The sequence below is a fragment of the Nocardia transvalensis genome (assembly GCF_015477765.1).
GTDB classification, from domain to species: domain Bacteria; phylum Actinomycetota; class Actinomycetes; order Mycobacteriales; family Mycobacteriaceae; genus Nocardia; species Nocardia transvalensis_A.
The window spans coordinates 172,745-398,960 of the sequence record NZ_JADLQQ010000006.1; the positions used below are offsets into that span (position 1 = coordinate 172,745).

Consider the following 226,216-nt stretch of genomic DNA (forward strand, 5'->3'; position numbering starts at 1 on the left):
CCGAATCGAAAGCGTCGCTTACGCTGCGGAAGTCATCAAGGTCCGGGTGCCCCCGGTTCCGGAGAAATTGCCCAACGCCGCTTCTTTCCTTTCGGTCAAGGCTCCGGACGGATCCACCGAGACCGCCTACGACAAAGCCAAGCGCGAGGCGGAGCAGGACGCGCAGTGGGTGATGAAGAACCACTACGTGCCGACGTACGAGCCTGCGGGGCAGAAGGTTCCGACCTTCGTCCCGCCCGCGGGCCCGGGCGGAGACTCGGGCGGTAGCACGAGCTGGTCACCGGGCGGAACGTCCGGAGGTGCCGGTGGCCCGGGTGGCACCTCCGGCGGATCGGATTCGGCCGACGGCAAGCAGAACGGTGGCGACCAGGCCACCGACCCGGCACAGGTCGCGCCCTCGTCCGTCTCCCCGGACGCCACCACGGGACAGGGCGGAACAGCACAGACACCCGGCACGTCCGGTGCGACGCGACCGGCGGGGCTCGACTCCGCCCCGACAACCACCGCGGGTGTCACTCCGGGCGGCACGGGCGGGGGTGGTCGCTCGGGAGGTGGTGTCCCAGGCATGGGCGGCGGTATCGGACGCCCCGGCGCCGGTGGTCCAGGCCGGAGCATCCCCGGCGGCACGATCGGTAATCCGGCGGGCGGCGCAGCGGGATTGGGCCGGGCCGCCGCGGGTGCCGGGGGTATGGCGGGTATGCCCGGCATGATGAACCCGGGCGCCAAGGGCAAGGGCGAAGACGACGAGAAGGAGCGCAAGGGCAACCCCGACCTCCTCGTCCACGAGCGGAACAAGCTGGACCTGCTCGGCGAGCCCATCCGTGCTGTGCCGCAGGCGATCGGCGCGGACGCCGTCCCGGAGCCCGATCGTCGAGGGACAGAGGGCAACCGGTAACGATGAGATGGGAGTTCACCCAGGCCGAATTCGCCTATGCCTGGGATCAGCTCGGTTCGGACCGTTACCCCGCCCCGCTGGTCGTGCGCCCCGAGGTGTCCTCACAGTTGGCATGGGAGACACTGAAAAGTGAACTGCGCGTTCGATTTCCGGTGTTGCAGGATCCCGACCTGCTGCCTGTCCTGCGCACGGCCGCCGATCCCGATATGTCCCTGATCATGATCGGGGCGCGAAAACGGCCGCTCCGGGCCTACGGCGCGGTGACGTCCAATATCGGCGTGGCGCTGGTTCAGCGGCCGGGTGCCGATGACGAGTCGGGCGGCAATATCGTGGTGCAGGTGGGTTCACCGGCCTTGGTGCCCAAGGTGTTTGCCGCCGTCGCCGGTGATCAGCCGGCGGGGAGCCACGGGCCTCTCGTCGAGAGCCTGCGGCGTCTCGAGGCGAGTACGCAGTCGGCCGGATCGGTGCGCGACCAGCCGTCGGCGGTCGAGCGCATCTACCGCCTCCTGGACGCACCGCGCGTCGGTCAGGGCCACATCGAAGTAGAACCGGACCGTCACCTCGACCGCCGCCGCCCGTCCGGCTATTTCAGCTGGTTCGACGTCGAGGGCGACGGTCGCTACACCTATACCCGCAGGCACGGTGACTTCCACATCGACCCGTGCAGCACGGAGGTTTTCCGCACCACGATCGGGCGGTTGATGGAGATCGTGTGAGCCGAATGCGGCCCACAGCTCCGCGCGGCATTCGTGGACATCGATGGCGAAGGCGTGCTGGCAAGTCACCGATTGCGGGCCGGGGGAGGGGATGCCAAGATCGGCGCGTGGGAGTTTCCGATGTGGACCGATGGAACGTCAACATCCACTTTCACGACCTGCTCGCGGAGGCGGTGTCCGGGGCGAGCGCCGTCCTCGATGTCGGCTGCGGCGAGGGTATGTTGGCGCGCCGGCTGCGTCGGCAGGTGTCGAAGGTGACGGCGATCGATGCCGATGAGACCAGTATCGACCTGGCGCGGGCGCAGTCGCCGATGGGTGAGATCGACTATGTCCATGCGGATTTCCTCGACCACCCCTTCGCGCCGGAGTCCTTCGACGGCATCGTGTCCGTCGCGACCCTGCACCATATGGATGCCACGGTCGGATTGACGAGGATGATCGATCTCCTCCGGCCCGGCGGCACCTTGGCCGTCGTCGGTCTCGCCCGGACTCGGCTCCCCGCCGACCTGCCCTGGATCCTCGCCTCCGTACCGATCTATGCCTGGCGTCATGCCACCAAGAAGGAATGGGCCCATCCCTCGCCGATCGTGTGGCCGCCCCCGGAGACCTACCAAGGGATGCGCCGCATCACCGAAAACACCCTCCCCGGCGCACGATTCCGCCGACACCTACTGCCGAGATACTCGATCGTGTGGACCAAACCGAGCCGCTGAACCCCGGAAGTGGTTCGCGCACGGCTGAATCGCGGTGACGCGCTAGTGGTGGGGCCGCAGTGTTCAGTGGCGTGGGCCGAGTTGGGTTGTGGGGCCTGGTGGAAGGTCGGTGCGCGGCTGAATTGCGGTGGTGTGCCAGTGGTTGGGACGCAACCGGGTAGGAGAAGTTGGGTTGTCGACCGTGGGTTGGGTCAGTGGGGTGTTGGGGCGCGATGGCGAACAAGGGGGAGGTAGACCTCGTCGACGATTTCTGTGAGGACGTTGTCGGGGGCTGTGGGGACGCCTCGGGTGATGAATTCGTTGCGTAGTAGGACTATTGCGACCGTGGCTACGCGGGGGTGGAGGGCTTCGGGTGGGGCCTCGCCGCGGGCTACGGCGCGGGCGAGGATGGTCAGGCAGGTGGCGGTCATGGCGTCGGGGGACTGTTCGGGCAATTGGGACAGTAGTTCTGCGGCGCCGCCGGCGGCGGACAGCAGTTCGCGCAGGATCGCGCCGAGGGGGGAACTCCAGTGGTGGTTGGCGCGGCGGAGGAGTTCGAGGGTGTCGTCGCGGAGGTTGCCGGTGTCGGGGGGTTGGATCGTCGTGGTCAGTTGGCGGTAGGCGGCGATGGCCAGGGTGAGACGGTTGGGCCAGCGGCGGTAGATGGCGTTCTTGTTGGTGCCCGCGCGGGCGGCGACCTTGTCCATGGTCAGTCCGGCGTATCCGGATTCGGTGAGTTCGTCGGCCGCGGCCTGCAGGATCGCCTCCTCCAGCGCCGCGCCGCGCCGCCTCGTCTGCCCCGAACCCGGCTCCCGCATCGCTTCCTCCCGCGGCCTCTCGTCCTTCGATGGAACCGAACGTACCTTACCGAAAGGGCTTGCGCGCCCGTATGACCTCATTTACGGTACGTTAAGTACCTTATTTCTCTCTGTGTGAAAGGGCCCGCCATGCGAGCCAAGGGCATCACCTACGACACCGGCTTTCTTCACAACGGAACCACCAGCCGCGAACCCTTCGACCCGGACCGAGTCGAACGCGAGCTGCGCATCATCCGCGACGACCTGCACTGCAATGCGGTCCGGATCATCGGCGGCGTCCCGGAACGACTGGAACACGCCGCCACGATCGCCGCCGACCTCGGCCTGGAGGTGTGGTTCTCGCCCTACCCTCTGGAACTCACGACCGACGAGCTGCTGACGCTGTTCGCCGACTGCGCCGAACGCGCCGAGCGACTGCGGCGACGAGGCGCGGAGGTCGTCTTCGTCACCGGCGCCGAGCTGAGCCTGATGAACAAAGGCTTCCTACCCGGCACAACCACCGATGAGCGGCTGGAACTCCTCCTTCACCCGGACCACCTTCGCGAACGGGTCGCCGAAATCAGTTCCCGGGTCAACGATTTCCTCGACAAGGCGGTTGCGGTCGTCCGCGAACGCTTCCACGGCAGGCTCACGTACGCGTCGATACAACTCGAACGCGTGGATTGGACCCCTTTCGACATCATCTCGGTAGATCTCTACCGCTCGGCCGAGGTCGCCGACCGCTTCCGCGACGGCGTACGCACCCTCGTAGCCCAGGGAAAACCGTTGGCGATAACCGAATTCGGCACCTGTCCCTACCGCGGCGCAGGCGAGAAGGGCGCCCGCTGCATGGAGATAGTCGAAAACGACGACACCGGTGCCCCACTCCGCCTGAACGGCGACTACTCCCGAGATGAGGAAGGTCAAGCCGCCTACCTCCGCGAACTCCTGGAAATCTTCCACGCGGAAGGCGTCGACAGCACTTTCGTCTTCCTCTTCGCCCTCGACAGCTTCCCCCACCGTCCCCACGGCGACCCGCGCAACGACCTGGACCTAGCCAGCCCCAGCATCGTCAAATTCCTCGAAACCGGTTCCGGCCCAACCCCTCCCGCCCTCCCCTGGCAACCGAAGGCCGCCTTCCACGCCCTAGCCGCTCTCCACCCCACCCTATAACTTCACCGCACGAGCAACCTCGCAAGCAAAACCCGAGAAGCAGCCTGCACCATTACTCGATACGAGATGTGCTGATCCGGTCCGTCATTGCGGATGACGCTTTATCGACTCTTTTCGACGCGAATCGTTTCTTTCGCAGTGGCACCGCGCACATGACGGTTAATCTGCTGTTACGAAGACGGGCCAATTGCGGTCCCTGCGGTTAACCTTCAGCAATGAATAATCGCCGAGTCGGATCATTGGGGGTTCTGCTCGCCTTCTCCGTCGGTTTCGGCACTGCGCACGCCGAGCCACCGGCCTTCTACGACACGCCTTCCGTGCTGACCTCGGGCGCACCCGGAGAACTGATCCGGTCCGAGCCGATGACCGTCGCGCTCGACCCGGTTGCGCATATACCCATGCCGGTCCGGGCCTGGCGGATGCTCTATGCGAGCACGGGCTCCGGTGGGGAATCGGTGCCCGCATCGGGCACCCTGCTGGTGCCGGACCAACCGTGGACGGGCCCCGGTCCGCGTCCGCTCGTCGACGCCGCGTCGGTCACCCAGGGGCTCGATCGAAGCTGTGCCACCTCGATCAATTTGCGGAACGGAATCGCGTACGAGCCCGTTTTCGCCGCGCCGCTGCTGGCGCGCGGGTGGGCGGTGGCGATCACCGATTGGATGGGCCTTGGAGCAAATCGTGAGCACACGTACGTGAACAAGCTCGACCAGACGCACACCTTCGTCGATGTTGCCCGGGCGGCACTGACGGTGCCGGGTGCGGGCCTGGGGCCGGATACGCCGATCGGGTTCGCCGGATCGGCGTATGGAGCGGTCGGCGTGGCCGGTGCGCTGGAGATGCCCGAGTACACCGTCGGCCTGAACATTGTCGGTGCGTCGGTGGGTGAACCGCTCACCAGTTTCGGCACCACCTTCGACAATATCTGGGCCCGCGACGACAACCTCGGCTATGACGCACCGTACGAAATGAACGGGCTCATCGCGGCGTATCCCGAACAAGCCGAACGGATTCGGTCGATTCTGAACGATCAGGGCCGGAGCATTCTCGACGAGACTCGCCACCAATGCCAGATCGAGAGCCTGGCCCGGTATTCGGGACTTCCCACCCGGTCACTGACCGCTGACGGAAGGTCGCTGAAGGAGCACTTCCACGAGGAGCCGTTCGTTTCCCTGCTCGCGGAACAGAATCTGGGCACCGGCACGCCGACGGTGCCGGTATTTGTCGTCCAATACACCGCAGACCAGGTGATCTCGGTGCCGCAGGCGCGTGATCTGGTGCGGCGGTGGTCCGACGCGGGTGCCTCCGTGACCTATCGCGAGCTGCGCGGACCGGCGTTGATGCCCGGTTCGTTGCTCGACCACGGGACAGGCACCGCCGTCGCCATGGAGGGCGGAATCGACTATCTGGCAGATCGTTTCGCGGGTCGGCCGGTGGGCTGACCGTAGCTCGCCAGGCAGTCCGCGGCGATGCGGATGGCGACCTCCAGGTCCGCGTGGGCCACGGCGGCGTAGCCCAGGGCGATGCCGAAGGTGCGTTGCGGGCCGATATGGTGGCGGCCGAGGCCGTCGAGCGCGACGCCGTGGTGGCGGGCCGCGGTGACGACCTGATGTTCGGCCGCGGCCGAGGGGAGCGGTGTCATGACGTGGGAACCGGCGTCGTCGCCGACGATCTCGAGGCCGCGGCGGCGTAGTTCGGCGACCACGACGGCTCGGCGGGGTGGCATCTCACGCCGCAGGCGGCGCAGATGGCGGGCCAGGTCACCGTGGCGAGCCAGGTCGACCACCACATGCTGCCCGGCGGGGGCCGGTCCGGTGCCGGTCGATTCACGGTGGGACAGTATGGCTTTCGTTACCTGCGGTGGACCGACCAACCAGCCGATGCCGAGGACCGGGGACAGGATCTTCGAGGTCGTTCCCAGATGCACGACCACGTCCGGGCCCAGTGTCGCCAGGAGTGGCAAAGGGGCGGTGTCGTAGCGGAGTTCGCCGTCGTAATCGTCCTCGATGACGAATGCTCCGGTGCGTCGGGCGAATTCGACGAGATCGATGCGGCGGGCGGCGGGCATGCGGGCGCCGAGCGGAAATTGGTGCGCCGGTGTGCAATACACCGCTTTCACACCCGAGGGGATGTCTTCCACACGCATGCCGTGCGCGTCCACGGGCACCGGGAGGACGCGCACGCCCGCCGCTCGGAAGGCGCCGACCGCCCGCTGATAGCCCGGTTCCTCCATGGCCACGGTGTCACCGGGGCTCAGTAATGCGGAGGCCAGCTCGCCGACCGCGGAACTCGCGCCGGAGGTTGCCAGCACGACGGTGTCGCTGCCTGCTCCCAGGCCGCGGTGGCGCAAGAGGTGTTCGGCGACCGTCGTTCGATAGTCGCGATCGCCCGCTCTATCCTTGCGCACCATAGGGATTCGATCACCGGCGGCCCGCCAGGCACGACGCCACGCGGCGCGGTCGATGGCCTCCACACAGGGTGCGCCCGCGGCCAGATCGAGAGGGGCGGTTTCGGAATCCGGTGCGGTGGTGGTCGTCGGCTGTTCGGGCATCGGGGTCGGGGAGGCCGTGAGATAAGTGCCCGAGCCGTGGCGACCGGTCAGCCACCCCTCCGCGTGCAACTGGTCGTAGGCCGTGGTGACCACCGTGCGGCTCACCCCGAGCCGGGTCGCGAGCGCGCGGGAGGACGGTAATCGGTCGCCGCCGCGTAACCTGCCCGCTGTCGCGGCGGCTCGCAGACCGTCGGCCACCTGCACCGCGAGCGGGATGGATGCGGCGCGGTCCACGGTGAGCGGGAGCTCGTGCAAGGCGTCACTCATGCGAAGTGGTCTTTCGAAATTTCGGCGAATTGGCCATTCAAGAATGCCATTAGCCGACGGAATCATGATCCCATGACCGAGTCAGTTTCCGCCCGGACCCCGCTCTCGCCGACGTCGCGCAGCACCGTCACCCGCTACCCGGGTCGCGCCGCCACCGATCGCGCCGTGCTGGACGCGATTCTCGACGCGGCCCTGATCTGCCATGTCGGTGTGCTGTTGCACGGTTCCCCGGTGGTGGTACCGACCACCTACGGCCGTGACGGCGACACCCTCTACCTGCACGGTTCCACCGGTGCCGGGAATCTGCGGGCCGCGATGACCGGTGATGTCTCGGTGGCGGTGACCCTGCTCGACGGTGTCGTGTATGCCCGGTCGGCCATGCACTTCTCGATGAACTATCGGTCGGCGGTCATTCATGGGCGGCCTGTCGAGGTCACCGATCACGAGGAGCGGCTGCATGCGCTACGGGCCGTCGTCGAGCATGCGGCGCCCGGGGCGTGGGAGACCGTGCGGCCGCCGACGAAGAAGGAACTCGCGGCGACCCGGGTGCTGGCCCTGGACCTGACCGAGGCGTCGGTGAAGACTCGGACCGGTGATTCGGGCGACGACCCGGAGGATCTGGGCAGTGATGTGTGGGCCGGTGTGCTGCCGGTGCACACCCTTTTCGGTACCCCTGCCCCGAATGCGGATTTGAAGCCGGGTGTCGATGTGCCCGATTACGTCCGTGCCCGCGTAGCGGGGGATCGAATTCCCGTGTAGGACAGGGAGACGGGGGAGGCTCGGTGCTATACGATCCTTGCAATCGCGCTGTCGAGGCGGTTCTCGATGGGCGGGTCGTGGCGGGGGAAGAGCCGGGTGCCGTGTGACGCAACGGTGATTCGACCTGTCCGATATATGGCAGAGAGAACAGCGGGGGAGCTCCGCGGCGCGAAGGAGGTGACGGGGTGCCGTATGCCGTATTGGGCCTGATCACCCTGGTCCTGTGGGTCTACTGTCTGATCGATGTGATCATGAGCCCGGAATCGGAGATCCGACAGCTGCCGAAGGGCCTGTGGCTGCTGATCGTGATCCTGCTCCCCACCGTGGGCGCGATCCTCTGGCTCCTGATCGGCCGCCCGACCACGACCAGACCCCGCCCGACAACCACGCCCTACCCGGAATACGACCGCCCCGGCCGCTACATCGCCCAAAACCCGGAAGACGACGAGGCCTTCCTCCGCCGCCTCCGCGAACGCGCGGAGGAACAACGCCGCGAGGCCCGCCGCCAGGAACAAGCCCGCCAAGCCGAACTCGACCGCCGCCGAGAGGCGGGGGAACTGTAGCCGCGGAAGTTCTGATGCCCCGTATCCCCGGCCTTAGGGGGCCGGGGATACGGGGAACGAGATTGCGGCCCGCCGGAATGGTATTGCGGCCTGCGGAATTGGGGTCGCGGGCCTGCGGGAATGAGGTCGCGGCCTGCGGGAATGAGGTTGTGGCCCGTGGGAATGAGGTCGCGGTCTGCGGGAATGAGGTTGTGGCCTGTGGGAATGAGGTTGTGGCTTGCGGGATTGGGGTCGCGGCTTGCGGGATTGGGATTGTGGCCTGTGGGAATGAGGTTGTGGCTTGCGGGATTGGGGTCGCGGCCTGCGGGATTGGGATTGTGGCCTGTGGGAATGAGATTGCGGCCCGCAGGAATGAGATCGCGGGCCCACGGGAATAGGGTTTGCGGTCTGGGGGAGTGAGGTCCGATTCCCTGTCTGCCCGGCCCCCCAGGGCCGGGCAGACAGGGGAGATGTGGGTTACCAAGGGGTGGTGGGTAATTCGAGGGTAGTGAGGGTGGTGGTGGCGAGGTCTTTCAGGGCCTTGGGGGAGTGGATGCGGGTGGGGTCGAGGGTGGTCAAGGCGAGGGTGTAGGTGTGGGAGATTCGGGAGAGGTAGGCGGAGAGGTGGGTGCGGGGGAGGTGGGTGGGGGATAGGCCGGGGTGGATGGCTCGGGCGGCTACGCCGGTGCAGCGGTGGGGACCCAGGCGGGATAGGGAGTTGGGGAGGGGGCCGATGTTGGAGCACAGGATGTCTCGTTCGCCTGCGCCGCGGGAGAGGGTGTAGGACAGGCGGTCGGGGAGGACCTGGAGGAGTTCCTCGGGCAGGGCGCCGGGGCTGGACATGCGGTGTTCGTAGGCGGCGCGGCACTTTTCGCGCAAGGTCGCGGGTGTGTCCGCGCGGGTGACGGTGACCTCCGTCATGGCCATGTCGTTGTCCACGTGGGGTTCGTCCCTGGTGTCGACCGGCAGGCTTGCGGAGATGGTCGGCTCCGGAAAGCCGCTGTCCCACAGCATCTTCGCCACCACGTACACGAACAAACTATTGGCTGTGCCGCCCCGTGCTGCCGCGGTGAGTTCCCAATCGGCGGCCGGAATCTGCAGCACCGCGCTGTGGGTCGCCGCCTCGGTACCGGCGACTCTGGGAGCAGGGGCTTCGGGGCGTGAGGGAATGCCGCGGCGCAACGCCCGCGCGGTACCGTTCAGCACGACAGACCATTGCCGCCGAGCATCCGCCCAATCCGACTGCACCGCAGCATGTTCCGTCACCGCAGTACCCGCCAGCGCGTTATCGACGGCGATCACCAGCCCGCGGCCGTCGGCCAGGGCATGCGAACACGTCAGCGACACCACCGAACCGCCGTCGTCCAGCCGCGCCGTCGCCAGCCGCCAGCCCGGCCCGAATTCTGGATCCAGATCGAAACCCTGCGCATCCGCCCACTCCAGCAGCCCGTCCGCCGGTATCGGCCGCTCGGCCACGCGCAGGGGATGGGCGCTGCGGTTGGGTCGCCAGTACGGTCGAGCCCCCGGCACCCGCGGCCGCACGACCCGCCGCCCCAACGGCCCCACCCGAAGTGCCCCATGCACCTCCCGCAACAACTCGATATCCACCCGCCCGGTGGTCCGCCACAGCCCCTGCAGCGCAATCGGCGTCCCCATCCCCCGATGCGTCCGCAAGAAGATCTCATCGACGACCGTCAGCCTGCCCATGAGATCAGTATCGGCACTCCCGACGGCGGGGCTGGTCAGGCGGGTCGGCCGTGGCGGCCTTCGCCCGCCGCGAAGCGCTGGGCACCGGCCAGCGCGCCCTCGGCGTCGGACAAGGCGGTGAGGCCGTGGCGGAACTCGTTGCGGATCGCGGGTTCCTCCTCCAGGCCCCACTGCTCGAGTGCGGACAGGCGATCCGAGCGCAGGCAGGTCTGTGGGAGGGAGGCCAGTTCGGCGGCGAGTTCCTCTGCCGCACGGCGGGATTCGCCCGGCGGGACGACTCGGTTCACCAGACCCATCTGCAGTGCCTCGGGAGCCCCGACCGCGCGGCCGGTGAGGATCATGTCCAGCGCCCGGCCCGCGCCGACGATGCGCGGCAGCCGGACCGTGCCGCCGTCGATGAGCGGCACACCCCAGCGTCGGCAGAACACGCCGAAGGTGCTGTCCTGTTCGGCGACCCGCAGGTCGCACCACAGCGCCAACTCGAGCCCACCGGCCACGGCATATCCGGAGACCGCCGCGATCACCGGCTTGGACAACTGCATGCGGGTCGGGCCCATGGGGCCGTCACCATCCTCGGCGACGCGGTTGGTCCGTTCGGTACCAAGCGATTTCAGGTCCGCGCCGGCGCAGAAGGTGCCGCCCGCACCCCACAGCACCGCCACCGCCGCCTCGGGTTCGGCATCGAACTCTCGGAACGCGTCGGCCAATGCCGCCGCCGTCGGTCCGTCCACGGCATTGCGCGCACGCGGCCGGTCCAGGATCACGGTGAACACCGGGCCGTTGCGCTCGATTCGTACGCTCATGACGTCACCTCGCTGGCGCTCGACGCCGCCGTGCGCGTAGGCGCACTGTGTTGTTTGTTCGCTCGCTCATGGGGCCTTGCCTCACTGTCGTCTCGGGTGGGTCGACCATACGCCGTAAACCCACCCTTGCGTCAAGAAGTGAATTAATGGTTCACTTCTTGCATGGCCTACCGCAGAACCCCGGCAGTCCAGGCCCGACTCGATGCGCAGGCGGGCGCGATCACGCACGCCGCAATGAAGGTGCTGTCTCGCGACGGGTTCTCCGGATTGTCCATGGCCGCGGTGGCGGCCGAGGCCGGCGTGGCCACCGGCACGGTGTACAAGAACTTCAGCGGTAAGGCCGAATTGGTGACGGCGGTGTTCCGCGAAGTCGTCAGCCGGGAAGTGGCGGCCGTCGCGGCGGCCGGGGCCGAGGGCACCATCGTCGAGCGGGTCACCGCCGCGGTGGAGACCTTCGCCGGTCGCGCGCTGAAGAATCCGAAGCTGGCCTATGTGCTGCTGGCCGAGCCGGTCGATGCCGCCGTCGACACCGAGCGGTTGCGGTTCCGCCGTGCCTTTGCCGAAACCTTCGAGACCGCGATCGCCGACGGTGTCGCGAATGGCCAACTGCCACCGCAGAATCCACGCACCAGCGCCACCGCCCTGGTCGGCGCCATCGGTGAGGTCCTGGTCGGACCGCTGGCCGAGGCGCTGCAGAGCGAATCGGTGGTGCCCGAGCTCGTCGCCTTCACCCTGCGCGCCCTGGGGCTGCACGAATAGGAGTGTCCCGCATGCCCACCCATGAAGTATTCAATCAGGTTCCGGACATCGTTCCGTTCGACTTCTCCCGCAATCCGGCGCTGATCGAGGCGCTGCACCGCGAGGGGGCGGGCTGGGCGGAGGCCGAGGTGCGCGAATTGGGTGCACTCGCGGGCGGCGCCGAGGCGCAGGAATGGGGCCGGCTGGCCAACGAGTACCCGCCCGTGCTGCACACCCACGACCGGTACGGGCACCGCATCGATGAGGTCGAGTTCCACCCGTATTGGCACAAGCTGATGGAAGTCGCGATCGCGCACGGACTGCACGGCAGCCCCTGGTCCGACGATCGTCCCGGCGCGCATGTCGCCCGCGCTGCCAAGTTCTACACCTGGGGCATCGCGGACGCCGGGCATATGTGCCCGATCTCCATGACCTATGCGGTGATTCCGGCGCTGCGTCACAACCGTGAGCTCTCGGCGAAGTACGAACCGCTGTTGACCTCTCGCACTTACGATTTCGGGCTCCGCGAACCGTCGGCCAAGGCGGGCCTGATCGCGGGCATGTCCATGACGGAGAAGCAGGGTGGTTCGGATGTGCGGGCCAACACCACCACCGCCACACCGCACTCCGATGGCAGCTACCGCATCGTCGGGCACAAGTGGTTCACGTCGGCGCCCATGTCGGATATGTTCCTGACTCTCGCCCAGGCACCCGGCGGCCTGTCCTGTTTCCTGCTGCCGCGGGTGCTGCCCGACGGGACGCTCAATGCCCTACGGCTGCAACGGCTCAAGGACAAGCTGGGCAACAAGTCCAATGCGTCGTCGGAGATCGAGTACGAGAACGCCGTCGGCTGGCTGGTCGGCCAGGAGGGCGCGGGCGTGAAGACCATCATCGAGATGGTGAACATGACCCGGCTCGACTGTGTGATCGGTTCGGCCACCGGGATGCGCGCCGGTGTGGTGTTCGCGACGCATCACGCGCGGCATCGGGAAGCCTTCGGCGCCAAGCTGATCGACCAGCCGGCCATGCGCAATGTGCTTGCCGACCTGGTGATCGAATCCGATGCCGCGACCACCGTGATGATGCGGCTCGCCGGGGCCACCGATCGCGCCTCGAGCGATCCCGCCGAAGCCGCGCTGCGCCGGATCGCGCTGGCCGTCACCAAATATTGGGTATGCAAGCGGGCGCCGGCCCATGCCGCCGAGGCGCTGGAATGTCTGGGCGGCAACGGGTATGTCGAGGATTCCGGCATGCCACGGCTGTATCGGGAGGCTCCGCTGATGTCGATCTGGGAGGGATCGGGCAATGTGGCCGCGCTGGATGCTTTGCGCGCCATGGGCCGCCAGCCCGAGACGGTGGAGGCGTACTTCAATGAGGTGTCGCTGGCACGCGGGGCCAATCGTCATCTCGACGATGCGATCGATCGAATCGGCAAGGAGCTCACCGATCTCGGCGAGATCGAATACCGGGCCCGTCGCGTGGTCGAGCTGATGGCTCTGGTGCTGCAGGGGGCGCAGCTGGTTCGCCATGGACACGCCGCGGTGGCGGATGCGTTCTGCGCCAGTCGGTTCGGCGGTGACTGGGGTATCGCGTTCGGGACGCTGCCCACCGGCGTGGACACCACTGCCATTCTGGAGCGCGCCTACGTCTGACCGGGTGGCCGCCCCGTGCTTGAAGGGGGAGTAGCTGCACGGGGCGGCCGAGGTCGCCTACTGCTTCACGAGCGTGGCGACCTGGATATGGGGCCAGTCGACCGGTTTCGCCGGATCGGGGCCTGCGGGGAAGCGCAGAATCGACCGCTGGCTGTACTGCAACTGCAGGGTCTCGCTGCCGTCCGCGAGGCGCAGCGTCTCCACCCAGAAGGTGGACGACAGGGCGGTCGCGTCGGCATTGGTGGTGATGAAACCGACGTTGCGGATGCCGCCGGTTCCGGCGCGGACCTCCAGGGTCGTGGTGTGGACGACCGTCTTCTCCTTGAGGGCGTCGGTGAGGACCACCGACGGGTCGCGCAAAGCCTGCTCCGGGACGCCGGGTGGGAGCTGGGTGCCGGGTGGCGGGAAATGACCGTCACCGAAGGTGAATCCGGCGGGGGTGGAGTCCAGCGGCGGGATGTCGGGTGCGCCGCAGGCTCCCGGCACCGGAGTGCCCTGGGCCAGCACGGTGTTCCCGTGCGGGATGCTGGCCATGCGCACCAGTGTTTCGCCGCTGGGTGGGGCGGTGGTGGGCGGGATGAAAAGCCACATCCCGTTCTCCACGTGCAATGCCTCGTTGGTGTGTGCGTCGCAGATCTGCTGGAGGTAATGCAGGCCGCGGAAGACGATATCGTCCTGGTCGTTTCCGCGGTTGGGAATGGGCGCACCGATTTCGGTGAAGGTCAAAATCTCGCGAGTGGCGTTGGTCTTGACACGAAATGGCTTGCCGCCCTGACGATCCGGAAGTTCCGCCACACTGAACCCGGCTCCCATCCAGGTTCCGGGCAGATTCTGCAGCGGCCCGAGGTCGGCGGTCGAAATGAATGCCGGTGCGGCCGCGCGAACGCGAACGGTCATGGTGTCCCCCGTGTGCAATTTCCTCCTGAGACCAGGATGTCAGGTGAAGGCAGCGGGAACACGCCCCCAATTCCGGGCCCAGAGATCCCACCTTCGGGGTCAGGGGGTGGTGGTGAGGGCGAGGCCGATGAGGGTGATGGCCTTCAAAAGCTCGAGGGCGATGTACCAGTAGTGGGCGGTGGAGCGGGGACTTTCTTCGCCTGCCAGGACGCGGTTCGAGCGACGGGTGAGGGGTGGGCGGACGACGAGGATCTGCACGGCCAAGAGGACGGCCGCGATGATCAGCCAGGTCCAGGTGGCGCCGGATACGCCGACTGTCGCGGCCGAGACGAGAAGTACGGCAGCCAGGGCGGATTCGACGGTATTCAGGGCGCGGAAAACCAGGCGGCCGATGCCCAGGCCGAGGGCGAGGGTGATACCGGGGGCCCGGAACTTCAGCGGCGCCTCCAGGAAGGAGATCGCCAGCACCATACCCAGCCACAGCATCGGCAGGAACCACAGCAGATGTTGTGCAACCGAGGTCATGATCGCGACGGTACCCGGGTCAGCGATGGGAGCGGTACCAGCGGATCAGGGCGTCGGTGGACGAATCCGACTGGGGGGCAGGGTCTTCGGCGGAGGCGAGCAGGGGTTCGAGTTCGAGGGCCTGCTGTTTGCCGAGTTCCACACCCCACTGGTCGAAGCTGTCGATGCCCCAGATGGTGCCCTCCACGAAGACCTGATGTTCGTAGAGCGCGATCAGCTGGCCGACCACCGAGGGGGTCAGCTGCTGCGCGAGAATCGTTGTGCTGGGGCGGTTTCCGGGCATGACCTTGTGGGGGACCAGCTTCGGGTCGGTGCCCTCGGCGGCGATCTCGTCGGCGGACTTGCCGAAGGCGAGCACCTTCGTCTGGGCGAACAGGTTGCTCATCAGGATGTCGTGCATGCTGCCCGTGCCGTCGCGTGTGGGGAGATCGTCGGTGGGGCGGGCAAATCCGATGAAATCGGCCGGAATCAGGCGGGTGCCCTGATGCAGCAGCTGATAGAACGCGTGCTGGCCGTTGGTGCCCGGCTCACCCCAGAAGATTTCGCCGGTGGAGGTGGTGACCGGGGTGCCGTCGGCGCGTACCGATTTGCCGTTGGACTCCATCGTCAACTGCTGCAGGTAGGCGGGGAAGCGGGCCAAATCGTTCGAATACGGCAGCACCACACGCGATTCCGCGCCGAAGAAGTTCGAATACCAGACGCCGAGCATGCCGAGCAGCACCGGCGCGTTGGCCGCCAGCGGGGCGGTCCGGAAATGTTCGTCCACGGCGTGCATACCGGCCAGGAATTCGGCGAAACGCTCCTTGCCGATCGTTGCCATCACCGACAGGCCGATGGCGGAATCGACCGAATAGCGGCCGCCGACCCAGTCCCAGAAGCCGAACATGTTGGCCGTGTCGATACCGAAGGCCGAGACGCGCTCGGTGTTGGTGGACACCGCCACGAAATGCTTGGCGACCGCGTCCTCGCCGAGGGCGGCCACCAGCCAGCGCCGGGCGGCGGTCGCGTTGGTCAGCGTCTCCAGCGTCGAAAACGTCTTGGACGCAACGATGAACAGCGTGGTCGCCGGGTTCAGGTCGGCGAGCTTCGCGGTCAGGTCCGCGGGGTCGATATTGGAGACGAAGCGGGCGGAGATTCCCGCGTCGGCGTAGTGCCGCAGCGCTTGATGCACCATCACCGGGCCCAGATCGGAGCCGCCGATTCCGATGTTGACCACCGTGCTGATGCGCTCGCCGGTGGCGCCGCGCCACCGGCCCGAGCGCAGCGCATCGGTGAACTCGCCCATGCGGCGCAGGACGTCGTGCACCTGCGCGCCCGCATCGGCGCCGTCGATGGTCATCGACGTCCCGGCGGGCAGGCGCAGGGCCACGTGGCCGACCGCGCGGTCCTCGGAGGTGTTGATGTGCTCGCCGCCGAACATGGCGTCGCGGCGCTCGGGCACCCGCGCCGCCTCGGCCAGCTGGACCAGCAGATCGAGGGTCTCCCGGGTCACGCGATGCTTGCTGTAGTCGATGTGCAGATCCGCGACCCGGACGGTCAGCTCCCGCCCGCGCTCCGGATCGTCGGCAAAGAACTCACGAAGATGCCGTTCGGCCACGGCCGAATAGTGATCGTGCAGTTTCCGCCAGGCCGCCGTCGCGGTGATGTCGCTGCTCACGTACGCCGAGATTACAGCTCACCAAGCCCCCGCGCAGGTATGGCGGTGATGTCGCTGGCTGGGCGGTTGGCCGAGATTACAGCTCGCCAAGCTCTCGTGCAGGTATGGCGGTGATGTCGCTGGCTGGGCGGTTGGCCGAGATTACAGCTCGCCAAGCTCTCGTGCAGGTATGGCGGTGATGTCGCTGGCTGGGCGGTTGGCCGAGATTACAGCTCACCAAGCCCCCGCGCAGGTAACCATCGACTTCGTCACCCTGCGCGCAGCGACCTCGCCACTCGGCGTCCGGGTTCTGTTCACCCGTCGCGCATCCCTTCGTCGCCGGCTGATGGGGAGGGCGGTGACTGACAGTTCGTCGATGGCTGGGGCGATGGGTGACAGTTCGTCGCTGGGCCGCGCGATGCGGGGTCGTGGGGGGACGTGCGGGCCTACGCTGGGGGCATGGTGTCCGAAAGTGAACTTCTCGCATCCGTTCCTACTCAGCTCTGGATCGGCGGGCCGGTCGATGCCACCGGGGGTGGCACCTTTCCGGTCGAGAACCCGGCCAGCGGGGAGGTGCTCACGCGGGTCGCCGACGCTACGCCGGAGGATGCCGTGCGGGCGCTGGACGCCGCGGTCGCGGTGCAGGACCAGTGGGCCGCCAAGCCTGCGCGCGAGCGGGGGGAGATTCTGCGGACGGTGTACGAGCGCATCATCGAGCGCACCGAGGACTTCGCGTTGCTGATGACCCTGGAGATGGGTAAGGCGCTGCCGGAGAGCCGCAACGAGGTGCGCTACGGCGCCGAATTCTTCCGCTGGTTCAGTGAGGAGGCCGTCCGCATCCACGGCCGCTACCAGACCGCGCCCACGGGCGTCGGGCGGATCGTGGTCCACAAGCAGCCGGTCGGTCCCTGCCTGGCGATCACGCCGTGGAACTTCCCGCTGGCCATGGGCACCCGCAAGATCGGCCCGGCGCTGGCCGCAGGGTGCACCATGATCGTCAAACCGGCCTCGGCCACGCCGCTGACCATGCTGCTGCTGGCCAAGCTGTGCAGCGAGGCCGGACTGCCCGACGGGGTGCTGTCGGTGATCACCAGTAGCCGTTCGGGCGCCGTCACCGAACCGCTGATCAACGATTCGCGCCTGCGCAAGCTCACCTTCACCGGATCCACCGGGGTCGGCAAGAAGCTGGTGGAGAAGTCGGCCGGCACCCTGCTGCGCACCTCGATGGAACTCGGCGGCAATGCCCCGTTCGTGGTGTTCGAGGACGCCGACGTCGATGCCGCGGTCTCCGGTGCCATGCTGGCCAAGCTGCGCAACGGCGGCGAGGCCTGCACCGCCGCCAACCGGTTCCATGTGCACAACTCGGTGCGCGAGGAGTTCACCGAGAAGTTCGTGGCCGCCGTGCAGAAGGTGAAGCTGGGGCCGGGCACCGACCCGGAGACCACCCTCGGCCCACTGATCAACGAGGACCAGCTCGACACCGTCACCGAACTGGTCGACGACGCCGTCGCCAAGGGCGCTCAGGTCCGCGTCGGCGGCAAGTCCCCCGGCGGCCCCGGCTACTACTACCCGGCCACGATCCTGTCGGACGTGCCCCCGCAGGCCCGCATTCTGCGCGAAGAGGTGTTCGGCCCGGTCGCCCCCATCATCGGCTTCGACACCGAGGAAGAGGGCCTGGCCGCCGCCAACGACACCGAATTCGGCTTGGTCTCATACGTTTACACCCAGAACCTGGACCGCGCCCTGCGCATCGCCGAGGGCCTGGAAAGCGGCATGGTGGGCGTCAACCGCGGCGTCATCTCCGATCCGGCCGCCCCCTTCGGCGGTGTCAAGGAGTCCGGTTTCGGCCGCGAGGGCGGCTTCGAGGGCATCGACGAGTACTTGTCGACGAAATACATCGCGCTGCCGTAACCCCGAGCGTGGTGGGCCCGGTTCCCGGGCCCACCACCGTGCCATCAGTCGCTCACTGTCGCGGCGCCCCTCAACTCAGTTCCTCCAGCCTTGCGTCCACAGCTTCGTCGGAGGCCAGCCGTACCCCGGACTGTGCGGCCAGTTCGGCAAGGGTGATCTGGGTCCGAATGAGTTCTCGGGTGTTCAGGTACAGCGCTTCGTTGAACCCGTTCTCGACGTCGCGCACTTTGGTTTCGAGCGCGGTGACTCGGCGGTCAAGAGTGGCCATCAATCTCCCCCAATCATGTTGTGGCCCCCGAGGACTGGGCCCCTGCGAACGTCCCGCCAGAGTACCCACGACCACCGACAGGATCGATCCGAGCGCGTGTCGCCACGCCCGGATACAAACGGCCGCCCCGGGGTGACATCACCCGGGACGGCCCGAGGTCGCGGTGCTCGCCGGAACGCCGCGTGGTCCGGTGGTTCGGTCAGTGGCCCAGGCGGCCGCGACCGAGGCGGAGCAGGAGCATGGCCAGGGTGTGGCCCTCCTGGCCGAGCTCGCTGAAACGCTCCAGCACCTTCATCTCGCGGGAGTGCACCAGGCGGGGGCCGCCGTTGGCCATCCGGGTGCGGCCGATGATCCGCGAAATCTCGGTGCGCCGCTTGATCGCGGCGAGGATCTCCGCGTCGAGCCGGTCGATTTCCTTGCGGAGCTTCTCGATCTCCGCCTCGTTGCTGGGCAGCGCGGAATCGGACCCGGTCGCGGTCGTGGAGGTGCTCATGCCTCCACCTCCCCGGCGCTCGGTTCCGGCATGACCACCAAGGTGGCTGCGTCGATTGCTCGCTCGCTGCGCTCGCTCATATATCTCTCCTCGTGTCAGAACGTCGATCGGCAGGCGGCCCCGACCCGTTACCGATCGGTTCTTTCACCGTGAATCAGACCCGGCAGGCCGTTCATCGTCCCCCCGGACAAGTGTGCGCTCAGGTGCAGAGTCGGTGACCACGATAGCCAGTGGTCGACCGGACAGCAGAGGTCGCGTGAGCGCTGGTCATGTGGCCAGTCTGCCACGGGGGGTAAGCGAAGCAAAACAGTTTCAGTTGAGAGACCGCTGAGAATGCGATGGGACTACATCCGTGTCGGTCCCCGCCGGTAGCGTGGATGGGCGATGGATACGACGGTGGCTGACAGGGCGCGGAGCGGGCGCGCGGACAAGGGTCGAGACGACAAGGCCGAGGCAGCCGAACGCCTCCTGGAGGGGCTGAACCCGCAGCAGCGGGCGGCGGTCCTGCACACGGGTTCGCCGCTGCTGATCGTGGCCGGTGCGGGGTCGGGTAAGACGGCGGTGCTGACCCGCCGCATCGCCTACCTGCTGGCCGCCCGCGGCGTGACGCCCGGTCAGATCCTGGCCATCACGTTCACCAACAAGGCCGCCGCCGAGATGCGCGAGCGCGTGGCGGGTCTGGTCGGCCCGCGCGCCGCCAGCATGTGGGTGTCGACCTTCCATTCCAGCTGTGTGCGCATTCTGCGCACCCAGGCCGCCCTGCTGCCCGGCCTGAACTCGAACTTCTCCATCTACGACGCCGACGATTCGCGCCGCCTGCTCGCGATGATCGTGCGCGATCTGGACCTGGACGCGAAGAAGTACTCCCCGCGCCTGCTGGCCACCGCCATCTCCAATCTGAAGAACGAACTCATCGACCCCGAGTCCGCGGCCGCCGACGCGGAATCCGACGAGAGTGAGCTGCCCCGCATCGTCGCCGACGTCTACCGTGAGTATCAGCGTCGCCTGCGCGCGGCCAATGCCCTGGACTTCGACGATCTGATCGGCGAGACGGTGGCGTTGCTGCAGAACCACCCGCAGGTGGCCGAGTACTACCGGCGCCGGTTCCGGCATGTGCTGGTCGACGAGTACCAGGACACCAACCACGCGCAGTATGTGCTGGTCCGGGAGTTGGTCGGGCACCATGCGGCGCTCGATGACGCCGACGCCGGGGCCGCGGCGGCCGATCCCGACTTCACCCCGCGCGGGGAGTCGGTGCCGCCCAGCGAGTTGTGCGTGGTGGGTGATGCCGATCAGTCCATCTATGCCTTCCGCGGTGCCACCATTCGCAATATCGAGGAGTTCGAGCGCGACTTCCCGGATGCGGAAATCATTCTGCTGGAACAGAATTACCGGTCCACCCAGCACATTCTGTCCGCCGCGAACGCGCTGATCTCCCGCAACGAGGGTCGGCGGGAGAAGAAGCTGTGGACCGACGCGGGCGAGGGCGACCTGATCGTCGGCTACGTCGCCGACAACGAGCACGACGAGGCCTCGTTCGTGGCCCGGGAGATCGATCGGCTGGTCGACCAGGGCGAGTGCAATTACGGCGATGTGGCGGTGTTCTACCGCACCAACAACAACTCCCGGGCGCTGGAGGAGATCTTCATCCGGATGGGGCTGCCGTACAAGGTGGTCGGCGGCGTCCGTTTCTACGAGCGCAAGGAGGTTCGCGATATCGTCGCCTACCTGCGCGTGCTGGAGAATCCCGACGATGCTGTGAGTTTGCGGCGCATCCTCAACACCCCGCGCCGGGGGATCGGGGATCGCGCCGAGGCGTGTGTGGCGGTGCACGCCGAGCAGCGGGGGATCGGTTTCGCGCAGGCGCTGCGGGATGCCGCGGACGGCAAGGTTGCCCTGCTGAACACGCGTGCGCAGCGGGCGATCGCGGGTTTCATGGATCTGCTGGACGAGATCCGGGCCGCGGGCACTCAGGAGGATATGGAGTTCCCGGACGTCGGCAATGTGGTCGAGGCGGTGCTGGACAAGACCGGCTATCGCGCCGAGCTGGAGGCATCCGACGATCCGCAGGACGGCGCGCGTTTGGACAACCTCAACGAATTGGTCAGCGTCGCACGGGAATTCAGTTCCGAGGCGCGCAACAATGTGGAGGCGGCCCGGGCGGAGGGTCTGTTGCCCGAGGCCGCGGAGGGGGAGCCGGAGCCCGGTTCGCTGGCGGCCTTCCTCGAGCGGGTGTCGCTGGTCGCCGACACCGACCAGATTCCCGACGAGGGCGCCGGGGTGGTCACCCTGATGACCTTGCACACCGCCAAGGGGCTGGAGTTTCCGGTCGTGTTCGTCACGGGCTGGGAGGACGGCCAGTTCCCGCATATGCGTGCCCTCGGTGACCCGGCCGAATTGGCCGAGGAGCGCCGCCTCGCGTATGTGGGGATCACCCGCGCCCGGCGCCGGTTGTATCTGACCCGCGCGGTGGTGCGTTCCGGCTGGGGCCAGCCGGTGTCGAATCCGGAATCCCGCTTCCTGCAGGAGATTCCGGGCCATCTGATCGACTGGCAGCGCCTGGAACCGGCCAATACGCAGACCGGCCGGGGTTTCCGCCGCCGCGGCGACGACGACGGCCTGGAACGCGACTGGACCCGCGGCGACGGCTGGTCCCAGCGCCCGGGCCTGCGCGACGGCGGCCCGAAACGCCCCGCCCCGAGCAGCACGGGCAAACGCAACAACACCAATCTGGTCCTGGCCGTAGGCGACCGAGTAAGCGACGACAAATACGGCCTGGGCCGAGTGATCGCCGCCGAGGGCTTCGGCTCCCTGGCCACAGTCACCATCGATTTCGGCACGGCCGGAAAGATCCGCCTGATCCCCCAATACAGCCGCACCTTGGTAAAGCTGTAGACCCCGTCCTTGCGGCCCCAGGGGCCGCAAGGACGGGGAATGAACTTGCCCTGTGGCAGGACGGGGAACGAGGGGCCTGCTGCCGGGCGGGGATTGGGGCGCCTGCTGTAGGGGTGAGGACGGGGTCGGGTTCACCATGTGTTCGGGTGGACTGAGCACCGTGTTGCCGGTGGGGTTTGGGGACTGTCACACGCGGCTGGGTCGGTGCCACCACATACCCCGTCCCGGCGCCCCCTAGGGCGCCGGGGCGGGGTTCTCGCGAGTTTCCGCGAAAGGCGATTGGAAGTGGCGAGGGCGATGATGTGTGGACGCAGCGGAGTGCGGGATAGGGGTTGTCGTGACTGGGGCGCTGGTTGTGCGCACGGCGTCGGTCGAGGACGTCGGGGTGTTGTGTTCGATGATCGAGGACTTCAATCGGGGGGAAGGGATTGCGTGGGCGCGGGCGGCCGGGGAGGACGCGCTGCGGGCGCTCATCTCGGATGTCGAGTTGGGTGTGGTGGGGCTGTTGAGCGAATCGGATTCGGTGGTCGGGTATTTCGTGGTGACTTGGGGTTTCGATTTGGAGTGGAACGGGCGTGACGCGTACTTGACCGAGCTGTATCTCGTTTCCGGCGTTCGGGGGCGCGGGCTGGGGCGGGTGGCGCTGGGGTGTGTGGAGGAGACTGCGCGGCGGCATGGGGCGCGGGCGCTGCACTTGATGGTGCGGCCGGAAAATGTTGCGGCTGTGCGGCTTTATGAGCGGGCGGGGTATATGGCTCCGCCGCGGACGTTTTTGTCGAAGCCGCTCTAGCGGTCAGTCGCGTTCGGGGCCCAGGGAGATGCCGCGGGAGGCGAGCCAGGGGAGGGGGTCGATCTTGTCGTGGCCGTTGCGCCAGACCTCGAAGTGGCAGTGGGGGCCGGTGGAGAAGCCGCGGTTGCCGACCGTGGCGATCTGGTCGCCGGCCATCACGCGCTCGCCTACGGAGACGGTGGCGGTGTCGATGTGGCCGTAGACGGTGATGGTGCCGTCGTCGTGCTGCAGGCGCACCCACATGCCGAAGCCGGAGGCGGGGCCCGCGTCGAGAACCGTGCCGTCCTCGACGGCGTAGATGGGGGTGCCGATCGGCGCGGCGACATCGACGCCGAGATGCTGGACGCCCCAGCGACTTCCGAAGCCGGAGGTGAAGGTGCCGTTGGCGAATTTCACGAACAGCGGCCGCAGCTTGGCGGCCTCCTGGGCGGCCAGCTCCTCGGCGAATTTCTGGCCGTGCTGCAGGATGTCCTGGAACTGGCTCACATCGGCGACGGGCGCGACATTGAGCACCTGCGGGGTCTGGGAACCGGCGGTATCGGTGCTGACCGCCGCCTGGGCCGCGATCTCGTGAACCTGTCCGGCGGCCTCGTAGTCGGCAGTGTTCGCATGCTGCTGACCGTTGGACTCCATCCCGGCCTGCCCCGCGGCGACGACGGCGCCGGCGGCGACGGCCACGACGGCCGCGCGGCCCTTGAGCGCGGCGGGCGGCGCGGGCATCCGGTGCGCCCCCGAACGGCGGGCGCCGAGGCGATTGGAACGTCCGGCGACACCGTCGGTCCGGGAAGTGCTGCGCGGCCAGGCGCCGCCGAGTCGGGCGATATCGAACGGTTCGGGGTCGTCAGCCGGAGAGTCGTAGTCGTCGTGCTGGTCGAGGGGCTCGTCGTGGGAATCCCACGCGTTCCATCCGCCGGTATCGGAAGGCGATGCGGCCCAGGGGTCTTCGGTCGGCTCGGGTGTCCAGGACGGCTGGGCGTTCCACTCGTCGACCGGCTCCGGACGTTGCCAGGCGTCGAAATGAGGAGACCCCGCCTCGCCGAAATACGAAGGGTTGCCGAAGGATTCGCCATCGGGACGATATCTCCCGGCCGACTGACCGTGCTGAAGAAAGCTGCTGGTCATCGGCGGAGTTCCGGATGCGGGAGGAGCTGTGCGGCGGTCGACAAGTCGCCTGCGGAGCGGCTCTCTACCTGCGGAGCGCTGTGCTGCAACAAGCCTGCCGTCCTCCTGTCCCTGACCCGAGTCGTGACCGTGCTGTGACATCGACCGCATCGACGGTAACGAAACGATTGCAGGTCGGCAAGCGCTGCGGTCGTTCTGTCCAAACATGTGAGATTGATCACGGTAACAGCGCGGAATGAGAGATTGTGCTCCGGGTAACCCGCACGTCCGGATCTACGACTCGGCGTCGTAGCGGTGTGCGCACTCTCACCTCTGCGCCGCTCATCCCGCGCCGGGCCGGCAAGCTACTCGCGAGTAGGCTTGGCCTGGGGTTTTGCGGACGCGGATGCGGTCCCGTGACCTGCGCCACTTAGGCTGTATGCGGCTGATTTCGCGTCCATGTGACTGATTAGAGTCCGACCCGACCCGCCTCCGACGACGGGCCGCCAACAAAGTCGTTGTCACAACAACGCAGACGAGACGGTGAGTACATGGATCTCTTCGAATATCAGGCGAAGGAGCTCTTCGTGAAGCACGGAGTGCCTTCGTCGGAAGGCCGGGTCACGGACTCGGCCGAGGATGCCCGTGCGATCGCGGCCGAGATCGGCAAGCCCGTGATGATCAAGGCCCAGGTCAAGACCGGCGGCCGCGGTAAGGCCGGTGGCGTGAAGTACGCCGCGACTCCCGATGACGCCTTCACCCACGCGTCGAACATTCTGGGCCTGGACATCAAGGGTCACGTCACCAAGAAGATCCTGGTCGCCGAGGCCAAGGACATCGCCTCGGAGTACTACATCTCCTTCCTGCTGGACCGCGCCAACCGGACCTACCTGGCCATGTGCTCGGTCGAGGGCGGTATGGAGATCGAGGAGGTGGCCGCCACCAAGCCGGATCGCCTCGCCAAGGTTCCGGTCGACGCCACCAAGGGTGTGGACATCGCCTTCGCCCGTGAGATCGCCAAGCAGGGCCACCTGCCGGAGGACATTCTCGACGCCGCGGCCGTGACGATTTCGAAGCTGTGGGAGGTGTTCGTCAAGGAGGACGCCACCCTCGTCGAGGTCAACCCGCTGGTGCGCACCCCGGACAACGAGATCCTGGCCCTCGACGGCAAGGTCACCCTGGACGAGAACGCGGACTTCCGCCACCCGGACCACGAGGCGTACCACGACAAGGACGCCACCGATCCGCTGGAGCTCAAGGCCAAGGAGAACGACCTCAACTACGTCAAGCTCGACGGTCAGGTCGGCATCATCGGCAACGGCGCCGGCCTGGTCATGTCGACCCTGGACGTGGTCGCCTACGCCGGTGAGAACCACGGCGGCGTCAAGCCCGCCAACTTCCTCGACATCGGCGGCGGCGCCTCGGCCGAGGTGATGGCCAACGGTCTGGACGTCATCCTGGGCGACTCCCAGGTCAAGAGCGTGTTCGTGAACGTGTTCGGCGGCATCACCGCCTGTGACGCCGTGGCCAACGGCATCGTGAAGGCCCTGGAGATCCTGGGCGATTCGGCGACCAAGCCGCTGGTGGTCCGTCTCGACGGCAACCGCGTCGAGGAGGGTCGCAAGATTCTGGCCGACGCCAACCACCCGCTGGTGACGCTCGCGCAGACAATGGACGAAGGCGCCGACAAGGCCGCCGAACTGGCTGCCGCCAAGTAAGGACGAACGAGAATGTCTATCTTCCTGAACAAGGACTCCAAGGTCATCGTCCAGGGCATCACCGGCGGTGAGGGCACCAAGCACACCGCGCTGATGCTCAAGGCCGGCACTCAGATCGTCGGCGGCGTCAACGCCCGCAAGGCCGGAACCACCGTCTCGCACACCGACAAGGACGGCAACGGGATCGAGCTGCCGGTGTTCGGCACCGTGTCCGAGGCCATCGAGAAGACCGGCGCCGACGTCTCGATCGTGTTCGTGCCGCCGAAGTTCGCCAAGGACGCCATCATCGAGGCGATCGACGCCCAGATCCCGCTGCTGGTGGTCATCACCGAGGGCATCCCGGTGCAGGACACCGCCTATGCGTGGGCCTACAACGTCGAAAAGGGCAACAAGACCCGCATCATCGGTCCCAACTGCCCCGGCATCATCACCCCCGGTGAGTCGCTGGTGGGCATCACCCCGGCCAACATCACCGGCAAGGGCCCGATCGGGCTGGTGTCCAAGTCCGGCACCCTGACCTACCAGATGATGTACGAGCTGCGTGATTTCGGCTTCTCCACCTCGATCGGCATCGGCGGTGACCCGGTCATCGGCACCACTCACATCGATGCCATCGAGGCGTTCGAGAAGGATCCGGAGACCGAGCTGATCGTGATGATCGGCGAGATCGGCGGCGACGCCGAGGAGCGGGCCGCGGCCTATATCAAGGAGAACGTGACCAAGCCGGTCGTCGGCTACGTCGCGGGCTTCACCGCCCCCGAGGGCAAGACGATGGGCCACGCGGGCGCCATCGTGTCCGGTTCGTCGGGCACCGCCCAGGCGAAGAAGGATGCGCTGGAAGCCGCGGGCGTCAAGGTCGGCAAGACCCCGTCGGAGACCGCCGCCCTGGCGCGCGAGATCCTGGAGAAGGCCGCCGTCAACGCCTGACCCCGGCGAAAAGCATGCCGGGGATGTGAATTGTCGGCATGCCGGGGATGTGAATTGCTGGCGTGCCGGGGATGTGAGTTGTCGGCGTGCCGGGGATGTGAATTGTCGGCATGCCTGGGACGAAGAGGAAGGCCGCCTCCGAATGGGAGGCGGCCTTCGCCGTCGTGGGCAGGACGACGGCCATCAGGGCGCTGGGAACAAGTGGCACAACCCCAGCGCGCGCACGAGCGTGCGGAGACGGTCCGAAAGATTCATGGGTTACCTCCCGAGCTCTCGTCTGCATCACGATTCGTGCGTACGCCCGGTTCATCGCGAACTGCACGACCGTGACCGGGACGGCCGAGTGCAGTAGCGTCAAGAGGGCATCCAGCCGTGTAGACGATGAAGGACTCGATAGGAGACGACGCCATGTCCTACCCGACCGGGGGCTCCGGGTACAACGCACCCGCACCGACGCCCTCGTCCGCGCCCAGTTTCGGCCAGCAGCCGGCGAGTGGGGCCGGCGCAGGAACGAGCGCCCCCGAAGCGAGTGGCAAGGGGCTGCCGTTCTTTCTTGCCGTCGGTGTCGCCGCGCTCGGCGTCATCAACTTCCTGCTCGGCTTCACCACGTACGCGAAAACCGAGAGCCGTGACGTCGGCATGGGCATTTCGGTCCCGGAGGAGACCACCAACTTCTTCAAGGCGGGCGGTGTCGCTCCGCTGCTGGTGTTCCTGCTGCTGGGCGGTCTGCTCGCGGGCCTTTCGCTGCTGCCGAAGCAGAACTGGACCGGCGTCGCCGCGGCGGCGAGTGCCGCGGGCTTCCTCGGCCTGCTGTTCCAGTCGTTCAGCCTGCCCGACGGCCTGAACCTGGCCTGGGGTGCCTGGGTGGTGCTGTTCCTGGGCCTGGTGCAGACCGCGGCCGCGGTGGTCGCGGTGCTGTTCGAGACGGGCATCCTGACCCCTCCGGCGCCGAAACCGGCTGCGGCGCAGGGCGGATTCGGTGGTCCGGGCGCCTACGGCCAGCAGCCGTCGTTCGGCCAGGGCCAGCAGCAACAGCAGGGCCAGCAGGCCCAGTACGGCCAGGGCCAGCCGGGCCAGCAGGCCTCCTACGGCCAGTTCGGCCAGCAGGCGTCCTACGGCCAGCAGCCGGGACAGCCGTCGGCCTACGGGCAGTACGGTCAGCAGCCCTCGTACGGTCAGCCGGGGCAGGCGCAGTTCGGTCAGCAGCCGTCCTACGGCCAGAGCCAGCAGCCGTCCTACGGCCAGCAGGGTTATGGCCAGCAGGGTTACGGCGCCGCGCAGCAGCGTCCGCAGCAGCCGAGCGGTGACGAGAGCGCGACCCAGAACTTCGGTGCGGCGCAGTCCGGCCAGCAGTACGGCGGCCAGAGCTACGGCCAGCCCGGCCAGTCGGGCTCGGCCTCGCAGTCCAGCCCGTTCGGCGGCGAGCAGACCGCCAATCCGGCCGCGGACGCCACCAAGGCATTCCGCCCCGAGGACGACAAGTAAATCCACCTTCCCGACCGTCGGCGAGTCGGCGCGGCGCGCCTGACTCGCCGACGCGGGGAAACCTGCCACGCTGAATTCCCATGGGCGAGCGCACGAGTGGACCGATAGGCGTTCCCCTCGTCATTCCGACGTGCATTCGAACGACGGTGCGTTCGAGCGAAGGGGCGTCATGAAATCGTCGCTGGTGAAGTGGGACGACCCCGGCGAGCGGCGCGCGGGCCGGCAGGGTGAGAGCGAGGAACCCGACTCGCGGGAGGCGGCGGCCGAGGACAACATCTTCTTGTCGTTGAGTCCGGAGCGGGCGAAGGTGCTGCTCATCGTGGCGGCGCGGACGTCGAGTTTCACCATGGTCACGGTGGTGGTCGTGATGCTCGGCGCGCTGCTGGCGGCGGGTAGCGGGCTGGCGGGGGCATCCGGGGCGATCGCCGCGGGTTGGCTTGCGGTGCATCAGGTTCCGCTGGTGATCGGCAAGACCTCGGTCGGTGTACTGCCGCTGTTGCCGACCGCGCTGGTGATGTGGCTGGCCGCGCGGGACTGTGCCCGGGCGGTGGAACCGAAGTCCACCCGGGTGGATCTGGGATGGATCGTCGGTGCGGCACTGTCGGGTCCGCTGCTGATCACCGCGGTATGCCTGGCGGTGGCCGAGGACGCCTCGGCGGTGGTGGCGCTGCAGCCGCCGAATACGTTGGCCGCCTTCGGCTGGGTGGGCGGCCTGCATCTGCTGGCGGCGGCGGCCGCAATCGTGTGGAAGCGGCCCCGGCTGATCACCCCGCATCTGCCCGAATGGGTGCTGCCCGGTGCCCAGGTGGCGATGCGTGCGGTGCAACGCCTGCTGCTCGCCGGTGCCGTGCTGACGTTGATCTCGTTCCTCGCGCACTGGTCGCGCATCGGCGATACCTACCGCGCGGCCGGGAATATCGCGGGCGTGCTAGGCCTGACGCTGCTGTCGCTGGCCTACCTCCCCAATGTCGTGATCGACGCGACGAGTCTGCTGGTCGGTGCCGACATCCACATCGGGTCGGGCGCGCTGAGCGTGTTCTCCGTTGCCGGGGCGCCGGTTCCGAGCCTGCCCATCCTGGCGGCCGTGCCCGCGGGTCCGGCCGCCGCCTGGTGGCCGGTGCTGCTGCTGGTTCCGGCGGTCGTGGGCGGGCTGTGCGGATGGGAAGCCGCCAAGAGTTCCGCCGACGAGCCGCGCAGGCCGTGGTCGACGCTCACCGCGGCGGGCATCTCGGCGTTGACGCTGGCGGTGCTCGCCCGGCTCGCGGGCGGTGCGGCCGGATCGTTCGGGGACCTCGGGCCCCAGGTGCCGTTGGTCGCCGGGTTCGCGTTCGTCTGGCTCGCGGCCGCCGGATACCTCGGCCTGCTCGCGTCCCGCTGGTTCTTCGTCGCGCCCGCCGTGCCCGACGCCGAGGACGACTACGTCGATGACTACGACGACTATCCGGACGACGCCGACTACGACCCGGCCGAGGACGACTATGCGGACGACGACTACGAGAGTGTCGCGGACGACTACGTCGACGACGAGTACTACGTCGACCCCGATGCTTATTCCGGGAGCGATGTCGTCGACGGTGAAGTGATCGAGGAGCCCCTGGCGCTGTCCTCGGTCAGGGACGCCGCGGCACAGGCGACCGACGAAAACGGCGACATCCTGGACGCCGAAGTGGTAGAGGCGGACCTGCCGGACAACCACGAAATGGACGGTCGTTAGGCTCTAGGCGGCGGTCCGACGTATCCGCCGCCATCCCGCACCCGCCACACACAGGGAGTAGAGCGCTGACGACCCCGCCCGCCCAGTTGCTGCCCCCGACGGTGCCCGCGTCCGTCGTCGTGCTCGCCTCGGGCACCGGGTCCCTGCTGTGCTCGCTGATCGCCGCCACCCGGGAACCGGACTATCCCGCGCGCGTGATCGCCGTCGGCGTCGACCGCGCCTGTGCGGCAACCGAACACGCCGAAGCCGCCGGTATCCCGCATTTCCGGGTGGCCGTGGCCGACCATCCGGACCGCGCGGCCTGGGATGCCGCGCTCACCGCCGCGGTCGCCGCCTACGAACCCGATCTGGTGGTGTCGGCGGGCTTCATGAAGATCCTCGGCCCCGCGTTCCTCGAGCGCTTCGGCGGCCGGATCATCAACACCCACCCCGCGCTGCTGCCGTCCTTCCCGGGCGCGCACGGGGTGCGCGACGCGCTCGCCTACGGCGTGCGGGTCACCGGCTCCACCGTGCACCTGGTCGACGCGGGCGTCGACACCGGCCCGATCCTCGCCCAGGAGGCGGTGCCGGTGCTGCCCGACGACGACGAGGCGACCCTGCACGAGCGGATCAAAATCGTCGAACGGCGGTTGCTGGCGCAGGTCGTCGCGGCCGTCGCGACCCGAGGCATTGTCTCCGATGGACGAAAGGCAGTTATCCCAGATGAGCGAGTTCTCCGGTGAGTGAGCGCAACGAACAACCCCACGGTCCTGCGGAGCGCACCGAACCACCTCATGGCCCTTCGGAGCGCAGCGCGATCCGCAGGGCGCTCGTCAGCGTCTACGACAAGACCGGACTCGTCGAACTGGCCACCGGCCTGCACGCCGCCGGCGTGGAGCTGGTGTCGACCGGCTCGACCGCGGCCCGTATCGCCGATGCCGGTATCCCGGTGACCAAGGTGGAGGACCTCACCGGCTTTCCGGAGACCCTGGACGGGCGGGTGAAGACCCTGCACCCGCGGGTGCACGCCGGTATCCTCGCCGACCTGCGCAAGCCCGAGCACGCCGAGCAGCTGGCCGAACTGGGTGTCGAGGCATTCGAACTGGTGGTGGTGAACCTCTACCCGTTCAGCCAGACCGTCGCCGGCGGCGCGACCCCGGACGAGTGCGTGGAGCAGATCGACATCGGCGGCCCGTCGATGGTGCGCGCGGCGGCCAAGAACCATCCGTCGGTGGCGGTGGTGGTCGACACCGGTGACTACGACAGCGTGCTGAGCGCGGTGAAATCCGGCGGTTTCACCCTCGCCGAGCGGACCGCGTTGGCGGCCAAGGCTTTCCAGCACACCGCAAGCTACGACGTCGCGGTGGCGAGCTGGATGACGAACGTGCTGGCCGCCGGTGCCACGAATGCCGAAGCGGAACAGCGGTTTCCGTCCTGGCTGGGCGGCACCTGGACCCGGGAGGCGGTGCTGCGCTACGGCGAGAATCCGCATCAGGCCGCCGCGCTGTACGTCGACGAATCCGGCTCGGCCGGCTTGGCGCAGGCGCGGCAGTTGCACGGCAAGGAGATGTCGTACAACAACTACACCGATGCCGACGCGGCCTGGCGCGCGGCGTGGGACCACACGGCTCCCGCGGTGGCAATCATCAAGCACGCCAACCCCTGTGGTATTGCCGTCGGCGCGGGTATCGCCGAGGCGCATCGCAAGGCACACGCCTGCGATCCGGTCAGCGCCTTCGGCGGCGTGATCGCGGCCAACCGCGAGGTGACCGTGGAGATGGCCGAGCAGGTCGCCGAGATCTTCACCGAGGTGATCGTGGCTCCGGGTTATGCCGACGGCGCCGTGGAGGTATTGCAGCGCAAGAAGAATGTGCGCATCCTGATCGCCGACCAACCGCGGCGCGGTGGGGTGGAACTGCGCCCGATCAGCGGCGGTGCGCTGCTGCAGCAGTCCGATATCGTCGACGCCGAGGGTGACGATCCGGCCAACTGGACCCTCGCCTCGGGCGATCCGGCTGATGCCGCGACGCTGGCCGACCTCGAATTCGCTTGGCGCGCTTGCCGTGCCGTGAAGTCGAATGCAATTCTTCTGGCCCACGACGGCGCCTCGGTCGGCGTCGGCATGGGTCAGGTGAACCGGGTCGATGCGGTCCATCTGGCGGTGCTGCGTGCCGGGGATCGGGCCAAGGGATCGGTGGCGGCCTCCGACGCGTACTTCCCCTTCCCGGACGGCCCGCAGCAGCTGATCGCGGCCGGCGTGAAAGCCATTGTGCAGCCGGGTGGTTCGGTGCGGGACCAGCTGACCATCGATGCCTGCCGCGAGGCCGGCGTCACCATGTATCTCACCGGTTCCCGGCACTTCGCCCACTGACATATCGAGGCCCTGCGCGGACGTGGTCTCCGCGCAGGGCCTCGCCATCCAGGCGCCGGGCCATACCCATCCCGACCCCCGGGTCTTTCGGCCCGGAAAGCCGGGCTCGAAGCAGGCAAATTATCACTTCCGAAGTGGTTGCGCGCCAGACGGTTCCGCTATCAATGCAGGACAGGCCAATTTGTGAGATGCGTCACTCTCGCCAGTGGGGAGTGAAATGGATCTCGGGATTCACTTGGCGCTGAGGATCTTTCGATTGCCCAGCGGTTGCTTCAGGGGTACCTCCAAGGTGCCGAATACCGCGATCATCGTGCACATGCGGCCGACCGCCTCGGGCAGTGTGCCCGCTCGCAACTCCACGGTAACCGTGCTGTCGGTCTCGGTGGTGCTCGCGTCGACGCCGTAACACTCGGGCGAACCGATCTGGAAATTCACCGCGATCCGGTCGGGGGCCACGCGGCTCCAGCTGTCGAAGGGGATGGGGTGCGGGCTCACGATCGCCGGGTTCGCGGTGAACGGCCGGCCGAGCTGAGGGGTGGACTGCTCGGTCGGGGTGCTCGGGCCCGACGTCGGTGCCGCGCTCGTATTCTCTTGGGTGCCATCGGTGTTCGCCTGTCCACAGCCTGCGGCCAATAGCGCCAGCAGTGCCACGGCGGCCGCGCCGGTCCGGCGCGGTCCCGAGATCTGATCCATGGGCGTCCACCCTAGTGGGTCGCTTCCGTTCGGATGTTCGGGTCGTGTTCGACCGGACAGTGAACTTTCTGCAACGACTGCGCGTAATGGCTGCGTGGCCCGGTACCGGCCAGTAGTGTCTGCAAACGATGAGCCAATGCAGTTCTGCGCCATCGACTTATGCCGAGGTGAAACCCTGTCCCGAAAGGACCCTCCGATGGGCGACACGCTGAACGTAGGCGATGAACTAGGTCTGGGCCAGTCCCTCCAAAATGGTGCGTACACCCTGACCCTGCAGAACGACGGCAACCTGGTGTTGTCGGAGCCCGGCGGGGTCGTGTGGGCCACCGGTACGCACGAGCAGGGCGTTCAGCGCGCGGTGCTCCAGGACGACGGCAACTTCGTCCTCTACACCGACGACGGAGCGGCCTGGGCCACCGCCACCAACGGTAAGGACGCCGATCGGCTGGTCCTGCAGGCCGACCGCAACGTGGTGCTCTACGCCAAGGACGGCAGCCCACTGTGGGCGTCGGACACCAAGACCGACAATCCGATCGTGGTCGAGGAGCCGACCGCGGCACCGGCCGCCGAGCAGGCGCCCCCGCCGCCGCCCGCGCCGGAGCCGCGCACCTACACGGTCGAGCCGGGGGACACCCTGTGGGCCATCGCCGAGCGCTTCTACGGCGACGGCGGCCGCTATCAGGAGATTGCCGACGCCAGCGACATCGACAATCCGGATGCCATCAACGTGGGCCAGGTTCTGACCATTCCGTAGGTGGGATTCCGGCCGAACTAGCGGCTGGTGAACGGAAGCAGGGCCATCTCGCGGGCGTTCTTGACCGCGATGGCGACCTGGCGCTGTTGCTGGGGAGTGAGGCCGGTGACGCGGCGGCTGCGGATCTTGCCGCGGTCGGAGATGAACGTGCGCAGCAGGTTCACGTCCTTGTAGTCGACCGTCTCGACGCCCGCGGCGATGAGCGGGTTCTTCTTCGGGCGACGCGCCTGCTCGGCACGGACCTTCTTCGACGGTGCTCGCTTCACGGCCATGTCAGTGTCCTTTCTCGGCATGAGCTCCGGGCCCTAGTGGTTACGCAAGCTGCCTACTCCGGGTCCTGACCGCTCATGCCGGGGTTCCTTCTCACTCACGAGATCTGCGGTGGTCTACCAACTCGATTTGTGCACACCGGGCAGTTCCCCCCGATGAGCCAGCTCACGCACCCGGACACGGGAGAGACCGAATTTACGGAGATGCCCACGTGGGCGTCCATCCGTGGCGTCCCGATTGCGCAATCGTACCGGACTGGCATCGCGCGGCAGCCGCTGCAGGGCGAGCTGGGCGGCCGTGCGCCGATCGTCCGAAGTGCCCGGATTGCGGATCAATTCCTTGAGTTCGGCGCGACGTTCGGCGTAGCGGGCGACGACGAGTTTGCGCTGTTCGTTACGCGCGATCTTGGACTTCTTCGCCATCAGCGCTCCTCTCGAAAGTCCACGTGCTTGCGGATCACCGGGTCGAATTTGCGCAGCACCATGCGGTCGGGATCGTTGCGCCGGTTCTTGCGGGTGACGTAGGTGTAGCCGGTCCCCGCGGTGGAGCGCAGTTTGATGATGGGGCGAATCTCGTTGCGCGCCATCAGATCTTCTGTCCCTGTGCACGCAGCCGGGCGACGACCGCCTCGATGCCGTCGCGGTCGATGGTCTTGATGCCCTTGGCCGAGACCGTCAGCGTGACGCGGCGGCCCTCGCTGGGCAGATAGTAGGTCTTGCGCTGGATGTTGGGATCCCAGCGTCGGTTGGTCCGGACGTGCGAGTGCGACACGGACTTGCCGAAGCCCGGTTTCCGGCCGGTGACCTGGCAGTGGGCCGACATGTTTCCCTCCTCGGCGTGGCTGCGCGGCGCTTGTTGCGCGCACCGCAATATGACAATCATTTTCGACAATGGTCGGTCGACACTGTACCGTGAACCTCAAGCAAATGAAAATCATTATCGAAAGGGGTTCCGGTGGCGTCTCATGCCGACCGGCGCACGCCCGTCGTCGTGCTGGCGGGCTTCGAGGGTCTCGCCGCGACCGGCGTGGACCATGTGGCGCGGATGCTGCGGGAAACGCCCGGCACCGTGGTGATCCGCCACGACCTCAGCGAACTACGCGAAGGCATCGTGCGCCGAACTGTGTGGTCCAATACCGACGAGCCTCAGGGGCCGCGAACCCGCGACGCCGAAGGCAGCGCCGTCAAACAGCAGACGACCGTGCACGAGCTGGCGCACGGTTGTGTCTCGTGCACGCTGCGGGCCGATCTGTTGCCGTTCCTCTGTCTGCTCGCCGCGCGGGATTCTGTGCGGCGCATCGTGATTGCTCTGGATCCGGCCTTCGAGGCCGAGGCGGTGTGTCATGCGATCGAGTACGTGCCGGTGGCCGGGGTGGTGGGCCGCGTCGACGGTCCTGCCGGGCGCGATGTGCGCATCGAGGCGGTGCTGACCTGTCTGGACGCGCGCAGCTGGCTGACCGACGCCCTCGCCGAGGACACCCTCGCGGATCGAGGTCTGGCCGACGAGGACGATGAGCGGACGGTCGCGCAGGTCGCGGTCGGTCAGATCGATTTCGCCGACGCGGCACTGGTTTTCGCCGCCGACGCGGTGACCTCCTATGAGATGGCGCGCCTGGGTGCGGTGCTGGATCGGTTGATTCCGCAGGCGCCGGTGGTGTGGATGAATGCCCCGGAGGCCTTGGACGGCAAGCGAATCGAGGCCCTGCTGGCGTCGATTCCGCCGAATTCCCGCCGTGGCCGGATCTTCGATGCGCATGCCCCACTGCTGCGCGGGCAACCACCGCTGGACTCCGATTCCGGTGTGGCACTGATCGAATTCTCCACCGACCGGCCCTTCCATCCCGGACGCCTGCACGATGCCCTCGACGTGCTGTTCGACGGGGTCGTCACCGCGCGCGGCCGGATCTGGCTGGCCACGCAGCCCGATGAGGTGGTGTGGCTCGAATCGGCCGGTGGCGGTTTGCGTATCGGCAGCGCCGGACGCTGGCTGGCCGCGATGGGTCCGGAGGAATCGGCCGCCGTCGATCCCGACCGCCGGGCGCTGGCCGCGCTGCGGTGGGACGAGCAGTTCGGCGACCGCGACGTCTCGCTGGCGATTCTGACTTGCGACGCCGACCCGGACGAGATCCGCCGGGCCCTGCACTGGGCCCTGGTCGACGATGCCGAACTGCTGCTGGTGCGCGGCGCCCCGGAGCTGGTGGCGCAGTGGGAGGACCCGTTCGGCACCTGGCACGAGGACCCATGCGACTCGAGCGAACCCAGCGCCTCACCGGTTGGTGAGCAGCGCGCGAATGAAAGGTAGGCCCATGAAGCCAGGGATTCATCCGGATTACCACCCGGTGGTGTTCGAGGATGTGAGCACCGGCAAACGTTTCCTCACCCGCTCCACCGCCACGGGCACCCGCACCGTGGAGTGGTCCGACGGCAACACCTATCCCCTCATCACCGTCGACGTCACCTCCGACTCCCACCCGTTCTGGACGGGCGCCAACCGGCTGCTCGACACCCAGGGCCGGGTAGAGAAGTTCGAACGCAAGTACGGCAAACGTCAACGCGGCCAGGCGGATTCGTCCGCACAGCCGAACACCGCCGCACGGCCGAACACCCCTGCACGACCGAACACCCCCGCACGGCCGAACACCCCCGCACGGCCCGACCGAAGGGAGGGCTGACTCATGGCAGTGCCGAAGCGGCGGATGTCGCGGGCCAATACCCGCAGCCGGCGATCGAACTGGAAGGCCACGCCGCCCGACCTGGTGCCGGTCAGGGTCGGGGGCATCGTCCACCGGGTGCCGCGGCGGCTGATCGCGGCCGTGCGGCGGGGGTTGATCGATCCACAGAAGCTCTGACGCGACGGAGACACCGCCCGGTCCGGCGTAGCTCGAGGTGTGCGGATGCCGGAAGGTTTCGAACGGAAATAGGACCGGGCGGTTCTTTGGGGATCGGACGCGGTGGTGGATTTGTCCAAATCGAGCGATCGACTAGCTAATGCAGGTTTCCTGGATGAGCTGCAAACCCCCAGGGTAGAGGATTGCGAACAGGTAGCTCCTGTTCGAATTACGTACTGCTGGTTGGTTTTTCAGCAATGAAAAAGTCTACGAGAAGTGATGAAATCGTGTCCGGGCGCCGGTACCCTCGTGCGGGAGGGCGGGTTCTTCCGAGAAATTGGAGGAACCCGCTCATCGCCACTCTCGAACCCGTTCGGGCGTTCGCTCCGCAAACCTCACCTCAGTGCTTCTCGTCGGAATGCGATGTGTCGGTGGTGCGTCCGTCGCCGCGGCCCGGCCGCGTCAGCTCGTTCAGCAACGACTCCAGCCGGGCCAGCTGATCGCTCACCGCCGCGGCCGGACCCGACAGCAGTGACAACGGCCAGGGCCAGTGCTTGTGTTGCGACAACTGCTGCACCTGCTTGCTCAGCTCCGCCGTCGTCGCCTCCAGATCGCTGATCTCGGTGCGCAATTCGGCGATCTGCGCCAGCGCCGCCGCCAGCCCGTCCACCACGGAGAGATTCCGCCCGGTGGCATCGGTGCCCAGCTGCGGCCAGCCGGACAGGCCGGGTCCGCGCAGCTGGATCTGGATATCGCGCAGCATCGCGTCCTGTTCCGGCGTCAAGTCCGCTTCCTCCTCGCTGATGTAATCCCACTGGCCGAAGTCCTCGGTGATGGCCTCGTTCACATCGCAGACCACGCCGTTGACTCTTACCTGCCGACCCGTTTGCAGCATGTTTCGACGGGGCTCGCGATTGCTGCCCGACCAGGCCACGGTCTGCCACGCCCAGCGCGCCACACCCGCGTCCAGGGCCCTGCTGACCGGCCAATACCCGCCGTAGATACCGACATACGCCCGGCCCAGCACGGTCGCGGCGCCGTCGAGATAGGCATTGATCGGGACCTGCTGCTCCGGAGTGGCGTCGAAATCGACGGAGAAGTAGATGGGGCGGTCGGGGCGTCCGCCGCAGCGCAGCACCTGGTCCAACCCCGCCCGGGCATCGGTGACACCCGCATCGAAACCGTCGAGCATGCACCGGGCCGTGGTCTCCCACTTCGACACGATCGAAATCCCGTGCGCGCGTAGATCGTCGGCCTCTTCGGGCGTCAGCAGCTTGCCCGGCAGCGTCGGCCCTCCCTCGGACAGGTACCGGACCGCGAACTCGTAACCTGCGGCCTGGATGGCGCTACCGCCGGGCCGGGCTGCGGCGTAGTCCAGGCCGAAACGCATGGTTCCCACTGTAATTCCCCCCGACGGCAGATGTGCCGACACGCGGAACCCGTCGGTCCCGGCTGGTTCACTACTAAGTGGCCGTGTGATCGGCATCACGTTATCGCGCGCCCGATTCGCGGCCGCAGACAACCGACGACACGGAACGGAGACGACCGATGCCTGTTCGCAACGAGGCCTGGCCGGAGGGCACCCCCTGTTGGGTGGACTGTCAGGTGGACGATCCGGTGAAGGAGAGCGAGTTCTATGCGGGGCTGTTCGGCTGGGAGATTCAGGGCGGCGGCGAAGATGCCGGCGGCTACCTGATGGCCATGAAGAACGGGCAGTCCGTGGCCGGGATCGGCCCCAAACCGCAGCCGGGCATGCTGTCGGTCTGGACCACCTATCTCGCGGCCGCGGATGCCGATGCGGTGTCCGCCAAGGTGACCCGGGCCGGTGGTCAGGTCCTGGTGCCGCCCTTCGATGTGCTCGACGCCGGGCGCATGTTCGTCGGCGCCGACAGCACCGGCGCGGTCTTCAGCGTCTGGCAGGCCCGCGGCCACAACGGCGCCGCCGTCTACAACGAGCACGGCGCCTACTGCTGGAACGAACTGCACACCCGTCAGCTCGATATGGCCGAGAAGTTCTACGCCGACGTGTTCGGCTACACCTACGAGCATGTCGGCGACGGCACCACCATGCGCTATGCGCTGTTCATCCCGCCCGGCTGCCAGGAGCCCGTGGGCGGCATGAACGACGACACCGTGACGCCGGGTGAACCCACGCCCAGCTACTGGCTGACGTGGTTCCAGTTCGACGACGTGGACTACGGCTTCGCTCGCGCCGGTGAACTCGGTGCCACGCCCATGATGCCGGTGATGGACTCTCCAGTGGGCCGGATGGCCATCCTCGCAGCGCCGCAGGGTGAGGCGTTCGGGATCATCGACGGCAATGTACGGGTAGGGGAGATGCCGCAGCCGCAGTAGTACCGATCACCTTCGTGGCGAGCTGAGGGTTTGCTGGGTCCTCGGCTCGCCCTGTTGTGGGCGAATTTGCGCCCTTTTAACACATCCGGCACATTTTTGGCGACTTGTTGACGGGCCAGGTTACCGATTCGTAATAAACGCAGGACAGCATGCTGAAGGGTTCGTTACGAACCTGCGCGCCGGGAGTTGGTGGCGCACCTGCTACGAAAGCGATGAGGAATGAAGTTCAGGAAGATCGCCGCGACATCGGCGCTGGTCATCGCGGCTTTGGGGGTTTCGGCCGGGACCTCCTACGCGCAGCCCGCGGCCGTCGGCAACCCGGACATCCACTACACCGCCACTGTGGTCGACAAGTCGGTCGTGGTTCACACCGACGCCGGTTCCCTCACCACCGAGGGCGACCAGTTCCAGGTCCGCGACAACCTCGGCAACGTGGTTGCCGGATTTCCGCTGAACTACCTGAAGGACGGGCTGTCGTTCCCGATCGCGGCCGAGATCGACGGTAACGAGGCCACCCTGACGCCGAGCACCGATCCGGCCGCCGCGCACCCGGCCCCGATGCTGCACCCCGCGGCCAGCCGCCAGGCGCTCGACGACGCCATCTCGACCGCGGGCACCGAATTCGGCATCGCCACCAGCCTCGGCACGCTGATCGGCACCGTCATCGGCCTGGCCGGCGGCTGTGTCCTCGGTGCCTTCGTCGGCACGCCGTTCCTGGTCATCCCGGGTTGGATCGGTGGCTGCCTCACCGGCGCCGCGGTCGGCGCTCCGCTGGGCGCCGCGGCCGGCCTGGTCACCGTCGGCGGCATCGCGGGCGTCGCGATCGCCATCGAGTACTTCAGCCGGATCAACGCCCCGGACGCGTAACAGCCGGACTCTCGTCCACCCGTCGGGCCGGATCGCCAACCACGGCGATCCGGCCCGACGCGTCTCGGCCAAGGCACACCGGGCAGAAAGGGAGCGGCCGTCAGCTCACCGATTGGCGTTGGCGGGTGGCGGGCTGTGGTTCGGTGGTGGCCGTTCGGGGGCTGCGGGAGCGGTCGGGGGCGACGAGGACGGCGGTGATCGGGACGGCCAGGGAGAGGGTGCCCAGGACGAAGACGGGGACGAACAGGGTGAACAGGTCGTCGCCGGTGGGCTGGCGGGCGGCGGGGTCGAGGCGGACCTGCACACCGGCCAGGCCGAGGTAGTGCAGGGCGGTCAAGGCGATCGCGAAGATCAGGCCCACGCCCGCCAGGGTGATCAGCGGCCGGTGACGGGTCGTCGTGATCAGCAACAGCGCCGAGACACCGATCGCGAGCAGGGTCGCGGCGATCGCCGAGAGCGGATGCAGCACGACCGATCCCTGCACCCGGATGGCGCCCATGCCCAGAAAATGCATGAGCCCCAGCCCCAGGCCCATCACCGTGCTGCCACCGGCCAGCCGCTGCGGGGTCGGCGCGCGGCCGACCACCAGCAACCCGCCCAGCACCGACACCACCGAGAGCACCGCCGCCAGGCCCATGCGGCCCACGTCGTAGCGGATATCTCCGCGCGAGACCCCGACGCCCAGCATGCTCACATACACCGCGAGCCAGGTGCCCACCGCGCCGATCGACACCGCCGCGGCGGTCAGCCACACCAACCGGAACCGCGCGGTGATCGACAGCGCCGACTGCCGGATACAGGCCAGCCCCACCACTGCCCCGGCCAGCGACAGCCCCAACGACAGCCCCAGGACCCAAACACCCATCGTGAAATAGCTCATGTAGCGACCTCAGCTCTGTCCGATGGCCTCGCGCTGCGCCGCCTTCAGCCGCTGGATCGCGTATTCGGTGACCGCGGCCAGCGCTCCTCGCACCTCACCCGCGTCGCGGGCGTCGATGTCCACGATCGGCACCCCGTCGCGCACCGACAGCGCCTCCCGCATCTCCGACACCGGGAATCGGGGTGCGTCGGGAAAACGATTGACCGCCACCAGAAACGGCAACCCGCGGGACTCGAGAAAGTCGACCGCGCCGAAACTGTCCGCGATGCGGCGGGTGTCCACCAGCACCACCGCCCCGATCGCGCCGCGGATCAGGTCGTCCCACATGAACCAGAACCGGCGCTGCCCGGGCGTGCCGAACAGATACAGCGTCAGATTGCCCGGCAGGACGATGCGGCCGAAATCCATGGCAACCGTGGTGGTTTCCTTGCCCGGCGTGGCCGACAGATCGTCGATGCCGTCGGAGACGCCGGTCACCATCGCCTCGGTGCGCAGCGGCACGATCTCCGAAACCGCGCCCACGAAAGTTGTTTTACCCACGCCGAATCCGCCGGCCACCACGATCTTGGTGGAGGCGGTCCGCCCGTCCGGACTGGCGACGAACGGATTCGGCTGGGGTGCGGCGGGATTCGGGAAGGGGGCGACGGTGGCCTGTGGGGGGACGGAATTCTGCTGCGGCATAGAGGCGTTCGGGTACGGTCCTGACGAATCGGGCAGGAGGGCGGAGTTCGGGCGTCTCGGTAATCCGGGCTCAGAGGGCTCGCAGTCCACGCAGGGTCCTCTCCATCAGGTCTCGACGCTCGTCGAAGGTGGCATTCTCGCTGAGTGTGGTGTGCACCCGCATGGTGCGCGCCACGACCAGGTCACCGATCACCACCCGAACCATGCCGAGCGGGCGCTGCAGGTGGGCGGCGATCTCCGCGACCGACAGCCGCGCGGCGCCCAGACGCAGGATGTCGGTGCGGATATCGCCGATGGGCCAATCGAATTGATTGGCGTACGGCAGGGTTTCGATCACCGCCTCCAGCGGCAGATCGATCGCGGGCTCGGTCCGACCGGCGGTCAGCGCGTAGGGACGGACTCGTGTAGTTGGCCGGCCGGAGCCGGCTCCGAGGGAGCTCGACATCGCACCCGCTAGACCGCCGAACGGGCCGTGGCCTGCACGACCGAACCGACCCGATCGGACAGCAGCGCCATCTCGTAGCCGATGCGGCCGATGTCGTGCTGCTTGTTGGCGAGCACGGCCAGATGCGAGCCGTTGCCCACGCTCATCACCAATAAGTAGCCGCGCTGCATATCCACGATCGACTGCATCACCTTGCCGCCGTCGAACAGCTGGGCCGCGCCCGAGGACAGGCTCGCCAGGCCGGCGGTGACCGCCGCGAGCTGCTCGGCACGGTCGGAGGGCAGATGCGGGCTGGTGGCCTGCAACAGGCCGTCGGTCGAGACCAGTACCGCATGGGACACGCCGGGAACTTCGCGGGTGAAGCGAGTGACCAGCCAGTTCAGATTCTCGTCGGTCGTGGTCTGCTGGGTGTCGGTCATGCTGGGCCTCCGTCGTTGTACTGAGCATCCGCGCGCCCGCTGCGGACGCCGCTCAGATGCCTGGACAGGTTGGTACGGATCTCGTCCGGATCGGGGGCACCGGGTCGACTCGTCGTGGCGAGTCCGCCGGGCACCAGCTGGGCCCCCGGGCGGCGGATCGGCAGGCCGCCCTCCGTGCGGTGGGCGGCGGTGGGACTGCTGGCCTCGGCCGCGGCGGCCCAGCCCGCGTCGGCGGGAGAGGACCAGCCACCGGCCGGCCCGCTCGACGACGGCTCGACCAGCCACTCCGAGACCATGCGCTGATAGATCGGGGTCGGAGACTCGCCGGAGGACGAGCCCTCGGCGTCCGATCCCTGAGATGCCGGGGCACCCGAGTTGTCCGGGCTGCCCAGCCGCGGCGGCGGGAAGTCCTTCGTTTCGGCCCAGATATCGAGGGGCCGATCGGCCGGACGCGACCGGGGCTGCCACGCCTCGGATTCCGCGCCGGACGCCGCGTCGCCCGCGGGCTCCCACCGCTTGTCGTCCGCGGGTTCCCACCGAAGAACCCCGGGGTTGGCGGGCGCTGCGTCCGACCGGCCCCGAAAGTCCTGATTCGCGAGCGGTGCCGACGATTCCTGGTCGGAGAACCCCTGATTCGCGGATGAGGCTGCCGGATCCCGGTCGGAGAACCCGTCATCGGAGAGCGAGGCCGCGGATTCTTGGTCGGAGAAGGCGTGATCCGCAGTGGCGGCCGAGTCCTGGTCCGGGAATTGCTCGTCCTCGGGGGACGACACCGGAGCGCGGAAGGCGAACGGCTCGTCCGTGGTTCGTGCCCCGAAAGCGAATGCGGCCTCCGGCGCGGCCGGGATTCCGGGACCGAAAACGGAGGTGTCCGGCCCCGAATCTCCGCCGGTCGTTTCGTCATCGGCGGGAGTGGTGGGCCGCCGTTGGGGCAGCCCGGCACCGGTCAGGCCGAAGGGGGACGGATTCTGTAGATCGGACACCGCTGCCAGCGCGCGGGACACCGCGGGATCCATCGGATCCGAGAAGGCCGAGACGATCGGTTGCGGACCGGTCGCGGACTCCGGCATGGGCGAGACCAGCGAACCCGGCAGATGCACGCTCGCGGTGATGCCCGGCTGCTGGGACACGGTCGAGGCGCGGCGCAGGCTCACCGTGACGGTATGCCGCTTGGCAAGCCGGCCGACCACGAAAAGGCCCATACGGCGCGCGGTTTCGACGGTCACCTCACCACCGGAGGCCAGCCGCTCGTTGATCGCGCGCAGATCCTCGGCCGACATGCCCAGGCCGCGGTCGGTGATCTCGATGAGATAGCCGCCGTCCACCGCGCGGGTCACCGAAACCGCCACCGGCGTATTGGGCGGTGAGTAACGCAGCGAGTTGTCGATGAGCTCGGCCAGCAGATGTTCGATGTCGACCGCGGGCTCGCCGGCGACGATGCCGTCGGGCACCGTGCCGATCTCCACCCGCTGATAGTCCTCGACCTGCGATACCGCACTCCACAGCATGTCCGACAGCGGTGTCGGGGGCAGGTGTCCGCGGCGCAGTGCGGTACCGGCCAGCACCAGCAGGTTGTCGCCGTTGCGGCGCATGCGGGTGGCCAGGTGATCGAGCCGGAACAGGCTCTGCAACCGTTCGGAGTTCTCCTCGTCGCGTTCGAGATCCTCGATCAGGCCCAGCTGCTGCTCGACCAGCGATTGGCTGCGCCGCGACAGGGTCTCGAACATGTTGCCGATCTGCAGGCGCAACCGGGCCTGATCGGCGGCCAGATGCAGGGCCTGGCGGTGCATATCGTCGACGGCGCGGGCCAGCTGGCCGATCTCCTCGGTGGTGTGCACATCGACGGGGACGATCTCGGGGGTGGCACCGCCCTCGCGCACGACGGCGAGCTCGGCGGGCAGATCGGTGTGCGCGACCTGCAGGGCGTCGCGACGCAACCGGCGCACCGGGACGACCAGCGACCGCGCGACGGCCAGCGCCAGGGCCAGACCCACGAGCAGGGTCACGACCACCACGGCCACATCGCGCAGCACGCTGGTACGTGCGTCGATCGATTGACCGGACAGCCCGGAGTCGATCAGCCCGGCCAGGTGATCGGTGCTGTCGCGGTAGGCGTCGGCGCTGGTCCGCATCGAATCGGCCACGCCCGCAACGGTGATCGGCTCGTCCGAGTTCTGGCTCAGCGCGGCCATCCGGATCTGCAGCGCGCCGAGCAGCACGTCGGGTTTGCGGGCCGATTCGGGCTGAATCGAGGCGTACTGGTTGATCATGGACTGCTCGGCGCCGGTGGCGCTGAGCACCCGGGCCAGGGTGGCCGGATTGTCGATGATCTTCCCGCCGGTGATGAGCAACTGTTGCTGGGTGAACTGCCGGCGCGCGGTGGCCAGGGCGCCCATCTGCGAGTAATAGCGCTCGATGATGGTGTCCTTGGGCGTCGGCAGGGCGGTGATCGCGGTACCGAGGTGGCTCGCGACCTCGTCGGCCTGCTGCGCGAGCGTGGTCGGCGAGCCGCCGTGCAGGTTGTTGCGCAAGGTGCGGCCGGCCGCGAGCGCCTCGGTGAGTTCGGCGACGGCCCGTGGGTCGGTCCGCGCGGACTTCATGGCCGACTGCAGCTCGATCAGGGCCTGGTCGAAGCGGGTGGAGGCCTGGTCGAGGACGGGCTGGGCGGAGCGGTTGCCGGCCGTGACGGCGAGCTGATCGGCGGCGGCGCCGAAGGCCAGGGTGGGGCGGATGATCCGGGCCTGGTCGGCGGCGGTGTCGAGCTGGGCGATCCGGCCGAGTTCGTCCTTGATACGCAGGACCGCGAAGGTCGAGGCGAGCAACACCGGCAGCAGCAAGACGATGCCGACCTTGCTGGTCACGGACAGGTTGGACAGACTCCTCTGCCATGGCCGCGGTGCAGTGCCCATCCCGCTTCCGTCGCCTCCACTCCGCGCAGTTGCCCCGGGCTCCGACCGCGCTGCCCGAGGCCCCGCTCACGAGAGGCGCCGTCCCCGGTGGGTGTTCGAATTCGCACTCAGTGAACTGTCGACGTACGGGTCCAGCGGGTTGAGAACCAACTAGAGGTCTACTTTTACCGCAGGCAACATACCGTGTGAACACGTCTGCGGCAATTCGATCGTCCGTTGTGTGGTTAGCCGAAATTCGCTGTACGCAACCACTTTCGTGAAGGCGCGGGTGGCGCCCGGCGGGATTTCTCGCCAACACGCAGGTCATCCGGATGGATAGTCTGGCGTGTCGCATGTTTGCTTCTCAGTCGACTCTCAGTCGATACGGTCAGACTGGAGGCCATGCGCATTCTGGTAGTCGATGACGACCGCGCGGTTCGAGAATCGCTGCGACGGTCGCTGACCTTCAACGGCTACTCCGTCGATCTGGCAGTGGACGGGGTCGACGCTCTCGACAAGGTGGCCGCCGCGCGGCCCGACGCCCTGGTGCTCGATGTGATGATGCCCCGGCTGGACGGCCTGGAGGTGTGCCGCCGACTTCGCAGCACCGGTGACGATCTGCCGATTCTGGTACTGACCGCGCGGGATTCGGTGTCCGAGCGGGTGGCGGGGCTGGATGCCGGCGCCGACGACTATCTGCCCAAACCGTTCGCACTGGAGGAGCTGCTGGCGCGGCTGCGGGCGCTGCTGCGCCGCACCACGGCCGATCCGGCCGTCGATTCCTCGGAGGCGATGCGCTTTGCCGATCTGTCGCTGGACCCCGTGACCCGGGAGGTGTCGCGCGGCGATCGGTCCATCAGCCTCACCCGCACCGAGTTCTCGCTGCTGGAAATGCTGATGGCCAATCCGCGCCGCGTGCTGACCCGCAGCCGCATCCTCGAGGAGGTCTGGGGATACGACTTCCCGACCTCCGGCAATGCGCTGGAGGTCTACATCGGCTATCTGCGGCGCAAGACCGAGGCCGACGGTGAGCCCCGGCTGATCCATACGGTTCGCGGCGTCGGCTATGTGCTGCGCGAAACGCCTCCGTAGGAGCGCTGCAGACCGTGGGTAGAACCATTCCGCGCCAGCCCGTGATCCCCGGGATCGGGCAGCATGGCGCTGCACCCGAGATGCGCCCGCCCATGCCGCTGACCAGTTCGGTGTCGCTGCGGTGGCGGGTGACGCTGCTGGCTGCCTCGGTGGTGTTGGTGGCGGTGGCGCTCACCTCCATCGCCGCGTACGCGATGGTGGCGCGGTCGTTGTACGCGGACGTGGACAGCGATCTGCGCTCGCGGGGGCGGGCCTTGGCCAGCAGCGACATCGACACCGTGGGATTCCAGGCGCTCATCACCGTCAGCGCGCTGTACGGCAATGACATGGGGATCGCGCTCATCTATCCGGGTGCCAGTGCGCCATACCCTCCGCCGCAGCGGCTGGATCCGCCGGTCGGCGATCATGAATGGGCGGTTGCTCACCACAAGCTCGATGTCTCCCTGCGGACGGCGAACAATCAGCGGGTGCTGGCTGTCCGTATGAGATCCGGCACCACCCTGGTGATCTCACGCTCGTTGCAGCCGACCAAGGAAACACTCGATCGCTTGGCGTGGCTGCTGTTCGTCGTCGGCGGTTGTGGAGTCGTGCTCGCCGCCGCGGCCGGAGCGGGTGTGGGCCGCACCGGTTTGCGCCCCATCGGGCGACTGACGGCTGCCACCGAGCGGATCGCCCGAACCGATGACCTCACCCCGATTCCGGTTGTCGGCGACGACGAATTGGCCCGGCTCACCGAGAGTTTCAACACCATGCTGCGGGCCCTGGCCGAATCCCGGGAAAGGCAACGCCGTCTGGTCGCCGACGCGGGCCACGAGCTGCGCACGCCGCTGACCTCGCTGCGCACGAATATGGAACTGCTCATCGCCTCGTCTCGCCCTGGCGCCCCGTCGATTCCGGAGCAGGAGATGGCCGAGCTGCGTTCGGACGTCATGGCCCAGATCGAGGAATTGTCCAACCTGGTCGGCGATCTGGTGGACCTGGCCCGCGAGGACGCGCCCGAAACGGTCTACGAACAGGTGGACCTCGGCGAGGTGGCTGAACGCGCCCTGGAACGCGCCCGTCGTCGCCGCAGCGGCGTCCAATTCGTCGCCGAATTGCGCCCGTGGTTGGTCTACGGCCACGAGGCCGGCTTGGAACGAGCCATTCTCAATGTCCTCGACAATGCCGCGAAATGGAGTCCCGAGGGCGAACAAGTGCGTGCCACGATGCGCGAAACCGGCCCTGGTTTACTCGAATTCGCGGTGGACGATGCCGGTCCGGGTATTCCACCCGCGGAACGGGAGCTGGTATTCGAGCGCTTCTATCGCACGACCGCATCGCGTTCCATGCCGGGCTCGGGCCTGGGCCTCGCCATCGTCAAACAGGTGGTGACGAAACACGGTGGAACGATCACCATCGACACCTCCGACCGCGGCGGCGCCCTGATTCGAATCGTGCTGCCCGGGGAAGCGGCGTCGCTTATCGAGGAGTAAAGGTTGCCGAGCGTATCCACGCAATGAACCCTGGGCAACTGCCATTGCTCGGCGTTTCCTACCGGGCCGACCGGGCGATGTCTGTTGACATGGGGATAGGGGTACCGCTCCTGCGTCGAGTGAGTGTCCGGACCGTACGATGTGGGCAGTCTCGCGGAGATGTCTCCGGGAACTGATAGCGCCGTCTCAGTCCGCTCTCAGTCGAGGTCACCACACTTGGCGACAGACTCGAGGAGAAACGAGGGAAATGAGCGAGGAATCGAAGGACAGGCGGGACGAGCTGGAGGCCGCGCAGACGGGCTCGGTTCCGCAGCCCGAGGCGACCGGCCACCAGCCGACCGAGCAGCTTCCGTCGGCTCCGTCCCCGGAACAGCAGACGTCCGAACAGCAGGGTCCGTACGGTCACACCGCGCCGACCGAGGCGGTCACGGCGCAGCATGCGGCCTACTCTCCATACGATCAGGCGGTTCACCAGACGACCCCGATGCCGCCGTACCAGCAGCACCCCTACGGTGCGCCGGGGCAGCCCGGGTACGGGGCGCCCGGCCAGCAGCCGGGTGGTCCGATGCCGGGCTATGCGGAGCAGCCACCTCGCCGCCGCGGCGCGGCCGGGCTGATCGCTGGAGCCATCGTGCTCGCCTTGATCAGTGGCGGCATCGGCGGTGCGGTCGGTGCACTGGTCAGCCACCGCGACAACAACTCCCCGCCGGTCAGCAATGCGTTGAATGCGCCGCCGCCCAAGGCCGCTCCCGCTTCCAACGCTCCGGCGGGCACCGTTCCGGCGGTGGCGCAGAAGGTCCTGCCCAGCGTGGTGATGATCAAGGTGGCGGGTGCTCGCGCCGAGGGTGAGGGTTCGGGCGTGATCCTGTCCTCGGACGGCCTCATCCTGACCAATAATCACGTCGCCAGCGGTGCCGGGCCGCACGCCAAGATGGAGGTGCAGTTCAGCGATGGCAGCATCGCCCCGGCCTCGGTCGTGGGCACCGACCCGGTCTCGGATCTGGCCGTCATCAAGGCCGCGAACAAGACCGGTCTGACCCCGATCGAGCTCGGCACCTCGGCGAATCTGCAAGTGGGACAAACGGTTGTCGCCATCGGTTCACCACTCGGTTTGGCCGGCACGGTGACCACCGGCATCGTCTCGGCGCTCAATCGACCGGTGTCGACCAGCGGCGAGCCGGGACAGTCGCAGACACCGGTGATTTCGGCGATTCAGACCGATGCTCCGATCAACCCGGGCAACTCCGGTGGCCCGCTGGTGGATATGGACGGCAAGTTGGTCGGCATCAACACTGCGATCGCGACGCTGGGTGGTTCCCCCGAGATGACCGGTCAGCAGAGCGGATCGATCGGCCTGGGCTTCGCGATCCCTGTCGATCAGGCTCGTCGCGTTGCCGACCAGCTGACGAAGACCGGGCACGCCACTTACGCACAGATCGGCATCACGGTGAACATGCTCGACCCCACCACCGGTGGGCGGGTGCGCGACGTCACCCCTGACGGTCCCGCCGCCAAGGCGGGTATCCCGGCCGGCGCGATCGTGACCAAGGTCAACGATCAGATCATCGATTCCGGCATGGGTCTGATCGCCGCCGTTCGCTCGCATCAGCCCGGCGACAAGGTGAAGATCACCTACACCGATCCCGATGGTCAGAATCCGAAGACCGTCGAGGTGACACTCGACGCCGCACCCGCGGAGGCTCCGCGATGATCCGTCGCGCGCGCACGCTGACCCTGCTGCCCGAATCCGATACCGGGGGACGGGAACTGTTGTCGGCCACGGACGCTACGGTGAGCAGCATGGAAATCGATGCCGCTGTGGCGGGCCGTGCACTTGTCGTGGTCGTCGACGACCGAACCGCCCATGGCGGGGTGGACTCGCTCGGTCCGCTGGTGACCGAGCTGCTGACCGAGGCCGGGTTCCTGGTGGATGCCACGGTGTCGGTGTCCAACGACGAGGTGGAGATCCGCAATGCCCTGAACACCGCCGTGATCGGTGGCGTCGATCTCGTGATCTCGGTCGGCGGCACCGGTATGTCCCCGCGCGATGTCACGCCGGAGGCCACCGCCGAGGTGCTGGATCGGGAGCTGCCCGGGATCAGCGAGGCGCTGCGGTCCTCCGGCCTGGCCGCCGGATCGCTGGATGCCGGGCTGTCCCGCGGCCTGGCCGGCGTCTCCGGAAGCACCCTGGTGGTCAACCTGCCCGGCACCCGCGCCGCCGTCCGCGACGGCATGGCCACGCTGGGCCCGCTGGCCAGTCGCGTGATCGATGAACTGTCGGGATTGGCGGAGTAATCGACACGCCACGAGACGAGGGCAAGAACTCTCGTCCCGAGAAGGAGAAGGCTCGTCCCGAGAACGAGCCGAAGCCCCCTCGCTCCGACGCCGAGCCGCAGCCCCCTCGCCCCGAGGCCGCGTCGCAGACCCCTCGCCCCGAGAAGGCGTCGCAGACCCCTCGCCCCCGCGGGGCGAGGGGTTCCTCGCGTTCGGCCGCCGACGCGGCGCGGCTGGCTCGCATCTTCGGTGAGACCCTGCCGCAAACAACCAGTGACGAGCGCTCGAACGACGGCGAACGGCCGGGCTCGCCGGACGACTGGTTGCGCTCACAGGTCCCCCCTCATCACGGCTGAGCGCGCGGTCACGATTGCGCCACGGACACCCCCGGCCATGTTTCGGAGTGCTCACAGCATTTATGCGCTCTCCGTAATATGAGCGAGATTGGGGTGTGATTCAGATCACACTGCCTTTACGGACGCTTACGTTGTCATGTAGTTGCCGAGGCGTTTAATGTTCGCCCTTGGGCTGCTCCACCTGCGGTTCTCGAAGGCTCGGGGATGGCGCCTCGCGTCGACCTCACCGGAACAGGGCCCGGTTCCGTCAGTTTGGCGAGAAATAGGTTGTCGGTTACAAGACGGCAACAAAGTATCGACAAACTGAGCTGGGCCTGAAAGGACCGCTTACAGCCTCGATGGTCGAGGCTGACCGTAAGAACCTGATGAGGGGAAGTATGAGCGAGAACCGCACCAACGGTCTGCGGCGTGGTGCCCGTTTCGCGGGTATCGGCGCGGCCGCGACCGTGGCCATCGGCCTTTTCTCAACCGGTGCTGCCAACGCCGACACCTTCGTGCCGTTGCCGGACGGCCAGAAGCTGGGTCCTGATGGCGTTGTGATCACCCGTACCGGTGAACACGCCGTGGTCTCGCCGTCGCTGGCGGCCAACGGCGCCGGCCGCACTGTATGGGTGTCGGGCAATGCGATCGCCGAAGTGCCGAACGCTCCCGAAACCACAGCCGGCCCGTGGAATGGCCCGACCAACGCGCCGGGCACCAACAACTCGTCCACGCACGGAACGTCGATCGTCAGCACCGGCTACATCGTCGGCTGCCAGGTCAACATCGCCAGTGACGCGATTTCCGCGGGTGTCTCCGGTGGCGTGAGCCTCACCAATGCCAACCTCGGCGGGTCGATCGGCCTCAAACTGGGCCCCGGTGACGTCAAGTTCGTCCAGATCGACAGCAAGGACATCACCAAGCCCGGTACCTACTCGGTGGAGTACCAGGACGCGGAGATCCAGATTCAGGGCTGCGCGGGTTACGCCCAGGCGCGCGCGTACACCGTCGTCGAGGTCGTCGGCAACAACTACTCGAAGACCACCCTCTACGGGCAGCCGTTCAGCATCGGCTGACGTCGATCGATTCCGCCAATCCTATTCCCGCGTAAAGCTATTCACCCATGAGGGACCATAATGAACATCCGTAAGACCGTGGCTCGCGCGGCCGGTGTCGGTGCTGTCACCACCGCTGCCCTGGGCCTGTTCTCCACCGGCGCCGCCAACGCCGACACCTTCGTGCCGCTGCCGGGCGGCGACATCACCAAGACCCTGTCCGACGGCACCGTCGTGCACGTCTGGCTGGATGGGGAGTCGGCCAACATCAGCCCCTCGATGGGCTCCACTCCGGTGCACCGCAATGCGTGGGTGTCCGGCAGTGCGCACGTCGAGCTCTCCGGTAACACCAGCGCGGCGGGCGGCAACATCCGTCCCGGCTACGTCGTCGGCTGCCAGGTGAACATCTCCGGTGGCGGTGCGGGCGTCGAGCCGTCGGTGGGCGCGTCGTGGGACTCGGAGGGCAATGTCACTCCGTCCGCCGGCGTCAACAGCAGCGGCAACCTGACCCTGGGGCCGGGACAGGCGCAGTCGTTCTACATCCTCGACCGCGAGAAGCCGGACGACTACGGCAACGAAAGCCACTCGGCCAAGAACAAATTCACGGGCAATCAGGGCTCGGTGTCCTGGGCCGACACGACCATCGGCCTGTCGGGCTGCGGCGGCTACGCGCAGGCCCGCTCGTTCGTGAACGTCCAGGTCGAGACCGACAACGTCATCACCCAGGTGACGCTGTGGGGCCAGCCCTTCAGCCTGGGCTGATTCCGGCCGAAGGCATGCCGGAATGACGAAGGCGTGTCAGGGATGGGCCCGGCGCACATGCACTGGGCCCATCCCTGTCCCCCTTCACGTTTCGTGGCGTCCGCCCGCGCTCTTGCCGCCCTCGGCGAGCAGGTCGCGGATCTCGGTGAGTAGTTGGGTGTCGGTGAGCGACGGCTCGATGGACTTGCCCCAGCGGTTGCGGGCCCTGGTGGCGGGCAGGACCAGCACGAAATAGAGGATCGCCGCGATGATCACGAAATTGATCGCCGCGGTGATGATCGGGCCGACCGCGATGAAGGTCGCCGGTTTGTCGGAGACGAGCCGGAAGCCGAGCCCCAGTTCGCCGGTGCCGCCGAAGACGGCGAGCAGCGGATTGACGATTCCGTTGGTCAACGCCGTGACGATCGCGACGAAGGCGGTGCCCATCACGACCGCCACGGCCAGATCGATCACGTTCCCCCGGAACAGGAAATCCCTGAAACCCTTCAGCATTTCGGCTCCTGTCTCATCCGGCACAGTCACATCCGCGCCGAATCCTCTGTTCATTTCCTCCGCTGTGATCGCCGACGGCTATCACAGCCGATAGCCGGGATGCTAGTGGACGGCCACGGCAAACACCGGGCGAAATCGGGAACCGCTAGTGGAAGGTGACGGTCAGCGCCGACCGCAGCGAGGCCGCCGCGACGGTGGTGGCATGCGCGGCATCCAGGGCGACCAGCACCGCTCGCTCACCTTGTCCCCGAGTCTTGTCGGAGGTGGTGACCAGGACGACGGCAGCGTCGGTGGCGAGGGTTTGTGGTGGTGCCGGACCCTCGAGATCGGCATCGGTATGCGGCGCGGCGATCACGTCGACCCGGTCGCCGGCGCGCAGGATGTCGGCAATGGCGTTGTCCGCCAAGCGGATCGGGACGATGCGGGCATCGGTCACCCCGGTCGCCACCTGGGCCAGGCGCGGGCCGACCACGCGCAGATCGGTGAGAATTTCCCCGGATCGCACCGCGCCGGTCACAGTCGCGCCCACGAGCGCCGACAGGTCGTGGACAGCGCCCTCGGGCAGCGTGTCGGCCGGGCGCGGGGCACGGCGCAGATCCTCGGCGCTCAGTATTCGGCCGGGTGCCAGGTCGCGGGCGGCGACGACGGCATCGACCCGGCGGGCGGAAGGATCCCCGCGCACGAACAGCACCGCCGCCAGGACGGTGAGGCCGAGAGCGAGCAGGCGGCGTACGAGCACGCCATCGGCCCAGGCCGGTCGATGCCGGGTCAGCACTTCCCAGCGTGGTTCGCGGCCGAGGTCGGCGTCACCCCCGCGGCCGTCTCGCCCATCGAGGCGGAGGCGTAGTCGCTGCATAACCGGCAGACTACGAGCGGCCCATTCTCATGGAGTGAGGAAAACCGCTGGTCACCACCGGGCTGTGGATAACTGAAAGGCTGTGGACAGCGCGGGCGTGGTCAGGCTACGGCGGTGCTGGCGGCCGGGGTGCTGGAGCTGCTCGAGGTGGACGACGTCGACGAGGAGGTCGAGGACGTCGACGACTCGGAGCTGGAACCGTTGGACTTGGCCGGCTCGCTCGCGGTGGAGGCACCGTTGCGGCTGTCGGTCCGGTAGAAGCCGCTGCCCTTGAACACGATGCCGACCGAGTTGAAGAGTTTGCGCAGCTTACCGGCGCACTTCTCACAGCTGGTCAGCGCATCGTCCGAGAACGCCTGCACGATGTCGAACTTGTCACCACACTGCGTGCACTGATACGAGTAAGTAGGCACAGGAACCTCCACAGTCTCCGTCGGTTAGCACTCTACAGCCGACACTGCCAACAGTGCCAATCCGGCGTTAATTCCCGGCCAAGCGTCGCAGCCCCCCGCCCGGTGTCAGGGCCCACCCCATGCGCCGATCATGAGGTTCCTCGGGCAGCCGGTCCACCAGTTCGTCGTCGCGCACCACAGCTATCAGCTGGGCATCGGGATCGGCGGCGGGCAGCGTGCGGTCGTAGTACCCGGCGCCGCGGCCCAGTCGCACGCCGCGCAGATCCACCGCCAGCGCCGGAACCAGGACCACCCCGGCCCATTCGATCGCCGCCGCCGACAGGGTAGGACCTGCCGGTTCCAGTAGTCCGTAGCGGGCAACGCGCAGCGAGTCCGCGCCGGTGTACTCGGCCCAGTCCAGCGGTCCGGGCGGCCCGGTCACCGGCAGCAGCACCCGGCTACCGGCCGAGCGCAGGGCGTCCAGCATCGCCGTCGAGCCGGGTTCACCACCCACCGGCACATATGCCGCTACCCACTGCGTCCGCGCCTCGATCGCCTCGGTCACCGCGAGCGCCAGCGCGGCCGATTCCGCCTCGCGAACGGCGGGCGTGACGGCCGCCCGGCGGGCCAGCAACTCCGTGCGCCACCGCTTCTTATCCGGTTGACCAGCACTGTCCATGACGACCACCCTAATGAGCTACACCCGCCGAGGGTTTCGCGAGCGAACCTCGGGGGAATCGATTCATGCACTCCGGATTGACCTTGCCGGTGGGTTGCCCGCGTCCGTTCGACGCGCCGACACCGCCGCTGACCCCTAGGCTTCCGGAGGGCCGGGCCCGCACAAAGCTGGTCCCGCGGACGACATCGATGGATAGGGTGTGCCTTATGACAGCTGACGCCGGATCGGATGCGACGCGGCCCACGCCGTCCTGCTTCCGTACCGCGGTGGTGCCCGCGGCCGGGCTTGGGACCCGCTTCCTGCCCGTGACCAAAACCGTGCCGAAAGAGCTGCTACCGGTGGTGGATACGCCCGGAATCGAGTTGGTCGCGGCCGAGGCCGCGGACTCGGGCGCCGAACGCCTGGTGATCGTGACCTCGCCCGGAAAAGACGGCGTCGTCGCGCATTTCGTCGACGATATGGTGCTGGAGAGCACACTCGCCGAGCGCGGCAAGTTCAAGGCGCTGGAAAAGGTGCGCCGGGCGCCCGGGCTGCTGGATGTGTCCTCGGTGGTGCAGGAGGAGCCGCTGGGCCTCGGCCACGCGGTCGCCCAGGCCGAGCAGGTGCTGGACCCGGACGAGAACGTGGTCGCCGTATTGTTGCCCGACGACCTGGTATTGCCCAGCGGTGTTCTCGAGGTGATGTGCCGGGTCCGCAACAAGCGCGGCGGCTCGGTGCTGTGCGCGATCGACGTGCCCAAGGATCAGGTCAGCTCCTACGGCGTCTTCGATGTGGCCCCGGTTCCGGATGCGACCAATCCGAATGTGCTGCGCGTCAAGGGCATGGTGGAAAAGCCCGCCCTGGCCGATGCGCCGTCGACCTACGCCGCCGCCGGGCGCTATCTGCTCGATCGTGAGATTTTCGACGCACTGCGCCGCATCGAGCCCGGCGCGGGCGGGGAACTGCAGCTCACGGATGCGATTTCACTGCTGATCGCCGAGGGGCATCCGGTTCATGTGGTGGTGCACCGTGGGTCGCGCCACGACCTGGGCAACCCTGGCGGTTATCTTCGTGCTGCGGTCGATTTCGCATTGGAGCGAGACGAATACGGTCCCGAGCTACGCGAGTGGCTGGAACGTCGGCTCGCTCCCGACTGGAACCCGCAGCTGACCTCGTCCGAGTGAGGCGGGCGGCCGGGTCCGGTCGGCCGCGTTGAACACGGACAGAGGAAGGGCTGCATGCGCTCGGTTGAGGACCAGCAGATCAAGGTGACCGCGGCGGCTGTCGCCCCGCGGCCCGTCCGGGTCGCCATCTCCGAGGCCCAGGGTCTGTTGTGCGCCGAGGACGTCGTCACCGAGCGGCCGCTGCCGGGTTTCGATCAGGCGGCGATCGACGGCTATGCCGTGCGCAGCGTGGATGTGCAGGGCGCCGGGGTCGATATCCGCGACGAGGAGGGAAATCCGGTCGATCTGACGCTGCCGGTGGTGGGTGAGGTGCCGGCCGGATCCCGCCAGCCCATCCGCCTGCAGCCCCGCCAGACCGTGCGCGTCGACACGGGTGCACCGCTGCCGACCCTCGCGGATGCGGTGCTCCCCCTGGACTACACCGACGGCGGCCGGGCGCGGATCAAGGTCTACGAGCCGGTGCGGTCGGGCGACTATGTGCGCCGCATCGGCGACGACGTGCAGCCCGGCGATATCGCGGTGCGCGCGGGCACCATCATCGGCCCGGCCCAGGTGGGGCTGCTGGCCGCGGTCGGCCGCGACAAGGTGCTGGTGCATCCGCGTCCGCGGCTGTCGGTGATCTCGATCGGCGGTGAGTTGGTCGATATCGATCGCACCCCTGGGCCCGGCCAGGTGTACGACGTGAACTCCTATGCGCTGGCCGCCGCGGCGCGGGATGCGGGCGCGGATGTCAATCGGGTGGGCATCGTCAGCGCCGATCCCAAGCGACTGCGCGATGTGGTGGAGGGGCAACTGGTTCGCTCGGAGGTCGTGGTGATCGCCGGTGCGGTCGGCGGCTGGGTGTCCGAGCAGATCCGGGAGGCGCTCGAGGGCCTGGGGGAGTTGGAGATCACGCGGGTCGCCATGCATCCCGGCTCGGTGCAGGGATTCGGGCGGCTGGGCCGCGATGAGGTGCCGACCTTCCTACTACCGTCGAATCCCGTTGGCGCACTGGTCGTTTTCGAGGTGATGGTGCGCCCGCTGATCCGGATCGCCCTGGGGCGGCGCCATCCCATGCGCAGGGTCGTGCAGGCCCGCACGATCATGCCGATCAGTTCCATGCCGGGGCGGCGCGGCTATCTGCGTGCCCAGCTCATGCGTGACGAGCAGACCGGCGAATATCTCGTGCAGCCATTGGGTGTGAACGGTTCGGCGCATCTGCTGTCGACACTGGCCGAGGCGAACAGCCTGATCGTCATCGAGCCCGAGGTCACCGATGTACGGACCGGCGACGAGGTGCCGGTCGCCTTCCTTGCCCAGCGCGGATAAAGGCCGCATTGGGAAACTATGGACATGAACGTGTTCCGGGCCGCCCAGCACCCGGGCTGGCCCGCGCATCTGGGTCCCGTGCGCGTAGCCGCCGGACAGGTGACGCTGCGCCCGATCCGTTTGCGCGACGCCACGGCGTGGGCCCGCATCCGGGTGCGCGACCGGGAGCATCTCGAACCGTGGGAGCCGACCGGGCGCGGGACGTGGGAGGCGCGCAATCATCCGTCGAACTGGCCGTCGCTGTGGTCGAGCCTGAAGGCCGAGGCCCGTCGCGGTGCCATGATCCCGCTGGTGATCGAGGTCGACGGGGCGTTCAGCGGGCAGCTGACCATCGGCAATATCGTGCGCGGCGCGCTGCGGTCGGCCTGGATCGGCTACTGGGTCGCGAAAGACGTTGGCGGCCAAGGCGTTGCCACCGCGGCCCTGGCGCTGGGCCTGGATCACTGCTTCGGCCCGGTCGGCCTGCACCGCGTGGAGGCGACAGTACGCCCGGAGAACCTGGCCAGCCAGGCCGTCCTGCGCAATGTCGGTTTCCGCGAGGAGGGCCTGCTACGCCGCTACCTCGACGTCGACGGCGCCTGGCGCGACCACCTGCTGGTCGCGATGACCGTCGAGGAGGTGTCGGGCACCATCGTGAACCGCCTGGTGCGGGCGGGCCGCGCGACCCTCTCGTGAGGCCCACCACCGAGCGAAGTCCCCGTCCACCCCAATAAGACACAGGCCACCTGCACCTTCGCAAACCCGCGACGGCGGAGCCGTCGCAATCAAACACAGCACTGTGACTCATGGGGCTCGTGTGGACGGCGCGCCTGCGGGATATTCCTGTGGCACCGCACTAGCCTACGGACGTCGGTGGTGCGTCCTGCGCTATCGGAAGGGAGCCTGCGAAGTGGTCCGACAATGCGGCCGTGCGACACGTGCTGCGAAGCCGGAACATCGCGCGGGCGATGTGCAAACCGTCGAAGGGACAACGGCCAGGCGGGGACGGAGGTGTGAGCGCGATGCCGAATTCGATCTTGTGGATCGGTCTGGTCGCGGTCTGGATCTTCGTGCTGTTTCCGATGCTGGCCGATCGGCATCCGCGCATTCGGCGAACCACCGATGCCGCGCTGGCCACCCGGGTGTTGCATCGAGGCGGCACCAAGCGACGCACCAAGAAGGGACCGGGCGCCGGCCACGAAACCGACCCGGACTGGGTTCCGGCGCGCGCGCAGAGAAAGCTTTCCCACGGCGATGATGCGGAGGATCGGATGACGACATCGGCCGATGAGCCCGTCACCGAGGACGACGACAAGACCGCCCGCGACGGAGGTCTGGGTGACCGGGACGCCGCCGACGAGATCATCGACGCCGAGGTCGACGAGGGCGGACCTGCCGACGAGGCCGCCGACACCGAGATGACGGCCGACGACGAGGACGAGGTCGAGGAGGAACCGGAGGAGCCGCCGGTGGCGGCCCGCATCCCGCCGGCTCGATCCGCGGACCGGTCGCTGCCGGAGCCGGAATCCGAATTCGATTCCGAGGACGAGGATTTCGTGCCGATCAGGCGGGGGCGCGGCGGCTACGACCCGGAGGCCGATGCCATCGCGCGTGCCGCGCGCTACCGGTTCCGCCAGCGTTCCGCGCTCGGCCTGGTGCTGAGCATGCTGCTGTTCGGCGCGTTCGCCGTGGTGATGTCGCCGGTGCTGTGGTGGGGTTTTGCGCTGTCGGCGCTGGTGCTGGGCACCTATCTGGTCTATCTGCGCCGCCAGGTGCGCCTGGAGGAGGAGATCCGCCGCCGCCGCGCCGCCAGGTTGTCCCGCAACCGCCCCGCGAGCGAATCCGACGAGGACGACGACCGCCGACCCCAACCGGAGCGCCCCGCGCTGGACCGCGATTCCGCCCGCGCCCTGCGCCGCCGCGCGGTCGTGCTCGACGTCGACGACGAGGACCCGATGTTCGACCACCTCGAGCACTTCGACGCCGCCGCTGCCCGTGCCACCCGCAACCGCGCCGCGGGCGGCGAAATCCGTCGCGCCGCAGGCGAATAGCCGGACGGAATCCCCTCACCCCGATGCAGTTCCGGCCTGCCTTCGGCCGGAATCTCTCTGCGTCGTCACGTCGAGACCGCCGAAAGCACGCCGGTGTGGTGGGCGACGGCCGCCGTGAGCCCGTGGCCGTGGCGCGGAAGCTCGGTGCCGCGGGGCTGGCGCTACCATCGGGAGCGCAATCGGCGGGAGAGGAGCGGGCGCGATGGGCGCTAGGCAGGCGGCGGGGTCCGGGGTGCAAGCCGCCGACCGGCGCCGCGAACTGCTCGACCGCCTCGCCGACGTCATCGCCGAGGACGGCTTGGAGGGGGTCAGCATCCGGACGCTGGCCGCCCGGGCGGATGTCTCGATCGGCACCGTGCAGTACTACTTCTCGACGAAAAACGATCTGCTGCAACGAGTGTGGGAATACGTGCGCGACGAGACGGCCGACCGCTTCTGGGGTTCGGGGGTGGCCGAGCTGGCTCCGGCGCAGCGATTGGAGCGGCTCACCGAGCTGCTCATCCCGCCGGACAGCGAGGACCGCCTGACCCGCGTGTGGCTGGCCCTGGTCGCCCGTGCCGCCCACGACCCGGAGATCGCCGCCCTGCACCGCGTCCAGTGGCAGCATATGGAGAACCTGCTCGCCGAGGCCCTCGCCTCCGCCAACCCGAAGCGCGCCGACGAGGCACCCGAGGCCGCCGCCGAATTTCTCGGTCTCCTCGACGGCTTCGCCATAGCCGTCGTCACCGAACCCACCCGCATGCCCCCCGCCCGCGCCACCCGCATCTCCCGCCGCTGGACCACCGCCTGGCTCGCCGAGGACTACACCTGACACCCGCGCTGTCAACGGTCGCGGCTTCCTTTTGTTCGGTGGTTGCTGGCTCTCCTGTCCGGCGGGCGCGGGCTTTTCATCGTCCCGGCGGGCGTAGGTTTTTCATTGTCCCGGTATGCGTAGGTTTTTCATTGTCCCGGCGGGCGTGGGTTTTTCATTGTCCCGGTATGCGTGGTTCCTCATTGTCCCGGCATGGTTTTGGCCGGGACCTCGCTGACCGTGCTGTGCCATGCTGAGGAGATGGCCGACGAGCAACTGCACCTGAACGCGGGGGCTGCGCACCTGGTGGTGGACGCGGGAACCGGGCGTATTGCGAGCTTTCGCCTCGGGGACACCGATGTGCTGCGGACCGGCGCCAGGTTCGGGTGCTTTCCGATGGCACCGTGGTGCGGTCGGATGCGGGACGGGGTGCTGCAGTGGGAGGGGCGCGCCTATCAGTTGCCGCGTAACGCGGAGCCGCACGCCATTCACGGCACGGTGCGCGATCGGCCCTGGGAGGTCGTGCGCAGTTCCGACACCGAGGTGGTGCTCGCTCAACGGCTCGGCGAACCCTGGCCGTTCCCGGGGCGGGTGACCCACTCGGTCGCCTTGACGGCGGAGGCGGCGGCCTTCGCCATGACGGTCGAGGCGGACGCGGAACCCTTTCCGGCTCAGGTCGGCTGGCATCCCTGGTTCGAGCGTCGCCTGACCCCCGACGGCAAACCCGTCGAACTCGCCTTCACCCCCGCGTGGCAGGAGGAACGCGGCCCGGACTACCTGCCGGACGGCAACCGGATCGCCCCACTGCCCGGACCGTGGGACGACTGCTTCGGCATGCCCGACGGCGTCGATGTCACGCTGACCTGGCCCGACGCATTCGAACTGACCGTGACCAGTCCGCTGCGCTGGGTGGTGGTCTATGACCAGCCGACCGAAACCGTGTGTGTCGAACCACAATCCGGCCCGCCGAATGGACTGAACACCATGCCGCGCACGGTCCGCCCGGACGCCCCGCTGACGGCCGATATGGACTGGCGCTGGCGCACTCTCGGTTGACGCGGTTCGAGGGTCGCCGAGGGGTGTGATCTGGAGACCAACCGTTATTTTCTCAGTAAAATACCTGTTAACCTTCTTCTATGCCCTCAACCCTCGGACGACAGACGGCCGTCGCGCGCTCGCACCGCAGCCTGCGCCGAGCGCTGCCGTTACGTGGCCTGCTGCGGTTGCGGCCCCCCGCCGACACCTGGCGGTGGTCGGCATTGAGCGCCGTGCTCGCGATCGGCGTGCCGGAGGTGGCGCTGTTGCTGGCCGGACGCATGGAGCTCGCCCTCTACACCACCGCCGGTGGCCTGTGCGCGCTGTACGGCCATGGTTTGCGGTACGCGGCCCGGGCGCGCGCACTGATGTGGGTGGTGCTGGGTATGACCGCGGGCGTGGGGGTGGCCTCGGCCACGGCCGCGCTCACCGACTCCGCGGTCGTCCGGGTGGCCGTGATAGCCCTGCTGGCGGGCGTGTACAAGATGGTGTGCGACGCGACCCGCATCGGGCCGCCCGGCAATGTCGTGCTGACCTTCATCACCGCCACCGCCGCATTCGTGCCCACTCGGCTGGCGGACCTGCCGGTTCATCTGGTGTTGGTCCTGCTGGGCGGCGCATTGGCCTGGGTGATTTGCCTGGCGCCCAGCCTGTTTCGGCCGCATCAGCCCGAACGGCTCGCGGTGGCACGGGTTTTGGAGTCCGCCGCGCGGCTGTTGCGTGCGTCCGAGGACGACCCGGCGGCGCTGCGGTTGCGCTACGAGGGAGCCGGGACGGTGGCGGCCGCCTGGCATACGCTGCGTTCGGTTCCCTCGGTCACACCCGAGATCGCCGCGCTGGCCAGGCTGGTGGCACGGGCGGAGTCGCTCACCGTGCACCGGCGCTGCGAGCAGGCCGACCAGCTCGACGAATGGGCGCGAGACCTGCGTAAGGGACGGCCCGTACCGGCCGTCCGCGTCGCCTCGGCCGAATCCGCGGAACTGCGGGGTATGGCCGTGGAGCAGGCCACCGACGGACGCTCCGGTCTCCGGCGCGCCTTCGCCGCCTTCGCGCCCGGCTCGTCGCTGTTTCCGATCGGTATGCGCGTGGCCGTCGGCGGGGCGGCGGCCGGGTGGACGTCGATGGCCCTGGGCGTCGATCGCCCGTACTGGGCGGTGCTGACCGCGGCCGCCACCTTCGTCGCCAATACCACGCTGACCTGGCAGCGCGCGGTACAACGCGTGCTGGGTAGTCTCGGCGGCGTGTTGCTGTTCACCGCGCTCGTGCCGGTGACGCGCAGCGCGACGGCACTGGTGGTCGTCTCGCTGGTCTGCATGCTGATCGTGGAGGCGACCATCTCCCGGAACTATGGTCTGGCAATGATTTTCGTGACGCCGCTGGCCCTGTCGATGGCCGAATTCGTCGGCAGCCCGTCGGCGCACCGTTTGGTCGTCGACCGCTGGCTCGACACCTGCGTGGGTGCCGCGGTCGGTGTGCTGGTCTGCTTCCTCGTGCCCAACCGCCGGGTGTCCGGCCGGGTGGATACGGCGCTGCGTGAGCTGGATGCGATCACCACCATCGCCCCGACCGCTCCGGATCGGGGCGCGGCTCGGGCCCGGCTGACCGCGGCGTTGATCGAGCTGCGCGAAGCCGCCGATACCGCGGCCGGGGAATGGTGGAGTGCGCCGCTGCCGGAGGAACGCATCGTCGCCGCCGAACGTGCCGGTCATCGGTTGCTCGCGGAACTGTCGGCCCCGGCGGATGCGCGATGAACTCCGCCGAGGATGCGGTGGCGGGTGTGCTGCGCCAGTGGGCGCGGGTGCGGGACGACCTCGACACCGAACCGGTGGCCATCATCGGTCGAATCAACCGCTGTGCGGCCTTGTTTCAGCGCGTGACCGACGCGCCGCTGGGCCGGGCGGACCTGAGCCGTCCGGAGTTCGACCTGCTGTGCGCCATGCGCCGCCTCGGCGAGGATCTGACTCCGGGCCGGCTCGCCCGCGAGACCTTCGCCTCACCCGCTGCCGTCACCAAACGTGTTCGGGCACTGGAGGAACGGGGTCTGGTCGCGCGTCGCATCGATGGACGTGACCGCCGCGTGGCGCATCTGGCGCTCACCGATGCGGGTACCGAGCTGGTCGATCGCGTTCTGCCGCAACAGCTTTCCTACGAGAAGGCGTTGCTGTCGGATCTGCCCGAGGCCGAGCGTGCCGAGCTGGCCCGCATTCTCGGGGATCTGCTGCTGTTGATGGAAGGACGGTTGGGCGGCCTCGACCACTGACCGCCCGTGCTCGGCTGTGCTGCGCGAGTTCAGGACCGTTTGCGGTGCGATGTGCCGACGGCGCGCGGCCGTGTGCGGCGCGCGCCTGCGCGGGTCTTGGCGGGGAAGTCGTCGAGTTCGGGGCCCTCAGCTGGGAAAACGGTCATCCGCTGGGTGTCCTCGTCGATCTTGGCTCGACGGTAGGCGGTATCGACCATTGCTGCGCTCCTCCAGTAGTTGCGCTCCGCCGGTTCCGGCGGGCGATGCTCGTGCTACGTCCGGCGGGTACCCCGGTGTCCCTCCGGCAAACCGCACTGTCGGTTCCGTTCGGGCTGGTTAGCCCCCTCGGGCGCCGGGTACCGCGACGGTGGGTCGACTTCGAGACGAGAGGACACGCCATGGGTTTTCCCGAGCAGCAGCAGGACGTGCCCGGCATCCAGGCGCGGATGACGCCGGTGCCGGACTGTGGTGAGACCAGCTACCAGGGTTCCGGCAAACTCACCGGCAAGGCCGCGGTGATCACCGGCGGTGACAGCGGCATCGGCCGCGCGGTCGCGATCGCCTTCGCCCGCGAGGGCGCCGACGTGCTGATCTCCTATCTCGACGAGCACGAGGATGCGAAACAGGTCGCGGAGCTGGTCGAACAGGCCGGGCGCACGGCGGTGCTGGTCTCGGGCGACCTCTCCGATCCCGCGCACTGCCGCACCGTCGTCGAACGCGCGGTGCAGGAGTTCGGCCGCATCGACGTGCTGGTCAGCAATGCGGCCTATCAGATGACGCACGACAGCCTGGAGGAGATCAGCGACGAGGAGTGGGACTACACGTTCCGCCTCAATATCGGCGCGATGTTCTACCTGACCAAGGCCGCGCTGCCGCATATGCCGCCGGGCTCGGCCATCATCGGCAGCTCCTCGGTGAATTCGGATATGCCCCGCCCCAAACTGGCCCCCTATGCCGCCACCAAGGCCGCCATCGCCAATTTCAGCGCCAGCCTGGCACAGTTGTTGGGCGAGAGGGGCATCCGCGTCAACAGCGTCGCCCCCGGCCCCATCTGGACCCCCTTGATCCCCTCCACCATGCCCCCGGAAAAGGTCTCCTCCTTCGGCGACAACACCCCCCTCGGCCGCGCAGGCCAACCCGTCGAACTGGCCCCTGTCTACGTCCTACTCGCCAGCGACGAGGGCAGCTACGTATCCGGTGCGCGCATCGCGGTCACGGGCGGCAACCCGATCCTGTAGACTCCGCACTTCCGCGCTGGGGCGCGGAAGTGCGGGGAATGGATGGCTTGCCTGCGGGGAAGGGATGGCCCGCCCGCGGGGAATGGAAAAGCTATCGGACGGCGAAGGGGCACAGGTACCCCAACGGAAACGGGGAAGGCGGGGCCCTGGGGAGGGGACCCCTTGTGCGGGAGAACAATTGGTGCGTAAGCGCAACGATTCTCTGCTTTCGCACGCAGCCCCTGGTTCCCTGCTTCCGCGCGTCAGCGCGGAAGCAGGGTCCTCGCGTCTACGCGAAGCGGGCCCAGACGCGGTGGGTGGCCAGGGCTTCCAGGACCTCGTTGGTGGTGGCTTCGAGGGTTTCGGGGGTGAAGACGCCGGGGCGGTCGGGGCCTATGCCGTTGCGTTTCAGGGCTTCTTCGCCGGGGCCGGTGGCGGCGAGGGGCTTGCCGTGGCGCCACATCTCGCTGACCAGGAGGTCGACTCGGTAGTCGGAGGCGGGGGTCAGGAAGATGGCGGCGTCGAATTCGATCGAGCGCATGGTGGCGAAGGTGCGGTCGACGGGGATTCCGCTCTGGTGGTCGATGTTTCCGCCGTGTGGGGCGACCACCATCGGGCTGGTCTTCGCGCGCTGGAAGGCCCGCACCAGGGCGTCGAGCGATTCGTGGTCCACGGCGTCGTCGGCCACGATCGCGACCTTGCGGCCGTCCACCGGGAAGCTGCCGCGCAACTGCGACAGGGCCGGGCTGGGCAGCAGTTCGACGACCGTCGCCTCGGGCTCGGGCACCGGCAGTCCCAGCTGGGTGGCGACGAATCCCGCCAGATCGGTGTCGACCTCGGCGAGCATCTTCACCCCGCGCTGCCGGATCGACTCGTCGGTGCACTTACCCAGCTCGAAGGCGAACGCCTCACCGAGATGCCGCTGTTCGATCGGGGTCAGGCTCCGGTAGAACATGCGGGGCTGGGAGTAGTGATCGGCGAATGACACCGGGCAGTCCGTCGTGGCGGTGGTCCGCAACTTGTAGGACGGCGCCGGAATCGGCGTCGGCGATTCCACATAGGCGCGGTCGGCCACGGCCGCGGTGAACGGACACCCGCCACCGGTCGAATTCGGCTTGTACACAGCCACTCCCGGATGGACCCCAGTCTGATGGAAGCCGTCGCGGAAGTTGTCGTTGACCGGGCTGTGCGGCCGGTTGATCGGCAGCTGACTGAAATTGGGCCCACCCAACCGCAGCAGCTGCGTGTCCAGATAGGAGAACAGCCGCCCCTGCAGCAGCGGATCGTCGGTGACCTCGATCCCCGGCACCAGATGGCTGACGCAGAATGCGACCTGCTCGGTCTCGGCGAAGAAGTTCACCGGATTCGCATTGAGCTGCAGCGTGCCGATGATCTGCACCGGGGCCATCTCCTCCGGCACGATCTTGGTCGGATCCAGCAGGTCGATGCCCTCGAAGGTGTGCTCCGGGGAATCCGGGAACACCTGGATGCCCAGGTCCCATTCGGGGAAGGCACCGGCCTCGATCGCCTCGGCCAGATCCCGGCGATGGAAATCGGGGTCGAAGCCGGCCGCCATCTGCGTCTCCTCCCACAGCATGGAATGCACGCCCAGCCTGGGCTTCCAGTGGAATTTGACCAGCGAGGTCTCCCCGTCGGCGTTCACGAACCGGAAGGTGTGGACACCGAATCCCTCCATCATGCGGAACGAGCGGGGCAGTGCCCGGTCGGACATCGCCCAGAACGTGTGCATGGTGGCCTCGGAGTGCAGGGTGACGAAATCCCAGAACGTGTCGTGGGCGGTCTGCGCCTGCGGAATCTCCCGGTCAGGATGCGGTTTGGCGGCGTGGATGACGTCGGGGAATTTGATCGCCTCTTGGATGAAGAAGACGGGGATGTTGTTGCCGACCAGGTCGTAGACGCCTTCCTCGGTGTAGAACTTCGTGGCGAATCCGCGGGTGTCGCGCACCGTGTCGGCCGAGCCCCGCGAGCCGACGACCGTCGAGAACCGGACGAACACCGGGGTCTCGGCGTCGGGCTGCAGGAATTTCGCGCGGGTCAGTTGCGCGGCCGCCCCGTTGGCGCGGAACACCCCGTGCGCGCCCGCGCCGCGCGCATGCACCACCCGTTCGGGGATGCGTTCATGGTCGAAATGCGTGATCTTCTCGCGGAAGTGGATGTCCTGCAACAGGGTTGGGCCACGCGGCCCGGCCTTGAGCGCATGGTCGGTATCGCGCTGCACCAGGCCCTGGGCCGTGGTCAGCGCCTCACCGCGCGGCCCCCGCGCGCCCGGGTCGGCGGACACCGGCGCGCCGGTCGGGCTGCGGTACTCCGGCTCGCGCTGATCCAGGGCAGGACCCGCGGGCCGACAGGTGCCGTCGGTCTCGTCGGGTGGTGTCGGCGGTTGCGGCGCCTGCGGCATCGGGGTGGGATCGGTCATTGTTACCTCCGCACGTACGTGTCGGTTCACGAAGGGCCACCGCCGACCGGCTACCCGGACTCGGGCCGCCTATGCACCGCATACGACACGGATCGGTCCTGCGGGGAACGAATCCGCAGGACCGAGTCTCAGGAATTCGCCACGACCGACAGGCTGCGATCGAGCTGTGTGCCGGGATCGGCCGGGATGCGGGGCAGGTCGACACAGTCGAGGGCCGCATAGTAGGCCGCCTCGTATCCCGCGCCCAGCTGATCCACCGAGAAGCGCTCGATCACCCGGCGACGGCAGGCGACGGGGTCGAGCCGGCTCGCCGCGGCGATGGCGGCGGGCAGGTCGGCGGGATCGTCGCAGATGATGCCGGTGACCCCGTCCTCGACGACCTCGCTCACCGCCCCGCCCCGCAGCGCCACCACCGGTGTTCCGCAGGCCATCGCCTCGATCATGACGATGCCGAACGGTTCCTCCCAGCGAATCGGGAACAGCAGGCAGCGAGCCTGGGACAGCAGCAGGCGTTTGGCCACCGCATCGGCCTCGCCGAAGACGAAATCACGATCGGTCAACAGCGGTTGCACCGCGCGCTGAAAATAGGACTTTTCCTGTGGTTCATTCATTTTCGCCGCGAGTACCAGCGGCACACCGGCGGCGTGCGCGGCCTCCAACGCGAGATCCGGCCCCTTATAAGGCGCATATCGGCCGAGGAACAGTGCGAAATCCTGTTTTTTCTTCTGGAAGGGCCATTCGCTCGGCAGGACCGCGTTGTATACGCGGCCGATCCAATTGAGGTGTGGCGCCAACGCGCGCTGCCGATCGCTGATCGCGATCAGCTGCGACGAATTGTCCAGTGCCCGATAGTAAGCCTGCTCCTCGCCGTCGACCGGGCCGTGCACCGTTACCACCGTCGGAATGCCGAGTTCCCGGTAGACCGGGGCATTGAGCGGCCCGGCGAAGGTGTGGTCGTGAATGACGTCGATGGGCTCGGACTTCGCCAGCTCCGTAATGATCTTGCGTACCTTCAGCGCGTTCAGGACCTCGGGGAACGGATCTCCCAGGCGATCGGCCAGGATCTTGTCCCACACCCGCAGGAACCGAGCAGTAGTCCCGGACCGTCCCGCGCCGAGCAGTGTCACTCGGTGTCCTCTGGCGACCAGCGCGTCGGCCAGTTGCGCCACGACCGCCTCTACGCCGCCGTAACCGGCGGGCGGAACTTCGAAATAGGGCGGAGCAACCATGACGATATTCAACGGCGTACCGGAATCGTGGAGGTTGTATATAAGAGAATCGGACCCGGACGGGCTACTGCTCATGGTACTGCCTCCTCAAAGTATGAAGCTGCGACCAAGCGGCGGGAGGCGAAGGACATTTCGCCTCTCGGAACTCCGGTTACCTTCATCAAGGGCTACGCCCGGTCTGAGGCATACCCAGCATTGAACGAGCTAATCATCTCGGCCGAAAATGTCCCGATTCCCCCGGTAGCCTCCGCAATTCGCGGGCCGGATTCGCGAGGGAGTGATGTACCGGTCATACGAACAGGTTTCACCCCACCGCGGGCCGATCGGCCCGCGAAACCGGGGGCCGATCAGCCCGGTAGACAGCCTACGGCGATGATGTGATCGTTCGGCATTCCGGAAACACCCTGTGGCACGGTCGCATACCGTTCGCGCACTTCGAGAACTTCGATGCCGCACAGAGTTTCGTCCAGATCCAGCTCGGCGAGGCCTCCTGCCGCATGCCTCGTCGGCTACGGCGTGGGATCGGAGTTCTGGCGCCGGGCGCGGGCGCGGCGTTTGCCCTCGTGCATGGCCTGGACCCGGGCGACCGGGATGGTGTGGCCCTCCTCGATCAGATCGGCCGGAAGCTCTTGGGGTGCGGGCATTTCCGTGGCCCAGGGGTCGCGGTCGCCGAGCAGCTCGAGGGCGGTGCGAATGGTGAAGTCGGCGGGGGTGACGTCGGCGAGTTCGGACCAGGTGAGCGGGAACGACACCGTCGTGCCGGGCCGTACCCGCGGACTGTAGGCGGCGACGACGGTCGCCCCGCCGGCGCGGGTGGAGTCCAGGAAGACCTTGCCGCCGCGGTCCTCGCGGATGAAGGCCGTGGTGGCCAGGTCGGGATCGAGCCGTTCGGCACGGGCGGCGATGGCCCGGGTGGCGGCCGCGGCATCCTCGATGGGGATACCGGGCCGGACGGGCACGAATACGTGGGCGCCCTTGGCCCCGCTGGTCTTCACCGCGCCCGCGAGCCCGTCGTCGGCCAGGGCCTGGCGGATCAGTTCGGCGGCCAGTACGGCCTGCCGGAAGGGTTGGCCCGGGGCCGGGTCGAGATCGAGGATCAGGTGGGTCGGCCCCTTGCCGTGGTCGGTGAGCAGCAGCGTCGGGTGGTATTCGAGCGCACGCTGATTGCCGAACCACAGCAGCGTGCGCACGTCCTCGCAGACCGCGTAGGTCACCTCGCGCCGGGAGCTCTCGGCCCACACCGTCACCCGCGGCACCCAGTCCGGGGTGTATTTGGGCAGATTCTTCTGCATGAACGGTTCCTGCCCGGGGCGGATCCGCACGACCGACAGCGGCCGGTCCCGCAGCTGGCGCACCAGCCGGTCGCCGACTCCCTCGAGATAGTCGATGAGATCGCGCTTGGTCGCCTGCGCGCCGTCGAACAGCGGCTTGTCGAGATTGGTCAGGGTGACGCCCGCACGGACCTCGTCGCCGCTCATCGCCTCACCATGCCCTGCCGCGGGGGAGCGGTCAACCGTCGTGGACGGTGCGGGCGGGCGGGAGAGGTATATCGATGCGCAGGACCCGCGTGCGGCGGCGCAGCAGCGATACGAGCGCCGCGACGGCGAGGTTGGCGGTCAGGGCGATCAGCCCGCCGTTGACTCCGCCCAGCGGATCCAGGCCCAGCACGTGCAGGCCCAGTACGATCACGCTGCCGACGACGAGCCCGGCCGCCACACCGCCCGCGGTCAACCGCCGCCAGTACAGTCCGAGCAGCACCGCGGGCAGCAGCTGCGCGATCCCTTCGTAGGACAGCACCGACAGGTTGACCAGCGCCTTGGGGTAGATCAGCGCACCGGCGAGCGCGATAGCACCGACCAGCAGGCAGACCAGCTGTGACCAGCTCCGCTGCCGATGATCGGGCAGTCCACGGCCCAGAATCGTTCTGCCCCATAGGGTCCCGATGGCCACCAGGAATACGCTCATCGGCACGATGGCCGACAGCGCCCCGGCGATACCGATCACGGCGACTATCGGAGCCGGCAGCGAGTCGGTGACCAGCTCGTAGAGCGCCAGATCCGAATTCGCCAGCTGCGGCACGACGAACAGCGCCGCCGCCCCGATCAGCATCGGAACCACCAGCAGCAGTTGGTACCAGGGCAGCAGGATCGAATTGCGGCGCAGCGCGGTCGGATTCGCGGCCGACAGATATCCGGCGACGGTGGTGGGGAAGATGCAGATGGTGACGACGTTCAGCACGATCGTCGACACGAACCAGGCCCCGCCGAACGTCCCGCCGCCCGCGCCGGGAAAGGTCAGCCACTGCGGCTTCTCCGCCACCAGCCGATCCAGCAGATGCCCCGGACCGTCGAAGTAGTGCCACGGCACGTAGATCGCCAGAAACAGCACCGACAGCACCGCCAGTCCATCTTTGAGCACGCTCACCCAGGCCGACCCCCGCAGCCCCGAAGCCAGGATGAAGATCTCGGCCACCACGAACGACACCACCGCGGCCACCCGCAGGTCGACCGCGCCGTAGGACATGGCGTGCACCACCACGCCCATCCCCTGAATCTGCAGCTGCACATAGGGAATCAGGAAGATCGTGCAGATCACCGCGACGACGACACCCAGCGGCCGCGATCGGAAGCGATGTTCGGCGATATCGGCGATCGAGACCAGCCGATGCCGGGCGCAGTAGGTCCACAGCAGCGGCGCCACGAAGTAGGCGACCACCAGCCCGGTGCTCAGATAGGCGATCAGATAGAAGATCGGCACCCCGTAGCGATACGACCATCCCGCGGCGCCGAGAAACGAGAAGCTCGTATAGGACTCGCCCGCCATGAGCAGCAGCACGAACAGCGTCCCCAGCCCGCGTCCCGAGATCGACCACTCGGCCATGGATTTCCCCCGGCCCCGGCCGGACAGCACGCCGATCACGACCGTCGCCACCATCGCCACGGCGAACAGCGTGACGGCCACCGCCGCGCGCCCCGTCACGACGGCTCCCGCGGCTCGGCGTCATCGGCCGGAACGAATTCCGCTGCACCCGAACGGTAAGCGGGATCGAACCGGGCCACCAGCCCGACCAGCGGTCCGGTGCCCGCGGTGACCACCAGTACATAGAAGATAAGGAACGGAATCCCGAACACCCGCGGCTCCACCCGATTCGCCACCACCGGCGCCAGGCAGTACAGCAGACCCGGCAGGGCCAGCAGCCACAACATCGGGCCGCGGCGGCGCAGGGGGTAGGTCCGTTCGGTGCCGTTCGGCGGCGGCGGTTCGGCCATGGCGGTACCTCTCGTGGGCGTGCGGTGATCTTCCACGCCACCCTCGCCGATGCTCGGACGCGTCGCCAGCCCGGCCGGGCGCGTGTCGCCCGGCCGGTCAGAGCGAACGCTCCGACTGGCATCCGTCGGGGTCGCCGCGGCCACGATCGTCCTGTTTGTCGCGATTGCTGCGCGGGAGCCATTGCAATTCGGGGATATTCGATGAGGGGTTGTAGACTGCGCACTGAGCAAGCAATCAGAGTTCTGCCGAATTGTCCGAATTGTCCGATTGATTCTTTTGTCGCCTCTGGGTACGTGCTGCTATCTGATTTGCCTTTGATGTCCTTGTGTCGCCAATGATTTGCCAAATCGTGCACTACGGTGGATAGCTGAAGAATGTCTGCCGTGGCGAACCGGCGCCACTTCAAGATCATGTAAACGAAGATCAAAATTGTTGCTACACAATGGTGTTGAGATGTGTAAGCTGACGATCAATCACGAACCCACTACGTGGTGGGTTGGACGGCAAGGGCGGTGTCGTAGTGACCGTGGACAGACTCCGAATGCGCCGCGTGACGGTTATTGCGACCGCACTCGGCGTACTGGCCCTGATGGTGACGGGGCCATTGGATCGGTTGCTGCTGGGCACGTTCATCTGTGTCGGACTCGGACTGGGTTGGGTTAATGCCCAACTCACCTGGAAGTCCGTGACGCGCACCATCCGTTCGGAAACGCCGAGCAAACAGGTCTTGATGCTGTCTACCGCGGTCCGCCTGATGGGTCTGACCGTGCTCGCGATCGTGGTGGCATTCCTGACCCGGCCCAGCGGAATCGGAATCTTCTTCGGCCTGGCCGCCTTTCAAGTAATCCTGGTCCTCCACACCGTGGTTCCCGAATGGAAAGGGCTGCGCCAGCTGCCATGACTATTCACGCTGCCGTGCTCGCCCAGGAAGCCGAGCCGAAGATCAAGGTCGGCCATCACGCGGTCGTGCACATGTGGGGTATGGACTTCAACATCGACACGATCGTGTCGACGGTGGTGGCCGCGATCGTCGTGATCGCCCTGGCCTTCTTCGTGCGGATCAAGATCACCTCGGGGGTGCCGAACGGCGTTCAGCTGTTCTTCGAGGCCGTGACGATCCAGATGCGCAACCAGGTCGAGACGGCCATCGGAATGAAGATCGCTCCGTTCGCGCTGCCGCTGGCGGTCACGCTGTTCGTCTTCATCCTGCTGTCGAACTGGATCTCGGTGCTGCCGGTGCAATACGGGCAGGGCGAACTGATCTTCCCGCCGGCGTCGGACGTCAACTTCGTCTATGCGCTCGCCCTGTTCGTATTCCTTTTCTATCAGGGGGCGGGCATGGCCAGGCGCGGCCCGATCACCCACTTCAAGCAATTGCTCAAAGGGCACACCGGCTGGGGCCCGATGGTGTTCGTCAACGTCGTCGAGGAGATCGCCAAGCCGATCTCGTTGTCCCTGCGGTTGTTCGGCAATATGTTCGCCGGTGTCGTGATGATCTCGGTGATCACGCTGTTCCCGTTCTGGATAAGCTGGGGGCCGAATGCCGTCTGGAAGCTGTTCGATATGTTCATCGGTGCCATTCAGGCGTTCATCTTCTCGCTGCTGACCGTTCTCTACTTCAGCCAGTCCATGTCCTTGGAGCACGAAAACCACTGATCTGATCGACGATCGCCGATCGGAAACGTTCGAGAACAGGAAGTGAAACATGGCAGATCCAGCAACCGCGACCATCGTCCAGGGTGCGCTGATCGGTGGCGGACTCATCATGGCCGGTGGCGCCATCGGTGCCGGCATCGGTGACGGTATCGCGGGTTCGGCGTTGATCAACGGAGTGACCCGACAGCCGGAGGCCGAGGGTCGATTGCGGGTCAACTTCTTCCTGACCGTCGGTCTGGTCGAAGCCGCGTACTTCATCAACCTGGCCTTCATGGCGTTGTTCGTCTTCGCCACACCAGGTAAGTAACGCGTCATGACTCCGCGAACCGATGTGGTGGCCCAGGGGAATTTCCTCATCCCCAACGGCACCTTCTTCGTCGAGTTGTTGATCTTCCTGATCGTGCTCGGAGTCATTTGGTTCTTCGTCGTTCCGCCGATCCGAAAGGTGCTGGCGGAACGCGAGGCCAGGGTCGAGGCGACGACGGCGAACGACAAGGAAGCCAAGGAGACGTTCGCCGAGGCCGAGGCCCGCTACCAGTCGGGTCTCAAACAGGCGCGCGAGGAAGCGGCCGAAATTCGGAATCAGGCGCGCGCCGAGGGACGCGCCATTCTCGATCGGCTGCGCACCGAGGCGCAGGAGGAAGCCGACCGCATCGTCGCGGAGTCCGCGGCACAGCTGCGCGCCGAGGCCGATCAGGTGGCCGCCGAGCTGCGCGAGGAAGTCGAGCCACTCGCCGATTCGCTGGCCGACCGGGTGTCCGGCGTCGACGATCGACGTGCCGGAACCAGTGCCGGACGTCAGAGGGGACAGGCGTCGTCATGAACACCACCACCGGCATCCTGGCCGCCGAGACCGGGTACCACATCACCTTCGACTGGCCGGTCTTCTTCAGCCAGCTGTTCGGCTTCGCGGTCATCGTCTATGTGCTCGTCAAATGGGTTGTGCCACCGGTCAAGGGGCTTATGGCCCGCAACCAGGAGGCCGTCCGCAAGCAGCTCGAGGAGAGCGAGGAGGCGGTCGAACGGCTGGCCAAGGCCAAAAAGGCCTATGACAGCGCCATGGCAGAGGCGCAGGCCGAACTGGAACGGATGCGCAAGGACGCCCAGGACGATGCGGAGCACATCATCGCGCAGATGCGCGAGGCCGCCGCCGCCGAGGTCGAGCGCGTCCGCAAGCAGGGCCGCGACCAGATCCTGCAGCTGCGCCGCCAGCTCATCCGCGACCTGCAGACCGACCTGACCTCCGCCATGCTCGACCGCACCGAGGAAAAGGTCCGCATCAAGATCGAAACCCCGACGGCCAAGGCCGAGAGCATCGAACGCTTCCTGGAGGAGCTGGAGGCCCTGGCCAACGGCAGCCACCCAGTGCGCCGCCAGGCGCAGTCACGCTGGAACTGAACACCGCACCCCTTCCTGACATCCGCACCCTCTACGGCCGTCCGTAGAGGGTGCGGATGCGTAGAAGGGGTGCGGATCTCGGTTCCGTGGCACTTACGGCCTGGCGGAGGGCTTCGGACAGCGGTGGGGGAGTGAGGTGGGCGAAGGGGCGGGAGCGGGTGGGGTCGACGACGTAGTCGTACTGGTTGGCGCTGGCGAGGTATCGGCAGAACTGGTAGGAGTCGCCGGTGACGGCGGCGGTGAGTGCGGCGTCGGCCCGCGGGGTGGCGATCGGCAGGGGAACGATCAGGCGGCGCAGGCGAAGTGCCTCGACGACCGCCCGCAGGAGTTGTTCGTGGGTGGGTTCGGCGCAGGCGGGTGCGTCGAGCGATCGGCCCGCCAATCGACGGCGGGTTCCGGCGGTGATGAGGGTGTCGACCGTGGTTCCCGGGTCGATGACCGCGATGTGATTGGTGCGCCAAGGGCCGAGCGGAATGACGGGTAGTCGTTGGGCGAGTCTCAGGTACGGCAGCAGTCCGCGCGATCCCGCGCCGAGGACCATCCCGGCCCGCACGGCGGTCATACCTCGCATGCCGCGAAGCAGAATCTCCTCGACGACGAGCCGATTGCGTTGGTAGACAGGCTGTTCCACCCCCGCTGGGGCGGCCAGGGTGGTGAAGAAGACGCCGCGGGGAAGTTCGGTGGCGCGTGCGGCCAGCACGAACTGGTGGGCTGCCTGCCTGTCGCGTTCGTCGGTCCGGCGGTCGGAGGCGTTAAGTGCGTGAACGAAATAGAACGCGACATCCACCCCGGTGAGCGCCTCGACGAGACCTTCCCCGGAGACGACATCGCCCCGCACGATCTCGTCGAGTCCGGGCGTGGCACGCGCCGGATCGCGGACCAACCCGCGGACGGTATGGCCCTGGTCGGCGAGGCGGCGGGCGACAAGCCCGCCGTTGTATCCGCTGGCGCCGACGATCAGTGCCTTCATGGCTCACTCCGTGACGTTCGAATAGTGCTTGCGCTCGTTCCACAGCGCGCTCAGCGCCGTACGGGGATCGATGAGCAGCATCCGCAGCCGGGCCCGTACCGAGTCGGGCCGCCGCACGTCGAGGTAGCCGTACAGCTGGTGACGGCTGACGAGACCGTCGCGGAAGGTCCAGATCTCGGTGCCGAATTGGTTTGTGCGGCCGCGGAACCCGCCCTCATAGGTCAGCACGACGGTGCCGGAGTTCGCGCACTGGACCGTCTTGCGCACCTGGAGTCCGTGGACTCGCCACAGCCCGGCCATCACCGTCGCGGCGGGCCGGATCTCGTCGATGCCTGTATAGCAGCGGCGCACCCCGTCGATGATCCATTCCGCGACGGCATCGTGGTGGTAGAGCGCCAGCCATTCGCCCAGGCTCGCCTCGTTGGTCATGCGCTCGGCCTCGACGGCGAACCGCGAAGCATCGAGGCGCCCCTTGTCGTCGACAACGGATGCGGTCATGGAGCCATGTGCAGCCATACGTTCACTGTCACATAACTTTTTGAAGTGGACAAGAGTGAATATGAAGTATCGACTTCTATTGCTTGTGAGGATGATGGGGTCGGGCTGGTGGCCGTCCACAGGCGAGGTCGGCGCGTCTACTCCACGAGCGCGCCGGCGTGGAGGGCGATGCCGGACTGGGGCGCGACATCCGCGTGCAGCCAACCCCCGCCGTCGATTTCGTAGGCGGGCCCGGTGCAGGTTCCTTCTCGGATGGACCCGTGCATGACATCGCAGTAGGTGCCCGGTGGAAGGGGTGTGTGATAGGCCCGGCTCGTGACCGCGAAGTCCTCGCCGTTGAGCACGAGATAGCCCGCGTTCCCGCGACCGAAGGCGATGAGATTGCCCCCGTTGTCGGACCAGTCGACCACCGGCTCGTCGCGGACCTGTCGGTGAAAGCCGACCATCCCCGCCACACCGGGCCAGGCGTGTTCGCACAGCCAATGGCCGTCGCCGCAGGCGGCGTCGGTGGTGCGGCCGAGCGGATCGGACGGCGGCGGCTCGTCGTAGCCGGTGAAGGCATAGTCGCTCAGGACTTTCGGACGCCCGTAGGGCCAGGCGAGCAGGAATGCATTGGCCAGGACGTAACGGTCACCGTCGGCGTAGGTCAGCGTGGACCCGTTGCGTTCGGTGTCGTGGTTGGCCACGAAGACCACGGACTTGTCGGACGGCAGGGCCGAGCCGAACTTTCGCAGCTGTGCCAGCCGCCCGTGCCGGAAGATCGCGCTCAGGCCTCCGGCGTAGCGCAGGTCCATCACGTCGCCGGTGGCGAGGTAATCCTCGGGCTGGACGCCTTCGTGCCAGCCGTAGATGACCTCCTGATAGACGTAGGCAGGTCGAGTCAGCCGCTGCTCGATCGCCGAAAGGTCCTCGGGGGCGATGTACTTCGCCGAATCGATGCGGAAGCCGTCGACGCCGAGGGAGAGCAGATCCTCGAGATATCCGGCAATGCGATCCCGGACCGCGTCCTTGTCGGTGGCCAGGTCGGAGGCATTCAACGTTTGGCAGTGGTGGATCTGATAGCGGTCCCCGTAGTCCTCGATCGCCTCGTTCGGCGTGCCGCAATGATGAAAATCGTCCGGACCGTAGCCCGTCGTCGGATACCAATAGTGACAGTACGGCGTGCCCGCACTGCCGATCCCGCACCCGTTCACCGCCGACATGTTGTTGATGATGGTGTCCACATACACCTGCACCCCGGCCTCATGGCAGCTGCGGACCATATCCGCCAGCTCGGCCCGGGTCCCATAGCGGCTGTCCAACCTGTAGGACACCGCCGAATAGCTCTGCCACCACGGAAAACCCTGTTCCGGCAGCAGCGAATGCTCCTCCGGCGGCGAAGTCTGCACGGCCCCATACCCCAGCGGCCCCAGCGTCTCCCGGCATTCCCGGCCGATCGATCGCCAATTCCACCCGAACATCTGCACGATCACATCCCGGTCCGGCGCCGCGGCCGAGGTTTGCGCAGGCACCGCGAGTCCGGCCGCGAGAATCCCCATGACCAGGACGAAGACCCATGATCGCGCCATGGAGGCGACTGTAACCGAGCCCGCGCACAAGATGAGTCAGGTCAGCTCGCACACGTCGTTGCCGCCGGTGGATGGAATGCGAGGCGGTTCCGCGAAATCAGGCCAGGGACAGGATCAGCAGGGAGCTGGACGCGGTGGCCAGGAGCTTGCCGGTGGTGTCGTGCACCTCGGCCTCGGCGAAGGCGACGCGGCGGCCGGGCTTGGTGACCCAGCCTCGCGCCCGGATGGGGCCGGTGTCGGCGTGGATGGAACGCAAGTAGTTGACCTTGATCTCGATGGAGGTGTATCCGACCCCGGCCGGAAGGGTCGTGTGGACGGCACAGCCGGCGACCGAATCGAGCAGCGTGCAGACCAGGCCGCCGTGTACCAGGCCGATGGGATTGTAGGCGGATTCGTCGGGGACACAGGAGAATCCGACCTCTCCCTCGGCGACCGTCATATCGGTCATGCCGCCGAGGAGGTAGCTGATCGGGGCCGCGGGGAGATCACCGGCGGCGATGGCGCGCATGTATTCCAGGCCCGACATGGTCGCACCGGCCTGGGCGGTCGCCAGGGGGTCGTACCAGGTCACCGTCTTGCTGTGCGGCTCCCCCCAGGCGGCGGGGGCGGACGTCGTCGTGTTCTCGGTCATCGGGCTCGTCCTTTCGAGATAACTATCTCGCTGACAGTAGCTATCCACCATGGAGCAATCTAGCAGTTACCCCCATTTCGGGGGTGTGACGGCGATCGCACGGCAAGGAGTAGCGCCGATGGGCACGGCCGACGCCCTGTCATCGGGGCCGTCCGGACCTCGATGACAGGGCGTACGACTATCCGATGCGCGCGTTATCCGGCGCACCGCAGGTCGGAGCGGTCGGCGCGCCGGTGAGGCGCTGGGCGAGCCAGTCCATGGCCGGGGTCGCGGTGATGAATCCGGCCGAAATGTGTTCGGCCACCGGATACTTCGTGTAGGTGACGTCCAGGCCGCGGCCGCAGTAGTCGGCCACCAGCCGGTCCGACTCCGGCACCGAGGCGATCTCGTCGTTCGCACCGGTGAACAGGTACATCGGCGCGGTGGGCGTGCCGTAGGTGCCGGCACGCAGGCCGTCCAGCGTCTTCGCGATCGCCGGGACGCCGAGGGGCCAGACGCCGTTCACTGTGTGATTCTGCAGCCGGTCGAAGGGGTACTTCTTCATCAGCTCGTAGGCGCACAGGCTCGAAATCGACTGCCGGAACGCGGTATCCGGGAAGTAGGAGGAGATCCCGAGCTGCGGGTAGGCGCGGTCGAGGCCGAGGGCGGCCGAGAAGGCGAGGCCCGCGAACGGGCCGCCGTTCAACAGCCCTGCCGTCGCGCCCATATCGGTCGGCACGCCGCCCGCCGCGACGCCGCGGATATTCAGCTCGGGCGCATACGTCGGTGCGAGTTCGGCACCGAATTCGATGCCGCGGGCCCCGCCGGAATAACCGAACATCAGTACCGGCGTCGAGGTGCCGGAAAGCCCTGCGGGCGCGAAATTCTCGGCGGCGCGAACGCCGTCGAGAGTATTACGGCCCTCGACTTTGCCCGCCGCGAATTCACCGTCGGGACCGAGGTAATCGGGGATCACGACGGTCCAGCCCCGGTCCAGTGCGGCACCGATATTCTGGAACTCGCTGCGCATGCCGGTGGAGGTCTGATAATCGGTGTCCGCGCGAATCTGATAGGACGGGCTGCAGCGGGGATCCACGGCGTCGATCCAGGGATCGTAGACCAGCAGCGCCGACGGCCCGGCCTGGTCGGCGGGCCGCAGCACGGTGGCCATCGTGGTCCACGGCGACCCCTCGGAGTTCTGGCTGACGTATTTCAGCTGCCACGCCGAGAATCGCGCCGAGGTCGGGAAATTCGGGAGATCGACCGGCCGGCTGTCGATCACCTCGCCCATGGACCTGCCGCTCAGCGAGTGCGGCTGCGCGTAGAACGGGTCGTCGCCCGGCACGGGCGGTGCCGCTGTTGCCGAGGCCAGGGAAATCGAATTCACCGAACCGGCGAGTGCCAGCGCGGCGGCGAAAACGCCGAGAAATCTACGAATACTCACCGGCAGGATCGTAGCCGTATAGTTTCGGCCGGAAGTTTCGCCTCGGTCCGCTAGTGAGCTGGATCGGAAATAGGGGGAACTGTGGTCGCTCTCGCAATGAGCACCCCTGTCGAATTACTCCGTCGATTCCACTCTATCGGCTTTGCACGACCCACACGCCGGTGCCTCCCAGTACAGTCGATTGCGTACCACCTGATGAAGATGTGCGGGCCTGCACCATGGCCGGGAGGGACCGAAGCAATGACACGCGCAGCGCCGAATCTCGCGGATCGGCTCGAAGCAATCCACGGCGACCTCGCCGACCTGTACCGCGATCTCCATGCCCATCCCGAGCTGGCTTTCGGCGAACATCGCACCGCCGACGAAATCGCCCGCCGCGCAGCGTCGTTCGGCTACGAGGTCACCACGGGCGTGGGCCACACCGGCGTAGTGGCGCGGCTGGCCAACGGGACCGGACCCACGGTGCTGCTGCGGGCCGATATGGATGCCCTTCCGGTGCACGAACAGACCGGCCTGCCCTACGCCTCCACCGCGACCGATCCGGACACCGGCGAGTCGGTCATGCATGCTTGCGGCCACGACATCCACGTCACCTGTCTGCTGGGCGCCCTGCAGATCCTCGCGGAGAGCACGCAGTCCTGGTCGGGGACGGTGCTCGCGGTGTTCCAGCCCGCCGAGGAGACCGCCACGGGCGCCCAGGCCATGATCGACGACGGCCTGTTCGACCGCTTCGGCAGGCCGGACGTGGTCCTCGGCCAACACGTCGGCCCGCTGCCGACGGATATCGTGGCGCTGCACCCCGGCCCGGCCATGGCCGCCACCGATGCGCTGCGAATCACGCTGTACGGCAAGGGCGGACACGGTTCCCGCCCGGAGGCCACCGTCGATCCGGTGGTGCTGGCGGCGGCGACCGTCATGCGCCTGCAGACGATCGTGTCGCGCGAGATCGCGGGCGGGGAGATCGCCGTCGTCACCGTCGGCTCGATCAAGGCGGGCACCCGGCACAACATCATCTCCGACCACGCCGAACTGCTGGTCAATATCCGCACCTACACCCCCGAGATGCGCGAGCGGGTGCTGCGGGCGATCGAGCGCATCGTCCGGGCGGAGGCGGCCGCGTCCGGCGCGGAACGCGCACCGGATATCGAGACGCTGGAAACCTTCCCGACCCTGGTCAACGATGCGGCCGCGGTCGAACGAACCGCATCGGCATTCCGCGACGCGTTCGGAGCCGACAAGGTCGTCGACCCCGGCCCGGTGACGGCCAGTGAGGACTGCGGCCTGCTGGCAACGAGTTCCGGTGCGCCCCTGTGCTATTGGTTCTTCGGCGGTGTCGATCCGCAGCGCTTCGCGCAGGCCTTCGCCCAGGGCCGGGGGATGCAGGACATCCCCTCCAACCATTCGCCCCACTTCGCTCCGGAATGCGATCCGGCGATCGACACCGGCGTCACCGCCATGGTCACCGCCGCCCTGACCTGGCTCGACTGAACGCAACGAGCCGCAGGGGCGCGCACCCCTGCGGCTCGTCCGGTCAGCGCCCGGCGACGAGCTCCGCGTCCGGGTCGTCCTCCTCCAGCACCGCCTCACCACGCGCGACCATGCCCGCCTCGTCCGACAGCTTCAGGTGCGGAATGAACAGCGTCAGCAGGAAGGCAAGGGCCGCACCGGGAATCACGTACCAGAAGCCCGGCACCAGGGCGTCGGCGTAGGCGCCGACGATGGCGTCGTGCAGCCCGGCAGGCAGGTGTTTGACCACCGAGGGCACCAGCTCGCTCGGCTGCAGGCCGGACTGCGCGGCCTCCTGCCAGTGTGTGCGGAAGACCTCGGTCAGCCCGTCGGTGAGCCGGCTGGTGAAGATCGACCCGAAGATCGCCACGCCGATCGCGCCGCCCATTTCCCGGAAGTAGTTGTTGGCGCTGGTCGCGGTGCCGATCTGCTCGGGCGCGACCGCATTCTGGACCACCAGCACGATGATCTGCATGATCAGGCCGAGCCCCGCGCCGATGACCAACAGCATCGCCGACACCAGCCACATCGAGCTGTGCGCATCGATCCGGGTCATCCACAGCATGCCGAGGATGATGATCAGCGCGCCCAGCGGCGGGTAGATCCGGTAGCGGCCGGTCTTGGTGATGGCGGTCATCGAGCCGATGAGCGTCGCCATCATGCCGATCATCATCGGGATGAGCAGCAGGCCCGACACCGAAGCCGAAGCGCCGGTGGCCATTTGCAGGTAGGTCGGGATGAACGCCAGCGCCGCGAACATCACCAGGCCGACGATGAGGCCGATGGCCGAGGTCAGCACGAAGGTGCGGTTGCGGAACAGCCACAGCGGCAGCATGGGCTCCTCGGCCCGCGCCTCCACGGCCACGAACACGCCGACGATGATCACCAGCGCCGCGGCCATCGACAGGATCGTCGGCGAGCCCCACGCGTACTGCTTGCCGCCCCAGTCGGTGATCAGGATGAGCAGCGTCGTCGCGGCCGACATGAGCACCACGCCGAAGTAGTCGGGCTTCACCTTGGGCCGGTGACTGGGAATGCTCAGGTAGCGGAACGCGATGACCATCGCCGCGAGGCCGACCGGGACGTTGATCCAGAAGCACCAGCGCCAGCTCAGGCTGTCGGCGAAGAAGCCGCCGAGCAGCGGACCGGCCACGGAGGTGACGCCGAAGATCGCGCCCATCGGCGCCATGAACTTGCCGCGGTCCTTGGCCGGGACGATATCGGCGATGATGGCCTGCGCCAGGATCATCAGACCGCCGCCGCCCACGCCCTGCAGGCCGCGGAACACGATGAACTCCCAGAAGCCGTTCGACACGGCCGCCCCGACCGAGGCGGCGGTGAAGACGGCGATGGCGAACAGGAACAGCCAGCGCCGCCCGAACAGGTCGCCGAATTTGCCGTAGATCGGCATGACGATGGTCGTCGCCAGGAGGTAGGACGTCGCGGTCCAGGCCATATGGGAGATGCCGCCCAACTCGCCGACGATGGTCGGCATCGCGGTGCCCACGATGGTCTGATCGAGGCTGGCCAGGAACATGCCCGCGATCAGTGCGGAGAAGATGAGCCAGATCCGCTTCCGGGTGAGAACTATTGGGGTCGGCGGCGATTCGGCCGTCGCGGTCATCGGTGTCTCTCCTTGTTTTCAGGGTCGGGGCCGAACAGGCGGGCTGCCAGTCGACACTGCTCGTGGAGGGCGGTCGCCAGCGGCAGGTCCGGACGGTCGGCCAGCGACATCGCCGCGTGAGTGGTCAGGGTGGACATGAGCCCCGCTGTGAGAGAGGCGAACTGGTGCGAGACCTCACCCATGCGGGCGGTCAGCAGCTCCTGCACGGCGGTCGTGTGCCGGACGCCCGCGGCGAAGAACCCTGCCACCACCCGCGGTTCGGTCTTGATGATCTCGGTGATCAACGAGATGTTCTCGCGCACTTCGTCTTCGGGCACGTAGCTGGAGGCGTACAGCGCGACGAGATCGTCGATCAGCACGCCGGTGGGGCCGCCCGCCACGAACTGTTCACGCGCCTCGGGTGTGCCGATATCCCCGATGGGGCCGAGGACCGCATCCAGCTTGGTCTCGTAGTAGTTGAAGAAGGTGCGCGGTGAGACGCCGACCGCCTTGGCGATGTCGTCGGTGGTGGTGGCGTCGAGCCCGCGCTCGACGGTCAGGCGGCGCGCGGCCAGGCACAGATCGTGCCGGGTCTGCCGCTTCTTCTGTTCCCGCAGCCCCAGTGAGCCGTCCTGCATCGCCTTGACCATGCCGAAAAACTACACGATCTGCAATTTTTCAGGCTATGCAATTTCCGTCACACGGGTTCAGCTGCGATTTCCCGGTCAGTGGGTATCTCGAGGCGGTTCGAGATAGGCGAGGGCGGCATCCAGGACGCCATCGGCGTAGGCGGGGGTGAGGCCGTCCAAGCCCAGGGACCAGCGGTACTGGATGGGTCCGAGTAGCAGGTCCAGGGCGAGTTCGATGTCGAGATCGGGGCGGAGTTGACCGGCGGCGACCGCCGAGTTCAGGCGCTCGGCGATCGCGGCCCGCTGGGGGAGCAGGAGCTGTTCGCGGTAGTAGCGGCCGACCTCGGGGTCCTGCTGGATCTCGATGTACATCGCGCGCAGGAAGCCCTCCAGGGTGGGATTGGTGAGTTCGGTGACGGCGCCGCGCAGCAGCAGGCCGAGATCCGCGCGGATATCGCCGTTGTCCGGGATGGTCAAACCCTCTGGGCTGGAATAACTTTCGAGCATCGCATCCAGGACGACCGCACCCTTCGACGGCCACCAGCGGTAGATCGTCTGCTTGCCGACACCCGCGCGAGCCGCGATGGCCTCGATGCTCAGTTTCGCGTAGGGCACGGCGCTGATCAGTTCGGCGGTGGCGGTGAGGATGGCCGATCGCGACCGTTCGCTGCGACGTGCGGCACTCGGCTTGGCAGGCATGACGGCAGCCTAGCAAGAAGCGAGACGAGACGGACCGTCTTGACATATGTCGTGACCCCTGTCATGCTTCACGGCGAGACGAAACGTCTCGTTACGAGAGGAGTGACCGTGACCAGAACCTGGTTCATCACCGGCGCCAACCGCGGCCTGGGCCGCGCCTTCACCGTCGCCGCGCTGACGCACGGTGACCGGGTCGTCGCGACCGCCCGCGAGCCACACACGATGGCCGACCTCGCCCAGGAGCGGCTCACCGTGCTGCCCTTGGACGTGCGCGAGCGCGACCGCGTCGTTGCCACGGTGGACCGCGCGTTCGAGCTGGCCGGTTCGATCGACGTGATCGTCAACAACGCCGGCTACGGCCTGGTCGGCGCGCTGGAGGAACTCGACGAACGGCAGATCCGGGACCAGATGGACACCAACTTCTATGGTGCCCTGTGGGTTTCGCAGGCCGCGATACCTCATCTGCGCAAACAGGGCTCGGGCCATATCGTGCAGATCTCGACGGTCGGGGCGGTGGGTTCGCTGCCGCTGTTCAGCCTGTACAACGCCAGTAAGTGGGCGCTCGAGGGTTTCAGTGCCTCGCTCGCGGATGAACTGCGGCCCTTCGGGATTTCGGTGACCCTGGCGCAGATGGGCGGATTCGCCACCGACTGGGCGGGGTCGAGCATGAAGTTCGCCGAGGCGAATCCGGCCTATACCGAGCTGCGCTCGGGGATTCTGGGGATGCCGGAGTATCCGGACCCGACGGCCCCGCCGCCCGCGGCCGAGGGCGAATCCGAATGGCAGGAGGCTGCCCCGGAGGTCGCAGCGGCCGAATTGCTGGCGTTGGTCGAGATGCCGAATCCGCCGCTGCGCAGGATCATCGGGCCCGGCGCCCGCGAGATGGTCGCGATGGCGCTCGATCAGCGGCGGTCGGACTACGCCACGGATCCGGAATTCGCCTGGCCCAGCTGAGCGGGCCGTCCGGTCGACGAGGACCCGCCCGTCCGATACCGTGCACGGCGGGGCTGGGTAGGAGTTTGAGGCGGACGGTAGTGGTGGCGAGGCTGTTTCGGCTGGTAGTGGCGGTGGCAGTGGGTTCGGCACTGCTGGCGGCGGGCGGATCCGACCCCGATCCCGGGGGATTGGGGCGCTTCTACCACCAGCGCCTCGCCTGGAAGCCGTGTGCGATGGCCACTCTCGACGCCGCCGGTGCCGAGTGCGCGGACGTGCGGGTTCCGCTGGATTACACGAAACCGCACGACCGCACCATCACCGTCGCGATCTCCCGGATCAGGGCGGGCAATTCGGAGTTGCGGCGCGGGGTGCTGGTGGCCAATCCGGGCGGTCCCGGGGCGGAGGGCCTGGACACCGTGGATCTGCTCGGGGACGTGCTCACCCCGGATGTGGTGGCGCGCTACGACCTGATCGGGATGGATCCGAGGGGTGTGGGCCGGTCGACGGCGGCCCCGCGCTGCGGCTGGTCGGTCGGCGAGATGATCCGCTCGGCGGGACTGTCCGACAACGGTTTCCGGCACGACAGCGTCGAATCGGCGGGCATGGCGCAGACCTGTCTGGCCCACGATTCCGACGCCCGCCGCCAATTCACCACCCGCAACACCGCGCGCGATATGGATGTCGTGCGGGCGGCGCTGGGCGAACCGACACTCAATTACTACGGAGTCTCCTACGGGACCTATCTGGGCGCGGTCTACACCCAGATGTTCCCGTCCCGCAGCGATCGGATGGTGTTCGACAGCGCCATCGATCCGGACCGGTATTGGGCAGGGCTGGTTCAGGATTGGGGACCGGCCGGTGAGATCGCACTGGACGACTGGACGAGGTGGGCCGCGCAACGCGACGACACCTACCACTTCGGGGCGAGTGCGGATCAGGTTCGAGCCACGGTCGAGAATCTGATCCGGGCCGCCGGACGGCAGCCGATCATCATCGACGACTTCCCGATCGACGATCATTGGCTGCCGTTCATCCTGCACAACCTGGTGACCAGCTACCGCACGAACGTGGCTCTGGCCGAAACCGTGCGCGAGATAGCCGACGCCGCGGGCCACCCACCCGCACCCGCGCGGGCCCCTCGGCTGCGCATGATCCTCGAGGCCCTGCGGACCGGTGAGAATTCGGCCCTGGCCGAAATCGCCTGCTCCGACGTCGGCGCGCCCACCGACCCGGCCTGGTATCAGCGCAATATCGAAGCCACCCGCATCACCCAGCCGGTCTTCGGTGCCCTGGCCAACAACATCCAGCCGTGCGCCTACTGGCCGCGCCCCGTGGAACCACCGACCGTCGTGCGCAATGCGGTCCCCGCACTCATCCTGCAATCGGCCGGCGACCCCCGCACCCCGTACGCCCACGGCGTCCAACTGCACGCCGTCCTCCCCAACTCCCGGCTGGTCACCCTCCGAAACGTCCGCATCCACATGACCTTCCGACCGGCCCTGAGCACCTGCATCCGCTTCACGATCAACACCTATTTCAGCGCCGGGGTCCGCCCGCCCGCAGACACCGCCTGCGATCCGGATCCGGGTGTGGGATGACGTGATGGCCATATCGGTTCAGTGGCGGGTGATTCACGTATGGCGCCAGGACGCCCCCGGAATATCCCTTGTATCCGCGCCTTGTCGAAGGACCGAGCCAGACCCCGGGGCGATCCAGCCAATGACGTGGAGGTCGAGGCCGGACTGAGCACACTTCGCAGACAGTGCATCCACTGCGTCGGGGTCGACCGTCGCCACCAATTCGAAGTCGACCGAATCACCGAAAACGAGGTCGAGCACGTCGCAGCTCAAGTGTGCAGCGGCGAGTCGTACCGAGTCGTGAACGGGCAGTAACGCTTCGTCGACGACAACGGAGACTCCGCTGGCATGGGCCAGGGTCTCGATAGCGCCCTTGAGTCCATCGGAGGTGTCGATACAAGCAGTCACCCCGGGGTCGCATGCGAAAACACGCCCGTGATCCACCCGCGGCGTCACCCGCTGCCACTTTGCCAGCAGCGTCGAGTACCCGTCGCGAACAATGTCTTCCCCGTCGTTGGCAAGTTTCATTGCACTGCCGGCGAGCCCGGTCGGTCCTGTCGTACAGACCGCCTGACCCGGCCGGGCACCGCTACGGGTGAGCATGTTCGCCGGTTCGACGACGCCGAAGGCGCTGGCGGAAAGAATGATTCGTTCGGCGCTGCCGATGTCGCCGCCGACATTCAGCGCTCCGGCCGCACGGGCGCCGTCGCGAATCCCCTCTATCAATTCGGCGAAATCACTGTCGGGAAGGTGCTTGGGGTAGCGTACGACCGACAGAAGACCGAGAGGTATGGCCCCCATCGCTGCCACGTCACTGATATTCGCGCCCGCAAGGTACCAACCGATGTCGTAATTTGTGAGAAACCCCTTCTCGTAAAGGCTGAACTTGGGGCCGCGGACATAGTCGGTTCCAGCGACCAGGACTTGATCACCGTTGAGGCGGAACGCAGCGCAGTCGTCTTGCGCGGCTGCGCCCAGTAGTAGCTCGGCGGTGGCTCCATTGCCCAGAGCCGTGTTCGACACCTCTTTCCCCATCGCCGGTACGATAATTTCCGCGATCTTGGCGGGTTCGTCCAGCGGGGGGTCGGTGGTCAGTGTATGTGCGGTCACAGCATCACTCCTTCGGTGGCGGCGCCAACCGCCCAGCGCTGTATCGTCCGTTGGAAAATCTCATGTCTTATGACAACCGCCCAGTCGCATTCCTCGGGCGGAATTGCCGCGGCCGCCCCGGCTACCACCCTGAGATACTGGCTGATCAGCCGTTGCGGGGGCCGGGCAACGAAAAATCGATCCCCGTCTGCGGCAAGATAGTACGGCGACCGATCGAGGCACAAATCGATAACTCCCTGCCAACTGTCCAGTAGAGTGAGCGATAGTCCGTCATAGGACATACGCCCGATTATTGGTTCCAGGGCCAGCGGTAAGACGTGGACGTGCGCATGGCTGATGCAAGCGGTCCGCATAGCCGCCGTCGACCCGTGCTCGAGAAGGGTAAATCCCCCGAAAATATGGGCATACACTCTGAGAAATCTCTCCAGAAACCTCCCGAAGTCGCACGTGATGTCTGCGATCGCCTGGGCGGCACTGAAGTAGTGTGCGCGAGGGCAAACCAGCACATGGCCCACGACCAGCGGCGATAGATCTACGACCGCAACGCTGTCGGCGGTCTCGGCAAGACATCGCCGGACCATCGGGAAGTAGGTGCGGGTGAACTCCGTGTCCGTTGTCCCCGAGAACTCTGCACAAAGATCCGACCTGTCGCACAATCCGGTCGTCCCCACTTGCTGAGTCTAACACCGGCGTGCCGGCATCAAGCGCGAAAAGTCTTGTGCGATATAGGGTTCGGAGAGAGTTGAGTGAGATGCCGGAGTTGGTCGGAAAACGGGCCGGTCGTAACGTGACGCCGGTCACCCCTCGGGGTAGCATTCGCGCCCGCATGATGCACGAAGATTGTTGAGCACTACCGGAGTTGGCAGGTATCGAAGATGAGGTCGAGGGCCGCGGCCGCGTGGGACAAGGGTATCGCGACCGCAGCGCTGGCGTTGCTGGCGGCGAAGAACCAGAACTTCCCGGACCAGCGGCTATGGGCGGATATCGCGGATCGGGTACCGGTTGTTGTACCTGCTCTGTTGATCGTCGTGGCGGTCTTCACCCTGGGTCCGTTCGCCGCGCGGGCGCAGCAAAGCCTAGTCGATCGGCGCACGCAGCTCGAGCGCGAGATATTCATTCAGTTCGGCAGGATGATCCGAGAGGCGGACCGTGTGATCGACGGATTTCAGTTCGAAGATCTCGGATTGCATGCCTGGCAGGTGAAGCGGCCGTGGTGGTTCGTTGGAGGGAAGAGACTCCACCGCGTCGCGATCTATCGGTTGGGCGGCAACATCGTGCTCCGCAAATTCGAGCCAAGGCGCGGCCAAGGTGTGGTGGGCATGTGCTGGGACCGCAACGCGGAGGCCGACTTCGATGTGGAATCGCTGGCTTCCCGGGCGAAGACTAAGGCGGTATTCGAAGCTGTGCGGGCGGCTGAGGGTGATACCGCCGTCATGGGGTTGACGTGGGACGAGTTTCTGCAGGTCCGGCATCGGGGCGCGGTCTTTGCCTCTCCCATCCGAGACTGTAACCACAACTTCCGCGGCTGCTTGAGTCTCGATGCCAAGAGCGACTACGCTGCCCTCGCGTCGTCCGCAGTCCCGGAACTACTGAACGAGCTGGCATCTCGGATGCAGGCGCATGGTTTCGACGAGATGTGATATGGATCGCGACACCCTCTCGTGGTACGAGACGTACGCCGAGTATTACATCGAGCGAACTGATTCCTTCGAACCCTTCCATGGCCTCGAACGGGATTTGCTGGCGTTCGTAGGATATCTGGCAAGCGACGCGCTGGTTGTCGATCTAGGCTCCGGTGCTGGAAGAGATGCCCGGTTCATCGCAGCATCCGGCCATCCTGTAATCGCGGTCGACGCGAGCCGCTCGCTGCTGCGGCGGTGTCTCACCGCCGCAGGCCCGACACTACCTATTTTCGGCGTCAATGCCGATCTGCTTGCCCTGCCATTCGCCGACAATACGATCGGTGGGATATGGGCGTGCGGCAGCCTGCTGCATATGCTACGAGACGAAATTCCGGCTGTGGTGACGCGATGCCTTGAGATATTGCAGCCCGGCGCGCCGATAGGCTTGAGTATGAAACAAGGGCACGGAAGTGAGCGGCGGGATGACGGCCGCTACTTCACTTATACGAACAAACAGGAAATGTACCAATGGCTTTCCTCGTCGGGATTCGAACGTATTCTGATAACCGGCCCGTCCCGGAATGACTGGCTTCTGGCATTTGCGGTCAAGCCGATGGTGTATTAACTCCAAGAATCCGGGTCGCATTCGGCGAACACGCGCCGGATTCCACCTCGTGGATCCGGAACATCGCCATGCCACCGGGGAATGATATGTAAATGTAGATGCGGCACGGTGCGACCGGCTGCCGATCCGTCGTTGACGCCTATGGTAAATCCGTCGGGTCGGTACATGGCGTCGAGGGTATCCCGCATCGATTGCGCCAGGATATGCAGATCCCGCGTTTCCCGGTCAGTCATGTCGAAAAATGACAAAATATGCCGAAACGGAACAATCTCGATGTGGCCTCGACTGGCCGGAAAATTGTCCCACCGCGCATACATCGTGCCGCGGCGTCGGACCACGGTGTTCACCGTCGGATCGGCATGACGGCAGAAGAGACAGGCAGGATCACGGCTCAGTCTACCGTCGCGCGGGTAAGAAGCCGACTGTACGGGTTCATTCGGGTAGTCGAGCGGCAGCAGCAGCTGTTGTGACACAATCGGCTCAACAGTAACTGCGTGGTCGCTTCTCGGCATGGTTGGCGTCCTACCCGTCGGAATTTTGGCGAAGGGCAAAGCGTAGCGGGCGTCGTACGCGCAAACCCCTGTTCCCATGCCGGATCCCCGCCGAAGTACGCGGTCGTTTCGGCATGTCCGGAGAAGCTTGTGCGCGACTACACTTCGTACGTGGGGATTCAACCACGCCACGCGCGAACCTGTCTCGTCGTCGCCCTTGACGGGAGTGTCGCTATCGGTAAGTCGTGGCTGTGTGCTGGAATGTGCCTGCGTCCGGTATGGGTTCGTCACACGGTTTGCGGTAAAGGCTGCTTTTCTCGAGCGTTGTGAGTTGAGCAGGCTGGGGGTCGGAAGGTTCTGGAGAGCTGGATTCCTGCGGCGGATCTTGTGTTGTTCGACAAGCACATCGTCGCACAGCAGTGGTCTTGTATGTCATTTACGCACTGCAGCAGTGCGTTCCGAGCAGGATGTCCGATTCGTTCGGTATGCGCCAACGGAACTGTGAGGGTTTCCACCGCGTAGCTCATGTGAGCGCGGGTAGCCGATCAGTGCCCTGGGTCGCCAGGGTGAGGAGAGTGTGTCGAAGAGGAAGAAGGTGATTGTTGGTGACCGAGGCTTCGCGTCATGCGGTCGACTTCACCGATCATCCCGATGCCGCCGAGATCCGGGCCCGGCACGATCGAGTCGTGGCGGGGCCGCAAGCGGTGGCGGTCGACGGGCTGCTGCTGTTGGCCGGTCTCTACCTGGCGGTCTCGCCGTGGGTGGTGACCCCGTTCCCGGTCGCCGAGGTCGGCGGCGCGCTGTCGCGGCTGACGATCGTCAATCTGGTCGTCGGCCTCGCGGTGGCCGTCATCGGGCTCGCGCTGGCCTCCGCGCCCGCGCGGTTTCACCGATTGAGTTGGGCGGTCGTCGTCATCGGGGTGTGGCAGCTGATCACGCCGTGGGTGATCGGGCCGGACACCTCGGCCGTGTTGTGGAACAACTTGTGGACCGGCGGCGTCATCACCGCCCTCGGCCTGGTCGCCGCGGGCATGCTGGCCGCGTACGCCACGCGCAACCGCCGCACGGCCGGCGCCACGAGCAGCTAGAGGCGCCCGTCTCACCGAGAGCCGCAGCCGATCGGGCTGCGGCTCATCATATTTCGTCGGCACCCGCGACGGCGGTCACCGTCTCGATCGCCAGCCGCACCCGGAACTCGTTGTTGGTCGTGGCATTGTTCGTCCCGACCTGCTCGGCCCGCTCCGGGCCCACATATCGTTCGGCCAGAGCTATCGCCCAGCGCACCGTTTCGTCCCGATCCTCGCTGATGGAGACCGGGCCCTCGATCATGACGAACTCGAAGGGATCGCGGTCGTCGTGCACGAGCATGGCCGCCCGCCCCGAGTGGGTGAGATTGCGGCCCTTGACCGACGTGATTCCGGTGGTGAACACGAGATCGTCGCCGTCGAGCAGGAACCACAGGGGTGCCACGTGCGGACGTCCGTCCGGTCGCACGGTGGCCAGCTTTCCGGTGCGCGTGCCTTCGGAGACGAAAGCCCGCCACTGCTGCTCCGTCATGGCCTTCATGGCCATGACGGTACTCAGCTACGGCACGATGACCAGTTTGCCGCGGGTGTGTCCGGTGCGGCTGGTGTCGAAGGCCTCGGCTGCCTCGTCGAGGGTGAAGGTGCGGGCCACCTCGACCGTGAGTTCGCCGCGCTCGACCAGGTCGGCCAGTTCGGTGAGCTTGCCGCCGTCGGGACGGACCCAGATCAGATGGCCGCCATGCTGTTCCACGCCGGGGTCGGCAACGGAGGCATGCCGCCCGCCTTCGGCCAGCGCCGCCAGCGTGGTGTCCAACTGACCGCCGACGAAATCGGCCGCGGTCGTGACGCCCTCCGGCGCGAGTTCGCGGATCCGCCGTTCGACGCCGTCGCCGTAGGTCACCGGTTCCGCGCCCAGTGCACGGAGGAAGTCGTGATTGCGCTCGGAGGCGGTGCCGATCACGCGGGCCCCGCGGGCGCGGGCGATCTGAACCGCCGCGCTGCCCACACCTCCGGCCGCGCCGTGCACCAGCAGCGTGTCGCCGGGCCCGACCTGCAGTCGATCGAGGGTGCGCAGCGCGGTCATCCCGGCGAGGGGCAGACCACCGGCCTGCGCCCAGTCCAGGGCGGCGGGCTTGCGCGCGGCATCGGTCGCCGGGACCGCCACCAGCTCGGCGAAGGTGCCCGCGTGCACGACATCCTTGCGCGCGTAGGCCATCACCTCGTCGCCGACGGCGAATTCGGGGGTGTCCGGCCCCAGCGCCACCACCTCACCGGCAACGTCCCAGCCCGGAATCACCGGAAATACGGCCAGCAGCATCTCGTCGAGATACCCGGCCATGACCTTCCAGTCGACCGGATTCACCCCCGCCGCGCGCACCCGCACCAGCACCTCACCGGGCCCGAGCCGCGGATCCGGCACCTCCCCCACCTTCAGCGTGGAATTGTCGTTGGCATAGGCGTCATAGGTGACGGCACGCATCGGATCAGGCCTCCTCGTCGGTTCCTGCCTCGTTCAAGCCGGTCCGTCCTCCAGGATATTCCGTGGGCCTCCGTCGTTCCGTCGAGCTGGTTCACCGGAATTCGGACACGTTCTGCAGGACCCATTCCCGATAGGTGCGGGCGGGGGAACCGGTGATGCGGGCGACGGTGTCGCGCACTGTCAGCAACTCATCATTGACGTCGCCGCCCATGACATCGAGGAGTGCCTCCACTGTGTGCGGCCCGGCGATAGGGGTCAGCTGTTCGCGCGCCTGCGCACGGCTGATCTCGGTGACCGAAACCTCGTGGCCGACAGCCGCGGCGATCGTTTCGACCTGTTGGCGAGGGGTGATCGACGCCGGGCCGGTCAGGGCGTACGTCTGGCCCCGGTGCCCGGGCTCGGTCAGTGCCGCGCGGGCAACGCGGGCGATATCGGCGGGATGAACGGTGGGAAGACCGACGTCGGCGAAGGGGATCCGGACAGCGCGGTGCTCCCTGATCTCGTCGGCCCACCAGAGTGTGTTGGACGCGAACTGGGTCGGGCGCAGGATGGTCCAGGCCATGCCGGAGTCCTCGAGCAGTCGCTCTACTGCGGCGTTGTCTAGCGCCGGTCCCAGATGGGGATGGGTTTGCACGGTAATCGACGACACCAGCACCACGTGTTCGACGCCTGCCTGCCGCGCCAGCGACAAGATTTCGGCATCGGCGCCGACCCGCGACACCAGGAACAGCGTGGTCGCGTCCGCGAGCGCGGACTTCAGTGACTGCGCGTGTTGCAGGTCGGCTCGGACCGGTTCGACTCCGTCCGGCAGTGCGGCGGCAGCCGGGTCGCGGGTCGCCGCTCGGATGCGGATATTGCCGCCGTGAGCGACCAGTTCGGTCAGCAGTTCTCGGCCGATGTTGCCGGTGGCACCGGTCACCAGAACGGTTGCCGCGGGAGCCTCGATGGTGATCACGGCCGCCACGCTAGGACCTCGACTCGACTCGAGGTCAAGCGAAGTTCATTGCAACGAGACGGTCACGATCGGCAATCTGGGCTAACATCTGGTAATCCGAGAGTAATATCTCTGCAAAGGCTAGAAGTTCCCGGTTTTACCCCCCGAACTTCCGGAATCAGCAGTACGAACCACACCGGAGGTTCACATGAAGCGCCACGGTATCGACAGCTTTTATGTAGTCGGTGAGGGGGTTCTCGAATTCGACCGGGAGGGTAAACCCTCGGCGCGGCAGCCTTCGACGATCGAGGAGCTGCGGCGGTTCCGGTTCTCGCGGCTCGGGCCGGTCGGTGTGCAGACCGACGAGGCGACGAGGGCCGCATTGGCCGCCGCGATCACGGCCGACGTGCCTCAGTTGGACTCTGCGGGGCCGCCGATTCCGGCCGGATTCACCTACCTCGGACAGTTCGTCGATCACGACCTGACCATGGACCGGACCGAGGCGCAGCTCGGCGAGGACGTCACCGTCGACGAGCTGGTGCAGGGCCGGTCGCCCGCGCTCGACCTGGACTCGCTGTACGGCAGGGGGCCGACGGACCCGAACGACCGGGTCTTCTATGCCGAGGACGGAGTGACGCTCAGGGTCGGCAAGACCTCCCCGACCGACTTCCCCGACGACCGGGTGAACGTCGAGATGGAGGGTTTCGACCTGCCGCGGCGGGGTGGCACCGGCGGCACGGCCGCGGATCGGCGGCAACCGCTCATCCCGGATATCCGCAACGACGAGAACCTTGCGGTCGCCCAGACCCACTTGGCGTTCATCCGATTCCACAACAGGGTGGTCGCGGAACTCGCCCTGCAGGGCTTCAGCGGGCGGCGGCTGTTCACGGCGGCTCGCGAGCAGGTCGTCCGGCACTACCAATGGATGGTGGCCACCGACTTCCTGCCGCGCATCGTCGACCCGGAGATCGTCGACGACGTGTTCCGGCACGGCCGCCGGTTCTTCGAGGCGCCGGGGTGGGGATGTATGCCGCATGGCAGGCGGCCGACCGTGCCGATCGAGTTCTCCGTCGCCGCCTACCGTCTCGGCCACAGCATGGTCCGCGGTGCGTACCAATGGAATCGAGTGTTCAACGGCACCGGCCCGGGCCCGATCGCCAGCCTGCTGCTGTTGTTCACCTTCACCGGCGTCAGCGGCAATTTCCAAGCAGGTTCCCAGATTCCGGATCTGGACGAACCCAATTCGGGGACCGTGGAGACCCTGCCGACCAACTGGATCGCGGACTTCCGCAGGCTCTACGACTTCACCGAGGCGGGCCGTCCCGATCTGGCGCCTCCGGCCGCGACAGGCGGCGGCAATGTGACGAAGCGGATCGACACTCTGCTGGTGAACCCGCTCGCCCAGCTACCGGCGGGCGCTTTCGGCGGCCGCGACACCGCGATCACCGACATCCAGCGCAACCTCGCCTTCCGCAACCTGACCAGGGCCCACATGGTCCGCCTGGCCAGCGGCCAGCAGATGGCGAAGTTCTTCGGCGTCGAACCACTGACCTGCGAACAGATCCTGGAAGGCAACCAAGGCGCGAACCTCGACGCACTCACCGACGAACAGAAATCCGCCGTCACCACCGACACCCCGCTGTGGTTCTACATCCTGCGCGAAGCGGAATTCACCAACGGCCTACTCGGCCCCGTCGGCGGCCGCATCGTCGCCGAGGTCTTCCACCGCGCCATCGAGGGCAGCCACACCTCGATCCTCCGCACCCCCTCATGGCACCCCACCTTCGGCCCGGACCTCACCACCTTCCGCATGACCGACCTACTCCTGTTCGCCTTCGAGGGCAAAGCCGACCTCCTCAACCCCCTCGGCGACTGACGTCGTCCTCAGTAGTGCGAGACCATCTCGCCGAGGGCTCCGAGTTTGAGGACCGGGCCGTTGGTGATGGTTACTCCGCAGGCGGAAGCATTGGCCGCCAGGTTGGTCGGTAGCGAGTTCGGCACCGAGGTCGAGGAGGTGCCGTTCGGTTCGTTCGAGGTTGTCGACGCTGAAGTCGAGGCGGATTCGCCGCGGTGCGACGGGGTCGGGCCACGGGCTCGGTTGATGGTTGGCGACGCGCTGAAAGTTCAGACGAATGTCGTGGTTGTGCAAAGCCGAGCCGGATGCCAGGGCCTGGCGGCGGTCCAGACCGGCGGACGGGCGACGTCACGCAGGGGCGCCGAGCGGCGGGTGCTCGAGCACGCGGGGCTTGTACTCGACCAGCAGGATGCGGCCGTCGAAGGTGCGGTGCTCGATCATCTCGAGGGCAACGTCGGGATAGCCGTCGTAGATGCGTTCTGCGCCCGTGGCACCGGTGATCACCGGGAACATCACGACCCGGAATCGGTCGACGAGTCCGGCTCGTAGCAGGGACCGGCACAGGCTCAGGCTGCCGATCGTGGTGAGCAGCCCCGAGCCGCTCGACTTCATGGCGCGGACCGCCTCGACGGCGTCGTCGCGGACGAGCGTGGAGTTGGCCCACGTCAGTGGCTCCTCGAGGGAGGAGGAGAACACCACCTTGGCCGCTCGCGTGAGCCCGTCGACCGACGCCTCTTCTTCGGGCCTGAACTCGTCTTGGCCGTCCGGGACCTCGCCGGCAGCGAATCCTGACATCAGGCGATAGGTGTTCGCTCCCATCAGGTGGGTGGCCTCGGGCTGCTCGCCGAGCCATGCGAGGTACTCCGGGCCCTCGAGGCCCCAGAACCCGGGCCATCCTTCTCCCGATGCGTAGCCGTCGAGGGTGGTGATGAAGTCGACCAGAAGCTCCGACATGGCGGTGTCCTTTCCTAGGGTGTCACGAGCTTTGACCGGCCGGGAGCCACAAACTCATCGGCCGCGCGCTGAGGCAACGACGAAACCCATGACGCTGCAGCCGATCGTCTCGTCCGAGAAGTGGGAGGCAGCGTGGCAAGCGCTGCTGGTCGAAGAGACGTCGAGACGGTGGCCGTGCCGATCCGCCAGGCTCCGCCCGCTCAACTCCCGGCCGCCGCCGAACCACATTGATGCGAGCCTGTAATCGGCATTTCCGTGCGTTGGAAAGCCTTGCCAGCCAACCAATCTGAACGAATTGCCAACGCGCGGCCAGCGGCATTACCGCGCGTTGCGTAAGCCTGCCCCGAACGCGGTTTTGTCACGAACCGCTGTTGTGATGGTGTGCGAATTGATGGGAGCTACCTGGATCGGTTCGTCGAGCTTGTTTACCGGGTTCGGGTGCCGATTCGGGTGAGGCCACCGCACTGGACAGGCACCAGAGCGGAAGCCCTGGACAGCTACACCCCCGACGAACACCGCCCCGAGAACCGCCGCACCCCGATCACACAGTCCCACAGACCTTCCACACCATTCACAGGGCCCAGCCGCCCAAAACACCCCGTGAAAGGTATCGAAGGTCTGTGGATGCGGCCCTATCTGCCGTTTCGACTCTCCGATTTACCAAGACCGCAACGCGGCCAACCTGAGCAAAACCGCACTGCCGCAACCAGATACGAGTAACTCACCTTCGGCTACCCGGCCACGACCCGTATCGCCGCCATCAATCAGCGCTCCGATGTCCTGACTGATGAAAACAAGCCCTAGCTCGTGAGCGGTAAGAGTTCCGGCAGCGTCAGGGCCGCGTGGGCCGGTCGACCCGCCGCGTTAGGCATGGTGCTGAGTGTGCGGAGCATGTCGTTGCGTTGCGTCAAAGCCTTTGCGGTAGTTGGGAATAGCGTGGCATCGCCCTCGCCGACTTGGTCCTGATTCACCGTCACGAACTCACGGGTGTCGTGTTCGTACGCGGCGAAGCCTGCGGCGTGATCCCGGTCGGCCAGCGAATCGGCGAGCATGTACGCACCGACGAGCGCGAGGCTGGAGCCCTGTCCGGTGAGGAATGAGGGTGCGTACGCGGCGTCGCCGACCAGCGCGACCCGTCCTCTTGACCAGCGGGGCATCCGGATCTGGCTGACCACGTCGAAGAACAGATCATCCGCGGCACGCATGGCGGCGACCAGGCCCGGGACCTCCCACCCCGCGTCGGCGAAGACCGCGGCGACCAGGTCCCGTTGGGCTTGCGGGTTCCGGAACGCGTCGAACGGCGGTTCCGGGTGGGCGAAGTTCAGGAGGACGTGCACGTCGTCGTTGCCTGCTACGGCGTAAAGCGCAGCGGCTCTACCCGGGGTGTTCCACATCATCACCTCGTCGGAGAGTCCGAAGGTGTTGGGCACGGTGAAACCGGCGAAGCAATAGCCGAGGTATCGGTGGAACTGCTCTTCGGGACCGAACAGGAACTCGCGCGTGCGTGAATGCAGACCGTCCGCACCGAACACCAAGTCGAACGAACGCGTGCTGCCCCCGCGGAAGGCGACGTCGACGCCGTTGCCGGACTGGCCGAGGGAGTCGATGGAGTCGTTGAACACGAATTCCACATCATCACGGACCGCGGCATAGAGAGCGTCGGTCAGATCCCCGCGCCGCACCTCCAGATCCTGCCCCGGGACGCCGCCGGTGAGGGCGTGCGGTTCGACCGAGGCCACCTCGTCGCCGTCCTCGTCGAGGAAGGTCAGTCGACGCAGGTCGATATGCGAATCCCGCAGTCGCGGCAGGATTCCCATCCGCCGGACGACCTCGAGTGCGGTGCCGCGCACGTCGATCGGGTAACCACCGCTACGAAGGGTGCCCGCCTTCTCCACGACCGTCACCTCGAATCCGTAGCGGTTCAGCCAGAACGCGAGGGCAGGCCCCGCGACGCTGGCCCCGGATATCAGGACCTTGCGATCGGTGCGGGTCATGCGTCGACTCCTTTGCTCATGGTGCGGGCGACGAACAAGGACAGCGCCGTGACGACGCCGGCGATGACGAAGCCGATGACGAAGGCCGATTCGGCCGGGACATCCGATCCGGCCGGGGTCCCGGCGGTGAGGATGGCACCGCAGACTTGCACCCCGACCGCGAAGCCGATCACGCGAGTCACCAGGACCAGGCTGGTGGCGATGCCGGTGTCGCCTGGATTGACGCAGGTAGCGGTACTGGTCACCAGCGCGGTGACGCACAGGCCGTTGGCAAGCGCGATCAGCATCTTGCCGACGACGAGATGCCAGATCTCGGTGTGCACAGCTGCCACGGCGAGCAGAGCGACGGCCATGATGACGATCCCGGCGGTGACCACGGCCCGTGAGCCGAAACGCCGTGCCCCGATGCCACCGATCGGCCCTGCCAGCGACGCGGCGACGGCACCGGGCAACAGGAAGAAGCCGATCGCGGTGGCACTGACCCCGAAGCCGTACCCGCTCCCGGATATGTCGAACAGCTGCGGGATGAGATAGACCGCCGCCGAGGTACCGATGCAAATCATGAACGTCAGCAGGCATGACTGCCAGATTGCAGGCCGTGCCAGCATGCGCAGATCGATCATCGGCGCGGCCGCACGACGCTCGACGGCTATCCAACCGGTCGCGAAGGCGGCCAGCAGCACGAGCAGACCGCCGAGCACGAGTGGCTGCGCGACGATATCGGTTGCCAGCGCGAGCACCAGCATCAGCGTGACCAGCGTCCCGCTCAACAGAGCCAGACCAGGCCAGTCGAATCCGGCGTTGTCCGACCGGCGTGGCGAATCATCCGGCATCAGCCTGTTCACCAGCATGGTGGCCCCGATGATCGCGATCGTCGGCAGCGCGAACATCCAGTGTCGGGACAGCGCTTCCGCCACCGGCCCGGCCGATAGCGTGCCCACCATCCCGCCACCGACGAACAACCCGCTGACGACCCCGATGGCCACCTTCGACTCGCCCGCCGGAAGGTGTTCGCGCACCAGAATGAACGACAAGGGCAACGCGCCCACCATCGCACCTTGCAGAACCTGACCGGCCAGCAGCACCGGCGGGTTCGGTGCCATGGCGGATACCAGGCCACCGGCCGAGACCACCGCCATCAGCCGGACCAGGACTCGTTTTCCGCCATAGCGATCGCCGAACTTACCTGCGACCGGTGTGATCAGTGCGCCGGTGATGAGCAGGACGACGCTGAGCAACGCCCCTTCGGCCGGACTCATATCCAGCTCCCGTTGCAGGAGTGGCAGCGTCGGCGTCACCACCGACTCCAAGGCGCCGGTGGCGACTGCCAGCAGGCCGAGGGCGCCGACAGCAGCCTTGCCGATGCGGACCGGGGGAGCCGCGATTGCGGTCATGAACGTCCTTCCCGTCATGGCCGGGCGCGACACGCACCCATGTGCCGGTGGCTACACTACACCGTGCAGTGTAGTCCGGATAGGATGTGCGCATGCCGACCACGAAGACGCTGCGTGCGGGGTCCACCCCGAAGCGGACCGCCATTCTCGCGGCGGCCCGGGAACTGTTCCTCACCGAAGGCTTCGACCGTTCCAGCGTCGACGCGGTCGCCGCCCGGGCCGAGGTGTCCAAGCGGACGGTCTACGACTACTTCGGCGACAAGCAGACATTGCTGCAAGCGGTCGTCGATGCCGTCGGTCAGTCGCTGATCAGCACGATCCGGCGCACCCTCGACGACACCCTCACCGACCTCACCGAGGACGCCGATCTCGAGGACGCGCTGGTCACGTTCGCGATGCGCATCGCGACCGACATGCTCGGTTCGGCAGAGTATGCAACGCTGCAGCGACTCGTCCGGGCGGAAGCCGGCGCCCAACGCGAAAACCCGATGGCCGACACCCCCGACGAGGCGCTTGCCGAGCGGTTCGCCGCCTTCGGTGCGGCCGGGCTGCTCGACGTCCCCGACGCCCGGCTCGCGGCCGACCAGTTCATCGCGCTCACCTTCGGCGTCGCGATGGATCGGCTCGGTTCCGCGAATGCCGTGGAAGACGCCCGCGTCCGGCCGCTTGTCGTCGCGGGCGTGCGGACCTTTCTCCGGGCCTACCGAATCAGGCCTTGATGCCGTGCTTGCTGATGTAGAAGTTGCGGAAGGCGATCAAAGCGCCGAGGACGACCAGCCATTGCATGGTGCTGACCAGTGGTATCGAGTCGATCGGCAGGGTGTAGGCGAGTATGACGCGGACCAGACCGTCCAGCACGAAGACCGTGCCCCAGACCGCGGTCAGCAGTCGTAGTCGGCGGCGGAAGCGGGAGTCGTTGTCCCAGCGGGCATCCCATGGTGCGCGACAGCTGGATCTTCGGCGCACTGGGCCTGTGGATGCTGGCCACCCTGTGCACCCAGTATCCGTTCATCCGGACCATGGCCCGCACCATCGTCACCGTGAAGATCGGCGAAGAGGGCTATCGGCAGTGCACCAGGTGGCGGCATACGGCGGTGCGCTTCTGAGCGGCGGTGCGGTCCGTCTGCTGTGTGATCATCTCCGCTCCGGTCTCGGTCATGATCGCCTGCGCCACCGTGGAAGGCAGCAGGGCCGGGCAATGTTCGAGCGAACCGGCGCCTTCTCCTGCACCGTGCAACTGGTAGCCGCCACTGGTCCCGGTGCGACCGACCGCGTCACTGCCGAGCTCCGCAGGAGAGGTCATGACACCATCGACGGCCTCAGCGCCGTAGGAGAGCCGCAAGCAATTGCCGATGCCGTCGCACGATTCGTGCAGGCTGGTGACCACACCGTCATTCTCGAGCCCACCCCCGACGAACCCGACCCCGCAGGACTCGTTCGCCTCGCCGCGGAGAAGGTCCACCCGCTCCTTCCGTAAATACACGACCGAGGATTGCTCTCGAATCGAACCATATTCGGCATTTTCGTGTGTTGATTCGGCATGTCAGCCAACCGATCTGGACGCCTGATCAACGCTCGCCCCCGCGCGGACATGCTGGGCACCACCCCGGAGTTGCTGCGCAGCCTCGATGAGGCGCAACTGATCACCCGCAACGCTCACCCGGCGGGCACCGCCGCTACTCCCGGCGCCAGCTACGCCTGGCCGCCCGCGCCCGCGAACTGGTCGACCACGGCACACCTCTCGAGGCAGCCTGCCGCATCATCGTTCTCGAAGACCAACTGTCCGAAGCCCTCGAAGCCAACGCCGAACTCCGGCAGCAGGACTGACACGACACCGGTCGCTGGAGGTGCGGGGCTACCGCATTCGACCGCGCGGCCCAGGTGTGTGCTGCGACACGGTTTCGGGGCTGCGGTCCGAAACGTGGCATGCTTTCAGGTGAGCACGGGTTGTTGAAGTGATCGCCCGGCTCGCTACAGAAGGTCATAAAAGAAATATGTCGCAAGGTACCGTGAAGTGGTTCAACGGCGAAAAGGGCTTCGGATTCATCGCGCAAGACGGTGGCGGCCCTGACGTGTTCGTCCACTACTCCGAGATTTCCAGCTCCGGCTACAAGTCCCTCGACGAGGGCCAGCGCGTCGAGTTCGAGATCGGCCAGGGCCAGAAGGGCCCGCAGGCCCAGGGCGTCCGCGCTATCTGAGAGCTGACCACACCGAAACCCGCGCCCATGGCGCGGGTTTCGCGCTTTCAGCTGCCGTCACGGTTGACGTAGCAGGCCGAGCTGGACACCCGCGGCGTATCGGTTTCGTTGGCTCCGGCCATGGGGATGGTGCGGACGTGGTGGAAGGTGCAGCCGCCGGCCCGCAGCGGAATCGTGACTCGTGGCAGTCACGCGAGCTGTGGGCACGCGCTCGGCGATGGCGCAGATGCGCGGGTGCAGCGCCAGGTTCCGCAGCGTCGGGTGCTTGGTCCAGGCATCGGGCGCGTACTCGAAGATGGCGCCGTCCTCATCGCTCCAGTGCTCCAGCTGGCCAGTGCTGAGCAGCTCCATCGGTGCGGCCAGGTACCGGGACACCTCGTCATCGGAGATCAGTAGTTGAGTGAACAGGAAGGTGCGCCAGCTCATTTACTCGCGGTTCGATACCTGGGCGCAACTGGTTTTGTGCCTGAATCAGGCCAGGTGGAATGATGTCCTCACCCTAACATCGGCGTCATGGGAATATCCTGAGCCACAACCGATCTCGTCCGCCGAACGCGCGATATGCGACGCGCGCCACGCATGGCACTGACGAAGACATTGGGCATCTAGGGCTCGAGTGCCCCGCACTTCGGCAGAAGCGCGCGTTCACGCCGCCGCACGCTTCTCGGCACTATCGGATGTTCACCCGGGCGGTCCTGCCGACTGTTGATCATGGTTGGCCGAACGCCCGCCCCACGGCATCACCGGACGTTCGGAGCATCTGCTTACTCAGGGGATATCAGCGCCTGGCAGGGCACGAGCCGGTGGACCTGACCCGTGCTCTACTCGTCCTCAGGTGCCCGCTCCTCGGGTCGTTGTATAGGTTTCCGGCCTGCCGTGAGAGTGGCTGCGGATGGTAATCGTCTGTGGCTCGCCCGAGCCGTCGCACCGCACCGAGAGCACGTCGTACTCCCAGGTCGTGACTCGATGTTCGGCTTCTCCAAGCGTGAGATCCTTCAGAATCCCGTTTCCGTCGAGGTAAAACGGCCCGTCTGCAAGAGTCTCAGTCCACATGTCGATCCTTCTCTCTGTCACCGAAACCTCACCCGCGCTGCACCGGCACGGTGAAAGTCCTTCTTCCACATTTCGCAGTTCAGGTGTGGTCCGCCATACCGAAACGCGAGCTCGTTACGCCAAGAGCCACGAATTGAAATCCATTGCAAGCCAAAGTAACTGGGGTCAATGCATGGTCGACCCGATCCTTCGCAGACCCGGGCGGGGAGGGTAGATTCGATCGCGAATTCGAATGCGAAGCATGAAAGGTTGATATGCATCGCCGATCGACAGCCCTGTTGGGCATCACCAGTCCCCTGTTCACCATTGCCCTCGGTGTTACCGCTCCCCAGGCCGCCGCAACGACAACGGCCGTGCTGGCACCCTGGGTTTCGTGCACCGACTTCTGGTGCCGCAACGAAACCGACGACACCTATCGTGTAGACGTGATCGTCAACTGCGGTTTCGGAGCGGAGCGCGTCACTCGGGCCTATCTTCCGGCGCGCAGGACGACGAGCGTGAACGGTGGATGCGGTAGTCACAGCGAGCCCTGTTCGAGTGACAGCAACGGCTCGTGCAGCCACCCCAATCCGATCTTTGGGATCAGGTACGACAATGTGGTGATCGACAACGGCCCGATTCCACCGTGGCCTTTCGGCGGCACCGGCTCATCGTTCTGAACCTATCCGATCCGCTACTACAAGACCGCCACCGCCCAGCCGGGTGCACCTCCTCTTCGGATCAGCAGTTCCGCCGCCACCTAAAGGGTCGACAGAGCTTGTCCAACTTCCGCTCATCGGCATGAGCGGTCGTTCGGTGCCGGGGGGGTCGGTGCTGAACCGGCCCGGATGGGTCAAGGTTCAGGCTCTGGCCCACTTTGGGGCCGGTCCGGCGGCGCGGATCTCCACAAGCACCAGCGGGGATCCGGCCATCTGCCCTGACTGTTCGGCGTCTTCATCGCAGGTGCACAGCCGCTATGAGTGCCAGGCATGGCGAGCCAGGCCAGATCTCATTGAGATCGACCGAAACGCGGGCGGCCGTGACGGACTACCTCGGGTACGTCACCTACGACGGCGAGGAGATCAAGGGCCGCCACGAGCCGCTGATCGACGACGACCTGTTCGATCGAGTCCAGGACATCATCGAATTACGCACCACCGCTGGCGAGCGGCGACGGGTCCACCACCATCACCTCAAGGGATCCCTATCCTGCGGGCGATGCCGACGGGCAGGCATCACCAAGCGAATGACCGTCCAGCACACCGTCAACTCCAGAGGCGCCGAGTACACCTACTTCCGCGACCGCCAACGTCTGACGGCGCGGTTGGCCACTACGACCGAGAGCCTCTCCGGCAGTGCCCGGCTCATCGAAGTGGCACTCGAGCTGCTCGAGAACCCCCAGGAGCTGTATAGCCGTTGTAACGACCAACAGCGCCGGACGCTCAACCAGGCGATCTTTCACACCCTCTACGTCGAGGACGAGCAGGTCATCGGCCACGAGCTTCGCGAGCCATTCCAACGTCTCCACACCATCCACCAGGCGAGGCGAACCCCCCGGCCCTTCGCCGCTACCGATGCAAGTGCTGGAGCCGTGGAAAAGGAAAACGCCACCCCTTCAGAACGAAGCGGTGGCGTCGGTGTCCTACTACACGGCGTTGACTTAGCGCCGTGTTCTAGTAAGCCCTCCAAGGTGGAGCTAAGGGGAATCGAACCCCTGACCTTCTCGATGCGAACGAGACGCGCTACCAACTGCGCCATAGCCCCGTGTGGGTCGTTGCCGAACCACGGTGTGGAACTTTAGCAGGTTGGGGATTGAGACGCCGAATCGGCTGGTCAAAGGGGGTGGGGTGGTTGGGGGGTGGTCGGGTGGCAGGGAGGCGGATACAGTGGTGTATCGAAGCTGAACTGCGGTCTGGAGGTCCCGATGGGCGGATACGACATCGTGGTGCGTGGGGGGTTGGTTTACGACGGGACGGGGGTGGCGCCGGTTCGCGCCGATGTGGGTATTGCGGGCGGGAAGGTGGCCGCGATCGGGATCGAGTTGCCCGAGGGGGAGCGCACGATCGATGCTGCGGGGAAGTGGGTGATGCCGGGGCTGATCGATGTGCACACCCATTACGACGCCGAGGTGTTGTTCGCGCCGGGGCTCGGGGAGTCGGCGCGGCACGGGGTCACCTCGGTGGTGATGGGCAACTGTTCGCTGTCGACGATCTATGCCGAGGCGGAGGACTGCGCGGATATGTTCGCGCGGGTGGAGGCGCTGCCGTGGGATGTCGTGCATGCCGCGGTGAAGGAGCATCGGGACTGGCGTGATCCGAAAAGCTATGTGGCGGCGCTGGACTCGAAGCCGCTCGGGGTGAATGTCGCTGCCTTTCTCGGACATTCCGATATCCGGGTGGCGGCGATGGGGCTGGCGCGCGCCTCGGATCGGCGGGCCCGCGCGACCCGGGGCGAGCTGCGCCAGATGGTGCAGATGCTCACCGATGCCCTCGATGCCGGGTTCGTCGGGCTGTCCACGATCCGCAGCTCCTTCTCCAAGCTGGAGGGCAAGCGCTATCCGGGGCGGCAACTGCCGTCCACCTACGCCCCGTGGGCGGAGTATCGGGCGCTCAATGATGTGCTGCGGCAGCATAATCGGGTCCACCAGAGCACTCCCAACCTGACGAGCCGGGCCGAGATGGCCCACTTCTTCCTGCAGAGCGCCACCCGCGGGCACGGCAAACCGCTCAAGACGACACTGATCTCCGCCGCCGACATCAAGGCCGACCGCACGGTGGTGCGGCTGGCGACAACCGTTGCGGCGCTGGCGAATCGATTCATCGGCGCCGACTTCCGGTGGCAGCATCTGCCGGTGCCGTTCGAGGTGTACGCCGACGGTGTCGATCTGGTGGTGTTCGAGGAGTTCGGGTCCGGTGTGGCCGCTCTGAATATCCGAGATCTGCTGCGCCGCCACGAATTTCTGAACGATCCCGACTTCCGCCGCGCGTTCCGCAAGGATATGGCCAAGAAGTTCGGCTCGCGGGTCTGGCACCGCGACCTCTACGACGCCGAGATCGTGGCCTGCCCCGACGCCTCGGTGGTGGGCCGCTCGTTCGGGCAGATCGCCGACGAGCGCGGCATTCTGGCGCCCGATGCGCTGCTGGATCTGGTGGTTGAGCACGGGTCGAAGCTGCGCTGGCGCACCACGATCGCCAACGACAGGGACGACGAGCTGAACCGGTTGGCGCGCTCGCCGCAGGTGCAGATCGGTTTCGCCGACTCCGGTGCGCACCTGCGCAATATGGCCTTCTACAACATGGGAATTCGGTTCCTGGAACGCGTGCACCGGGACGGGTTCATGCCCGTCGAGCGGGCGGTGAACCGGCTGACCGGTGAGCTCGCACACTGGTACGGCCTCGATACCGGGCGGATAGCGCCGGGTGCCCGCGCCGACATCGCCGTCATCGATCCGGCCGGATTCGACGGCTCCAGTGCGCAGTATCACGAGGCACCCATGCCCGGGACGGGCGTGAGCCGGATGGTCAATCGCAACGACGGTGCGGTGGCCGCGACTGTCGTCAACGGCACGCTGGTGTACGAAAAGGGTCAATTCGCAGAAGGTTTCGGCACCACGCTGCACGCGGGACGGTTCCTGCGGGCGGCGGGGTGATTGCGGCCGACTAGAGCCCCGCGGCCGATTTCGCTCGGGCGAGCACGTCTTCGATCATCGCCGGGGTCAACCGCCCGGTGAAGGTGTTCTGCTGGCTCACGTGGTAGCAGCCGAACAGCTGCAGCGGCGCGCGATCCGGCTGCGCGGGTTCGATCGAATACTGCACCCCGTGCCCGAACTTCGGGCGCGGTTTGGGCACCGCCCATCCAGCCTGCGTCAACGCCGGGAACAGCGACTGCCAGCCGAAGGCGCCGAGCGTGACGATCGCCCGCACGGTCGGTGCGAGCAGGCGGAGTTCGGCGGCGAGCCAGTGGCGGCAGATGTCGCGCTCGCCGGGAGTGGGTTTGTTGTCCGGCGGCGCACAGTGCACGGGCGCGGTCACCCGGGCGCCGAGCAGCCGCAAGCCGTCGTCGCGGGCGACGGCAGTGGGCTGGTTGGCCAGGCCGACCTGGTACATCGCCGCATACAGCACGTCACCGCTGCGATCGCCGGTGAACATGCGCCCGGTCCGGTTGCCGCCGTGGGCGGCCGGAGCCAACCCGACCAGCAGCAGCCGGGCATCGTCCGGTCCGTACCCGGGCACCGGCCGCCCCCAGTACGTCTCGCCGCGATAGGCGGCACGCTTGTCCCGCGCCACCTGCTCGCGCCAGGCGACCAGGCGGGGACAGGCACGGCAGTCGATCAGGGTCGCATCCATCTCGGCGAGCGTGCGGTATCCGCCCGGCCTCGATTCGCCCGCCGGTGCGGCCGGGCGGGCGCTCGATTCGTAGGCGGTCATCGGAACTCCGTTCTGTTCATCCGGGGCGTCCGGTTCCGAGTCTGCCCGGTTCGGGCGGCATCAAACGAGTGATCGATGCACTCCGTGCATCGATAGCTCCTCGTTTGCATCGATGTCTGCGCTGGGCTCGCCCGTTGGCCGGCGTGCCCGCTGAGCAGCCGGGCCCGCGGCGCGCGCGGCCCGCGCTCCGGCCGCAGTGAGGCCGGTCATAGTAGCCCCTGACAGAGTGGACGTGTCACCGATTTCTCACTCACCGGGTTGATAGCATGACCTTCCTGCAGGCCGGTAGGGCGCGAGGCAATCGAGAGAGTTTTCCATGCAGTTTGAGATCGTCGAGCGGGACGAGACGTGGGTGGCCGGTTTGCCGGTGCGAAGCCCGAAACGTGCGCTCGGAGAACTGCGTGATCACGATCTGGAGGCGGCGTGGGCCGCGGTGCTGCACCAGGAGCTCGGCGGCCCGCTGGCCTCGGCGTATACCGACCACTCGCCGGAGCTGAACACCTACAACACCCAGATCGTCGGCTACGAGTGCAAGTCCTTCGACGAGGTGACCCGCGGTCATATCGTGGCCCGGCTGCCGAAGGGCACCTATGCCCGCTTCTCCTCGGTGGGTAACTTCCCGCAGATCATGACCGACCTGTGGACCCAGATCGCCTACGCCGAGGAACACAAACAGATCAAACGCACCTTCACCGGCGATTACGAGTGTTACCCGCACGCCTACAAGATCGACCTCTACCTGGCGGTCGAGTTGTGATGACCTACTCGATCGTGGTGCGCGACGAGGCGATCTACGGCGGCCTGGTGGTGCCGCGGGTGCGCCCGAGCTTCAAGGTCAGCAACAGCGAGCTGATCGAATTCCTGCGCGACCGGCTGCGCGATCGCGGCGGCCCCGAGCGCCCGCTGTACACGGTGTACGTGCCCGATCCGGCCGGAAACTACAACGTGCTGGTGAGTTACGACTATCCGGCGGTCGACGCCGTCCCCGTCGGCGACGTCCTGATTCGGGTGCCCAAGGGCGTGTATGCCCGTTTCGAACCCAATGGCGACTATCACGATCCGGTAGAGGACGTCTGGGCCCAGGTCGACGATGCGACGGCCTCCGCCGAGATCACCCGCGCCTACCGTGAAGAGATCGAGATCTGGCGCGGCGCAGACCGCGTCGAACTGCTCATCTCCATCCTCGTCTAGATAGCTGCGCCGATAGCTATTGGATAACCAAGCAAGTACCAACCGGTCTTCCTGTTATCCCGGCTCGCCGCCACCATGGGCCTGACCTGGGAGAATTTCGGACCGCCCGGCCAGGTTTCGGGAGATTTGCCGGACATCTGGTCAATCTGGGTTGAATGACGGATACTGCCCTAGGTGACCACATCCCGACAGCGGCCCCAGCCCGGCCGTACCAGGGGTGGTCCGGTTAGTCGCGCGGCGCCGCGCAGCAACGGAGTAGGAACTGTATGACTGTCGAAGCCGTCGCAGTCGTCCCAACGGAGGGCGCGGATGCGTGTCTCCCGTGGTTTCGGGATGCACTGACAGAATGTGTTTTCCACGCCGCCACCCCAGCGGCGTCGCCGGTGCTGTGGCAGAAGTATCTCGACGGTGCCGTCGCCGCATACCGGCGTTATGGGATCGAGCATGTCCTGGAGTACGACACGATCGCCGACGGCGCCTCGACCTCGTTGTTTTTCGTCGTGACGGATTGCTCGGGCGAGGTCGTGGCCGGTGTTCGCGCGCAGGGACCGTACACCGATGCCGAACAGGCGCATGCCCTTGCGGAATGGCGTGGATGTGTCGGCCGACTGGCTTTGCGGCAAATGATCGCCGATCGGATAACCATGGGCGTGGTCGAACTCAAGGGCTGGTGGGTAGAGCGCAATACGCCGCTTCGTTCGCAGGTGGCCGACGCCGCCGCACGGTGTGCCCTGCATATTCCGCTGCTGCTGGGGGCCCGCTATTCTTTCGCCACGGTGGCATCCTTCGCTGTGGATCGGCACCGGTCGAGCGGCGCCCGGGTAGCGGAGCACATCCCTGCCGCGCCGTACCCGGACGATCGCTACCGAACCGTTCCGATCTGGTGGGATGCCTGGACCTACCGCACGCAGATGGCTGCGGGGCAGGTATCTCTTGTGGAAACCGAGCAGCGTGCGCTACGCGCAACGGCCGGATGTTTCCGACTTCCTGGGCTCATGGACGTACGGACGGCGGAGGCTCGGCGTCGGAATGGACGATGAGGTCGACTCGAGGCTCGCATACCGCCCGATAATTCTCGATGCGGCCGCCCCCGCGGACTCGGCAGCTCTCGCGAGGTTGCGGGAGGATACACAAATCGAGGTCGTCGACATGCGTGCGGCGATACGGGCCGAATTCGACCGGTTGGTGGATCCGCCCTTCGCCCCGGAGGGCCCGGAGTCGCAGCGATGGGTCTACTACCCGTGGCGCCGCACCATAGTCGGCCTTCCGGGAGAACGGACCTATCGTGCCGTCCGGTTGGACCGGAACCGAAACAAGCTCACCCGCGCCGAGCAGGATCAACTGCGCAATGTGGTGGTCGGGGTCGTCGGGCTGAGTGTGGGGCACGCAATCGCGTACACGCTCGCCTTGGAGGGGGTTTGCGGGCGGATACGATTGGCGGATCCGGACGATATCGAATTGTCCAATCTGAACAGGGTTCCCGCTACGGTGTTCGACCTTGCCGTGAACAAGGCGGTGGTGGCTGCTCGTCGAATTGCCGAACTCGACCCGTACCTGCCCGTGGAAGTGCTGCAAACGGGCGTGGATTCACAATCGCTGGACGCCTTCCTCGATGGTCTGTCGATCGTGATCGAGGAGTGTGATTCGTTCGATATCAAGCTCGCGATTCGTGAAGGGGCCCGCCGCCGACGACTCCCGCTCATCATGGAAACGAGCGACCGCGGATTGCTGGACGTCGAACGCTACGACCTCGATTGCGGTCGGCAGCCCTTTCATGGCCTGCTCGGTGCCGTCGATGCCGCGAAATTGCGTGGATTGTCGACCGGCGAGCAGGCTCCGTATGTCCTCGAGATCCTGCAGGGCGATCAGCTGTCGGCCCGTGGCGCGGCCAGCATCGTCGAGGTCGGAGAGAAGCTGTCGAGCTGGCCGCAGCTGGGTGGGGAGGTCATGCTCGGTGGTGCGACGGTTGCGGCCACAGTGCGCAGGATCGGTTTGGGGGTGAAAGTGCCGTCCGGGCGCACTCGGGTGGATGTGGAAGCTCATCTCGACGCCCTGGCCGAACCGGCGCCACCGCGCGAGCTGATCTGGGACGATGACGATGACGACAGCAGCGGCGGCGATCCGCTCGGCGCCGTTCTCGACTGTGCTCAGCGGGCTCCGTCGGGGGGCAACTCGCAGCCGTGGTCTCTGGTCAAGAGGGGTGACACGATCTGTATCGAGCTAGTGCCGGAACGTTCGTCCGCGATGGACTTCTGCTACCGGGCCAGCGCCGTGTCGGTCGGGGCCGCTCTCTACAACGCGCGGGTGGCCGCCGCCTCCCACGGCCTTCTCGGTGAGTACCGGTTCATCGAGGACGACACGGTACCGCTCTGTGCCGAACTACGGCTCGGTAACGGCGCCGATCCGGCCCTGGCCGCGGAGTACCCGGCCGTCCTCGCCCGGGAGACCAATCGCAACCACGGCAACGGCGCGACCATACCGAAGACCGTCGTGGCGGCGCTCACGGCGGCGGCCGAGGCGGAAGGGGCCCGATTGCGGCTGGTAACGCGTCGCTCCGATATCGAAACGGCAGCCGACCTCCTCGGCGAGTCGGAGCGCATCCGATTTCTGACCCCGCAACTGCATGAGCAGATGCTGGCAGAACTACGGTGGCCCGAGGACGACCCGCACGTCGGTATCGATGTTCGCAGCCTGGAGCTGTCCCCGAGCGAACTCACCGCATTCGAACTGGGGAGCCGGGCTGATGTGATGGCCCAGCTTCGATCGTGGTCGGGGGGCGCAGCGCTGGGCCGTTACCTCCGTGATCGGGTCCGGTCCAGCTCTGCTGTGGCCGTCGTGACATTCGTCGACCCCTCGGTCTCGCGAAGTGCCAGTTTGTCGGCTTATGCTCGGTCAGGTGCTGCGGTCGAGCGCGTGTGGGCCGCGGCTCAGCGGTTCGGACTGGCTGTGCAACCGGTATCTCCGGTGTTTCTGTACACGCTGTGTCCGGAGGAGCTGAACGAGATTTCCCCGGAGTTCGCCGATACACTAGCGTCACTTCGGGGCAGGTTCCTGGACCTACTGGAAGTGCCTGTGGAAGAGACCATGGCGTTGGTGCTCCGCCTGAGCTATGCCACCGGTGCGTCGGTCCGCAGCAGGCGAATTCCGGTGCCGGGCACGAGGCCCCGCAGCTGACGCGATCGGAGACAAAGTGCCTCGGCGGACACTTGACTCACTGGTAACGCAGGTTGCCTCGGAGTTGATGGGCGTCGACGCCACCACGATGGTGGCGGCGACGGAACGCGTGCTGGCGAGTCTTGTCGAGCACTTCGATGTCGACTTCTGCTATCTGCGCCATACCGACCGCGAGCGCCGTGCGACCATCCTCATCGCCGAATGGCCGCATCGTCCGTTCGTTCCCGATCCCGACCCGCTTCGAGTCGTGTACTTCGATCAAGCGGACTCGGCGTTTCGAACGGCCGAATACGCCACTGAACCGACGATCATTCGGCCGGGCCCGAAATACGCCGACTATCAGGACACCGTTCGGCGGGCGTCAGGTTTCGGGGAAGTGACCTCGGCCGCGGTACCCCTGCTGTCACGTGGCGAGCCGATCGGCCTGCTCGGCTTCATCAAACACGGCGACCGTGAGTGGAGCACTCGAGAACTCAACGTGCTCAAGGCAATTGCCACCCTCTTCGCCCAGCTCCAAGCGCGCGTCGAGGCGGAGGAACGGCTGCGGTATATCGCCATGCACGACGATTTGACCGGGTTGGCGAACCGGCGGGCGCTGCTCGAGCATATGGAGGACAGGTTGGCGCCCGGCAGCTCCGGCCCGGTGGCGACGTTCTTCCTGGATCTGGATCGGCTGAAGGCGCTCAACGACTTTCTCGGGCACACCGCGGGGGACAACTTCATCCGGACACTGTCCGAACGGCTGCGTGAGAACCTCGATCCGACCGACATGATCGCCCGCCTCGGCGGCGACGAATTCGTCATCGTGCCCGCGAAGCCGATGGACGCGGTGGCCGCGGAATTCGAGGCCACACGCCTGCAGCAGCTCATCGGGCAGCGCGTCATGGTCGGCGGCGAATCGGTCAGCCGCGGAGTGAGTATCGGTGTCGCGCTGGGTGTTCCCGGTGAGACCACGGTCGCTGACGTCCTGCGCCGAGCCGACCATGCGCTGCTGTCGGCGAAGTCCGGTGGGGGAAACGGCGTGGCCGTGTTCACTGATGCCATGCGCGCTCAGTTCGAGTTGCAGGACGATGTCGAACTCAATCTGCGCGGAGCGGTGCACGACGGTTCGCTCCTGCTGCATTATCAGCCCGAAGTGGACCTGCGGACCGGGCGTGTGGTGGCCCTGGAGGCTTTGGTGCGGTGGCAGCATCCGACGCGTGGGCTGTTACCGCCCGGTGCGTTCGTGGGCGTCGCGGAGGCCACCAACCTGGCAGGCGAACTGGGCCGCTGGGTCATACGCACCGCCTGCGCGCAATTCGCCGACTGGCGTCGGCGAGGACTGGCTACCAATGTTGTCATCCGGATCAATGTTTCTCCGGTACAGCTGGTGAGTCTCGACTTCGTCGAGTCGATCGAGGAGATCCTGCGCCAGTACGAGATCGACGGCAGTTCGGTGTGTCTGGAGATCACCGAACACGTTGTCGTCCAAGACCTCGCGCGGACCCAGGTGACGCTGAGGGGCCTCAAGCGGATGGGTGTGCAGATCGCCATCGACGACTTCGGCACCGGCTACAGTTCGCTGTCGCATCTGAAGGCGCTGCCTGTCGATGCCGTAAAGATCGATCGCGGTTTCGTTCAGCGGCTCGGGGTGAGCACCGACGATCTGGCGATCGTGAAGTCGATAGTCGGCTTGGCCGGTTCGTTCGGGCTGGGGGTGGTCGGCGAAGGCGTCGAGACAGCGGTCGCGGCCCGCACCTTGGTCGGACTGGGTTGCTATCGCGCACAAGGATTTCTGATTTCCCGCCCGCTACCGGCCGAGGAGGTCGAGCAGCATCTCACGGCCGGGCGGATCCCCTTGGACCTGGAGTTACCGAAGGTGTCCCGGGGCACGTTCAGGGGTTGATCGGACGCTATGTCCGAATCCGATTGGATGGTCGTCGAAACACTCGGCCTGCCGGATCAACCGACCCTGGTCGCCGACGGGGCCCACCTTCGGCAGTGGAGCAGCCTCGTGCGGGCGCGCAGACAGGCCGGGGCGTCGATCCCGGGATGCATCGTCCAGGTGGTTCGGCGTTGTGTGGATTCGGCGGTCGTCGAAATCGAGACCGCGCCGGAAGGCATGCGGGTGGTCGGTGTGCCGATCATCTGTGCTTTCGGTTCCGTACACGGGGTGCAGGTATGGGTGGGGCCGGCGGGTCGACCACAACCACCGCAGCGTCGGGTGGCTTGCTGGGATTGGGATACCGGCACGGAACTGGCCTTCCACGGGCCCGGACTGGAGGAGCTGGTATTCGCGAGGGCGCCGGACGAGGTGGGGGTGGTCCGCACGCCGCCGGAGGCGTTCGGGCGGATGGTTCGATTCGACGGCCGCCTGGACTACCTCGAAATGGCGGCGCGAGCCGTACCCGGAAGCTGCTGGCAGGGCGTGGTCGACATGATCGGCGACGACAATCGCGTGCGCACCTTCCAGATGATCACTCGCGTGAATCACGGTGAACAGCGGATGGTTCGCGCGATCATGCATGAGCTCAGTGACGACAGGACGCCGGAACCGGCGCTGGACATCGCACTGGTGCGTGCGGTGTCACGGCCGATGGGCTATGGCCTCGGCTTCGTCGAATTGCTTCTCTCCCTGATCTACGAATGGACGCGCGAACCGCCCCCGCCCTTGCACCGTTGGGCCACCGAACGGCCGGAAGTGCACCCCGACGATCACGCCGAATTCCGTACCGCGTGTTCGAAGGTGTACCGCGGCTCTCCCGGCGATCTGCGGCAGGAGATCGCCATGCGGGTGCGTTTCCGCGGGACCGACTGGATACCCGTGCGCGCCGAGATCTCCCTCATCCCCGGCCAGCACCCCCACGGACTCATCTGCGTCCGCCACGACCCGGCCGGTTAGCCGAACTTCCACGTCTGTTCATGCCCCGTTGACCTGTGTGGCTGCGCGCACCGGGACGATCGGCGCGTGCGCATCGTTCAGCTGGCGAACTTCTACGGTCCGCGGTCTGGGGGACTTCGCACCGCGTTGCATCATTTGGGGGCGGGGTATGTGTCGGCGGGGCATGAGGTGGTGTTGATTGTGCCCGGGGCGCGGCGGTCGGAGGAGGTGTTGGCTACCGGGGTGGTGCGGGTTACCGTGCCGGCGTTGGCGATTCCGTGGACCGGGGGGTATCGGGCGGCGGATCCGCGGCGGGTGGCCGATGTGCTGGTGGGGTTGCGGCCGGATGCGCTCGAGGTGTCGGATCGGCTGACGTTGCGGGGTTTCGGGCGGTGGGCGCGGCGGCGCGACGTGGCGGGGGTGATGATCTCGCACGAGCGGCTGGATCGACTGCTCGGGCAGGTGCTGCCCGGGCCGATGGCGCGCCGCGCGGCCGATGCGGCGAATCGGCGGACCGCTGCGGATTACGACATCGTCGTGTGCACAACCGAATTCGCGCGCGCCGAATTCCAGCGCATCGATGTGTCCAATGTGGCGCTGGTGCCGTTGGGGGTGGATTTGGACATGTTCACCCCGCGCCGCCGCGACGGACGGCTGCGCGCCGAACTCGGCGGCACCCGGTACCCGCTGCTGGTGCACTGCGGGCGGCTGTCGGTGGAGAAGCGCGTGGACCGCAGCATCGAGGCCGTCGACGCGCTGCGCCGCGACGGTGTGGATGCGCGGCTGATCGTGGTCGGTGACGGGCCGCGCCGCGACGCCCTGCAGCGGCGTGCCCGCGCGCTCGCGCCGCTGCGCGACGGGCGGCCCGCGGTGCACTTCACCGGATTCGTCGACGACCGCACGCGGTTGGCGACGCTGTTGGCGAGCGCGGATGTGTCGCTGGCACCCGGACCGCACGAGACCTTCGGGCTGGCAGCGCTGGAGGCGCTGGCGGCGGGCACCCCGGTGGTCGCCAGCTGCTCTTCGGCGCTGGCCGATATCGTGACCGCGGAGTGCGGGGCGGTCGCGGCCAATCATCCGACGGCCTTCGCTCAGGCCGTCACCGATGTGCTCGCGCTGCCCACCGCGCAGCGTCGGCGCGCCGCACGTCACCGGGCCGAACAGTTCACCTGGCCCACCGCCGTTTCCCGCATGCTGGCGGTCCTGAGCGGACGCTGAGTGCCCCCGGTTCCGAACCCGAATGGGCCGCAACCCGTATGCTCCTCGGCAGCACAGGAATACATCAGGGCGCCGGAGCCACCCGAGCTCGGTGCCGCCGGACAGCATTCGAGGAACGGCGTGCGCGATCGCTTGAAATCCGTCAGTGGCAAGAAGACCCTGGTCACGGGCGCGGCCAGTGGGATCGGGCGCGCGACCGCGATCGCGGCGGCGCGCGCCGGTGCCGAACTGGTGCTGACCGATATCGATGCCGACGGCCTGGCCGAGACGGTCGAGACCATCGGCCGCGACGGCGGCAAGGTGCTGCTGTCGCAGGCGCTCGATATCAGCGACTACGAGGCCGTGACGGCGTTCGCCCGCGAGGTGCACGACCGGCACGGCAGCCTCGACGTCGTGATGAACGTCGCCGGTGTGTCGGCGTGGGGCACGGTGGAGAACCTGGAACACCGGCACTGGCGGCGGATGGTCGACGTCAACCTGATGGGCCCGATCCACGTCATCGAGAACTTCGTGCCGCCCATGATCAAGGCCGGGCGCGGCGGGGCACTGGTGAACGTGTCGTCGGCGGCCGCGCTGCTCGCGTTCCCGTGGCACGGCGCCTACAGCGCGAGCAAGTTCGGGCTGCGCGGGCTGTCGGAGGTGCTGCGGTTCGATCTGGAGCGCCACGGCATCACCGTGCATCTGGTGGTGCCGGGCGCGGTGAACACCCACCTGGTCCAGACCGTGGAGATCGCCGGTGTCGACCGCGAGGATCCGCGGATTCAGCGCTACGTCAAGCGTTTTCAAACCCACGCCGCGCCGCCGGAGAAGGTGGCCCAGCAGATTCTGCGCGGTATCGAGAAGAACCGCTTCCTCGTCCACACCTCCTTCGAGGTCCGCTTCGGGTACTGGTGGGCCCGAAAGTTCGCCTGGCCCTACGAATTCGTCATGCGCAGGGCCAACGACCTGTTCGACACGTTCCTGCGCTGAGGATCAGCAGCTTTCGGCGAGTTGCTCGGTGGCGGGCTCGGCGCACGACTGGCCGTCGGAGTCTGTTCCGCAGTTGATGTTCACGTCCAGGACGCGGGCGCCCGGGCCCTCCTCGCCGAGTTTGTCGTGCCAGTTGGCGATGCGGCAGCTGGCCAGGGACAGGCAGCCGCAGCCGATGCAGCCGGTGAGGCTGTCGCGCAGGCGGGTCAGCTGCTCGATACGCTGATCGAGATCGGCGCGCCAGACCGTGGACAGCCGTTCCCAATCCTTGCGATTGGGGGTGCGGCCCTCGGGCAGGGTGTCGAGGGCCTTGCGGATCTCGCTGAGGGGGATGCCGACGCGCTGGGAGATGCGGATGAACGCGACCCGGCGCAGCGTCTCACGCGAGTAGCGGCGCTGGTTGCCGCTGGTGCGGCGGCTGGAGATGAGACCCTCGCGCTCGTAGAAGTGCAGCGCCGACACCGCGACTCCGCTGCGTTCGGACAATTGCCCTGGGGTGAGCTCCTTGGCCTGCCACGTCCTGTGCTGCATAATCTAAACAATACTTCAGGTTTTACCGTCGTTTCGCCCATTCGGAAGAACTCGGGATGCGGCGGTGCCATTCCCGGCCGGGTCGCGGACGCCCAGCGAATTCCGTGCCAATGCGGCTGCCGACCGTTACGGTCGAACTCATGGAAACAGAGGCTGTGCCGCCGGCGCGACCGTTTTCCGTGACAAGCGAGGTCGGCACGCTCCGGACGGTGCTGTTGCACCGCCCCGGCGACGAGTTGCGCCGGCTCACCCCGAGAAACAACGACCAGCTGCTCTTCGACGGTATCCCGTGGGTCGAGCGCGCACAGCAGGAACACGATGTATTCGCCGATGTCCTGCGCGGGCGCGGCGTGGAGGTGCTGCTGCTGCGGGATCTGCTGGTGCAGACGCTGGCCGTGAGCCGGCCCGGCCGCAGCATGGGAATCACCGCGGCGGTCGACGCGCGCCGCATCGGACACGGGCTGGCCGAGGACCTCAAGGCCTATCTGCGCGGGGTGCCGCCGGAGGACCTGGCGCAGATCCTCATGGCCGGGATGACCTTCGACGAGCTGCCGTTCGGCCCCGACGCCACCTCCCTGGTGCGGCGCATGCATCACGGCACGGACTTCGTCATCGATCCGCTGCCCAATCTGCTGTTCACCCGCGACTCGTCGTTCTGGGTCGGCCCGAAGGTGGCGATCACGTCGCTGGCGCTGCCGGCGCGGGCGCGCGAGACCTCGCTCACCGATCTCGTCTACGCCTTCCACCCGCGCTTCCTCGGCGTGCGGCGGGCCTACGAATCGCATACCGCACCGATGGAGGGCGGTGACGTGCTGCTGCTGGCGCCCGGTGTGGTGGCGATCGGGGTCGGCGAGCGGACCTCCCCGGCCGGTGCGGAAGCGTTGGCGCGCAGCCTGTTCGAGGACAATCTGGCGCATGCCGTCCTGGTGGTGCCGATCGCGCAGAACCGCGCCACCATGCATCTGGACACCGTCTGCACCATGGTCGACACCGATGCCGTCGTGATGTACCCGGCGGTGCAGGATTCCCTGTGCGCCTTCACCATCCGCAAGGAGGGCGAGGGCGCGGTGAGTATGCGCGGTCCGGATCCGTTCCTGCCGGCCGCGGCCGACGCGATGGGCATCGACAAGCTGCGGATCATCGACACCGGGCTGGACGGGGTCACTGCCGAACGGGAACAGTGGGACGACGGAAACAACACCCTGGCACTGGCGCCGGGGGTTGTGGTCGCCTACGAACGCAACGAGAACACGAACGCACGGTTGGCGGATGCGGGCATCGAGGTGCTCACCATTCCGGGCTCCGAACTGGGCTCCGGCCGGGGTGGTCCCCGCTGCCTGTCCTGCCCGCTGTCGCGGGACGAGATGTGAGACGCCGATGCTGGACATTCCGGTCGACCACCATTCGACGGTTCCGCCGTACGAGCAGTTGCGGCAGGGCATCATCGCCCGGGTGCGGTCCGGCGACCTGACGGCCGGGACCAAGATACCCACGGTCCGGGCGCTGGCGGCCCAACTCGGGCTGGCTCCCAACACCGTCGCCCGCGCCTATCGCGAACTGGAACAAGACGGGGTGCTCGAGACCCGCGGCCGCCTGGGTTCGTTCATCGCCTCCTCCGGCGACCCGACCCGCGACGCCGCCGGTCGCGCGGCCACCGAATACGTCGCGGTCATCCGCCGCCTCGGCCTGGACGACGAGGCGGCCGTGCAGTACGTCCGCGCGGCCCTCAGCGAGTAGGGAATAAAGAAGGCCGCGCGCCTTGGGGGATAGTCCTCCGCGACCTCGCAGGCGATCTGCCTCCGAGCTCGCAGTAGATAGCTGCCAGAGGAAGGCGCGATGCCCTGTGCCCCGGCGCTGGGGCACAGGGGTACAGGAACAAAGGAGGTCGCGCGCCTGAGGGATAGTCCTCCGTGCGATTCCCGGCGAAGCCGGGCCCCGCGGGCATCTCGTCATTGCCCGGCGAAGGCGGGGGTCGGGGGTGGGGGAGGGTGGGCGTGGGGTGTGATGGAGGGGTAGTGGCGGAGGTTGGTGGACAGGAGCGGGATGAGCGAGCAGTCGGGGCGGCTGGTGCTGGCGGCGACGCCGATGGGGGATGTGGGGGATGCGTCGCAGCGGTTGCGGGAGGCGCTGGGGGCGGCGCAGGTGGTGGCGGCCGAGGACACGCGGCGTACGCGGGCGTTGGCGAAGGCGCTGGGGGTGGAGATCACCGGGCGTGTGGTGAGTTTCTACGATCACGTCGAGACGGCCCGGATACCCGCACTGCTGGACGAGATCGAGGCCGGGCAGACCGTGCTGCTGGTGACCGATGCGGGCATGCCGTCGGTCAGCGATCCGGGTTACCGCTTGGTGGCCGCCTGTGTGGACCGCGGGCTGGCGGTGACGTGTCTGCCCGGGCCGTCGGCGGTGACCACCGCGCTCGCCCTGTCCGGCCTGCCGATGGAACGGTTCTGCTTCGACGGCTTCGCGCCGCGCAAGTCCGGACAGCGCAAGGAATGGCTGCGCACCCTCGTTGCCGAACCGCGGGCCGTGGTCTTCTTCGAGGCGCCGCACCGGCTGGCCGACTGCCTCGCCGATGCGGTGCAGGTGCTGGGTCCGGACCGGCGCGGGGCGGTCTGCCGGGAACTGACCAAGACCTACGAGGAGGTCGTGCGCGGCACCCTGGCCGAACTGGCCGCTTGGGCCGCCGACGGCGCCCGCGGTGAGATCACGGTGGTTCTTGAAGGGGCCCAACCGATTTCGGCCGACCCCGCCGACCTGGTCGATGAGGTGGAAGCGCTGGTCGCCGAAGGCATCCGCCTGAAGGACGCCTGCGCTCAGGTCGCCGCCACCACCGGAGCGTCCCGCCGCGAACTCTACGACGCAGTCCTAGCGGCCCGCGACTGATATCCGGGCCGACAATCTTGTGGCACAAGGGCTTTCCCCGCGCACGACGATTCTTCGTCCAGGGTTACGGACACGTTTTCGACGATCGGAGTACGGCCGAGCGAGGGGCCGACGCCCTGATACTCCGGTGCGACTCGCTTGGATACTCGGGAGTGAGGCGGTTGGCGATCGGAATCCCATAGCTTGAGGGCCATGGATTCGAGTGTTGTCGAGGGTTCCGCGGCCCGGGTGCAGAAAAGCATGTTGCCGGTCGCGATCTACGTGGTGTCGGCGTTCCTCATCTCGGCTCTGTTACTCGGGGTGCAATCGGTGTCGGGGCTGGATCCGGCGGCGCTGACGCTGCCGCAGTTCGGCCCCGCGGTGGCGGCGGCGTGCACGCTCCTGATGTTCGGGGCCTTGCGAGCCCGGCTTTCCAATCACGCGACCGCGGTGGCCCCGCGGCGGGTCGGCGCGGATCTGATCATGATGCTCGTCGGATGCACGCTGATGGGTGCGGTCGTGCTGGCCGGTCTGTGGTGGGACGGGACACGTCTGCTCGGCCCCCAGGCGGTGGGCAGCGTGCCGTTCGTGGTGTTCCTGGTGTTGCAGCTGGTGGGTGCCGCGGGGGAGGAGATCGGCTGGCGCGGTTTCATGCAGCCGGTGCTGGAGACCCGTTTCGGCCGGTTGGCCGCGGTGTTGATGACCGGCTTCGTCTGGGCGTTGTGGCATGTGCAGGCCTTCGCGCAGGGAGCGGTGGTGGCGGTGTCGTTCCTCGTCTCCGTCCTCGGCTTCGCCGTCGTGCTCGGCTATTCCACCAACGGCAGTGTGCCCCAACGGATTCTCGTCGCGACGATCGGCCACTGGATTATCAACGTCGGCCTGTACGTGGCCGTCGGCGACGACACCCACAGCAGCCCGCAGATCATCTACACGGCGGTCGGCGCTGTCGTCGCCGCGGCCGTCGTTCTCACGCTGCAGACCCTCGCGCGCAAGGGCCGGCCCGTTCCAGCGCCTCGGGCCGCGCGCTAGGTCAGCTCTTGGGCTCCACGTACTTCGGGAACACCGGCTCGGGCGCGGGCAGTGAAAGTCCCGGCTCGATGGGCGTGGCCAGATCGGCGAAGGCGCGGCCGGTCTGGCCGAGCTGGTCCAGAATGCGCCCGGCCGAACCCGGAATCACCGGCTGCACCAGGATCGAGACGATGCGCAGCACCTCGAGGGTCACGTAGAGCACCGTCGCCTCGCGGGCCACATCCTCCGGCGTGCCCGATTTGGCCAGCGCCCACGGCTGCTGCGCGGAGAAGTACCGGTTCGTCTCGCCCAGCGTCAGCCAGACCGCCTCCAACGCCAGATGCAGCTGCTGCTGGTCGAATTCGGCGCGGCAGCGTTCCAGCAGACCGTTCGCGCGATCGAGCAGCTCCCGGTCCTCGGCGGTGAATTCGCCCGGAGTCGGCACGGCCGAACCGAAATCGCGCGCCACCATCTTCAGGCTGCGCTGCACCAGGTTGCCGTACTCGTTGGCCAGGTCGGTGTTGATGCGGCCGACGATCGCCTCGTGGCTGTAGGAGCCGTCCTGACCGTAGGAGATCTCACGCAGCAGGAAGAACCGCACGGCATCGAGCCCGTACTGATCGACGAGGGCGAGCGGGTCGACCACATTGCCGACCGACTTCGACATCTTCTCGCCCTTGTTGTACAGGAAGCCGTGCACGAAGACGCGTTTCGGCAGCTCCACCCCGGCCGACAGCAGGAACGCGGGCCAGTACACGGTGTGGAAGCGGGTGATGTCCTTACCGATGATGTGCAGATCGGCGGGCCAGAACCTGCGGAACGACGCGGAGTCGGTATTCGGGAAACCCACCCCGGTGAGGTAGTTGGTCAGCGCGTCCACCCACACGTACATCACGTGCGCCGGATCGCCCGGCACCGGTACACCCCAGTCGAAGGTGGTGCGGGAGATGGACAGATCCTTCAGGCCGGCCTTCACATAGCTGACGATCTCGTTGCGTCGCGTCGCGGGCAGGATGAAATCGGGCCGCTGCTCGTACAGTTCGAGCAGCTTGTCCTGATACTTCGACAGCCGGAAGAAGTAGTTCGACTCCTCGGTCCACTCCACCGGGGTGCGCGTTTCGGTGGCGACCCGGGTGCCGTCGTCGAGGACGGTGGTCTCCTCCTCGGTGTAGAACGCCTCGTCGCGCACCGAATACCAGCCGGAGTAGGTGTCGAGGTAGATGTCGCCGCTGGCCTGCATCCGCTCCCAGATGGCGATCGACGACGCGATGTGGTCCTCGTCGGTGGTGCGGATGAACCGGTCGTAGGAGACGTCGAGGCTCTTGTCCATGGCCTCGAACACGTCGGAGTTGCGGGCGGCGTACTCCTCGACCGGGATGCCCTCGGCCCGCGCGGCCTGCTGCACCTTCTGGCCGTGTTCGTCGGTTCCGGTCATGAAGAACACCTCGTAGCCGTCCAGGCGCTTGAACCGCGCGAGGGCGTCGGAGGAGATGTACTCGTAGGCATGCCCGATATGCGGCGCACCGTTCGGGTAGGCGATGGCCGTGGTGATATAGAAGGCGGGGCGTTCGGCTGCGGTCATGGTGTCACTACTCTAATCCGCGTGCCCGTGACCGCTCGCGTGAATATCCCCGGTGACCATGCCTAGCAAACGACCCGCACCCGAAGCACCCGAACCGCTGTCCCCGCTGGTGGACGCGCACACCCACCTGGACGCCTGCGGTGCGGCCGACGCCGAATCGGTTGCCGCCATGGTGGATCGGGCCGCCGCGGTCGGCGTGGGCCGGGTGGTGACCGTCGCCGACGATCTGGCCGCGGCCCGGTTCGCGGTCCAGGCCGCCCACTGGGACCAGCGGGTATACGCCGCGGTCGCGCTGCATCCGACCCGCGCGAACGCCCTGGACGACGCGGCGAAGACCGAATTGGAGAAGCTGGCCGCCGACGAGCGGGTGGTGGCCGTCGGCGAGACCGGCCTGGACTACTACTGGCCCGGCAAGCTCGACGGCTGCGCCGAGATCGAGGATCAGGTCGAGGGATTCCGCTGGCACATCGATCTCGCGAAGCGGCTCGGCAAACCGCTGATGATCCACAATCGTGAGGCCGATCACGATCTGCTCGCGGTGCTGCGGGACGAGGGCGCGCCGGAGACGGTGATCTTCCACTGCTTCTCCTCCGGGCCGCAGATGGCGATGGCGTGCGTGGATCGCGGTTATGTGCTCAGCTTCTCGGGCACGGTGAGTTTCAAGAACGCCCGCGAATTGCGCGAGGCGGCCACTCTCGTTCCCGAGGACCGGATCCTGGTCGAGACCGACGCGCCGTTCCTCACGCCGCACCCGTTCCGCGGCGCCCCCAACGAGCCCTACTGCCTGCCGTACACGGTCCGCGCGCTGGCGGAGCTCCGCGGCCAGGACCCCCGCGAGCTGGCCGACATCACGACCGCGAACGCCGCGCGCATCTACGGCATCTGAACCCGAGCCGCACCCCTTGTTCATAAACGCACCCGCTGTGGGGCCCTGGACGGGGTGCGGATCCCGACAAGGGGTGCGGCTGGGTTCGGTTGCGCTGGGGGTGGGCTAGGTCACAAACGGAGGGCTCGGTATGTCGAGTGTGGTTCGGTTCACTACGATGGCCGAGTCGTAATCTAGCTGCAGTTTGCGTTATTGGACCGTTATCCCGAAAACGGCCTTTCGACGTGCTGTTGATTGGAATCCGCGGCATGTGGTTGTCAGGCCCTGACCCCGTCGTTATCGTATTGTGACCATGCCGGAGCTTCGTATGTCCGCTCTGCAGCGGATCAACTCGTCGCGATCGCCGCTGCTGTATGCGGCCATTGCGGCGATGCTGGTCACGCTGATCGTGGGTGCGGGGCTGGCGATCGTGCACCACAAGACGGTGACGCTTGTGGTCGACGGTCAGAAGTCGACGCTCACCACCATGGCGCTGAATGTGCGCGGCGTCGTGAAGGCCGCCGGAATCAAACTGCGGTCCAAGGATGCGGTGTCGCCCTCGGCCGATGCCGCGATCGTCGACGGAGCGACCATCACCTTGAATCGGGCCCGGCAGGTGGCGCTGACCTTCGACGGCAAAGCGGAGAAGGTGTGGACCACCGGCTACACCGTCGCCGACGCGCTGAGCCAATTGCAGATCCCCTCCGATGTTTTCGTCTCGCCGTCGCGGCCGACGCCGCTTCCGTTGGAAGGCGCCGCGCTGGCGGTGACCAGTCCGCGTACCGTGCTGCTGGCCGACAACGGCGGCCCGCCGGGCTATGTGCGGCTGGCCGCGCCGACGGTGGGTGAGTTGTTGAAGGTCCAGGGCGTGCCGCTGGCCGATCAGGACTCCGTCGTGCCGCCCGCGGGCACCTCGCTCACCGAGGGCATGAAGATCACCGTCACCCGCAAGCGGGTCGAGAACCGGGTGGAACGGGTGCCGCTGGATCCGCCGGAGAACGTCATCGAGGATCCGACGCTCAATATGAGCCGCACGGTCGTCGAGAAACCGGGCAAGCCCGGGCTGCAGGACGTGACGTTCGCGGTGTCCATCGTCAACGGACACGAGGCCGACAAGAGTCCGATCGCCAACAAGGTCATCGTGCCGGCCGAGCCGAAGACCGTGCGCAAGGGCGCCAAGCCGGGCACCGAGGTGCCGCCGGTGCGCGACGGCGCCATCTGGGATGCGCTGGCCAAATGCGAATCCGGCGGCAACTGGGCGATCAACACCGGCAACGGCTATTACGGCGGCATCCAATTCGACCAGAGCACCTGGGTGCGGCAGGGCGGGTTGCGCTACGCCCCGCGCGCCGACCTCGCCACCCGTGAGGAACAGATCGCCATCGCCGAGGTGACCCGTGCGCGCCAGGGCTGGGGTGCGTGGCCCGCGTGCACGAGTCGCCTGGGGATCAGTTGAATTACATGAGCGCGCCGCCGTCGACTCGGATCTCCGAGCCGGTGATGTAGCGGCCGTCGTCGGAGGCGACCATGGCCACCACGCCCGCGACGTCGTCGGGGTGGCCCAGTGCTCCGCCGTTCAGCCAGCCGGTCAGGCGGGAGAGCAGGCTCCAGTCGGTGTCGTCGGGGACGGCCAGGTTCGAGGTGATGCCGGTGGTGATGCCGCCGGGGACGATATTCACCGCGCGCAGGCCCTGTTTCGCGTACTCCAGGGCGATCGCGTGGGTCATCGCGTTGATGCCGCCCTTGGAGGCCGAATACGCCGCCATATACGGATGCGCGCCGAAGGCGGAGGTGGAGGAGAAGTTCACGATCACCGGATGCGTGGACTGCAGCAGGTGGGGGAGCGCGGACTGGATCATCAGGAACGTGCCGGTGAGATTCACCGCGATCACCTGATTCCATGCCTCGAGCGGCATTTCATGGGTATGTGCGGTGCGCATGATGCCCGCCGCATTCACCAGCACATCGAGTCCGCCGAGAAAAGCGACGGCGGCCGCACTGCCCTCGCGGACCGCGTCCGGATCGCCGATATCGATGCGGACGGTCTGCAGCCGCGCGCGTTCGTCGGCGCCGACCGCCTCGGCGGTCTCCTTCAGGCCCTCCTCGGAGATGTCGGCGGCCACCAGGGTCGCACCCTCGGTCAGCAGCCGCCGGGCGACGCCCCGGCCGATTCCGGAGCCCGCGCCGGTGACGAGCACCCGCCGTCCGTCGTACCTACGCTGCATTGCGTTCCGTCCTTACTCTCCGCTGCCCGACGAAATCGGCCGGTTCGCGACCTTTTCCACGACACACCGAAACTAGAACGGGTATCAGTTCGCGTCAATGTGTACGATCGTCCCGTTCGACCGATTTCCTCACGCGCAATCTGCACGCTCGTCCCGGTTCTGCCTGTCGAAACGGAAAGTGGTGCTCGATGCGGTCGTTCGGTTTTCGGGGGCGGATGGGTGTCGTGGTCGCGATGTCGGTGGGAGTCGCGCTGTGCGCCACCACCGTGCAGGCGACGGCACCGGCGGTGCCCGGAACCCCGATCGCGGTGATCCCGCAACCGGACGGGTGGCGCGGCACGCCGGGCGGGGCCGTCGTCGACTACTGGACGACGGGGTCGGATGGTTCGCCCAAACCTGCCAGCGGTGCGATCTTCATTCCGCCCGGGCCCGCTCCCAAAGGCGGCTGGCCGATCCTGGCCTTCGATCACGGTTCCATGGGCCTGGGTCCGGGCTGCGGGGGTCAGTCCGATCCCGCGAGTGGGCCGTGGGCGGACCGGCGGGTGAAGGAGGACGCGTTCCTGCGGACCTTCCTGTCCAAAGGTTTCGCGCTGGTGGCCCCGGATTATCTGGGGCTGGGCCGGTTCGACACCGGGGTTCATCCCTATCTGGAGTTGAAGACCGAGGCCGCCGCGACCGTCGATCTGGTCAAGGCGGCGCGGGCCGCGCGCACCGAGTTGGGGCGCCGGTGGATCGTGTTCGGCGGCTCGCAGGGAGGGCAGGCCGCGCTGGGGACGGCATATCTGCAGCAGAAACTCGCGCCCGAGCTCGACTTCCGGGGCGCGATCGCCCTCGACCCCGAATCCGAGGTGGAGAATCTGCTGCCGATGGCGGGGCCGTGGGGGCCGGATCTGCCCAGCGTGGTCGGCGATGCGCTCAGTGCGTTCGTGGTGAGCGCGCTGGCCGGGCTGCGTGCGGCGCGACCGGATGCGAAGGTCGACAGCTATCTGACGCCGCGCGGGAAGCAGGTCCTCGACAGCGTCGGGCGGTTGTGCCTGGACAAGATCGCGGAGCGGGTGACGGGGGTGGGGATCAGTGATCTGCTCGCGAAACCGTTGACGAATGCGCAGTTTCACGGCGTGCTCGCCGATTATCTGGGTGTCCCGGTCAGTGGGTACGACGCGCCGATCCTGTTGCTGCTCAACGCCTTGGACCTGTCGGTGCCCTCGCCGCTGCACGCCGCGCTGGTCGCTCGGTTCGCGGCCAATCGGGTCGATCACAAGGTGGTGACCGGGCTGGGGCGGCATATGCAGATGAATCCGGAGATGCGCAAGGCGATCGATGCCTTCCTCGATCGCGCGAGGTCCGCGTCGTAGATCCTTAATCTGCTCTCGAGAACGGCCGCTACGCTCGCTCGCGTTTGTGGGTCGGGTTCGAGAGCGGATGGGTTTCATGCAGGTGTGGGGTTTGTGGGGGCGGATGGTTGTGGCGGCCGGGTTCGCGGGGGCGGCGGTGGGGCTGGCCACTTCTCCCGCGAGTGCGGCACCGACGCCGGGCACCGCGATCTCGGTCATCGCTCAACCCGACGGGTGGCGGGGGATGTCGGGTGGGTCGGTCGTCGACTACTGGATGACAGGATCGGATGGTTCGCCGCGGCCCGCCAGCGGTGCGTTGTTCGTGCCGCCCGGTCCGGCGCCGGAGGGTGGGTGGCCGATCATGGCCTACGACCACGGCACCACCGGGCTGGGGCCCGGATGTGGTGGGCAGACCGATCAGGCGAGTGCGCCCTACCCGCGGACCCGGTCCGAGGAGGACCGGACCCTGCAGTACTTCCTGTCCAAGGGATTCGCGGTGGTTGCGCCGGATTATTTGGGGCTGGGGCGCTTCGATACCGGGACTCACCCGTATCTGGAGCTGAAGACCGAGGCCAGCGCGACCATCGATCTGGTGCGGGCAGCGCGTGCGACACATCCCGAGCTGTCGCGGAGCTGGGCGGTCATGGGCGCTTCGCAGGGTGGGCAGGCCGCGCTGGGCACCGGGCATCTGCAGCAGACCTATGCGCCGGATCTCGATTTCCGCGGCACGATCGCCCTCGATCCCGAATCCAATGTCGAGCAACTGCTGCCGGCCGCCGGTCCCTGGATGCCGGATATCCCCGGCCTGAGTGGCAACGGCACCACGGCCTTCGTCGCGAGCATCTTGTCCGGGCTGCGCGAGACCCGGCCCGACGTGAACGTCGACAGCTACCTGAGCCCGCGGGGCAAGGAAATCCTCGACAGCATCGGCGGACTGTGCCTGGACCGGATCACCGACCGAGTGCAGGGCGTCTCGATCGGCAGCCTGCTGTCGCGCCCGCTGACCGACGACCATTTCCGCACCGCCCTGGCCTCCTACATGGCCGTCCCCACCAGCGGTTACAACGCTCCGATCCTGCTGCTACTCAACACCGCCGACCGCACCGTCCCCGCCCCCTTGCACGCCGCCCTGACCGCCCAGCTGACCGCCAACCGAGTCGACCACCGAGCGGTAGTCGGCAATGGCAAACATTGCGAGGTCGACCCTCGAATGTGGTCGGCCATCGACTCCTTCCTATCCCACATCCTGTCCACCCCCACCCACCCCTGATATCCGTCCCTGTCTCTGCGCCCCGAAGGGTGCAGAGACAGGGATCGGGCGAGGTGGGGGAGGGGAAGGGCGGGGGGCTTGGTAGTTTGTCGGGCGTGTCCGAACCTGTTGTTGCTGCCCGTGGGCAGGCCGAGTTGCTCGGGCCGGCCGAGGTGCGGGTGTTGGCTGAGCGGTTCGGGGTGCGGCCTACCAAGCAGCTCGGGCAGAACTTTGTGCACGACGCGAATACCGTGCGGAGGATCGTGGCCGCGGCGGGGGTGGGGCGTGAGGATGTGGTGCTCGAGGTCGGGCCCGGGCTGGGGTCGCTGACGTTGGCGCTGATGGACGTGGTGGATCGGGTGATCGCGGTCGAGATCGATCCGGTGCTCGCGGGGCAGTTGCCGCATACCGTCGCCGAGCGCGCTCCCGGGTTGGCCGAGCGGCTGACCGTGGTCGAGGCCGATGCGCTGCGGGTGGCCGCCGCCGATCTGCCTGCGCGGCCGACCGCGCTGGTGGCGAATCTTCCCTACAACGTCGCTGTCCCGGTGCTTTTGCATCTGATGGCCGAATTGCCCAGCATTACAACGGCTTTGGTGATGGTGCAGGCCGAGGTCGCCGATCGGCTGTCGGCCGAGCCGGGTTCGCGCATCTACGGGGTGCCGAGCGTGAAGGCCGGATTCTTCGGCACCGTGCGCCGGGCGGGCGCCGTGGGGCGGCAGGTCTTCTGGCCGGTCCCGCAGGTCGAATCCGGCCTGGTCCGCATCGATCGTTTCGTCGACCCGCCCTGGCCCATGGACGCCGACCATCGCCGCAGCGTCTTCGAGGTCATCGACGCCGCATTCGCCCAGCGCCGCAAGACGTTGCGCGCCGCCCTGGCGGGTTGGGCCGGTTCCCCGGCCGAGGCGGAGAAACGCCTGATCGCCGCGGGCATCGCCCCCACCGCCCGCGGCGAGACCCTCGACACCGCCGCCTTCGTGCGCCTCGCCCAGCAGGGATAGATCCCGGCGAAAAGCACGCCGGGATATGAGGTGGGCACGCCGGGATATGAGGTGGGCACGCCGGGATATGAGACGGACACGCCGGGATATGGGGGGGCACGCCGGGCTATGAGATGGACGCGCCGGTGGGCCGTTCGGCCCAGGGGACTCGAACGGCCCAGGGGTGGTCGCCGTCAGCGGAAGGTGCGCAGGCGCAGGCTGTTGGTGACCACGAAGATGCTGGACAGGGCCATGGCGGCGCCGGCGAGCATCGGGTTGAGCAGGCCTGCGGCGGCCAGGGGGAGGGCGGCGACGTTGTAGCCGAAGGCCCAGAACAGGTTGCCCTTGATGGTCCGCAGGGTGGCCCGGGACAGGCGGATGGCGGTGCCGACCGTGCGCAGATCGCCGCGCACGAGGGTGATGTCGCCCGCCTCGATGGCCACATCGGTGCCGGTGCCCATGGCCAGGCCCAGATCGGCCTGAGCCAGCGCGGCCGCATCGTTGACGCCGTCGCCGACCATCGCCACCACCTGGCCGCGATCCTGCAACTGCTTGACCACGTCCAGTTTGTCGCTGGGCAGCACCTCGGCAATCACCTCGTCGATACCGACCCGCTGGGCCACCGTCCGCGCGGTGGCGGCGTTGTCACCGGTCAGCAGCACCGGAGTCAGGCCCAGCGCCCGCATGTCGGCGATGGCCTCGGCACTGGTCGGTTTGACGGCATCGGCGATCACCAGCACACCGCGGGCCGCCCTGTCCCAGGCGACCAGAATCGCTGTCTGCCCGGCGGATTCGGCCTCGGCCTTGGCGCGGGCCAGCGGCTCGGGCACCGTCACCGCCCAATCCTCGAGCAGTTCGGCCCGCCCGATCACCACCGCGCGGTCACCGACCATGCCCTGCACACCCTTGCCGCCATGGCTGACGAACTGCTGCACGGTCTGCGTTGTCACTCCGCGCTCGGCCGCACCGGCAACCACCGCCCGTGCCACCGGATGCTCGGATCCGTGCTCCACCGCGGCGGCCACCGCGAGCAGCTCTTCCTCGTCCACGCCCTCGGCCGGAACCACCTGCGCCAGAGTCATTTTCCCGGTCGTCACGGTGCCGGTCTTGTCCAGCACGACGGTATCGATGCGTCGCGTCGACTCCAGCACCTGCGGACCCTTGATGAGAATGCCCAGCTGAGCTCCGCGACCGGTGCCGACCAGCAGCGCCGTGGGCGTCGCCAGCCCGAGAGCACACGGGCAGGCGATGATGAGCACCGCCACCGCCGCACCGAACGCCGTCGCGACGGAGACCCCGGTTCCTAGCCAGAAGCCCAGTGTCGCAACCGATATCGCGATCACGATCGGTACGAACACCCCGGCCACCCGATCGGCCAGGCGCTGCACCGGCGCCTTCCCGTTCTGCGCCTGCTCCACCAGCGCCGCCATCTGCGCCAACTGGGTGTCGGCGCCGATCCGGGTGGCGCGCACGGTCAGCATGCCACCGGCATTGACCGTGGCGCCGACCACCTGATCGCCGGGCCCCACCTCGACCGGCATCGACTCACCGGTCAGCATGCTCATATCGAGGGCGGAATTCCCGTCCACCACAACACCGTCGGTGGCCACTTTCTCGCCCGGCCGCACCCGGAAGTGCTCACCGACTCGCAACTCGCCGACAGGAATCCGGCTCTCGACTCCGTCACGCACCACCGCGACATCCTTGGCGCCCAACTCGAGCAGCGCCCGCAGCGCCGACCCGGCCCGTTCCTTGGCGCGCGTCTCGAAGTACCGTCCCGCCAGGATGAAGACGATCACCCCGGCCGCGACCTCGAGATAGATGTTGGACGCCGAACCCCCGCGCTCGACGGCGAAGCTGAAACCGTGTTTCATACCGGCCATTCCGGCATCGCCGAAGAACAGCGCATAGGCCGACCACAGATACGCCGCGAGCGTGCCCAGCGAGATCAGGGTGTCCATGGTGGCCGTCGCATGCCGGGCATTGACCCAGGCGGCCCGATGGAATGCGGCCCCACCCCAGAACACCACCGGGGTGGCCAGGGTGAGCGAAAGCCATTGCCAGTTACGGAATTGCAGGGCCGGAATCATCGCCATGGCGATCACCGGGATCGCCAGCGCCGCACTGACCAACAGCCGCTGCCGCAGCTGCGCGGCGGGCGAGGGAGCCGAACCCTGCTCCGGCCCAGTCGAATCGGTCGAAGTATGGACATGGGCGGTGTATCCGGCGTCGACGACCTTCTCGATCAGCTCATCAGGGGTGACGGAATCGGGGAAATCGACCCTCGCCTTCTCCGTCGCAAAGTTCACCGTCGCGGTGACGCCGTCGATCCGGTTGAGCTTCTTCTCGATCCGAGCCGCGCAGGAGGCGCAGGTCATTCCCCCGATATCGAGTTCGACGGAGCGCTCGGCACTGGGCGCGCTCATTGGTGACCTCCTCCGTGCTGATGCTCCTGCCCGCCGGAAACCGCTGCGGCAGCGGATGCTTCGGCGGTGAATTCGGCGGTGTGCACCGAACCGCCGTGGGAGAAATCGAGGTACAGCCGGTAGGCGCCGTCGCTGGGCGCCTGGGCATGGAAGGCGACCTGCGGCCCGGCCGGGGTCGAGCCGACCTCGCCCTCGGGATGCACGTGCAGATAGGCGAGATCGCTACCGCGCAGGGCGACGAGGTGGGCGTAAGCGCCCAGGTAGGGTTCCAGATCGGTGACCGGCCGCCCGTCCCGAGTGACGGTGAAACGCAATTCGCTTCCCGCGGTGGACAAATCGCCCTCGAGGGCGACCCGGTAGCCGTCGACGTCGGCGACCCGCGCGGTCGGGGGCAGCGGGCGCTGCGCGACCGGACCGGCGACGGTCACGGTGCGGCTGAGTACCAGTTCGCCTGGACCGCCGACCGGGGCGAAATCGGCGAAGACGCGGTAGGTGCCGGGCTCGGCCCACTTCCAATCGATCGACCACGTGCCATCCGGCTCGCGCTGCGGATGCACGTGCCGGTACTGGGCGGCGTCGGAGCGGACCACGATCAGATGCAGATCCTTCTCGTGCAGGCTGGTGAACCGGGTGACCGCCGCATCGTCCGGGCCGGTGATGCCGAACCGCAGCGCGCCGGGCCGATTCGGCTCGGCCGGTGCCGAGAGGCCGGTGAGGGTGTAGCCCGCCTGGGTGCTCTGCAGTCCGGTGTGCACGGCCTCGCCTGTCTGCGCGGTGGAGAGGGAATGCGTGTCGCCGTGCCCGGAAGCCGGCTCGGCCGGGTCGCCCACCAGGGCCCCGAGACCGAGCGCGGCAGCGAACAGCACGACCAGCCCGCCGCCGAAGGCCGCGAACTTCGGTCTGTCGTTCATGAGTTCGCCACCTCATAGCCCGCCTCGTCGATGGCGGCGACGACCTCGGCGTCGGAGATCGGCGCGGCGGACTCGACCTGGACCCGGCCGGTGCCGAGATCCACCTCGACCCCGGTGACGCCGTCGATCTTGCCGATCTCCGTCTGCACCGACGCCACGCAGTGGCCGCAGGTCATGCCGGTGACGGTGAAGGTGCTGGTCGCCATGATCGACTCCTCTGTTGATCCTATACGGTAAGGGGGTATGCCCCACTGTTCCTGAACATACCCCCAAGGGGTACCTCGTGCAAGTGTCCGGTCGAGTCGTGGGCGGCGTCGCGATTACGCTTGGGGCTCGTGCTCTCTGTTGTGCCCAGCCCCGTGGTCGTGCGGGCGCCCTCGAAGGTGAACCTGCACCTCGGGGTGGGTGATGTGCGTGCCGACGGGTACCACGAGCTGACCACGGTATTCCAGGCGCTGTCGCTGAGCGACGACGTGGAGATCGCCCCGGCGAGCTCGTTGACGGTCCGGGTGAGCGGCGAGGGTGCGGCCGAGGTGCCCACCGACCGCACAAATCTGGTGTGGAGTGCGGCGGTGCGGTTGGCGCATCTGGCCGGGCGGGCGCCGCTGGTGGAAATCTCGATCCGCAAGGGCATCCCGGTGGCGGGCGGGATGGCGGGCGGCAGCGCGGATGCCGCCGCGGCGCTGGTCGGACTGAACGAGCTGTGGGATCTGGGGTTGTCCCGCGACGAATTGGCGACGGTGGCCGCCGAACTCGGCAGCGATGTGCCGTTCGCGCTGTACGGCGGCACCGCCTTGGGGCGGGGTCGTGGTGAGGAACTGCTTCCGGTGTTGTGCCGCAGCACCTTTCACTGGGTGCTGGCCTTGGCCAAGGGTGGCTTGTCGACACCCGGGGTGTACCGGGAACTCGATCGCCTCCGCGAACAGGGCAACCCGCCGCGCCTGGGCGAACCGCAGGAACTGCTGCAGGCGTTGGTCTCCGGCGACCCGCAGCAACTGGCTCCCCTGCTCGGCAACGATCTGCAGGCGGCCGCCCTGTCCCTGAAGCCCGAGCTGCGCCGCACCCTGCGCGCCGGAGTCGAGGCGGGCGCCCTAGCCGGAATAGTCTCCGGCTCGGGCCCCACCTGCGCCTTCCTGTGCGCCGACGAGAAGGCGGCCGTCGCGGTCTCCGCAGAACTGTCGGGCGCCGGTGTGTGCCGCAGCGTCCGAACCGCCAGTGGCCCGGTCTCGGGGGCCCGAATCCTCAGCGGACCCACAACCCGCCCCTGACCGGTCGGGAGTCAGCCGACGAAATCGGCGAGGCGATCGACCTGGTCGGGGTCACGGCCGTAGCAGTTGAGTGTGGTGGGAGCGGGGTTGGGCGCGGGCCGGGGTGAGGTGGGCAGGACAGTACGCTGGCTCGGAGTAGGTATCGACGACACCGAGGATCCATGGTCAATCTCATCAATCTCGAACAAGTCCACAAGAGCTTCGGTATTACGCCGTTGCTGGACGATGTCTCCCTCGGGGTGCAGGAGGGGGAGCGGATCGGGGTCGTGGGGCTCAACGGTGGTGGGAAGACCACGCTGTTGGAGGTGCTGACCGGGATCGAGGAGCCCGACAGCGGGCGGGTGAGCCGGGTGAACGGGTTGCGGATGGCGGTGGTCACCCAGCGCGGCGTCCTGCCGGAGGGGGCGACGGTCGGCGAGGTGGTGCTGGCCGGGCTGGCCGAGGACGCCATGACCGACGGCATCGCCGAACACGAGTGGGCCGCCAACCCGCGCATTCGCAGCGTGCTCGAGGGCATCGGCATCGCCGGACTCGGGATGGATACCCCGGTCGCCAACCTGTCGGGTGGTGAACGCCGCCGCGTCGCGCTGGCGGCGGCACTGGTCCGCGAGCTCGATCTGCTGGTGCTCGACGAACCCACCAACCACCTCGATGTGGAGGGCGTGCAGTGGCTCGCCGAACACCTGCTGGCCCGCCGTAGCGCCCTGGTCGTGGTCACCCACGACCGCTGGTTCCTCGACACCGTCGCCACCCGCACCTGGGAGGTCGTGGGCGGCAAGGTGGAAAGCTACGAGGGCGGCTACAACGACTGGATCTTCGCCCGCGCCGAACGGGCCCGTCAGGCCGACGCCACCGAGGCACGCCGCCGCAACCTGGCCCGCAAGGAACTGGCCTGGCTGCGCCGCGGCCCGCAGGCCCGCACGTCCAAGCCTCGCTATCGCGTCGAGGCGGCCGAGGCGCTGATCGCCGACGTCCCGCCCCCGCGCGACACCGTGCAGTTGGCCGCGTTCGCGCGAAAGCGGTTGGGCCGGGTGGTGATCGAGCTCGAGGACGTCACCCTCACCACTCCCGACGGGCGCGAGCTGGTCCACGATCTCACCTGGCGGCTGGCTCCCGGTGAGCGCGTCGGCCTGGTCGGCGTGAACGGGTCCGGCAAGACCACACTCCTGCGTGCACTGGCCGGTGATGCGGAACCGGTCGCGGGCAAGCGAATTCAGGGCCAGACCGTGCGCATCTGCTGGCTGCGTCAGGAACTCGACGATCTCCCGACGAATATGCGAGTGCTGGAGGCGGTTTCCGACGTAGCCGAGCGAACCATGCTGGGCGACAAGGAGATCTCCGCAGGCCAGCTGGCCGAAAGACTCGGATTCAGCCCCGCCAAGCAGCGCACGCCGGTCGGCGATCTGTCCGGTGGCGAGCGCCGCCGCCTGCAGCTGACCCGGATCCTGATGAGCGAACCCAACGTCCTGCTGCTCGACGAGCCCACCAACGACCTCGACATCGACACCCTGCAGCAGCTCGAGGACCTGCTCGACGGCTGGCCCGGCACGATGGTGGTGATCAGTCACGACCGCTACCTGATCGAGCGCATCTGCGATTCCACCTGGGCGCTGTTCGGCGACGGCAGGCTCACCAACCTGCCCGGCGGCATCGAGGAATATCTGCGCAAGCGGGCCGCCCTCGCCGACGCACCCCGCCGCTCGGCCGCGTCCGCCAATGGCGCCGCGAATTCCCCTGCGCCCGCGACGGATTCGGCCACCTACCGCACCGCCCGCAAGGAACTCGCCCGCCTCGAACGAGCCCTGGAGAAGCTGACCGAACGCGAGGACCGCCTCCACGCCGCCCTCGCCGAGGCCGCCACCGATCCGGACAAACTCGTCACCCTCGGCGCCGAGCTGAAGCAGGTCCAAGCCGAGAAGGAATCCACCGAGGAGCGCTGGCTCGACCTGGCCGACCAGCTCGGTTAGCGCTCGGTCATTCCGGCGTGATCGTGGCCGGAATGTAGGAGGTCCCGGCCAAAAGCGCGCCGGGACCAGGAGGTTGCGCGCGCCGGGGCCGGTGTTGAGTGGTCCTACAGGGCTTGGTCGAGGGGTGGGACCGGGAGGCAGGTGCGGGTGAAATCGATGCCGAAACCGGTGAGGGCGATGCTGCGGTAGAAGATCTTGGTGCCGAAGGCGCGTTTCAGCAGGCGGCGCACCTCGGGCTGGGATTCCAGCAGCTGATAGCGGGTCGGGTTGTCGAGCGGCTCGCGGGCCCATTCGACCAGGCCGAGACGGCGCAGATTGGTGAGGTAGGACGAGGCGCGCTCCGGGAAACGCAGCGTGGCGTCCTCGCCGATCATGTTGAGGCCCATCTCCATCCGCCCCTCGGCCGCCGTTCGCAGCGGGCGGCCGGTGCGGATGTCTAGCGCGGGCTGGGCGCCGTCGAGATACAGGTAGCGCAGGATGCGGGCCTCGTCGGGAGCCAGTTCGGTGAGGATGCGCGCGAAGGCGGGATGATTGTCGTCGGTGCCGTGCACACTCGCCGAGCGCCGCAGCAGATCGGCGCCGCGCTCCCGCAGCGACGGCGTGTGGGGCGTGCCGGTCGCGGCGTCGGGCGGCGGCGGGATGCCCAGGGCGCGGCGCACCGAATCCCGCACCTGCTCACCGGCCTCGGACAACACCTCGCGCGGCGGTCGTCCGGACATGCTGCCGCGCACCACGGTTCCGGTCACCCCGAGCGCGGTCCCCACACCCCAGGCGGTCGCCTCCGTCACCGCCGACAGCGCCACCCGCACCACACCGGTCGCGGTGCGCACCGGGCCACCGGAACGCCGGACCTCGCCGGGTAAGGCCAGTTCCGCAGCCGGGCGCGGCACGAGTTCGGTGGAGTACTCGGGATCTCCCTCATCCGAGTCGTTCACCACGGCCATGGGGCTACTCCTGTTCCGAAGATCAGGATATGAGCGTAACCGGCGAACAGGCCCAGCACACCGCCATGCACGAACAAAAGCCACTCGTCCTGTTTGATCGCCGAGCGCAGCATGTCCACGAAGTCCGGCGGTGACAGGGCGGCCATCTGTTTGGCGATGTACTGACCGACCTGCCTGCTCTGCTGCGCGTTGAACGCGGGATCGGCGAAGGCCTGCGGCGCGAAGGTCTTGGCCTGATCGGCAAAGCGCGTCTGCAGGGTCTCGTAATCGCGGCTGCCGATCATGAATTTCAACGCCCCGCGCGCCGGGCCCAATGCCCGGTCGGTGGCCGGTCGCAGCGTGTCCTCGAGGACCTGCATCGTGCGATCCGAGCGCGGCCCGTTGAGTAACTCGTCACCGACATTCGCGACGGTCATGATCTGGCTGGCCACCAAATCCGCATAACCCTCGGTGATTTCCGACTGCCTTTTGATCAACAGACCCTGCCGCCACGGGCACCACCATTTCGGATAGGCCGGTTCGAAGATCAGATTGATACCGATCCAGTTGACCACCCAGCCGATGATCACCCCACCGACCGGCAGCACAACCAGCGCATGCGGATACAGGTGCAGGATGAACACCAGAACCAAACCCATCGGTGCGCCGAAGTAGAAGCCGAAATTCTGCATGAACCGCAGCTCCTTGGCGCCCAGCACCTGGAACACCATGTTCAACAGCTGCGGTCGCGACTGGAAATAGCGGATCACCATCTGCTTCACATCGAGCAACTGTTCGATGTTGTTGCCCAGCTCGTCGGTGAGTTCGCGCAGAATGTCGGGCAACTGCTGACGCACCCGCTCGTGCACCATCTCCCGAATCTGGCTGGGCAGGTTGAACCACAGCTGGGGATGCTCGCGGATCGCGATCTCCTCGACGATGTCGCGGATCTGTTCCTGCGCGATGGCGGTGAGATGTTCGGCCAGGGCATCGGGTTCCAGTTCCCGGTAGAAGTCGGCGACACTGCCGAGTTTGGCCAGGCCCTTGTCCACCGCGATCGAGGCCATCTTGTCCGCCCGCGAGGGCACGATGCCCTGCCAGCCCATCCGGCCGTCGTACTGCAGCAGCGGCAGCACCTGAATTCGCTTGGGCAGATAGGGAAACAGCCAGCGCAGCCCGGGCACCCGGATGCCGTGGAAGTGGATCGGCTTGAACAACATCAGCACGCCGGTCCAGTTGGTGATGTAACCGATGACACCGGTGAACAGGGGAATGGTGATCACTTCGAGCCACAAGGTCGGGGCGACATCGAACAAACTCTCCAGCACGACACCCTCCTGCCGACCCCTTACCGGTGACCGCCGCCACACCGGCACTTCAACGTACCCCGTCGGCACGCAGGACCTTACTGTGGATTCAGGAAAACGGTCCAATTCTGGCGAGAGAACTGGTCAGCCGCCTCGATGGGTGGGAGACTTCGGTCACACCGTGCGCCCGGAATGTCGCATCGAACAGCGGGTACCGGAAGAATGACCCTCACCACATCAGCGGCAACGGCGGCAATAATGTGTGAGCGGACGAGCTCACCCGGCGATATTCGGAGAAGGACGTGGCAGACGACAGGACCGGACAGGATGTGGTCCGACCCGGTTCCCGTGCCGTGGAACGCAGCTCGGATGTGGAGCAACGGCAGATCAGCAACGAGGCCCGGCTGATCCGTGGCGCCTTCCGGGCGGCCGGGCTGGCGGTCGGCACCGCGGTGCGCGGCGGGCAATGGGCGGTCGGCACCACCTACGAGGTCACCAAGCAGATCACCCAGGCCGCGCTGGACGGGGAGTCGTCGGCGGATATCGCCGACCGCGCGGGCGCGGCGCTGCAGTCGGTGGCCCGCAATATTCTCGGGGTCACCGAGGGGTCGGTGCGGGAGATCGTCAGCTATGTCCCGACCTCCAACGGACAGAGCCAGCAGGCCATCAGCGGCGGATATGTGCGCTCGGGGACGCTCGACGACCTGCGCCGCCGCGGCGATGCGCTGCTGGCGAGGTCGGCGGATGTGTACTTCACCGAGGATGTGCATCCGGCCTACGACCGCATCCTCGATCAGCTTGCCCCGGACGAGGCGCGCATCCTGCGTTTCATGGCCCTGAACGGGCCGCAGCCGCTGGTGGATGTGCGGACGAACAGGCCGTTGGGCATCGGGTCCGAGCTGGTGACCGGGGATCTGACCTCGGTGCCGGAGCAGGCCGGGGTGCGGTATCCGGACCGGGCGCGGCTGTATCTGATCAATCTCAACCGGCTCGGGCTGATGATGACCTCCGACGATCCGGTGGTGCTGAGCCGCTACATGGTCCTCGAGGTGCAGCCCATCGTGGAGTCGGCCCTCAAACAGGCCGGCCGGGCGCCCAAGATCGTCCGAAAGAGTCTGCGCTTGACGGAGTTCGGCGAGGACTTCTGCAAGACCTGCTTCACCATCAACGGAGCGCCTTGATAGCAATCCGATACAAATTTTCCGATCTGCGCAGATATGCGTCATCGGATGGGATTGTTGAAGTATGGACTCCGACGCCGTCTCCGCGATCAGCCGGCTGAAGTTCCGGTACCTGCGCGCGCTCGACACCAAGTCCTGGGACGACTTCGCCGACACCATGATTCCCGAGGCGACCGCGACCTACAGCGAGTACCTGCAGTTCGAATCGCGCGACGCATTCCTGGCGTTCATGCGCAACACGCTCGGCCCGCACGTCATCACCGAGCACCGCTGCGACCACCCCGAGATCGACGTCGACGGCGACTCCGCGACCGGCACCTGGTACCTGGCCGACACCGTGCTCATCCCCGGCCACAACATGCTGCTGCGCGGGGCGGCGTTCTACTCCGACCGCTACGTCAAGTGCGACGACGGCCGCTGGCGCATTGCGCACACCGGCTACGAACGCACCTACGAGGTAGTGCTCTCCCTGTCCGACCTCCCCAGCCTGCGCCTGACCTCCAGCCGCTGGGGACTCATCGCGCGCGAGCCGGGGATGGCACAGGAGGCCGATGGGGTTCCGCCGCCGGATTCGGCGGAGACCATGGGGTGACTAGTCCGGTGACTAGTCCGCGGTGGCGACCAGCGGCTCGAGGGTCAGGTCGGGCATTTCCTTCTGGATGTACTGCAGGCGCCACTTGTCGCTGAACAGGGCCAGAATCGCGCCGTCGGTGCGGGTGAAGACCTCGACGCCGCGCTGACGGTCCAGTTCGGGGGCGGAGGCGGCGTCGGTGCGGCGGGCCAGCTGGTAGGGCAGGAAGTCCAGCTGGGTCTCCACGCCGAATTCGGCCTGCATGCGGGCGGTGACCACCTCGAACTGCATCGGGCCGACCGCGGCCAGCACCGGCGAGGCGTCACCGCGGGTGTCGTTGCGCAACACCTGCACCACGCCCTCGGAGTCGAGTTGATCGATGGCCTTGCGGAACTGCTTGTACTTCCCGGCACTGCGTGCGCGCAGCGTGGCGAAATGTTCGGGCGCGAAGGACGGGATCGGCGGGAATTCCACCTTCTTGTCCACGAACAGGGTGTGCCCGGGTGCCAGCGCGGTGGCGTTCACCAGGCCGACCACATCGCCCGGGTAGGCGGTGTCCACGGTGGAACGCTCCCGGCCGAAGACCGTCAGCGCGTACTTGGTGGCGAAGGGGCGCCCGGTCTGGGCATGGGTGACCACCATGCCGCGTTCGAATTCGCCCGATACGATGCGCATGAACGCCAGCCGGTCGCGGTGCGCGGTGTCCATACCCGCCTGCACCTTGAACACGACGGCGCTGAACGGCTCCGACGGGTCGCGTGGAGCGCCGTCGACGTCCAGGCGCGGGCCCGGCGGGGGCGCAAGGGACACAAGGGTTTCCAGCAGCTGGCGCACGCCGAAGTTCAGCATGGCCGAGGCATAGATGACCGGTGAGGTCTGCCCGGCCAGGAACATCTCCTGATCGTGGTCCTGGCCGGTGGCCGACAGCAGTTCGCTCTCCTCGACGGCGGTGGTCCACACCTCGCCCTCGCGGGCCTCGGCCTGTTCGGGGGTGTGCGACTCCTCCGGGGCGATGGTCGCGCCGCCGGCCGTGCGGGTGAAGTGGATGTATTCGACGGGTGCGCCGTCGGTGCCGCGGCGCAGCAGGCCGCGGAAGTCGCCGGCGATGCCGACCGGCAGGAACAGCGGGGTCGGGGTCAGGCCGATGCGCTCGTCGATCTCGTCCAGCAGTTCCAGCGGCGCGCGGCCGGGCCGGTCCCACTTGTTGATCACCGTGATGACCGGGATGCCGCGGTGGCGGCACACCTGGAACAGCTTCAGCGTCTGCGGTTCCAGGCCCTTGGCGGCGTCGATGAGCATGACCGCGGCGTCGACGGCGGTCAGCACCCGATAGGTGTCCTCGGAGAAGTCCGAGTGGCCGGGGGTGTCGACCAGGTTGATCACGCAGTCGCCGTATTCGAACTGCAGCGCGGTCGAACTCACCGAGATGCCGCGCGCCTTCTCCATCTCCATCCAGTCCGAGACGGTGGATTTGCGCCCGGCCTTGCCGTGGATCGCACCCGCCTCGGCAATGACCTTGGCGTGCAGGGCCAGCGCCTCGGTGAGGGTGGATTTACCGGCGTCGGGATGTGAGATGACCGCGAATGTGCGTCGCCGCGCCACTTCCTCGGCCAACTGCCGGTGCACGGTGACGCTGGCAGGGGAATTCACGGAAGCTCCTTTTCGCGGGTCGGCAACCGTTCCAGGGTACTGGACAGGACCTGCGCGGTGAGGTGCTGGGCGACCGTGGCGCGGACCAGTCCGTCCACATCCGAGGCCGGGCTGATCAGCTCGATGGCGTGGTTGGCGGTCAGGGTGGCGATTCCGTGCAGATTCGTCCACAGGGCGAGTGCGCGTTCGGCGGGGCGGTCGGGGGTGCAGCGGGCGATCAGTTCGGTCCACTGCCGATAGATCGGAACGGTCTGCTGCCGCAGATTTTCGCCGGACCCTTCCAGCAGGTCGTGGCGGAACATGAGGGTGAACATCTCCGGACGTTCGATCGCGAAGTGCACGTACTCCAGCGCCATCCGTTCCACCCGGCCGCGCGCATCGTGCTGGGCGTGGGCCTCGAATCGGATTCGCAGATCGGCGAATCCGCGCGCCGCGACGGCCGCCAGCAACGCCCGATGCGTCGGGAAGTACCGCCGCGGTGCACCATGCGACACCCCCGCCGCCCGGGCGATCGCCCGCAACCCGAGCTGCCCGGCCCCGACCTGCTCCAGCAGCTCGACCCCGGCGCTCACCAGCCGTTCCCGCAACGACTCCACTCCCCGCCTCTCCGCGTTTCAGGCCATACCAGTTGGGTGCCATTCGACTTGGTCGCAGGTCCTGCGTCTGCGCCTGGCTGAGTCTCGGGCGTGCCCGACGAGTTACCCATGTTCTCAGGAAATCGGTTGTTGCGTTTTGGCATGGTACGGCGGCGTAACGTGCAGCAGCGGCATACCCTGGCGTGGTTTCGGCCGGGACTTCGCTCACGCTGCGGTCGGCTGTGCCACCGGGCCCACAGCGGTGAGCGGGGCCGCGGGCTGGTCGAAGGCCTCCTGGTCGAGGATTCCTTCTCGTTTGGCCACGAGGATCGGGACGACCATCTGGCCCGTGACGTTGGTGGCGGTGCGGATCATGTCCAGGATCGGATCGATGGCCAGCAGCAGGCCCGCCCCGGCCAGCGGGAGGCCGAGGGTGGACAGGGTCAGGGTGAGCATGACGATCGCGCCGGTGAGGCCCGCGGTGGCGGCCGATCCGACCACCGAGACGAAGGCGATCAGCAGGTAGTCGCGGATGCCGAGGTGGGTGCCGGTGATCTGGGCGACGAAGATCGCGGCGAGGGCGGGGTAGACCGCCGCGCAGCCGTCCATCTTGGTCGTGGCCCCGAACGGTACGGCGAAGGAGGCGTATTCGCCTGGGACACCGAGCCTTTCGGTGGTCATGCGCTGGGTCAGCGGCATGGTGCCGATCGACGACCGGGAGACGAACGCCAATTCGATGGCGGGCCAGGCCTTGGCGTAGAAGCGAATCGGATTCACACCGCCGACCGTGCGCAACAGGATCGGATAGACGACCAGCAGCACGATGAGGCAGCCCGCGTAGACCGCGACAGCGAAGGTGGCCAGCGGCCGCAGCAGATCCCAGCCGTAGGTGGCGATCGCCTTGCCGATCAATCCGGCGGTACCGATCGGCGCCAGCCGGATCACCCACCACAGCGCCTTCTGCACCAGCTGCAACACCGATTCGGCCAGGGTGAGAACGGGTTTGGCGGCCTCCCCGAGTTTCAGCGCCGCGACTCCGAAGACGAGACCGAGGAACACCAGCTGCAGCACATTGCCGCCGGTGAAGGCGCCGACCACATTCGTCGGAACGATGCCGGTGAGGAAGTCGGTCCAGCCGCCCTTCTGCTCGGGCGCCTTCGCGTCGGTCAGCGACAGGTCGACACCGTGTCCCGGGCTGGTGATCAACCCGAGGGCGATGCCGACGGCCACCGCGATCAGCGATGTGCCCAGGAACCACAGCAGGGTGCGACCGGCCAGCCGGGCGGCATTGGTGACGTGCCGCAATCCCGCCACGCTCACCAGCACCGCGGTGAAGACCAGCGGCGGCACGGCGAGCTTGAGCAGCTGCACGAAGATGCTGCCGACCTGCGTCAGTGTGCTGGTGAGCCAAGCGACGTCCCAGGTGCGGGCGATGAACCCCGCGGCTACGCCGACGGCCAGGCCGAGCAGGATCTGCACACCGAACGACCAGCGCGCCGGATTCCAGGTAAGGCTGCGCGAATCAGGGGAGGACATGAAGAACAACTCCAGGCAAAGGTGGGGCTGAGTGAGGTTCGGGCGCGCGTCACCGACACAGCTGCGCGGCCAGCCGCCCCAAATCCACGTGCAACCTGGCCACCAGGCGCACCACCGTCACGGAGTAGTTCACAACGTTTACGAGAGTAGGCGATTCGTCCGATTCGGGACAGTTCTGATCGGAACCACCTGGGTAGACAGTGTCTACGAATTCGGGTAGACACTGTCTACGCATACTCGAGGGAGGGTTCAATGTGGTACTGGCTGTTGAAGTACGTTCTGATCGGACCGCTACTGCGGCTGCTCGGTCGGCCGAAAGTGGAAGGGCTGCAGCATGTGCCGCGAACCGGCCCGGTGATCATCGCGGCAAATCATCTGGCCGCCATCGACTCGCTGTATCTGGCGCTGGTGTTGCCTCGGCGGATCACCTTCATCGCCAAGCAGGAGTACTTCACCGAGCCCGGCTGGCGCGGGCGGCTCAACCGCTGGGTGATGACCGCGACGGGGCAGGTGCGGGTCGACCGTTCCGGCGGCTGCGCGGCGGCCGACGCATTGGGTGCGGCCGTGCGGATTCTCGAGGCAGACGGAGTGTGGGGAATCCACCCCGAGGGAACCAGGTCGCCCGACGGCCGGATCTATCGCGGCCGCACCGGTGTGATCCGGGTGGCCATGCAGACCGGTGCGCCCGTCGTGCCGGTCGTGCTGTCCGGCACCGATCGGGTCAATCCACACGGTCGTCGCCTGCTGCGCTGTGCGAGGGTTCGCATCAGCTTCGGTCGGCCGCGCCACTTCCCGCCCGCCGATCGCCTCGCCGTCCGCGCGGCCACCGACGCCCTCATGCTCGAAATGGCCGCTCGCTCCGGGCGCCGCTACGTCGATGATTACGCCGCCAGGTTCGACGCCGCGCGCTAGGGCTGGTGAGCGGGGGTGGCGGTTCGGGGGAACTGGGCGTGCGTGTTATTCTCTTCGGGTTGTCTCGGCGAGGGTGCGGCATGGAAGTGCTCACCGTGATCGACGCGGCGCGGCTTCGGGCCGTCCTCGTTCGGTCTTCGCCCGACGAGCAGACCCCATTCGCCAGGGCTGACCCTGGCCAGTTTGCAGACCGCCCGCAGAGCCGTAGGAGTTATCTGTCATGTCCGACGTCAGCGTCCTCGAAGCCAGCGTACGCACCGAGTTCGGTAAGGGTGCCGCGCGGCGCACCCGCCGGGCCGGCAACGTCCCCGCCGTGCTGTACGGCCACGGCGAGGCCCCCAAGCATCTGTCGGTCAATGCCCAGGCCTTCGCCGCTATCCTGCGTGAGCACGGCACCAACGCCGTGCTGAACCTCGAGATCGAGGGCAAGAAGCAGCTGGCGCTGACCAAGTCCGTGGTCGTGCACCCCATCCGCCGCTACATCGAGCACGCCGACCTGCTGCTCGTGCGCCGCGGCGAGAAGGTCACCACCGACGTGCACGTCGTGCTGACCGGTGAGGCCGCCGCGGGCACCCTGGTCACCCAGGACACCACCGTGCTGGTGATCGAGGCCGACGCGCTGAACATCCCCGAGCAGATCGAGGTCTCCATCGAGGGCTCCGAGCCCGGCACCCAGATCCTCGCGGGCCAGATCCCGCTGCCCAAGGGCGTCACCCTGGCCGGCGATCCGGAGACCCTGATCGTCAACATCATCGAGGCTCCGGCGGAGGCCATCGAGGGCGAGGCCGAGGAAGCGGCCGAGGAGCCCGCCGCAGCCGAGGGCGAGAGCGCCGAGTAACAGCGCCCCGCAACGGGTTTCGATGACCGCATCGAACGCCGGGCCCGCGCTCGTTGTCGGACTGGGCAATCCCGGACCCGAATACGAGCGCACCCGGCACAATGTCGGTTTCATGGTTGCCGACGTGCTCGCGCAGCGCGTCGGCGGCCGTTTCACCGTGCACAAGAAGTCGGGCGCCGATCTGCTGGAGGCCCGGCTCGACGGGCGCAAGGTGCTACTGGCCAAACCGCGCTCGTACATGAATGTTTCGGGCCGCCCCGTCGCGGCGCTGGCCCGCTTCTTCTCGGTCCCGGCCACCGAGGTCATCGTCGTGCACGACGAACTCGATCTGCCCTACGGCACCATCCGCCTCAAGCGCGGCGGCGGCGAGGGCGGCCACAACGGATTGCGTTCGGTCTCCAACGCTTTGACCACCAAGGACTACCTGCGGGTGCGATTCGGCATCGGCCGGCCACCCGGCCGCCAGGACCCGGCCGACTTCGTCCTCAAGCCCTTCGCCAGCGTCGAACGCAAGGACCTCCCGGTCTACGTCGAACAGGCCGCCGACGCGGTCGAGTTGCTCCTGCGCGTCGGGCTGGAACCCGCCCAGAACCAGCTGCATTGACCCCTGTCTCTGCGCCCCAGGGGGCACAGAGACAGGGAATGAGAAAATAGCTGCGCGCCAGGAATGACGGTTGGCTGCGCGCCGTGGAATGACGATTGGCTGGGCGCCGTGGAATGACGATTGGCTGCGCGCCGTGGAATGACGGTTGGCTGCGCGCCGTGGAATGACGGTTGGCTGGGGGCCAGGGAATGTCGTTGGCTGCGGGCCAGGGAATGACGGTTGGCCGCGGACCGGAACTCATCGCCGGGGACGGCAGTCACTACACTCGGCACGTGATTTCGAGAGCACATGGGTAACTCGTCGGGTACGCCCAAAGCTTAGCCAGGCACTGACGTAGGACCTGTGGCCAAGCCGAGTGACACCCGACTGGTATGGCCTGAAACGCGGAGAGGCGGGGGAGTGGAGTATCAGAAGCTCTTTGATCGGGTGCGCGGAACGATGGTGGGCGGGGCGGTCGGTGATGCGTTGGGGTGGCCGATCGAGTTCTTGCAATTGGCGCAGATCAGGGAGCGGTACGGGGAGGCGGGGGTTACCGGTTTCCTGCCGGGGCGGATACCCGATGCGCCCCAAGAGATCACCGACGATACGCAGATGACGCTGTTCACCGCCGAGGGGTTGCTGCGTTGCGCGCCCGGTGCTGATCCGGCCCCGGTGCTGCGCCGCGCATATCTGCGCTGGCTGACCACCCAGGTGGAGGCGAAGCCCGCCCCCGTACCCGACGGCTGGTTGGCCGGGCGGCCGTTCCTCTACGCCATGCGATCGCCGGGCCATGCCTGCACGAGCGGATTGCGCCAGCAGGCCGAGGAATATCTGGCGCCGCATCTGCCCGGTGAGCCGGGCCCGGTGAATCCGAATTCCAAGGGCTGCGGAACCGTCATGCGGTCGGCGCCGTTCGGTCTCGCCGCGCTCGGTCCGGACAGGGCGTTCGAGGCCGCGATGCGGTGCGCCCAGCTCACCCACGGCCACCCGACCGGCTACCTCGCCGCGGGTGCGTTCGCGGCCCTGATCGACAGCGTGCTGAGCGGGGTCGAACTGCCGATCGCCCTGCGCGACACCATCACTCGGCTCACCTCGATACCGGCCGACAGCTCGGAGGCGGTGTCCGCCCTGACCGGTGCGCTCGCGCTCGCCCACCTCGGCCCGCCGACGCCGGAGCGGGTCGAGCAGGTCGGTGCGGGCTGGGTCGCCGAGGAGTGTCTCGCCATCGCCGTCTACTGCGCGCTGTATGCGTACCGGACCGGAGACGTGCGCGGCGCGCTGCTGCTGTCGGTCAACCATTCCGGCGACTCCGATTCCACCGGTGCGGTGGCGGGCAACCTGATCGGTGCGGTCCACGGCCTGTCCGCCCTGCCTCCGGAGTGGGTGACGTCCGTGGAGGGCCGCGACGAATTGATCCAGATCTCCGACGATCTCGTGGTGAATTTCTTCTACAAGGACCGCTCTCGCCTCGGGACCCGCTATCCGCTCGACACCTCGGTCGGTATCTGATCAGGAATCCCGCGCGGTCCCGAGCTGTTGCGGAAGGCAAGTAGGCCGCGTTATGAGGGAGGTTGCATGTCGGAATCGTCGAGCGTCGCGGGCCGGGTGGCGGTGGTCACCGGTGCATCTCGCGGCCTGGGCCGGGCCGTAGCGCTGCATCTGGCGCGCGCCGGTGCAGCGGTCGCGGTGAACTATCGCAGCCAGGCCGACGCCGCCGAAAAGGTGGTGTCGGAGATTCGCGAATACGGCGGGCGCGCAACGGCGGTCGGCGCCGACGTCTCCGTCGCCGACGAGGTCCGCGCGCTGTTCGAGCGGGTCCGCGCGGATCTGGGTCCGGTCGGGGTGCTGGTCAACAATGCGGGCATCGGGTGCGTGCTCGAGGTGGACGAGCTGACCGAGGCCGCCTTCGACGAGACGATCACGGTCAACCTCAAGTCCGCATTCCTGTGCACGCAGGCGGCGCTGCCGGATATGCGCGCCGCGGGCTGGGGCCGCATCGTCAACATGTCCTCTGCGGCCGCACGGAGTCCCGGTGTGGTCGGCCCGCACTACAACGCTTCCAAAGCGGGCCTGGAGGGATTGACCCGCGGTTATGCCGCCCGTCTTGCCCGCGACGGCATCACGGTCAACGCCGTCGCGCCCGGCCCCATCGATACCGATATGGCCGAATGGTTGAAGCGATCCGGAATTGCCGACCGAGTTCCCGTGGGCCGCATGGGAACCCCCGACGAGGTCGGGCACGCCGTCCTCGCCGTCGCCGAGAACGGCTTCATCACCGGCCAGACCCTCTCGATCAATGGCGGCATGCTCTTCACCTAGCGTCGGGCGGCCAGCGCCGCGACCGCATCGACGAACCGGTCGAGTTCCGCGACGGTGACGAAGCAGTGCGGCGAGGCCCGCACCACCGACGCCAGCTGCCGGTGGGTCATGTCCAGCAGGGTCGAGCTGGCATGGCTGACGGTGACGGTGATGTCCCGCTCGAGCAGCCGGTCCCGCACCCGAGTCGGCTCCACGCCGTCGACGGTGAACGACACGATCCCGCTGTGGCGGGTGCCGAGATCCCGCACGGTGACCCCGGGGATCTGCGGCAGGGCCGCACGCAGGTGGTCGGCATTGGCGCGGACCGCGGCGTAGACGTTGTCCGGCCCCAGCTCGAGCAGGTAGCGCACCGCCGCACCGAGGCCGAGCCGGGCGGCCACGTCGCATTCCCAGAATTCGAAGCGGCTGGCGTCGGAGGCCAGCCGATACTCGGCCGGTCCGGTCCAGCTGCCGCTGTGCAGGTCCAGCCGCTGCGGCTCCATCGTCGTGGCCAATTCCGGCTGCACATACAGGAATCCGGTGCCGCGCGGGCCGCGCAGCCACTTGCGGCCGGTCGCCGACAGTGCGTCGACACCGAATTCCACGACGTCGAGCGGGACCTGTCCGGCCGATTGGCAGGCGTCCAGCAGGACCAGCGCACCGGCGTCATGGGCGATCTTGGTGACCTCGGTGACCGGGTTGACCAGGCCGCCGTTGGTCGGGGCGTGCACCAGCGACACCAGCGTCACCCGCTCGTCGACCATCCCGGCGAAGGCCTCCACGTCGATCTGCCCGGCGTCGTCGCTGGGGATCGCCTCGACGGTCGCGCCCGTGGTCCGGGCCCGCTGCAGTGCGGCGATGGCGTTGCTGGCGTAGTCGGAGCCGGAGATCAGGATGCGGTCACCGGGCCCCAGCGGCACCGAATAGAAGAAGTCGGCCCAGGCCCGAGAGGCGCTGTCGCTCAGTGCGATACAGGACGGGTCGGCGTTGACGAGGGTGCCGATGGCGGACTTGACCGCCTGCAGGTCGTCGAGGCGTTCGTTCGCCGCCCGGTAGCCGCCGATCTCCGCCTCGCGGCGCAGATGCCCGATCACCGTGTCGAGCACGATGCGGGGCGGCAGCGACGATCCGGCGCTGTCGAGGAAGACGGGTGTGGGCCGGGAAGTGTCGGCGTAGGCGGGGATGTCGGCGCGCAGCCGAGTCTGATCGAGCACGTCCCCCACGGTAGAAGATGGGATGATTGGGGTGCGCAGCTTTTTTGCGAATCTCTTCTGTACCCCGGATGACCTGCGGAAAGCCGAACCGGTACGGCGGTTTGTCACTCTTTTGCCAGATTTGTTGTCGGTTACCGTCGTTACTCTGGATCGGTCGGCGGAAGACGGGTTGGCAGTCTTCGGCCACCACCCCTGTAGGCGGCACGGCTGCGGCGGCCGGAAATCGGCGGCGGCAGAGCGGAGGTTGGCATGGCAGTAACGGTTGTGCGGGCACCCGCCGAGACGGGCGCTGGATTCTCCTCGCGTGCCGCCGCCGAGGCCTATATCGGCGGCGTGTGCTTCAAACAGGGCCCACCGGCGCTGATCGGCGCCGAACTCGAGTGGCTCACCGCGCATGATGAGTCGTCGGCGCCCGGTTCGCGTCCGGAGCTCTCCACCCTCGCGGACGCCCTGGGACCGCATGCGCCGCGGTCCATCGCCCCCGATTCCCCAGCCCTGCCACTACCCGGGGGCAGCCGGGTCACCATCGAACCCGGTGGGCAGGTAGAACTTTCCAGCGCCCCGTTCGGCGATACGACCGAACTGTGTGAGCGCCTGCGGGCCGACACCCGCATTCTGGAGCAATTGCTCCGCTCTCGTTCCATCCGAATCCTCGCCGCGGCCGCCGATGCCGACCGGCCCGCCCGGCGGCTGCTGCAGCTGCCGCGCTACCGGGCCATGGAGCATTCGTTCGCCGGAATCGGCCCGTTCGGCAAGCTGATGATGTGCAACACCGCGGCGACGCAGGTGAGCGTCGATGCGGGCGCCGACCCGGCCGAGGTGGCAGCGCGCTGGACAGCCCTGTACGCCATCGGTCCCGCCCTGCTGGCGGCCTTCGCCTGTTCCCCGGACCTCTGCGGTGCCCCGGTGGGCGGGTGGGCGTCGCAGCGGATGCGGACCTGGCTGCGGCTCGACCACACTCGCACGCGCCCACCGGTGCGGCAGTGGTCGGATCCGATCGTCGACTACGGCCGCTGGGCGCTGGACGTGCCACTGCTGTGTATCCGCCGCCCGGGCGACGAACTGGGCGACTGGGCGGCCCCGCCCGGCGCCACCTTCGCGGACTGGTTGTGCGGTGCGCTCGACGACGAAGTCGGCCGCAGGCCCGACGTCGTCGACCTCGACTATCACCTGACCACGGTATTTCCCCCGGTGCGGGCCTCCGGACACCTGGAGGTCCGCTACCTGGACACGCAGCCGGGCGACGGGTGGACGGTGCCGATCCACGTGATCGACGCGCTCATGTCCACCCCGGAGGTGATCGCCGAGGCGACGCGGCTGGCCATGCCGGTCGCCGACTGCTGGTCGGAGGCGGCCCGCTGCGGCCTGGCCGACCCGCAGATCCGGTCGGTCGCCGTCGATCTGCTCACCCTCGCGGCAGATCATGCGCGCACTTCCGACGCGGCGGACGAGGTGTCCGCGGCGGTGCATCGATGTCGTAGCGGTCGCATTCCCACGGGTGAGGCCGCACGTTGTGACGAGGCGGAGGCCTGACAATGACTGTTCATCTCACCGGCACCGACCGTGCCGAAACAGAACGCCTGCGGGAGCACATCGCGCAGGTGCTGACGCGGTCGCGGGCGCGCACCGCGACGCTGACCGACTGCCTGGACGAGGACGAACTGGTGGCGCAGCATTCGCGGCTGATGAGTCCGCTGGTGTGGGATCTGGCCCATATCGGCAATCAGGAAGAGCTGTGGCTGGTGCGCGACGTCGGCGGGCGCGAGCCCGTGCGCGCCGATATCGACCACCTCTACGACGCATTCCAACATCCCCGGGCGGATCGTCCGGCGCTGCCGCTGCTCGATCCGATCGAGGCCCGCGGATATGTGGGCACCGTGCGGCAGAAGGTCTGGGATGTGCTGGACCGCAACCAGTTACGAGGTTCACGGCTGATCGACGGCGGCTTCGCCTTCGGGATGATCGCCCAGCACGAGCAGCAGCACGACGAAACCATGCTGGCCACCCATCAGCTGCGGTCGGGCAGTGCCGTGCTGTCGGCCGCGCCGGCGCCGACCGCGCAGGTGCGGGTATCCGGTGAAATCGTCGTTCCAGCAGGCGAATTCACGATGGGCACCTCCACCGATGCGTGGGCGCTGGACAACGAACGACCGGCCCACCGGGTGCATGTGCCCGGCTTCGCCATCGACGCCGCGCCGGTGACCAATGCGCAGTATCAGGAGTTCATCGCCGACGGCGGCTACGAACGTCCGGAGCTGTGGTCCGAACGCGGGTGGGCGCATCGGTGCGAAGCAGGCCTCACCGCACCGCAGTTCTGGGAGCGCGACGGTGACAACCGGTGGTGGCGGCGGGTTTTCGGAACCATGCGGCTGGTCCGGCCGCAGCAACCCGTCGTGCACGTGTGCTGGTTCGAGGCCGAGGCGTATGCCAGGTGGGCGGGTAAACGCCTGCCCACCGAGGCGGAATGGGAGAAGGCGGCCCGCTTCGATCCGGCCACCGGCCGCTCGCGCCGCTACCCGTGGGGCGACGCCGAGCCCGACGAGCGCACCGCGAATCTGGGCCAGCGGCATCTGGAACCGGCGGAGGTCGGCGCCTACCCGGCAGGCGCCACCCCCGCGGGGGTGCATCAGCTGATCGGTGATGTCTGGGAGTGGACCGCATCCGGATTCGAGCCCTATCCGGGTTTCGAGGCGTTTCCGTATCGGGAGTACTCCGAGGTGTTCTTCGGCGGCGACTACAAGGTGCTGCGCGGCGGTTGTTTCGGCACCGACCCGGTCGCCTGCCGCGGCACCTTCCGCAACTGGGACCACCCGATTCGGCGCCAGATCTTCGCGGGCTTCCGGCTGGCCCGCGATCTGCGGCCGGATGAGCGCTGATGTGCCGTCATCTCGGCTACCTCGGCGCACCCGTGCCGATCGGCGGCCTGCTCACCCGCGGTGAGCATTCGCTGCGCAGCCAGGCCTGGGCGCCGCGGGATATGCGTGGCGGCGGGGCCATCAACGCGGACGGATTCGGGGTGGCCTGGTGGAACCCGGCCGCGGCCGTCCCGGGCGATACCGAGAACATCGGCGTGCGGGCCCACGGCGGGCCGACCGATGCGGTCGGTTCGGGTGGCGACCACCACCCGGTAAATTCGGTGATTGCCAGCCGATATCGCAATCCCGCGCCGATCTGGACCGATCCCGCCGTCGACGAGGTGCTGCCGCAGCTGCGATCCGGGGCGGTGCTGGCGGCCATCCGCTCGGCCACGGTCGGGATGCCGGTGGAACGCAACGCCTGCGCGCCGTTCACGCACGGCCACTGGGCCTTCAGCCACAACGGCGCGATCCCCCAGTGGCAGCGCGTGCTCACCGCGGTCGCCGCCGAATTCGGCACGCCCTCGTTGCTGGCGGCCGAATCCCACACCGACTCGGCGACGCTGTGGGTCATCCTCGCCGACCTGCTCGACAACCCGCGCCGCGCAATCGGTTCCGAACTCGGCGGGCCGGCCGCGACCGCCGAGATCCTGCGCCACATGGTGCTCGAAATTCTCGCGCACTCACCGAGGGCTCGGCTGAACCTGCTGCTCGGCGACGGCGAAACGCTGTGGGCCACCACCGTGCATCACTCGCTGTCGGTCCTGGTGACCGACGACACCGCGGTGGTGTCCTCCGAACCCTACGACGACGACCCGCGATGGCGGTCCGTGCCGGATCGGCAGCTGGTCACGGCGCGACCCGGGGCACTGTCCGTCGCATCCCTCGAATCCGAAGTCTCCGAAAGGGCCCGTTCATGACCGCACCGACGCTGGAAATCCACCTCACCGACGACGACCTCACCGCGGCGCTGCGGTCGGATGCCCGGCTGGGCCTGACCTCGACCCCGAAGTCGTTGCCGCCCAAGTGGTTCTACGACGCCCGCGGCAGCAGGCTGTTCGAGGCGATCACCGAGTTGCCCGAGTACTATCCGACCCGCACCGAGCGGGCCCTGCTGGAACATGTGGTCGGCGAGGTGGCGCGCATCGCGCAGGCCGAGGTGCTGGTGGAGTTGGGCGCGGGTTCGGCGGCCAAGACCCGGCTGCTGCTGGATGCGCTGGGTGCGGCGGGCCCGCTGAAAACCTATGTTCCCCAGGATGTGTCGGAGTCGGCTCTGCGTGGCGCGGCGGCCGAGGTCGCGGCGCGGTTCCCGGGGCTTGCGGTGCACGGGGTGGTCAGCGACTTCACCGATACGCTGCACAACCTGCCGCGTGGGGGGCGCCGCATGATCGCCTTCCTGGGTGGCACCATCGGCAATCTCGTTCCGGCCGAGCGCGCCGAATTCCTCTCCGGTATCCAGCAGGTGCTCGAGCCGGGGGAGCAGCTGCTGCTCGGGGCCGGTCTGGTCATCGACCCCGCCGTGCTGGTACCGGCCTACGACGATGCCGCCGGGGTGACCGCGGAATTCAACCGGAATGTGCTGTATGTGCTGAACTCTCGACTACAGGCCGACTTCGATCCGGAGGCGTTCGCGCACGTGGCGCTGTGGGACGCGGACAACGAGTGGATCGAGATGCGGCTCGAGGCCACCCGGGATATGACCGTCACCGTCGCCGATCTGGACCTGACCGTGCACTTCGCCCGCGGCGAGCAGATGCGCACCGAGATCTCGGCGAAGTTCCGAATCGACGGCCTCACCGGCGAATTGGATGCCGCGGGGTTTGCCACCGAGAAGGTGTGGACGGATCCGGACAACCGTTTCGCGCTGCTGTTGGCCGAGCGCCGCTGATCCCTAGGCTCCCCCGATGACGGCCGAGAGCCATTCCACGAGGGGGCGCATGGTTTCCCAGGACTTGCGGACCTCCTTGGCCGTGCGTGGTGTCTCCAGCCAGTCGGGGGCGCCGAAATCCTTGCTGACCAGCAGGGATTTATGGCGGAGGAGGTCGATGCGGGGGTGGTCGGCAGGGTAGCCCTTCGGGCGGGTTTTCAATTTCTCGCCGCCGATGCTGTAGCCGACCGCGGACAGTCCGTCGAGGATCTGTTCCAGCTCGTGCCCGCGCACCTCGTCGTCGATCGTCGTGCGCAATCGCGACAGTTGCTCCGGGGACGTCCCATACACGCCACCGGCGACGAACAGTCCGGGGGCGCCGATCTGCACATACCAGCCGGCGCCGGGCGCGGTGTGCACCACCGCGCCCTGATGGTCCTTGTACGGCGACTTGTCCTTGGAGAACCGCACGTCACGGTAGGGGCGGAAGATCTTGGCGGGCCCGAAGTCGGCCTCCAGTTCGGCGCACAGCGCGACCATCGGCTCCCGGACGGCCTTGTCGTAGACATGCTTGTGCGCCGTCCAGAACGCCTTCGAATTATCGGCCTCGAGATCCTCGTAGAAGTCCAACCCGGCGAACGGGAACCCGGCGAATCCGCTCATCCTGCCAACTTAACCCGGCCCACCGACAACAGCATCAGCCCGGCCATCCCGCCCTCATTGCCCGGGCTCTCCACTCTCATTGCCCGGGCTCTCCACTCTCATTGCCCAGGGACGTCAGTCCCTGGGCTCGTCCGTGACCTCCATGGCTGCCACCTCGGCCGGGCGGCCGTCCTCGGCCAGTTCCTCCGCGCGGTGGCGGCGGCGGGACCACTCCTGGTCGAGTTCCCGCGCGATGCCGAGGCGGCCGGTGTCCTCGTTCTCGTGATACCGGATCACCAGGTCGGACGGAGGGTCGGTGATATAGCGCTCGTACTCGCGGATCTCGTCGGCCTGGTCGTCGTCGCCCAGGTCGTTGTCCAGATCCTCGAACTGTTCGTCATCGCCCATCTCGAACACCTCGTCCGTCAGCCGGAAGTCATCGCGTTCGTCGGCCATGATGCCCACCTCTCTCCGCAGGCCGGCCCCGAGCAGCAACCCACCAGGAGCCTTCTATAACGCTACCGCTGAACCGGCGTGAAGTGGGAGAACGAAGAAGATCCCGGCCGAGAGCAGGCCGAGATCTCCGAGGATGGCAACGCCTCGATCTTCGAGGGGGGTAACGCCCTGTCTAGGCCGAACCGTTGAACAGACCCGTCACCGAGCCGTTCTCGAAAACCTCGCGGATGGTGCGGGCCAGCAGCGGGGCGATCGACAGAACCGTCAGCGAGGGGAACTTCTTGTCCTCGGTGATCGGGAGGGTGTTGGTGACGATCACTTCCTTGGCGCCGCACGCCGACAGCCGCTCGGCCGCCGGGTTGGACAGCACGCCGTGGGTGGCGGCGATGACCACATCGCCCGCACCGGCCTCGCGCAGCACGCGCACGGCCTCGGCGATGGTGCCGCCGGTGTCGATCATGTCGTCGATCAGGATGCAGGTGCGGCCGTCCACGTCACCGACGGGGCGGTGGGACTTGACCTGGTTGGGCACCAGCGGGTCGCGGGTCTTGTGGATGAACGCCACCGGGGCGCCGCCCAGCGAGTCGGCCCACTTCTCGGCCACCTTGACGCGGCCCGCGTCGGGGGAGACGACGGTGATGTTGTCGAGGGTGTAGTGGTTGCGCACATATTCCGACAGCTGGATCAGCGCGTGCATGTGGTCCACCGGGCCGTCGAAGAAGCCCTGGATCTGGTCGGTGTGCAGGTCGACGGTGATGATCCGGTCGGCGCCCGCGGTCTTGAGCAGATCGGCGACCAGGCGAGCGGAGATGGGCTCGCGGCCGCGGTGCTTCTTGTCCTGACGGGCGTAGGGGTAGAACGGCAGCACCGCGGTGATCCGCTTGGCCGATCCCCGCTTGAGCGCGTCGATCATGATGAGCTGTTCGACCAGCCACTGATTCAGCGGGGCCGGGAAGCTCTGCAGCACAAAGGCGTCGCAGCCGCGCACCGACTCCTCGAAACGAACGAAGATCTCGCCGTTGGCGAAGTCCCGGGCGGTTTGCGGAGTGATCGAGACGTCGAGTTCCTTGGCGACCTGTTCGGCCAGCTCAGGATGAGCGCGTCCCGAGAACAGCATCAGGTTCTTGTGGTTATCGGTCGAGAACGCGGTCACTCTGTGTTGCCATCCTTTTGCTCGGTTGCCTGACTCGCCCTGTCGTCGGCCGCGATCGCCTCCGCCGCCGCCTGCGCCGCAGCAGTTCCGGGTCGGTTCCGCTGCACCCAGCCCTCAATATTGCGCTGTGCTCCACCCGACACGGCAAGCGCCCCCGGCGGAACGTTTCTACGCAGCACAGTACCCGCTCCGGTATAGGCGCCGTCACCCACCGTGACCGGGGCGACGAACATATTGTCGCTGCCGGTTCGCACGTGCGAACCGATGACGGTGTGATGTTTGGCGACGCCGTCGTAGTTGACGAATACGCTGGAAGCGCCGATGTTGCTGTACTCGCCGATCGTCGCGTCGCCGACGTAGGTCAGATGCGGCACCTTGGAATGCGCGCCGATGGAGGCGTTCTTGGTCTCGACGAACGCTCCGAGCTTGCCCGATTCGCCCACTATGGTGCCGGGCCGCAGATAGGCGAACGGACCGATCGTCGCGCCCGGTCCGATGGTCGCCCCCTCGCCGTGGGTCCGCACGACCTTGGCCCCCTCACCGACCACCACATCGGTCAGGGTGCTGTCCGGACCGATCTCGGCGTCCTCGCCGATGACCGTATTGCCCAGCAGTTGGACCCCCGGGCGCAGCACCACGTCGCGGCCGATCCGCACGCCGGCGTCAACCCAGGTCGAGGACGGATCGATGACGGTGACCCCGGCACGCATGTGCCGTTCCAGGATGTAGCGGTTGAGGGTGCGAGTGGCGGCGGCCATCTGCACGCGGTCGTTGACGCCGGTCACCTTCGCCGCATCGACCAGCCGCGCCCCGTGCACGGGATGGCCGGCCTCGCGGGCCAGCTTCAGCACATCGGTCAGATACAGCTCGTGCTGGGCGTTGGCGGTGGTCAATCGGCCGACCATGGTGCGCAGCACGGTGACGTCGAAAACGTAGACACCGGAGTTGACTTCGCCGATCGCGGCCTGTTCCGGGGTGGCGTCGGCGTGTTCGACGATCTCGAGCACATGCCCCTCGGCGTCGCGCACGATGCGCCCGTAGCCGTTCGGATCGTCGGGCACGAAGGTCAGCACGGTGACCGCGGAGCGCTCCGCATAGCTGCGATGGTCCGCCAGCAGCGCCGACAGCGCGTGACCGTCCAGCAGCGGCACATCGGCAGAGGTGACCAGCAGATCGCCGGTGAAGTCCTCGGGCAACACCGTCAGCGCGCACTGCACCGCGTGCCCGGTGCCCAGCTGTTCCTCCTGCACCGCGGCGATGATGTCGCGATCCAATTCCGCCGCAACCGAATTCACGGCCGCGCCCACCTGCTCCCGATCGTGCCCGATGACGGTGATGAGGTAGGCGGGGTCGATCTCGTTCGCCGCATGCAGCGCGTGGGCGAGCATGCTGCGGCCGGCGAGTGAATGCAACACCTTGGGGGTCTTGGACCGCATTCGTGTTCCGGCTCCGGCGGCGAGAACGACGACGGCGGTCTGCTGTGGCATGGATCTCCCTCGGCTGCCTGTCATCGTGCTGCTGGCTGTCGTTGTCGGGCTGGTCGGACGCGGACCGACGATATACGCCTGCGCCCCCGAGCTCCGCCGCCAGGACTCGAACCTGGACTAACTGAACCAAAATCAGTGGTGCTGCCATTACACTACGGCGGATTGTCACACCGGCGGATCGCTCGGGTCCGCCGCTGCGCCACGGCACGCGGGAATGATCCTCGCACGCCGAAGGCCAAACGTCGAACCGCTTGTCCCGATTCCGCCCGCTGTGTCGATAGGGTACAGACGGTTGGAAGAATTGTCGCAGGTGAGGTCGCGGCGGTGCCGCAGCGTGGCGGAGCGAAGGGTTGGTGGATCGATGACGTCGGGTGAGGTGGGCCGGTCGGCGCGACCGCGCATGACCGGGACACAGCGGCGTCAGCAGTTGATCGAGATCGGCCGGGCGCTGTTTGCCGAGCGCGGTTACGACGCCACCTCGATCGAGGAGATCGCCCAGCGTGCCCAGGTCTCCAAACCCGTTGTGTACGAACATTTCGGCGGGAAAGAGGGGCTCTACGCGGTTGTCGTGGACCGGGAGATGTCGACGCTGCTGAGCATGATCACCGCCTCGCTCACCAAGAACCGCTCGCGAGTGCGGCTCGAGCAGGTGGCACTAGCGTTGCTGACCTATATGGAGGAGCGCACCGACGGATTCCGGATCCTGATGCGCGACCAACCGGCCTCGGCCGCCGAGGGCACCTACTCGAGTCTGCTCAACGAGGCGGTCAATCAGGTGGCGCACATCCTGGCGGGCGATTTCGAACGCCGCGGTTTCGACACCAGCCTGGCGACGCTGTACGCGCAGGCGCTGGTCGGGATGGTGGCGACGGCCGCCACGTGGTGGCTGGACGAGCGGCAGCCCTCCAAGGAGGTGGTCGCCGCGCACCTGGTGAACCTGTGCTGGAACGGCCTGACACACCTGGAGGCCGACCCGCAGTTGGCCTCGGAATGGCCCCACGGTACGGGTACCTGAGGGGCCAGCGTGTCGAGCAGGGGGTAATGGGGGCGGAACTGGACAGTTAACCCAAAATTTGCGACGGAGGCTGGTCTGAATGCTCGATTCCACTGGCAAGGGCCGGTCGGGTGGTACGGTTCACCCATCCTTCGAGTGCTGTTCGAGCTGTGATGTCGGTCAACTTCGGGATGTCGGTCTACTTCAGGATGGCTGGTTTGATGACAGGCGGATCTGATGGCTAGGCAAGCGCGTGCGGAGATCACTCGCGATTCCGTCCTTGCGGGCGCGGCCGATGTCTTCCTGCGGCTGGGCTACGCGAATGCGAGCCTGAGCGAGATCATCGCGCAATCCAATGTGACCAAGGGCGCCTTGTACTTTCACTTCGGCTCCAAGGAGGAGCTGGCGCGGGCGGTGGTCGACCAGGGCAACGAGCGTCTGGTCAGCGCCTGCCAGGGATTCTTCGATCCCAGAGTGCCGGCCCTGGAGGCGTGCATCGGCATCACCTACGTGGTCGCCGACCTCACCATGAACGATCCGATGGTGGGCGCGATGTTGAAGCTGACCCATCAGATCGGCGACTACCGCGGCGCGACCGGGGAGAACATCGCCAAGACCTGGGGTGAGACGCACCGATTGCTCGCCGAGCGCGCCATCGCCCAGGGCGACCTCAAACCGGACCTGGATCCGGAGACCATCGGCCTGCTGCTGCAGGAGCTGACGGCAGGCGTGCACATCACCGCCGTCGGCACCGACTCGATCGATCAGATGGCCGTCCGCATGGAACGCATGTGGTACTTCCTGCTGCCCTCGATCGTCCCGGAGGAAAAGGTCGCCTACTTCCGCGAGTTCGCAGCAAGACGCCTCCGCCGCTACGTCCCCTGATATCCCATTGTCCCGGCATCCTCTCGGCCGGAACGAAGGGATGTCACCCGGGCACACTAGACTCGCTGAGTCGTCGGTTTTCCTGATTCGCGTCCAGGAGTCTGTTCATGCCCACCCATCGCCCACCTCTTGCGGGACTGGCCGGGGTGGCCGGTACCGATACCTCGTTGACGCAGGTCAAGGGGCTGATCGACCGTTCGTCGGTGCAATTCGTGGCGCCGTCGGCGGTGCGGCCGTTCGTGGCGGCCACGATCGCGGGGGAGCGGCCGCTGGTGGTGGTGACCGCCACCGGGCGCGAAGCCGATGATCTGACCGTCGAGCTGACCGAGATCCTGGGCGATCGGGTCGCGCTGTTCCCGTCCTGGGAGACGCTGCCGCACGAGCGGCTGTCGCCGAGTGCGGACACCGTGGGCAAACGACTGCAGGTGCTGCGGCGGCTGGCCCATCCGGAGGATCGCTTCTACGCCGAACCGCTGCAGGTCGTGGTGACCACCGTCCGGTCGCTGATGCAGCCGATGGCGAGCGGTCTGGGCGATATCGCGCCGATCGTCCTGCAGGTGGGCCTCGAACACGATTTCGACGAATTGACCACGCGTCTGGTCGAATTCGCCTACGAGCGCGTCGACATGGTCGGCAAGCGCGGTGAATTCGCCGTCCGCGGCGGCATTCTCGACATCTTCCCCCCGACCGCGGATCACCCGGTGCGCGTGGAGTTCTGGGGCGACGAGATCACCGAGCTGCGCCCGTTCTCGGTCGCCGATCAGCGGTCGCTGCCCGAGGTCGAGGTGGATGTCGTTGTCGCCCAACCCTGTCGGGAACTGCTGCTGACCGAGGAGCTGCGGCTGCGCGCCGCCGAGGTCGCCGCCGAACATCCCGCCGACGCCGCCCTGGTCGAGATGCTGGAGAAGGTCGCGCAGGGCATCCCGGTCGTGGGCATGGAGGCCCTGCTGCCGGTGCTGCGGCCCGGCCATCTGCAGCTGCTCACCGAGGTGCTGCCCGAGCAGACCCATGTGCTGCTGTGCGATCCGGAGAAGATCCGCACCCGCGCCGCCGATCTCGTCCGCACCGGACAGGAATTTCTGGAGGCGTCGTGGACGGCCGCCTCGTTCGGCGGGGCGGCACCGCTGGGCGCGCACGGCCTGGACCTGGCGGCGTCGTCCTACCGAGGCCTGGACGAGGTGCATCGCGGCGCCGACGACCGCGGCCTGCCGTGGTGGACGCTGAGCCCGCTGGCCTCCGACCATCCGGCCGAGGTGGTGCTGCCGGTCTCGGCGGCACCGGCGGCCCGCGGATCGGACGAGTTGGTGGCGCAGGTGTTCGCGTCGCTGCGCGCGCATGTGACGACCGGTGGCCGCGCGGTCATCGTGGTCGCCGGGCACGGTACCGCCCAGCGCTTCCTGGAACGGCTCGCCGATGCCGAGGTCCCCGCCGCACCGCTGGATCCGGGTGCGGAACCGGTGCGCGGGCTGGTCGGGGTGCTGTGCGGTTCGCTGCACGACGGCATCGTGTTCGACGACGCCGAGCTCGTCGTCATCGCCGAATCCGATCTGACCGGCAACCGGGTCACCGCACCCGGCGAGGGAAAGAAGCTCCCGGCCCGCCGCCGCAACCAGGTCGATCCGCTGGCGCTGTCGGCCGGTGACCTGGTGGTGCACGATCAGCACGGCATCGGCCGGTTCGTGGAGATGATCGAACGCACCGTCGGCGGCGCCCGGCGGGAATATCTGGTGATCGAATACGCGCCCAGCAAGCGCGGGCAGCCCGGCGACCGGCTGTACGTGCCGATGGATTCGCTGGATCAGCTGTCGCGGTATGTGGGCGGCGAGATGCCCAGCCTGTCCAAGCTGGGCGGTTCGGACTGGGCCAACACCAAACGCAAGGCGCGCAAGGCGGTTCGCGAGATCGCCACCGAGCTGGTGCAGCTGTATGCCGCGCGCCAGGCCGCACCCGGTCACGCGTTCGCACCCGACACGCCCTGGCAGCAGGAGATGGAGGACGCCTTCGCGTTCACCGAGACCGTCGACCAGCTCACCGCGATTTCCGAGGTGAAGGCCGATATGGAGAAGGCCGTCCCGATGGACCGCGTGATCTGCGGCGACGTCGGCTACGGCAAGACCGAGATCGCGGTGCGCGCGGCGTTCAAGGCCGTCCAGGACGGTAAGCAGGTTGCGGTGCTGGTGCCGACCACGCTGCTGGCCCAGCAGCATCTGCAGACCTTCACCGAGCGGATGGCCGGATTCCCCGTGACGGTCAAGGGGCTGTCGCGCTTCACCGACCCCGGGGAGTCGCGAGAAGTGCTGGAGGGCATGGCCTCCGGCGATGTGGACATCGTCGTCGGCACCCACCGCCTGCTGCAGACCGGCGTGCGGTGGAAGGATCTGGGCCTGGTCGTCATCGACGAGGAGCAGCGGTTCGGCGTCGAGCACAAGGAACACATCAAGGCGCTGCGCACCCACGTCGACGTCCTGACCATGTCCGCCACGCCGATTCCGCGCACCCTGGAGATGAGCCTGGCCGGTATCCGCGAGATGTCGACCATCCTCACCCCGCCCGAGGAGCGGCACCCGGTGCTCACCTATGTCGGCGGCTACAACGACAAGCAGGTCGCCGCCGCCATCCGCCGCGAGCTGCTGCGCGACGGCCAGGTGTTCTATGTGCACAACCGAGTGTCGTCGATCGAGAAGGCGGCCAAGCGTATTCGCGATCTGGTGCCGGAGGCACGGGTGGCCGTCGCGCACGGCCAGATGAACGAGGACATGCTCGAGAAGACCGTGCAGGGCTTCTGGGAGCGCGAATTCGACGTCCTGGTGTGTACGACCATCATCGAAACCGGTTTGGACATCTCCAATGCCAATACGCTGATCGTGGAACGCGCCGACACGCTGGGTCTTTCGCAGTTGCATCAGTTGCGCGGACGGGTCGGCCGCAGCCGCGAGCGCGGATATGCCTACTTCCTGTATCCGGGGGAGAAGCCGCTCACCGAGACCGCCTACGACCGGCTGGCCACCATTTCCCAGAATTCGGATCTGGGCGCCGGTATGGCCGTGGCGATGAAGGACCTCGAGATCCGCGGCGCCGGAAACGTCTTGGGCGCCGAGCAGTCCGGGCACGTCGCCGGGGTCGGCTTCGATCTGTACGTGCGGCTGGTCGGCGAGGCGGTGGAGGCCTATCGGGCCGCCGCCGACGGCAGGCCGATCACCACCGACGAGGAGACCAAGGAGGTGCGCATCGATCTGCCGGTGGACGCGCACATCCCGCCGGACTACATCGCCAGCGATCGGCTGCGGTTGGAGGCCTACCGGAAACTGGCCGCCGCCCAGGACGATTCGGGCCTGGCCGCGGTGGTCGAGGAACTCGTCGACCGGTACGGCCCGCTGCCGGTGGAGGTGGGCCGCCTGGTGTCGGTGGCGAAGCTGCGCCTGGTCTGCCGCGAATACGGCATCGCGGAGGTGGGTGTCACCGGCACCACGCTGAAGATCTCGCCGATGCAGCTGCCCGATTCGAAGCAGCTGCGGCTCAAGAGGTTGTATCCCACCGCGACCTACCGCCCGACCACCGGCATCGTGCAGCTGCCGCTGCCGCGGGTGGAGGACAGCGTCGGCGCCGGGCGGATCCGCGATGTGCAGCTGCTGCAGTTCGTGGCCGATCTGCTGCTGGCGCTGGACGGCAAACCGCAGGGGACAGTGGATCTGCGGGTCGCGACCGAGGTGTCGGCGGCGCGATGAGTGCTACCGCCGACCACACCGCCGACTCCGCCCGGATGGCACACAGCCTGGCCGAGGCCGTCGAGGTCATGGACCGGCTGTGGAATTTCGGTGGCTGGGAGGTCACCCAGACCCACGACTCGCTGCGGCCCTACCTGCTGGAAGAGACCTACGAACTGCTCGACGCCATTCAGCACGGCGACAGCGTCACCATCAAGGAGGAGCTGGGCGATCTGCTGCTGCAGGTGCTGTTCCACTCCCGCATAGCCGAGGCCGCGGGCGAATTCACCGTCGACGACGTCGCCGCCGCCCTGGTCGCCAAGCTCGTCCACCGCAGCCCCCACCTGCTCGACGCCCCGATCGATCCGTCCGCGACCGTCGAGGAGAAGATCGCCGCCCAGGAAAGGGCCTGGGAGGAACGCAAATCCACCGAAAAGTCCCGCCGCTCCTGCCTCGACGGCATAGCCATGGCCCAACCGGCGCTCGCCTTGGCCGAGAAAATCCTCTCCCGCAGCCGCAAGGCGGGCCTCCCGGAGGACCTGATCCCCGACGAGCTCCGGTCGATCCGGCTGGGCGGTCCCGACAGCGCCGAGGAACGCCTCCGCAAGTCCGCCCTCGCCTTCGCGGCCCGCATCCGCGCCGCCGAAGACGCCGCCGAAGCCACCCGAGGTGAGCGTGCGGCTCTGTCGTCCGAGGATTGGCGCACTTACTGGTCGATCCGATCCCGCTGAAATTTGGTGGCGCTGTGATCGCGATCATGTCAGCATCGGCAGATGCCGCATTGGGTTTCGGTGTTGCCGGAGTTCGTGATTGCTTGCTTCGTTCTGGCCGTGCTGCCGGGCCCTGCGACTGCGTTGTTTCTGCAACGGGCGGTGCGGGATGGGCGGGCGGCGGGGCTGGCCGCGGTGGCGGGTAACGAGATCGGCGTGTTCGGGTGGACGCTGGCCGGTGGTGCCGGGCTGTCGGCGTTGCTGGTCGCCAATCGGTATCTGAACACCGCGGTGCACATAGTCGGCGCACTGGTCCTGATCTACCTCGGCATCCAAGCCTGGCGAGGAGCGAAGAAGGACGACGGCTTCGGCGCGGCCATGACCAAGGCACTGCCCACCGGTCACACCCCCGGCGCGGCCTTCCGCGCCTCCCTCATCTCCATCGCCGCCAACCCCAAGGCCGCCGTCTTCGGCCTGACCATCCTTCCGCAGTTCCTCCCCACCACCGGCCCGGTCCTCGCCACCGTGCTCATCCTCGCGGTGATCCAGGTCGTCGTCGACACCGCCTGGTGCGTCGCCATCGTCCTGGCCGCCGACCGTGCCGGAACCTGGCTGCGCCGCACCGGAATTCGTCAACGCATCGAACGAGCGCTGGCCGCGATCCTCGTCGCCCTCGGCTTCGGCCTCGCCGCCGACGCCCGCTGACAGCGGCGCTCAGATCTCGAGGATGTGGGGGAGACCGGCGCGGTAGCGGTCGGCATCGATGCGTTTGGCCGATTCGAAGATCGGTGGTGAGACCAGCGGGAAGATGGCTGCGCGGGGAGAGGGGTCGTCGTTCGCGTCGAGGATCGCGTTGGCGGCGGCGCGCCCGGACTCGTTGGCGCCCTCCATGGTTGCGAGGTCGATATGACTGCGCACATGGTCGCCGCCGAAGAACAGGTTGGGGATGGCGCAGCGGGCGTCGGGCCGGTGGTCGTAGGAACCGACGGTGTTGACCAATAGCGGTGTGGCATTGCGGGCTTCGGTGCCCGTCCACGTGATTCCGGGGTCCAGATGCCAGGAATGCAGGGCCTCGTCGCGCAGCCATCCGGTGGAGGTGTTGAGCCACAGCCCGAGCTGGGCCCACACCTCGGCGGCGATCTCGTCGGCGGAGCACTGTTTGGCGGTCTTGCCGGAGAGGACGCCGGGGGTGTCCCAGTCGGAGATATCGACCGACAGGCATTCGCGCACCGTGCCGTCGCCGTAACGCGCCGCGAAGTCGCCGACCCACATCGGCGCCTGCCGCAATGCCGTGATCGCCCAAGGGGAGTCGAGGGCGGCAATGTGACCGACCGGGATGCCGGTGGGCTCGGTGAGGTAGTACTGGATGCCGACCATCCAGTCGGTGAGCAGTTCGCGCATCCCGGCGAGACGGGGGTCGGCGTCGAGAATGTCGTTGCTCAGCAAGGGGACAGCGCGGTCGACCGGCATGGCGCAGAGGTACCAGTCGGCCGTCGCGGCGGTCGCGGTGCCACGGCCATCGACTACGGTCGCGGCCCGGATCATCCCGTCGCGCAGGTGCAGTCGCGTCGCCGCTCGATCCATCGCGAACCGCACTCCGAGCGACCTCAGGTAGGCGACCCAGGGGTCGATCCACGCTTCGTTGGTGGGGCGGTTGAGAATTCGATCGACACCGCCGGAATATTGCGGAATCAACCCGGTACCGGCGAGCACCAGCGCCTCGCCGATGGTGCCGATGGTGCGCGCCGAGCTCACGTGCGGTTTGGCCGCGACGGTGATGCGGGTGAGCGCGCTGACCAGGTATGCCCGGTAGGCGGGGGATTTGTCCTCGGCCCGCAGCGCCTGCTCCCAGGTTCGGTATTCCCACTGGCCGAACCGACGGTCGTCGCAGCTGGTGAACCACGCGCTCATCTGCCTGGCGAAGAATGCCAGTTCGGCGGGCGGCAGGCCGGGAATGAAGCCGACGGCGGTGACGATGGCGTTCTGCAGCAGTTGCGGCGTGAGTTGGTCCAGCGCACCGAGTTCGACGGGAAGAAACACCGGGGGCGTCCCACGGAACGCGGCGACGGTGCCCTCCACGCGGATCAGGTTGTCGGCCACCCCGTTCTGGTTGCCGGGGAACGGAATTCGCCGCATCGTCTCGGGGAGGTGCTGATAGCAGCCGGGGAAGAACCGAAATCCGTGCTCGCCCGGCAGATCCAGGCGACCCCCCGTGCCGGTACCGGGCACGCCGAGGCTGCGGGCCTTGCCGCCCAGGAACGCCGGTTCGTACACGGTTACCGCATAGCCACGTTCGGCGAGTTCCTGGGCGGCGGTCAGGCCGGCCACCCCACCGCCGAAGATCGCCACCTCCCGTCCGCCGGTCCGGGGCCCTGGGGTGCGCGGGCGGGGCTGCGTGGCGGCGGAGGTCGGTAGCGCCGTCGCCGCGGCCGCCGCGGCACCGGCGACGAGGGTGCCGCGCAGGAGATGACGGCGAGTGAGCCCGGTGGTCGATGTGTCAGGCATGGTTTTCTCTCGAACTGGCGGTGATGCGGGTGGAGGCTGCCCGCGCGGCGGGCGGAATCGGGACGGGCCGGGTGGATCGACGGACGAGGCATTCGGATTCGAGCCGCTCGGCGGCCATGTCCCGGACCTGACGTCCCAGATCGGCGACGATCGCACCGAGATTCGCTCGCGAGCGCCACGCGGCGCCGACGGCGAGCAGCGCGGCTCGGCGCACGCCGAGCACGTCGTTCGGCTCCCGGATTCGCGAGAACACCTCGGTGAACGCCGCGGCAATCGACTCGTCGGCGGCGGCCGAGCGGTAGAGCTCGATCTCCAAGGGGGTCATCGGTTCCGCGCGTGCGAGGCGATTCGTCCACTGGTAGACGCCGACGCATTCGGCGATCCGCAGCCTCTCCCATTCGGTGAGTGCGCTGTCGAGTGCGTCGGCGTCATCCAGCACCGGTGCGGCGCGTTCGCCGAGAATCCTGCCGTAGCGCAACGCGTCTCGGATGCCCTGCGCGGTCACCGGATCCTTGAAATGACCCGCATCGCCGGGCAGCGCCCACCCCGGGCCGGAGGAGCGACGAAAGTAGGAGGCGATGCCGGTGGCCGAACGGACCCGGCTCATCCTCTCGCAACCGTCCAGCCGGGCACGCAGTTCGGGAATCCGATGGATGGCCGCGCGGTAGCGGCGTTCGGCCGCACCGGCGCCCGAGGGGCCCGCCACGGCGGGGGGTTGCACCAGGCACAGCAGCAGTCCGTCATCACACGGAAAGGCCGTGCCCAGATCCGGCCCCGCACGCCACTGCGCGGCGACCTGCCGCCAGCTGTCGTCGCGGTCGCGCCAGTATGCGTAGTAGCAGTCGCGTCCGCTGGGCCGCTGCACGATCGGCTGCTCGACACCGGCGAGCCGGGCGACCGTGCTGCGACGGCCGTCGGCCCCGACGACCAGTGCGGCCCGCACCTCGATCACCGCACCGCCGCGATCGACATAGCGCACACCCCGGCACCGGCCGCGAGACCACACCAGTTCCGTGACCCGCGCCCGCTCCCGCACCTCGACTCCGGCGCCCACGGCGGTCTCGACCAGTGCGGCATCGAGACCGGTGCGGCGCACGCACAGTGCGTAGTCGATGCCCTCGAGCGCAGTGAATCTCGACCGGACCCGGTGGCCCGCGCCCGCCGCGAAGGCCACGCGCAGCGGCGGTGCACCCAGCGTGGCCACGCGGTCCAGTGCACCGAGCCGCTGGAGTTCGGCGACCCCGCCGGGCCACAGCAGATGGGTCGACAGCGTGTCCGACGGGAAGTGAGCACTGTCCACGACGACGACCTGCCGTCCCGCCCGCGCCAGCGCGATGGCCGTGGCCGCGCCCGCACAGCGCCCGCCGACCACGACCACCTCCGCCTCCTCGACCGCCGCGACAGGGGAATCCGTCATGCGAGCCGCCTCGGTCGGTGAGTCTCGGACACTGTGTCCGATTATGGTGAGGTGTCGGACCGCCAAAGTCAACGGCCCGCTCGGAGCGGCACAATGGACCGCATGAACCACTCGACAGGTTCCGAATGCCGTCGCTGACCCGCACTCCGCGGGCCGCCCGCAAACAGCCCGACGACGATCGCCGCGTCGAATTCGAACGGCGGGTGCTGCGCGCCGTCGAGGAACTGCTCTCCGACGGCACGCCGTTCACCGAGATCGCCGTGCACCGGATCGCCGCGGCCTCGCACTCGGCGAGATCGACGTTCTACCGGTACTTTCCGGACAAGAGCCAGCTGTTGATCCGGCTGGCGGAGCTGGCCACGGCGGACCTGTTCGCCGCGGCCGAACACTGGTGGAGCGCCGAACACACCGATGAGCGTGCGGGGGTGGTGCGGGCCATCCGCGCCATGATCGACGGATTCCGCGAACATCAGCATCTTCTGCTGGCCCTCAGCGAGGTGGCCGCCTACGACCGTGACGTGGGCCGCTATTGGCGCGATCGGGTGGCACTGTTCGCGAAGATGGTCCGCGAGCGGCTCGTCGCCGAGCGCGCGGCCGGGCGCGTGAGCAACGAAGTCGACCCCACCACAACCGCTTTCGTGCTCATCGCCATGGTCGAGAAATCCATCAGGGAATACACCAGGGTCCCGGGGATCACCGACGAATTACTGGCCGAGACCCTCGGACGGGCGATCTGGCTGACGGTGTACGGCGACGCGGACGGCGGGTGAGCACGGCCCGTCAGCGCAGCAGGGAACGGGCGGTGGGGGCGAGGCGGAGGTAGTCGGTCGGGGCCGCGAGGAGGATGGACAGGTCGGGTACGACGTCGTCGGTCCAGACCCGGGAACTGCGCAAGGCGGTGAGGTGGTCGCTCAGGTGGTCGACGGTGTCGAAGCGGGTGAGGTGGACGAAGACCTGGTCGGTGCGGAGGGGGAGATGGGGGAAATCGTTGGGGCTGGGGTCGGTTTCGTAGCAGGCGAGGGTGTCGGCTCCGGTTGCGGTGAGAATCGGGCGGATTCGGGATTCGAAGAAGTCGGCGAACACGGGAGCGGGGGCGTCGGCGTAGTAGATCCTCGCCAGCACACGGGATTTCGGGGCTTCGGTGGCGCCGGGGTCCGGGCGGACCGCGTCCGCTGCGAGATCGCCGGTGCCCGGCAGGGGGTGCAGGAGCCGAGCATCGGTGGTGTCCACCATCGTCGCGCGGGCGGCCGGGGCATGGGTGCGCCAGGGCTCGCCCTCGAGATAGAACGCCGTCAGAGCCGCACGGCGGGAAGGCATGTCACGGAAGGCCCGCATCCACACGAAGCGATCCGGATCGTCCTCGTCGCGGAACTGGCCGACGATGCGCATGCCGACCGCCTCCTGCGTCTCGACGAATTCGCGATCGAACAGGTCGATGAGGGTGTCGCGGGTGCCGGGGTGCAGGGTGTACTGCCGCAATTCGACTAAGGGCCACCGAGTTTCGCTCATGTGTTCACCTTGCGTGCGGCACAACCGATTCGCGAGTCGTCGGCCGGCCACTGTTCGTCAAGATCTGGCCACGCGGCTCAGCCTTCGGCGAGGTAGCGCTCCACGCTTTCCACCTTGGCGGTCATGGCATTGCCGACGCCCGGGCGGATATCGGCCTTGATCACCAGGCTGCAGCGGGGCGCGGCGGCCATGACGGCGTCGGTGGCCTGTTTGATGACGGCCATCACCTCGTCCCACTCGCCCTCGAGGGTGGTGAACATGGCATTGGTCTCGTTGGGCAGGCCCGAGGCGCGCACGACGCGCACGGCCTCGGCGACGGCGCGGCCGACGTCCTCGCCGGCGCCGAGCGGGGTGACCGAGAAGGCAGCAATCATGGGATCAATTCTCGGTCTCGGCCAGGTCGCGCAGCGTTGCGACACGCGATTGGAGATAGTGCAGTTCGGAATCGTCGAGCACGGTGCGCTGGATGCCGGTGGCGACGGCGAATGCGGACTGGCGATGGTCGTCGATGACATCCACATCGATGGCCACCGCGACATAGTCGTCGGCGTCCGGCATCGGGTCGGCGATCACCCGGGCCTTACCCCGGGCACACAGCGCGACATTGCCGCCACCGAGAATCAGCAGGGCCACATCGGGCCGCGTGCGCAACCGGGCCAGCGATCCGCGGTCGGACTTGAGGCTCAACAGGATTCGGCGGTCTCCGGCACGCACCGGCCAGGAGACCGGAATGGCATGCGGCAGTGGATCGGTTGTCACCAGCACCGCGATCGTGTCCAGGGGCCACTCGGGCAGGGCATCCAGTTCGGGATGCTCGGTCGAGGGGTCTTGACGCTCCCGGGCTCGGGTTACCATCTTTCGTCACCTTACGGTCGGCTCACGCGGCGGGCTGGACCGCGTGTTGGTAGCAGTGTAAACCGTTGTGCCGCTTGTCGATCCTCCGCTACCCGGGCACGCCGGGTGAGGAAAACCTACCCTTCCTGGGCGTATTCAGGCTCTGGCCAGGGCGGCTATCGGCAGGGACGCGGCCCATTCGCGGGCCTGATCCTGCGGCCGGACGGCCGTGGAGGCGTCGTGGCGGCCGTGCTCGCCGACCTGGGTCGCGCCGAGGGCGGTGAACTTCTCCGCGCAGATCTCGCCACCCCGGTTGTAGGTGTCGTCGTAGACGGTGTCGCCGAGGCCGAAGACGGCGAAGCGCAGGCCGGTCAGATCGGGCAGCCGGTCGTCGAGCTGGTCGAAGAACGGTTCGGCGCCGGTGGGCAGATCGCCCGACCCGTAGGTCGAGCACACGAGGACGTGGAAGTCACCGAGGTCGATATCGTCGACGTCGAAATCGGACATGTCGTACACCGCGACGTCGTGGTCCTTCGCCAGCACATCGGCGACCGCATCCGCCGCCCGCTCCGCGGTGCCCATCTCGGTCCCGAACAGAATCACAACCCGCACACCGTCTCCTATCTCTAGTAAGCCTACCCTAACCTGTACAATAGCTGAGGTGTGCGCCGTCCGGGTGTTACCGGTGGTTCGGCCCCGCTCCGGTTACGGATATGAAAATAGGACGGGACCTGCGAAGGTTTTGATTGACGAATGGGTACCGGCGGTTGCATCATTCGTAACAGTTCCCCGTCCATACGGGGTCGGGCGAGTAACCGGCCGATGACCGTCCGGTGAAGCAAGTCGTTCACCGCTTCCAGGTGGAGACAACGCAGCAGCATCCAGCACGACGCGTCCGCGCGTCCAGCCGCGAGTGAGGTGAGAGCAATGGGATTCCGGTCATATCGGTACCGACTGTGGGCCGCATTCCCGAACAGTCTCACCGCGCGGCCTTCCTAGCGCGCTGAACCGTTCGTGAGTCCCTCCGTCGCTCTGACGGAGGGCATGCAGGTGTGTATCAGGCGGAGGGCCCGCGTGTGTCCGTGCAGGGACGCGCTGGTTTTTCCGGTGGTAGGGCGCGTGGGCGCGCCCGATAGAACCTGCAGGTGAGTCTCCGACGAGGCCCTGCGGGTAGGTGTCCGACGAGGCCGTGCGGGTGGATCCGACAGCACGTCGGCGTGTGTTTTTTTCGTCCAGGGGTGATAGTGCCCGCAGTCCCGGTCGGCCGGGGTGTGCGGGCCGTGAATTCGGCAGGAGAACGGGTTATGACGGAATTCGATGCGAGGGAGATGACGGGGCGGATGGGGGGCGCCACGGTGGTGGCGAACCTGGCCGTGTCGACCGCGGTGGTCGAGGACCTGCGGTATCTGAAGGGCGAACTGGTCGCCGCGGAGGTGCCGTTCCTCCTGGTCCGTGACTCCGATCATCGGCTGGTGCTGGCCGTCGATTCGGCGCATCGGCTCGCATTACGCCGCGTGCTGGGCGCCGCCATGGTCGCGGGTTTCTCTTGCAACGAGGTGCGCAACAACGTCTTCCGGCTCGGGCGAGACCTCGATGCGGCGCATCACGTCGAGATCGAGCTGTGGGAGTACCACGGCGACACGGTCGAGTGCCTGCGCCCGAATGCCTTGACCCGCAACGTCTTCGACCTGGCCGACGTGGAGCAGACCACGGTGCTGCTGTTCGACACCAGCTGGCCGACCCTGGACGGCATGTTCGCCCCGCACCCCACCGACGTCGGCTTCGATATCGACATCGTGTTCTCCTGGGTCGACGGCACCGATCCCGAATTCCGTGCTCGCCGAGCGGGAATGATGGCCCAGGTGGTGGTCGGTGAGGGCGACGACGCCGACGCCCGCATCCGTCAGATCGACGAGCTGAAGTACGCGCTGCGCTCGGTGCACAAGAACGCACCGTGGATCCGCCGCATCTTCATCGCGACCGATTCCAAGGTTCCCGCGTGGCTCGAGGACGATCCCAAGGTGACGATCGTGCGTGCGGTGGAACACTTCTCGGACACCAGCGGGCTGCCGGTGTTCAATTCGCATGCGGTGGAATGCCAGCTGCAGCACATCGAGGGTCTGTCGGAGCATTTCCTGTACTCCAACGACGACATGTTCTTCGCGCGCCCGGTGCGGCCGTCGATGTTCTTCACGCCCGCGGGAATCAGCCGATTCATCGAGGCGGGCACCCGGATCGGGCCGGGCGCCAACAACGAGCGGCGCAGCGGTTTCGAGAATGCCGCGCGGGTGAACCGGCAACTGCTGCAGCGGCGGTTCGGGCACGTCATCACCCGCCACCTCGAGCACACGCCGGTTCCGTTGCGGCGCAGCGTCTTGCGGGAGATGGAACTGGAGTTCGCGGAGGATTTCGCGCGCACCCGCACCAGCCGCTTCCGCGCAGCCACCGACATCTCGGTGACCAACTCGCTCTACCACTACTACGCGCTGCTGACCGGCCGGGCCGTCCCGCAGGAGGCGGCGAGGATGCGCTACGTCGACACCACCAGCCACGCCGGCCTGGCCCTGCTGCGCGGGCTGGCCGAGCGCCGCGACGTGGACTTCTTCTGCCTCAACGACGGTAGCTTCCCGGAGATCCCCGAGGCCGAGCGCGTGCGCGCGGTCTCGGAATTCCTGCAGACCTACTTCCCGGAGCCCGCCCCGTGGGAGAAGGTCACCGACGACGAGCCGTTGGTCGCCTTCGAGCCCGGGGCGGCCTGATCAGCAGACCGCTTCGCCGTCGGATTCCGCCGGGGTGGAGGTCCGGCGCTCGAGGATCTGGGGAATGCGGGAGGCCGGGGGAATGACGATGCCCGCCTTCTCCAGGCGCTCGGCCGCCTCCTCGGGGGTGGCGGGTTGACCGACGGTCGGGCCGTGGCCGATCGGGACCACGGAATGCACCACGGTGTCCGGGTAGACGTGCACGTAGTTGAAGCTCTGCGCGCCGTCGCGGCCGCGCTGGCCGCCCTCGGACACCGCCAGGTCCTGGCTGTAGCACGACGACGAGGCGACCGAGACCGGGATTCCGGCGAAGCTCGCGGTGGTCGAGAAGTGCAGGTGGCCCGCCAGGATGCTGCGCACGTCGGTGCCGTCCAGCACGTCGGCCAGGCGGCGCTGATCGCGCAGCTCGACCGTCACGGCCAGGTCCTGGATGCACGGCACCGGCGGGTGATGCATGGCCAGGATGGTCCCGAACGGGGCGGGCTCGGCCAGCACCGAGCGCAACCAGTCCAGCTGCTCGTCGGTGACCTCGCCGTAGTGGTGGCCCGGCACCGTCGTATCCAGCACCACGATGCGCAGCCCGTCGAAGACATGGACGCGATCCAGGGGCTCGGTGGTCCCGTCCTCGTCGAGCAGGTGTTCGCGCAGCGCGGCCCGGCTGTCGTGATTACCGGTCACCCACACCACCGGCGCGCCGAGTCGCTGGGCGAACGGCTCCACCAGATCGCGCAGCTTGCCGTAGGCGTCGGGCTCGCCGTGATCGGTAAGATCCCCGGTGAACACGATGGCTGTCGGGGTGATGCGACTGGCCTCTGCCTGGTCGAGCAGCTGGCGTAATCGCTCCTCCGCGTCGACGGCACCGTAGAGTTCGCCGTCACCGGCGATCAGGTGGGTGTCGCTGAAATGGAAAAGAATGTGGTCCGGTCGCGGGTACTCCGCGACCCTGCGTATGTGCACCGGCTTCCTCCCGGCGGGTTACTCGCCATTGGCTTCGGGGCTACCGCGTCAGCTTAGCGAAGCCCTTTCCTACAAAGTTGCCCGTGCACGGTGACGACATGCTTACGCGAGGGTGAGAATTTAGTGTCAGCTCGACGCCGTGGAGCTACCGGCCAGCAGTCGCGGCTCGGCCTGTTCGCGCACGCCGAGAAGCGTGAAATACCGGCGCAGCATCAGCCCGGCAGTCGCCGCGAGCCCCGCGGTGAGACCCCACCAGACACCAGCGGCCCCGAGCCCGACCGGGAACGCCAGGAGCAGCGCTGTGGGTAATCCCACAATCCAGTAACCGACCAGCGACAGCCGGAAACCGGCCTGGGTGTCCTTCAGACCGCGCAGCAGGCCGTTGCCGATGTTCTGGGCGGCGTCGAAGAACTGCAGCACGATCGCGATCAGCAGCAGGGTGTGGGCGACGTGGAGGGTGTCGCCGTCGCTGCCGGACAGATGTCCCAGCCGCAGGACGAGATCGGGAACCGTGAGATAGGCGACTCCGACCAGCGCCACCACCACGGCGGCATGCCGCAGTGCCAGCCAGGCCAGGCCGTGCGCGCGCCGGAATTCGTCGCGGCCCGCCGAATCGCTGACCAGGATGGAGGCGCCGTGCGACAGCCCGACCGCCACCTGGAAGACGATGTAGACCAGCTGGTAGACGACGTTGTGAGCCGCCAGCGCGGCCGGTCCGAAGGTGCCCATCACCAGCGCCAGCACCGAGAACATCCCTGCCTCGGATCCATAGGTGAGCGCAATCGGCGTTCCCAGCCGCAGCTCCGACATGACCGTGCGACCGCGCACCGGCCACATCCGCAGCGGCAGCGTCGCGCCGAGCCGCTCGTCGTGGCGCACCATCGCCCAGAAGACGGCGAAGGTGATCAGGAATACCAGCGAGGTGGCGATGCCGATACCGGTGAGCCCCAGCGCGGGCAGACCCGCCCACCCGTGCATGAGGGCAAGGGCCAGAACGAGATTCAGCCCCACCGAACCGAGGGTCACCATCAGCAGCGCCTGCGGCCGCTGCATGCCGACGGTGTACTGCCGGATGACCTGGAACCACAGGCACGGCAGCAGACCCGGCGCCAGGGCCACCATCATCGGCCGCGCCTCGGCGAGCACCGTCGCATCCTGTCCGAGCCACTGCAGCGCCCAGCCCAGGCCGATCAGCACCAGCCCGCCGAGCAGTCCGGCCGCGGTCGAGATCAGGAAGCTGGCGCGCACGACGTCGCGGATCTCGTTGTCCGGATTCGTCCCCCGCTTCTCGGCGCGGCTGACCACCGTGGCGATCTGGTTGCCGGTCGCGGTGATCAGCCCGACGCACATCGTCCGGATCTGGTTGAACAGCGTGATCGCCAGCCCACCGGCCGCGATCTGGCTGATGCCCAGCGACCCCATCAGCGCGATATTGGTCGTCGACACCGCGACCTGCGCCAGCTGCGTCATGGCGATCGGCGTCGCCAGCGTGGTCAGCCGGCGGCCGTCGGAGCGTATGGAAGTCACGGCACCCCCACCAGGTTCCGGCGGGCCGGGGTGTAGCGGTCGAGCAACTGCAGCACCTCGTATTCGGCGGATTCGTCGAGCAGGTCGCGATCTTTCATCCAGTCGTCGTCGAAGACGGTATCGAGATATTTCTCGCCGCCGTCACAGACGATCGTCACCACGGTGGAACCGGGCGGAAATTCCTCGAGCCGGGTGAGAGCGGCATGCACCGACCCGCCGGCCGATCCGCCGATCAGCAGGCCCACCTTCCGGGCCACCGCGCGGGTGGTGGCGAAGGCATCCACGTCGGCGACCTTCACGCCCTCGTCCAGCAGCGAATAGTCGACGGCGGTGCCGACCGTGGCGCCCGGCGGGGTGCCGGTGCCGGACTGCCAGTACGGCCCGCCCGGGCCGCCGAAGGCGATGGAGCCGACCGGTTCCACGCCGATGACCCGGGGGAGGCAGCCCAGTTCGCGCAGTCGGCGGGCGGTGCCGAACAGCGATCCGCCGGTGCCGACCGCGGACAGCAGGATGTCGACCTGGCCCAGATCTGCCAGCAATTCTTCGGCGACCGCGTAGTAGCCGAGCGCGTTGGCGTCGTTGTTGTGCTGTTCGGTGAAGTAGGCGTCGTCGCGGGCGGCCGCCATCGCCTCGGCGAGATCCTCTCGGGCCGAGGTGGCCAGGCTGTCGTCGCCCTCGTCGGCGACGTAGACGAGTTCGGCACCCATCGCTCGCATCGCTCGCAGCTTGTCCTTGCAGGCGTGGTGATCGACCACCGCGGTGAAGCGATACCCACGTTCGGCCGCCACCACCGCCAGGCCGAGTCCGGTGTTGCCGGACGTCGACTCGATAATATGCCCGCCATCATTCAGCAACCCACGGCGCTCGGCGTCGAGCACCATCTCGCGGGCCATGCGGATCTTGGCGGCGCCGGTCGGATTGAACTGTTCGAGCTTCAGCAGTAACCGGGTGCCGGTCTCGGTGGCCGCCAGTTCGAACAGCGGGGTGTTTCCGATCAGGTCCGTCACGCGCGTGACGAGCGGCATGCAGGTCTCCTCGGGCTCGATGATGACGAAGGCGTGGGGGCGGGTTATCCGGCGTCGAGAGACCACCGGAGGCGGCCGTCCGCGGTGTCGTGCAGGACGACCTTCGGGGGGATGGGTAGTTGGTGGAAGGCCGACTCGTTGGAATCCATTTGGTAGCCGGCGGTGTTCGGGTAGACGAGTAGGTCGCCGACCGTGGCCGGGCGCGGCAGCGGGATACGCCGCCAGCTGAGCATGTCGGATTCGAGGCAGGTGGCCGCGCCGACCGCGGCGCCCACGGGGTTTCCTGTTCGAGTCGGCCACAGCACCGGGTCGGGCAGGTATTCGCTGTCGAACCACTGTTCCGACAGGCTCAGGCTGGTGCCGTCCACGGTCAGGATCTGGTACGGATGTCCGTGGGCGGTACGGGTTTTGGTCCCCTGGACGCGGAACACCGTGCTGCCCGCGCGATCCAGCAGCGCGCGGCCGGGCTCGATGGCCAGCCGGATATTGCTGCGGCGCAGGTATTTTGCCAGGCCACGGTAGGCGAGAACGGCGGCGAGAGCGGCCGCACCGGCGCATTCACTGTGATAGGGATAGTAGGAGTCGAAGGATTTGCCCGCGTGGAACCAGTGCGGGCAGACGTTCTCGGTGAAGTTCCGCCATGCCTCGGCGGGAACGTAGTCGACGGCGAATCCGCCGCCGATGGAAATCGTGTCGGCCCGGTGGCCGAGTGCGCGGGCGGCCAGGCAGCGCTCGATCAGCGCGTGCGCCAGCTCTGCGCGGGCAATCGGATCGTAACCGGACAGATGAAAACTGAAGCCCTCCACCGTGACCTGCCCGAGATCGCCGCGGCGCAGGGCGATATCCAGTTCCTCGCCGGTCATCCCGAACCGGCTCGTCGAGTCCGGCGGCAGCACCCGCAGGACCACCCGAACCGGAAGGCCGAGCGCGACAACCCGATCCAGCTCATCGAGCGCATCGATGGCGACGAGCGCCCCGTGCCGCGCCGCCAACCACAACAGATCATCGGACTTCGCGGGCCCGGTCACCATCAGCTCGTCGCCCCGAACCCCGTGCGCCAGCGCGGCACTCAGCTCCTCGGCACTGGCGACATCCACGCCTGCCCCGTGCTCGGCGCAGGCTCGCACCACACACGCGGCCTTGTTCGCCTTCTTGCCGTAGTAGATTGCGCCCTCGACCCCGGCCTGCTCGAAAACCCCGCGGAACGCGTCGATATTGCGCCCGACCCGCTCCGGATACATCACATGGAACGGCCCGCCGACGGCAAAGGCGATATCGCCCAACAGTTCCGGATCATCGAGCAGCCGACGCTCCCACTCATCGGTGTGGGCGGGCAGAGGCGCCGCCGCGATCTCGAGCGGCCGGTCCGTCCGCCCGATACCGAAGGCGGCCTCACGACCCCGCCCGCCTCGGGCCGCCGCGGTCCCCGACGGCCCCGCTGAGCTCGGGCGCGGAGATGTTGTGACCGGCGGGAACCCGTCCACGCCGCCGAACTCGGCAGTCGACCCGGTGCCAGGTGCGTCGGAGGCGGCAGTGGTCTGCGCAGGGCCGGTGTCCGTCCCGGTCGGCGGCACGGGGGCGAGCGGGCGGATGGGGCTCAATCCCACAGGGGTACCTCCGTGCCGCGGCCCTCGTCGATGGCGCGATTGGCGAGGGCGTGGGCGACCGCGATATCGGTGAGGACCAGGCCGCTGTTGTAGACGAAGATGCGTTCGTCATCGGTGCGGCGGCCGACCGCGCGGCGCGCCAGGATCTGCGGGAGTTCGGCGTCGACCTGGCGCAGCTTGCCGTCGGGTCCGGCCATGTCGGTGCCGGTGAGCGACATCTGTTCGGCGCTGGTGGCGATGACGCGGTCGGCATCGATGAGCGCCGAGGGCGCCAGGCCGTAGCCGACCAGGACCGCCACCGAACCCGGTGCCAGGTCCTCGGATTCGAGGGCGACCGCGGTGCCCGGACCGGCGGTGGCCAGCACCACGTCTGCCCGCCGCGCGGCCTCGCGCGGGTCGGCCACGGTCTGCAGCTCCAGATTCGGGCTGTAGGCGGCGAGATGGTCGTGGACCGCCTTCATCCCCTCCGGATGCGTGCCGTACACCATCAGCTTGTTCAGCTGCGGATTCGCGGCGAGCAAGTGCGGCAGGGCATTTCGCCCCTGGGTGCCGGTGCCGATGAGCAGCACGCTGCGCGCGTCCGAGCGCACGGTCTCGCGCACCAGCAGCGCCGACACCGCCGGGGTTCGCAGGGCGCCGACCCGGGCGCAGTCCATCATCGCGATCGGGATGCCCGTCGCATCGTCGTAGAGGGTGATGGTGGTGTAGTAGCGCTTGGTGCTGCGGTCGTGGCTGGGATCGAATTTGTAGGAGGTCTTCATCGCCACCACCCGGCGGCGGCCGTCGCGGCCGAGCATGGCGTAGGCCACCGACCAGCCGTCGGGATGGGCGACGCTGAGTTTGCGCGGGTTGTCCGAATCGCCCGATGCCAGAGCGAGATACGCCTCCTCGACGGCGCGCACCACCTCGGCGGGGGTGATCGGGACGTCGGCGAGGTCGCTGCGGCTCAGTACTCGCAGCGGGGTCGGTCGGGTAGTCATTTGCCACCTCGGTTCACTGGAGCGGCACATCCTGTGCTGTGTTCGATGCGGGTTTCGTGGCGAACGGCGTGACCGTTTGCTGTCCGTAGCCGCTTTCACCGGCCTCGGCCGGGTCGCGGCGGCGCGGCAGGCGGATATTGACCCGCTTGAGCCAGCGGTCGGTCCCGTCGTAGCGCGGTGTGAACGGTACTCGGCCGTGCACCACCACGTCGTTGTCCACCAGCAGCAACTCGCCCGGTGCCAGCACCGCCCTGCGGCACACCCGCTCCAGCTCCGCGCCGAGATGGGCATAGGCGGAACGGAATTCGGCGTCGGCGTCGTCGAGCGGGGTGTAGGCGGGGTCGTAGCGCAGGGTCGGGCGCCCGGCGTCGTCGCCGATCGTCGCGATCGGACTGGCCGGGTATTGGTGGAAATCGGTGCCGTAGGAGACGTCCGGCAGGATCGGCAGCGTCGGTTCGCTCAGGCGCCGCCGCTGGTCCTCGGACAATCGGACCTGACGCACCGACGACACCGTGGTGCCCACCTCGTCCGGATTGCGCAGGCAGCCCAGCATGAGCAGATGGGCGCGCTCGGGATGGAAGGCGTCCTCGGTGTGTGGGCTGAGCAGGGTGGTGCTGCTGGCACCGGACTGCTCGTGTTCGTGTCCGGGGGAGGGGACGATGTTGTTGACCAGCCGGCCGCCCTGCTGCCCCTGCCAGCCGAACGGCTCTCCGGCACAGCGAGCCAGCAGCAACATCGCGATATCCAGCTGGAACGAGGCGCCGCGGCGCTCGGGATCGCCGCTCCACTGCGCGGCCTGTTGCCAGCTGCGGGGAGTGGGTCCGAGTTCGTCGTCACGCACCGGCAGACCGGACACCACGGCGGCACCGGCGGAGGTTGCGGGCGGACGCACGGCGATCCGCACCGATTCGGGCAGGTCCGCGGCGCGCGCGTCGACCAGCTCGATGAGCGCCGGGTCGGCCAGCGTCGAGGCGAGATCTGCACTGGACATCGATTCGATTGTGACGGCGATCTCGGCAGCCGTATCCCGAACCGCCCGGGCGGCATCCGCGGGCAGGCGTCGGCGTTCGATTTCGGCCGATTCGCTGGGGGTGGGTGTCTTACGTTCGCAGAGAACGTTTTTCACCAGGCATTCCCTTCTTCGCAACGGTGGTGAAGCAGGCGGTGAAGACTCGGTCTGCGAAGTTAGTCTGTCGGTAGAACTAAAGCAAGGCTTACCTAAAGTGTTTCCCCAAAAATAGCTGTGTCGTATCGTAGGGTTCGTCAGCACGGTAGTCCGGCGGAGGTCGGAATCGGAGAACGCGCGCTGGACGGGTAGCCACTCATCGCGCAGAATCATTAGGTTAGCCTTGGCTGGCTCAAGCGATCGTGGCGATGAGGGACGAGGCAACCGCGATGACGATCATGAACCGCCGGCAACTTCTCGGTGCCGGGCTCGGGCTCGGTGCGGCACTGGCGCTGGGCGCCTGCGGCCGCGGCTCCGGCGACACCGGCACGCTCCGTGTCGGGGCGCTCGGCAAAGTATCGGCACTACAACAGGATCCGCACGCGAATCTGAGCAATGAGAGTGATTTCCTGATCGCTTCGCTGGTCTACGATCCGCTGACCGTTCCCGGTGCCGATCCGACCGTGGCGCCGCGGCTGGCCAGTTCGTGGTCGGCCGATCCGGATCAGCGGCGCTGGGTGTTCACCCTCGCCGAGGGCGCGAAATTCCACGACGGCAGCCCGGTCACCGCCGACGATGTGGTGTGGTCGCTGCGGCGACTGCGCGAGGTGGGCGGCGAGTCCAAGGTTCCGGTGCGCGCGGAGGACATCACCGCCGACGGCCCCGGCCGGGTCGTGCTGACCGCGGCGGCGCCGAACAGCCAGATTCCGCTGCTGGTGCGTCTGATGACGTTCACGGTGAAGCAGGGCAGCACCGATTTCACCAAACCCGTGGGGAGTGGGCCGTTCCGGCTGGAGTCCTATCGGCAGGGCAACGCCCGGCTGGTGCGCAACGACGCCTGGCACGGGCCGAAGCCACGGCTGGAGGCCATCGAGATCACCATGTTCGAAAGCGTCGACGCGCTGTCGAATGCGGTGCTCGGCGGACAGATCGATCTGGCGTCCAATGTGGGCGCGATCGCCGGGCGCACCGCTGCCGGTCGCGGCGATCTGCAGGTGGTCCGCCGCCCCAACGACACCGTGGTCGCGATCGCCATGCGCACCGCCGACGGTCCTTTCGCCGATCCGCGGGTGCGGACCGCGCTGCGGCTGGCCGCGGACCGCGATGCGCTTGTCGCGCAGGCGTTCTCGGGTTTCGGTGCGGTCGCCAACGACATTCTCGGCACCGGAGACACCCAGTACGCCAAGGACATTCCGCAGCGCCGCCGCGATCTCGACAGGGCGCGTGCGTTGTTGGCCGAGGCCAGCTTCGACACCGGCGCGACCTATCAGCTCGTCACCAAGGAGGAGGTGCCCGGCGAGCCGGAATCGGCGAAGCTGTTCGCCGCCCAGGCCCGCGAGATCGGGGTGAAACTGGAGGTGGTGGTGCAGGATTCGGGCACCTTCTACGACCGCACCTGGCTGCACGCGCCGCTCTACACGGTGAACTGGGGCACCAACGATTCGGTGCTGTTCTTCGCAACCAAATTGATGGCCTCGACCAGCAACCGCAACGAAACCGCCTTCGACGACCCGGATTTCGACGCCACCACCGGCGCCGCGCTGGCCGCCTCGAATCCGGCCGATTACGCCCGGTCCTGCCGTGCCGTGCAGCAGATTCAGCACGAGCGCGGTGGTTATCTGGTGTGGGGTGTGGCCGACGGCATCGATATCGCCGCGACGCGGGTCAAGGATCTGCCGACGCTCGGTGGATTCGGCCGGGTTCAGTTGGAACGGGTCTGGCTGGCGTCGTGACGACGTTCCTGGCCCTGCTGCTACGCCGGCTCGCGCTGTTGGTGGTGCTGCTGGCGCTGGTCTTCGCCGTGGTCTCGGTGTTGCCCGGCGATGCCGCGCGGGCGTCCCTGGATCGCACCGCGTCCCCGGAGCTCCTCGCGGCCAAGCGGCATGAGCTGGGGCTGGATCGGCCACTGCCGCAACGCTTCTGGTCCTGGCTGAGCGGACTGGTTACCGGAGACTTCGGTTCGACCGTGCGGGGGCGCCCGGTGGGCGATCTGCTGGCGTCCGCGGCGCCGCAGACCCTGCTGCTGGGCGGGCTCGCCCTGGTCCTCACCGTGGCGGCCTCGCTCGGCCTGGGCATATGGTGGGCCGCGCGGCCGTCCAGCTGGCTGGCGCGCGTGCTGCAGCCGACGACGGCGATGGTGGTGGCGTTGCCGGAGTTCGTGGTGGCGGCGGTGCTGATCATGGTGTTCTCCTTCGCCGCCGGCTGGCTGCCCGCTGTGACGGTGGCGGGCCCGTCGGGCTTTCCGGCGCGGCCGGACATGCTGGTGCTTCCGGTGCTGGCGCTGGCGATACCGCACATCGGCTGGAACACCAGGGTGATTCGCGGAGCGCTGGCCGACGCCGGGCGCGCGCCGCACGTGGAACAGGCCGCGCTGGAAGGGCTCTCGCGGGGGCAGCTGATGATGCGGCACATCCTGCCGGTGGCGCTGCCGACCGTCGTGGCCTCGGTGGCGACCACCGTCGGGATGCTGTTCGGCGGTGCGCTGGTGGTGGAGAGCCTGTTCAACTATCCCGGGCTGGGGGCGCTGCTGGCGGGTTCCATCGCCGACCGGGACACGGCGCTCACCGCCGCCACGGCGGCCGTCGCCGGAGTGGTGATCATGGCAATGCTGTTGTTCTCCGACGGTGTTCGGGCCTGGGCGGTTCGGGGGCGGCGATGACGCGGGCGAACCGGGTGTCGTGGCTGCGGGGGTTGCCCGCCCTGATCGTGGTGGCCGCGGCGGTCGTCGGGCCGTGGCTGGCGCCGCATGCGGTGGACGAGGCCGTCGGCAATCCCTTCGCGTCCCCGAGTGCCGCGGCATGGCTGGGCTCGGATCGGCTCGGGCACGACGTGTTCAGCCAACTCCTGCACGGTGGGTGGGGCCTGGTGCTGTTGGCGGTGTTCATCGCCGCCGTGGTGACCGGGCTGTCCAGTGTGCTCGGCGCGGTGGTGGCGCTGTGGCCGCGGCTGGGCGCGGTGATCGAGCGGTGCGCCGACCTGCTCATCCTGTTGCCGGTCGTGCTGGCGCTGCTGCTGGTGGTGATGTCGTGGCCGCAGTGGGGGACCGTCGGGGTGGTGGTCGTGGGGATCGTCTTCGGAGTGCCCTACTGCGCACGGGTTTTCGCGGCCGCCGCCACCGGCATCGCCGCCTCCGGGTACATCGAGGCGGCTCGCCTGGGCGGCGAATCGGCGGGCTACGTGATCTTCCGAGAGATGTTGCCGAACATGCGCGAGCTGCTGCTCACCCAGCTCGGTCTGCGTTTCGTGGCGGGGATGTACATCGTGTCGACGGCGGCGTTTCTGCGACTGCCCTCCGCGCTCGGCGCCGCCAACTGGGCGGTCATGGTCCGCGACAACGCCTCGGGGATCCTCCTCAATCCCTGGGCGGTGCTGGCCCCGAGCCTGGCCATCGGCACGGTCGCGGTCAGCGTGAACCTGCTGGCCGCCGCGCTGGGCAAGGTGAGGCAGGTGCCGCATCCGGCCGGTGGAGGTGAGCGAGTGTGATTGTGGTAGAAGAGCTTTCGGTGGTCTCCGGCACCGGTGCGGCACTGCTCGAGCCGATTTCGCTGGAGGTTCCGGCCGGTGGGATCACCGCGCTGCGGGGGCCGTCCGGGTGCGGGAAATCGACGTTGCTGAAAGCGCTGCTGGGGCAGGTTCCGGTGGGCACGACGGCGACCGGGTCGGTGCGGGTGCGCGAACACGATGTGCTGGCGTTGGATTCGCAGGCCCTGCGGCGGTTCCGGCGCGAGGAGGTGTCGTTCGTCGGACAGGATCCCGGGGTGGCGCTGAATCCGACCATGCGGGTGCGGGCGCTGCTGGGTGAGCTCGCCGACGCCGAGCGGGCGCGGGCGGCGCTCGCGGCCGTCGAGTTGCCGGAGTCGTATCTGCGGCGGCGTCCCGCGGAGCTGTCCGGCGGCGAACAACGCCGAATTGCCTTGGCGCGGGCCCTCGCCCGGAACACGCCGGTGCTCCTGCTGGACGAACCGCTGGCGGGCCTGCACGGCGGCCTGCGCACGGCGATGCTGCGTCTGCTGCGCCGCCTGTCCACCGAGCGCGGCACCACCATCCTGGTCTCCGGGCACGATACGACGGCATTGCGCGAGCTGGCCGACGAGCAGATCCCGGTCGGGAGTTTGCGCCTGTCCGAGCCGGTCCTCGCCACCGTCGGGCCCACCGCCCCTCCCATCGGCATCACCTGCCCAGGGGATACCGAATCACCTGCGGTCGAGCCGATCCCGGCGGAACAGGTGCTGTCGCTGTCGGGGGTGGCGGTATCCATCGATCGCCGACCGGTTCTCGGTGATATCGACCTGTGGCTCGGCGCCGGTGAGGCGGTGGCGGTGACCGGGCCGTCCGGTGCGGGCAAATCGACATTGGCGCGCACGGTGGTCGGGCTGCGCCGCCCTGCGGCGGGAGCGGTTCGGGCCCGAGGGCGTCTCGCGTTCGTGCCGCAGGACAGCACCGGCAGCCTGAATCCGCGCCGGACGGTTTTCCAGACGCTCGCCCGGCCGATCGGGCGGCACTGCCGAGTGCGCGGTGCGGCCCTGGCCGGACACATCGCCGAGCTGTTGCGCACGGTGGAGCTGGATCCCGCACTGGCCCAGCGTTATCCGCACGAATTATCCGGCGGCCAGCGGCAACGAGTCGCCCTCGCCCGCGCCCTCGCCCTCGACCCCACCGTGCTGGTCTGTGACGAGATCACCTCGGCCCTGGACCACGACACCGCCGAAGCGATCATGGACCTGCTCGACCGCCTGCGCACCGACCGCCGCCTGTCCCTCCTGGTGATCACCCACGACATGGCCCTCGTTGCCCGCTACTGCACCCGCATGTACGTCATGGAATCCGGCCGAATAGTCGAATCGGGCCCCGTGCCCAACGTCCTCACCGCCCCCACCCACGACGCCACCCACGCCCTGCTGGGCTGACCCGCGGGCCACATCTACGACATGACCCTGCATCTTCGGCGCTAGGGCGCCGAAGATGCAGGGAATGAGGAGGGCCGCGCTGCAGGGAATGAGGAGGGCCGCGCCGACGCTCCGTAGTGAGTTACCCCCGCACCACCAGGTGTTCTTTGGCGGGTCTCCTCTTCCCGCACTACGGGGTGTTCTTTGGCGGGTCGCTTCCCGCGCACCACTAGGTGCTCCGTCGCAAGTCACGCACCGGAGGTCTCACCCCGGGCGGGAGCGCGCCTTCTTCGTTCCGTGCACCCCGGCGCCCTAGCGCCGGGGTGCAGGGATCCCACCGCAAGGAGCACGCCGGGATGGGGTGGGGTATCTCACTTTCGGCATGCCGATATGGCCCGGGTATCGGGGGGATGGGTTTGGGGGTGGGGATCTGGATGATGGAGGGGTGCGTTCGAAGGAGGGCGGTGGTCGTGCCGCTGTGATCGCCCGTGCCGGTGCTGTAGTCGCCGTTGCGGCGGCTGTTGTGTTGTCCGGGTGTGGGCTCGGGGAGCGGCTGCCGCCGATTCCGGAGGGGATACCGCCGGGGCCGGGGACGGCGGTGCCGCCGATCGATCTCGACGCGCCCGGGCGCAGCGCCGAACAGTTGCGTGGTTGGGCCCGGGAGCAATCCGACGCTCTCGAGATCCCCGTGGTGGCGCTGGAGGCGTATGGATACGCCGCGGCGGTGCTGGCGCGTTCGCGGCCGGACTGCGGCATCGCCTGGACGACTCTGGCCGGTATCGCCAGCGTCGAGAGCAAACACGGCAGCCACGGCGGTTCGAGCCTGGACGCCGACGGCGGGGTTCGCCCGCCCATCCGCGGCATCCCCCTGGACGGCTCGCCGGGCGTGGCCCGCATCGAGGACAAGGAGGCCACCGCCCGCACCGGCAGCCCGGTCTACGTGCGTGCCGAGGGCCCTTTCCAATTCCTCCCGGAAACCTGGCAGCGCTGGGGCGTCGACGCCAACGGCGACGGCGCGGCCGACCCGGACAATATCGACGACGCCGCCCTGACCGCCGCCCGCTACCTCTGCGCGAGCGGCGGCACCCTCACCACCCCCGAGGGCTGGCAAAAGGCCTTGTTCACCTACAACCAGTCCAATGCCTACATGCTGAAGGTCCGCAACCACGCCGCCGCCTACAGCATCGGCCGCAGGGTCTGATCGCCGCGGCCCTCATGCAGCCGCACCCTCTATCGACAGACGCACCCCTTATGGGTGCCTGCAGGGGGTGCGTTTGGCGAGAAAGGGTGCGGCTGTGATGTGGGCGGTCTGTGGGGGAGCCGCCTGCGTTAGGCTCGCGGGTGCACGGGGCAGCCGTGCGACCTGCTCATGGACGGCGGTGAGCAGGATGGAGTCCGTAGCCGAAGGAGTGTCGTTTTCGTGGCCATCATCGAACAGGTCGGAGCTCGCGAGATCCTGGATTCGCGCGGTAACCCCACCGTCGAGGTCGAGATCGCTCTCGACGACGGCACCCTGACCAGGGCGGCCGTGCCGTCCGGCGCATCCACGGGCGAGCACGAGGCCGTGGAGCTGCGCGACGGCGGCGACCGCTACGGCGGCAAGGGTGTGCAGAAGGCCGTGGAGGGTGTGCTCGACGAGATCGCACCGGCCATCATCGGCCTCGACGCTGTCGAACAGCGCACCGTCGACCAGGTCCTGCTGGATCTGGACGGCACCCCCGACAAGTCCCGCCTGGGCGCGAACGCCCTGCTGGGTGCGTCGCTGGCGGTGGCCCGCGCGGCGGCCGAATCGTCGGGGCTGGAACTGTTCCGCTACCTCGGCGGCCCGAACGCACACGTGCTGCCGGTGCCGATGATGAACATCCTCAACGGCGGCGCGCACGCCGACACCAGCGTGGACGTGCAGGAGTTCATGATCGCCCCGATCGGCGCGGCCACCTTCCGGGAGGCGCTGCGCTGGGGCGCGGAGGTCTACCACGCGCTCAAGGCCGAGCTGAAGAGCAAGGGCCTGGCCACCGGCCTCGGCGACGAGGGCGGTTTCGCCCCCGACCTGGCCGGCGGCACCCGTGAGGCGCTGGACCTGATCGCCGCCGCGATCGGCAAGGCCGGATACAAACTGGGCACCGACATCGCCCTCGCCCTGGATGTGGCGGCCACCGAGTTCTACACCGCCGGAACCGGGTACAAGTTCGAGGGCAGCGAGCGCACCGCCGCCCAGATGGCCGACTTCTACAACGACCTGCTGTCGGCCTACCCGCTGGTCTCCATCGAGGACCCGCTGTCGGAGGACGACTGGGACGGCTGGGTCGCGCTCACCGATCAGATCGGCGAGAAGGTGCAGCTGGTCGGCGACGACCTGTTCGTCACCAACCCGGAGCGACTGGAGGAGGGCATCGTCAAGGGTGCCGCCAACGCGCTGCTGGTGAAGGTCAACCAGATCGGCACCCTGACCGAAACCCTGGACGCGGTCGAGCTGGCCCACCGCAACGGCTACAAGACGATGATGAGCCACCGCTCCGGCGAGACCGAGGACACCACCATCGCCGACCTGGCGGTGGCGGTCGGCAGCGGCCAGATCAAGACCGGTGCGCCGGCCCGCAGCGAGCGGGTCGCCAAGTACAACCAGCTGCTGCGCATCGAGGACGCCCTGGGCGATTCGGCCCGCTACGCCGGGGACGTTGCGTTCCCGCGCTTCGCGTTCGAAGGCTAGTAACGTCGCAAGCCGTTGATACCGGCCGACTTTCGAGGTGTGAGATGACGGAGCGACGGGCGCGCGGTACCAGTCCGGCCGGACGGGGAGACCGCCGCTCGTCGCGGTCGGCCCGCTCGCGACCCGAACGGTCGACCGGTGGATCGGCCCCCGCCGCCCGCACCGCCGCCGGTAAGCGCGCGGCGCAACGCCGGGCCGGAAAGCCCGAATCCCGTGCGGGAAAGGGGAAATCGGGCCGCAGGTCCGACGCCGACAAGCACGAGCGCAAGATCCTCGGCCTGTCCACCGGCCGCGCGGTGATCCTGGCCGCCGTGTTGTGCGCGCTGGCGCTGACCCTCGCGGTGCCGATGCGCACCTACTTCAGCCAGCGTGCCGAATCGGCGCAGCTGGCCGAGCAGCGCAGCGAGCTGGAGAACGATCTGGCCCGGTTGCGCGATCGCCGGGCCCAGCAGCAGGATCCGGCCTACATCAAATCCGAGGCCCGCGACCGCCTGCGCCTGGTCATGCCCGGCGAAACCCCCTACATCGTGCAGGTGCCGGGCATCGAGCAGCCCGCGGTCCCGGCCCAGACCACCCAGGCGCGCCCGCCCGACCCCTGGTACACCGAGCTGTGGCGCAGCATGTCCAATCCGCAACCGACCCCCGCCGCGCCGGAGCCCACCACTCCGGCGCCGCCACCCCCACCCCCTGAAGGAGCACCCCGGTGACCGAGCCCGACATCCGCGGCCCCGACCATGACGGGCGGGACGCCGAGCCCAGCGCGGCCGATCTCGAGATCGTCGCCCGCCAACTGGGCCGCCCGCCGCGCGGTGTGCTCGCCATCGCCTACCGCACCCCCGACGGGCAACCCGGCGTGGTCAAGACCGCGCCGCGCCTGCCGGACGGCACCCCGTTCCCGACGCTGTACTACCTGACCGATCCCCGCCTCACCGCCGAGGCGAGCCGCCAGGAGGCGGCCGGATTGATGCGCGGCATGACCGAAAGGCTGGGCGGCGACGCCGAATTGGCCGCGGCCTACCGGGCCGCACACGAGAGCTATTTGGCCGAACGCGACGAAATCGAGTCGCTGGGTACCGATTTCAGCGGCGGCGGCATGCCGGATCGGGTGAAATGTCTGCATGTGCTGATGGCGCACGCCCTGGCCAAGGGTCCGGGAGTGAACCCGCTCGGCGACGAGGCGGTGGCCCTGGCCGCCGACAACGGACTACGCGGCACCGCAATACCCGCGGATTGGCCGAAATACGAGCAGTACCAGCCGCATTCGGCGGAAAGGGATAGCGATGAGTGACCGGGTGGCCGCGGTCGACTGCGGGACGAACTCGATTCGACTACTGATCGCCGAGGTCGGCCCCGACGCTCGACTATCCGATGTGCACCGGGAAATGCGGATCGTGCGGCTGGGCAAGGGCGTCGACGCCACCGGCGAACTGAACCCGGAGGCGATCGAGCGCACCCGCGCCGCCCTGCACGACTATGTGGATCTGATGCTCGACAAGGGTGTGAAGCGGGTGCGCATGGTGGCGACCTCGGCCACCCGCGACGCGCGCAATCGCGACGACTTCTTCTCGATGGCCGCCGCCGAACTGGCCCGCGTGGTGCCCGGCGCCCGGGCCGAGGTGATCACCGGCGACGAGGAGGCCCGGCTGTCGTTCGCCGGTGCGGTCGGCGAATTGTCCAGCGCCGAAGGGCCTTTCGTGGTGGTCGATCTGGGCGGCGGCTCCACCGAGGTGGTGCTGGGCGACAGCACCGGCGTGCAGGCCGCCTACTCCGCCGACATCGGCTGCGTCCGGATCACCGAGCGCTGTCTGCACGGCAACCCGCCCACTCCCGAAGAGGTTGCCTCGGCCCGCTTCTTCGCCTCCCAGCGGTTGGCGCAGGCGTTCGGCGTGGTGCCGGTGGAACGGGCCCGCACCTGGGTCGGGGTCGCCGGCACCATGACCACGATCGCGGCGGTCGCGCTGGATTTGCCCGAATACGATTCGGAGAAGGTGCATCTCACCCGGATGCGCCTGAACCAGGTGCGCGCGGTGTGCCATCGGCTGATCGGCATGAATCACGACGAGCGCGCGGCGCTGGGGCCGATGCATCCCGGCCGGGTCGACGTGATCGGCGGCGGCGCGGTGATCACCGAAGTGCTGGCCGATGAACTGGCCCGACGTGCAGGCATCTCCGAACTCATTGTGAGCGAACACGACATTCTCGACGGCATAGCCCTCTCGATCGCCTGAGGTCGATACGGCAGTGCATCCTGCCAAGCTGGCGTACCGGTAGATGAGCATGTTGAGAGCAAATTGCTCATACGTCCAACATTCTGACCGGAATTTACTTCGCCGACACACATAGCCCGCTACTCTGCTGGCCGCGGCAGCCGACAGCCGGATCGCGGGAACTCCCGCGACCGCAACCCCGGTTGCTGAAAAATTGCGTGACATGGAAAGGTCGAGCGCATGACGCAAGTGGCTCAGCCTGAGCAGCGGCAGCCCGAACGGACGGTGTTCGGGCATCCGATCGGCTTGGTGAATCTGTTCGGAGTCGAGCTGTGGGAACGGTTCTCGTTCTACGGCATGCTCACGATCCTGGGCTACTACTTGTACTACTCACTCGGCGAGGGCGGTCTGGGGCTCGAGAAGGCCACCGCCACCGGCATCGTCGGCGCGTACGGCGGCCTGGTGTATCTGTCCACCGTGCTGGGCGGTTGGGTCGCCGACCGGGTGCTGGGCATGGAGCGCACCGTGTTCTACGGCGGCGTGGTGGTCGTGGCCGGGCATCTCGCCTTGGCGGTACTCCCCGGGCTGGCCGGTGTAGGCGTGGGTCTGGTGCTGGTCGCGCTGGGCGCCGGCGCGCTGAAGGCCAATGCGTCCTCGCTGCTGGGCACCCTCTACGAGAAGGGTGACGCGCGGGCCGACGGCGGCTTCACGCTGTTCTACCTCGGCATCAACCTGGGCGCCTTCACCGGTCCGCTGGTGACCGGTGTGTTGCGGGACCATGCAGGCTTCCATTACGGATTCGGTGCGGCCGCCATCGGCATGACGTTGGGCCTGACCCAGTACGTGATCTTCCGGCGCAACCTGGGTGCGCATGGCCGCACCGTGCCGAATCCACTGCCGCGCAGCCAGGTCGGCAAGGTGCTGGGCGTGCTCGCCGCGGCGGTGATCGTGGTCGCGATCGCTCTGGCGACGAAGCTGATCACGCTGTCGAACCTGTCCTGGGTGACGACCGGCGTCATCGCGGTCGCCTCGGTCGTGTACTTCGCGGTGATCCTGATGCATCCGAAGGTGACCGCGACCGAACGCACCCGGGTGCGCGCGTTCATCCCGCTGTTCATCGCCAATGCCGTGTTCTGGTCGCTGTTCCAGCAGATGTTCACCGTGCTGGCGGTCTACTCGGACACGCGGATGAACTGGTCGATCTTCGGCTGGACAGCGCCCTCGAACTGGGTCGGCTCGATGGAGCCGGTCTGGATCATCACGCTCTCCTCGTTGTTCGCGATCATGTGGACCCGCCTGGGCAACAGGGCGCCCAGCACGCCGCGCAAATTCGCCTATGGCGTGATCGGAATGGGTGCCGCCTTCCTGTTGTTCGTACCGCTGGCCGGATTCGAGGGCCGCAGCGTGCCGGCATTGCTGGTGTTCTTCATCCTGTGTGGCTTCGCGGTCTCCGAACTGCTGCTGTCCCCGATCGGCCTGGCCGTGACGACCAAGCTTGCGCCCGAGGCGTTCCGGGCCCAGATGATGGCCCTGTACTTCTTCTCCATCGGCCTCGGCACCGCCATGTCCGGTGTGTTGTCCCGCTTCTACGACGCCGACCACGAGGTCGCCTACTTCGGCCTCACCGGCCTGGTCGCCATCGCGGTGGGCGTGATCGTCTACTTCTTCGCTCCCCGGGTAAGCCGTCTCATGGAGGGCGTCCACTGAGCAAACTCCGGGATAATTCCGAGACGCCCGTACAAATTCGGTAGGCTACCCGCACGCCCCCGTAGCCCAATTGGCAGAGGCAGCGGACTTAAAATCCGCCCAGTATCGGTTCGAGCCCGATCGGGGGCACCGAGAGTGCAGGCAGGTGGCGCGGATCCGTGCGTAGGACCGGGTGCCCCGGGTTCGGGGCACCCGGTCACTCGTGTGTCCGGGGTGGGCCCGCGTGTCGGAGCGAGTCGCGGGGGCCGACCCATCCCGATGCCGCGCAGCTCCGAAGAAGATGCGGTGTCACTCTCAGATGGAATTACCCGCGGGTTGCCGCGATCTCTTTACCTGTGGCACAGCAACTCTGGACTCCGACAGAAGGGTGTCTATGAAACTTTCCACGTTCGCGGCGGTCGTCGTGGCTTGTGCCGCGCTGACCGGTGCCGCTGCCACCGCCCACGCCCGGCCGGATCCGACGGCGTCGGTCGACAAGGCCGAGCTGACCGATTCGGGTCTCGAGGTCACGGTCAGCTACACCTGTGAGAGCGGTGAGATCGACACTCTGTCCGTCGTCGCCAGTCAGACCGCCGAAGGCGCCATGACACTCGGCGGTGATCAAGCGGACGCCGTGTGCGACGGGACGGACCAGACCAAGAAATTCACCATCACTCCGGCGGTGGGGGACCAATTCGAGTCCGGTGAGATCGAGGTGGTCTTCGAATTGATCGGGCCGAAGGCTGCGATTTTCGAAGAAACTGTCGAGGTGTAGGCATGCGAGAGGGAGGCACGACGATTAAGCGATCGACAGGGGCACTGCTGCTTGTCACGTCCCTGCTCACCATGGGTTGCATCGGTGCCGTGACGGCGGACGCCCAGCCGTCCGAGGAGTGCGGTACACAGGCCGAGGACTACTACGGTGCATGGGTGGGTCGGATGGGAAACCGGTCCGACATCCCCCGATGGAAGATCACGTTGTACCCGCCGCAAAAGGTTGATGGTGAAATGTACTCGTCCTACTACACCGACAAGACTTTCACCGGTGAGTTCGTTATCGATCCTGGCCAGCGAGACAAGGTTGCCGTGACGTTGAACTCGGAGAAGGCTCCGTTGCTCAACCGCACGGTCCGGTTCGAGCCTATTTGCCCGTCCGGCACCACCAGGCCGGACGCCCTCAGGTACCACTACAAATATGGTGGCCCGGTGGGTGGAGGAAAATCCGAGTGGGTCGACAACTTCGCCGACCTGAGGCCGGAGAGCTGATGTGAGAAGACCTCCGCCGAAAGGTGGGGGTCTTCTGTCACCGATCTTCGGTGTAGTCGGCGACCCAGTCGGTGGCGGCGGACTTGGCGCTGTCGAGGCAGGGGCTGGAGGCCTCGCGGAGGAACTGGTTGTCGCGGGTGGTGATCGTCCAGACGTAGGTTGTCTGGGTGGTTGCTAGGATTCGGGCGCGGACGGGGCCGAAGTCCTTGGTCAGTTGCTGCCGCTCCGGATCGCCGCCGAGAACCCAGCCGTCGCTTGCATCTTCGGGCGTGATCTGTCCGTCACTCATCGCGATCCTCGTTGCCGGGAGGCCGGACATCTTGTGATGGCGAGCGAGCTGTGCAGCCATGTATGTACTCTTCCATAAAGTTTCGAAGTGCGGAAGACGGTAATTGAAGTGAGACCTTCGGATACGCTTCCCGAGTGTTAGGGTCATAGAGTGCCGCGCCGTACCTACGATCAGTTCTGCGGTCTCGCTCTGGCGCTCGACATCGTCGGGGAGCGGTGGACCCTGCTGATCGTGCGCGAGCTGATGTCCGGGCCGAAGCGCTACTCCGATCTGGCCGCGGCGCTGGACGGCATCGGGACGAGCCTGCTTGCCAGCCGCGTCAAGCAACTGGAGTTCGACGGCATCATCGCGCGGCGTCACCTGCGCCCGCCGATCGCCTCGACGGTGTACGAACTGACCGCGGTGGGCCGGGAACTGGCGCGGGCGATGATCCCGCTCGCCCTCTGGGGTTCCAGGCACTACACCGAGGGCGGCCGCGCTCCCACGCAACGCTTCCGCGCCGAGTGGGCGCTGGTCTTCCTGGCTCAGCTCTTCGACCCGGATGCGTTGAGAGGCATTGACGCCTACTACGAATTCCACGCCGACGGCAGCGTCGCCCACCTCCACATCCACGACGGCCGAGCCGACGTCTACTCCGGCCCCGGTGACCACCCACCCGACGCCACCTTCACCTACGACTCCGGCACCCTGGCCGCCATCATCGCCGGCACTCTCTCCGTCCCCGATGCCCTGGCCCAACAACGCATCGAAGCCTCCGGCAACCCAGAAGCAATCGGCCAACTCCTCACCCCACTCCTCGCCGCCCTCGAAACCATCGCCCCCAAACCTTCGTCGAGCGAGCAACGTCGCGAGTAAATCGCGAGAGGCCAACAGCCTCAGTGCTCGCTCAGGAGTTCTCGGGTTTGGGCGAGGAGGGCGTATTGGTGGGGGAGGTCAGGGCCGGAGAGGTTGATGATGAAGGTGGTTGCGCCTGAATGGGCGTAGGCGGATAGGCGGTCGGCCAGTTTTTCGGGTGGGCCGCTGATCACTAGTCGGTTTGCTCTTTCCTCGGAGAGGCCGTCTTCGCCGGTCAGGGAGCGGAGGAAGCGGACTACGCGGTCGTGGCCTTGGCGCTCGCCTTCGGAAATGGTGGTCAGGGCGGCGAATACGGTGGTGCCGATTTGGGGTGTGGGGGTGCCTGCCTCTTTCGCCAGGGCCGACAAAGCGGCTGTGCGGGCGGCGAGTTCGTCGGGAGTGAGGAGCGAGGCCAGCCATCCGGCGCCGTGGTCGATGGCACGCCGCAACGCGCGGTCCGACATGCCGCCTATCCACAAAGGTGGGGCCGGGACGGGCGGGTCGAGCGTCAGTGTCGGCTTGCCGGGCACGGTTAGCAGCGGTGTCGATCGTCCTGCGAACAGGTCGGGCAACGCGCGCAGCATCGCATCGGTTCGGCGGCCGCGGGCGGTGTAGGGAACCCCGCCGGCGGGCCACTCGTCCGGATGGCCTCCGGCGCCGACGCCGAGCAGGACGCGGTCGCCGGACAGATACTGCAGGGAGGCAAGCTGTTTCGCCGCCCACGCCTGCTGCCGCAGGGCCAGCAGCATGACGCCGAAACCCAGGTGAATGCGCTCGGTGACCGCGGCGGCACCGGCGAGGGCGACAACGCTGTCCAGGAACGGTGTCTGCGCGCTCAGGTGGTCGCCGACCCACACCGTATCCAATCCGGCCTGTTCGGCATGCCGAGCCAAGGCGGGAATATCGCCGATGGTTCCGCCGTGGCCGACGAAGGTGGGAAGTGAGACACCGAGATTCAGCGGCATGGCAGTCCTTCCGTGCAACGTATGGTGAGGCTTACCTTGCCCGCTCAACCCGGGTTGAGTTCAACTGGTTCGGTGAGCGACCTGACATCGATCCGGCAAGTTGCCGACCACTTCGCGATCCCCGTGTCGACGCTGCACTACTGGGAGCGGTGCGGGTTCATCACACCCAGCCGACGGTCCGGACGCCGGTACTACGACCGCGACCAGATCTATCGCATAGCGCTGATTCGCCTGTGGCGGGCCACCGGGCAGATGTCCGTCGACGAGATCGCCGCCGTCCTGGATGCTCGCGCGGCCACCGGCGATTGGCGTGAGATCGTCACCTCTCGGATCGCCACGATCGAGGCCCGCATGGCCGAATTGGACGACGCCCGCACCTACCTGCGGCATCTGCTCGAATGCCCGCGACACGACGGACTCGAACAGTGCGAAGGCTTCCGCGCCGCGGTCACCCTCCCGTGAAGGGGTCGAGGAACAGGCGTTCACAAGGCGGACGCGGGAGCAGGTGCGGGGCGTCGGTGGGATCGATGATTATTTCGACTGCCCCGCAACGCGCGCCAAGACGTGGACACGCTCGAATACCTTTACGGACAACTGCATTCGTCCGCCCTCGATCGCAACGAGTCGCTGAGCCCGAACAGGCGGGTTGTGAGCCGGATAGGATGGTCAGGGTGTGCCCACACTTTTGCAAATCCACATACAGCGGGGCTAACGGGACCTGCGTCGAGGTCTCCCTTGGGCGCGATTCGGTGCTCATCCGAGACAGCAAGTACGCGGGGCCCGCGGATCAACAACCCATCGTCTCCATCGCCCCCACGGACTGGCAGTCCTTCCTCGACCTCGTCCTGAGCAGCGAGTCGGGCACCCTCCCCGGCGGCATCAAGCTGTCACTCCACCCCGGCGGCGGTGCGACCATCACTGCCGAGACCGCCGCTCTCGTCTACAGCGCGGCCGAATGGGACGCCTTCACCAAAGGCGTCGCAGACGGCCAATTCACCCGCCGCCCCTGATCCTTTCCGGATCTGGGCGGCGGGTTATGGCATAAGCCCTACCCGATCAGGAAGCCTGGTCCTGCTGGGCCAGGATGAAAGCGCCCTGGCCGTCGGCGTCCAAGCCGGTGTCGAGGATCTTGTCGTCCAGGAAGGCGGCCGCCCGCTCGTCCAGGAAGACGCGAGAGCCTTCGGCGTTGAGGACCTGGTCTTCTTCGGCCGGGGCCGGGGCGACCGCGAGCTGCAGGGCCTCGGCGTTATCGGCCGCGAAGATTCGCAAACCCGCGCCTTCCGGCGTGCCCTCCGCCGAGGTGAGAGTGCGAACGGCCTCGATGGCAGTAGGCGTGAGCATCAGCATTTGGTCTGGTTCCTTCCGCTGTCGTGGGCGTTCTCTCTGGAGTAGCCAGAAGTTGCTCGACGAAACAACATCTTCCGCATCGGCCCCATCTCCCCTGCTCGGAAGGTGTTTACGATCAGTTGACGGCCTGGGTGCGCAACGCGTCGAAGAACCACCACGCCGCCACGACCGCGACCGGGACACCGATGACGACATTGCCGACGACGGCGCCGATGGCACCTGCCGCGACGGCCGTGGTGAGGCATCCGCCCAGGAATCCGGGGACCGCGAGCACGCCGATGGTCGGGACGGCCGCCGCCGCACCCACCAGCGCGCCACCGGCGACACAGCCGACCACCGCCCCGACGGCCGTGCCGAGCAGTGTGCCCAGGGCGATTCCGAGCCCGGCCTGGGTGGAGAAGTTCATGACGGCCGTATTGAATTCGGGCGATTGCGGGTCGATAGCGATGTCCTGTGCGCGGACCGCCGGGCCCGGCGCGGGCACGGCATGGGCCGCGTCGGTGTCCGGGGTGAGGGTCACGGTCGACGCGTCGATCGCGGCGGCGATCGGGAAGACGGCGTTGTCGCGTCGATAGGTGAGCGGGAACGTCGCTGCCGGAGCTCCCGAGGGATCGCGCAGCTCGAGGCGCCCGTCGGTGGCCGCCAGGCTGCCCTTGTCGACGCTCAGCACCACGGACTTGTCGACCAGACGCAGCGAGTAGCCGATGGATTCGGGCGCCGGATCGGCGGTGGCTCGCCCGGCGGACCCGGCGACCGCCGCCACCGCGCACATCGAAACCACTGCGAACGTCAGAGTCTTCATCGACAGATCTACCTTCTTGCCAGAGGAGTAGCACCGAAGCGTGCCGTCGGTGAAGGTCGGGGACAGGGCCGAAGAAGTTCCCCGTGAGCACCCCGATCGTGACGTGTATCACGGTCTCAGCGTGGCAGCCGGGCCTCCACGTCGCGGGGGTCGAGTTCCCGGCGGCAGTGGGCGCAGACGACGACGGCGTGGGTGTCGTGGTCGCAGGGCATGTGGTGCAGGCGGACCGGCTCGCCCAGGGCGGGGCGGTGCACGTCGGCCCAGTGCAGCAGCGCCAGGATCGCGCCGTACAGGTCTCGGCCGGCGGGGGTCAGCACGTACTCGTACCAGTCGGGATCGGTGCGATATCTGCGGCGTTGCAGCAGGCCGAGGGTGACGAGTTCGTCGAGGCGGGCCGCCAGGACCTTTCTGGTAATGCCGAGGTTGCGCGCCATCTCACCGAATCTGCGCACGCCGTAAAAGCTTTCGCGCAGGATGAGCAGGCTCCAGCGTTTGCCGATCACCTCGGCGGCGCTTTCTATACCGTCCGTGCGCTGGTGGGGGCCCGGGGATTTCGACTGGTTACTCACGGGAACCTAGTTTCTCGTTCCGAAGTGGTTTCGTTGCCATACTAGTTTCTTCGGGTTACTACTGGACATGTTCAGGTCTACTCGGTAGGAAACGGAGGGCTGTCATGCCCGATCCCCGTCACACAGAATCCCCATTCGAATTCCTGCGCTACGAGGAACGCGGGCCGGTTGCGCGAATCACCTTGAACCGTCCGGAAGTTCGCAATGCGCTCTCGATCGCGTTGAGCGCGGAGCTGGCCGAGGCGATCGCGCTGGTGCAGGAATCGACAGCGGTCAAGGTGCTGGTGATCTCCGGAGCAGGTGAAACCTTCTGTGCGGGAGACGATCTCGTGGAATTCGCGGCCGGGCTCGACGCCGGTACGGATCTCAACGAGGTGCTGCGTACGGTCCGGCGCTATCAGGCGACGGCCAATGCGCTGGAGGAATTGGACAAGATCACCATCGCCGCCGTCGACGGTTATGCGGTGGGTGGCGGGCTGGAGATCACGATGGCCTGCGATTTCGTGGTCGCCACCGAGCGGGCCCGCTGGGGGATGCCGGAGATCGATGTCGGGATCACGCCCGGATGGGGCGGCACCACCCGGATGTCGCGACTGATCGGCAGGCGGCTGACCAAAGAGGTGAACATGCTCGGTGCGCTGCACCCGGCCGCCCGCGCCCGCGAACTCGGGCTGTGGAACCGCGTCGTCGCCGACGATCGACTGACCGCCGAGGTGGATGCCCTGGTGGAGGTGCTGCTGTCGAAGAATCAGCAGATGCTGCGGCAGCTCAAATTCATCATCAATCGCGGGGTGGAAACCGACCTGTACAGCGCGCAGGGTTTCGAGGCCCTGTCGGTGGGGATCACCTCGGCCGTCAACGGCAACTGGCGAGCGGCCGACTCCGACGAAGGGGCGGGTCTGCGCAATTTCGCTGCCAAGGGCGAACTGTGGAATCGACGTCGCGGCCTGGCCAGAGATTTCTGGGTCGAGCGCGCATCTCCGCTGACGCCACACTGAAAAACCCGCGCCGCCGATTCAGTGAGCCGTCAGAGCGAGTGTTGACCATTGCGCAACCATGGCCGGGAATTACGAGCAACTGCTGGCGACGCCCGCGACAGATCCGGTCGCCGAGTCCGAGCGGTCGGCGGCGCTCGCGGCGGACGGAGCGGGTTTTCCCCAGCTGCGCAGCGACATTCGCGACGCCGGGCTGCTGGGTTCGCGTCGCGGGTACTACCTCGCCAAGGTCGTCGCCACGATTGCGATGCTGGTGGCCTGCTGGACGGTGTTCGTCGTCGTCGGGTCCTCGTGGTGGCAACTGCCGGTGGCGCTGTGGCTGTCGTTCTGCTTCGTGCAGATCGGGCTGATGGGCCACGATATCGGTCACCACCAGGTCAGCCGGGATCGGCGGACCATCGATGTGCTCGGCTATCTGCACTGGAATCTGTTGCTGGGGGCCAGTTTCGACTGGTGGGTCAACCACCACAACCGCCATCACAGCAACCCCAATCACCTGCTCGCCGATCCGGATATCGTGCGCCGCAAGGCGATCTTCGCCGTCGAACAGGCGGGGCAGCCGATGAGTGCGGTGCGGCGGGTGATCGTCCGGTTCCAGGACAAGGTCTTCTTCCCCATGGCGGCGTTGGAGTCGCTGGGACTGCGGGTATTGAGTATCAGCGCCATCGCGCGAGGTGCGGTGCGGCGCCCGTGGATCGAAGGCACGCTGCTGGGCACGCATCTGGTGTGCTATTTCACCGCGGTGTTCTGGGTGCTGGAGCCGGGGAAAGCGTTGGCGTTCATCGGGATACACCACGTCGCGACCGGGCTGTACAGCGGTTCGATCTTTGCGCCCAATCACAAGGGCATGCCCGTGCGGTCGGACGGGGAGTCGCTGGACTGGATGACCAGGCAGGTGGTGACCGCTCGCAACATCCGCGGCAACCGGATCGTCGACTATGTGTACGGCGGTCTGAACTATCAGATCGAGCACCATCTGTTTCCGTCCATGCCGCAGCCGAATCTGCGCCGGGCGCGGCCGATTGTCATGACCCACTGCCGGACCGCGGGACTCGGCTATCACGAAACGTCGGTGGCGGCGGCCTATGCGGAGATCCTCCGGCATCTGCGGCGGGTCAGCCTGCAGGTCCGCGGCCGCTGACCCTGCTCACGGCACCTCCTCGCTGGCGCTCGTCGGCACCGTGCGCAAAGCGCGCTGTGTCCATGGTTCCCTCGCAAGCTCGCTCACACCAGTGCACGCGCCGCGCCGGATTCGTCGTCGAGACCGTAGCGGCTGTGCCAGCGGCGCAGTGGGCGCGGCGCCCACCAGTTCCAGGAACCCAGCAGCCGCATGAACGCGGGTACCAGCAGGATGCGGATGAGGAAGGCATCCAGCAGCACCGTCACCGCGAGGCCTACGCCCAAGCCGCGCATGAACGAAACCTGGGCTGTCGTAATGGAAACGAACACGATCGCCATGACGGTGGCCGCGGCGGTGACGATCCGCCCCGTGCGGGCCAGGCCGAGGGCGACGGCACGCTGATTGTCGGCGGCCGTGCGGCCGGAGGCCAGCCACTCCTCGCGCATCCGGGACAGGACGAAGATTTCGTAATCCATCGACAGGCCATAGGCAATGCACACCAGCAGCGGCGGCATGGTGGCATTGATGTGGCCGGTGGCCACGGTCCCCAGGCCGCCGAGGTGCCCGTCCTGGAAGATCCACACCATGGCGCCGAGGGCGGCGGTCAGGGACAGGAAGTTCATGATCAGGGCCTTCACCGGGAGCAGGACGCTGCCGGTGAGCAGGAACATGAGCACGCAGGTTGCCACGACGATGAGCGCGATGATCAATGGCACCCGATCGGTGATGCCGCGGACATTGTCCAGATCGCGTTGCGCCAGGCCGCCGACGAGGGTGTCGGCCGGTGCGGGCACGGATTTCAGCTGCGTCAGTTGCTGTTTCGCCGCCTCGGAGTACGGATCGAGGGTGGTGCCGACGGTGAGGTAGGCGGCGTCACCCTGGCGGGCGGAGTCGGCGGTGACCGTTCCGGCACGAATTCCTTTGGCGTAGAGGCCGTCCGGGGCGGCGACTCCGGTCACGTTCTCCACGCGCGAGAGCTGTGCGGCGTAGGCGCTCACCGCCTCGTCCGACGCGGTCACCGACGGCATGACGATATGCACCGCCCCCTGACTGTCCTGCTGGGGGAACTGGGTGCGCAGAATGTCGCCGGTCTGGCGGGACGTGGCGGAGGCCGGGAGGTTCCGGTCGTCGGGATAGCCCAGTTTCACCCCGAGGAACGGCAGGCCGACGATGACGAACAGGGTGGTCAGGACGAGGACGGTAGCCATCGCATGACGCATGGCGAAGGTGGCGGCGCGATACCAGACAGTGTCCTGAGGGTTTCGGACTATAGCGCTCCGGAAGGGAAGGCGGGCACGGGTTTCGACGCGGTCGCCGAGCAGGGCGATGAGTGCGGGCGCGACGACCAGCGCACCGACGAGACTGAATGCCACGCTGGCGATTCCCGCATAGGCCAGCGACCGCAGGAAGTACATCGGCAGGACGAGCATGGTCGCCACGACACACGCCAAGGTGAGTGCCGAGTAGATGATCGTCCGCCCGGCGGTGTTCAGGGTGCGCGCCAAGGCGCGCTCGCAGGGTTCGCCCGCCGCCCGCTCCTCCCGATATCGGCTCAGGATGAACAGCGTGTAGTCGACGGCCAGCGCCAGGCACAGCGCGGTCGCCAGATTCACCGCGAAGACCGCGACATCGGTGAACGAGAACAGGATTCGCAGCGCGGCCGCGGTGCCGACCACGGAGAACGCCGCCACGGCCAGCGGCACCAGGGCCGCGACGAAGCTGCCGAATATCCAGATCAGGGCCAGGAAGGTGAACGGTGTCGCGATGAGTTCGAGCTTGATCAGATCGATCTGCGACTGGCGGTTGATCTCGTACTGCGCCATGGTCTGACCGCCCGCCGTCACTGTGACACCGCCGGCGCTGCCGAGCAGCGGCTCGGCGATCTCGTGCGCCCGCAACGGCGCCTCGCGATCGTCACCGGCGATCCGCGTCGCGATCAGGCCGGTGCGGCGGTCCTGCCCCACCAACGTGGCGGCCAAGCCCGGCGGCGCGGTCCAGTACGAGAGGACCTGCTGCGCATAGGGAGAGCCTTGCAACTCCTCGACGATTTCCAGGCCACGCGCACGAGCCTGCGCACTGTCGACACCCGCGTCCGAGGTCACGGTGAACACGAGAGACGACCCCCCGGCCCCGAAGGTATCGGTGAGAACCTGTGCGGCCCTCGCCGATTCCGACCCCGGCACGTCGTACCCGCCCGCGGGCAACTGCGTACTCACCGGCAGCCCGTACACCCCTGCGGCGGCAACGAATATCAGTACCCATGCGACGACGCGGCACGGCGCACGATGAACGAACTCGGCAATACGCGCCGACGTCACGCGCACCTCCGGGATTTCGAGGGGGCGATGAGGCGGTGGCGCAAGGGTGTGAGGCGGCCGGTGCCGGTGATGATGCGGGCGATGGCACGGGCGTCGGTGGCCAGGTCCGGGAGTTGGCCCGAGGGGACCCGGTAGCCGAGGAAGTACAGCCCGGGGGCGTGGCCGAGGGTGCGGCCGCCGTGGACCAAAGGGCGGCCGCCCACCTCGGCGAGGACACCCAGGTGGCCGACGAGCCGGGCGAGGTCCGGTCGTTGGCCGGTGGCGGCTATCACGGTGTCGGGCCCGATGGCGGTGCCGTCGCCGAGCAGGACGTCCGGGCCGTCGAAACCGGTGACCGCCGTGACGATTTCGACGGCACCCGCGCTGACCGCGGAGACCAGGCCGCGGTCGATCGTTCCCGCGGTGTGGCCGCTGCGGGCCAGTGCCGTCGCGATGCCGTGCCGGGGCGGGGCCAGCCCCAGACCCGACAGATCGCCCCACTGCAGGCGGTGGACCAGCAGGCTGGCTCGGTCGACGAGGGCATCCGGCACCGGCCAGTGTTTGACGGCCTGGCTCAGCAGCGACGTCAGCGGGCTGAGCCGAAACAGCAACGGCGGGTTGCGGATCGCCATCCGAACCCGGGCCGCCCCGGAGCGGGCCAACTCGGTGGCGATATCGATCCCCGTCGGTCCGCAGCCGACGACCAGTACGTCGCGACCCCGGTACGGCTGCGGCCCACGATAATCCCGGGCATGCAGCAGTCGGCCCGTGAAGCCACCCGCCCCGGGCCATCCCGGGAGATGCGGGCGGCGGTGTAATCCGGTCGCCACGACCACGTGCGTCGTCTCGATGTCACCGGCGTCGGTCCGTACGGTCCACCACGGACCGGTGCGGTCGATCCGCTCGACCCGGGTGCCGTAACGGATGTCCGGGTCGAGTGCCCGCACATACCTGCGGCCGTAGTCGAGAAAGTCGTCACGGCTGGGCCACGGCCCGCAGCCGGACGGAAGCCGCATGCCCGGGAGCGAACTCAACGGCCGCCAGGAGTTCATTCGCAACGACGGGTAATAGCCGTGCCAGGTGGAGAAGGGCCGATCGGCGCATTCCACGAGCAGCGGCCGCACGCCTGCCTCGGTCAGTGTCCAGGCAGCCGACAGCCCGGCGGGGCCCGCGCCGATGATGACGGGGCGTCGGAGGTCGGTCGACGACATCGGGTCATGACATCGAACGGATCTGAAATTCCGCTGACAGCAGCGCCGTTGCTCGCGTGTAGCTGATGCTCGAAAAAGAGGCCTTCAGCAACCTCTTTTATTCGGAAGTTCCCTAATATCAACCGTCCTATCTAAATTCGTGTCGTGTACTCCGGGAGAATTGACTTTCGGGTGCTAGGGTCTAGCGCAACCTCGAACCATCGAAACCTCCATGCACTCTGCGAAGGAAGGTCGAATGTTCTCATTACGGAGCCGGCGTTCGCGGCACGGACTTGCCGTAACCGCCGTAGCCGTCGTCCAAGTGGCACTGTCCGCCGTTGCCAGTGCGGACCCGTCGTGTCCATGTGCGCCGCCGACGACACCGGTATCCGACAACCCGGATATGTACACCGGCCCGATCGATCCATTGTTGCCATTCCCGGTGCCGCCGACGGCGCCGGAGTTCGACCCGTTCTACAGGCCGGCGCCGGAGCGGTTCGTCGATCTGAAGCCGGGGCAGATCATCGCTGCCCGTAAGGTGAATCTGGCGGCCTGGGGAGTGGGCGGACCCATGGACGTCAACGCGTGGCAGCTGTCTTTCCGTTCGACCAATAGCCGCGACGAGCCGATCGCCGCGGTGACTACGGTCGTGCGGCCGCATCAGGGCCCCACTCCGCGGAAATTGTTCTCGTTCCAGGTGCCGGAGGACTCCATCGCCCACCATTGCGCACCGTCGTACAACTTCCAGCTGGCATCGGTTCCGTCCAACTACATGGGCCAGATCGAACCGTTCGCCGAATTCATTCAGCCCTTCCAGCAGGCGCTTCGGCAGGGCTGGGATGTGAACATCCCGGATCACCAGGGCCCCAACTCGGCATTCGCCGCAGGCCCCTTGGGTGGGCACATCACGCTCGACAGCATCCGCGCGGCCGAGAACTTCTACCCGTTGGATCTCGACGGGCGGCGCACCCCGGTGACCATGCAGGGGCATCTCGGTGGGGCCGTTCCCACCCAGTGGGCGGCGGAGCAGCACAGCTCGTATGCGCCGGATCTCAATATTCAGGGCGCCGCCGTCGGTAGTCCGGTGGTCGATGTCGGTGCGCTGGTCGTGCACAACGACAATGGACTCGCGTCCCCGAACATGTTCGACGGCCTGATCGGCCTGTCTCGCGAATATCCCGAGCTGGATCGCTATCTCAACGAGCATATGGACGGGTACGGACAGGTGATGCGGAGCCTTCACAGCACCTGGTGCATGGGGTGGTCGAATACCATCTTCCCCGTACAGAGCGTGTTGGGATCACTCCCGCCGGGCGCATTGGACGATCCGGTGGTCAAATCGGTGATCGACCAGAACCGCATGGGAGGCACGATGCCCGACATGCCGATGTACTACTACCAGCCGTACTTCGACTGGGTCGTTCCCACCGCGATGGTGGACGGCATGGTGAACAACTACTGCGAAAACAATCCCGACGCGAGCATCCACTATGTCCGGGACCACGCCAGTGAGGCGATCACCATTCCGTATATGGCCCAACCGTCGGTGGATCGCTGGATAACGGAAAGAATGGACGGGATACCCGCACCGACCGGCTGCCAGATCAAGGATGTCGCCACCATGGCATCGCCGAACGATGCGAACGGTGATCAGGCCGCCATCGGCGAACAGCCGGAAGGCATCAAGGAGCAGGACGGCAACTAGCTAGACGAACGAAACGGTCCGGCCGGGTTCGCCCGGCCGGACCGTTTCGTTGTGTGACGGGTCAGCTTACGAGCGCGGCGCGCAGCCTATCACTGGGCTGGATACCCAATTCCGCATCGAGAATGTTGCGCAGATTCCGGAATGCCTCGACCGCCTCGGCGCGGCGGCCGGAGCGCTTCAACGCGATGAGCAACAGCTCCCACAAACGCTCGTTGAACGGATCGGCGGCAATGAAGGTCTTGGAGTGGACGATCACCTTCTGATAGCGCTCCACGGCGATCCAGGAATCGAGCAGCGCCTCCCGCGCGACGGCGCGCAGCTGATGCAGCTGATCGGCGCGGGCGGCCACCAGGGGGCCGTCGGAGATGTCGGCCAGCGCATCCCCGCGCCACATCCCGAGCGCATCCTCGAGCATGGCCGCCACCACCGAGCGCGCCGAGGTGCCCAGCGCCAGCGCGTGGTCGACCTGTTCGGTGAATCGGAAGGCATCGATACAGCCGCGCTCCAGATTCAGGCGATAGTTCGATGCCGAGGATTCCAGCAGATCCGCGGGGAGCCGATTGGCGCCGAGCCACTTTCGCAATCTTGCGATATGCGCGTGCAGAGCATTGACCGCATCGGCGGTTTCGGTCAACCGCAGTTCTTCGATGAGTTCGTCGCGGCGCAGCCACTCACCCGGCCGAATCGCAAGAATTGCCACGATACTGCGCAACTTCCGGCCCGACAGGGGGACCTCGACGCCGTCCAGCACGATCCGCACCGGACCGAGAACGGAAATATCGGTTGTCGCCATACGTCGCCCACCATCCAGAACATGCCGCGCAGGGATTCGACGGAAAATGTCGAGTGGAGCCGCCTTCGGTTGCGAATGCTAGCACCACTGGTTTTCCGTGGCCCGCAACGACGGCGCGTGTGTGAGCAGGAAGGAACGCCGCTTCGGTGTTCGGGTGGCCCACCAATAGCTGGTTCCGGTTCCGGGCCAGCATTGGCGATTGTGTCCGGTGTGGTCGAGGAACCAGCTGTCACAGCCGCCGGAATTCCATACCGAACGGGACAGTCGCGCGTGCAACCGGTCGTTGAAGGCCCGCTCGACCTCGGGCCGGACCTCGATGCGGGTGGCCCGGTACTTCCGCATCAGGCGCAGGCATTTGGCGATGTAGCGGACCTGGGCCTCGATGACGAACAGGATGGACTGGGCGCCGCCGCCCGAGTTCGGTCCCATCACCATGAACAGGTTCGGGAAGCCCGCGACGCTCATGCCCAGGTAGGCCCGCATTCCGTCGCGCCATGCCTGCTGGATGGTCAGCCCGTCGCGTCCGGCGATATCTTCTCGGGCGCAGCGGTTGTCGGTGTCGAATCCGGTCGCCAGGACGATCACGTCGGCGTCGTGCAGGATGCCATCGGCGGTGCGGATGCCCCGCGGATCGAATTCGGCGATCGGCGAGGTGATCAGGTCGACGTCGGGCCGGGTCAGCGCGGGGTAGTAGTCGCTGGTCAGCAGGATGCGTTTGCAGCCGATCGTGTAGTCGGGCACGAGTTTCGCGGCCAGTTCCGGATCCGGCACCTGCTTGCGCAGATGACGCAGTGCGGCCCACTGCAGGATCGACAGCAGGCGCGGATTCATGAATCCCGCCACCGGGACCTCGTGCGTCCAGTACGCGACGTTGCGGTACACCCGCCGCAGTCCGGGTACGGCCGACAGCAGCGCCCGCTCCCGGTCGCCGATCGCACGGTTCATCTTCGGCAGCACCCAGTGCGGGGTGCGCTGGAAGACCGTCACGTGGGCGGCGCGGCCCGCGATGGCCGGAACGAGCTGTACCGCACTGGCTCCCGTGCCGATGACCGCGACGCGTTTCCCCGTGACATCGATCGAGGGATCCCAGCGGGCGGTGTGCACCACCGGACCGGTGAACCGCTCCCGGCCCGGGAAGTCGGGAATGTAGGGCCGGTGCAGCGCGCCGTGGCAGACGACGACCACGCGCGGGCGGTAGACCTCGCCCGCCCGCGTGCGCACCGTCCACCGATCCGCCGCGTCGTCGAAGTGATAGGACACCACCTCGGAATCGAATCGGAGATGAGCGCCGAGTGCGAAGTCCTTCACCACCCGGCGGATGTAGTCGAGAATCTCCGGCTGCTCGGCGTAGAGCCGGCTCCAGCCGGAATAGGGGGCGAAGGAATAGGAATACATCATCGACAGGACGTCGCACGAGCAACCGGGATAGGTGTTGACCCGCCAGGTGCCCCCGACCTCGCTCGCCTTCTCCAGCACCACGAAATCGGTGATGCCCGCATTGCGCAGCGTGGCTGCCATGCCCAGCCCTGCCATTCCCGCGCCGACGATCAGCACCTCGGGATCCGTCTCCGTCATCGGGCACCTCGTTCCGTAGTCGTTGTCAGGCAGGCGGGCGGGGGATCGGGTACCAGCACCCGGACCGCCCGGGGGACGACGCGTATCGCGTATCCGGTGTGGGTGTGTGGCATGAGTTCGCCGTCGTGTTCGATGAGCAGGTTGTGGCCGTCGCGGCGTTCCAGGCGGATCCGGCGGCCGCGGGCGTAGTGGACGCCCTCGAGCTCGTCGATGGCGGCGGTCAAGGCCACGCGGGACAGCTCGGCCAGGTCCGCGGCGGCGGTGACCACGCAGACATCGATCAGCCCGTCGTCGAGGAGCGAATGCGGCAGCAGCTGGAAATCGCCGCCGCGGTGTCGCATTCCGCCGACGTCGGCGACCAGGATGTCGCCCTCGATGGTCACCCGGTCGTCGACGATCACCCGGCCCGGATACGGCTCGTAGGTGGCCGCGGCCGCCGCCGTCGCGCGCAGCAGGAGGTCTCGGCCGCTGCCGTCCAGGTCCCGGGCCGCGACGAGCGCGGCGGGCAGCAGACCCGTCGCACAGCCCAGCAGTGCGAGAGCGTCGAACTCCTCGATCAGCGCGAGATCGATGGTGCGAGTGGACGCCCGGCCACTCACCAAGGCGCACTGCACGACCTCGGACCAGGATCGGTGATCCCACAGGCCGCGGAAGCTGGAGTTACCGGTGCCGCCGGGGGTGAGGAGCAGGGCCGGGGAGGTGCCGGTGTGGGCGTGGACGGCGTGCAGGGCCGCGGCCACCTGCCCGGCCGTCCCGTCCCCGCCGACGGCCACGACCACCTCCGGCATCTCGCGGACGAGTTGCTCGAGCACGAGCCGCTCCGCATCGCCCGCACGTTCGGTGACGACGGTGCGCAGCGCGACACGGTCGATCTCGTCCAGTGCGCCCACCATCGCGCCCGGATCGCCACCGGCCGTGGGGTTCACCACGGCCAGGACCGGAACCCGCGCTCGTGCAGGGGTTCTCGTGATGGTCGCGGAGACGGCGGCCTCGCTCACAGCGCGTTCGTCACCCGCAGCAGACTCCACAGGGCACCGGGCGACAGCCGCCCGTCGATGGCGAGATATTCCGGAAATACCAGTGTCGGTTGCCATTTCATCTTGTATTCCAGTTGGGTGCGGGAGGGATAGAGGCGCTCGCCGTGGTCGGCGAGCAGCCGGACGACCCGTGCGGTGGCCCGGCTCGCGGTGGGCAACTCCACGGCGCTGTCCAAACCGGTGAACGGCGTGAACCCGAAGTGCAGCCAGTCGGTATCGCCGCGGCTCAGCCGGCGCATGGCCGTGAGGTTGATCGCCTCCATGACGCCGGGTGCGGCGTCGGGTACCCGGCGGCTCAGATCGTGCAGCCACCCGCGATAGGCGCCGAATACGGGGCTGTAGGAGATGTATCCGACCGGCCTGCCCGCCACGGTGCCGAGGAAGAGTTTGCGCAAATGCTGTGCGGGCCCGCCGATCTCGCCGACCAGGAAGCGCAGCGGGCGGGCCTGCCGCCCTTTCGAGCGCAGCCAGCACCGGTCGATCTCGGCGAGCGTGGCGCGGTGGCCGTCCGGATCGGTCTCCTCGATCACCAGCCCCGCCCGCCGCGCCCGGGAGATCTTGTTGCGCAGCCGGACGAAGCGGCGCCCGGCCAACTCCACCTGGTCCAGGGCCACCGCATACGAGGCACCGATCTGATTGACCGGCAGGCCCAGGTCGGCGTACAGCTCGGCGTCGGCACGCTGAAGCTGCACGGCCACAACCCGTTTCCGCCGATCCGCGGCATGGTCGAGAAAGCGCCGCAGCAGTTCCGCCCGCCGGTTGCGCGGCGCGAAGGGCCCGCCGAACTGGATGAGGAACCGGCCCCAGGGGCGGTAGCAGATGAAGCCGGTCAGGCCGGGGACGGTGAAGACGGCGTTGTCCTGGTTCAGCGCCAGGAAGGCGCTGGGGTTGTCGGCATACCGCTGGAGAATTTCGACGCGCGTGTTCTCCCGGATCGGCGTAATGTCCGAGGAGAACACTTCTGAGCGGCCCTTTCTTCGAGTGTTGCGCGACCCGGCAGAGGGTTCCGGACGGCCCTGACGGTCCGCTGACCGCATGCGAACGGTGCGTCAGCAATAGATCAGCAACATTTCAGTGCGGCGCGGCAGAGTGGCCCCGGATGGTGTCGGCCTGAAGAGAAGGTGGGTGAGGACCGCAGCCGATGACGACGGCGCAGGACACACAGACGCTCACGTACGGAAGCTATGTGGGCGGCAAGGACATCGACAGCGGCACCTGGGTGCACGTGTTGTCGGCGCGCGCGCTCTTCGAGGATTCGTTCACGAGTCTGCGGCTCAAACGCGATCTGGACCGCGGCGCCGTGGCGCTGTCGTCCGTCGAACCCGGCACGGTGGTCGGCCGGGTCGCCGTCGCCGACGACACGATCGCCTCGCGGGCGCTGTCGGCAGCCGCCGAGGCCGCCGCCGTCTGGCGTGGCGCACCCCTCGACGACCGCCTCGAATTCCTGGCGCGGGCGCGGGAACGACTGCTGGACAATGCCGATGCCGTCATCTGGATGCTCACCGTGGAGGGCCATCCGCTGGAATTGGCGCGCTGGGAGTTCGGTGGCTTCGTCGAGCTGTGCGAGAAGCCGTCGCGAGACTTCTTGCGCGCGCAGCTCTACAGCGAGCATCGCACCGACGACGGCCGCCTGCGCATCGTGCGCCGCAGGCCCGACGGGGTGGTCTGTGTCAATCCACCGGCCAATGCGCCGATGTCCAGCGCCCTGCTGGCGGTGACCGCCGTGGTCGCGGGCAATGCGATCGTGGTGCGTGCGCCCCGCGCCGCACCGCTCGGGGTGAGCTTTGCGCTGCGCGAGATCGTGGCGCCCACGCTGGACGAACTGGGGGCCCCGCCGGGCACGGTCAATGTGGTCTGCGGCGACCCGGAACGGTTGATGCGGCTGTGGCTGCACAGCCCGCAGGTGCACGACATCATGCACTTCGGCAGCGTGCAATCGGGCATGTCGCTGGAAAAGCGGTGCGTCGCAGCGGGTAAGAAACCCATCCTCGAACTAGCTGGCAACGATGTCGTGATCGTCTGGGCCGACGCCGATCTCGACGGTGCCGCCCGCGCGGTGGCCGAGAGCTTCTACGGCTCCGGCCAGCTGTGCATGATTCCCAATCAGGTCCTGGTCCATCCGGCCGTGGCCGACGAGTTCATCGCGCGCGTCACCGCCCACGCCCAGGCCCTGCGGCCCGGCTATCCGGACGAGGACGGTGTCGTGCTGACGCCGGTCCTGCATCACGACAGGTTCCGGGCCGCGCTGGCCGATGCGGTCGCCAAGGGTGCGACCGTGGTCACCGGCGGCGCCAGCATGCATCTCGACGGGTCGCCCGGTGAGACCGGTTTCTTCTTGCAGCCCACGGTGATTCGGGTCGACGGCCTGGCGACGGCGCGGCGGTTGGATGCCGTGCGCGAAGAGACCTTCTTCCCGCTCATCCCTGTCATCGTGCCCGACCATCGCGACGACGCCCGATTGCTGGCGGAGTTCATCGACTTCGTGGAGTCCAACAGCTACGGGTTGCGGAACTCGCTGTGGGCACGCGACAGCCGAATCGTCGACACCTACCTGGCGAGGGTGACCAACGGCGGGCTGATCAAGATCAACGAGTCGCATATCGCCTTCGCCGCACCGCTGCCCTCGCACGGCGGGACCGGAGTCACCGGCGGTGTCTTCGGCGAGGCCAACTATCCGCCGCTGCGGACCTCCCACCTGCAAGGCGTGGCGATGTCCCTGGCCGACCAGCCCTACCGTTACCGATAGGACCCGCGTGCGCACCCTCGACGACGCCCGAACCCTGTGCGAAAAGCACGTGCCCGGACTGTATTCCGCGCTGGCGAGCGAACCGCTGCTCGAGCTGGAACGCCCCGGAAATCCCGGGCTGGATCTGTTCCGCAAGTTCGGCGGGCCCGCGCTGGTGATCCCGCGCGCCTACGGCGGACTCGGCGTCGATCCCCGGGAGGCGGCGGCTGTGGTGCGGGCGATCGGCTCGGTCGCGCCCTCGCTCGCCGTGGCCACCGCCATGCACCACTTCTCGGTCGCCACCCTGTTCACCCTCGCCGACAGCCTGCGCTCCGGCGGCACCGAATGGGCCATCCTCGAGGGCATCGCCGACCAGAGTCTGCTCGTCTCCTCGGGATTCGCCGAGGGGCGGCCGGGACAGGGCATCCTGTCTCCGACGATGACCGCCACACCGCACGAACGCGGATTCCTGGTGACGGGGTCGAAACGGCCGTGCAGCATGGCCGCCTCGATGGATCTGCTGTCCGCGAGTGCGGCGGTGCCCACCCCGGACGGGGGCAGCGAGCTGCGGGTGCTCCTGATCCCGGCCACGTCACCCGGGATTTCGGTACATCCGTTCTGGGACACCGCGATCCTGGCCGGTGCGGAGAGCGACGAGGTCCGCCTGGAGGAGGTGTTCGTCGACGAGCGCCTGGCCATTCCGGCCACCGTCGACGAGGCCGGGGCCGTGGACGAACTGCAGACCGTCGGATTCATCTGGTTCGAATTGGTGATCTGCGCCTGCTATCTGGGCATGGTCGGTGCTCTGGTGGAGCGGGTCTTCACCGCGCGCCGCGCGAGCGTCGAGACCCGGGCCTGGCTCGGGGTGCGGCTGGAAACGGCGGCGCTGCTGCTGGATTCGGTGGCGCGGCTGCTGATCGACGGCCGGGCCGACAATGCCGCCCTCGCCACGGCGATGATCGCCCGCTACGGCATCCAGGACGCCATCGACGACATCGCCACCCGCTCCGTCGAGGCCCTGGGCGGCATCGCCTTCATCACCGACCCGGAGGTCGCCTATCTCGCCACCGCCGGCCGCTGTCTCGGTTTCCATCCGCCCGCGCGGTCGGCCTGCGCCGACGGGCTGGTGGAGAGCCTGTCCGGCGGCACCTTCCGCATCGACCGAAAGTGACCAGGATGACGGTAGAGCAGAACGCGGCCGCCACCGACTGGGTGGCCCAGGCGTATCGCGACAACCTCAGCACGGGGCGGGCGCGCATCGCCGAACTGCTGGGCGGACAGGTGGAGATCGAATCCCAGGGCGCCTGGGTGACCACCAGCGACGGCGAAAGGCACCTCAACGCAGGCGGTTACGGTGTTTTCATCGCGGGAGCGCGCCACCCGGTCGTCGTGCGCGAGGTGGAACGGCAACTGCAGGTGCATCCCATCGGCACCCGGATGTTCCTGGAGCCCACCGCCGCCCGGGCCGCGCAGATGCTGGCCTCGGTGACGCCCGCGGGCCTGCAGCGGATCCATTTCTGCGGATCCGGCGCCGAGGCCACCGAGACCGCGCTGAAGATCGCGCGGCTGTCGGGGCACCGGCATCTGATCTCGATGCACGGCGGGTATCACGGCAAGACCTTCGGCGCGCTGTCGGTCACGGCGAAAAGCCTGTACCAGGACCCGTTCCGGCCGCTGCTGCCCGATGTGACGCACATTCCCTACAACGACATTCCCGCCCTGCACGCCGCCCTCGAAAGCTGCGGCGGGAGCGCCTGTGTGATCGTCGAACCCGTCCAGGGCGAGGCAGGTGTCGTCCTGCCCGCTCCCGGTTATCTGCACAGCGTCCGCACGCTGTGCACGGAATTCGGCGCACTGCTGGTCGTCGACGAAATCCAAACGGGCCTGGGCCGTTTGGGTACCTGGTGGGGATCGGATCCGGAGAACGTCCGGCCCGACATCCTGCTGTCGGGTAAGGCGCTCGGCGGGGGAGTGCTGCCGGTCGCGGCCGCCATCGCGACCGAGGATGCCTATGCGGTGCTCGACCGCGATCCGTTCCTGCACACCTCCACCTTCTCCGCGGCGCCGCTGGCCATGGCGGCGGTCTGCGGCGCCATCGCCGCGATCGCCTGCGAGGGGCTGGTCGAGCGGGCCGCCGAGCTGGGCGCGGAACTGCTGCCCGCGATCACCGCGATCGCCGTCGACCGGCTCGGTGACCGCATTCGGGAGGTGCGCGGGCGCGGGCTGCTGATCGGCATCGAATTCGCCGATCCGGCGCTGGCGGGCGAACTGCTGGTGGAGCTGGTCACCCACAACGTCATTCCCAATCATTCGCTCAATTCCGAACGGGTGCTGCGGCTCACGCCCCCGGCCGTGCTGGACCGGTCCGAGGTCGGATTTCTGCTCGACCGGTTCGACCAGGCCGTCGCGGCGTTGGCCGGCCGCTACCCCGACGGCGAAAGGTGAGCACGATGCGCTCGGTAGCACTGACCGTCCGGTCCACCGGTTGCGAGGCCGACGAGGCCTACTGCCGGATCGCCCGGTTCGAGAGGTATCCGGAGCTGGTGCCGGAGGTGCGGTCGGTCGTCGTCCACGGCGCTCGCGACGGCGCACCGCTCACCAGCGATTGGGAGGTCTACTTCCGCAACGGGCCGCTGCGCTGGTCGGAGGTCGACTACTTCCAGCCCGAGCAGCGGCGCATCGTCTTCGAGCAGACCACTGGGGACTTCGACGTATTCCGCGGCACCTGGCGCGTGGATCCCGCGGCGCCGGGCTGCACGGTGCTGTTCGAGGCGAGCTTCGACTTCGGAATCCCCAGTCTCGCCGGCATTCTCGAGCCGGTGGCGGAGAAGGTGCTGAAGGAGGGGCTGAGTCTGGCGATGTTCCGGCTGCTCGACGACGCCGAGGTGGTGGGCGATCCGGCCGTGGCCGCCGCGGTGGCCGTGAAGTACGCGCTACGGTGAGGAGGCCGATCCGGTGACGCTCTCGACGGAAATTCCCCTCCGGCTTCTCGGCCCCACTACCGAATTGGCGGCCTGGGCGCGCACGGTCGGCTACGACGACATCCCCGCGTCCACCCTCGCGCTGGCGCGCAGTCAGCTCATCTCCGATCTGGCGACGGTGCGGGCGTCGCTGACACATCCGCTCGGCCGTCGCCTGGTCGCCACGTTCGGCGGTCCCCTGCAGGCGGATTCGAAATCGTCGGCGGCGGTGCTGGCCGGGCTGGCCACCTGCCTGGATTTCGACGACGTCTCCTTCGTCGGCCATCTGTCGGCGGCCTGTGTCAATGTGCCGGTGGCCCATGCCCGCACGCTCGGCATGGACGGGCGGTCGCTGCTCACCACGATCGTCGTCGCCAACGAATGCGCCGCGCGGCTCACCGCCGCCACCATCCTGGGACCGTTCTTCCGGGCGCAGGCGAGTACGCACTGCCATCTCATGGGTGCGGCCGCGGCGATGCTGCACGCCCGCCGGGCCCCGGTCCCCGAATGGACGGCGGCGCTCGGGCTGGCACTGGGAATGGTGCCGACGCCGCTGGCCCGGGCCGTGCTCGCCGGTGACCTGAAACCGCTCACCGCCAGCTTCCCGGTGCGTGCGGCCCTGGACGCGTGCGATGCCGCGGCGCACGGATTATCCTGTGCCACAGAGCTTATGGATGGGTCCGACGGACTGTTGGCGCAGCTGTCGGCCGTGCCGCTGCCGGATCTGCTGGTGGCCGGGCTCGGGCGGCGCTGGCACACCGACACCCTGGCCTTCAAACGGTTCCCGGGCAGCGCCTATGCCCAGGCGGCCTACGAATGCGCCGAGCGGCTCAGCACCCGCCTGGCCGCCGCGGAGCTGCCGATGATCCGGCGCATCGTGGTACAGGGGAGCCTGCTGACGTGGCTGCTGGACCGCAAGGTGCGACCGTTCCTCGACGGCGGCCGGACCCCGGTGGCCGCGGCGACCTTCGCCATCGGCTACGGCGTGGCCACGATTCTGCAGACCGGCAGGCTCCGCGCCGACGATCTCACGCCCAAGGCGCTGCGGGACGAGTCGCGGTGGCGATTGGCCGACAAGGTGAGCGTGGAGCACGATGCCACGTTGACCGACGAGATGCTGCGGGCGACCGCCCCCTTGGGCGAGGCGCTGCGGTGGGCGGGCGGGCGCGCCGCGAACTGGCCGGAACTGCAGGCGTGGGCGGGGGAGGACCTGCCGCGGCGACTGGCCGAGCTCGGAGCGCCGGAGGCCACATTCGATCAAGCGACCATGTCGATCGGCGCGCGGGTCGAGATCGAATTGAGCGACGGGCGGCGGCTGGTCGAACGGTGTGAACGGCCCATCGGGATGACCGGCCCGGCGACTCGCCAGCATCATTCGGTGATCGCAGGAGCGAAATTCCTGGGTGTGGGTGGCTGCCCGCGGACGCTGTCCGAGCTCGAGCGAATCGAGACTCTCGGGCCGGAGCAAACAGCACGCACGCTGGCGACAGCGCTGTGTCAGCCCTTCGGTAGTTGAGGTGAGGAGATATTTCGAGTCGACACCCGGCCGCGGGGACGGGAAGTTGGGACGAAACTGGCAAATTGACGGTTAATATTCCCGAGTGGCCGAGGTACTCGAGAAGCGGCGGGTCCGCCGACTGCAGCGACACCTCTGGTGGCTGCTGTCTTTGCTCGTGTCGCTCCTCTTCGCGTTCGGCACCCTGCATTCCTGGTTGGGGGCCAGTCGCCACGAAGTGTCGGACACGGTGACCGGCACCCCGGCGCTCGATCCCCAGGACGTCGACAAAGTCGTCGCCGAACAGTGGGGGTCCCCCGATGCGGTCACGCGGATTCCGACAGGTGTGCTGTTGCTGTCGATGGAATTCGTCAACGCCTACAACGTCAAAATGACCGGCATGGTGTGGCAGCGGTTCGGCCCCGGGTTCCCGGCCGACGTCACGCACGGCGTCATGATGCCCGAGGCCGACAATCCCCGGGCGCTCACCCCGGCGTTCAGCTTCGACGATCGGGAGTACCACATCGAGGTGTGGGCGTTCAGCGCGACCTTTCGCCAGCACATGGACTACAAGAACTATCCCCTCGATCATCAGGACGTCTGGATACGCATGCGGCCCGCCGACCTGACTCGTCCGGCGCAGCTGGTCCCCGATTTCGAGGCCTTTCCGAAGTGGGTGCCGGAGCGGCTGGCCGGACTCGATCCGGGATTGGTGTTCGGCAGCTGGGAACCCGATTACACGGCGTTCAGCTTCGATCACCGAGAGTTCGGACTGAAGCACAACCGGGCCGCCTATCAGGCCGCGGATCTGTATTTCAATGTCGGCATCAACCGGAGCCTGGTGGGGCCGTTGATCGGCCGCATCGTGCCGGTTTTGCTGCTGGCGTTGCTGATGTTCCTCTCGTTGTTCGTCATCACCACCGATCCGGATCGACGGAACATATCCGGGTTCACCGCCTTCGCGATCATCGGTTTCGCGGTATCCACGGTTCTGGTGATTGCCGTCAACGACAATGCGGCCCGCGCCGAAACCGGTTCGGCCGGAATCTCTTACATCGAGTTCTGGTATTTCACGCTGTACGCGATGACCTTGCTGGTGGCCTTCAACGCGACCATGCTGATCACCGGCGGCCTGCGCAAACTGGTGGCATGGCGGGAGAACATGCTCCCGAAGCTCGTGTTCTGGCCGATTTTCACCGGCCTGATGTACGTCGCCACGCTGGCCTTCCTGGGGCCCTAGTTCCCGGCGAAAGCCTGCCGGGAATAGGGAATGAGGGTTTATGCCCCCGACGCTGACGGCCGCCTGTACGAGGCAACAGCCCATCGCGCCGGGGGCAGGCCCTCGGTGCGTCCGGATTTCGCGTTACTTGCCCAGCGCCCTCTGGAGCTGGTTCTTGGTCATCTTGGAGCGGCCCTTGATGCCGCGCCTGCGGGCCTCGTTGTAGAGCTGGTCGCGGGTCGGGCCCTTCGGGCGGTTGGTGCCCGAGCGCTGACCGCCCCGGCTCTGCGGCGACTTGTCCTTCACCGACGAACGGCTCGCGGTGCGGGACTGCCCGGACTGGGCGCGGTTCTTGTTCACCGTGCGGGCGCCGATCTCCTTTGCCCGGCGAGTGCTCGCTCCGCGGCTGCGGGCCGAATCCTTGATGTGCTCGTACTGCCGCTCTTGTTTGGCTGTCCATTCTTTCGGCATGTCACACCTCCTGTGCCTGACATACCCCGTCGGTTCGGGTCGAACCGACGGGCTGAACACTGGCGAGTTGCCGGTCCATCCGCGCCCCGGTGAGGGCCCAATCCTCGGGCAGGCCGCTCACGTGACCCGTGGTGTTCTCGGCCTCGATATTCACCGTCGCCGCACCCAGGCGCAGGTCGGTCAGGACCAGCTTGCCCCAGCGCTCGGGCAGGCACGGCGCGAGCGCGAGGGTGCGGGCGGGGACATCGGGTTCGAGGCCGAGGAACGAACGCACCAGCAGCAGTGGCGTGGCCGAGGCCCACGCCTGGGGAGAGCAGGATGTGGGGTAGGGGATCGGGATGTGGAACTGGTCGCGGGGGAAGCCGCAGAACAATTCGGGCAGCCGCCCGTCGAAGGCGAGGGCGGCGTCCAGCAGTCCCTCGGCCAGGCTCTCGGCGAGTTCGATCGCCCCGGGCAGATGCCGGTAGCGCAGCAGTCCGGCGACGGCGATGGCCGTGTCGTGCGGCCAGATCGACCCGTTGTGATAACTCATCGGGTTGTAGGCACCCATCGAACTGGACAGGGTGCGCAACCCGAAGCCGCTGTTCATGGCCGGGTCGGAGAGTCTATCGATGATCTCGACCGCGCGGTCGTCGGGGACGATGCCGGTCCACAGGCAATGGGCGATATTGCTGGTGAGAGAGTCGACCTGGGACTTGTGCCGATCCAGCGCTATCGCGTACCAGCCGCGGCCGTTGATCCAGAACGCCTCGTCGAACTGCTTTTTCAGTTCGGCGGCCTGATCGCGCAGCCGGGCCGCGGTGACGGCGTCACCGCAGGCGTCGGCAATGGCCGCGCGCGCCAGCCGGGCGGCGTAGACGTACCCCTGCACCTCGCACAGCGCGATCGGCGCCTCGGCCAGGTGGCCGATCGCGTCGTTGATCCCGTCGAAGCTGTCCTTCCAGCCCTGATTGGCCAGGCCGCGATCGGTCTTGCGGCGATACTCCACGAAGCCGTCCCCGTCGGCGTCGCCGAAATGGTCGATCCAGGCCAGCGCCGCGTCGGCGGCGGGCAGCAACTCCTCGATGGTGTCGGTGTCGGCGCCCCAGCGGCGGCACTGGTCGAGCAGCATGACGAACAGCGGTGTCGCGTCGACGGTGCCGTAGTAGACGGTGCCCCCGAGCACCTGATCGCCGGCCGGGCCGCGGCGCATCTCGTGCATGATGCGGCCGGGCTCCTCCTCGGTCAGCGGATCCACCGTCGTGCCTTGCAGTTTCGCGAGCTGGCGCAGCGTGCCGACGGCCAGATCGCCGTCCAGCAGCAGGGCCATCCACGAGGTCAGCAGGCTGTCGCGACCGAACAGCGTCATGAACCACGGCGCACCCGCGGCCACATAGGCCGGTTGGTTGCCGTACGCCTCCTCGATGCGCAGTGCGCCCAGATCGTTCTCGGTGTGCCGCAGGACGTGGGTCAGGCCCGCATCGGCGCCGGTGAGATTGGTGGCCGAGGCCCGCCATGCCTTCATGCGCCGGACCGGGTTGTCGTCCTCGCTGAGCGACATCTGCACCGGGTGATGCCCCACGATCGGCTGGGCGAGCAGGGTGATCTGCCACTGGCCGTGCGCGGGCACCAGCGCCCGCCAGGTGCAGGCGCCGGGCAGGACCAGCGGTTCACCGGTGGCGGTGAGGAGCAGGCCGCGGCCGCTGTCGCCGTGATCGGTGAGCCGCAGCTGGTTGCCCATGACCGAGGCCTCGGCGCTGCCGAGGTGGCTGCGGCCCTCCTTGACCGCGAACAGGTCGGCGAAGTCGGCGTCGGCGTGCAGGGAGACCGAGATCGCGGTGTCCTCGTGCCCGAGATTGTGCACGGTCAGCACCTCGGTGAGACCCTCGCCGATCAACCGCCGGCGTTCGATCATGACGGTGCTGTCGGCCAGGCCGGGGCGCGGCGGCATGCGCAGCACGAAGCGGGCCCGGAACGCCTCGGGAGCCAGCACGGTCAGCGGTTCCAGGTGGTGGCCGTCGACCCGCAGCTCCCAGCGTGAGAGCACCCGGGCATCGCGGTAGTACAGCCCCTGCGCGCCACCGGGGTGGATGTCGCCGAGTTGGTCGGACAGGCAGAACGTACTCGCCTCGACGAGGGTGACGGTCGGCTGGGCGCCGACACCGATGGGTGGCCCGGCGTTGAGTATGCGCGGGGCCGTCACCGGGCAGCACCCCGCAAGGGGACAGCGAACAAAAGGCTACTCACCGTATTTCCTCCTCGGCAGTGCAGCGGCGGAATCGGTACAGAGAGCTGTTCGATCTCATCGATCGTGCAACACCGGCACTGATCTGTCGAGCACGGGAGGAGTTCCCCGGCGAATAGACGGCAAACCCTTCGCTATTCCGACGGCGGGTCCGGATCGGCCCGCCGTTATCCGACGGCGGCCCGGATCGTCTGCCGCAGCGAGCCCAGCGTCGCGACCACCGCGGTCGGTTCGTAGCCGCAGTGCGCCATGCAGTTCTCACAGCGGGGATCGTGGCCGCGGCCGTAGCGCTGCCAGTCGGTGTCCTCGATCAACTCCCGGTAGGTGGTGGCGTAGCCGTCGTCGAGCAGATAGCAGGGGCGTTGCCAGCCCTTCAGCGAATAGGAGGGAATCGCCCAGGGGGTGCACTGGAAATCGACCTTGCCTTCGAGGAAATCCAGGTACAGCGGGGAGTGGTTGAGCCGCCACTTGCGGCGGTGGCCGTCGGCGAAGGCCTGGGCGAACAGTCGCCGGGTTTGCTCCACGCCCAGCCAATGCTCCTGATCGGGCGCCTTCTCGTAGGCGTAGCCGGGGGAGATCTGCATATTGTCGACCTCGAGTTCGTCGTTGAGGTAGTCGAGCACCTCGACGACGTCGCGCGGCGAGTCCACGTCGAAGAACGTCGTGTTGGTCATGACGCGGAATCCGGCGGCCTTGGCCTCCCGGATGGCGGCCACGGCGGCGTCGAAGACACCGTCCTTGCACACCGAGGCGTCGTGCCGCTCGCGCAGGCCGTCGATGTGCACCATCCAGGCGAAGTTCCGGTGCGGGGTGAACTTGTGCATGTGCTTGGGCATCAGCACGGCGTTGGTGCACAGGAAGACGATCTTCTTGCGCGCCAGCAACTGTCGCACGATCTCGTCGATCTGCGGATGCATCAGCGGTTCACCACCGGCGATGGACACCATCGGCGCACCGCATTCCTCGATGGCCCCGACGGCCTGGGCGACCGGCATGCGCTGGCGCAGCACGGTGTGCGGATGCTGAATCTTGCCGCAGCCCGCGCATTTCAGGTTGCACGCGAACAGCGGCTCCAATTCGACGAGGATGGGGTACTTGTCCTTGCGGAGCATCTTCTGCTTCGCGAGATAGGTTGCCAGACGCAGCGATTGGCGTAGTGGCATGGCCATTCAACTCACCTCCCGGTGATGATCGGCGGGAACGTTGTGTGGCGCACCGACGGCGGCGGACCAGTGGTCGAGCGCCGGTGCGGCCGAGCGCAGTGCGCGCAGCGCGACGACGCCGCGCCGGACGGTGCCGGGGCGCAGCAGTGGGTGGGCAGGGGTGTCGACGATGGCGCGCACGGCGACGGCGTGCCCCGGGGCGGCGGAGAGGGCGAGGAACGCCGATTCGGTGTCGACGGCGAGAGCGCCGGTCTGCGCCGAGCGAGTGCGCGCCGAGCCGTGGACGATGCGTTCGGCGGAGAACAGCGGGCCGAGCCGCACGCGCAGGCCGAGTCTCAGCAGCGCCGCGTGCAGCAGCGGCGCCGAGGGGCAGGGCACGACCCCGCCGTCGTACCGAAGTTCCTGCGCCACAACCAGATCACCGGGGCGCAGGGTGGGGTCCAACGCACCGGCGACCCCGACGACGGCGATCGCGGTGGCGGGGAATCGAAGTCGATGGGTCGGTCCGCGACCGGTATGCACGACCGGCGCGGCGGCCGCACCCAGCAGGCACGCCCTCTCGACCCACAAGGGAGTGCAGATGATTCCGGTCATGCCACCCCCTCGCCGGTCACGAGGATCCCCGCACATACCGCCCCAGCGCCCAGATGGGGAAGACCAGGCGGTAGAGGTGGTAGTTGATGTAGAAGTCACCGGGGAAGCCGGTTCCGGTGTAGTGGTCTTCGTCCCAGCCGCCGTCGGAACGCTGCGCGGCCACCAGCCAGCCGATGCCGCGTTCGACCGCGGGTGAGTTTTCGCCTGCGGCCAGCAATGCCAGTAGCGCCCAGGCGGTTTGGGAGGCGGTGGATTCGCCGCGGCCGATCCAGCGTGCGTCGCGGTAGGAGCGCAGGTCCTCGCCCCAGCCGCCGTCGGGATTCTGGTGCTCCTCCAGCCAGCTCACGGCCTGGCGGATCGATCGCGAGCGCGGGCTCATACCCGCCGCCACCAGCGCCGGAACCACCGCGCCGGTGCCGTAGACATGGTTGGCGCCCCAGCGGCCGAACCAGGAGCCGTCGGCTTCCTGATGGTCGATCAGCCAGCGCACACCGCGCCGGCACTCGTCGGTGGCGCTGCGGCCCAGGGCGGCCAGCATCTCCACCACGTGTGCGGTCACATCGGCCGAGGGCGGATCGGTGACCGCGCCGAAATCGCAGAACGGCAGTTTGGCCGGAAGCGTGGAGGTGTTGTCCGCGTCGAAGGCGCCCCAGCCGCCGTCGGCGGACTGCATACCGGCCGTCCACCGCGCCGCCCGCGCGATCGCCTGAGCCAGCCGTGCGCGATCGGGATGCCGAACACGATGCAGCGCAAGGACTATCAGCGCGGTGTCGTCGGTGTCGGGGTACACGTCGTTGGCGAATTCGAAGGCCCAGCCGCCCGGCTCGAGATCCGGGCGCCGCACCTGCCAGTCGCCGCCGGTCGTGATCTGTTCGCCCAGCAGCCATTCGGTGCCGCGCAGCACCGCGGCATCGTCGCGGGATGCCCCTGCTTCCAGCAGTGCGGCCACCGCCAGGGCGGTATCCCAGACCGGCGATTGGCAGGCCTCCAACCGGCGCAGTTCGCCGTCGGGCGTCTGCTCCCGCACCACGAAACCCTCCAGCCCGGCCAGGCCCGCCCGCATCGCCGGATGATCGGTGGGGTAGCCCAGCAGATGCAGGGCCAGCAGCGAATACACCCAGGGCGGCTGGATGCCGCCCCAGCCGCCGTCGGCCTCCTGGCGCGCCAGAATCCATTCCGCGGCCTGGCGCATGGCCAGTTCGCGCACCCAGCCCAGCGGGCGGCGGGCGTACTCGTGCAGCACCGAGTCCAGCCGCTGGAACAGGCCCGCGAGCGTGGTGATCGGTTGGCGATGTGCGACCGCGGAGCCGGTGCGCAGTTCGTCGATGCCGAACGGCAGTGGGCGGCACGGGCGCAGCGTGGCGACCACCGTCAGCGGTACGACGGTCTGGCGCGCCCAGCAGCCCCAGTCGTAGATGTTGAGCGGGAACCACGAGGGCAGGAAGATGAGCTCCGGCGGCAGATTCGGCAGATCGTCCCAGGACCACAAGCCGAACAGCGCCAACCAGATTCGGGTGAAGACCCGGCTCGCCTCCACGCCGCCGTGGGCACGGACGAAGTCGGCGGCCGCGCGCATATGCGGGGCGGACGGATCGTCACCGGCAAGCCGCAACGCCACCCACGCCTCCACGGTCGTGGACAGATCGCCGGGGCCGCCGTGGAAGGTTGCCCAGGTGCCGTCGGCGCGCTGCTGGGAGCGGATCCAGCGGGCGGCGGGTTCGGTGACCTCCGGTGTCGAGATGCCCAGGAATTCGCGCAGCAGCAGATCCTCGGCATCCATGGTGACGTTGGTGGCCAATTCGCCCTTCCACCAACCCTGTTCGTGTTGTAGCGAGCGCAGCAGTCCGACCGCGGAATCCAGCGCATCCCGGGCGGACGGGCGGACATCGGTGGTCGGACCGGGCTGTGTCACCGTCATATTCACGCACTCCGTTCGACTATGAAGGTCGCCGTGTCGACCAGTTCCCGACGACAGTCGGCGGCCATGGGAATGGTGGTCAGGGCGCGTTCGGCGACCTCGATGCGGCGCTGTGCCTCGGCCCGCGCCCAGCGACGGCCGCCGCCCCGTTCGATCAGGTCTGCCGCGGCCCGCAATTCGTCCTCGTCCGGCTCGCCGGGGCGGGCCAGCCACTGCGCGAGTTCCCGGCCCACGGGCCCACCGGCCTCGAGCGTCCAGGTGACCGGCAGCGACTTCTTGCGGGAGCGCAGATCGGAGAAGACCGGCTTCCCGGTCACCGCCGGTTCACCCCAGATGCCGAGCAGGTCGTCGACCAGTTGGAAGGCCAGCCCGATGCTGCGGCCGTAGCGTTCCATCGCCGTCACCGCGTCCGGTGGCGCACCGGCGAGCAGCGCGCCGAGTCCGGCACTGGCCGACAAGAGCGCGGCGGTCTTGTCCATGGCCATCCGGATGCATTCGGTCAGCCGCACGTCGCCGCGGCGTTCGAAGTCCAGATCGGCGGCCTGGCCGCGGATCAGGGCCCGGGTGGCCGCGCCGATCATGCGACCCGCGGCCACGGCATGCGGCGAACCGGATTCCAGCAGCACCTCGTGCGCCAGCGAGAGCATCGCGTCGCCCGCCAGGACCGCGGTCGCATCGCCCCACACCGCCCACACCGTCGGCCGGTGCCTGCGGGTGGCATCGCGGTCCATGAGGTCGTCGTGCACGAGCGAGAAGTTGTGGACCAGTTCCACCGCGACCGCGCCCGGCAGCGCGCACTCGCGGTCGCCGCCCACCGCCTGCGCGGTGAGCAGGGTGAGGCGCGAGCGAATCGACTTGCCGCCGTTGGTCGAGACGGGGACGCCGTGCTCGTCGCACCAGCCCAGGTGGTAGGACACGACGGGGCGAATGGCCGGGTCGAGCCGCGATACCGCCCGAGACAGGGCGGAGCGTACCGCGTCACTGCCGGATCCGGCCGTGGGCAGAGTTGTGACCGTCACCGAACCACCTCCGAGATAGGAGTGCTGGCGGGGGTTCCCCGATCTGTCGAAATCAACTGCGCCACTGCGGTTTCGCCGCTGCGGACCGCGCCCTCCATGGTCGCGGGCCAGCCGGTGTCGGTCCACGCCCCGGCGAGATGGAGGCCGGGGATCGAGGTGCGGGCCGGTGGCCGCAGCCGAGCCGTGCCCGGCGCCGGACGGAAGGTGGCCTGGCGTTCGCGGGTGACGAAGAAATCGAGCACCTCGGCCGTGCGCGTGGCGGGTATCAGCCGGTGCAGCGCGGGCAGGAAGCGTTGTCGCAGTTCGGCGGTGGGCACGTCGATGAACTCGTCCGCCGCCGAGACCGAGACCGCGAGATACTGGCTCCGGCTCGAACTGCGCAGGCCCGACGCCTCGGTCCGGTCGAACACCCATTGCGCCGCCGTGCCGATTCCGGCCCGGAACGGCTCGGTCATCACCGGGCGGTCGTAGACCACGTGCACATTGACGATCGGCGAATGCCCCAGTGCCGCAGCCCAATCCGATGGCAGATCGACCGCCCCGGCGGGCAGCAGCGCGGTGGCCGCGTCGTGCGGGACGGCGAGGATGACCGCGTCGGCGCCGATCTCGCCGTCGCCGAACGAGACGGTCCAACCGGACGCCCCACGGCGCAGCGCGGTGGCTTTCGCGCGTGTGGTCACCCGAACTCCGGCCGCGGCCAGTGCCTTCTCGGCCGCGTCACCGTGCAACTGCTGCAGTGGAACCCGTGACCAGCCGATATCGGCCGCGTCGGACCGGGTGAGCAGACCGATCTGAAAGACGGTGGCGGCCAAGGCCAGCGAGACGTCGTCCGCGCGAGCATTGAGGGTGGCGATACCGACCAGCTCCCAGAGGCTTTCGATGGCGGCACGGTCCTGCCCATGGGCGCGCAGCCACTCACCGAAGCCGATCTCATCGCTGCGCGGATCGGCGACGTCCACCGCCCGCAACGCCAGCGCCGCCCGCACGAACCGCGCCCGCGCCCCCGCCGACAGCCACGGATACCGCAGCAGCGCCCAGCCCAGATGCAACGGCGCGGGCAGCGGCAAGCGCCGCAACCGAGCCTGGGTATCCGGGCCGTGCACCGGAATATCCAGGCGCGACTGCAAAGCCACCGAGCCGTCGACCCCCAACCGCGCCAATAGCGCCCGGTAGCGGGTACAGCAGCGCAGAAACACATGCTGCCCGTTATCCACCCACAACCCGCCCCGAGCGAACGAGTACGTCAAACCACCCAGCCGCGGTCGCGCCTCGAACAGTTCGACGCGATAGCCCGCCGCCGCACCGCCCAGCGCCGCGGTGATCCCCGCAAGCCCACCCCCGACGACCACCACCCGTGGGCTCATTGCCTGCTCCCACGGGTGAGGGCGGCCGTGGAGAACTGGGTGAGGGCGGTGGTGGCGATGCGAGCCTTTTCCCAGCCGGACAGGGAGAGGCGGCGGTCGTAGACCTGG

The 226,216-nt window shown here is 67.6% G+C and carries 214 protein-coding genes, 3 tRNA genes and 3 pseudogenes (2 of these 220 cut by a window edge); 118 read left to right on the forward strand and 102 right to left on the reverse strand.

Features of this window, described 5'->3' with window-relative positions; all coding sequences use genetic code 11:
• The 3 genes from IU452_RS18740 to IU452_RS18750 all read left to right on the forward strand — a co-directional run.
• Positions 1–895: the 3' portion of a PPE domain-containing protein gene (locus IU452_RS18740; protein ID WP_195110384.1), read on the forward strand. The gene continues 470 nt to the left of window position 1, outside the view; 895 of the gene's 1,365 nt are visible here — the last part of the coding sequence; its start codon lies off the left edge, out of view; the stop codon is at positions 893–895.
• A gap of 2 nt (positions 896–897) precedes the next feature.
• Entirely contained in the window at positions 898–1,611 is a 714-nt protein-coding gene (locus IU452_RS18745) for an ESX secretion-associated protein EspG (RefSeq protein ID WP_195110385.1), read from the forward strand.
• Positions 1,612–1,718: 107 nt separating this feature from the next.
• The gene (locus IU452_RS18750) at positions 1,719–2,324 is read left to right on the forward strand and encodes a class I SAM-dependent methyltransferase (RefSeq protein ID WP_324192697.1); all 606 of its coding nucleotides are present in this window, start codon (positions 1,719–1,721) and stop codon (positions 2,322–2,324) included.
• 191 nt (positions 2,325–2,515) lie between these two features.
• Here the strand turns inward: IU452_RS18750 and IU452_RS18755 are convergent, their stop codons facing one another.
• Entirely contained in the window at positions 2,516–3,121 is a 606-nt protein-coding gene (locus IU452_RS18755) for a TetR/AcrR family transcriptional regulator (RefSeq protein WP_195110386.1), read from the reverse strand.
• Positions 3,122–3,250: 129 nt separating this feature from the next.
• Between IU452_RS18755 and IU452_RS18760 the strand changes: the two genes are divergently transcribed.
• The gene (locus IU452_RS18760; RefSeq protein ID WP_195110387.1) at positions 3,251–4,273 is read left to right on the forward strand and encodes a hypothetical protein; all 1,023 of its coding nucleotides are present in this window, start codon (positions 3,251–3,253) and stop codon (positions 4,271–4,273) included.
• Positions 4,274–4,488: 215 nt separating this feature from the next.
• Complete coding sequence (locus tag IU452_RS18765; RefSeq protein WP_195110388.1) at positions 4,489–5,712, forward strand: lipase family protein; 1,224 nt, start codon at positions 4,489–4,491, stop codon at positions 5,710–5,712.
• Here IU452_RS18765 and IU452_RS18770 read toward each other — a convergent pair.
• The gene (locus tag IU452_RS18770) at positions 5,673–7,088 is read right to left on the reverse strand and encodes a PLP-dependent aminotransferase family protein (protein WP_195110389.1); all 1,416 of its coding nucleotides are present in this window, start codon (positions 7,086–7,088) and stop codon (positions 5,673–5,675) included. The two genes, IU452_RS18765 and IU452_RS18770, sit on opposite strands and share 40 nt — an antisense overlap.
• A 72-nt stretch (positions 7,089–7,160) precedes the next feature.
• On the opposite strand from IU452_RS18770, the gene IU452_RS18775 reads away from it, so the two are divergent.
• Both IU452_RS18775 and IU452_RS18780 read left to right on the forward strand, forming a co-directional pair.
• Positions 7,161–7,847: a pyridoxamine 5'-phosphate oxidase family protein gene (locus IU452_RS18775; protein ID WP_195110390.1), complete on the forward strand. Its 687-nt coding sequence runs from the start codon at positions 7,161–7,163 to the stop codon at positions 7,845–7,847.
• Positions 7,848–8,032: 185 nt separating this feature from the next.
• On the forward strand, positions 8,033–8,410 hold the full coding sequence (locus IU452_RS18780; RefSeq protein ID WP_195110391.1) for a PLD nuclease N-terminal domain-containing protein: 378 nt from the start codon (positions 8,033–8,035) through the stop codon (positions 8,408–8,410).
• A 456-nt stretch (positions 8,411–8,866) separates the two neighbouring features.
• Here IU452_RS18780 and IU452_RS18785 read toward each other — a convergent pair whose 3' ends face one another.
• Both IU452_RS18785 and IU452_RS18790 read right to left on the reverse strand, forming a co-directional pair.
• Entirely contained in the window at positions 8,867–10,096 is a 1,230-nt protein-coding gene (locus IU452_RS18785; protein WP_228818239.1) for a hypothetical protein, read from the reverse strand.
• Between the two features lie 35 nt (positions 10,097–10,131).
• Positions 10,132–10,899, reverse strand: coding sequence for a crotonase/enoyl-CoA hydratase family protein (locus tag IU452_RS18790; protein ID WP_195110392.1), 768 nt, complete (start codon positions 10,897–10,899; stop codon positions 10,132–10,134).
• Positions 10,900–11,061: 162 nt separating this feature from the next.
• Between IU452_RS18790 and IU452_RS18795 the strand changes: the two genes are divergently transcribed.
• Together IU452_RS18795 and IU452_RS18800 are read left to right on the forward strand one after the other, a co-directional pair.
• Positions 11,062–11,658: a TetR/AcrR family transcriptional regulator gene (locus IU452_RS18795; protein ID WP_195110393.1), complete on the forward strand. Its 597-nt coding sequence runs from the start codon at positions 11,062–11,064 to the stop codon at positions 11,656–11,658.
• An 11-nt stretch (positions 11,659–11,669) separates the two neighbouring features.
• Positions 11,670–13,289, forward strand: coding sequence for an acyl-CoA dehydrogenase family protein (locus IU452_RS18800; RefSeq protein WP_195110394.1), 1,620 nt, complete (start codon positions 11,670–11,672; stop codon positions 13,287–13,289).
• A 57-nt stretch (positions 13,290–13,346) separates the two neighbouring features.
• On the opposite strand, the gene IU452_RS18805 is transcribed toward IU452_RS18800, so the two are convergent.
• From IU452_RS18805 to pgi, 3 genes are all read right to left on the reverse strand, one after another.
• Entirely contained in the window at positions 13,347–14,186 is an 840-nt protein-coding gene (locus IU452_RS18805) for a heme-binding protein (RefSeq protein WP_195110395.1), read from the reverse strand.
• 99 nt (positions 14,187–14,285) lie between these two features.
• Positions 14,286–14,711, reverse strand: a complete 426-nt coding sequence (locus tag IU452_RS18810; RefSeq protein WP_195110396.1) for a hypothetical protein — start codon at positions 14,709–14,711, stop codon at positions 14,286–14,288.
• Positions 14,712–14,730: 19 nt separating this feature from the next.
• Entirely contained in the window at positions 14,731–16,368 is a 1,638-nt protein-coding gene (pgi, locus tag IU452_RS18815) for a glucose-6-phosphate isomerase (RefSeq protein WP_195110397.1), read from the reverse strand.
• A 438-nt stretch (positions 16,369–16,806) separates the two neighbouring features.
• Between pgi and IU452_RS18820 the strand changes: the two genes are divergently transcribed.
• A complete protein-coding gene (locus IU452_RS18820) occupies positions 16,807–18,258 on the forward strand; it encodes an NAD-dependent succinate-semialdehyde dehydrogenase (RefSeq protein ID WP_195110398.1) in 1,452 nt (483 codons plus the stop codon).
• Between the two features lie 70 nt (positions 18,259–18,328).
• Here IU452_RS18820 and IU452_RS18825 read toward each other — a convergent pair whose 3' ends face one another.
• Both IU452_RS18825 and IU452_RS18830 read right to left on the reverse strand, forming a co-directional pair.
• Positions 18,329–18,526 (reverse strand): hypothetical protein, encoded by a 198-nt coding sequence (locus IU452_RS18825; protein ID WP_195110399.1) that lies wholly within the window; start codon positions 18,524–18,526, stop codon positions 18,329–18,331.
• A 199-nt stretch (positions 18,527–18,725) separates the two neighbouring features.
• The gene (locus IU452_RS18830; RefSeq protein ID WP_195110400.1) at positions 18,726–19,019 is read right to left on the reverse strand and encodes a chorismate mutase; all 294 of its coding nucleotides are present in this window, start codon (positions 19,017–19,019) and stop codon (positions 18,726–18,728) included.
• 384 nt (positions 19,020–19,403) lie between these two features.
• On the opposite strand from IU452_RS18830, the gene pcrA reads away from it, so the two are divergent.
• Positions 19,404–21,914: a DNA helicase PcrA gene (gene pcrA, locus IU452_RS18835; RefSeq protein ID WP_195110401.1), complete on the forward strand. Its 2,511-nt coding sequence runs from the start codon at positions 19,404–19,406 to the stop codon at positions 21,912–21,914.
• Positions 21,915–22,251: 337 nt separating this feature from the next.
• Positions 22,252–22,704, forward strand: coding sequence for a GNAT family N-acetyltransferase (locus IU452_RS18840; protein ID WP_195110402.1), 453 nt, complete (start codon positions 22,252–22,254; stop codon positions 22,702–22,704).
• A gap of 3 nt (positions 22,705–22,707) precedes the next feature.
• Here the strand turns inward: IU452_RS18840 and IU452_RS18845 are convergent, their stop codons facing one another.
• Positions 22,708–23,826, reverse strand: a complete 1,119-nt coding sequence (locus tag IU452_RS18845; RefSeq protein ID WP_195110403.1) for a M23 family metallopeptidase — start codon at positions 23,824–23,826, stop codon at positions 22,708–22,710.
• 530 nt (positions 23,827–24,356) lie between these two features.
• On the opposite strand from IU452_RS18845, the gene sucC reads away from it, so the two are divergent.
• From sucC to purH, 6 genes are all read left to right on the forward strand, one after another.
• A complete protein-coding gene (gene sucC, locus IU452_RS18850; RefSeq protein WP_195110404.1) occupies positions 24,357–25,523 on the forward strand; it encodes an ADP-forming succinate--CoA ligase subunit beta in 1,167 nt (388 codons plus the stop codon).
• A 12-nt stretch (positions 25,524–25,535) separates the two neighbouring features.
• Complete coding sequence (gene sucD, locus IU452_RS18855) at positions 25,536–26,450, forward strand: succinate--CoA ligase subunit alpha (RefSeq protein ID WP_195110405.1); 915 nt, start codon at positions 25,536–25,538, stop codon at positions 26,448–26,450.
• 408 nt (positions 26,451–26,858) lie between these two features.
• Positions 26,859–27,935, forward strand: coding sequence for a DUF5336 domain-containing protein (locus tag IU452_RS38935; RefSeq protein ID WP_195110406.1), 1,077 nt, complete (start codon positions 26,859–26,861; stop codon positions 27,933–27,935).
• 169 nt (positions 27,936–28,104) lie between these two features.
• Positions 28,105–29,649 carry a DUF6350 family protein gene (locus IU452_RS18865; protein ID WP_195110407.1) on the forward strand — a complete coding sequence of 515 codons (1,545 nt, stop codon included), beginning with the start codon at positions 28,105–28,107 and terminating at the stop codon, positions 29,647–29,649.
• 101 nt (positions 29,650–29,750) lie between these two features.
• On the forward strand, positions 29,751–30,371 hold the full coding sequence (gene purN / locus IU452_RS18870) for a phosphoribosylglycinamide formyltransferase (protein WP_195110408.1): 621 nt from the start codon (positions 29,751–29,753) through the stop codon (positions 30,369–30,371).
• Positions 30,372–30,445: 74 nt separating this feature from the next.
• On the forward strand, positions 30,446–31,999 hold the full coding sequence (gene purH / locus IU452_RS18875; RefSeq protein WP_195110776.1) for a bifunctional phosphoribosylaminoimidazolecarboxamide formyltransferase/IMP cyclohydrolase: 1,554 nt from the start codon (positions 30,446–30,448) through the stop codon (positions 31,997–31,999).
• Positions 32,000–32,230: 231 nt separating this feature from the next.
• On the opposite strand, the gene IU452_RS18880 is transcribed toward purH, so the two are convergent.
• Positions 32,231–32,692, reverse strand: a complete 462-nt coding sequence (locus tag IU452_RS18880) for a hypothetical protein (RefSeq protein ID WP_195110409.1) — start codon at positions 32,690–32,692, stop codon at positions 32,231–32,233.
• 196 nt (positions 32,693–32,888) lie between these two features.
• Between IU452_RS18880 and IU452_RS18885 the strand changes: the two genes are divergently transcribed.
• Positions 32,889–33,446: a LysM peptidoglycan-binding domain-containing protein gene (locus IU452_RS18885; RefSeq protein WP_195110410.1), complete on the forward strand. Its 558-nt coding sequence runs from the start codon at positions 32,889–32,891 to the stop codon at positions 33,444–33,446.
• A gap of 17 nt (positions 33,447–33,463) precedes the next feature.
• Here IU452_RS18885 and rpsR read toward each other — a convergent pair whose 3' ends face one another.
• From rpsR to rpmB, 4 genes are all read right to left on the reverse strand, one after another.
• The gene (rpsR, locus tag IU452_RS18890) at positions 33,464–33,718 is read right to left on the reverse strand and encodes a 30S ribosomal protein S18 (protein WP_195110411.1); all 255 of its coding nucleotides are present in this window, start codon (positions 33,716–33,718) and stop codon (positions 33,464–33,466) included.
• Between the two features lie 114 nt (positions 33,719–33,832).
• Entirely contained in the window at positions 33,833–34,138 is a 306-nt protein-coding gene (gene rpsN / locus IU452_RS18895; RefSeq protein ID WP_195110412.1) for a 30S ribosomal protein S14, read from the reverse strand.
• Positions 34,138–34,302: a 50S ribosomal protein L33 gene (rpmG, locus tag IU452_RS18900; protein WP_195110413.1), complete on the reverse strand. Its 165-nt coding sequence runs from the start codon at positions 34,300–34,302 to the stop codon at positions 34,138–34,140. Before rpmG ends, rpsN begins: the two co-directional genes overlap by 1 nt.
• Positions 34,302–34,538: a 50S ribosomal protein L28 gene (gene rpmB / locus IU452_RS18905; RefSeq protein WP_195110414.1), complete on the reverse strand. Its 237-nt coding sequence runs from the start codon at positions 34,536–34,538 to the stop codon at positions 34,302–34,304. Before rpmB ends, rpmG begins: the two co-directional genes overlap by 1 nt.
• A gap of 132 nt (positions 34,539–34,670) precedes the next feature.
• On the opposite strand from rpmB, the gene mrf reads away from it, so the two are divergent.
• From mrf to rpmF, 3 genes and pseudogenes are all read left to right on the forward strand, one after another.
• Positions 34,671–36,017, forward strand: a complete 1,347-nt coding sequence (gene mrf / locus IU452_RS18910; RefSeq protein WP_324192698.1) for a ribosome hibernation factor-recruiting GTPase MRF — start codon at positions 34,671–34,673, stop codon at positions 36,015–36,017.
• Positions 36,018–36,021: 4 nt separating this feature from the next.
• Positions 36,022–36,270: pseudogene (locus IU452_RS18915) on the forward strand (type B 50S ribosomal protein L31); the annotation flags it as partial.
• A gap of 120 nt (positions 36,271–36,390) precedes the next feature.
• Positions 36,391–36,564: a 50S ribosomal protein L32 gene (gene rpmF, locus IU452_RS18920; protein WP_195110416.1), complete on the forward strand. Its 174-nt coding sequence runs from the start codon at positions 36,391–36,393 to the stop codon at positions 36,562–36,564.
• Between the two features lie 379 nt (positions 36,565–36,943).
• Here rpmF and IU452_RS18925 read toward each other — a convergent pair whose 3' ends face one another.
• Complete coding sequence (locus IU452_RS18925) at positions 36,944–37,933, reverse strand: DUF1906 domain-containing protein (protein ID WP_195110417.1); 990 nt, start codon at positions 37,931–37,933, stop codon at positions 36,944–36,946.
• A gap of 158 nt (positions 37,934–38,091) precedes the next feature.
• On the opposite strand from IU452_RS18925, the gene IU452_RS18930 reads away from it, so the two are divergent.
• Positions 38,092–38,898, forward strand: a complete 807-nt coding sequence (locus tag IU452_RS18930) for a VOC family protein (protein ID WP_195110418.1) — start codon at positions 38,092–38,094, stop codon at positions 38,896–38,898.
• 219 nt (positions 38,899–39,117) lie between these two features.
• The gene (locus IU452_RS18935) at positions 39,118–39,765 is read left to right on the forward strand and encodes a hypothetical protein (protein ID WP_195110419.1); all 648 of its coding nucleotides are present in this window, start codon (positions 39,118–39,120) and stop codon (positions 39,763–39,765) included.
• Positions 39,766–39,865: 100 nt separating this feature from the next.
• On the opposite strand, the gene IU452_RS18940 is transcribed toward IU452_RS18935, so the two are convergent.
• The 5 genes from IU452_RS18940 to IU452_RS18960 form a co-directional block, all read right to left on the reverse strand.
• The gene (locus IU452_RS18940) at positions 39,866–40,645 is read right to left on the reverse strand and encodes an MHYT domain-containing protein (protein ID WP_195110420.1); all 780 of its coding nucleotides are present in this window, start codon (positions 40,643–40,645) and stop codon (positions 39,866–39,868) included.
• 9 nt (positions 40,646–40,654) lie between these two features.
• Complete coding sequence (locus IU452_RS18945; RefSeq protein ID WP_195110421.1) at positions 40,655–41,326, reverse strand: GTP-binding protein; 672 nt, start codon at positions 41,324–41,326, stop codon at positions 40,655–40,657.
• 70 nt (positions 41,327–41,396) lie between these two features.
• A complete protein-coding gene (locus IU452_RS18950; protein WP_195110422.1) occupies positions 41,397–41,771 on the reverse strand; it encodes a DUF742 domain-containing protein in 375 nt (124 codons plus the stop codon).
• A gap of 8 nt (positions 41,772–41,779) precedes the next feature.
• A complete protein-coding gene (locus tag IU452_RS18955; RefSeq protein ID WP_195110423.1) occupies positions 41,780–42,190 on the reverse strand; it encodes a roadblock/LC7 domain-containing protein in 411 nt (136 codons plus the stop codon).
• The gene (locus tag IU452_RS18960) at positions 42,187–45,051 is read right to left on the reverse strand and encodes an ATP-binding protein (RefSeq protein WP_324192699.1); all 2,865 of its coding nucleotides are present in this window, start codon (positions 45,049–45,051) and stop codon (positions 42,187–42,189) included. Before IU452_RS18960 ends, IU452_RS18955 begins: the two co-directional genes overlap by 4 nt.
• Before the next feature lie 429 nt (positions 45,052–45,480).
• On the opposite strand from IU452_RS18960, the gene IU452_RS18965 reads away from it, so the two are divergent.
• The 6 genes from IU452_RS18965 (at position 45,481) to IU452_RS18990 (ending at position 52,068) form a co-directional block, all read left to right on the forward strand.
• Entirely contained in the window at positions 45,481–46,170 is a 690-nt protein-coding gene (locus tag IU452_RS18965; RefSeq protein ID WP_195110425.1) for a response regulator transcription factor, read from the forward strand.
• An 80-nt stretch (positions 46,171–46,250) separates the two neighbouring features.
• Positions 46,251–47,642: a HAMP domain-containing sensor histidine kinase gene (locus IU452_RS18970; RefSeq protein ID WP_195110778.1), complete on the forward strand. Its 1,392-nt coding sequence runs from the start codon at positions 46,251–46,253 to the stop codon at positions 47,640–47,642.
• Positions 47,643–47,889: 247 nt separating this feature from the next.
• Positions 47,890–49,353 carry a S1C family serine protease gene (locus IU452_RS18975; RefSeq protein ID WP_195110426.1) on the forward strand — a complete coding sequence of 488 codons (1,464 nt, stop codon included), beginning with the start codon at positions 47,890–47,892 and terminating at the stop codon, positions 49,351–49,353.
• A gap of 89 nt (positions 49,354–49,442) precedes the next feature.
• A complete protein-coding gene (locus IU452_RS18980) occupies positions 49,443–49,937 on the forward strand; it encodes a MogA/MoaB family molybdenum cofactor biosynthesis protein (protein ID WP_228818353.1) in 495 nt (164 codons plus the stop codon).
• A gap of 712 nt (positions 49,938–50,649) precedes the next feature.
• Positions 50,650–51,327: an MspA family porin gene (locus IU452_RS18985; protein ID WP_195110428.1), complete on the forward strand. Its 678-nt coding sequence runs from the start codon at positions 50,650–50,652 to the stop codon at positions 51,325–51,327.
• Between the two features lie 60 nt (positions 51,328–51,387).
• Positions 51,388–52,068 carry an MspA family porin gene (locus IU452_RS18990; RefSeq protein ID WP_195110429.1) on the forward strand — a complete coding sequence of 227 codons (681 nt, stop codon included), beginning with the start codon at positions 51,388–51,390 and terminating at the stop codon, positions 52,066–52,068.
• Between the two features lie 84 nt (positions 52,069–52,152).
• On the opposite strand, the gene mscL is transcribed toward IU452_RS18990, so the two are convergent.
• The 4 genes from mscL to IU452_RS19010 form a co-directional block, all read right to left on the reverse strand.
• Positions 52,153–52,560, reverse strand: a complete 408-nt coding sequence (gene mscL, locus IU452_RS18995) for a large conductance mechanosensitive channel protein MscL (RefSeq protein ID WP_195110779.1) — start codon at positions 52,558–52,560, stop codon at positions 52,153–52,155.
• Between the two features lie 145 nt (positions 52,561–52,705).
• The gene (locus IU452_RS19000) at positions 52,706–53,416 is read right to left on the reverse strand and encodes an SAF domain-containing protein (RefSeq protein ID WP_195110430.1); all 711 of its coding nucleotides are present in this window, start codon (positions 53,414–53,416) and stop codon (positions 52,706–52,708) included.
• A gap of 101 nt (positions 53,417–53,517) precedes the next feature.
• Complete coding sequence (locus tag IU452_RS19005; RefSeq protein WP_195110431.1) at positions 53,518–53,829, reverse strand: FmdB family zinc ribbon protein; 312 nt, start codon at positions 53,827–53,829, stop codon at positions 53,518–53,520.
• Positions 53,830–53,896: 67 nt separating this feature from the next.
• Complete coding sequence (locus IU452_RS19010; RefSeq protein WP_195110432.1) at positions 53,897–54,487, reverse strand: 5-formyltetrahydrofolate cyclo-ligase; 591 nt, start codon at positions 54,485–54,487, stop codon at positions 53,897–53,899.
• A gap of 206 nt (positions 54,488–54,693) precedes the next feature.
• Between IU452_RS19010 and IU452_RS19015 the strand changes: the two genes are divergently transcribed.
• The 8 genes from IU452_RS19015 (at position 54,694) to IU452_RS19050 (ending at position 63,073) form a co-directional block, all read left to right on the forward strand.
• Positions 54,694–55,650 (forward strand): UTP--glucose-1-phosphate uridylyltransferase, encoded by a 957-nt coding sequence (locus tag IU452_RS19015; RefSeq protein WP_195110433.1) that lies wholly within the window; start codon positions 54,694–54,696, stop codon positions 55,648–55,650.
• Between the two features lie 54 nt (positions 55,651–55,704).
• Positions 55,705–56,958 (forward strand): gephyrin-like molybdotransferase Glp, encoded by a 1,254-nt coding sequence (gene glp / locus IU452_RS19020; protein WP_195110434.1) that lies wholly within the window; start codon positions 55,705–55,707, stop codon positions 56,956–56,958.
• Positions 56,959–56,982: 24 nt separating this feature from the next.
• Positions 56,983–57,633, forward strand: a complete 651-nt coding sequence (locus IU452_RS19025; RefSeq protein WP_195110435.1) for a GNAT family N-acetyltransferase — start codon at positions 56,983–56,985, stop codon at positions 57,631–57,633.
• A 326-nt stretch (positions 57,634–57,959) separates the two neighbouring features.
• Positions 57,960–58,988 carry a gephyrin-like molybdotransferase receptor GlpR gene (gene glpR / locus IU452_RS19030; RefSeq protein WP_195110436.1) on the forward strand — a complete coding sequence of 343 codons (1,029 nt, stop codon included), beginning with the start codon at positions 57,960–57,962 and terminating at the stop codon, positions 58,986–58,988.
• 202 nt (positions 58,989–59,190) lie between these two features.
• Positions 59,191–59,799, forward strand: a complete 609-nt coding sequence (locus IU452_RS19035) for a TetR/AcrR family transcriptional regulator (protein ID WP_195110437.1) — start codon at positions 59,191–59,193, stop codon at positions 59,797–59,799.
• A 192-nt stretch (positions 59,800–59,991) separates the two neighbouring features.
• Entirely contained in the window at positions 59,992–60,834 is an 843-nt protein-coding gene (locus IU452_RS19040) for an aldose 1-epimerase (protein WP_228818241.1), read from the forward strand.
• Between the two features lie 80 nt (positions 60,835–60,914).
• Positions 60,915–62,564: an FUSC family protein gene (locus IU452_RS19045; RefSeq protein ID WP_195110438.1), complete on the forward strand. Its 1,650-nt coding sequence runs from the start codon at positions 60,915–60,917 to the stop codon at positions 62,562–62,564.
• Entirely contained in the window at positions 62,561–63,073 is a 513-nt protein-coding gene (locus IU452_RS19050; protein WP_228818243.1) for a MarR family winged helix-turn-helix transcriptional regulator, read from the forward strand. Before IU452_RS19045 ends, IU452_RS19050 begins: the two co-directional genes overlap by 4 nt.
• A 29-nt stretch (positions 63,074–63,102) precedes the next feature.
• Here IU452_RS19050 and IU452_RS19055 read toward each other — a convergent pair whose 3' ends face one another.
• On the reverse strand, positions 63,103–63,270 hold the full coding sequence (locus tag IU452_RS19055; RefSeq protein WP_195110440.1) for a hypothetical protein: 168 nt from the start codon (positions 63,268–63,270) through the stop codon (positions 63,103–63,105).
• 180 nt (positions 63,271–63,450) lie between these two features.
• On the opposite strand from IU452_RS19055, the gene IU452_RS19060 reads away from it, so the two are divergent.
• Positions 63,451–64,290 carry an SDR family oxidoreductase gene (locus IU452_RS19060; RefSeq protein ID WP_195110441.1) on the forward strand — a complete coding sequence of 280 codons (840 nt, stop codon included), beginning with the start codon at positions 63,451–63,453 and terminating at the stop codon, positions 64,288–64,290.
• A 268-nt stretch (positions 64,291–64,558) separates the two neighbouring features.
• Here IU452_RS19060 and IU452_RS19065 read toward each other — a convergent pair whose 3' ends face one another.
• From IU452_RS19065 to IU452_RS19085, 5 genes are all read right to left on the reverse strand, one after another.
• Positions 64,559–66,706 (reverse strand): catalase, encoded by a 2,148-nt coding sequence (locus tag IU452_RS19065; RefSeq protein ID WP_195110442.1) that lies wholly within the window; start codon positions 66,704–66,706, stop codon positions 64,559–64,561.
• A 128-nt stretch (positions 66,707–66,834) separates the two neighbouring features.
• Positions 66,835–68,010 (reverse strand): glycosyltransferase family 4 protein, encoded by a 1,176-nt coding sequence (locus IU452_RS19070; RefSeq protein WP_195110443.1) that lies wholly within the window; start codon positions 68,008–68,010, stop codon positions 66,835–66,837.
• A 434-nt stretch (positions 68,011–68,444) separates the two neighbouring features.
• Positions 68,445–69,413 (reverse strand): non-homologous end-joining DNA ligase, encoded by a 969-nt coding sequence (ligD, locus tag IU452_RS19075; protein WP_195110444.1) that lies wholly within the window; start codon positions 69,411–69,413, stop codon positions 68,445–68,447.
• Between the two features lie 31 nt (positions 69,414–69,444).
• A complete protein-coding gene (locus IU452_RS19080; RefSeq protein WP_195110445.1) occupies positions 69,445–70,914 on the reverse strand; it encodes a sodium:solute symporter family protein in 1,470 nt (489 codons plus the stop codon).
• On the reverse strand, positions 70,911–71,204 hold the full coding sequence (locus IU452_RS19085; protein ID WP_195110446.1) for a DUF3311 domain-containing protein: 294 nt from the start codon (positions 71,202–71,204) through the stop codon (positions 70,911–70,913). Before IU452_RS19085 ends, IU452_RS19080 begins: the two co-directional genes overlap by 4 nt.
• A gap of 542 nt (positions 71,205–71,746) precedes the next feature.
• Here IU452_RS19085 and IU452_RS19090 point away from each other — a divergent pair.
• From IU452_RS19090 to IU452_RS19110, 5 genes are read left to right on the forward strand one after another with little or no spacing between them, the layout of a single operon-like run.
• Positions 71,747–72,106 carry a hypothetical protein gene (locus IU452_RS19090; protein ID WP_228818358.1) on the forward strand — a complete coding sequence of 120 codons (360 nt, stop codon included), beginning with the start codon at positions 71,747–71,749 and terminating at the stop codon, positions 72,104–72,106.
• Positions 72,103–72,861: a F0F1 ATP synthase subunit A gene (atpB, locus tag IU452_RS19095; protein WP_195110448.1), complete on the forward strand. Its 759-nt coding sequence runs from the start codon at positions 72,103–72,105 to the stop codon at positions 72,859–72,861. The genes IU452_RS19090 and atpB overlap by 4 nt, the downstream gene beginning before the upstream one ends.
• Positions 72,862–72,910: 49 nt before the next feature.
• On the forward strand, positions 72,911–73,168 hold the full coding sequence (locus IU452_RS19100; protein ID WP_195110449.1) for a F0F1 ATP synthase subunit C: 258 nt from the start codon (positions 72,911–72,913) through the stop codon (positions 73,166–73,168).
• 6 nt (positions 73,169–73,174) lie between these two features.
• Positions 73,175–73,684, forward strand: coding sequence for a F0F1 ATP synthase subunit B (locus tag IU452_RS19105; RefSeq protein ID WP_195110450.1), 510 nt, complete (start codon positions 73,175–73,177; stop codon positions 73,682–73,684).
• Positions 73,681–74,259: a hypothetical protein gene (locus tag IU452_RS19110; RefSeq protein WP_195110451.1), complete on the forward strand. Its 579-nt coding sequence runs from the start codon at positions 73,681–73,683 to the stop codon at positions 74,257–74,259. Before IU452_RS19105 ends, IU452_RS19110 begins: the two co-directional genes overlap by 4 nt.
• 31 nt (positions 74,260–74,290) lie before the next feature.
• Here the strand turns inward: IU452_RS19110 and IU452_RS19115 are convergent, their stop codons facing one another.
• From IU452_RS19115 to IU452_RS19135, 5 genes are all read right to left on the reverse strand, one after another.
• On the reverse strand, positions 74,291–75,229 hold the full coding sequence (locus IU452_RS19115) for an NAD(P)H-binding protein (RefSeq protein WP_195110452.1): 939 nt from the start codon (positions 75,227–75,229) through the stop codon (positions 74,291–74,293).
• A gap of 3 nt (positions 75,230–75,232) precedes the next feature.
• A complete protein-coding gene (locus tag IU452_RS19120) occupies positions 75,233–75,727 on the reverse strand; it encodes a nuclear transport factor 2 family protein (protein ID WP_195110453.1) in 495 nt (164 codons plus the stop codon).
• Between the two features lie 137 nt (positions 75,728–75,864).
• Positions 75,865–77,295, reverse strand: coding sequence for an alpha-amylase (locus tag IU452_RS19125; protein WP_195110454.1), 1,431 nt, complete (start codon positions 77,293–77,295; stop codon positions 75,865–75,867).
• 97 nt (positions 77,296–77,392) lie between these two features.
• Positions 77,393–77,926 carry a PaaI family thioesterase gene (locus IU452_RS19130; RefSeq protein WP_195110455.1) on the reverse strand — a complete coding sequence of 178 codons (534 nt, stop codon included), beginning with the start codon at positions 77,924–77,926 and terminating at the stop codon, positions 77,393–77,395.
• A gap of 178 nt (positions 77,927–78,104) precedes the next feature.
• Positions 78,105–79,349, reverse strand: a complete 1,245-nt coding sequence (locus tag IU452_RS19135) for a lipase family protein (RefSeq protein WP_195110456.1) — start codon at positions 79,347–79,349, stop codon at positions 78,105–78,107.
• A gap of 240 nt (positions 79,350–79,589) precedes the next feature.
• On the opposite strand from IU452_RS19135, the gene IU452_RS19140 reads away from it, so the two are divergent.
• Positions 79,590–80,837, forward strand: a complete 1,248-nt coding sequence (locus IU452_RS19140) for an amidohydrolase (protein WP_195110457.1) — start codon at positions 79,590–79,592, stop codon at positions 80,835–80,837.
• Positions 80,838–80,880: 43 nt separating this feature from the next.
• Here IU452_RS19140 and IU452_RS19145 read toward each other — a convergent pair whose 3' ends face one another.
• The 3 genes from IU452_RS19145 to IU452_RS19155 all read right to left on the reverse strand — a co-directional run bounded on the left by IU452_RS19145 (position 80,881) and on the right by IU452_RS19155 (position 83,786).
• Entirely contained in the window at positions 80,881–82,479 is a 1,599-nt protein-coding gene (locus IU452_RS19145; RefSeq protein WP_195110458.1) for an MDR family MFS transporter, read from the reverse strand.
• The gene (locus tag IU452_RS19150) at positions 82,476–83,108 is read right to left on the reverse strand and encodes a TetR/AcrR family transcriptional regulator (RefSeq protein ID WP_195110459.1); all 633 of its coding nucleotides are present in this window, start codon (positions 83,106–83,108) and stop codon (positions 82,476–82,478) included. The genes IU452_RS19145 and IU452_RS19150 overlap by 4 nt, the downstream gene beginning before the upstream one ends.
• A gap of 75 nt (positions 83,109–83,183) precedes the next feature.
• The gene (locus tag IU452_RS19155) at positions 83,184–83,786 is read right to left on the reverse strand and encodes a TetR/AcrR family transcriptional regulator (protein WP_195110460.1); all 603 of its coding nucleotides are present in this window, start codon (positions 83,784–83,786) and stop codon (positions 83,184–83,186) included.
• 108 nt (positions 83,787–83,894) lie between these two features.
• Between IU452_RS19155 and IU452_RS19160 the strand changes: the two genes are divergently transcribed.
• Both IU452_RS19160 and IU452_RS19165 read left to right on the forward strand, forming a co-directional pair.
• On the forward strand, positions 83,895–84,740 hold the full coding sequence (locus IU452_RS19160) for an SDR family NAD(P)-dependent oxidoreductase (protein ID WP_324192700.1): 846 nt from the start codon (positions 83,895–83,897) through the stop codon (positions 84,738–84,740).
• Between the two features lie 83 nt (positions 84,741–84,823).
• Positions 84,824–86,320, forward strand: a complete 1,497-nt coding sequence (locus tag IU452_RS19165; protein WP_324192701.1) for an alpha/beta fold hydrolase — start codon at positions 84,824–84,826, stop codon at positions 86,318–86,320.
• A gap of 33 nt (positions 86,321–86,353) precedes the next feature.
• Here the strand turns inward: IU452_RS19165 and thiL are convergent, their stop codons facing one another.
• Together thiL and IU452_RS19175 are read right to left on the reverse strand one after the other, a co-directional pair.
• Positions 86,354–87,409 carry a thiamine-phosphate kinase gene (gene thiL, locus IU452_RS19170; RefSeq protein ID WP_195110462.1) on the reverse strand — a complete coding sequence of 352 codons (1,056 nt, stop codon included), beginning with the start codon at positions 87,407–87,409 and terminating at the stop codon, positions 86,354–86,356.
• Positions 87,406–88,080, reverse strand: coding sequence for an HIT family protein (locus IU452_RS19175; RefSeq protein ID WP_195110463.1), 675 nt, complete (start codon positions 88,078–88,080; stop codon positions 87,406–87,408). Before IU452_RS19175 ends, thiL begins: the two co-directional genes overlap by 4 nt.
• Before the next feature lie 204 nt (positions 88,081–88,284).
• Here IU452_RS19175 and IU452_RS19180 point away from each other — a divergent pair, with 204 nt between their 5' ends.
• Both IU452_RS19180 and IU452_RS19185 read left to right on the forward strand, forming a co-directional pair.
• On the forward strand, positions 88,285–89,049 hold the full coding sequence (locus tag IU452_RS19180; protein ID WP_195110464.1) for a hypothetical protein: 765 nt from the start codon (positions 88,285–88,287) through the stop codon (positions 89,047–89,049).
• 1 nt (position 89,050) lies between these two features.
• Entirely contained in the window at positions 89,051–89,656 is a 606-nt protein-coding gene (locus IU452_RS19185) for a class I SAM-dependent methyltransferase (RefSeq protein WP_195110465.1), read from the forward strand.
• Here the strand turns inward: IU452_RS19185 and IU452_RS19190 are convergent.
• Entirely contained in the window at positions 89,653–90,168 is a 516-nt protein-coding gene (locus tag IU452_RS19190) for an HIT family protein (RefSeq protein WP_195110466.1), read from the reverse strand. The genes IU452_RS19185 and IU452_RS19190 overlap by 4 nt on opposite strands.
• 584 nt (positions 90,169–90,752) lie before the next feature.
• On the opposite strand from IU452_RS19190, the gene IU452_RS19195 reads away from it, so the two are divergent.
• On the forward strand, positions 90,753–91,235 hold the full coding sequence (locus IU452_RS19195) for an SPW repeat protein (protein ID WP_195110467.1): 483 nt from the start codon (positions 90,753–90,755) through the stop codon (positions 91,233–91,235).
• Positions 91,236–91,281: 46 nt separating this feature from the next.
• Here IU452_RS19195 and IU452_RS19200 read toward each other — a convergent pair whose 3' ends face one another.
• The 3 genes from IU452_RS19200 to IU452_RS19210 all read right to left on the reverse strand — a co-directional run bounded on the left by IU452_RS19200 (position 91,282) and on the right by IU452_RS19210 (position 93,607).
• Positions 91,282–91,713, reverse strand: a complete 432-nt coding sequence (locus tag IU452_RS19200; protein ID WP_228818245.1) for a PPOX class F420-dependent oxidoreductase — start codon at positions 91,711–91,713, stop codon at positions 91,282–91,284.
• 18 nt (positions 91,714–91,731) lie between these two features.
• Positions 91,732–92,652 carry an NADP-dependent oxidoreductase gene (locus IU452_RS19205; RefSeq protein WP_195110469.1) on the reverse strand — a complete coding sequence of 307 codons (921 nt, stop codon included), beginning with the start codon at positions 92,650–92,652 and terminating at the stop codon, positions 91,732–91,734.
• Positions 92,653–92,743: 91 nt separating this feature from the next.
• Positions 92,744–93,607 (reverse strand): NAD(P)H-binding protein, encoded by an 864-nt coding sequence (locus IU452_RS19210; RefSeq protein ID WP_324192702.1) that lies wholly within the window; start codon positions 93,605–93,607, stop codon positions 92,744–92,746.
• A 187-nt stretch (positions 93,608–93,794) separates the two neighbouring features.
• Here IU452_RS19210 and IU452_RS19215 point away from each other — a divergent pair, with 187 nt between their 5' ends.
• Positions 93,795–95,462, forward strand: a complete 1,668-nt coding sequence (locus tag IU452_RS19215) for a peroxidase family protein (RefSeq protein ID WP_195110470.1) — start codon at positions 93,795–93,797, stop codon at positions 95,460–95,462.
• Between the two features lie 153 nt (positions 95,463–95,615).
• On the opposite strand, the pseudogene IU452_RS39525 reads toward IU452_RS19215, so the two are convergent.
• From IU452_RS39525 to IU452_RS19235, 4 genes and pseudogenes are all read right to left on the reverse strand, one after another.
• Positions 95,616–95,735, reverse strand: a pseudogene (locus IU452_RS39525) (hypothetical protein); the annotation flags it as partial.
• A 54-nt stretch (positions 95,736–95,789) separates the two neighbouring features.
• Positions 95,790–96,395 (reverse strand): dihydrofolate reductase family protein, encoded by a 606-nt coding sequence (locus IU452_RS19225; RefSeq protein ID WP_195110472.1) that lies wholly within the window; start codon positions 96,393–96,395, stop codon positions 95,790–95,792.
• An 800-nt stretch (positions 96,396–97,195) separates the two neighbouring features.
• Positions 97,196–98,389 carry an FAD-dependent monooxygenase gene (locus tag IU452_RS19230; RefSeq protein WP_195110473.1) on the reverse strand — a complete coding sequence of 398 codons (1,194 nt, stop codon included), beginning with the start codon at positions 98,387–98,389 and terminating at the stop codon, positions 97,196–97,198.
• The gene (locus tag IU452_RS19235) at positions 98,386–99,783 is read right to left on the reverse strand and encodes an MFS transporter (RefSeq protein ID WP_195110474.1); all 1,398 of its coding nucleotides are present in this window, start codon (positions 99,781–99,783) and stop codon (positions 98,386–98,388) included. Before IU452_RS19235 ends, IU452_RS19230 begins: the two co-directional genes overlap by 4 nt.
• Positions 99,784–99,875: 92 nt before the next feature.
• Between IU452_RS19235 and IU452_RS19240 the strand changes: the two genes are divergently transcribed.
• A complete protein-coding gene (locus IU452_RS19240; protein ID WP_195110475.1) occupies positions 99,876–100,502 on the forward strand; it encodes a TetR/AcrR family transcriptional regulator in 627 nt (208 codons plus the stop codon).
• Here the strand turns inward: IU452_RS19240 and IU452_RS19245 are convergent.
• Positions 100,492–100,749 (reverse strand): hypothetical protein, encoded by a 258-nt coding sequence (locus tag IU452_RS19245; RefSeq protein ID WP_195110476.1) that lies wholly within the window; start codon positions 100,747–100,749, stop codon positions 100,492–100,494. The genes IU452_RS19240 and IU452_RS19245 overlap by 11 nt on opposite strands.
• Before the next feature lie 94 nt (positions 100,750–100,843).
• Positions 100,844–101,170, reverse strand: coding sequence for a hypothetical protein (locus tag IU452_RS19250; RefSeq protein WP_195110477.1), 327 nt, complete (start codon positions 101,168–101,170; stop codon positions 100,844–100,846).
• A gap of 204 nt (positions 101,171–101,374) precedes the next feature.
• On the opposite strand from IU452_RS19250, the pseudogene IU452_RS38225 reads away from it, so the two are divergent.
• Positions 101,375–101,610: pseudogene (locus tag IU452_RS38225) on the forward strand (MerR family transcriptional regulator).
• 167 nt (positions 101,611–101,777) lie between these two features.
• Positions 101,778–101,981: a cold-shock protein gene (locus IU452_RS19255; RefSeq protein ID WP_062512353.1), complete on the forward strand. Its 204-nt coding sequence runs from the start codon at positions 101,778–101,780 to the stop codon at positions 101,979–101,981.
• Positions 101,982–102,028: 47 nt separating this feature from the next.
• Here the strand turns inward: IU452_RS19255 and IU452_RS39530 are convergent, their stop codons facing one another.
• Positions 102,029–102,169, reverse strand: a complete 141-nt coding sequence (locus IU452_RS39530) for a phytanoyl-CoA dioxygenase family protein (protein ID WP_195110783.1) — start codon at positions 102,167–102,169, stop codon at positions 102,029–102,031.
• A 1,143-nt stretch (positions 102,170–103,312) separates the two neighbouring features.
• Between IU452_RS39530 and IU452_RS19265 the strand changes: the two genes are divergently transcribed.
• Positions 103,313–103,693 (forward strand): hypothetical protein, encoded by a 381-nt coding sequence (locus tag IU452_RS19265; RefSeq protein WP_195110478.1) that lies wholly within the window; start codon positions 103,313–103,315, stop codon positions 103,691–103,693.
• 1,011 nt (positions 103,694–104,704) lie between these two features.
• Here the strand turns inward: IU452_RS19265 and IU452_RS19270 are convergent.
• Positions 104,705–104,777, reverse strand: a tRNA-Ala gene (locus tag IU452_RS19270).
• A gap of 160 nt (positions 104,778–104,937) precedes the next feature.
• Here IU452_RS19270 and IU452_RS19275 point away from each other — a divergent pair.
• A complete protein-coding gene (locus tag IU452_RS19275) occupies positions 104,938–106,662 on the forward strand; it encodes an N-acyl-D-amino-acid deacylase family protein (RefSeq protein WP_195110479.1) in 1,725 nt (574 codons plus the stop codon).
• Positions 106,663–106,672: 10 nt separating this feature from the next.
• On the opposite strand, the gene IU452_RS19280 is transcribed toward IU452_RS19275, so the two are convergent.
• A complete protein-coding gene (locus IU452_RS19280) occupies positions 106,673–107,359 on the reverse strand; it encodes a uracil-DNA glycosylase (protein WP_228818372.1) in 687 nt (228 codons plus the stop codon).
• Between the two features lie 397 nt (positions 107,360–107,756).
• Here IU452_RS19280 and IU452_RS19285 point away from each other — a divergent pair, with 397 nt between their 5' ends.
• From IU452_RS19285 to IU452_RS19320, 8 genes are all read left to right on the forward strand, one after another.
• Positions 107,757–108,197 (forward strand): GyrI-like domain-containing protein, encoded by a 441-nt coding sequence (locus tag IU452_RS19285; RefSeq protein WP_195110481.1) that lies wholly within the window; start codon positions 107,757–107,759, stop codon positions 108,195–108,197.
• The gene (locus IU452_RS19290; protein ID WP_195110482.1) at positions 108,197–108,631 is read left to right on the forward strand and encodes an effector binding domain-containing protein; all 435 of its coding nucleotides are present in this window, start codon (positions 108,197–108,199) and stop codon (positions 108,629–108,631) included. Before IU452_RS19285 ends, IU452_RS19290 begins: the two co-directional genes overlap by 1 nt.
• Positions 108,632–109,014: 383 nt before the next feature.
• Complete coding sequence (locus IU452_RS19295) at positions 109,015–109,671, forward strand: hypothetical protein (protein ID WP_195110483.1); 657 nt, start codon at positions 109,015–109,017, stop codon at positions 109,669–109,671.
• Positions 109,661–111,805, forward strand: a complete 2,145-nt coding sequence (locus IU452_RS19300; protein ID WP_195110484.1) for an Rv1355c family protein — start codon at positions 109,661–109,663, stop codon at positions 111,803–111,805. The genes IU452_RS19295 and IU452_RS19300 overlap by 11 nt, the downstream gene beginning before the upstream one ends.
• Positions 111,806–111,872: 67 nt before the next feature.
• Positions 111,873–113,690, forward strand: a complete 1,818-nt coding sequence (locus tag IU452_RS19305; RefSeq protein WP_228818248.1) for a putative bifunctional diguanylate cyclase/phosphodiesterase — start codon at positions 111,873–111,875, stop codon at positions 113,688–113,690.
• Between the two features lie 9 nt (positions 113,691–113,699).
• Positions 113,700–114,686 (forward strand): GAF domain-containing protein, encoded by a 987-nt coding sequence (locus IU452_RS19310; protein ID WP_195110486.1) that lies wholly within the window; start codon positions 113,700–113,702, stop codon positions 114,684–114,686.
• 66 nt (positions 114,687–114,752) lie between these two features.
• Entirely contained in the window at positions 114,753–115,883 is a 1,131-nt protein-coding gene (locus tag IU452_RS19315; RefSeq protein WP_195110487.1) for a glycosyltransferase, read from the forward strand.
• Positions 115,884–116,003: 120 nt separating this feature from the next.
• The gene (locus IU452_RS19320) at positions 116,004–116,852 is read left to right on the forward strand and encodes an SDR family oxidoreductase (RefSeq protein WP_195110488.1); all 849 of its coding nucleotides are present in this window, start codon (positions 116,004–116,006) and stop codon (positions 116,850–116,852) included.
• A 3-nt stretch (positions 116,853–116,855) separates the two neighbouring features.
• Here IU452_RS19320 and soxR read toward each other — a convergent pair whose 3' ends face one another.
• On the reverse strand, positions 116,856–117,383 hold the full coding sequence (gene soxR, locus IU452_RS19325) for a redox-sensitive transcriptional activator SoxR (protein ID WP_195110489.1): 528 nt from the start codon (positions 117,381–117,383) through the stop codon (positions 116,856–116,858).
• Positions 117,384–117,523: 140 nt separating this feature from the next.
• Between soxR and arcA the strand changes: the two genes are divergently transcribed.
• From arcA to IU452_RS19345, 4 genes are all read left to right on the forward strand, one after another.
• Positions 117,524–118,753: an arginine deiminase gene (gene arcA, locus IU452_RS19330; RefSeq protein ID WP_195110490.1), complete on the forward strand. Its 1,230-nt coding sequence runs from the start codon at positions 117,524–117,526 to the stop codon at positions 118,751–118,753.
• Between the two features lie 7 nt (positions 118,754–118,760).
• Positions 118,761–119,120, forward strand: a complete 360-nt coding sequence (locus IU452_RS19335) for a GntR family transcriptional regulator (protein WP_195110491.1) — start codon at positions 118,761–118,763, stop codon at positions 119,118–119,120.
• Positions 119,121–119,426: 306 nt separating this feature from the next.
• Positions 119,427–120,266 (forward strand): 16S rRNA (cytidine(1402)-2'-O)-methyltransferase, encoded by an 840-nt coding sequence (rsmI, locus tag IU452_RS19340; RefSeq protein WP_195110492.1) that lies wholly within the window; start codon positions 119,427–119,429, stop codon positions 120,264–120,266.
• 192 nt (positions 120,267–120,458) lie between these two features.
• Positions 120,459–121,274: a CPBP family intramembrane glutamic endopeptidase gene (locus IU452_RS19345; protein WP_195110493.1), complete on the forward strand. Its 816-nt coding sequence runs from the start codon at positions 120,459–120,461 to the stop codon at positions 121,272–121,274.
• Position 121,275: 1 nt separating this feature from the next.
• Here IU452_RS19345 and metG read toward each other — a convergent pair whose 3' ends face one another.
• Positions 121,276–122,835: a methionine--tRNA ligase gene (gene metG, locus IU452_RS19350; protein WP_195110494.1), complete on the reverse strand. Its 1,560-nt coding sequence runs from the start codon at positions 122,833–122,835 to the stop codon at positions 121,276–121,278.
• A gap of 58 nt (positions 122,836–122,893) precedes the next feature.
• On the opposite strand from metG, the gene IU452_RS19355 reads away from it, so the two are divergent.
• Both IU452_RS19355 and IU452_RS19360 read left to right on the forward strand, forming a co-directional pair.
• Complete coding sequence (locus tag IU452_RS19355) at positions 122,894–123,721, forward strand: TatD family hydrolase (RefSeq protein ID WP_195110495.1); 828 nt, start codon at positions 122,894–122,896, stop codon at positions 123,719–123,721.
• A gap of 307 nt (positions 123,722–124,028) precedes the next feature.
• A complete protein-coding gene (locus tag IU452_RS19360) occupies positions 124,029–125,156 on the forward strand; it encodes a resuscitation-promoting factor (protein WP_195110496.1) in 1,128 nt (375 codons plus the stop codon).
• Between the two features lies 1 nt (position 125,157).
• On the opposite strand, the gene IU452_RS19365 is transcribed toward IU452_RS19360, so the two are convergent.
• Positions 125,158–125,925 carry an SDR family NAD(P)-dependent oxidoreductase gene (locus tag IU452_RS19365; protein WP_195110497.1) on the reverse strand — a complete coding sequence of 256 codons (768 nt, stop codon included), beginning with the start codon at positions 125,923–125,925 and terminating at the stop codon, positions 125,158–125,160.
• Between the two features lie 188 nt (positions 125,926–126,113).
• On the opposite strand from IU452_RS19365, the gene IU452_RS19370 reads away from it, so the two are divergent.
• The 3 genes from IU452_RS19370 to rsmA all read left to right on the forward strand — a co-directional run bounded on the left by IU452_RS19370 (position 126,114) and on the right by rsmA (position 129,506).
• Positions 126,114–127,280, forward strand: coding sequence for a lipase family protein (locus tag IU452_RS19370; RefSeq protein WP_195110498.1), 1,167 nt, complete (start codon positions 126,114–126,116; stop codon positions 127,278–127,280).
• Positions 127,281–127,356: 76 nt separating this feature from the next.
• Positions 127,357–128,529, forward strand: coding sequence for an alpha/beta fold hydrolase (locus tag IU452_RS19375; RefSeq protein WP_228818251.1), 1,173 nt, complete (start codon positions 127,357–127,359; stop codon positions 128,527–128,529).
• A gap of 95 nt (positions 128,530–128,624) precedes the next feature.
• Positions 128,625–129,506, forward strand: a complete 882-nt coding sequence (rsmA, locus tag IU452_RS19380) for a 16S rRNA (adenine(1518)-N(6)/adenine(1519)-N(6))-dimethyltransferase RsmA (RefSeq protein WP_195110499.1) — start codon at positions 128,625–128,627, stop codon at positions 129,504–129,506.
• A 173-nt stretch (positions 129,507–129,679) separates the two neighbouring features.
• On the opposite strand, the gene IU452_RS19385 is transcribed toward rsmA, so the two are convergent.
• The 3 genes from IU452_RS19385 to IU452_RS19395 are packed head-to-tail and all read right to left on the reverse strand — an operon-like array spanning position 129,680 to position 133,028.
• Positions 129,680–131,911: a heavy metal translocating P-type ATPase gene (locus tag IU452_RS19385; RefSeq protein WP_195110500.1), complete on the reverse strand. Its 2,232-nt coding sequence runs from the start codon at positions 131,909–131,911 to the stop codon at positions 129,680–129,682.
• Positions 131,908–132,822, reverse strand: coding sequence for a hypothetical protein (locus tag IU452_RS19390; protein WP_195110501.1), 915 nt, complete (start codon positions 132,820–132,822; stop codon positions 131,908–131,910). Before IU452_RS19390 ends, IU452_RS19385 begins: the two co-directional genes overlap by 4 nt.
• The gene (locus tag IU452_RS19395) at positions 132,819–133,028 is read right to left on the reverse strand and encodes a heavy-metal-associated domain-containing protein (RefSeq protein WP_195110502.1); all 210 of its coding nucleotides are present in this window, start codon (positions 133,026–133,028) and stop codon (positions 132,819–132,821) included. Before IU452_RS19395 ends, IU452_RS19390 begins: the two co-directional genes overlap by 4 nt.
• Positions 133,029–133,157: 129 nt before the next feature.
• On the opposite strand from IU452_RS19395, the gene IU452_RS19400 reads away from it, so the two are divergent.
• Positions 133,158–134,090, forward strand: a complete 933-nt coding sequence (locus IU452_RS19400) for a 4-(cytidine 5'-diphospho)-2-C-methyl-D-erythritol kinase (RefSeq protein ID WP_195110503.1) — start codon at positions 133,158–133,160, stop codon at positions 134,088–134,090.
• A gap of 161 nt (positions 134,091–134,251) precedes the next feature.
• Positions 134,252–136,057, forward strand: a complete 1,806-nt coding sequence (locus tag IU452_RS19405) for an ABC-F family ATP-binding cassette domain-containing protein (RefSeq protein WP_195110504.1) — start codon at positions 134,252–134,254, stop codon at positions 136,055–136,057.
• A gap of 104 nt (positions 136,058–136,161) precedes the next feature.
• Here IU452_RS19405 and IU452_RS19410 read toward each other — a convergent pair whose 3' ends face one another.
• Entirely contained in the window at positions 136,162–137,001 is an 840-nt protein-coding gene (locus tag IU452_RS19410; RefSeq protein ID WP_195110505.1) for an Abi-alpha family protein, read from the reverse strand.
• Entirely contained in the window at positions 136,989–138,308 is a 1,320-nt protein-coding gene (locus tag IU452_RS19415; protein WP_195110506.1) for a DUF445 domain-containing protein, read from the reverse strand. Before IU452_RS19415 ends, IU452_RS19410 begins: the two co-directional genes overlap by 13 nt.
• A 281-nt stretch (positions 138,309–138,589) precedes the next feature.
• Here IU452_RS19415 and IU452_RS38240 point away from each other — a divergent pair, with 281 nt between their 5' ends.
• Positions 138,590–139,468: a DUF4393 domain-containing protein gene (locus tag IU452_RS38240; protein WP_324192703.1), complete on the forward strand. Its 879-nt coding sequence runs from the start codon at positions 138,590–138,592 to the stop codon at positions 139,466–139,468.
• A 64-nt stretch (positions 139,469–139,532) separates the two neighbouring features.
• Entirely contained in the window at positions 139,533–140,060 is a 528-nt protein-coding gene (locus IU452_RS19425) for a nuclear transport factor 2 family protein (protein ID WP_195110507.1), read from the forward strand.
• Positions 140,061–140,072: 12 nt separating this feature from the next.
• On the opposite strand, the gene IU452_RS19430 is transcribed toward IU452_RS19425, so the two are convergent.
• The 3 genes from IU452_RS19430 to IU452_RS19440 all read right to left on the reverse strand — a co-directional run bounded on the left by IU452_RS19430 (position 140,073) and on the right by IU452_RS19440 (position 143,800).
• Positions 140,073–141,689, reverse strand: a complete 1,617-nt coding sequence (locus tag IU452_RS19430; protein ID WP_195110508.1) for a peptide chain release factor 3 — start codon at positions 141,687–141,689, stop codon at positions 140,073–140,075.
• A complete protein-coding gene (locus IU452_RS19435; RefSeq protein ID WP_195110509.1) occupies positions 141,686–142,285 on the reverse strand; it encodes a TetR/AcrR family transcriptional regulator in 600 nt (199 codons plus the stop codon). The genes IU452_RS19430 and IU452_RS19435 overlap by 4 nt, the downstream gene beginning before the upstream one ends.
• A gap of 204 nt (positions 142,286–142,489) precedes the next feature.
• Positions 142,490–143,800, reverse strand: coding sequence for a dicarboxylate/amino acid:cation symporter (locus IU452_RS19440; protein ID WP_195110510.1), 1,311 nt, complete (start codon positions 143,798–143,800; stop codon positions 142,490–142,492).
• Positions 143,801–144,052: 252 nt separating this feature from the next.
• Here IU452_RS19440 and IU452_RS19445 point away from each other — a divergent pair, with 252 nt between their 5' ends.
• The 5 genes from IU452_RS19445 (at position 144,053) to IU452_RS19465 (ending at position 148,452) form a co-directional block, all read left to right on the forward strand.
• The gene (locus IU452_RS19445) at positions 144,053–144,712 is read left to right on the forward strand and encodes a lysophospholipid acyltransferase family protein (RefSeq protein WP_195110511.1); all 660 of its coding nucleotides are present in this window, start codon (positions 144,053–144,055) and stop codon (positions 144,710–144,712) included.
• Between the two features lie 220 nt (positions 144,713–144,932).
• Entirely contained in the window at positions 144,933–145,550 is a 618-nt protein-coding gene (locus IU452_RS19450; RefSeq protein ID WP_195110512.1) for a 50S ribosomal protein L25/general stress protein Ctc, read from the forward strand.
• Between the two features lie 22 nt (positions 145,551–145,572).
• Positions 145,573–146,154 carry an aminoacyl-tRNA hydrolase gene (pth, locus tag IU452_RS19455; RefSeq protein ID WP_195110513.1) on the forward strand — a complete coding sequence of 194 codons (582 nt, stop codon included), beginning with the start codon at positions 145,573–145,575 and terminating at the stop codon, positions 146,152–146,154.
• A 399-nt stretch (positions 146,155–146,553) separates the two neighbouring features.
• On the forward strand, positions 146,554–147,642 hold the full coding sequence (locus IU452_RS19460; protein ID WP_324192704.1) for an ADP-ribosylglycohydrolase family protein: 1,089 nt from the start codon (positions 146,554–146,556) through the stop codon (positions 147,640–147,642).
• Positions 147,643–147,708: 66 nt separating this feature from the next.
• Positions 147,709–148,452: an SDR family NAD(P)-dependent oxidoreductase gene (locus IU452_RS19465; protein WP_195110514.1), complete on the forward strand. Its 744-nt coding sequence runs from the start codon at positions 147,709–147,711 to the stop codon at positions 148,450–148,452.
• Here the strand turns inward: IU452_RS19465 and IU452_RS19470 are convergent.
• Positions 148,449–149,645: an aminotransferase class V-fold PLP-dependent enzyme gene (locus IU452_RS19470; protein ID WP_195110815.1), complete on the reverse strand. Its 1,197-nt coding sequence runs from the start codon at positions 149,643–149,645 to the stop codon at positions 148,449–148,451. The two genes, IU452_RS19465 and IU452_RS19470, sit on opposite strands and share 4 nt — an antisense overlap.
• A gap of 249 nt (positions 149,646–149,894) precedes the next feature.
• On the opposite strand from IU452_RS19470, the gene egtA reads away from it, so the two are divergent.
• Genes egtA through egtD form a run of 4 tightly spaced genes read left to right on the forward strand, consistent with a single transcriptional unit; the run spans position 149,895 to position 154,388 of the window.
• Entirely contained in the window at positions 149,895–151,178 is a 1,284-nt protein-coding gene (gene egtA / locus IU452_RS19475; RefSeq protein ID WP_195110515.1) for an ergothioneine biosynthesis glutamate--cysteine ligase EgtA, read from the forward strand.
• 2 nt (positions 151,179–151,180) lie between these two features.
• On the forward strand, positions 151,181–152,521 hold the full coding sequence (gene egtB, locus IU452_RS19480) for an ergothioneine biosynthesis protein EgtB (protein ID WP_195110516.1): 1,341 nt from the start codon (positions 151,181–151,183) through the stop codon (positions 152,519–152,521).
• Positions 152,521–153,420 carry a class II glutamine amidotransferase gene (locus IU452_RS19485; protein WP_195110517.1) on the forward strand — a complete coding sequence of 300 codons (900 nt, stop codon included), beginning with the start codon at positions 152,521–152,523 and terminating at the stop codon, positions 153,418–153,420. Before egtB ends, IU452_RS19485 begins: the two co-directional genes overlap by 1 nt.
• On the forward strand, positions 153,417–154,388 hold the full coding sequence (gene egtD, locus IU452_RS19490) for an L-histidine N(alpha)-methyltransferase (RefSeq protein WP_195110518.1): 972 nt from the start codon (positions 153,417–153,419) through the stop codon (positions 154,386–154,388). Before IU452_RS19485 ends, egtD begins: the two co-directional genes overlap by 4 nt.
• A gap of 3 nt (positions 154,389–154,391) precedes the next feature.
• On the opposite strand, the gene IU452_RS19495 is transcribed toward egtD, so the two are convergent.
• The 5 genes from IU452_RS19495 to IU452_RS19515 all read right to left on the reverse strand — a co-directional run bounded on the left by IU452_RS19495 (position 154,392) and on the right by IU452_RS19515 (position 158,267).
• Positions 154,392–155,030 (reverse strand): DUF2461 domain-containing protein, encoded by a 639-nt coding sequence (locus tag IU452_RS19495; RefSeq protein ID WP_195110519.1) that lies wholly within the window; start codon positions 155,028–155,030, stop codon positions 154,392–154,394.
• Between the two features lie 114 nt (positions 155,031–155,144).
• On the reverse strand, positions 155,145–155,465 hold the full coding sequence (locus IU452_RS19500) for a hypothetical protein (protein ID WP_228818257.1): 321 nt from the start codon (positions 155,463–155,465) through the stop codon (positions 155,145–155,147).
• 172 nt (positions 155,466–155,637) lie between these two features.
• Positions 155,638–156,618, reverse strand: coding sequence for a ribose-phosphate diphosphokinase (locus IU452_RS19505; RefSeq protein ID WP_195110520.1), 981 nt, complete (start codon positions 156,616–156,618; stop codon positions 155,638–155,640).
• Positions 156,615–158,105, reverse strand: a complete 1,491-nt coding sequence (gene glmU, locus IU452_RS19510) for a bifunctional UDP-N-acetylglucosamine diphosphorylase/glucosamine-1-phosphate N-acetyltransferase GlmU (RefSeq protein ID WP_195110521.1) — start codon at positions 158,103–158,105, stop codon at positions 156,615–156,617. The genes IU452_RS19505 and glmU overlap by 4 nt, the downstream gene beginning before the upstream one ends.
• A 91-nt stretch (positions 158,106–158,196) precedes the next feature.
• A tRNA-Gln gene (locus IU452_RS19515) sits at positions 158,197–158,267 on the reverse strand.
• A 238-nt stretch (positions 158,268–158,505) separates the two neighbouring features.
• Here IU452_RS19515 and IU452_RS19520 point away from each other — a divergent pair.
• From IU452_RS19520 to IU452_RS19540, 5 genes are all read left to right on the forward strand, one after another.
• A complete protein-coding gene (locus tag IU452_RS19520) occupies positions 158,506–159,120 on the forward strand; it encodes a TetR/AcrR family transcriptional regulator (RefSeq protein WP_195110788.1) in 615 nt (204 codons plus the stop codon).
• A 216-nt stretch (positions 159,121–159,336) separates the two neighbouring features.
• Positions 159,337–159,984: a TetR/AcrR family transcriptional regulator gene (locus IU452_RS19525; protein ID WP_195110522.1), complete on the forward strand. Its 648-nt coding sequence runs from the start codon at positions 159,337–159,339 to the stop codon at positions 159,982–159,984.
• 107 nt (positions 159,985–160,091) lie between these two features.
• The gene (gene mfd, locus IU452_RS19530) at positions 160,092–163,709 is read left to right on the forward strand and encodes a transcription-repair coupling factor (RefSeq protein WP_195110523.1); all 3,618 of its coding nucleotides are present in this window, start codon (positions 160,092–160,094) and stop codon (positions 163,707–163,709) included.
• Positions 163,706–164,419, forward strand: coding sequence for a MazG family protein (locus tag IU452_RS19535; protein WP_195110524.1), 714 nt, complete (start codon positions 163,706–163,708; stop codon positions 164,417–164,419). Before mfd ends, IU452_RS19535 begins: the two co-directional genes overlap by 4 nt.
• Before the next feature lie 42 nt (positions 164,420–164,461).
• Positions 164,462–165,103 (forward strand): LysE family translocator, encoded by a 642-nt coding sequence (locus IU452_RS19540; protein ID WP_195110525.1) that lies wholly within the window; start codon positions 164,462–164,464, stop codon positions 165,101–165,103.
• Positions 165,104–165,112: 9 nt separating this feature from the next.
• On the opposite strand, the gene IU452_RS19545 is transcribed toward IU452_RS19540, so the two are convergent.
• Both IU452_RS19545 and IU452_RS19550 read right to left on the reverse strand, forming a co-directional pair.
• The gene (locus IU452_RS19545; protein ID WP_195110526.1) at positions 165,113–166,903 is read right to left on the reverse strand and encodes a hydroxysqualene dehydroxylase; all 1,791 of its coding nucleotides are present in this window, start codon (positions 166,901–166,903) and stop codon (positions 165,113–165,115) included.
• Positions 166,896–168,320, reverse strand: coding sequence for an NAD(P)/FAD-dependent oxidoreductase (locus tag IU452_RS19550; RefSeq protein ID WP_195110527.1), 1,425 nt, complete (start codon positions 168,318–168,320; stop codon positions 166,896–166,898). Before IU452_RS19550 ends, IU452_RS19545 begins: the two co-directional genes overlap by 8 nt.
• A 125-nt stretch (positions 168,321–168,445) precedes the next feature.
• Between IU452_RS19550 and IU452_RS19555 the strand changes: the two genes are divergently transcribed.
• Positions 168,446–169,090, forward strand: a complete 645-nt coding sequence (locus tag IU452_RS19555; RefSeq protein WP_195110528.1) for a TetR/AcrR family transcriptional regulator — start codon at positions 168,446–168,448, stop codon at positions 169,088–169,090.
• A 10-nt stretch (positions 169,091–169,100) separates the two neighbouring features.
• Here the strand turns inward: IU452_RS19555 and IU452_RS19560 are convergent, their stop codons facing one another.
• From IU452_RS19560 to IU452_RS19575, 4 genes are all read right to left on the reverse strand, one after another.
• Positions 169,101–169,829, reverse strand: coding sequence for an NIPSNAP family protein (locus IU452_RS19560; protein ID WP_195110529.1), 729 nt, complete (start codon positions 169,827–169,829; stop codon positions 169,101–169,103).
• A 77-nt stretch (positions 169,830–169,906) separates the two neighbouring features.
• Positions 169,907–170,203: an MTH1187 family thiamine-binding protein gene (locus IU452_RS19565; RefSeq protein WP_195110530.1), complete on the reverse strand. Its 297-nt coding sequence runs from the start codon at positions 170,201–170,203 to the stop codon at positions 169,907–169,909.
• 4 nt (positions 170,204–170,207) lie between these two features.
• Positions 170,208–170,684, reverse strand: a complete 477-nt coding sequence (locus tag IU452_RS19570) for a hypothetical protein (RefSeq protein ID WP_195110531.1) — start codon at positions 170,682–170,684, stop codon at positions 170,208–170,210.
• Between the two features lie 135 nt (positions 170,685–170,819).
• Positions 170,820–171,275: a flavodoxin domain-containing protein gene (locus IU452_RS19575; RefSeq protein WP_195110532.1), complete on the reverse strand. Its 456-nt coding sequence runs from the start codon at positions 171,273–171,275 to the stop codon at positions 170,820–170,822.
• 692 nt (positions 171,276–171,967) lie between these two features.
• Here IU452_RS19575 and IU452_RS19580 point away from each other — a divergent pair.
• Positions 171,968–173,422 (forward strand): stealth family protein, encoded by a 1,455-nt coding sequence (locus tag IU452_RS19580; protein WP_195110533.1) that lies wholly within the window; start codon positions 171,968–171,970, stop codon positions 173,420–173,422.
• Here IU452_RS19580 and IU452_RS19585 read toward each other — a convergent pair whose 3' ends face one another.
• The 6 genes from IU452_RS19585 to IU452_RS19610 all read right to left on the reverse strand — a co-directional run bounded on the left by IU452_RS19585 (position 173,423) and on the right by IU452_RS19610 (position 180,644).
• Positions 173,423–174,379, reverse strand: coding sequence for a phosphodiesterase (locus IU452_RS19585; protein WP_195110534.1), 957 nt, complete (start codon positions 174,377–174,379; stop codon positions 173,423–173,425).
• Between the two features lie 126 nt (positions 174,380–174,505).
• The gene (locus IU452_RS19590) at positions 174,506–175,906 is read right to left on the reverse strand and encodes an MATE family efflux transporter (RefSeq protein WP_416382336.1); all 1,401 of its coding nucleotides are present in this window, start codon (positions 175,904–175,906) and stop codon (positions 174,506–174,508) included.
• Entirely contained in the window at positions 175,903–176,931 is a 1,029-nt protein-coding gene (locus tag IU452_RS19595; RefSeq protein ID WP_195110535.1) for a PLP-dependent cysteine synthase family protein, read from the reverse strand. Before IU452_RS19595 ends, IU452_RS19590 begins: the two co-directional genes overlap by 4 nt.
• A gap of 44 nt (positions 176,932–176,975) precedes the next feature.
• Entirely contained in the window at positions 176,976–178,538 is a 1,563-nt protein-coding gene (locus tag IU452_RS19600) for a Y4yA family PLP-dependent enzyme (protein WP_324192705.1), read from the reverse strand.
• Positions 178,529–179,518 carry an ornithine cyclodeaminase family protein gene (locus tag IU452_RS19605; protein WP_195110536.1) on the reverse strand — a complete coding sequence of 330 codons (990 nt, stop codon included), beginning with the start codon at positions 179,516–179,518 and terminating at the stop codon, positions 178,529–178,531. Before IU452_RS19605 ends, IU452_RS19600 begins: the two co-directional genes overlap by 10 nt.
• Before the next feature lie 13 nt (positions 179,519–179,531).
• A complete protein-coding gene (locus IU452_RS19610; protein WP_195110537.1) occupies positions 179,532–180,644 on the reverse strand; it encodes a TauD/TfdA family dioxygenase in 1,113 nt (370 codons plus the stop codon).
• A gap of 269 nt (positions 180,645–180,913) precedes the next feature.
• On the opposite strand from IU452_RS19610, the gene IU452_RS19615 reads away from it, so the two are divergent.
• The 13 genes from IU452_RS19615 (at position 180,914) to IU452_RS19675 (ending at position 193,438) form a co-directional block, all read left to right on the forward strand.
• Positions 180,914–182,416 carry an ABC transporter substrate-binding protein gene (locus IU452_RS19615; protein WP_195110538.1) on the forward strand — a complete coding sequence of 501 codons (1,503 nt, stop codon included), beginning with the start codon at positions 180,914–180,916 and terminating at the stop codon, positions 182,414–182,416.
• Positions 182,413–183,342: an ABC transporter permease gene (locus tag IU452_RS19620; protein WP_195110539.1), complete on the forward strand. Its 930-nt coding sequence runs from the start codon at positions 182,413–182,415 to the stop codon at positions 183,340–183,342. The genes IU452_RS19615 and IU452_RS19620 overlap by 4 nt, the downstream gene beginning before the upstream one ends.
• Positions 183,339–184,166 (forward strand): ABC transporter permease subunit, encoded by an 828-nt coding sequence (locus IU452_RS19625; protein WP_195110540.1) that lies wholly within the window; start codon positions 183,339–183,341, stop codon positions 184,164–184,166. Before IU452_RS19620 ends, IU452_RS19625 begins: the two co-directional genes overlap by 4 nt.
• Positions 184,163–185,590: an ABC transporter ATP-binding protein gene (locus tag IU452_RS19630; RefSeq protein WP_195110541.1), complete on the forward strand. Its 1,428-nt coding sequence runs from the start codon at positions 184,163–184,165 to the stop codon at positions 185,588–185,590. The genes IU452_RS19625 and IU452_RS19630 overlap by 4 nt, the downstream gene beginning before the upstream one ends.
• Positions 185,591–186,014: 424 nt before the next feature.
• Entirely contained in the window at positions 186,015–186,770 is a 756-nt protein-coding gene (locus IU452_RS19635; protein ID WP_324192706.1) for a lytic transglycosylase domain-containing protein, read from the forward strand.
• A gap of 219 nt (positions 186,771–186,989) precedes the next feature.
• A complete protein-coding gene (gene eno / locus IU452_RS19640) occupies positions 186,990–188,279 on the forward strand; it encodes a phosphopyruvate hydratase (protein WP_195110542.1) in 1,290 nt (429 codons plus the stop codon).
• Between the two features lie 44 nt (positions 188,280–188,323).
• Positions 188,324–188,986, forward strand: coding sequence for an FtsB family cell division protein (locus IU452_RS19645; RefSeq protein ID WP_195110543.1), 663 nt, complete (start codon positions 188,324–188,326; stop codon positions 188,984–188,986).
• A gap of 11 nt (positions 188,987–188,997) precedes the next feature.
• Positions 188,998–189,567 carry a DUF501 domain-containing protein gene (locus tag IU452_RS19650; protein ID WP_195110793.1) on the forward strand — a complete coding sequence of 190 codons (570 nt, stop codon included), beginning with the start codon at positions 188,998–189,000 and terminating at the stop codon, positions 189,565–189,567.
• Positions 189,560–190,507: a Ppx/GppA phosphatase family protein gene (locus IU452_RS19655; RefSeq protein WP_228818261.1), complete on the forward strand. Its 948-nt coding sequence runs from the start codon at positions 189,560–189,562 to the stop codon at positions 190,505–190,507. The genes IU452_RS19650 and IU452_RS19655 overlap by 8 nt, the downstream gene beginning before the upstream one ends.
• 219 nt (positions 190,508–190,726) lie before the next feature.
• Complete coding sequence (locus tag IU452_RS19660) at positions 190,727–192,193, forward strand: peptide MFS transporter (protein ID WP_195110544.1); 1,467 nt, start codon at positions 190,727–190,729, stop codon at positions 192,191–192,193.
• A gap of 55 nt (positions 192,194–192,248) precedes the next feature.
• Positions 192,249–192,322, forward strand: a tRNA-Leu gene (locus IU452_RS19665).
• Between the two features lie 244 nt (positions 192,323–192,566).
• Positions 192,567–192,947, forward strand: coding sequence for a hypothetical protein (locus IU452_RS19670; RefSeq protein WP_195110545.1), 381 nt, complete (start codon positions 192,567–192,569; stop codon positions 192,945–192,947).
• A gap of 2 nt (positions 192,948–192,949) precedes the next feature.
• The gene (locus tag IU452_RS19675; RefSeq protein ID WP_195110546.1) at positions 192,950–193,438 is read left to right on the forward strand and encodes a hypothetical protein; all 489 of its coding nucleotides are present in this window, start codon (positions 192,950–192,952) and stop codon (positions 193,436–193,438) included.
• Positions 193,439–193,475: 37 nt separating this feature from the next.
• Here IU452_RS19675 and IU452_RS19680 read toward each other — a convergent pair whose 3' ends face one another.
• Positions 193,476–193,727: a hypothetical protein gene (locus tag IU452_RS19680; protein ID WP_195110547.1), complete on the reverse strand. Its 252-nt coding sequence runs from the start codon at positions 193,725–193,727 to the stop codon at positions 193,476–193,478.
• A gap of 150 nt (positions 193,728–193,877) precedes the next feature.
• Between IU452_RS19680 and IU452_RS19685 the strand changes: the two genes are divergently transcribed.
• Positions 193,878–194,582: a winged helix-turn-helix transcriptional regulator gene (locus tag IU452_RS19685; protein ID WP_195110548.1), complete on the forward strand. Its 705-nt coding sequence runs from the start codon at positions 193,878–193,880 to the stop codon at positions 194,580–194,582.
• A gap of 20 nt (positions 194,583–194,602) precedes the next feature.
• On the opposite strand, the gene IU452_RS19690 is transcribed toward IU452_RS19685, so the two are convergent.
• Complete coding sequence (locus IU452_RS19690) at positions 194,603–195,526, reverse strand: LLM class flavin-dependent oxidoreductase (RefSeq protein ID WP_195110549.1); 924 nt, start codon at positions 195,524–195,526, stop codon at positions 194,603–194,605.
• Between the two features lie 72 nt (positions 195,527–195,598).
• On the opposite strand from IU452_RS19690, the gene IU452_RS19695 reads away from it, so the two are divergent.
• Entirely contained in the window at positions 195,599–195,988 is a 390-nt protein-coding gene (locus tag IU452_RS19695; RefSeq protein WP_324192707.1) for a MerR family transcriptional regulator, read from the forward strand.
• A 200-nt stretch (positions 195,989–196,188) separates the two neighbouring features.
• Positions 196,189–196,536 (forward strand): DUF397 domain-containing protein, encoded by a 348-nt coding sequence (locus IU452_RS19700; RefSeq protein ID WP_228818263.1) that lies wholly within the window; start codon positions 196,189–196,191, stop codon positions 196,534–196,536.
• 46 nt (positions 196,537–196,582) lie between these two features.
• On the opposite strand, the gene IU452_RS19705 is transcribed toward IU452_RS19700, so the two are convergent.
• The 3 genes from IU452_RS19705 to IU452_RS19715 form a co-directional block, all read right to left on the reverse strand.
• Positions 196,583–196,873, reverse strand: a complete 291-nt coding sequence (locus IU452_RS19705) for a hypothetical protein (protein ID WP_195110552.1) — start codon at positions 196,871–196,873, stop codon at positions 196,583–196,585.
• Positions 196,874–196,988: 115 nt separating this feature from the next.
• On the reverse strand, positions 196,989–197,675 hold the full coding sequence (locus IU452_RS19710; protein ID WP_195110553.1) for a hypothetical protein: 687 nt from the start codon (positions 197,673–197,675) through the stop codon (positions 196,989–196,991).
• Between the two features lie 116 nt (positions 197,676–197,791).
• Positions 197,792–198,244 (reverse strand): helix-turn-helix domain-containing protein, encoded by a 453-nt coding sequence (locus IU452_RS19715; RefSeq protein WP_324192708.1) that lies wholly within the window; start codon positions 198,242–198,244, stop codon positions 197,792–197,794.
• Positions 198,245–198,348: 104 nt separating this feature from the next.
• On the opposite strand from IU452_RS19715, the gene IU452_RS19720 reads away from it, so the two are divergent.
• Together IU452_RS19720 and IU452_RS19725 are read left to right on the forward strand one after the other, a co-directional pair.
• Positions 198,349–199,242 (forward strand): enoyl-CoA hydratase/isomerase family protein, encoded by an 894-nt coding sequence (locus IU452_RS19720; RefSeq protein ID WP_195110554.1) that lies wholly within the window; start codon positions 198,349–198,351, stop codon positions 199,240–199,242.
• Positions 199,243–199,300: 58 nt separating this feature from the next.
• The gene (locus IU452_RS19725; protein ID WP_195110555.1) at positions 199,301–200,380 is read left to right on the forward strand and encodes a fatty acid desaturase family protein; all 1,080 of its coding nucleotides are present in this window, start codon (positions 199,301–199,303) and stop codon (positions 200,378–200,380) included.
• A gap of 83 nt (positions 200,381–200,463) precedes the next feature.
• Here the strand turns inward: IU452_RS19725 and IU452_RS19730 are convergent, their stop codons facing one another.
• On the reverse strand, positions 200,464–202,677 hold the full coding sequence (locus IU452_RS19730; RefSeq protein ID WP_195110556.1) for an MMPL family transporter: 2,214 nt from the start codon (positions 202,675–202,677) through the stop codon (positions 200,464–200,466).
• On the reverse strand, positions 202,674–203,867 hold the full coding sequence (locus IU452_RS19735; protein WP_195110557.1) for a flavin-containing monooxygenase: 1,194 nt from the start codon (positions 203,865–203,867) through the stop codon (positions 202,674–202,676). Before IU452_RS19735 ends, IU452_RS19730 begins: the two co-directional genes overlap by 4 nt.
• Positions 203,868–204,249: 382 nt before the next feature.
• Here IU452_RS19735 and IU452_RS19740 point away from each other — a divergent pair, with 382 nt between their 5' ends.
• Positions 204,250–205,551, forward strand: a complete 1,302-nt coding sequence (locus IU452_RS19740) for a lipase family protein (protein WP_195110558.1) — start codon at positions 204,250–204,252, stop codon at positions 205,549–205,551.
• A gap of 61 nt (positions 205,552–205,612) precedes the next feature.
• Here IU452_RS19740 and IU452_RS19745 read toward each other — a convergent pair whose 3' ends face one another.
• From IU452_RS19745 to IU452_RS19760, 4 genes are all read right to left on the reverse strand, one after another.
• Positions 205,613–206,344, reverse strand: coding sequence for an AfsR/SARP family transcriptional regulator (locus tag IU452_RS19745; RefSeq protein ID WP_195110559.1), 732 nt, complete (start codon positions 206,342–206,344; stop codon positions 205,613–205,615).
• A gap of 78 nt (positions 206,345–206,422) precedes the next feature.
• Entirely contained in the window at positions 206,423–207,919 is a 1,497-nt protein-coding gene (locus IU452_RS19750; RefSeq protein ID WP_195110560.1) for a flavin-containing monooxygenase, read from the reverse strand.
• Positions 207,916–208,917 carry a diacylglycerol/lipid kinase family protein gene (locus IU452_RS19755; protein ID WP_195110561.1) on the reverse strand — a complete coding sequence of 334 codons (1,002 nt, stop codon included), beginning with the start codon at positions 208,915–208,917 and terminating at the stop codon, positions 207,916–207,918. The genes IU452_RS19750 and IU452_RS19755 overlap by 4 nt, the downstream gene beginning before the upstream one ends.
• Positions 208,914–209,915 carry a DUF2156 domain-containing protein gene (locus IU452_RS19760; RefSeq protein WP_324192709.1) on the reverse strand — a complete coding sequence of 334 codons (1,002 nt, stop codon included), beginning with the start codon at positions 209,913–209,915 and terminating at the stop codon, positions 208,914–208,916. Before IU452_RS19760 ends, IU452_RS19755 begins: the two co-directional genes overlap by 4 nt.
• Before the next feature lie 182 nt (positions 209,916–210,097).
• Here IU452_RS19760 and IU452_RS19765 point away from each other — a divergent pair, with 182 nt between their 5' ends.
• From IU452_RS19765 to IU452_RS19790, 6 genes are all read left to right on the forward strand, one after another.
• A complete protein-coding gene (locus IU452_RS19765; RefSeq protein WP_195110563.1) occupies positions 210,098–211,702 on the forward strand; it encodes an aldehyde dehydrogenase family protein in 1,605 nt (534 codons plus the stop codon).
• Between the two features lie 7 nt (positions 211,703–211,709).
• Positions 211,710–212,852 carry an acyl-CoA dehydrogenase family protein gene (locus IU452_RS19770; RefSeq protein ID WP_195110564.1) on the forward strand — a complete coding sequence of 381 codons (1,143 nt, stop codon included), beginning with the start codon at positions 211,710–211,712 and terminating at the stop codon, positions 212,850–212,852.
• Between the two features lie 5 nt (positions 212,853–212,857).
• Positions 212,858–214,126: an aspartate aminotransferase family protein gene (locus tag IU452_RS19775; protein WP_195110565.1), complete on the forward strand. Its 1,269-nt coding sequence runs from the start codon at positions 212,858–212,860 to the stop codon at positions 214,124–214,126.
• 5 nt (positions 214,127–214,131) lie between these two features.
• On the forward strand, positions 214,132–214,623 hold the full coding sequence (locus IU452_RS19780) for a type II toxin-antitoxin system RatA family toxin (protein ID WP_195110566.1): 492 nt from the start codon (positions 214,132–214,134) through the stop codon (positions 214,621–214,623).
• Positions 214,624–214,636: 13 nt separating this feature from the next.
• A complete protein-coding gene (locus tag IU452_RS19785; RefSeq protein ID WP_195110567.1) occupies positions 214,637–216,157 on the forward strand; it encodes an MmgE/PrpD family protein in 1,521 nt (506 codons plus the stop codon).
• 85 nt (positions 216,158–216,242) lie between these two features.
• The gene (locus IU452_RS19790; RefSeq protein WP_195110568.1) at positions 216,243–217,376 is read left to right on the forward strand and encodes a hypothetical protein; all 1,134 of its coding nucleotides are present in this window, start codon (positions 216,243–216,245) and stop codon (positions 217,374–217,376) included.
• Positions 217,377–217,499: 123 nt separating this feature from the next.
• Here the strand turns inward: IU452_RS19790 and IU452_RS19795 are convergent, their stop codons facing one another.
• The 8 genes from IU452_RS19795 to hpnD all read right to left on the reverse strand — a co-directional run.
• Positions 217,500–217,826: a plasmid stabilization protein gene (locus IU452_RS19795; protein ID WP_195110569.1), complete on the reverse strand. Its 327-nt coding sequence runs from the start codon at positions 217,824–217,826 to the stop codon at positions 217,500–217,502.
• A gap of 1 nt (position 217,827) precedes the next feature.
• Positions 217,828–220,008, reverse strand: coding sequence for a glycogen debranching N-terminal domain-containing protein (locus IU452_RS19800; RefSeq protein ID WP_195110570.1), 2,181 nt, complete (start codon positions 220,006–220,008; stop codon positions 217,828–217,830).
• A 209-nt stretch (positions 220,009–220,217) separates the two neighbouring features.
• On the reverse strand, positions 220,218–221,219 hold the full coding sequence (hpnH, locus tag IU452_RS19805) for an adenosyl-hopene transferase HpnH (RefSeq protein WP_195110571.1): 1,002 nt from the start codon (positions 221,217–221,219) through the stop codon (positions 220,218–220,220).
• The gene (locus tag IU452_RS19810) at positions 221,220–221,807 is read right to left on the reverse strand and encodes a hypothetical protein (protein WP_228818265.1); all 588 of its coding nucleotides are present in this window, start codon (positions 221,805–221,807) and stop codon (positions 221,220–221,222) included.
• 16 nt (positions 221,808–221,823) lie between these two features.
• Positions 221,824–223,725 (reverse strand): squalene--hopene cyclase, encoded by a 1,902-nt coding sequence (shc, locus tag IU452_RS19815; RefSeq protein WP_195110573.1) that lies wholly within the window; start codon positions 223,723–223,725, stop codon positions 221,824–221,826.
• Between the two features lie 2 nt (positions 223,726–223,727).
• On the reverse strand, positions 223,728–224,744 hold the full coding sequence (locus IU452_RS19820; RefSeq protein WP_195110574.1) for a polyprenyl synthetase family protein: 1,017 nt from the start codon (positions 224,742–224,744) through the stop codon (positions 223,728–223,730).
• Entirely contained in the window at positions 224,741–226,108 is a 1,368-nt protein-coding gene (hpnE, locus tag IU452_RS19825; RefSeq protein WP_195110575.1) for a hydroxysqualene dehydroxylase HpnE, read from the reverse strand. The genes IU452_RS19820 and hpnE overlap by 4 nt, the downstream gene beginning before the upstream one ends.
• Positions 226,105–226,216 carry the 3' portion of a presqualene diphosphate synthase HpnD gene (gene hpnD / locus IU452_RS19830; protein ID WP_195110576.1) on the reverse strand. The gene runs 773 nt beyond the window's last position, so the window shows 112 of its 885 coding nt (coding positions 774–885); the start codon falls outside the window, past its right edge; it ends in the stop codon at positions 226,105–226,107. Before hpnD ends, hpnE begins: the two co-directional genes overlap by 4 nt.

What these genes read in the sequence shown, in the direction of transcription:
- IU452_RS18745 (WP_195110385.1), top strand. Translation starts at nt 898, where the DNA reads ATGAGATGGGAGTTCACCCAGGCCGAATTCGCCTATGCCTGGGATCAG.
- IU452_RS18755 (WP_195110386.1), bottom strand. Translation starts at nt 3,121, where the DNA reads ATGCGGGAGCCGGGTTCGGGGCAGACGAGGCGGCGCGGCGCGGCGCTG.
- IU452_RS18760 (WP_195110387.1), top strand. Translation starts at nt 3,251, where the DNA reads ATGCGAGCCAAGGGCATCACCTACGACACCGGCTTTCTTCACAACGGA.
- IU452_RS18765 (WP_195110388.1), top strand. Translation starts at nt 4,489, where the DNA reads ATGAATAATCGCCGAGTCGGATCATTGGGGGTTCTGCTCGCCTTCTCC.
- IU452_RS18770 (WP_195110389.1), bottom strand. Translation starts at nt 7,088, where the DNA reads ATGAGTGACGCCTTGCACGAGCTCCCGCTCACCGTGGACCGCGCCGCA.
- IU452_RS18775 (WP_195110390.1), top strand. Translation starts at nt 7,161, where the DNA reads ATGACCGAGTCAGTTTCCGCCCGGACCCCGCTCTCGCCGACGTCGCGC.
- IU452_RS18785 (WP_228818239.1), bottom strand. Translation starts at nt 10,096, where the DNA reads ATGGGCAGGCTGACGGTCGTCGATGAGATCTTCTTGCGGACGCATCGG.
- IU452_RS18790 (WP_195110392.1), bottom strand. Translation starts at nt 10,899, where the DNA reads ATGAGCGTACGAATCGAGCGCAACGGCCCGGTGTTCACCGTGATCCTG.
- IU452_RS18795 (WP_195110393.1), top strand. Translation starts at nt 11,062, where the DNA reads ATGGCCTACCGCAGAACCCCGGCAGTCCAGGCCCGACTCGATGCGCAG.
- IU452_RS18800 (WP_195110394.1), top strand. Translation starts at nt 11,670, where the DNA reads ATGCCCACCCATGAAGTATTCAATCAGGTTCCGGACATCGTTCCGTTC.
- IU452_RS18805 (WP_195110395.1), bottom strand. Translation starts at nt 14,186, where the DNA reads ATGACCGTTCGCGTTCGCGCGGCCGCACCGGCATTCATTTCGACCGCC.
- IU452_RS18810 (WP_195110396.1), bottom strand. Translation starts at nt 14,711, where the DNA reads ATGACCTCGGTTGCACAACATCTGCTGTGGTTCCTGCCGATGCTGTGG.
- IU452_RS18820 (WP_195110398.1), top strand. Translation starts at nt 16,807, where the DNA reads ATGGTGTCCGAAAGTGAACTTCTCGCATCCGTTCCTACTCAGCTCTGG.
- IU452_RS18825 (WP_195110399.1), bottom strand. Translation starts at nt 18,526, where the DNA reads ATGGCCACTCTTGACCGCCGAGTCACCGCGCTCGAAACCAAAGTGCGC.
- IU452_RS18830 (WP_195110400.1), bottom strand. Translation starts at nt 19,019, where the DNA reads ATGAGCACCTCCACGACCGCGACCGGGTCCGATTCCGCGCTGCCCAGC.
- pcrA (WP_195110401.1), top strand. Translation starts at nt 19,404, where the DNA reads ATGGATACGACGGTGGCTGACAGGGCGCGGAGCGGGCGCGCGGACAAG.
- IU452_RS18845 (WP_195110403.1), bottom strand. Translation starts at nt 23,826, where the DNA reads ATGACCAGCAGCTTTCTTCAGCACGGTCAGTCGGCCGGGAGATATCGT.
- sucC (WP_195110404.1), top strand. Translation starts at nt 24,357, where the DNA reads ATGGATCTCTTCGAATATCAGGCGAAGGAGCTCTTCGTGAAGCACGGA.
- sucD (WP_195110405.1), top strand. Translation starts at nt 25,536, where the DNA reads ATGTCTATCTTCCTGAACAAGGACTCCAAGGTCATCGTCCAGGGCATC.
- IU452_RS38935 (WP_195110406.1), top strand. Translation starts at nt 26,859, where the DNA reads ATGTCCTACCCGACCGGGGGCTCCGGGTACAACGCACCCGCACCGACG.
- IU452_RS18865 (WP_195110407.1), top strand. Translation starts at nt 28,105, where the DNA reads ATGAAATCGTCGCTGGTGAAGTGGGACGACCCCGGCGAGCGGCGCGCG.
- IU452_RS18880 (WP_195110409.1), bottom strand. Translation starts at nt 32,692, where the DNA reads ATGGATCAGATCTCGGGACCGCGCCGGACCGGCGCGGCCGCCGTGGCA.
- IU452_RS18885 (WP_195110410.1), top strand. Translation starts at nt 32,889, where the DNA reads ATGGGCGACACGCTGAACGTAGGCGATGAACTAGGTCTGGGCCAGTCC.
- rpsR (WP_195110411.1), bottom strand. Translation starts at nt 33,718, where the DNA reads ATGGCCGTGAAGCGAGCACCGTCGAAGAAGGTCCGTGCCGAGCAGGCG.
- rpsN (WP_195110412.1), bottom strand. Translation starts at nt 34,138, where the DNA reads ATGGCGAAGAAGTCCAAGATCGCGCGTAACGAACAGCGCAAACTCGTC.
- rpmG (WP_195110413.1), bottom strand. Translation starts at nt 34,302, where the DNA reads ATGGCGCGCAACGAGATTCGCCCCATCATCAAACTGCGCTCCACCGCG.
- rpmB (WP_195110414.1), bottom strand. Translation starts at nt 34,538, where the DNA reads ATGTCGGCCCACTGCCAGGTCACCGGCCGGAAACCGGGCTTCGGCAAG.
- rpmF (WP_195110416.1), top strand. Translation starts at nt 36,391, where the DNA reads ATGGCAGTGCCGAAGCGGCGGATGTCGCGGGCCAATACCCGCAGCCGG.
- IU452_RS18925 (WP_195110417.1), bottom strand. Translation starts at nt 37,933, where the DNA reads ATGCGTTTCGGCCTGGACTACGCCGCAGCCCGGCCCGGCGGTAGCGCC.
- IU452_RS18930 (WP_195110418.1), top strand. Translation starts at nt 38,092, where the DNA reads ATGCCTGTTCGCAACGAGGCCTGGCCGGAGGGCACCCCCTGTTGGGTG.
- IU452_RS18935 (WP_195110419.1), top strand. Translation starts at nt 39,118, where the DNA reads ATGAAGTTCAGGAAGATCGCCGCGACATCGGCGCTGGTCATCGCGGCT.
- IU452_RS18940 (WP_195110420.1), bottom strand. Translation starts at nt 40,645, where the DNA reads ATGAGCTATTTCACGATGGGTGTTTGGGTCCTGGGGCTGTCGTTGGGG.
- IU452_RS18945 (WP_195110421.1), bottom strand. Translation starts at nt 41,326, where the DNA reads ATGCCGCAGCAGAATTCCGTCCCCCCACAGGCCACCGTCGCCCCCTTC.
- IU452_RS18950 (WP_195110422.1), bottom strand. Translation starts at nt 41,771, where the DNA reads ATGTCGAGCTCCCTCGGAGCCGGCTCCGGCCGGCCAACTACACGAGTC.
- IU452_RS18955 (WP_195110423.1), bottom strand. Translation starts at nt 42,190, where the DNA reads ATGACCGACACCCAGCAGACCACGACCGACGAGAATCTGAACTGGCTG.
- IU452_RS18965 (WP_195110425.1), top strand. Translation starts at nt 45,481, where the DNA reads ATGCGCATTCTGGTAGTCGATGACGACCGCGCGGTTCGAGAATCGCTG.
- IU452_RS18970 (WP_195110778.1), top strand. Translation starts at nt 46,251, where the DNA reads ATGCGCCCGCCCATGCCGCTGACCAGTTCGGTGTCGCTGCGGTGGCGG.
- IU452_RS18975 (WP_195110426.1), top strand. Translation starts at nt 47,890, where the DNA reads ATGAGCGAGGAATCGAAGGACAGGCGGGACGAGCTGGAGGCCGCGCAG.
- IU452_RS18980 (WP_228818353.1), top strand. Translation starts at nt 49,443, where the DNA reads ATGGAAATCGATGCCGCTGTGGCGGGCCGTGCACTTGTCGTGGTCGTC.
- IU452_RS18985 (WP_195110428.1), top strand. Translation starts at nt 50,650, where the DNA reads ATGAGCGAGAACCGCACCAACGGTCTGCGGCGTGGTGCCCGTTTCGCG.
- IU452_RS18990 (WP_195110429.1), top strand. Translation starts at nt 51,388, where the DNA reads ATGAACATCCGTAAGACCGTGGCTCGCGCGGCCGGTGTCGGTGCTGTC.
- mscL (WP_195110779.1), bottom strand. Translation starts at nt 52,560, where the DNA reads ATGCTGAAGGGTTTCAGGGATTTCCTGTTCCGGGGGAACGTGATCGAT.
- IU452_RS19000 (WP_195110430.1), bottom strand. Translation starts at nt 53,416, where the DNA reads ATGCAGCGACTACGCCTCCGCCTCGATGGGCGAGACGGCCGCGGGGGT.
- IU452_RS19010 (WP_195110432.1), bottom strand. Translation starts at nt 54,487, where the DNA reads ATGGACAGTGCTGGTCAACCGGATAAGAAGCGGTGGCGCACGGAGTTG.
- IU452_RS19015 (WP_195110433.1), top strand. Translation starts at nt 54,694, where the DNA reads ATGACAGCTGACGCCGGATCGGATGCGACGCGGCCCACGCCGTCCTGC.
- glp (WP_195110434.1), top strand. Translation starts at nt 55,705, where the DNA reads ATGCGCTCGGTTGAGGACCAGCAGATCAAGGTGACCGCGGCGGCTGTC.
- IU452_RS19025 (WP_195110435.1), top strand. Translation starts at nt 56,983, where the DNA reads ATGAACGTGTTCCGGGCCGCCCAGCACCCGGGCTGGCCCGCGCATCTG.
- glpR (WP_195110436.1), top strand. Translation starts at nt 57,960, where the DNA reads ATGCCGAATTCGATCTTGTGGATCGGTCTGGTCGCGGTCTGGATCTTC.
- IU452_RS19035 (WP_195110437.1), top strand. Translation starts at nt 59,191, where the DNA reads ATGGGCGCTAGGCAGGCGGCGGGGTCCGGGGTGCAAGCCGCCGACCGG.
- IU452_RS19040 (WP_228818241.1), top strand. Translation starts at nt 59,992, where the DNA reads ATGGTTTTGGCCGGGACCTCGCTGACCGTGCTGTGCCATGCTGAGGAG.
- IU452_RS19045 (WP_195110438.1), top strand. Translation starts at nt 60,915, where the DNA reads ATGCCCTCAACCCTCGGACGACAGACGGCCGTCGCGCGCTCGCACCGC.
- IU452_RS19050 (WP_228818243.1), top strand. Translation starts at nt 62,561, where the DNA reads ATGAACTCCGCCGAGGATGCGGTGGCGGGTGTGCTGCGCCAGTGGGCG.
- IU452_RS19055 (WP_195110440.1), bottom strand. Translation starts at nt 63,270, where the DNA reads ATGGTCGATACCGCCTACCGTCGAGCCAAGATCGACGAGGACACCCAG.
- IU452_RS19060 (WP_195110441.1), top strand. Translation starts at nt 63,451, where the DNA reads ATGGGTTTTCCCGAGCAGCAGCAGGACGTGCCCGGCATCCAGGCGCGG.
- IU452_RS19065 (WP_195110442.1), bottom strand. Translation starts at nt 66,706, where the DNA reads ATGACCGATCCCACCCCGATGCCGCAGGCGCCGCAACCGCCGACACCA.
- IU452_RS19070 (WP_195110443.1), bottom strand. Translation starts at nt 68,010, where the DNA reads ATGAGCAGTAGCCCGTCCGGGTCCGATTCTCTTATATACAACCTCCAC.
- ligD (WP_195110444.1), bottom strand. Translation starts at nt 69,413, where the DNA reads ATGAGCGGCGACGAGGTCCGTGCGGGCGTCACCCTGACCAATCTCGAC.
- IU452_RS19085 (WP_195110446.1), bottom strand. Translation starts at nt 71,204, where the DNA reads ATGGCCGAACCGCCGCCGCCGAACGGCACCGAACGGACCTACCCCCTG.
- IU452_RS19090 (WP_228818358.1), top strand. Translation starts at nt 71,747, where the DNA reads ATGCGCCGCGTGACGGTTATTGCGACCGCACTCGGCGTACTGGCCCTG.
- atpB (WP_195110448.1), top strand. Translation starts at nt 72,103, where the DNA reads ATGACTATTCACGCTGCCGTGCTCGCCCAGGAAGCCGAGCCGAAGATC.
- IU452_RS19100 (WP_195110449.1), top strand. Translation starts at nt 72,911, where the DNA reads ATGGCAGATCCAGCAACCGCGACCATCGTCCAGGGTGCGCTGATCGGT.
- IU452_RS19105 (WP_195110450.1), top strand. Translation starts at nt 73,175, where the DNA reads ATGACTCCGCGAACCGATGTGGTGGCCCAGGGGAATTTCCTCATCCCC.
- IU452_RS19110 (WP_195110451.1), top strand. Translation starts at nt 73,681, where the DNA reads ATGAACACCACCACCGGCATCCTGGCCGCCGAGACCGGGTACCACATC.
- IU452_RS19115 (WP_195110452.1), bottom strand. Translation starts at nt 75,229, where the DNA reads ATGAAGGCACTGATCGTCGGCGCCAGCGGATACAACGGCGGGCTTGTC.
- IU452_RS19120 (WP_195110453.1), bottom strand. Translation starts at nt 75,727, where the DNA reads ATGACCGCATCCGTTGTCGACGACAAGGGGCGCCTCGATGCTTCGCGG.
- IU452_RS19125 (WP_195110454.1), bottom strand. Translation starts at nt 77,295, where the DNA reads ATGGCGCGATCATGGGTCTTCGTCCTGGTCATGGGGATTCTCGCGGCC.
- IU452_RS19130 (WP_195110455.1), bottom strand. Translation starts at nt 77,926, where the DNA reads ATGACCGAGAACACGACGACGTCCGCCCCCGCCGCCTGGGGGGAGCCG.
- IU452_RS19140 (WP_195110457.1), top strand. Translation starts at nt 79,590, where the DNA reads ATGACACGCGCAGCGCCGAATCTCGCGGATCGGCTCGAAGCAATCCAC.
- IU452_RS19145 (WP_195110458.1), bottom strand. Translation starts at nt 82,479, where the DNA reads ATGACCGCGACGGCCGAATCGCCGCCGACCCCAATAGTTCTCACCCGG.
- IU452_RS19150 (WP_195110459.1), bottom strand. Translation starts at nt 83,108, where the DNA reads ATGGTCAAGGCGATGCAGGACGGCTCACTGGGGCTGCGGGAACAGAAG.
- IU452_RS19155 (WP_195110460.1), bottom strand. Translation starts at nt 83,786, where the DNA reads ATGCCTGCCAAGCCGAGTGCCGCACGTCGCAGCGAACGGTCGCGATCG.
- IU452_RS19180 (WP_195110464.1), top strand. Translation starts at nt 88,285, where the DNA reads ATGAGGTCGAGGGCCGCGGCCGCGTGGGACAAGGGTATCGCGACCGCA.
- IU452_RS19185 (WP_195110465.1), top strand. Translation starts at nt 89,051, where the DNA reads ATGGATCGCGACACCCTCTCGTGGTACGAGACGTACGCCGAGTATTAC.
- IU452_RS19190 (WP_195110466.1), bottom strand. Translation starts at nt 90,168, where the DNA reads ATGCCGAGAAGCGACCACGCAGTTACTGTTGAGCCGATTGTGTCACAA.
- IU452_RS19200 (WP_228818245.1), bottom strand. Translation starts at nt 91,713, where the DNA reads ATGAAGGCCATGACGGAGCAGCAGTGGCGGGCTTTCGTCTCCGAAGGC.
- IU452_RS19205 (WP_195110469.1), bottom strand. Translation starts at nt 92,652, where the DNA reads ATGCGTGCCGTCACCTATGACGCCTATGCCAACGACAATTCCACGCTG.
- IU452_RS19215 (WP_195110470.1), top strand. Translation starts at nt 93,795, where the DNA reads ATGAAGCGCCACGGTATCGACAGCTTTTATGTAGTCGGTGAGGGGGTT.
- IU452_RS19225 (WP_195110472.1), bottom strand. Translation starts at nt 96,395, where the DNA reads ATGTCGGAGCTTCTGGTCGACTTCATCACCACCCTCGACGGCTACGCA.
- IU452_RS19230 (WP_195110473.1), bottom strand. Translation starts at nt 98,389, where the DNA reads ATGACCCGCACCGATCGCAAGGTCCTGATATCCGGGGCCAGCGTCGCG.
- IU452_RS19235 (WP_195110474.1), bottom strand. Translation starts at nt 99,783, where the DNA reads ATGACCGCAATCGCGGCTCCCCCGGTCCGCATCGGCAAGGCTGCTGTC.
- IU452_RS19240 (WP_195110475.1), top strand. Translation starts at nt 99,876, where the DNA reads ATGCCGACCACGAAGACGCTGCGTGCGGGGTCCACCCCGAAGCGGACC.
- IU452_RS19255 (WP_062512353.1), top strand. Translation starts at nt 101,778, where the DNA reads ATGTCGCAAGGTACCGTGAAGTGGTTCAACGGCGAAAAGGGCTTCGGA.
- IU452_RS19275 (WP_195110479.1), top strand. Translation starts at nt 104,938, where the DNA reads ATGGGCGGATACGACATCGTGGTGCGTGGGGGGTTGGTTTACGACGGG.
- IU452_RS19280 (WP_228818372.1), bottom strand. Translation starts at nt 107,359, where the DNA reads ATGGATGCGACCCTGATCGACTGCCGTGCCTGTCCCCGCCTGGTCGCC.
- IU452_RS19285 (WP_195110481.1), top strand. Translation starts at nt 107,757, where the DNA reads ATGCAGTTTGAGATCGTCGAGCGGGACGAGACGTGGGTGGCCGGTTTG.
- IU452_RS19290 (WP_195110482.1), top strand. Translation starts at nt 108,197, where the DNA reads ATGACCTACTCGATCGTGGTGCGCGACGAGGCGATCTACGGCGGCCTG.
- IU452_RS19300 (WP_195110484.1), top strand. Translation starts at nt 109,661, where the DNA reads ATGGACGATGAGGTCGACTCGAGGCTCGCATACCGCCCGATAATTCTC.
- IU452_RS19305 (WP_228818248.1), top strand. Translation starts at nt 111,873, where the DNA reads ATGGGCGTCGACGCCACCACGATGGTGGCGGCGACGGAACGCGTGCTG.
- IU452_RS19310 (WP_195110486.1), top strand. Translation starts at nt 113,700, where the DNA reads ATGTCCGAATCCGATTGGATGGTCGTCGAAACACTCGGCCTGCCGGAT.
- soxR (WP_195110489.1), bottom strand. Translation starts at nt 117,383, where the DNA reads ATGCAGCACAGGACGTGGCAGGCCAAGGAGCTCACCCCAGGGCAATTG.
- arcA (WP_195110490.1), top strand. Translation starts at nt 117,524, where the DNA reads ATGGAAACAGAGGCTGTGCCGCCGGCGCGACCGTTTTCCGTGACAAGC.
- IU452_RS19335 (WP_195110491.1), top strand. Translation starts at nt 118,761, where the DNA reads ATGCTGGACATTCCGGTCGACCACCATTCGACGGTTCCGCCGTACGAG.
- rsmI (WP_195110492.1), top strand. Translation starts at nt 119,427, where the DNA reads ATGAGCGAGCAGTCGGGGCGGCTGGTGCTGGCGGCGACGCCGATGGGG.
- IU452_RS19345 (WP_195110493.1), top strand. Translation starts at nt 120,459, where the DNA reads ATGGATTCGAGTGTTGTCGAGGGTTCCGCGGCCCGGGTGCAGAAAAGC.
- metG (WP_195110494.1), bottom strand. Translation starts at nt 122,835, where the DNA reads ATGACCGCAGCCGAACGCCCCGCCTTCTATATCACCACGGCCATCGCC.
- IU452_RS19355 (WP_195110495.1), top strand. Translation starts at nt 122,894, where the DNA reads ATGCCTAGCAAACGACCCGCACCCGAAGCACCCGAACCGCTGTCCCCG.
- IU452_RS19360 (WP_195110496.1), top strand. Translation starts at nt 124,029, where the DNA reads ATGTCCGCTCTGCAGCGGATCAACTCGTCGCGATCGCCGCTGCTGTAT.
- IU452_RS19365 (WP_195110497.1), bottom strand. Translation starts at nt 125,925, where the DNA reads ATGCAGCGTAGGTACGACGGACGGCGGGTGCTCGTCACCGGCGCGGGC.
- IU452_RS19370 (WP_195110498.1), top strand. Translation starts at nt 126,114, where the DNA reads ATGCGGTCGTTCGGTTTTCGGGGGCGGATGGGTGTCGTGGTCGCGATG.
- IU452_RS19375 (WP_228818251.1), top strand. Translation starts at nt 127,357, where the DNA reads ATGCAGGTGTGGGGTTTGTGGGGGCGGATGGTTGTGGCGGCCGGGTTC.
- IU452_RS19385 (WP_195110500.1), bottom strand. Translation starts at nt 131,911, where the DNA reads ATGAGCGCGCCCAGTGCCGAGCGCTCCGTCGAACTCGATATCGGGGGA.
- IU452_RS19390 (WP_195110501.1), bottom strand. Translation starts at nt 132,822, where the DNA reads ATGAACGACAGACCGAAGTTCGCGGCCTTCGGCGGCGGGCTGGTCGTG.
- IU452_RS19395 (WP_195110502.1), bottom strand. Translation starts at nt 133,028, where the DNA reads ATGGCGACCAGCACCTTCACCGTCACCGGCATGACCTGCGGCCACTGC.
- IU452_RS19405 (WP_195110504.1), top strand. Translation starts at nt 134,252, where the DNA reads ATGGTCAATCTCATCAATCTCGAACAAGTCCACAAGAGCTTCGGTATT.
- IU452_RS19410 (WP_195110505.1), bottom strand. Translation starts at nt 137,001, where the DNA reads ATGGCCGTGGTGAACGACTCGGATGAGGGAGATCCCGAGTACTCCACC.
- IU452_RS19425 (WP_195110507.1), top strand. Translation starts at nt 139,533, where the DNA reads ATGGACTCCGACGCCGTCTCCGCGATCAGCCGGCTGAAGTTCCGGTAC.
- IU452_RS19440 (WP_195110510.1), bottom strand. Translation starts at nt 143,800, where the DNA reads ATGTCCTCCCCTGATTCGCGCAGCCTTACCTGGAATCCGGCGCGCTGG.
- IU452_RS19445 (WP_195110511.1), top strand. Translation starts at nt 144,053, where the DNA reads ATGTGGTACTGGCTGTTGAAGTACGTTCTGATCGGACCGCTACTGCGG.
- IU452_RS19450 (WP_195110512.1), top strand. Translation starts at nt 144,933, where the DNA reads ATGTCCGACGTCAGCGTCCTCGAAGCCAGCGTACGCACCGAGTTCGGT.
- pth (WP_195110513.1), top strand. Translation starts at nt 145,573, where the DNA reads ATGACCGCATCGAACGCCGGGCCCGCGCTCGTTGTCGGACTGGGCAAT.
- IU452_RS19465 (WP_195110514.1), top strand. Translation starts at nt 147,709, where the DNA reads ATGTCGGAATCGTCGAGCGTCGCGGGCCGGGTGGCGGTGGTCACCGGT.
- egtA (WP_195110515.1), top strand. Translation starts at nt 149,895, where the DNA reads ATGGCAGTAACGGTTGTGCGGGCACCCGCCGAGACGGGCGCTGGATTC.
- egtB (WP_195110516.1), top strand. Translation starts at nt 151,181, where the DNA reads ATGACTGTTCATCTCACCGGCACCGACCGTGCCGAAACAGAACGCCTG.
- IU452_RS19485 (WP_195110517.1), top strand. Translation starts at nt 152,521, where the DNA reads ATGTGCCGTCATCTCGGCTACCTCGGCGCACCCGTGCCGATCGGCGGC.
- egtD (WP_195110518.1), top strand. Translation starts at nt 153,417, where the DNA reads ATGACCGCACCGACGCTGGAAATCCACCTCACCGACGACGACCTCACC.
- IU452_RS19495 (WP_195110519.1), bottom strand. Translation starts at nt 155,030, where the DNA reads ATGAGCGGATTCGCCGGGTTCCCGTTCGCCGGGTTGGACTTCTACGAG.
- IU452_RS19500 (WP_228818257.1), bottom strand. Translation starts at nt 155,465, where the DNA reads ATGGCCGACGAACGCGATGACTTCCGGCTGACGGACGAGGTGTTCGAG.
- glmU (WP_195110521.1), bottom strand. Translation starts at nt 158,105, where the DNA reads ATGCCACAGCAGACCGCCGTCGTCGTTCTCGCCGCCGGAGCCGGAACA.
- IU452_RS19520 (WP_195110788.1), top strand. Translation starts at nt 158,506, where the DNA reads ATGACCGGGACACAGCGGCGTCAGCAGTTGATCGAGATCGGCCGGGCG.
- IU452_RS19525 (WP_195110522.1), top strand. Translation starts at nt 159,337, where the DNA reads ATGGCTAGGCAAGCGCGTGCGGAGATCACTCGCGATTCCGTCCTTGCG.
- mfd (WP_195110523.1), top strand. Translation starts at nt 160,092, where the DNA reads ATGCCCACCCATCGCCCACCTCTTGCGGGACTGGCCGGGGTGGCCGGT.
- IU452_RS19535 (WP_195110524.1), top strand. Translation starts at nt 163,706, where the DNA reads ATGAGTGCTACCGCCGACCACACCGCCGACTCCGCCCGGATGGCACAC.
- IU452_RS19540 (WP_195110525.1), top strand. Translation starts at nt 164,462, where the DNA reads ATGCCGCATTGGGTTTCGGTGTTGCCGGAGTTCGTGATTGCTTGCTTC.
- IU452_RS19545 (WP_195110526.1), bottom strand. Translation starts at nt 166,903, where the DNA reads ATGCCTGACACATCGACCACCGGGCTCACTCGCCGTCATCTCCTGCGC.
- IU452_RS19550 (WP_195110527.1), bottom strand. Translation starts at nt 168,320, where the DNA reads ATGACGGATTCCCCTGTCGCGGCGGTCGAGGAGGCGGAGGTGGTCGTG.
- IU452_RS19555 (WP_195110528.1), top strand. Translation starts at nt 168,446, where the DNA reads ATGCCGTCGCTGACCCGCACTCCGCGGGCCGCCCGCAAACAGCCCGAC.
- IU452_RS19560 (WP_195110529.1), bottom strand. Translation starts at nt 169,829, where the DNA reads ATGAGCGAAACTCGGTGGCCCTTAGTCGAATTGCGGCAGTACACCCTG.
- IU452_RS19565 (WP_195110530.1), bottom strand. Translation starts at nt 170,203, where the DNA reads ATGATTGCTGCCTTCTCGGTCACCCCGCTCGGCGCCGGCGAGGACGTC.
- IU452_RS19570 (WP_195110531.1), bottom strand. Translation starts at nt 170,684, where the DNA reads ATGGTAACCCGAGCCCGGGAGCGTCAAGACCCCTCGACCGAGCATCCC.
- IU452_RS19580 (WP_195110533.1), top strand. Translation starts at nt 171,968, where the DNA reads ATGACGGAATTCGATGCGAGGGAGATGACGGGGCGGATGGGGGGCGCC.
- IU452_RS19595 (WP_195110535.1), bottom strand. Translation starts at nt 176,931, where the DNA reads ATGCCGCTCGTCACGCGCGTGACGGACCTGATCGGAAACACCCCGCTG.
- IU452_RS19605 (WP_195110536.1), bottom strand. Translation starts at nt 179,518, where the DNA reads ATGACTACCCGACCGACCCCGCTGCGAGTACTGAGCCGCAGCGACCTC.
- IU452_RS19615 (WP_195110538.1), top strand. Translation starts at nt 180,914, where the DNA reads ATGACGATCATGAACCGCCGGCAACTTCTCGGTGCCGGGCTCGGGCTC.
- IU452_RS19625 (WP_195110540.1), top strand. Translation starts at nt 183,339, where the DNA reads ATGACGCGGGCGAACCGGGTGTCGTGGCTGCGGGGGTTGCCCGCCCTG.
- IU452_RS19645 (WP_195110543.1), top strand. Translation starts at nt 188,324, where the DNA reads ATGACGGAGCGACGGGCGCGCGGTACCAGTCCGGCCGGACGGGGAGAC.
- IU452_RS19655 (WP_228818261.1), top strand. Translation starts at nt 189,560, where the DNA reads ATGAGTGACCGGGTGGCCGCGGTCGACTGCGGGACGAACTCGATTCGA.
- IU452_RS19660 (WP_195110544.1), top strand. Translation starts at nt 190,727, where the DNA reads ATGACGCAAGTGGCTCAGCCTGAGCAGCGGCAGCCCGAACGGACGGTG.
- IU452_RS19670 (WP_195110545.1), top strand. Translation starts at nt 192,567, where the DNA reads ATGAAACTTTCCACGTTCGCGGCGGTCGTCGTGGCTTGTGCCGCGCTG.
- IU452_RS19675 (WP_195110546.1), top strand. Translation starts at nt 192,950, where the DNA reads ATGCGAGAGGGAGGCACGACGATTAAGCGATCGACAGGGGCACTGCTG.
- IU452_RS19680 (WP_195110547.1), bottom strand. Translation starts at nt 193,727, where the DNA reads ATGAGTGACGGACAGATCACGCCCGAAGATGCAAGCGACGGCTGGGTT.
- IU452_RS19690 (WP_195110549.1), bottom strand. Translation starts at nt 195,526, where the DNA reads ATGCCGCTGAATCTCGGTGTCTCACTTCCCACCTTCGTCGGCCACGGC.
- IU452_RS19700 (WP_228818263.1), top strand. Translation starts at nt 196,189, where the DNA reads ATGGTCAGGGTGTGCCCACACTTTTGCAAATCCACATACAGCGGGGCT.
- IU452_RS19705 (WP_195110552.1), bottom strand. Translation starts at nt 196,873, where the DNA reads ATGCTGATGCTCACGCCTACTGCCATCGAGGCCGTTCGCACTCTCACC.
- IU452_RS19710 (WP_195110553.1), bottom strand. Translation starts at nt 197,675, where the DNA reads ATGAAGACTCTGACGTTCGCAGTGGTTTCGATGTGCGCGGTGGCGGCG.
- IU452_RS19720 (WP_195110554.1), top strand. Translation starts at nt 198,349, where the DNA reads ATGCCCGATCCCCGTCACACAGAATCCCCATTCGAATTCCTGCGCTAC.
- IU452_RS19725 (WP_195110555.1), top strand. Translation starts at nt 199,301, where the DNA reads ATGGCCGGGAATTACGAGCAACTGCTGGCGACGCCCGCGACAGATCCG.
- IU452_RS19735 (WP_195110557.1), bottom strand. Translation starts at nt 203,867, where the DNA reads ATGTCGTCGACCGACCTCCGACGCCCCGTCATCATCGGCGCGGGCCCC.
- IU452_RS19740 (WP_195110558.1), top strand. Translation starts at nt 204,250, where the DNA reads ATGTACACCGGCCCGATCGATCCATTGTTGCCATTCCCGGTGCCGCCG.
- IU452_RS19745 (WP_195110559.1), bottom strand. Translation starts at nt 206,344, where the DNA reads ATGGCGACAACCGATATTTCCGTTCTCGGTCCGGTGCGGATCGTGCTG.
- IU452_RS19750 (WP_195110560.1), bottom strand. Translation starts at nt 207,919, where the DNA reads ATGACGGAGACGGATCCCGAGGTGCTGATCGTCGGCGCGGGAATGGCA.
- IU452_RS19765 (WP_195110563.1), top strand. Translation starts at nt 210,098, where the DNA reads ATGACGACGGCGCAGGACACACAGACGCTCACGTACGGAAGCTATGTG.
- IU452_RS19775 (WP_195110565.1), top strand. Translation starts at nt 212,858, where the DNA reads ATGACGGTAGAGCAGAACGCGGCCGCCACCGACTGGGTGGCCCAGGCG.
- IU452_RS19780 (WP_195110566.1), top strand. Translation starts at nt 214,132, where the DNA reads ATGCGCTCGGTAGCACTGACCGTCCGGTCCACCGGTTGCGAGGCCGAC.
- IU452_RS19795 (WP_195110569.1), bottom strand. Translation starts at nt 217,826, where the DNA reads ATGCCGAAAGAATGGACAGCCAAACAAGAGCGGCAGTACGAGCACATC.
- hpnH (WP_195110571.1), bottom strand. Translation starts at nt 221,219, where the DNA reads ATGGCCATGCCACTACGCCAATCGCTGCGTCTGGCAACCTATCTCGCG.
- IU452_RS19810 (WP_228818265.1), bottom strand. Translation starts at nt 221,807, where the DNA reads ATGACCGGAATCATCTGCACTCCCTTGTGGGTCGAGAGGGCGTGCCTG.
- shc (WP_195110573.1), bottom strand. Translation starts at nt 223,725, where the DNA reads ATGACGGTGACACAGCCCGGTCCGACCACCGATGTCCGCCCGTCCGCC.
- hpnE (WP_195110575.1), bottom strand. Translation starts at nt 226,108, where the DNA reads ATGAGCCCACGGGTGGTGGTCGTCGGGGGTGGGCTTGCGGGGATCACC.